The following is a 230686-nucleotide window of genomic DNA, read 5'->3' as shown; positions in this document are numbered from 1 at the left end:
GCCGCGCGTCGACGGCGTTCACCGCGGCGCGATGCTTCAGCAGCATCTTCACGCCGGTGATGTCGTCGTCGGCAATGCCGGCGGCTGCCACCAAGGCCGGTTCGCCGCCGGCCGGAAAAGCCTTCGCGCCGCGTTCGAGCAGAAACTGCACCAATGGCCAATTCGCCGCGCGGCAGGCGATCGAGAGCGGACTTGCGCCGGCGCTGTTGAGCGCGTCGACGGTCGCGCCGGCATCGAGCAGCATCGCCGCGATGGTGGCATCGCCGCTGAGCACGGCGCCGTGCAACGCGGTGTTGCCGTCGCTGTCCGTGACGCGGGTATTGGCGCCATTGGCGAGCAGGGTCATAACCGCATCGGGACGGCCGTGCCAGCTGTCGCGCGTGGCGGCCAGCAACGGCGTGATGCCGCCGCTGGCGCGATTTACGTCGGCGCCTTTGGCGATCAATGCGCGCAGCAGGCGCGTGTCTGGCAGCAGCGCAGCGAGCATCAATACCGGACGTTGATCGCGATCGCCGGTCGCGGGCGCAGTATTCGGATCGGCGCCGGCTTCGACCAGCGCCAGCGCGCGCGCGATATCGCCCGTGCGTGTGGCGGCGAGCAGCGCCTGTGCTTGTTCGGGCGTGCCGGCGATGCGCTCTTGTTCGGTCAACGGCGCTGGTGCACTGAAGACGGGTTCTACCTTTTCATCGCGCGGGGATTCCTGGCGACGCGGGCGACGGCTCTCGCACAACATCACGCGCAGCGTGCGGTTAGCGATGATCAAGCTTCCCAGCGGCATCAGCACCACGGCATAGAGCACCAAAGCGGCCGTGCGCAATTCCGAAGGCAGCACACCATACAGTCCGCTCAGCGCGATCGCCGCGAACGACAAAATCAGCAAGGACAGCGCGCTAGGCAAAAAATGGCTGAAAAAATGTTCTTCGCGCGACAGATGTCGACCGAACGCGATGCTGCGCGCGGTCGCCGTAAACAACCAGGAGCCTTCGCCCTGACCGTGCGCCGGATACGCATCGTCCCACACATAGACGAGCGCAAACGCCGGCCACAGTCGCCACAACACCATCAAGGCGACGACCAAGGCGGCGGCAAGCATCAAGCTTCCGCCCAACGTGGGCTGTTGCGTGAGCCGCAGCATCGGCCACGCGATCAGCAGAAAAACCAGCGCGGCGTAGCAGGTGAGCATCGCCAGGTGCGCCATCCCGCGTCGCGCCACGGTGCGGAAAAAATCCGGCTCCGGGTCGAATCCGATGGCGTGGCATACCGCGGCCATCGTCAGCGTGTTGGCCAGCAGCAGCGGAATCAACGCAAGCGGATGCGCGCCGATGGCGGCGATGCCGGCGGTAATCAGCCCTGGAAGAAACCAGACGAGTGAGATGAATGCAGACGAAGACGGGCGCGATTTGATAGGTGGCATGTCGGGAGTATAGGAACCAGCAACGCGTGAGACGGTAATCACTTGTTAACGACCATCGTGCCGATGGTCATTCGTCCTGGCGCAACGTCGGTTCCTGCGAGGTGGGCGGCGCCGCGAGCGTTTCCTGCGGCGGCAGCTGCAGATGCCAGCCTTGCTCGCGCAGATGATCCATCACTACATCGGTGCTTTCGTGCGGCAGTCGGCGTTCCGCATGCAGTTCCACCTCCAGCACGAAACGCAAATCGCCGAGCATCAGCGCGAGCGAGGGCGGTACGGCGTCGAAGTGATCTTTGCGATCCAACCACAAATAGGTATCGGCCTTGCGCTGGCTGGCGTAGACGAAACAATGCATAGCGATGCCCGCGGAAAGTCCGTTAAACGGAAAGGTTAGCAGCACCCGTCGCCAGCGTGGTCACGGAAGCGCGAAGGCCGTGTGTGCTGAACGACCGTGCGCGTTTGGGTTTCGGTTTTTTCCGATGCTCAGGCGCGATGTGCGCCGACTAGACCATGGATGAGGCTGTCCGGATGCGCGGATGCTGCAACCGCACTTGCATGCCCGGGCCCGAGCCGGCAGAGTGCCCGCCAGGGGTATCAAACGCGCGTATGAATTTTCAGGATCGCCGGGCCCCCGCTACGTCCCGAGCCGCAGGGTGCCGAGCCTTGCGACAAAACCCGGCCAGCATGGCATGGCCGTAATCGTCATCAAAATAAAAGCAGGAGCATGCGATGCACACGTTCTTCCATAACACCGCCCGTGGTGGCCGTTCGTTTGCCTTGGCTGCGTTGGGTCTGGCCATCGCCGGTGCCCTGGTTGCACCGCAGCAGGCCCACGCCAGCGCTTTCCAATTGAAAGAAGACAGCGCGCAAGCCATGGGCCGCGCTTATGCCGGTTCCGCGACCGCGGGCGGCGACGTTTCCGTGGTGATTAACAACCCGGCCGCGATGAGCGATCTCGACGGCACCTATGTGCAGGCCGACATCACCGCGATCAATTTCAGCGCCAAGTTCACGGGCACCGCGACCGATGCGCTGGGCCGCCCGATCAGTGGTGGCAACGGCGGCGACGCCGGCACCACGCTGCCTGTGCCGGCGTTCGCGCTGTCGACCAAGATCAACGACCGTATCAACCTCGGCTTTGCGCTCGACGTTCCGTTCGGTTTCCAGACCCAGTACGACAGCAACTGGATGGGCCGCTACAACGCAATCAAGACCTCGCTGCGCTCGTACGACACGATGTTCTCCGGCTCGTTCAAGATCAACGACCAGTGGAGCGTCGGCGGCAGCTTGATCGCCGAACGCACCAATGCCGACCTGACCAACGCGATCAACTTCAACGCTGTCGGCCTGAGCGTGCAGCAGGGCATCGCGGCGCAGACGCAGGCGGCGATCGCGCAGATCCAGGCCGCGGCAGCGGCAGGACAGATTCCTCCGGCGCAGGCTGCCGCGATGATTCAAGCCGCCGCAGCGCAGGCCCAGACGGCGGCAGCCGGTGTGGCTGCGCTCACGCCGGTGGGTGGCGACGGTTACGGCGAGGTCAAGGGCAATAACTGGGCGTGGGGCTGGCAGGTCGGCACGTACTGGAAGGCGACCGCGAAAGACCGCCTGGCGTTGGACTACCGTTCGCGCATCACGCATGACATCAAAGGCACCGCAAACTTCACCACCACGGAAGGCTACGACCTTCTGCTGAGCAACCCGGCGTTGGCCGGCAGCCTGCCGCCGTTCCAGCACACCACCGGCACTGCTCGCCTCACCAATCCGGCCGTTGCTGCATTTAGCTATTGGCACCAGGAAGACAAGTGGGGCTTCGGTGCGGATCTGGCCTGGACGCAGTGGAGCCTGATGCGCGAGCTCACGCTGAACTACGGCAACTCGCAGCCGACCACCGTTCTGCCGTTCAATTGGCGCAACACGTTCTACGTGTCGGTGGGCGGCGAGTACTACGCCACCGACAAGCTGACCATTCGCGGCGGCTTGGCGGCCGATCAGGCGCCGATGAACGCGGGCAACCGCGATCCGCGCGTGCCCGACGGTGCGCGTCACACGGTCGCGGTCGGCCTCGGTTACAAGGCATCCGATCGCCTGGAGTTCGACGCTTCGTATGAGCACATCTTTGTGGCTCACGCGGGCATGAACGGTTCTGTCAGTGCGACCGACGACACGCTGGTCGGCAGCTTCGACGACTACGGCAACCTGCTCAGCCTGTCGGTGCAGTACAAGTTCTGATCGCGTCGCGACCAGACGTTCGTAAACGAAAACTCCCCGCGCGAGCGGGGAGTTTTTTTATGAGCGATGCTCTCAGCGGGGTCAGCCGCGACGCAGCAGAATTTCCAGCAGCTGCTTGAAGAGTTTGCCGTAAGGTGGATTGAGCAAGCCGGCCGCGTTGAAGCGCGCCTGACGGAACACGGGCTTCATATGCGAGAACGTGCGGAAGCCTGCTTCACCGTGATACCCGCCGATGCCCGATGGCCCCACGCCGCCGAACGGCAGACGATGCTGGGCGATGTGATAGAGCGTGTCGTTGAGCGAAACGCCGCCGGCATGCGTGCGAGCGAGCACGTGGTCGATGCGCGTTTGATCCTGCTCGAACAAGTACAGCGCGAGCGGACGCGGATGGCTGGCGATATAGTCGATCGCCTGATCGAGCGTGTCGTACGGCACCAGCGGCAGCAGCGGTCCGAAGATCTCTTGCTGCATCACCGGCATGTCTTCGCGCACGTCAGTCAACAACACTGGCGTAAGCAATCGTTGCTCGGCGCGATCCGGCGCATCGTCGAGCGGTTCGCTACGTGCGCCGTCACGCACGGCGCCGTCGCGCAACTCGACCAGACGGCGATAGTGCCGATCGGTCGCGATGCTGGCGTACTGCATGTTGTTGGCGAAATCCGGATAGAGCCGCGCGGCGATCTCACGCGCCGCGGAAGCGAAGCGTGCGACATCCGCGCGCGGCAGCAATACATAGTCGGGCGCGATGCACGTTTGTCCGGCGTTGACCAGCTTGCCGAACACGATGCGTTCCACTGCGTGGTCGAAGCGCGCGTCCGGGCCGATCAGCGCCGGCGATTTGCCGCCCAATTCCAGCGTGACCGGCGTGAGGTTCGCGGATGCGGAGCGCATCACGTGATACCCCACCTCGGTCGAACCGGTAAACAGCAGATGATCGAACGGCAATCCGGCGAAGGCTTGTCCCACCGACGCATCGCCGGTGACGACGACAACTTCGTCCGGCTGAAAATGTCGCGCGACGAGTTCGGCGAACAGCTGCGAAAACCGCGGCGTGTATTCGCTCATCTTCACCATCACGCGATTGCCCGCCACCAGCGCGTCCACCAGCGGACCGACGGAGAGAAACAGCGGGTAGTTCCACGGCACGATGATGCCGACCACGCCCAGCGGCTGCGGACGCAATTCCGTGCTGGCAGGAAGAAACGCTAGGCTTGCCAAACCACGCTTGGGTTTCATCCAGCGCTTGCCGTGGCGCAGCGCGTGGCGAATCGCCGAGAGGCTGGGAAACACTTCCAGCATGTCGGTTTCTTCGCGCGGTCGGCTGCCGAAATCCGCGTGAATGGCGGCGGCCATTTCATCGCGATGCGAGCGCACCACGGCATCCAAGGCGCGCAGGCGCCGCGCGCGCGTCGACCAGTCAGGCCACGGATCGCGCGCCTGCAGCGTGCGCAGGCGTTGGAGTTCGGTCGGCAAATCGAGACGGTCGGGTTGATTCATGGTGCTTAGAATTTTGCGCGCATTTCCACGCCGAACGTGCGCGGTGGTGTGACGGTGGCGTACGGCGTGCCGAAATCGTTGGTGCTGTCGTTACCGATGCCGAGCACGTAGCGCTTGTTGAACATATTGTTGACGTACAAGCCTACACCCCAGCGTTGGTCTGGTGTGTGCCAATCTAGTCGCGCATCGGTGCGCTGCGTGGACGTGCCGATGCTGAACGTGGCGGTGCTGAAGCAATTGCCCTGAAATTCCGAGTCGGCGTTGCAGCGCGTGTGGCCGCGATAGGCGTACTGCATGTTCCATTCCAGATCGCCGTTGAACACGTCGTGCCAGGTGTAATCGAAGCCCGCCGTGGCCGAGAACGTCGGTTCGCCCGTGGGTTGTCCGTCGAGAATCACGCCCGACGTCGAAGTGCCATGCACGTACGTACTGTCGATATAGGCGCTGGTTACGTTCAAGCGCAGCGCATCCGTCGGCTGCCATTGCGCTTCCAGATCGATGCCGTGCGCATGTTGATCGCTGGTCATCACCGTGTAGAACGGCACGCCCGATCCCGACGAGTTGGGATTGAGCACCGACGATTGCAAGTTGGAGTAGCGGTAGTAATACGCCGACGCGTTGAACATCAGGTTGTATTCCGGCACGACCGCCTTGACGCCGCCTTCGTAATTCCACACTTTCTCCGGCGCGTACAGCGAGCCCACCTGCAGGCTGTTGTAGCCGCCGGCCTTGTAGCCTTTGGTGGCGGACATATAACCCATGACATTCGGCGTGAATTTGTAGCTCAGCACCAAGCGTGGGCTGAAGTCATGCCAGGTGTGACGCACCGGCACCCACACGCCCACCGCATTGGGAAACACGATATTGCCACCGAACGCGCCGAGCGCTGCTTGCGCCTGTGGCGGCAGCAGACTGTATACGCCGCTGGCAATCAGTTCCGCCACGGTTTGATCGAAAGCGGTGGCCTGGCGCGGCGGCGTGTACCAGGTGAAATCTTTTTGATCTTCGGTGTAACGCAGGCCGGTGGTCAGATCCAGTTTGTCGTTCAAATGCCAGATCACGTCGCCGAACGCAGCGTAGGCTTTGAATTTGCCGACGTTGTTGATTTCTTCGCGCCAAGGATCGTTGAGCAGGTTGAACGGCAGACCGAGCGATTGCAGACCTTGCGTGATTTCGGTCAGCGGCAAGCCAAGACCATCCACGTTTTGCGCCAGCGTATCCAGGCTGCTGGTGTTGGTATTCACCTGGCTGGTCTGGCGCGCCTGCTCGGAATAGAAACTCACGCCGGTCACCCAATCGGTCAGGTCGTTGTCGCCCGACAGTTTGAATTCCTGGTAGTAGCTGTTGTTGTGTTCGATATTCGCCGTGTCGAGATAACTGACGATGTGGTCGGTGCCATCGTTGTCCTCGTCGTTGAATGTATTGAAGTGACGCCACGCCGTGGTCGACGTGAGGCTGCCCCATGAGAACGAGTGATCGATAATCAGCGTCGATCCGTCGAAATGCCGCCATTCGCGCGCTTGAATCGCATCGTTGAACAGCGGCGCGGTGATCGGATCCAGATACGTGGCGGGATTCGGCGGAAACGGCGGACGCTCGTTGGTGTCGTTGGACAGGGCCACCAAGCCGATGGCCGGGCGCGGCGGTTGATCGAGCCGCTCGTGATCCCACGACCACAGCACGCGCGTGTTCGGCGTGACGTTCCAGCGGTACACCATGCGCGTACCCCAGTCGTTGTTCTTGCCATAGCGCTGACCGTTGGCTTGATCGCGAAGCCAGCCGTTACTCTGGTTGTCGAGCACGCTAATGCGCAACGCCATATCTTTGTTGAGCGGAATATTGACCAGCGCGCTCTCGTAATGCGTGCCTTCGTTGCCGACGCGCACCGTCGCCTTGCCTTCAAACGTGTCGGTGGGTTCATTGGTCACGATGGAGATCGCGCCGCCGGCGGCGTTGCGACCGAACAGCGTGCCTTGCGGGCCTTTCAGCACTTCGATGCGATCGATATCGTTGAAGGCGAGCAGTGCGCCGCCGGAGCGCGCTGCGTACACGCCGTCGATGTAGACACCCACCGCCGATTCGGTGCCGATGCCGAAATCGCTGGTGCTGATGCCGCGCAGCGAATAATTCGGTTGCGTGGGCTGGCTGCCGTCGACGACTAGGCCTGGCACGAACAGCGAGATTTTGCTGAGATCGGTGGCCGCCTGCGTGTCGATCTGCTTGGCGGTAAGAATCTGCAGCGGAATCGGCACCTGTTCCATCTGCTGCGTACGGCTTTGCGCGGTCACCGTAATATTGCCGAGCTGCTTGGCCTTGCTTGCATCCGGTTGGTTCGCGTCGCTTTGCGTGGGCGTTTCGCCAAGCGCGGGAAGGGGCGCGCACATGATCAGCGCAACGCCACCGCACAACAAATGGCGCACGTAAGCGGACAGTGCTCGTTGACGTATGGTCATGTTTTTCCGTTCCCCTCAAACGTAGTGGTGCGGTGATGCGCTCCCTCCTCTGCGCGCAGCAGGGGAGAAGGCGAAAAAAATCAATGAAGCACGACGCAGTCTCCCGCCTGCGCCGCAATCCACGCCTTGATCAGTGCAACGCCTTCTTGATGCATCGTGCTGCGTCCGATCTCAGGCATCATCGTGCCCGGTTCCGTGGAGCTGAGTCGGTACGGAATGATGGAGTCGTCCGGATGACCGGGCACGATGTCGAACATGTGATCGCCAGTGCCTTGACCGGCCGCCGTCGGTGGTTTGCAAAGGCCGATATGCCGATCTTCAGGCGTCGCGATATCCAGCGTCAGGCCCGTGGTGTTCGCAGCGCCCTTCGGGTTGTGGCAATGCCCACAGTTGATATCGAGGTACGCGCGTGCGCGCGAATCGAGCGATGCATGCGGGTCCATCCAGTTCGCATTGCGCGGCGCATCGGCGGGCGCCGGGGCGCCGCTGAGATAACCGATGCGCATCAAGTGCGCGAGTTGGTTTTCGTCGCCGTCGGCGTAGCGGTAGTCGCGATTCAAGTGGCGTGCTTTCGGACCGATCGGCTGCAAGACGCGCGTGGTCCAGTCGCGTGCATGACAACTCACGCATTGGCTTTGGTCGGGCACGACGTAGTTGAAGTTCTCGCGTTCGCCGTTATCGCTGACCAGGGTCAACGCCTGCACGTCGCCGGTGCGGGCGAGTGTGGCGTCCGTTTGATCGGCGTTCCAGACGTAAGGGATGGCGACCCAACCGTCTTGGCGGCGCACCAGCAAGCGCGTTTCGATCAGATGCACGTTGTCGAGATTCAAGCCTTGCCCTGCGAAGTCGCGATTGGTGTCGTAAGTGCGCGCGATGTCGGTGGCGTTGCGTGCTTGGCCTTTGGGAATCGGATAGAAGAAGGTTTTGCTGATAATGGTGCCGATCGGGAAATCGAACGTGTCGGTGGGGTTGTACTTGGCCGATACGCCTTTGGGCATCCAGATCGTGCGCAACTTGTGCGCGTAATCGGTGAACAGCGGCGTGTTGAGTTCGTAGGGAACGACGCCTTCGTTCAACTGCAACACGCCGTCGCGCGCTTCCACGACATGCCAATCGCTTAGCTTGGCCGGATAGCCATCGTCGTGAAACGACACAGGGTCCATGCCGCGATGACAAGCTGCGAGAAAAAGTAGCGCGAACACCAACAGTGCGCGTTGATACAACGTTATCGACATGCGCGACGCTCTCAGACTTTCGGTTCCGGATTCAGCACAACCGCCGGCAGCTTGGGAAGCGTGCATTGAAACGGCTTCGCATCCGTGCTGGGACTTTTGTAACCGTGCGGGCCGTCGGCGTTGAGCACACCGTTGCTGTCCTGGATGCAGATGCGATCGTCGGATGGCGCAGCACCGTCGGCCTGTGTCTTCGGATCGGCGTAGCCGTCCCACACCACATCGGGGAAGCTGCCGTTGATGCCGTAAACGGCGGCTTTCAGCGTTTTCAGTTCCAGGCCGTCCGGCGAATCGCCGCCGCCTTTGAAGCGGTTGCCGTAGACGTAGATGCCTTTCGGATACGGGTTGTAGTCCGCCGCGACGCCGAGCTTATTGTAATAATTGGTGGAGAAATAACTTGAGATAATGACGTTCGCGGTTTGGTTGTCGGCAATGTCGTTGTCGAAGATTTCCACTTTGTCGTTGGAATTCACCACCACGCCGGAGCCGGCCGGAACGCTCGCGACGGCCGCGCCTTTCTTGGCGAAATTGCCGGTGTTGTTGGCGAAGACATGATTCTTGAACACGCGCGACGCATGACCGGCCTGCGATAGATTCGGCATATTGAAGACCAGAATGCCGCCGGTGTTTTTCGTCGCGATGTTTTCATACACATCGGCGTTCACCGAATTTTCGATCTCGATGCCGGCAACGTTCTGCTCGGCGCGATTGCGACGGACGACGATGTTGTTCGACTGTCCCACATAGATGCCGGCATCCGACGCGCCGATCACCACGGAATCTTCCACCAGCACGTTTTGCGTCTTGACTGGATACAAGCCGTAGGCGCCATTGGTGCTCTTGGGGCCGCCGGTCCACTCGATGCGCACGCCGTGAATGGTGATGTTCTTGCCTTGATTGATCTTCAGCGCATCGCCCATCGTGTCTTCGATGGCGAGGTTTTCGACGGTGAAGTCGTCGGCGTTCACCAGCAATCCTTCAGGACCCACGATCTGGCCCTTGAACGACAACACGGTCTTGTCCATGCCGGCGCCGCGAATCGTCACGCCGTTGGTGCGCAAACTCAGGCCGCGCTTGAGCGCGTAATGGCCGGCAGGTATGTCGATAACGCTGCCTGGCTTGGCGTCGAGCAATTGCTGTTCGAGTTTGCTTTCGAACGACGCATCGTTCTGCGTTTGCTGCGCGGGTTGGTTGCCGCCGCACGCGGTGAGCAACAACGCAACGGCGATCAGCGTGCACGTATGGCGCATGTTTGGATCTCCCCAACGCCGTAAAGGCGATACGCCCGCACTTTCAGGCATGCGCGGGGTGAGGGGGAGGGCGAAAGGGACGGGTATGGGGGGTAAATCGGCCAGTGTGCGTGCGGATGCGCATCGTGGGCTGGAGAGCGTGCTAAGTCGCGGCGCCAGGCTGTGTGCTTACTTTGAATTCCATTCAAGTCTAGCTTGCAGGAATATCGCTTTTTGGCGACGTGTTAAGCCTCTATCTTGATGCCAGATCAAATAGAGATGGAGGTTCCCATGCGTTCTTCCTGGCTAGATAAGTGGCTACACCGGCGTCCTGGCGGCGGTCGCGGACCGGCGCGGTCGGTGAAATCGGTCCAATCGCTGCGCCGTCGGAACAGCAAAAAGCGCGGCGTTCGCGGGGTTGTTTCCGAGGCGCCTGTGGCGTCTGCGGCTCCGAAGAAGAGCGTCCGCCTCTTGCTCGGTATCGGCGACGGCACAGTACGCACGCAATAAAAAATACGGCAGTGAGAAAAACGCCCCGGCGCGATGCCGGGGCGTTTGTTTGACCGACATTCGCGAATCAGCGCATCCCGCCGCCCGCATAGAAACGTTCGCCGGTCAGCCAGCGCGAATCGTCCGACGCCAAGAACACCGCAACCGCTGCGATATCGTCCGGCTGGCCGATACGACCAAGCGGCGTTTGCTGCACGGCGTGCGCGTGGAAGTCGGAATCGATAAAGCCGGCCGTATGTGTGCCTTCCGTTTCCACCATGCCCGGATTCAACGCGTTCACGCGAATCTTGCGCGGACCGAGTTCCTGCGCGAGTACGCCGGTGATGGCATCGACGGCGCCTTTCGTCGCCGTATACACCGCACTACCCGGCGGCGTCAGACGCGTAACAAGCGAACCGACATTGATCACGCTGGCGCCTTCACCCAGGTGCTTGCCCGCGGCTTGCGTGGTCAACAGCAGACCCAGCACGTTGACGTTGAACTGCTTGTGGTAATGCTCCTCGGTGATCGCTTCGAGCGGAGCGAATTCGTACACGCCGGAATTGTTGACCAGCACGTCGAGGCGCCCGTACTCCTTGATGGCTGCATCGACGATCGCCTGCGCATCCGCCGCCTTGGACACGTCGCCGCGCACCGCGACCGCCTTACCGCCGGCCTTCACGATCGCGTCGACCACGACATCCGCGCCCGCCTTGCTCGACGCGTAATTGACGACAACCGAGGCGCCCTCGGCGCCAAGCACCCTGGCGATAGCCGCGCCGATACCCTTGGATGCGCCCGTAACGATGGCGACCTTACCTTTTAGCTTGCTCATGGGGATGTGTCCTGGTGGTGGAATGAATGGGTTCTGAAATTCCGTAGTTCGTAACTTATGAACTATAGAACTAGAAATCAAGGCCCGGTAAAATGACCGTCATGCGGCCCCTGGTTCACCCATCCATCGAAGATATTACGGTCGAGGGCATTCTCCACGCCCTTTCCGACCCCGTGCGCGCCGCCATTTACGCCGAGCTTGCCATTTCTAGTGGCGCGGCGTGCTCCAACTTCCTGAAGATCAGCGACCGCGACATCCCCAAATCCACGCTTTCCCAACACTTCCGCGCGCTACGCGAAGCGGGATTGATCCGCAGCGAGCGACAAGGCGTGGAAATGCGCAACAGCACGCGCTGCGCGGAACTCGATCAGCGGTTTCCGGGCCTGGTCGCGGCGATCATGACAGCGCACCAGATGCAGGCGGCCAGTCGCATGCGTGCAACAAAACGCAAATCGTCGACAGCGAAAGCGAAGGTTGGCTGAGTTCGCGGCTTAGCGATTTACGCGATCTGCCAATCATTCTTCAAGGCATGCTTCGCCGCGCCAATTGCGGCGGCATACCAGTCCAGCGCTTGAATGCGCGACGAAATTCGCGCGGGTCGCTGAAGCCGAGCTCGATGCCGATTTCTGCCACGCTTAGTTGCCCGGCGTGCAACAGTTCCAGTGCGCGTTCGGCGCGCACGCGATCATGAATTTCTCGGAAGATGCGGCCGCTGTCAGCGAGCTTGCGGCGTAGCGAGCGTTCGCTGAGATGAAGCGTGCGTGCGACTTCCGTAAGACGCGGATGGTCGCGCAAACGACTGCGCAGCAGGCGTTCGACGGAGCCGACGATTTCGTCGGAACCGCCGGTCCCGCGCAATTGTTGATGACATAGCGCCAGCGCCTGTCGCGACGTCAGCGGGTTGTAACCCGGCAATGGATGCGCCAGCCACGTGGCGTCCACCACGATGCGATTGTGTTGCGCGCCGAAGCGCACTTCGGATTGGAACGTGGCGGCGTATTCGGTGGCGTAAGAGGGCGCGGGATAGGTGAATTCCATGCGCACCGGAACGATCTTGGGGCCCACCAATTCGCGTGCGATGGCCAGGCAACTGGAAAACAGTTCTTCGCACAGGAACGGCAACAACTCGATTTCGCCGAAGCGCGGCCATGCCTGCACCGCAACCGTTTGCGCATCCGTCGCTGCGAAATCTACATCGAGCAAACTGCCGCAAATTTTGTGGTTCTCGATACCCACGTTCATCGCTTCGCCAAAATTGCGCGAGGTCATCATCGCCAAGCCCAGCAAACCGAAACTGCCGATGCTTTCGTTGCGTCCGATTAGGAGTCCCAGCGCAGGATCGCGCAGTACGCGCAAGCCGCGGCTGATGATGATGCGCGCTTGCCGATACGACACGCGTACGCTGGGATCGTTGATCTGTTGCCGCGTAACGCCAAGACCGGCAAACCACGATTCGCTGGAGATGCCCCGGCTCGCCGCGAATTCAGTCAAATGCACCAAGACGTTGGGCGGAATATCGGCGGCTTGCGCGCGCGGATCGGGTTCCATCGACGACGACGACACGCGCCGCGACTGCTGCGTTTCGATTGCCACTTGTGACATGACTACCCATCCCCGGGCCGACCCTCATCGGCGCAGAGGTCCGTTCTAACACGGGTGGCGGCGGCATGGTTGGCGCGCCGCACAAGTTGGCGTGATGACTTTGTTAGAACGACCAGGCTTTAAGACTTCGGGCGCGACGTTGCGTGCTTCCACTGCTCGATCCAGCCACCAAGATCGTTCAGTCGTTTGGCCGGGTCGTCGCTCATGGTCATGCCGACCGCCGCCCCGGCGACGCGGCCTTCGGGATCGATCAGCATCAAGGTGGGATAAACGCCGATGCCGAGCGTGTCGGTCAGCGATTCGCCGTGATAGAGCACATTCCACGTCAAGCCGTGTGCGGCGATGAATTGCTGCGCGCGGGACGCATCTTCGAACGTGACGGCGACAAAGTTCATCTCGCCGTGTTGGGCAGCGTAAGCGTTGAGCGTGGGAACCTCGGCCATGCACGGCGCGCATTCGGCGAAGAAGAAACTCACCAGCGTGTAGCGGCCGCCGAAATTTTCCAAACGCTGCATGTCGCCGTGCAGCGATGGCAATTCAAATGGCGGAAACGTATCGCCGCGTCCGAACGCAAAGCGTCCTGGCTCACCGGCATGCGCGCCGGCCGGACGCAGACGCAGCACGGCGAGGCCGGCGTGGCGGTCGCGCGTCATGCTGTAGGTGCGGCGTTGCTGCAGTTGTTGCGCGAAATCGCTGTAATCCAGCGGTTTGCCGTTCGCATCGAGATAACGAACGTGCTGCGAAGAACCCAATTGCAGCGCGTTGAAAAAGCTTGCTTCGGAATTGTTTTGCGACAACGCAGTCGCGGGCAACGCGAGCATCAGAAGAACCAACGCGCAAGCAAACAGCGAAATGTATTGCCTGGCGCTTTTTCCCGATGTGTCGCGAGAATCCATACAACGCCGCGCGCTCAACGCCCTCTCCCCTTCGGGGAGAGGGTTGGGCTGAGGGGCCGGGCTTGCCGCAATTAGCATGCTTGTGAGGGTTTCTACCGAATGATTTCGCGTAGGTTCGCGAGCGTCGGCGCGAGGGTGGCCCCTCACCCCAGCCCTCTCCCCAAAGGGGAGAGGGAGTAGCGCGAGGTTACTCGCCGATCGTCAGCAGCGACGCATTGCCGCCCGCCGCCGTGGTGTTGATGGTAAGCGTGCGCTCGCCCGCGAAACGCAGCAGATAGTGCGGACCACCCGCCTTCGGGCCGGTGCCGGACAGGCTTTCGCCGCCGAACGGCTGCACGCCGACCACCGCGCCGATCTGGTTGCGGTTGACGTAGCAGTTGCCGACGCGCGCATGGCTGCGGATGTATTCCACGGTGTCGTCGATGCGGCTGTGCACGCCGAGCGTGAGACCGTAACCGGTGGCGTTGATCGCATCGATCACCTTCGGGAGATCGTTGCCGTTCCAGCGGATCACATGCAGCACGGGGCCGAAGATTTCGCGTTGAAGCACACCGAGCGACAAAATTTCGTAAGCGCGCGGCGCGAAGAACGTACCGTTCGACGTGGCGGCCGGATCGAGCTTGGCTTCGGCGACTTTCTTGGCTTCCTTGTCCATGCGCGCGGCGTGATCGGTGAGGATCTTCAGCGCGTCGTTGTCGATCACCGGGCCCACGTCGGTGGAAAGCTGCCCGGGATCGCCGACCTTCAATTCACCCATCGCGCCGGCGAGCATGCCGACGACTTTGTCCGCGATGTCTTCCTGCACGAATAGCACGCGCGCGGCGGAGCAACGCTGGCCGGCAGATTGGAACGCGGAGGCGATCACATCTTTGACCACCTGCTCCGGCAATGCGGAAGAGTCGGCGATCATTGCGTTCTGGCCGCCCGTTTCAGCGATCAGCGCGGCGATCGGCGCATTGCGCGCGGCGAGCGTGCGATTGATCGCCCACGCGGTTTCGGTGGAGCCGGTAAATGCGACGCCTGAAACGCGCGGATCTTTGGTGAGCGCTGCGCCCACGACGGCGCCATCGCCCGGAAGATACTGCAGCACATCGGTCGGCACGCCCGCTTCGTGCAGCAACTGCACGGCGACGTAACCGATCAGGCTGGTTTGTTCCGCAGGCTTGGCGATCACGCTGTTGCCGGCGGCGAGCGCGGCGGAAACCTGGCCCAGGAAAATCGCCAACGGGAAGTTCCATGGGCTGATGCACACGAACACGCCGCGACCGTTGAGGAACAACTGATTGCTCTCGCCAGTCGGACCGGGCAGTTGCTCCGGATGGCCGAACAAGCGACGCGCCATGGCGGCGTAGTAACGCAGGAAGTCGGCCGCTTCGCGAATTTCGGCGATCGAATCGGGCAGGCTCTTGCCGGCTTCGCGCACGCACAGCGCGATAAATTCGCCACGGCGCGCTTCGAGCAATTCCGCAGCGTGTTCAAGAATCGCGGCGCGGCTGGCGGCCGGCAGACGATCCCAATTCGGTTGGGCGGCGACGCCGTTGGCGAGCGCCTTGTCGACAAGCGCGGCATCCGCGCTGACGTAGCTGCCCACCACTTGGCGGCGATCGGCCGGATTGGTGACCTGCACCGTGGGGCCGTTGCTTTGCGCGCCCGGCACCAGCGGCGTCGCGGTCCACGGACCGGACTTGGCGTTGACCGCCTCGGCGAGAGCCTTCAGTTCGTTGTCGTTGGAGAAATTAACGCCCATAGAATTCTTCCTGGATACAAAATTGGAGTTCTGCGCGAGCGCAGAAGTGTCACCGAAGAGATTGACCGGCAGAGGAATGCGCGGATGCGAAATGGAAGCGAAGCGGCGCACCGTTTCGCAGGGATCGGCCACGAGATCGCGCACCGGCAGTGTTTCGTCCACCACGCGATTGACGAAGCTGGTGTTGGCGCCGTTCTCCAGCAAACGACGCACCAGGTAAGGCAGCAGATCTTCGTGCGTACCCACCGGCGCATACACGCGGCACGGCACGTTGAGGTTCTCTTTGCCGATCACTTCGGCGTACAAATCCGTGCCCATGCCGTGCAGGCGCTGGAATTCGAACGGACGTCCGCGCGAAACGTGATGCACGGCGGCGATGGTGTGCGCGTTGTGCGTGGCGAATTGCGGATAGATCAAATCGCTGCCCGCATCGAACAACTTGTGCGCACAGGCGAGATACGACACGTCGGTGTTCGGCTTGCGTGTGTAGAGCGGATAACCGGACAGGCCAAGTTCCTGCGCGCGTTTCACCTCGGCGTCCCAGTACGCGCCCTTCACCAGGCGCACGTACCAGCGGCGACCCGTGGCGCGCGCGGTTTCGATCAGCCAATCGATCACAAACGGCGTGCGCTTGGAGTACGCCTGCACCACGATGCCTAAGCCGTTCCAGCCTTGCAGCGACGGATGCGCGAACACATCGCCGATGATGTCCAGTGAAAGTTCCAGACGGTCGGCCTCTTCGGCGTCGACCGAGAGCGCGATGCCTTGCTTCATCGCCAGTTGCGACAGTTCCAGCAATTTCGCGGTGAGATCGCGGCGCGCGCGTTCGCGGTTCATCAATTCGTAACGCGGATGCAGCGCGGAAAGTTTGACCGAGATCGACGGCGCATCCGTGTGGTTCGCGAACGGACCGCGCGAACCGATGGCGGCGATGGCGTTGCGGTAATCCTGCTGGTAGCGCTCGGCCGTTTCCGCGGTGAGCGCGGATTCACCGAGCATGTCGTAGGAGTAGCGATACACCGCGTACTCGGGTTTCGCGCAGCGATCCAGCGCTTCGCCAATGGTCTGGCCCATCACGAATTGATGGCCCATGATGCGCATCGCCTGACGCACGGCCAAGCGAATCGCCGGCTCGCCCGCGCGACCGACCAGGCGGCGCAATGCTCCAGTGAAATCGTGGCGCGTTTCTTCGGCGAGATTCACCAGCTTGCCGGTGAGCATCAAGCCCCACGTGGAGGCGTTGACGAACAGCGATTCGCTTTGGCCGAGATGCTTCTTCCAGTTCGCATCGCCGAGTTTGTCGCGAATCAGTTTATCGGCGGTGGCTTTGTCGGGAATGCGCAACAACGCTTCGGCGACGCACATCAGCAACACGCCTTCCTCGCTGGAAAGGTCGTACTGGCGCATAAAGGATTCGACCGCGCTCTGATCTTTCACGCGGGCACGCACGCGCGTCACCAGATCGGCGGCGAGATCGATCACTTTTTCGCGTTCGACCGGCGGCAGCGTGGCTTGGGCGAGCAGATCGTTGACGGCCTCGGTTTCGTCGCGCAGCCAGGCGGCGGTGATGCGCGCGCGGGCGGGCTCGATGGCGGTGGGCAGTTCGGAGGTGAGAATCGGTTGGGTCACGATGGCGTGGCGCATGGCCGGACGATGGGGAATTGCAAATTGTACGGGGGGCTGTGACCGGGCGCATCCGTATAGAAGGAATAAGGAAAATCCGCGGGTCCGGGACGGGGTTCCCCCTCCGGTTGCACGGGTGTGACAGCCGAGGCTGCTCGGTCTGCGCCCGTTGCTACAAAATGTCGCAGCGGGAACCGCGCGTATTCCCGTGAAAGATTCCACGCTGCGCAGGCAGGCATTCGCGCGCGTTTTCAAGCGTCCCGCCGGCCTTGCAAGACGCTGCACCCATCCTTGCCCGCTGTGACGGCGCGGCCTATGATCGGAACGTTCCAGGCACGCCGGACTTCCATGATCGTGCTTCGACCAGCCCTCGGCGGCCTGCCGTACGTGACGTTGTGGCTTCGGCCCAATCGCGTGCTCAGCCGACGCGGTCTTCGTCGCTTGATCCTGGTGTTGGCTGCGCTGGCGTTGATAACGGCAGGTCTGGGAGCGTGGCAGGGCGACGTGTTCGCCCCGTTGTTCGCCCTGATCGAGGCTACCGCCCTGGCCATCGCGTTGAGCGTGGCGTGGCGGGCCGGCGACCGCAGCGAACGCATCACCCTCGACACGGCGTCGCTGGAGGTGCAAACCCTGCCAGGTCGCCGCTGCACGCGGTTCCAATCCTATTGGGTGCGCGTGCTGCTGGAGTCAGGGGAGGGGCGTTACCGATTGTTGTTGTCGTCGCATGGACGCAAGCTGGAGGTTGGGGCTTTCCTCACAGAGGAGGAGCGCGCCGAGCTATTCCGGAAACTCAGGGCGTTGCTGGCCGATGTGCAGGCACAGGCAAAGCACAGGTAGGTTCAACAAAGGTGCAAACATGACAGCTGGCGGCATCGGAAAGCACGACATCCGGTTCAAGGGTTTTAGGCACTTCAAGCATGTCATCGCGACGTTGGGGGTAGGGGCCCTCAGCCTGTTCGGCAATTCCGTTCTGGCCAATCCGCAGCCTGGGCAGTTGAATCTCACGCCCGGCGTGACGACGTATTCGCATGTTCCCTACGACCTCAACAATGTCGCGTTGGGCGTGTGCGTGGTGATCGGCATTCTCGTATTCGGCGCGATGTTCATCGCGATGTTCCGCTTCCGCAAATCGCGCGGCGCGGTGCCGGAGAAGTGGTCGCACAACACGGTGATCGAAATTATCTGGACCACCATCCCCGTCATCATCCTGATCAGCTTGGCGTGGCTCGCCACCGATGGGCTGAAGCAGTTCTCCGACACCACCGGTTCGCAGATGACGGTGAAAGTCACCGGTTATCAGTGGAAGTGGCGCTACGACTATGTCGATTACCTCGGCAAGCCGATCAGCCATGTCGGTTTCATGTCGCGGTTGGACGATCAAAGCAACGCCACGCGCCAGTTGAACTCGGGCCTCGATCCGTATGCGGTGAAGGTGGGCGACGAGAACACGTACCTGCTGAACGTCGATCACGTGCTGGTGGTGCCGGTCGATACCAAGATTCGTTTCGTGATCACGGCCGACGACGTGATCCATTCGTGGTTCGTGCCCGCGCTGGGCTGGAAGATGGATGCGATTCCGGGCGTGATCAACGCCACGTGGACCAACATCAAGGTGCCGGGTGTGTATCGCGGCCAGTGCGCCGAGCTGTGCGGCCAGGATCACGGCTTCATGCCGATCGTGGTCAAAGCCGTGTCGAAGGAAGACTTCGCCAAGTGGCTGGCCGATCAGCAGAAGCCGGCCGCGCCCGCGCCGGCGGCGACGACCGCGACGCCTGCGCAAACGACCGCGCAGGTTTCGCCCGCGCACAACAATCAAGGTTGATCACTCGGCTGCACTTGCAGTTCACGCCAACGCATTCATTGAGGTAGAGGTTTTCGGCCATGGCCCACGCAGCCACCCACGATGATCATCACGACGAGCATCACGAGCATCAGAATTTCTTCCAGCGGTGGGTGATGTCCACCAACCACAAGGACATCGGCACGCTGTATCTGGTTTTTTCATTGCTGATGTTCTTTATCGGCGGCAGCTTCGCGATGATCATTCGCGCGGAGTTGTTCAAGCCGGGCCTGCAGCTGGTGCAGCCGTACTTCTTCAACGAAATGACCACGATGCATGCGCTGGTCATGATCTTCGGCGCCGTGATGCCGGCCTTCGTAGGCCTGGGCAACTGGATGATTCCGATGATGGTCGGTGCGCCGGACATGGCGTTGCCGCGCATGAACAATCTTTCGTTCTGGATTCTGCCGTTCGCCTTCGCGCTGATGCTGTCCACGCTGTTCCTGCCGGGCGGCGGTCCCGCCGGCGGTTGGACAATGTACCCACCGCTGTCGCTGCAGAGCGCGTCGACCGCGTACGTGGTGTTCGCGGTGCACTTGATGGGTATCAGCTCCATCATGGGCGCGATCAACATCATCGCCACCATTCTCAATATGCGCGCGCCGGGCATGGATCTGTTGAAGATGCCGGTGTTCGTGTGGAGCTGGCTGATCACGGCGTTCCTGCTGATCGCGGTGATGCCGGTGTTGGCGGGCGCGGTGACGATGCTGCTCACCGACAAGTACTTCAACACGCACTTCTTCGACGCCGCCGGCGGCGGTGATCCGGTGCTGTTCCAGCACGTGTTCTGGTTCTTCGGTCATCCCGAGGTGTACATCATGATCCTGCCCGCGTTCGGGATCATCTCGGAGATCATTCCCACCTTCGCGCGCAAGCCGATCTTCGGCTACAAGGCGATGGTGTTCGCCATCGCGTCGATTGCGTTCCTGTCGTTCATCGTGTGGGCGCACCACATGTTTGCGGTGGGCTTGCCGCTCGGCGCGGAAATCTTCTTTATGTACGCGACGATGCTGATCGCGGTGCCGACCGGCGTGAAGGTGTTCAACTGGGTCGCCACGATGTGGGGCGGCTCGATGACGTTCGAAACGCCGATGCTTTTCGCGGTGGCGTTCGTGATTCTCTTCACCATCGGCGGTTTCTCCGGCCTGATGCTCGCGCTGGTGCCGGCGGACTTCCAATATCACGACACCTACTTCGTGGTGGCGCACTTCCATTACGTGCTGGTGACGGGTGCGATCTTCGCCATCATCGCGGCGACGTATTACTGGATCCCGAAGTGGACCGGCAATATGTACAGCGAATTCTGGGGCAAGGTGCATTTCTGGAATTCGGTGGTGTGGGTGAACGTGTTGTTCTTCCCGCAGCACTTTCTGGGATTGGCCGGCATGCCGCGCCGTATTCCGGATTACAACGTGGCCTTCGCCAACTTCAACATGATCAGCTCGATCGGCGGCTTCCTGTTTGGCGCTTCGCAGTTGATCTTCTTGGGCGTGGTTATCCACTGCGTGTGGTTCTCCAAGAAGAAAGCCACCGATCGTGTGTGGGAAGGCGCGCGCGGGTTGGAGTGGACGTTGTCCTCGCCGCCGCCGCACCACAGCTTCACCATCGCGCCGGTGATTCACGACGAAGAACTGGCTCACGGTCACGTCGAGGATTGATCGCATGAAGCTCGATCATCGCGCGCTCGAAACGGGACAAGAGCAGCGGCTGCGTCGTGCGCGACGCACCGCCACGATCATCGGCATCGTCGCCTTCGGCGTGTTCGTGTTCTCGATCGCGCAGATGATTTGGCTTCAGCATCATCCACAGGTTCATCAGCACCAAATCGATTCACTCATGCAGTAAAGCCGGGCACGTAGGTCATCAGGAACCGCTACGGGAAGCACACCATGGGTCAGCAGCACGACATCTACTACGTACCGAGCAAGAGCCAGTGGCCGATCGTGGCCGCGGTGGTCATGTTCCTCACCGTCTTCGGAGCGGCGCATTGGCTTAACGCCGAGCCGGGCGAAAGCGGCTTCGGCAAGACGATGCTGTTGATCGGCTTCGTCGGCGTTCTATGCATGTTCTTCGGATGGTTCCGCTCGGTTATCCATGAATCGATGGCGGGCAGCTACAACAGCCAGGTGGATCGCTCGTTCCGCATGGGCATGATGTGGTTCATCTTCTCCGAGGTGATGTTCTTCGCGGCGTTCTTCGGCGCGCTGTTCTACATCCGCATGTTCTCGGTGCCGTGGTTGGGTGGCGAAGGTCATGGCGTGCTCACGCACCAGTTCCTGTGGAGCGATTACGCGGCGGCGTGGGGCGCGGGCGGCGGCAATGGCCCGGGCCATGTGGGCGGTAACTTCCAGACCATCGCGCCGTGGGGTTTGCCGCTGATCAATACGCTGATCCTGCTCAGCTCCAGCGTCACGGTGACGATCGCGCATCACGCGTTGAAGGCCGGTCATCGCGGCAAGGTGCTGGCGTTTTTGGGCTTCACCGTGTTGCTGGGCGCTTCGTTCCTGTATTGCCAGGCCCACGAATACATGGAGGCCTATAAGGAACTGAACCTCACGCTCGGCTCCGGCGTGTATGGCTGCACCTTCTTCATGCTCACCGGCTTCCACGGCCTGCACGTGACGCTGGGAACCATCATGCTGGCGATCATCTGGCTGCGCGTGCTGGCCGGTCACTTCAGCAAGGACCACCACTTCGGCTTCGAAGCCGTGGCCTGGTACTGGCACTTTGTGGACGTGGTCTGGCTGGGCCTGTTTATGTTCGTCTATATCCTCTGAGCGGTATCGCCAGAGGTACGAAAAAGCCCGCCGGAAGGCGGGCTTTTTTTGTGCCGGAACGTCGCAGCGTCGCGTGCCGATCGAGGCACCCGGCTACAATTACTGGCCCACACCGTGCGGGTGGATCCAACCCATCCGGATACCGATGATCACCATGGCGATCAGCAACAGGGAAAAGCTGATGCGGCGGGTGAGCGCCCATGCGGTGCGTTTGCTGCCGTCTTTGTCGGTCATCATGAAATACAGTGCCTGGCCGAGATTGAAAATCACCACCAGGAACATGATCACCAACGCGACTTTGTAGATGGTTTCCACGTGAGAATCCCAAGCAGGCTCGACATCGCCAGTATAGCGACGCACCGCGGAGTAAACGCGTGACCTTCATGCGTCGGCCAGCGTGGTGGTCGGTGCTGCTGACAGCGCTCGGCGTGCTTGTTTTTGCGCGTCTTGGCGTCTGGCAATTGCATCGCGCGGACTTCAAAGACGAACTTCTGCGGCGGTATGCCGCAGCGGCCGGCGCGCCCCTGCAACCGTTCGATGCGGTGGCCGACCAGCCCCCCGTCGATGCGTATCCGCGCGTGCGTGTGCAGGGGCATTATCTGACCGATCGCGTGTACCTCTTGGATAATCCGCGACACGACAGTCTTGGCGGCGTGGAAGTGTTCGTTCCCTTCCTTCCGGCGCATCAGCAAAAGCTCTTGCTTGTCGATCTCGGTTTTTTGCCGGGCAATGGCACCGATACGCCGCCGCAATTGCCGCCGTTGCCCAGCGATGCGCAAACGTTGGAAGGTTTGTATCAACCATCGCCTGGCACAGGATTGGAGATGGGCGGCAATGCGTTGGCGCGACAAACGCAGTGGCCGAAAACGTCGATTTACTTGGACCTTCATCAAGTAGCCGACGATCTTCACACGGCGCTTTATCCGCGCATGTTGTCGCTGGACAAAGATCCGTCTGCGATTTACCTGCGCGTGCATACGCTCGATCTTTCGTCGATGCCGCCCGCGCGACATCGTGCTTACGCGTTTCAATGGTTTACGTTCGCCATCGCCGCCGTGGCGATTTTCCTGTTCCTGCATCGCAAAAAGCGGCGCAGCACGAGCGATGGCTAATCGACTTACACGTTGCTTCTCCGCAAGAGAAAAATTCGAATCCGAAAACGCATGAATACTTCGAACCCTTCCAACCTGCGCAAAAGCCGCCTGAAATTTCTCTTGGTGGTGTTGGTGTTTGGCGCGCCGATCATCGCGGCGGGCTTGCTCAATATGAGCGGCTGGCAGCCGTCGGGTAAAGCCAATGGCGAACCGGTGCTGCCGCAACGCAACTTCGACCAGGAACATGTGCAAGTGCGCCTCGCCGACGGGCACGAATGGGCGTGGCGCGACAGCTCGCCGCGCATGACGCTGATCGCTTTGCCGGGACCGGATTGCGCCGCGCAATGCATCGACGTGCTGACCAAGATGGCCGCCGCGCGCATCACGCTCAATGCCAACATGTCCCGCTTGCGGCTGCTCTATGTCGGGCAGCCGCCTGCCGGTGCGGCGAAAGACGGTATGGAGAGCTACTGGGCGATTGGCGACGACGTGAATAAAAGCCTCGCGGCCTATCGTCCCACCACGCCCGACAGCGTCAGCGCTTTATTGGTCGAGTCCGACGGCACGGCGTTGGCGCGGTATCCTGTGGGATTCGATCCCAGCGGGCTTCGCAAGGATCTGCAGAAGGTGATTCGTTGATGGTCCTGCGCGCGCGAAAAATCATTCCCTATCTCGCTGTGCTGGCGGCGGCTTTTGCGTTCGGCCTGGTGATGTTCGGCGCGTTCGTCCGGCTATCAAACGCGGGGCTTTCCTGCCCGGATTGGCCGACCTGCTACGGGCAGGCCACTTGGCCGCATCACGCGCAGGCCGTGGCGCAGGCGGATGCGGCGTTTCCGGATCGCCCTTATGAATCGACCAAGGCGTGGCGCGAACAAGTGCACCGTATGCTGGCCGGCACGCTTGGCGTGTTAGTGCTGTTGCTTGGTTTGCTGGCGGCGCGGCGAGATCGATTGGTGATGCTGGCGATCATCGTGAGCGCGATTTTCGCAACCACAGGTGTCGCGCTTTATTTGCATGGCGAGCGCGATGGGTCGTCGGGCTTGGCGTTGCTCGCGATACTTTTGCCGACCACTGGTTCGTTCTGGTTGCGCGAGCGCGCCGCGTTGAAGATGAGCGTGCTGGCGTTAGCGGTGATCATCTTTCAGGCCATGCTCGGCATGTGGACGGTAACGCTGCTGCTCAAACCCATTGTGGTGATGGGACATTTGCTCGGCGGCATGACGACATTCGGTCTGCTTGCCTACGTCGCGCTGCGTTACAACGGCGTCGGCTCGCCGGATAACCGCTACGCGATGTTGCGAGGCGCTGTCGTTATCGGCATTGTGTTGCTGGCCTGCCAAATTGCGTTGGGCGGATGGACGTCCGCCAATTACGCCGCGCTCGCTTGCGGCACGGATTTTCCGACATGCCTTGGCCAATGGGCGCCGCCGACCGATTTTCGCCACGGCTTCGAGCTGTCGCGGGAAATCGGCGTGAACTACGAAGGTGGCGTGCTCGATATGGCGGCGCGCAGCGCGATTCAGATCGTGCATCGCCTCGGTGCGCTGGTGGTGTTCTGTTATCTCTCGTGGCTTGCGTATCGACTGGTGCGAAACGGATTCCGACTTGGCGGCATCGCGGTCGCCGTAGCCTTGGTGATCCAGATCGTGCTCGGTGTCAGCAATGTGCAATTCGGATTGCCGTTGACCGTGGCGACGATGCACAACGGCGGCGCGGCGTTGTTGTTGTTTGTGTTGTTGGCGAATTTCGCGCGTCTGCAGTCGTGGCATGCGGATGATATGAGGTCGTTTGCATGATGCTGGTGCGTGAATATCTGCAGCTCACCAAGCCGCGCGTGGTCGCGTTGCTGGTGTTCTGTGCGGTGATCGGGATGTTTCTCGCGGTGCCAGGCATTCCGCCGTGGCGTGCGCTAGTGTTCGGCACGCTAGGCATCTGGATGGCGTCGGGTTCCGCGGCGGCGTTCAATCACTTGATCGACGAACGCATCGACAAATTGATGGCGCGTACGGCGCGACGTCCGCTCGCGACCGGCACGCTGCGCGCGCGACAAGTGTTGGTGTTTGCGATTGTGCTCGGCGCGTTGTCGATGGTGGTGCTGGCCACCTTGGTTAACGTGCTCACCGCATGGCTGACGTTTGGCGGTTTGATCGGTTATGCGCTGGTCTACACCGCGTATCTGAAACGCGCCACGCCGCAGAACATCGTGATTGGCGGTTTGGCTGGCGCGATTCCTCCCGTGTTGGGTTGGACGGCCGTGACGGGTGCGTTGCATCCCTTTGCGCTGCAGATGTGCCTGATTATTTTCGTCTGGACGCCTCCGCATTTCTGGGCGTTGGCGATCTTCCGCCGCGACGATTACGCACGCGCGCAAATTCCGATGCTGCCGGTGACTCACGGCGTAACGTATACACGCTGGCAGATCCTGCTCTACACGATCCTGCTGGTGCTGGTGAGCGTGCTGCCGTCCATTACCGGCCACAGCGGCCTGATCTATTTCGGCGGGGCGGTGGTGCTGGGCGCCGGTTTCCTCTATTACGCGATCCGCCTCATGAACCCGCCGGACGAATACTTCGCCATGCGCACGTTCAAATATTCGATCGTCTATTTGATGGCCCTGTTCGCGTTCTTGCTGGCCGACCATTGGCTGGTCCCGCCCATGTTGCAGCACGGTTTCATTTTTGGCCCCGTTGCGTGAAATGGATTGCAAAGGGTTGACAGTTTCGCACCGCAGCACGACAATTCCCGCGCCCGCCGGCGCAGTACGACCGCACGGGCCTCTGTCCGAACTAACCAAGGCATATGGACGTTTACCCTAGTCGCAACGTCGACATCCGCGAGCATCGGGTGCCGGCATTGCATAACAAGCTGATCGTTCGCGGCAACCGCCAGCGGTTGGCCGGCGCTTTCCTCGACTAGGGAAGTCCGGCCCGCTCCTAACGGTGCCGTGAGCACCGTTTTAGAGGAGATGGGCCCATGAAGCTCCTTCGCGATTTCTTTCGTTTGCGCGCCGCAGGCCGTTTCACCTTGGCCGGCCGCCGTGAAGCCGTACGCGTTCCCCTGACCGTGACCGTTCCCCGGCCGCTGACCCCGTCGGCCGAGCGCGAGACCGTCGACATGCCGTGGCAGGTCGAGGCCGCCCAGGGGCGTTCGCTGCCCCGCTGGAACGACCATTCTGCGGACAATTCACGCACGTCCCGTCATCTTCGTCTGGTATCTAGCCACTAATGCGTCGCTACGAGCTGCGTAAAGGGTGGCCTCCCCCCTGGCTGGCGACTCGGCCGGGGTGGAATCGCCCCGTGCGTGGATTGTCTTAGCGGAAGCCTGCCGTCCCGAACGCTCGCCTCCGTACCGCACGCAACACCCTTCCACGGAAGCGAGACATGATGAAGCAATCCTCCCAGGCTGTTATGGCCAAGGCTGTCGGCAAAACCACGGCCGCACCGCCGCGCGTGGCCGCCGCGCAAGAGGCGTTCAAGGAAAACGAAGCCCTACTGGCGAGCCTGGAAACGACCACGGCCGGCCTGAACGAGGAAGAGATCACCGAGCGCCTGTCGCGCGACGGCGTGAACGAGGTGTCGCACGAAAAGCCGCCGCACTGGACGGTGCAGCTGCTGCGCGCCTTCAAGAACCCCTTCATCATCGTGCTGCTGATTTTGGCGATCGTGCAGATCGTGGTGACGCCGGACGATCTCTCCGGCCCGATCATCATCGGCGTGATGGTGGGCATCAGCGTGTTGTTGAGCTTCACGCAGGAATATCGCTCCTCGCAGGCGGCCGAAAAACTCAAGGCGATGGTGCGCAACACGGCCACCGTTACGCGCCGTGCTTCGGATGGTCATAGCGAACGCATCGAAGTGCCGGTGGGCGAGTTGGTGGTGGGCGACATCGTGCATCTCGCCGCGGGGGACATGGTGCCCGCCGATCTGCGTCTGCTTACGGCCAAAGACTTGTTTATCAGCCAGGCCATTCTCACCGGCGAGTCGCTGCCGGTGGAAAAGGCCGGTCCGACGCAGGCGCATATCGTGGAAGGCGGTGCGCATGGCGCGCAGCAGGGCAATCCGCTGGATCTGCCCACCATCTGTTTCATGGGTACCAACGTGGTGAGCGGTACGGCGACCGCTGTGGTGGCGGCGACGGGTTCGCGCACGTACCTGGGTTCGCTCGCGCGCAGCCTCGTGGGCGAACGCGTGCAGACCAGCTTCGATCGCGGCGTCAGCAGCGTGAGTTGGCTGCTGATTCGCTTCATGCTGGTGATGGTGCCGATCGTGCTGGGCATCCAGTGGTACAAGCACGGCTTCCTCGATGCGCTGATGTTCGCGCTGTCGGTGGCCGTGGGCCTGACGCCGGAGATGTTGCCGCTGATCGTTACCGCCAATCTCGCCAAGGGCGCGATGGCGATGTCCAAGCGCAAGGTGGTGGTGAAGCGCCTCAATGCGATTCAGAACTTCGGCGCGATGGACGTGTTGTGCACCGACAAGACCGGCACGCTCACGCTCGACAAAATCGTGCTGGAACGCCACCTGGATCTGGACGGCGAAGATTCGGAAGACGCACTCGAATACGGTTATCTCAACAGCCACTTTCAGACCGGTTTGAAAAACCTGATGGACAAAGCCGTGCTGGCGCATCGCGATCTGGAACCGATCGTGGCGCGCTATCGCGTGGTGGACGAAATTCCGTTCGACTTCCAGCGTCGCCGCATGTCGGTCGTGCTGGCCAACGGAAACGGTCATAACCTGCTGGTATGCAAAGGTGCAGTGGAAGAGATGCTCTCCATCTCGACCATGGAGCGTCGCGGCGATCAGGTCGTACCGATGACCGACGAGCGTCGCCGTGAAATCAAGGCGATGACGCGCGAACTCAACGAGGACGGTTTGCGTGTACTGGTGGTGGCGATCAAGCAGCAGGCGCCGAGCAATCGCGCTTACGGCGTGGCCGATGAAACCGAACTCACGGCCGTGGGTTGTCTCGCCTTTCTCGATCCGCCCAAGGACACCGCGGCGACGGCAATCGCGGCGCTGCATCACCATGGCGTCGAAGTCAAAGTCATCACCGGTGACAACGAGGCGGTCACGCGCAAGATCTGCCGCGAAGTGGGCTTGGATGTAGAGCACTCCGCGCAAGGTCGCGACATCGAGCCGCTGGACGATGAAGCACTCGACGTTCTGGTCAAGCGTACGACCGTGTTCGCCAAGATGTCGCCGTTGCAGAAAGCGCGTGTGGTGAAGTCGCTGCAACGCCAGGGTCATACCGTCGGCTTTCTCGGCGACGGCATCAACGACGCACCGGCCTTGCGCGAGGCGGACGTCGGTATCTCGGTGGATACCGCCACCGATATCGCGAAGGAATCGGCCGACATCATTCTGCTTGAAAAGAACTTGATGGTGCTTGAAGAAGGCGTGCTCGAAGGGCGCGTTACCTTCGGCAATATCATCAAGTACATCAAGATGACGGCCAGCTCCAACTTCGGCAATGTGTTGAGCATGGTGGTGGCCAGCTTCTTCCTGCCGTTCCTACCGATGTTGCCGTTGCAGGTGCTGGTGTTGAATCTGCTGTACGACATCTCGCAGCTGTCGATTCCGTTCGATCGCATGGACGACGAATACCTGCGCAAGCCGCGCAAGTGGGATGCCAGCGATATCGGCCGCTTTATGGTCTGGATCGGTCCAACCAGTTCGATCTTCGACATCACCACGTTTGCGCTGTTGTGGTTTGTGTTCGGCGCCAACAGCGATGCGCATCAGTCGCTGTTCCAGTCCGGCTGGTTTATCGAAAGCCTGCTGACGCAGACGTTGGTGGTGCACATGATCCGCACGCGAAAGATTCCGTTCTTGCAGAGTGTTGCTGCGGCGCCGGTGCTGGGTCTGACGACGGCGATCATTGTGATCGGCATGCTGATACCGTTCTCGGCGATCGGCGCGAAGATCGGCATGGTCCATTTGCCCGATGCGTATTTCGGCTGGCTGGCCGCGACCGTCGTGACCTATTGCGCGCTGACCCAGTTGGTCAAAGTGCTGTACATACGGCACTTCAAACACTGGCTCTAAAAAAACAGAGCGGGCGAGCAGCTTTCTCGCGAATGCCCGATGCACTGCAACCGCGATGCGATGACCGAACATCGCCCGCGATATTTACATTGCCGAATTGACGACGAGTGGCGTGAACGCCGCTCGCCCTTCGGTTATACATGGCTGGCCGAGGCTGGTTGTAGGAGACACGCCATGAAAGGCACCTTCGCTTTGTTCGACATCGCCGGCTACGTCGCCCTGTTGCTGTGGGGCACGCACATGGTCACCAGCGGCGTGTTGCGCGGCTACGGCAGCGCGTTGCGTCGTTCGCTGGGCCGTTTTCTCGGCACGCGGCCGAGCGCGTTCGCGTTCGGTATTTGCATCACCGCATTGCTACAAAGCAGCACGGCGACGGGCATGATGGCGACTTCATTCGCCGCGAGCGGTTATCTCGGCTTGGCGCCTGGGCTTGCGGTGATGCTCGGCGCGAATGTCGGCACCACGCTGATCGTGCAGGTGATGTCGTTCAATATTGCGCTGATTGCGCCCGTGCTGATTTTGTTCGGTACGGCGCTGCATCGGCGCAGCGACGATGCGCGCTATGAAAACCTCGGCCGCGTCGGCATCGGTCTCGGCTTGATGCTGCTGGCGCTGCATCTGCTGGTATTGACGATGGCGCCGATGGAGAACGCGCAACTGCTTAAGGCCGGCATGCAAGCGCTGGCCGGCGAGCCGGTGCTGGCTATGCTGCTTGCAGGGCTGCTCACCTGGATGTGCCATTCCAGCGTCGCCGTGGTGTTGTTGATCGTGTCGCTCGCAACAGGCGGCGTGGTGGATGCGCCGGGTGCGATGGCGTTGGTGCTCGGCGCCAATCTCGGCAGCACGTTGCCTGCGTTGCTCGAAGCGCACACGCCGATAGCGCGTCGTTTGCCGCTGGGCAACTTGTTGGTGCGTGCATTTGGCTGCGTGGTGTGCCTGCCGCTGCTGACGCCGATCTCGCACTGGCTGGCGGCGCTAGGCGATACGCCGGCACGCATCGCGGTGAATTTCCACACGGCATTCAATCTCGCGTTGGCGCTGATCTTTTTGCTTCCGGTAGGCCACATGGCGCAATGGCTCGTGCGTCTGTTGCCGGAGCCGCCGCGCCCGGCCGATCAAGGCGTGCCGTTGTATCTGGAAGAAGCGGCGCTGGAAAGCGCGGGTGTTGCGTTGGTCAACGCCACGCGCGAATCCATGCGCATGGCCGATATGGTCGAAGGCATGTTGAAAGGCTTGGTCGAAATCTTCGGCAAAGACGACTCGGTGCGCGCCGCCGCAATCAGCAAAATGGATCCGTATCTGGATCGCCTCGGCGTGGCGATTCGCCAATACCTGGCCGATCTCGGCAGCGAAGCCTTGAACGAAGAAGATGGCGAGCGCAGCCAGGAGATCCATGCGTTCGTCATGAATATCGAGCATATCGGCGATATCACCGCCAACAACCTGATGGAATTCGCCGCCAAGAAAGCGCAGCGCGGACAGGACTTTTCAGCGGATGACATCCAGGATCTTGCGGCCATGCATGGGCAAGTGATGGAGAGCCTGCGCCTGGGAATCGCCGTATTTATGCGCGGCGATCTGCGTGCGGCACAGCAACTGGTGGAGCGCAAGGAATTGCTGTGGCGACAGGAAAACGAGGCCTCCGATCGCCATATCCGCGACCTTCGCCAACAGCGCGACGGCGGTGGCGGCGATGTGTATCTGCGCATTCTGCGCGATTTGCGGCGCATTCATTCGCATCTGGCGGCCATTGCCTACTTGCCTTTGGAGCGCGCCGGCCTTCTTCAAGGCAGGTTGATCCAACCCTCGAACAATCACGCCATTGCAGAAGGAAAAGCCTGAACTTGGACAGTCACACGCAAGCGGAACCACCGACTATTAACCCTCCACGCTGACTGCTGCCGTTGACCCGGCAGCGGCGGGTGGCGACACCACCGCGGTCCGGGTCTGTAAGGCGCGTGTCATACGCTGCCTTACCCCCTTCACCGTATTGCAACAACGTTATGGCCTCGTGCGTATGAGGAAATGCCATAGCGCGGCGACGATGGGGAACACCAATGCTTCACCAGCTCAATAAACAAGGATGGCGACTGGCGGTTGCCATGGCCGCAGCGCTGAGTACGGCCGCCTGTTCGCGTGGCGGAAACGAATCGGCCGATGCTCCGCCGGCCTTTACCGTCGCACATGGAAAGATCAACGTCCCCGATGGTTCGCCGTTGCGCAAAGAGTTGATCGTGCAGTCGGTCGACATGAGACAAGCGCCTCACGCGATGATCTTTCCGGCGAACGTAGAAGCCGATCCCACGCACACTGCCAATGTGCTACCGCCGCTCACCGGCAAAGTCATGGCGTTGAAAGTCGCATTGGGCGATCACGTTACGCGCGGCCAATTGCTCGCCGTGATCGATTCGGGCGATTACGCGCAAGCGTATGCCGATGCCGACAAAGCACGCGATGCGTTGAACCTTGCAAAGAAGACGCTCGACCGCGCACGCGGTGTTCAAGCCGCCGGCGGTAACGCCACCAAGGATCTGGAATCCGCGCAAAGCGGTTTCAATCAAGCGCAAGCGGAATTGAATCGCTCGCAAACGCGTCTCGCCGCCGTCGGCGGAACGCCGGGTGCTTCGGCGCAGCGGCTTATGCAAGTGACGGCGCCGACCAGCGGCATCATCACCACGCTGTCGGTATCGCCCGGCACCTACGTCAACGACGCTACCGCCGTGATGATGACTGTCTCGAACCTCGATTCGGTATGGATCACCGCGAACGTACCGGAGAGCGATGTCGGCCAGATCGCCAAAGGCGAAAAAGTCGACGCCGTGCTGTCGGCGTATCCGAACGAGACGTTTCACGGCGTGGTCAATTTCGTCAATCCGTTGCTGCAATCGGATACGCGCCGCGATCTGGTGCGTGCGGTGTTCGCCAATACCGACGGCAAACTCAAGCCCAATATGTACGCCAACGTCAGCATTGGCGTTCCGCAGCCGGCGCAAGTGTTCGTGCCCGAATCGGCGTTGCTGATGAACAACGACAGCATCACCGTCTTCGTCGAAGTATCGCCGTGGACGTTCGAGCGTCGCGCGGTCGATCTGAGTTACGACGAAGCCGATGGCACGCGCGTGCTGAAAGGTTTGAAGGCGGGCGATCGCGTGATCGTGAGGGGCGGGGTGCTGCTCAATGATTAACGCACTTTTCCGCTTCTGTTTCGAAAAGCGCAAGTTGTTTATCGTGGTGACGATACTTGTCCTCATCTTCGGTTATTACTCGTGGACGCAGCTGTCGATTGAGGCGTATCCGGAACTGAGCGACGTCACCACGCAAGTCACCACGCAGGTGCCGGGCCTGGCCGCGGAAGAAATCGAACAGCAGATCACCATTCCACTGGAACGTCAGCTTGCGACGACGCAAAACCTCGTCACCATGCGTTCGAGCAGCACCTTCGGACTATCGCTGATCACCATGGTGTTCAAAGACGGTTCCGACGATTACTGGGTGCGCCAGCGCGTGCAGGAGCGTCTCAGTCAGGTCACGCTGCCAGCGGGCGTGACACCGGGGCTCGATCCTGTGAGTGGGCCGGCCGGCGAAATTTTTCGCTACACGTTGGAATCGAAAACCAAGAATTTGATGCAATTGTCGGAGATCCAACGCTGGACCGTGATCCCTGCGCTGCAGCAGGTGCCCGGCGTCATTAACGTCGATAACTTCGGCGGCTTTACCAAAGAATTCCAGCTCGAACTGGATCCGACGCAGTTGCTGCACTATGGCGTCAGCGTCAATCAAGTCACTGCGGCGATTTCTGCCAATACGTCCAATGCCGGCGGCGGGCGCATCACGCGCGGCGAACAGTCGTATATCGTGCGCGGCGTCGGCATGGTGCATTCGCTGAAAGATTTGGGCGACATCGTGGTTGCGCAGAACAACGGTGTGCCGGTGCTGGTGCGCGATCTGGGCAAGCTGCGTTACGGTCATCAGGTGCGCGAGGGCATTCTCGGTAAAGACAGCAATCCGGACACCATCGAAGGCATCGTCGATCTGCTCAAGTACGAGAATCCATCGCACGTGCTCGACGGCGTTCACGCCAAGGTGGCGGAACTCAACAAGCAACTCGCCGCGCAAGACGTGCAGATCGTGCCGTATATCGATCGCGACGATCTGGTGAACGCGACCAAGGAAAAAGTCTTCCACACCGTGATGGAAGGCATCGGCCTGGTGTGCATCGTGCTGATTTTGTTTTTGGGAAGTCCGCGTTCCGCGTTGGTGGCGGCGGTGGCGATTCCCATGTCGCTGGTTACCGTATTTATCCTGATGCAATTCACGCATATGTCGGCGAATCTGTTTTCGCTCGGCGCGATCGACTTCGGCGTGATCGTGGACGGTGCGATCGTGGTGACCGAGGCGATCCTGCGACAGCGCGAAATGAAGCCGACGGAAGTGCTGGTGGAAGAAGACGTGATGCTGGTGACAGGTCACGTGGGTCGCTCCATTTTCTTTGCGACCTTGATCATCATCACGGCGTACTTTCCGCTGTTTGCGTTCGAGCACGCGGAAGGTAAGCTGTTTCGGCCGATGGCGTTCACTGTCAGCTATGCGCTTTTGGCCGCGCTGCTATGCACGGTGACGTTGACGCCCGCGCTGGCGTTTCTCGCGCTGCGCAAGCCGCGCAAGATTTTCGAAAACAAACCGCTCAAGCGCCTGCAGGAAGGGTTTACCCATACGCTGGGCCGTTTGCTGCATAACCTGCCAATCGCATACGGCGTCGCCATCGTGGCGTTCTGTGGCGTGTTGATACTCGGCGCAAGCATTGGTCGCGAATTTCTCCCCGATCTCGACGAAGGTTCGCTGTGGTTGCAGGTGCAAATGCCGACCGGCTTATCGTTGGATAAAGCCAGCCAAATGACCGCGCAGCTGCGCAAAGTCGTGCGCGAATTTCCCGAGGTGTCCTATGTGGTGACGCAGCTCGGCCGCAACGACACGGGTTCCGATCCCTGGACGCCGTCGCATGCCGAAGCCGCGGTCGGGCTTACGCCGTATAGCACGTGGCACGGCGAATCGAAGGCCGAATTTCTGCGCAAATTCGCGGCGCGCATGAATCAGTTGCCGGGCATCAGCGTCGGCATCAGCCAGCCGATCGTCGACGGCGAAAACGACATGATCGGCGGCGCGCACAGTCCTTTGGTTTTGCGCATTTACGGTGACGATTTTCACGAGTTGCGCCGCATCGGCGATTCGATTGTCGACGTGTTGAAAGGCGTGCGCGGCACCAGCGATGCGTCGATCTTTCAGGAGCCACCGATTCCACAGCTGACGATTACCGCCGATCGCGATGCGGCCGCGCGCTACGGCATCAATGTCGGCGACATCACCAATCTGATCCAAACCGCGATCGGCGGTTCGCCGATCACGCAGGTGTACGTGGGCGACCGCGTCTACAACGTGACGGCGCGCGTCTCCAACGACGTCGCCAACAATCTCGAAGCGGTGCGCGAGCTGCCGCTCACGTCCGCTTCGGGCGCGCAGGTACCGTTGAAGCAAGTGGCGCATATCCAACTTGCGACCGGCGAAAGCACCATCTCGCACGAAAACGGCCAGCGTCAGCTCACCATTCGCATCGACAACCGCGACCGCCCGCTATCGGATTACCTGGGGGATGCTCAGAAGCAGATCGCCGACAAGGTGCATTTCGACGCATCCACCTATAGCCTCGAATGGGCCGGCAATTTCCAGAACGAGCAGCGTGCGCAAGCGCGCTTGATCGTCGTGATGGGATTGGTGATGGCGATCATGGCGATCCTGCTGTTCGCCGAATTTGGCAAATTCCATCAGGCCGTACTCGTGCTTGGCGTGGTGCCGCTCGCCGCGGTCGGTGGGTTGATTGCTTTGCACGTGCGTGGCGAGACGTTGAATATCGCCACCGCCGTAGGCTTTATCGCGTTGTTCGGCGTCGCGGTTCAAAACGGCATCATCATGGTGTCGAACATCAATCGCGTGCGGCACGAAGGCACCGCGTTGTTCGAGGCGGTGCTGGTCGGCGCGACCGAGCGCTTCCGTCCGGTGTTGATGACGGCCACGGTGGCGAGTATCGGCATGTTGCCGGCCGCGTTGGCGACGGGCATCGGCACGGACGTGCAGCGCGGACTGGCGACGGTCGTCGTGGGTGGTTTGCCGATCGCGACCTTGCTGACGCTGTTTATCCTGCCCAGCCTTTACTACGGGCTCGAGAACTTCATCAAGCAGCGCTGGGGTCATGCGCCGGCCGAGGTGGAGATCTGATCATGACTGCGAATCGTCTTTTTCATCTTTATCGTTCATGGCTTGTGTTCGGTGTGAGCATGGCGCTTGGTGCGTGCGCGGTGGGGCCGGATTACCACCGTCCCGCACCGCCTGCCGCGCAGAGCTACACGCAAGGGAACACATCTTCGACGACCGCTTCCGCACCTGGGGCGGATGGGCATGCGCAGCAGTTCAATGCAGGTCAGGACATTCCCGGCCAATGGTGGACGTTGTTCCACTCCGAACCGCTGAACGGCCTGATCGACGATGCGTACAAGCACAACCCCGATCTCGCAGCGTCGCAGCAAGCGCTGCGTCAAGCGATGGAAAACGTGCGCGCGCAGCGCGGACAGTATTTTCCGCAAGTGAGCGCGGGCATTGATGCCACGCGACAAAAAACCGGTCAGGTGCTTTCCAGCGGCATCGCCTCCAACGACACGTTGTACAACCTCACCACTGCGCAGCTGAGCATTTCGTATGCGCCGGATCTGTGGGGCGCCAATCGTCGCCAGGTGGAATCGCTGGTGGCGCAGGCGGATGCGCAGCGTTTCCAACTGGAAGCGACGTATCTCACGCTCACCTCCAATCTCGTCAATGCGGCTGTACAGGAAGCGTCGTTGCGCGCGCAGATTGCCGCCACGCAGGACATGATCGACAGCCAGTCAAAAATTCTGGATACAAGCAAAAAGCAGCTGGATCTGGGCGATGCGTCGGACAACGATGTGGCTGCGCAAGAGGCCGCGTTGGAACAAGCGCGTGTCGCACTACCTCCGTTGAACAAACAGTTGGCGCAGCAGCGCGATGTGCTCGCCGCGCTCACCGGTCGTACGCCCGATCAGGATATCGCCACGCAATTCACACTGGACAGCCTGCAATTGCCGCAGGATTTGCCGCTCACGCTGCCTGCGCGACTCGTTGAGCAACGCCCGGACGTACGCATGGCGGATGCTCAGTTGCATGCCGCATGCGCGCAAGTGGGCGTGGCGTTCGCCGCGCGCTTGCCGAATATCAACATCACCGCCAATTGGGGTAGCGCCACCGACCAGATGCACACGTTGTTCGGTTCGGGCACCGGTTTTTGGAATATCGGCGCCGCCGTTACTGCGCCGCTGTTCGACGGAGGCACGCTCAAACACAAACAGCGCGCGGCGGAGGCGGCTTATAAGCAAGCGGCGGAGCAATATCGCAGCACGGTCCTGACCGCCTTGCAGAATGTGGCCGACACCTTGCACGCGCTGCAATCGGATGCCGATGCGATGGCTGCCTCGGCGCGCGCCGAACAAGCGGCGTCGCGCAGCTACGTCATCGCGCAGAAGCAGTACGCGTTGGGCGATATCAGCATGGTGGCCTTGCTCAATGCGCAAGTGACGTATCGGCAGGCGGAACTTGGCTTGATCCAGGCGCGCGCCGCGCGTTACGCCGATACGGTGGCGCTGTTTCAGGCACTGGGCGGCGGTTGGTGGAATCGCCACGATGTGGCGGTTGCGGGTAACCTGTAGTCAATCCCAGGCAGGCGCTGGGCGACAGTAAGCACATCTGCTGGAAGGGGCGCGATGATGTATCTGTTGAATCACCCGGTTACGTTGTTTGTGGTTGCAGCGGCGGTATTGTTGCTGGCGCACGAGTTTGGTTATCGCTTGCGGGCATTCGCCAAAGATCCCGAAGACACGGAATGGGAAAAGCAGATTCATCAGACGCGCAACCAGGTTGCGGTGCTGTTGAGCCTGCTGATCGGTTTTGCGATGAGCATGGCCTTATCCCGTTTCGATGCACGCAAGCAGTTGGTCATCGACGAAGCTAATGCCATCGGCACGGCCTACTTGCGCACCGCGATGCAGGTCGAGCCTGTGCGCAGCGCGGCGCCAGTGTTGCTGCGCGATTATGTCGATGCACGCTTGGCTATTTTCGGCACGATGTCCGATATCGACGAACAAAGTCCGGCGGTTAAACAAGCCAGGAAAATTCAGGATGCGCTTTGGGCGCAGGCAACGGCCGCTGCACAGCAAGCGCCAACGCCCATTACCGGCCTCTACGTGTCGGCGTTGAACGATATGATCGATATGGACAGCAAACGCGTAGCGGCCCGACGCAATCGCGTGCCGCCGGATATCTGGATATTGATGGGGGTGTTGTCCGTGTTGACGTCCATCATCATCGGTTACGGGCAACGTCATCGCGCGGCGTTGGCGACCTTCATTCCGGTGCTGACCGTCGCCATTTCAATGAGTCTGATCGCCGATCTCGATTCGCCGGTCAATGGTTTGATCCAGGTGAGTCAGCAAAGCATGCAGATCCTGAGCGACGATCTGCATAAGCAATTTCCTGTGCAAGCGAACGGCGCTCCCGCAAACGCGCCGTATTAGGGATGCACGTTAACGCTTGCTTTGCGCCTGCGCGGCGTTACGCGCACGCCGCAGCCACCACAACACCAGCGCCACCAATACGGCTACGACGCCCAGCAGCCATAGACTGTTTTGCCCTCGGCGTATCCACATGCCGAGCCAATCGCGTCGGTTGGCGCCGAAATAACCCAGGTAGACCCAGAACGGTACGCTGATCAAGGCGGCTAGACCGTCCAGCAGCAGAAAGCGCCAGAAACCCACGCGATGCGTCGCGCCTGCCGTGATGTACACGGCCGTTCGCATGCCGGGCAGAAATCGTGCGAAGAACATCAACCGATTGCCGTAGCGCTCGAACTTCTCTTGCATCTGTGCGTAACGACGCGGCGGCATCAGCAACGCAATGGGTCGCCACTGCAACATATGCACACCAAAGTGATGGCCGAGCAAAAACATGCCCGCATCGCCCATCAGCACGCCGACCATGGTGACCGCCGCCATGATGTGCACATTGGCGTAACCCAGACCCGCGATCACGCCGCCGGCAACCAGCGTGATGTCTTCCGGCAGCGGCAGTCCCGCGCCGCACAGCATCAGCGCGACGAACACCGCCGCGTAGCCGTTTTCGGCGAAGACGGTGATCAGGCGCTCAAGCAAATCCATCAACGTTCCTTGTCGTCATAAAGCCGCTCACGATGCGCATCCGGTTCGCATGTCATGACGTGGCCGTGGGTGTGGGCGCGCGTGCTGCCAGCAACTGGCGCAGTTCGGCTTTTTCAGCGCTGTCGAGTTTGCCCTCGCGATTTTTGGAGACCAGCGCGTCGCGGCGTTGATCGATGGCTTGCTGTTGCATGCGCGCGAGCGCGTCGAAAAATTCGATGCGCTGCGTTTCCGGTTCGCCCACGACGGTGGCGGCCATCAATTTTTGCAGCGCCGCGTACTCGGGCCGCTCCATGAAATGTTCTACCAGCATGGCGGCGTTGATGCCGGGCCGCGCGCGCGCGGTGTCGAGGAGTTCCGCAAGCAAATCCACGCCAGGTTTCTCGAGACGAAGAAATGCGTACGGCCGCTCGACGTCGTCGGCGAGGCCCGGTTGCGCGAGCAACAGCGCAATGGCGCTGCGCACCAATGAGCGTTGCACGGCGACGGGGCGCTGCACCGGACGGCGCGCGACCGCATCGGGCTCCAGCACCGCGCGCGCGCCACTGCGTTTTTCCAGCTCCTGCGCCATCAAGTCGCGAAACGCGCCGTCCGGCAAACGCGCGATCAACGGACGCGCACGTTCGGCCAAGCGAGCGCGTCCGTCGAGACTGCTCATGTCGACATCGTGCGAGAGTTCGCCAAAGAAATATTCCGAAAGCGGCGTCGCTTCGCGCAGGCGTTTCTCGAAACCTTCTTTGCCTTCTTGACGCACCAGCGTATCTGGATCTTCGCCTTCGGGCAGAAACAGAAAATACGCCTGACGTCCGTCGCGCAAACGCGGCAACGCGGATTCCAGCGCTTTCCAGGCAGCGGAACGACCCGCGCGGTCGCCGTCGAAACAGAACACGACATCGGGCGCGGTGCGAAACAAGGTTTCGGTGTGTTCGGGCGTGGTGGCGGTGCCCAACGTAGCCACGGCGATCGGCAGGCCAGCTTGATGCAGCGCAATCACATCCATATAGCCTTCCACCACTACGATGCGCGCGAGGTTGGAGTTGGCTTGTTTCACCTGCCACAGCGCGAACAACTCGCGGCCTTTGTGGAACAGTGGCGTTTCCGGCGAGTTGAGGTATTTCGGACCTTGTTCCGACTTCAGCACGCGGCCGCCGAAGGCGATCACGCGGCCGCGGCGATCGAGAATCGGAAACATCAGCCGTTCGCGGAAGCGATCGTATTTATTGCCGCGTTCGTTGTTGGCGACCATGCCCGCTTCGGTCAAAAGCTGCATACGCCGATCGCTGGTACCGAGGTTCCGGATCACGCCATCGAAGCCGGCCGGCGCCCAGCCGATGCGAAAGCGCGCGATGGTGTCCGCATCCAGGCCGCGTTTGTCGCAATACGCCTTGGCCTCGTCGCTCTTCTTCAACTCACCTTCGTACCAGCGTGTTGCGCCGTCGAGCATGGCGTAGAGATCGGTTTTGTCTTCGCGCGGCGCGTTGTCGCGCGCGCCTTCGTACGGCACTTTCAGGCCGACCGCTTGCGCGAGTTCTTCGACCGAGTCCGGAAATTCCAGCCGCTCGTAATCCATCAAAAACTTGATGGCGCTGCCGTGCGCGCCGCAGCCGAAACAATGGAAGAACTGCTTGGCGGGGCTGACATAAAACGACGGCGTGCGTTCGTTGTGGAACGGGCAGCAGGCGGTCCATTCGCGTCCCGCTTTTTTCAACGGCACGCGCCGCTCGATCACGTCGACGATGTCGACGCGGGCGAGCAGTTCGTCGATGAAACTGTCTGGGATGCGGCCGCGCATAGTCCGGCTAGTCTAGGGCCTGATCGCACGATTTGCGTGGCCTGTGCCGGGGCAGTTTGCGCGACAGCGCTACATGACGTGGATCAACCCGATCACGGCCAGGACGGCGAACAGGAAGATGATCACGAAGATCGCAAACAGCACCTTGGCGATGGTGGCGGCGACACCGGACAGCGTGCCGAAGCCCAACCAACCGGACAGAAGCGAAATAATCGCGAAAATGATGGCCCACTTAAGCATGCGTCGTTCTCCTGCGTACGCACCGCGGTGACTGCATCTAATCGTGATGGGTGTGAAGGCAGCGCCACAGAGGCGCTGCCGGAGGAGACATCAGCCGCCGAGGCGCGCTTTGATGCGCGCGGAAACCTGGCCCATGTCGGCGCGGCCGGCGGTCTTGGTTTTGACCAGCGCGACCACTTTGCCCATATCGCGCGCGCTGCTCGCGCCGGATTCGGCGATAGCGGCGTCGATCATGGCGTCGACCTCGGCTTCGCTGAGCTTGGCGGGCAGGTAGGTTTCGATGATGGCCATTTCCGCGCGTTCGACATCGGCCAGGTCTTCGCGGCCGGCGGCGGCGTATTGGCTGACCGAGTCTTTGCGCTGCTTGACCATCTTTTCCAGCACGGCGATGACCTGGGTGTCGTCCAGCACGATGCGTTCGTCCACTTCGCGCTGCTTGATCGCGGCCAGGATCAGGCGGATCACACCTAGGCGAGCCTTCTCGCCGCCGCGCATGGCGGTCTTCATGTCTTCGGTGATCGTTTCTTTCAAGCTCATAGCGTCACCCTCTGAAGAAATCTAAATTTCGGAAAGCACAAAGCCGACGTTGCGGGGCAACGTCGGCTAGTGCAAGTGCCTTGCTGGCAGCGGCTGCGGAAGGTCGCGCCGGCTGCGAACGCTGAAAGAGTGCGGCGCAGGACGCGCCCGAACTCTGGATGCCCGCCTCAGCGGGCCATGCGCTCAGTACAGGCGGGTCTTGCGCGACACGTCACGCGACAGACGACGCAGATGACGCTTCACGGCAGCGGCGCGCTTGCGCTTGCGTTCCTGAGTCGGCTTTTCGTAGAACTCGCGCTTACGGGTCTCGGCGAGAACGCCGGCCTTTTCGCAGGTGCGCTTGAAGCGACGCAGGGCGAGTTCGAACGGCTCGTTCTCGCGGACTTTTACGCTGGGCATGGAAACTCCGGGTAGTAAATGCGCCCGCAAAACCGGGCGAGCCGCAAAGTATACCCGCAGCGCGGTGAAGAATTCAAAGCGCCGCGGCGAAAATAGTGGGATTCGGGGCCGCGCAGTGTCGCATAGGCGCCGAAGTATCGGCAAAATAACGGCTTGGCCGCGAAGTCCTGGCGTTTCGGTGGCCCGTATCCCCTTTTCATCGGCTTCTTTGGACTATGACTACGAGCTTGCGCCCCATTCTGGGTATCGAGACGTCCTGCGACGAAACCGGCGTGGCCTTGCTGCGCTGGGAGCCGCAGTCGCCTGGGCGCGGGCTGTTGTCGCACGCCCTGTATACCCAGGTGAAGCTGCACGCCAACTACGGCGGCGTGGTGCCGGAACTGGCCAGTCGCGATCACGTGCGCAAATTGCTGCCGCTGGTGCGCGAAGCGATGGCGCAGGCGGGGATGACGCCGGCCGATCTGGGCGGCGTGGCTTACACCGCGGGTCCCGGCCTGGTCGGCGCCTTGCTGGTGGGCGCTGCGACGGGGCGCGCTATGGCCTGGGCCTTGGGCGTGCCGGCCATCGGCGTCCACCATATGGAAGGGCATCTGCTGGCGCCCTTGCTGGAAGACGATCCGCCTGAACCGCCGTTTGTCGCCCTGCTGGTGTCCGGCGGGCATTCGATGCTGGTGGAAGTGCAGGGCATCGGGCATTACCGCATCCTGGGCGACACGCTGGACGATGCGGCCGGCGAGGCGTTCGACAAAACCGCCAAACTGATGGGCTTGCCGTATCCGGGCGGACCCGCGCTGGCGGCGTTGGCGGGGCAGGGAAGACCGGGCGTGTTTCGATTTGCGCGTCCAATGACCGATCGCCCCGGCCTCGATTTCAGTTTTTCCGGTTTGAAAACGCAGGTGCTGCTTGCCTGGCAGAAATCCGACCAGAGCGAACAAACGCGCGCCGATATCGCGCGCGCGTTCGAAGAGGCAATTGTCGACACGCTGCTGATCAAATGCCGCCGCGCATTGGCTGAGACCGGCGCGAAGCGCTTGGTGATCGCCGGCGGTGTGGGCGCCAATCGTCGTCTACGCGAAGAACTCGCCGCCGCAGGCGTCAAAGATGGCTTCAAGACCTACTTCCCGCGCTTGCAGTTCTGCACCGACAACGGCGCGATGATTGCGTTGGCCGGCGCGATCCGTCTGGCGCACGGCCAACATCAGGACGAATCGGTGCAAGTGTTCCCGCGTTGGGACTTGCAAACCCTTCCGCCTGCCGCTTGATCGTATCTCTCGTATCCGCGACGCTTGCACGTATGGATATCGTCTTTATCGAAGATTTGCGCATCGACACCGTGATCGGCATCTACGACTGGGAACGGCGCGTGCGCCAGACCTTGTCCTTCGATATCGAAATGGCGTTCGACAACACCGTGCCGGCGGCGAGCGACGACATCGCGAAAACGCTCAACTACAAAGACGTCTCCAAGCGATTGATCGGTTATGTCAGCGAATCGAGTTTCGGTTTGGTGGAAACGTTGGCCGAGCGATGCGCGGAGATTATTCGCGAAGAATTCGGTGTTTCGTGGGTGCGCTTGAAACTTTCCAAGCCTGGCGCCGTGCGTGGCGCAAAAGCCGTAGGTGTACGCATCGAGCGTGGTAAACGGCCCGATTGATGGCACGCGTCTATCTCAGTTTGGGTTCCAATCAGGAACCGCATCGTTATTTGCGTGCTGCGCTTGATGAATTGCGTGCGCGCTTCGGGCATCTCGATGTATCGCCCGCGTATCGCAGCGCGGCGGTCGGTTTCGATGGCGCCGACTTCATCAATCTCGCCGTGGGTATCGACACGGATTTATCGCCGACCGCGCTCAACGACTGGCTGCATGCGCTCGAAGATCGCCACGGCCGTCGCCGCGATGTACCGCGCTATGCCGACCGCACGCTCGATGTCGATATCGTGCTTTATGACAATCTGGTCACGCAGGGGCCGGGGCATCTGGATATTCCGCGCAAGGAGCTGAAGCACGCCTTCGTGCTCAAGCCCATCGCCGATATCGCACCCGCATTGCCGCATCCGGTAAACGGTCACACGATGGCTGAGCTGTGGGCCGCATTTCCGGCGGATAGTGAGCCACTAGCCGTCGAACCTTTGTAGGTTTCGCGCAAGCTCGATAGCTCGGCAATGGCTGTCGCGCAATCTATGCTAGAAAGGACGCCTCACAGGGGAGGGGATGCAATGGCCGGTAAATTTGCACGCAGTTGGGAGTTGTTGAAAGCGAGTGTGGCGGTGCTGCGCTCGGACAAATCATTGCTGATGTTTCCGTTGCTGTCTGGCATTTCCACAATCATCGTGGCAGCGACGTTTCTGATACCGATCGGTTTCGATTTCGTGGACGGTGCGAGCATCCAGGCCTATGGCGAGTCGCACCACTTGCCCGCGCGCTACTACGTCCTGATGTTTCTGTTTTATCTGGTGCAATACACCGTCATCATTTTCTTCAACACAGCGCTCGCCAGTGCGGCGATGCAGCGGCTGCGCGGCGAAACGGTGACCGTGGCCGAAAGCATCGCGGTGGCGAAATCGCGTTTCCCGACCATCCTCGGTTACGCCGTGATTTCCGCCACGGTGGGCATGGTGCTGCGTGCGCTGCAGGAACGCCTGGGGTTCATCGGTCGCATTGTGGTCGGCCTGATCGGTCTTGCCTGGACCGTGGCGACATTCCTCGTCGTGCCAGTCCTGGCGAACGAGGACGTCGGTCCGCTGGAAGCGGTGCAACGCAGCGTGGACATGCTAAAGCGCACCTGGGGCGAGAACCTGATCGGCAACGTGGGCCTGGGCGCCGCATTCGGCCTGATTACCTTCGCGATGATGCTTGTTTCGGTGCTTTTGGTCGTGGCCGCCGCGGCCGCGCATTCGGTCGCGCTGCTGGTGAGCGTGATTGCCATCGTGCTCGTCGGCCTGATCCTGCTGAGCATGATCCAGGCGTCGCTGCAGGGGATTTACGCCGTCGCGCTGTATCGCTACGTCGATGAAGGCGAAGCGGGCGCTGGGTTCGATCAGGCGATGCTGGAACAGGCGTTCCGCCAGCGTCGTTGATCAAATCGAAACGCTGCGCCCGCCGTCGACGCGGATGATCTGTCCGGTGACGAAGGGCGCGTCGCGGAGAAGCCACAGCACGGTGCTGGCGACATCCTCGGGTGCGCCAGCACGTTTCAGCGGTGTGCGTGAAAGCATCGCTTCCTGATCCGCATACGGCTTGCCATCGCTTGGCCACATCACCGCGCCGGGCGCTACGCCGTTGACGCGCACGTCGGGGCCCAGATCCAGCGCCAGCGTCCGCGTCATCGCGGTGAGCGCGGCTTTGGCCATCACATAGATGGGATGCTGCGCCAGCGCGCGCTCCGCATAAATATCGACCAGATTGACGATGGCGCCGCGCGACGCACGCAACACCGGCAGTGCGGCTTGCGCGAGAAAGAACGGCGCTTGCGCGTTGGACGCGAACAACTCGTTCCATTGCGCGGTTGTGGCCGTGCCCAGTGGTGTGGGATAGAACGCGGAGGCGTTGTTGATCAGGGCGTCGAGGCGACCGTAGTGCGATACGGCGGTGTCGATCAGCGCCGGCAACGCTTGCATGTCGGCGAGGTCGGCCTGCAACACGAGCGCACTGTTCGCGCGTTTTGCCGACAATTCGGAGGCAAGCGAATCCGCTTCGGCGACCGAATGGCGACAGTGCAGAACTAGATCGTAGCCGGCGTCGTGCAGCGTGTGTGCGATCACCGCGCCGACGCGTTTGGCGCCGCCGGTGATCAGCGCGACGGGATGCGGCGGATGGGACGACTGCATGCGATGGCTCCCTTTGCGTTGCCGTCATTGACCAGCTTCGCTGTTGAAAAGCGTCTCGGCGAAGGCCGGAATCCAGTAAAAATGCGTTGTGCGACGCACGCAACATAGAAATGTTGTGTCCTTCGGACGCACATTAAACTGGATTCCGGCCTTCGCCGGAATGACGTGAGGCAATAATCGAGCTTCACCGCGTAGCGACGCGTACGGAATCAGTGCAACCGCGTCGCTCGAATATGCTGCGTCGGAATCTCGGCCTCTTCGTCCGCCTCGTCTGTGCCGATCTCGCTTTTCAGCATGGCGATCGCCGTCGCCGCCACTTGCCGCGTGTCGTAATACGCGTACCCACCCACGCCGATGGCGCCGATCACCGGCATCCAGCGGGACAAGCCTTCACCCAGCGCGCGCTGCGTCACTTTCACGCCGATCTGCTTGGCGATGCGTTCGATCACGCCATACGACACGCGCCGGAAAATCAGACGATCGCCCAGTCGCACCACCAGATCGCGAAACGCCTGCGCGGACGTGTGCCGGAACAGGCACCACAGCATCTGCTCGCGCCCTAGCTCGGCGTGTTTGCCGTAGGCAGCAGCGATATCGCTGACCAGTTGCGCCTGGATTTTCCAGATCGAAATCAGCTCCGGCAGGATGGTCAGCCAACCCAGCGGACCTGGCGGCAAGGCGAGCGTGCCGGCCGTCAGCGCGGCGCGTTTTGCGGCGCGTTGCGTGAGGCGGCGCGCTTCGACGTCGGGATCGCCTTGCGTGTGAACTTTGCTGTCGGGAATCTGGCTGATGAAATCCAGAATGGCGCGTGTGACCCGGTTGCTCGCATCGTCCTGCGTAACGACGGCAGGTAGGTTGGCGCTCGGTCGTATCGGATTGGGCTCGGTCATACCGCGCTCCGGAGGGACAGACCGGACGATCATAGTCCCGCGATGTGAGGCGCTGATGAGGGCGGCATAAACCATCGCGTGGGAAGCGTGACTTCTGGGACGGTCGTTCCGGTGATTTGGATATGTTATAACATATCGTCTCTGCCGCCCCGATCAACTTCGCCCAAGTCCCCGCATGAAACTGACCCCGCTCGCTCTCGGTTTAAGCCTCGCGTTTTATGCCATCGCCGGTTATGCCGGCACCGTCACGACCACCCCCAGCCAGCCTGTCGACGGGACGACCGCCTCGTCCAATACGACAACGCCGCAACCCGCGACCAGCGACGCTGCGAATGGCGACGACGCCAATGCGAGCGGCTCGCGCAATCGCCGTGCGGAGAAAGTGAAAGAGCTTGGCGCTATTAGCGTGTCCGCTGCCTTGGATGCGACGCGCAACAGCTTGTCGCCCGATACCGGCAGCAGCCAATACGTGATCACGGCGCAGAATATTCAGGCCTTGCCGCTGGGCGATTCCACGCCGGTGAATCAGGTGCTGCTGCAAGCGCCAGGCGTGGTGCAGGATTCCTACGGCGGGCTGCATGTGCGCGGCGATCACGCCAATCTGCAGTATCGCGTCAACGGCATCATGTTGCCGGAATCGATTTCCGGTTTCGGTCAAACGCTCGACGCGCGCACCATTCAAAGCATCAAACTGCTCGACGGCGCGTTGCCGGCGCAATACGGCGAACGCACGGCGGCGGTGGTGGATATCACCACCAAGAGCGGCGCGGATCTCGGCAACGGTGGCGTGGTCGGCATCACCGGCGGATCCTTTGGCACCGTTAATCCGTATGCATCGCTGTGGGGCAATAACGGCAAGTGGAGTTACTTCTTCACCGCCAATTACATGGAAAACAACGTCGGTATCGAAAATCCGACGTCGAGCCGCAATCCCATTCACGACCGCACGAATCAGGTGAAAGTGTTCGGCGATATCAGCTACCTGATCGACAACGACACGCGCGTGAGCTTTCTGTTCGGCGTAACGAATAACCGCTTCCAGATTCCGAACAATCCCGATCAAACGCCTCAGTTTGGCTACCTCGATATCACCGATTTCAAGTCCGCCGACTTGAACGAACGCCAGGACGAGCAGACGCGCTTCGGCACATTGGCCTTGCAAGGTAAGTTCGGCAATACCGCGTATCAGGTGTCGGTGGGGCAGCGTTACAGCGGGTTGCAGTATTACCCCGACGATGTCGGCGATCTGATGTTTAACGGCGTGGCGGGGCAGATCAACCAAGTCGATCGCGCTTCGACATTGCAGGCGGATTTCTCGATGCCGTGGGGCGAGTCGCACACGTTGCGCTACGGCGGCTACTACGAATTCGATCGCGCCGCGACCAACACCAATTCGCTCGTGTTTCCCACCAGTCCCGATGGCAGTCAGGCGAGCACGGTGCCGTTCAATATCTTCACCGGCGATCGCATTCTCGCGAAAACGGCCGCCGCGTATATCCAGGACGAGTGGGATATCAACGACAGCTGGACGCTCAACTACGGCCTGCGCGGCGATCGTTACACGGCGTTCCGCGAAGAAAGTCAGCTGAGTCCGCGCGTCGGCGTGGTATGGCAAGCGACCGACGGCACCACCTTGCACGCCGGTTATTCGCGCTACTTCACGCCGCCGCAAACCGAGCTGATTTCCAGTCAGAACATCGACGCGTTCGCCGGCACCACCAATGCGGTGAAGAACTACGGCAACAACACGCCGCTGACCGAACGTTCCAATTACTTCGATCTGGGCGTGTCGCAAAACCTCGGATCGGATTGGACGCTGGGGCTGGATACGTACTACCGCAAGGTCGATCGCCTGCAGGACGAAGGCCAGTTCGGTACGGCGCTGGTGTATTCCACGTTCAACTACAAAGACGGCCGGGTGCGCGGTGCGGAATTCAGCCTGACGTACAACCATGGCCCGGTGTCCGCGTATTTCAACGCGGCGTACAGCCGCGCGATGGGCAAGGATGTAATCACCGGTCAGTACAACTTCGCGCCGGATGAATTGGCATATATCGCCGACAACTTTATCCACCTCGATCACGACCAGAAACTGACGTCATCCGGTGGCGTGAGTTATGCGTTCAACGACAACACTAAGGTCGGCGCCGATTATCTGTTCGGCAGCGGCTTGCGCGAAGAAGGTCTAACGCCGAACGGGCTGTCGCTGCCGTACTACTTCCAGCTCAATCTCAACGTATCGCACGACTTCCAATTCGACGGCTTCGGCAAGTTGCATACGCAGTTGGCGGTGATCAACGCATTGGATCGTACGTACGAGCTGCGCAGCGGCACGGGTGTGGGCGTGGGCGCGCCGCAGTTCGGCCCGCGGCGCGGGTTGTATCTGACGCTGGAAAAACCTTTCAGTTTCTGACTGGACGGCGATAACCCCTCTTCGCAGCGAAAAGGGGTTCGATCAATGCGCCGTCGTTTCGGGTTGTGCGCCGTCGTGGCGTAACGCCAAGCCTTTTAGAATGTTCAACGCTTGCGACAACGTGTAATCGCTCGTTGCAAGCTTGGCGTTTTCCGCGCTGCCGTCGTTGTTGATGCCGTCGCCGTTCGCGGCGACTTCGTTAGCCAGATGGTGCGGCAAGTCGGCTTCGGAGCTGATCGGATTTTGCGAGTCGTCCACCTTGGCGACGGTAAGGTCGGCCAAAGGAATGTCGGGCTTGATACCTTCGGCCTGAATCGACGTGCCGTTAGGCGTGTAATAGCGCGCCGTGGTGAGCTTGACCGCGTGATCGGAATCCAGCGGCAACACCGTCTGCACGACGCCTTTGCCGAACGTGCGACGACCGACGATCAGCGCGCGACGATTGTCCTTGAGCGCGCCGGACACGATTTCCGCGGCGGATGCCGTGCCGTTATCGGTCAGCACCACCATCGATGCGCCGTTGAGCAGATCGCCGGCATGCGCGCTGAACGTGAGGTTGGAATCGGGCAGGCGGCCGCGCGTGGTGACGATGGCGCCCGAATCGAGGAAGTCGTCGCTCACCGACACCGCCGCAGTGAGCAGCCCGCCTGGATTGGAGCGCAGATCGAGGATCGCGCCTTTCTGCGGGCCGCTCTTCTGCAGCAGCGCGCCGAGTTTCTTCTCCAGATCGCCTGCGGTGTCATCCTGGAATTGGCTGATGCGGATATAGACGTAACCGGGTTCGAGTTCGCGCACTTTCACGCTGGTCATCGAGATGCGCTCGCGCGTCATCGTCAAATTGATGGGCTGATCGGCTTTCTCGTGCAGGATGCCGAGCGTGATCTTGCTGCCGGGATCGCCACGCAGCGCATCGAACATGCTGTCGATGTTGTCGGGCGTGATCACCTTCCCGTTCACGGCGGTGATGATGTCGCCGGGCTTGATGCCGGCGCGCGATGCGGGCGTGTCGTCGATCGGCGAGACGATCTTCAGCATGCCGTTGTCTTCCATCACCTCGATACCGAGGCCGCCGTACTGACCGGTGGTGTCTTCGTTGAGTTCTTGCAGGCCTTCTTTATCGAGATACGCGCTGTGCGGATCGAGGCCGGCGAGCATGCCTTTGATCGCATCGTTCATCAGCGTTTTGCTGTCGACTTTTTCGACGTAAGCCTGGCGAATGATTTGGTACACGTGCGCGAAGTTGCGCACGTCGTCCATGCTGACCTGGTCCGCCGGCGCCGCGCTGCTGGATGCCTTCGCCGGCGCGGCATCCTTATCGGCTGCTGCCGCGTCGGGTGCCGCCTGCGCGTGCAACATCGGCGCCGCCAACAGCAGGGCGAGCAGGCAAGGACGGGGGAAACGCATGGGGCAGGCTCCGCAAAGATGATGAGGCGATGGTTCCTAGACCGCTCGGAATCATCAGAATTCAGCCATCAGAATACGCCGATCTTGATGAGTTAGACGTTTCAGGTTGGCGTGATTTCTGTCGAAACCATGTCGATATCAGCGCTTCTGGCTGAGCCAGGAACGTGGATCGACCGGTCTGCCGTCGTGGCGCAGCTCGAAATACACCCCGGTGCTGTCGCTGGTGCTCAGCATGGCCGTTCCCAGCACCTCGCCGGCGGTTACGTCGTCGCCGACGCCGTGCGTCAGGGTTTCGTTGTTGCCGTACATGCTTAGCCAGCCGTTGCCGTGGCTGAGGATGATCAGCTGGCCGTAGCCGCGCATAAAGTGAGCGTAGACCACCCGACCTGGCGCCACGGCGCGCACGTCCGCGCCCTGGGGCGAGGTAATCAGCACGCCGTTGCCGAACGTGTGGACAGCACCCGGCGCGGGCCAGGGAAGGTTGCCGCGGATATTGGCCAGCGTCTTACCCGGCCCGCCGAGAGGCACCGTCGGATTGGCGCGGGCTTTCCTGGCGGCTTCACGCGCGGCATCGTCAATGGCTTTTTGCAGTTTCACTAGCAACTCGTCCAGCGACTGCGCGTTCTGCTTCATGGCGCCCAGCTTCTGCGCCTCGTTCTTGTATTGCGCGTCGATCTGGTTGGCGAGCTGCTGCTGCGATTTGCGTTGCTGTTGCAGGTCCGCGACCTGTTGCTGGCGCTGCGCGCGGGTGGCTTGCAGCGCTTGTTGCTCGGCGGTGATCTGGTTTTCCAGGTCCTGCAGATTGGTCAGCTCCGTCATCAGCTGCTGCACTTTCTGCACGCGGTCTTGCTGGAAGTATTTGGAATAAGCCAGCGAGCGGGCGATACGCGCGATGTCTTCGTCACCCAGCAGCAACCGCAAGTCCGAGCCCTTGCCGAGCGCATACGTGGCGCGCAGGAGATCGGCGATCGCGGCGCGCTGGCTGGTCAGGCTTTGATTGAGTGCCGTTCGTTGCGTTTGCAACTGATCGAGCTGCTGTTGCTTGGCGGCGATCTGCGCATCGGTGTCGCGCACCGTCTTGGCCGCGGCGGATACGGCGTCGGATTGTTTCGCCAGCGTGGCGTTGGCGCTGTCCCGGCGTGCGGCGGTGTCTGCCTGTTCCTTGGTCAGCGCCTGCATCTTGGCGCGCAGGTCGGCGAGCTGCTGCTTCGCTTGGGCCTGCTGGCTTTCGGCCTTGGCGTCTTGCGCGGCTCGAACAGGTACGAAGCCGGTGAATAGGGTCATTGCAAAGGCAATGAGGACAAAAACGAGTGGGCGGAAGGCGCGGTTGAGTGTCGGCATGCGGCGAATTATGTCCGAGCTGGACTCATCCGGGGAGATGGCGCAAATGGCTTGTTTATGCGCTCCCACGGAGATTCGAGTTCGACTGGTCTGTTAGCGCGTGCTGGTACGCCTAACATTCGTTTTTCATTTGGACGTCTAGGCGGCTTTGACGCGACGCACAAGTTGTGCGTAAAGTCGGGCTGTAGCCTCTCTCGTAGCTGCCTGCCGATCCTTCGACGGCAGGCTGTCTGCGCCTCAGAGAATCCGGAGTAAAGCTAAGGAGGAAGATGGTCATGTCGGTGGCACCGCGTATGTACGACGCCAGTTTTGAGCACGATAGCTGCGGCTTTGGTCTGGTTGCCCAGATCGACGGCCGCGCCAGCAAATGGGTCGTCGATACCGCGTTCACGGCACTGGCCAAACTTTCCCATCGCGGCGGCGTGAATGCCGATGGCGTCACCGGCGACGGCTGCGGCGTGCTTATCCATCATCCGCAGTCGTGGTTGCGCGCGATGGCGGTGGAAGCCGGCATCGCGCTCAGTGAACGCTTCGCGGCCGGTTTGGTGTTTCTCGACAGGGCTGACAGCGACGCCGCCAAAGTGCTGCATCGCTGCGTGGCCGACGAGCGTCTGCGCGTGGCGGGCTGGCGCGACGTGGCGGTGAACGAGGACGCCTGCGGCCCGCTCTCTGCGGCCGCCAAGCCGGTGGTGCGGCAGATTTTCATCAACGCCGCCGACGACATGGACGATGCGAGCTTCGAGCGCGCGTTGTTCCGTGCGCGTCGCCGCGCCGAAGTGGCGGCGACCGACGATGCGCAGTTCTATGTGGTGTCGTTGTCGGCGCAAGTCATCGGCTACAAAGCGATGGCGGCGCCTGGCCACCTGCGCGACGTGTTCCCCGATCTGCGCCATGCTGCGTTGGTTTCCGACGCGGTGGTGTTCCATCAGCGCTTCTCCACCAACACCACGCCGCAGTGGCGTTTGGCGCAACCGTTCCGCTTGCTGGCGCACAACGGCGAGATCAATACGATCCGCGCCAACAGGCGATGGATGCAGACGCGCGCCCATATCTGGCGTTCGCCGCTGGTCGAGTTGGGCGACATCGGCCCGCTGGTGCGTCAGAACGGCTCTGACTCGGAAAGCCTCGATAACGCGCTCGAGCTGCTGCTCGCTGGCGGATTGGACATGCTCGCGGCAATGCGCGTGCTGGTGCCGCCGGCCTTCGCGGCGCGCGAAGGCATCGACGAAGATCTCGCGGCGTTCTACGAGTACTACGCCTTGCACAGCGAACCGTGGGACGGTCCGGCCGGCTTGGTGATGTGCGACGGTCGTTATGCGGTGTGTACGCTCGATCGCAACGGTTTGCGTCCGGCGCGTTGGGCGTTGTCCGACGACAATCATTTGATTGTCGCGTCCGAAGCCGGTTTGTGGGATGTGGCGAGCGCACGCGTAATCGCGAAGGGACGCCTCGCGCCAGGCGAAATGATCGCCGTGGATTTCAAAGCGCATCGTTTGCTACGCGATACCGATATCGACGAGATCAACCGCAAGCGCGCGCCGTATCGCGACTGGTTGCGCGCTGGCGTGAGCTATCTGGAATCGGATCTGATCGATCCGTCGCTGGCGGCCGAGCCATTGGCGGCAGATCAATTGCGCTGCTATCAAAAACTCTACGGCTTGTCGCGCGAAGAACGCGAAACGGTGCTGAAAGTGATTGCGGAACTGGAAGCGGAAGCGACCGGCTCGATGGGCGACGACACGCCGATCGCCGCGATGTCGCGCCAGGTGCGTCCCGTGTTCGACCGTTTCCGCCAGGCGTTTGCGCAGGTCACCAATCCGCCGATCGATCCGTTGCGCGAAAAGCTGGTGATGTCGCTGGTGACGCAGATCGGTCCGGAAGGCAACGTGTTCGATCTGAAGCCGGAGAACGCGAAGCAGATCCTGATCAACTCGCCGGTGCTTTCGCAACGCAAATTGCGTCAGCTGTTGGCGATGCCGCAATACGCGAACGCGCCGCGCTTCGACTTGATGTACGAGCCGGAAGAAGGCTTGGAAGCCGCGTTGCGTCGCTTATGCAGGGAAGTGGCGCAAGTCGTGCGCGACGGTTGCGCGATGGTGTTTCTGAGCGACCGTTATCCGCAGAAAGATTTGCTGCCGATTCATTCCTTGCTGGCGACCGGCGCCGTGCATGCGCATCTGATCGAGGAAGGATTGCGCTGCCAGTGCAACATCCTGGTCGAAACCGCCACGCCGCGCGATCCGCATCAGTTCGCTTGCTTGATCGGCTTCGGCGCGACGGCGATCTATCCGTGGCTCGCGTATCAGAGCCTGTTCGAACTGGGACGCGAAGGCCATATCGAGGGCGATCGCGCGGAAATCGGGCGCAGTTATCGTCGCGGCATTCGTAAAGGCTTGTTGAAGATTTTGTCGAAGATGGGCATCTCCACCGTGGCGGGTTATCGCGGTGCGCAGCTGTTCGAAATTGTCGGTTTGTCGCCGGATGTCGTGGAACTGTGTTTCCCGGGTACGCCGTCGCGCGTCGGCGGCGCAGGCTTCGCCGAGTTGGAACACGAGCAGCGCCTGCTCGCCGCTGAAGCGTGGAACGAAGCATTGCCGCTGCGTGCCGGCGGTCTCTATAAATACGTGCACGGCGGCGAGTACCACATGTACAACCCCGACGTGATCGCCACGTTGCAGAAGGCGGTGCGCACGGGCAACCCCGCAGACTATCGCGCGTACGCCGATTTTGTGGATCATCGTCCGCCGTCGGCATTGCGTGATCTGTTGGGTTTCAAATCCACCGACGCATCGATTCCGCTGGAAGAAGTCGAATCCGTCGACGCGGTCCTGAAGCGCTTCGATTCGGCCGGTATGTCGTTGGGTGCGTTGTCGCCCGAAGCGCACGAAGCGTTGGCGATCGCGATGAACCGTCTCGGCGCGCGCAGCAATTCCGGCGAAGGCGGTGAAGATCCCGCGCGTTACGGCACCGAGCGTGCGTCGAAGATCAAGCAGGTGGCGTCCGGTCGTTTCGGCGTTACGCCGGCGTATCTCGTCAATGCGGAAGTGCTGCAGATCAAGATCGCGCAAGGCGCCAAGCCGGGCGAGGGCGGTCAGCTGCCGGGCCATAAAGTGGACGCCACGATTGCGCGTCTGCGTTACGCCAAGCCGGGCATCGGCCTGATTTCGCCGCCGCCGCATCACGACATCTATTCCATCGAAGACCTGGCCGAACTGATTCACGATTTGAAAGAAGTGAATCCCGAAGCGCTGGTGTCGGTGAAATTGGTATCGCACGCGGGTGTCGGCACGGTGGCCGCCGGCGTGGTGAAGGCGGGCGCGGATCTGATCACGGTCAGTGGACACGACGGTGGCACCGGCGCAAGTCCGCTGACGTCGATCAAATACGCAGGCACGCCGTGGGAGCTGGGCCTAGCGGAAACGCAACAGACTTTGCGTCGCAACGATTTGCGTGGCCGCGTGCGTCTGCAGGCCGACGGTGGTTTGAAGACGGGCCTGGATGTGGTGAAAGCCGCTGCGCTGGGCGCGGAGAGTTTTGGTTTCGGCACCGGCCCGATGGTGGCGCTGGGCTGCAAATATCTGCGCATCTGTCACTTGAACAATTGCGCCACCGGCGTGGCTACGCAGCATCCCGTGTTGCGCAAAGATCACTTCGTTGGCTTGCCCGAAATGGTGATGAACTACTTCACCTTTGTCGCGCAGGACGTGCGCGCGCATTTGGCGCGACTCGGCGTGCGCACGTTGGGTGAATTGGTGGGGCGCACGGATCTGTTGGAACAGATCGACGGCGTGACGCCCGTGCAGCACAAACTCGATCTCGCACCGCTGATCGACGGTACGGGATTGAGCGCGCGCAGCGATTTCGCATGCACGCTCGCACGCAATCCGATGCGCGATGACGCCGAACTGGCGTCACGAATCGCGGCCGACACGGCGGCGGCGGTAGCGAGCAAGGGAGGCGGCGCGTTCGCCTATCGCATCGAAAATACCGATCGCGCCATCGGCGCGCGCTTGTCCGGCGATGTCGCGCGTCGGCATGGCGATCACGGCATGGATGCGCATCCAATCGAATTGAAGCTGGAAGGCGCGGCGGGACAAAGTCTCGGCGCTTGGAACGCGGGCGGCGTGCATATCGAGCTGATCGGCGAAGCCAACGATGGCGTCGGCAAAGGCATGGCCGGCGGTCGCATTGTGGTTCGTCCGCCTGCGGATGCGCCGTATGCGAGTCAAGATGCGGCGATCATCGGCAACACGTGTTTGTACGGCGCGACCGATGGCGAGCTGTATGCCGCAGGTCGCGCGGGCGAACGCTTCGCCGTGCGCAATTCCGGCGCGCTTGCGGTCGTCGAAGGTGCAGGCGATCACTGCTGCGAATACATGACGGGCGGCGTCGTCGCTGTGCTCGGCAAGGTTGGTCTCAACTTCGGTGCGGGTATGACCGGCGGCTTTGCTTACGTGCTCGATATCGAGCGCGATTTCGTCGACTGCTACAACCACGAGCTGGTCGACATTCTGCGTATCTCGCCGGAGGGGATGGAAAACTACATGCAGCATCTGCGGAGATTGGTCACCCGCCACGTCGAATTGACCGGCAGCGAATGGGGTCGGCAGATTCTGCGCGACTTCCGCGGCCTGCAATACAAATTTTGGCTGGTGAAACCGAAAGCCGCGAGCCTCGCCGTGCTGGCCGAAGAACTGCGGAGGGCGGCATGAGCGCAAAACTTTTCCAATTCCTGGATGTGCCGCGACAGCCGCCGCGCACGGTTCCCGTTGCGGTGCGCGTGTTGGGTTACGGTGAAATCGGCGGTGACTTCGCCATGCCGCAAGCGTCCACGCAGGCGGAACGTTGCATCGATTGCGGCAATCCGTATTGCGAGCACGCGTGTCCGGTGCACAACTACATTCCCAACTGGCTGAAGCTGGTTCAGCAAGGTCGCATTCTGGAAGCGGCGACCTTGATGCACGAAACCAATCCGCTACCTGAAATTTGCGGACGCGTGTGCCCGCAGGATCGACTGTGCGAAGGCGCTTGCACGCTGGAGCAGACGGCCTTCGGTTCGGTGACGATCGGCAGCATCGAGCGCTGGGTGACCGACGAAGCATTCCGCCAAGGTTGGCGTCCGGACCTTTCCAATGTGCGCGAAACCGGTCATCGCGTCGCCGTGATCGGCGCGGGTCCTGCAGGCCTTGCCTGCGCGGATCGCTTGCGTCGCGAAGGCATCGCCGTCGATGTCTACGATCGCCATCGCGAAATCGGCGGTCTGCTGACGTTCGGCATTCCGCCCTTCAAGTTGGACAAGGGCGTGGTGCGCACGCGTCGCGATGTGCTCGAAGGGATGGGCGTGCGTTTCGTGCTCGGCAAAGACATCGGGCGCGATGTGGCATTCGAATCGTTGCTTGAGGAATACGACGCGGTATTCGTCGGTACCGGTGCGTATACGTTCGTCGACGGAAAACTGCCGGGACACGCGCTGCAAGGCGTGCACGATGCGTTGCCGTTCCTGATCGCCAATACCGAACGGCTGATGCGCGACGAGCCGGCTTCGATGTTCGATTTCCACGGCAAGCATGTCGTCGTCCTAGGTGGCGGCGACACTGGTATGGATTGCAATCGCACCGCGATTCGCCTCGGCGCCGCGTCGGTCACCTGCGTATACCGTCGCGATGAAGCGAGCATGCCCGGCTCCGCGCGCGAAGTGAATTACAGTCGTGAAGAGGGTGTTTCTTTCCTATTTCATCGTCAGCCAATGGCGATTCTCGATGACGGCAATGGCCAGGTGCGCGGTGTGCGTGTTGTGGAAACGCGTTTGGTCGATAGCGGAGATGGACGTCCAAAACCGCAGAACATTCCCGGCACCGAATCGGAGATCGCCGCTGACGTGGTGATTCAATCGTTCGGTTTTCTGCCCAGCCCACCGGAATGGTTGACTGCACATGGCGTGCAACTGGCGTCGTCCGGCAAAGTGATCACCGGTGCGCACGGCAGACTGCCGCATCAAACCAGTCATCCGAAAATTTTCGCCGGCGGCGACAACGTGCGTGGTGCGGACCTGGTTGTGCGCGCGGTGTACGACGGGCGCGAGGCGGCGAAAAGCATCGCCAACATGCTGGTGAGCGAGCCGGCGAAAACCACCGTGGCCGTGGGTTAAAACCTACCGCGTTACCCACTCAATCGTTGCGACCAAGCCTGTTTCCCATTTCGAGCGGAAACAGGCTTAGTTCTATGCGGCCCAATGGGGGGGGCATTCCGGACGGGTCCGTCGATCCGCATGGGGGGCTTTCCGGCCGGGTTTTTCGATCAGTCTCTGTGCGAAATGCCTGGAAACGGGTTAAGGCGGCGCTCACATTTGTCGTAAAATATTGCGATTTCGTCATGGAACGGTAACGCATGAACACGTGCTATTTCGATAAATCTCGTTCCAGACAGGCCTATTAGGCGGTTTAACTTCAAGCATCACCTTACGACGGGCATTCGTAATATTTTACGTGATGTTAAGGACTTGTCGGATGGTTCCGAGGTGTGGAAGACTTCGGCCTCGTGTCCCCACACGCCCAACTCCCCCTTTCCCGCAAAAACCCTTAGTTGGGCGAATTACAACTCGCTGTACCTTGGAGGGTATGAAAAATGACTCGGAATAAACTCGCGCTTGCTTTGGCGGGATTGCTGCTTGCCCCGATTGCCGGCACCGCTTTTGCCCAAAGCGCGCCTGCACAAGACCAGACTCAGGCTGCCCCGGCCTCGAGCAACACCAAGCAACTGCAAACCATCACCGTGACGGGCTCGGCTCTGCCGCGCGTCGACACCGAAACGCCGTCGCCGGTGACAGTGATCACCGCAGCTGACATTGCACGTACCGGCTTCACCAACGTCTCCGACGTGGTGCGCGCCGTTTCCGCCGACAACAGCGGCAGCATCCCGAATTCGTTCTACGCCGGTTTCGCGGCGGGTTCGTCGGGCGTTGCGTTGCGCGGCCTGACCGTGAACTCCACGCTGGTGCTGATCGACGGCAAGCGCGCCGCCAGCTACCCGCTGGTGGACGACGGCATCCGTTCGTTCGTCGACCTCAACACGATCCCGCTCGCCGCTGTCGAGCGCATCGAAGTCCTGAAGGACGGTGCGTCGTCGATCTACGGTTCGGACGCCATCGCGGGCGTGGTCAACATCATCCTCAAGCCCTCCTTCCAGGGCGTAGAAGGCACTGCCGAAATCGGCAACTCGCAGCATGGCGGCGGCTTCCACAAGCACGCCACGCTGGTGGCCGGTATGGGCGATCTGAATTCGGATCACTACAACACCTACCTGAGCGCCGAGTGGGAACAGGATCAGGCGATTCCGCTTAGCGATCGCAGCTATCCGTTCAACAGCTCCAACTACACCGGCATCGGTGGTAACGATCTGCGCTGGGGCAACCCGGCCAACAACCAGGGTTCGACCGTCGGCTCGGTGACGCCGGCTGGCACGGCTCCGGGCGGCGCCGCCACGGGTCCGACCCAACCGCTGGGCGCTTGCAGCAGCAACATGCAGCTGGTGACGAATGCGGCGGGCTCGTACTGCGCGCAGGACCAGCAGCACCAGTACGGTTTCGCTCAGCAGTATTCGAACCGCATCGGTTTGTACGGCCGCTTCACCTACAAGTTCAGCGACACGACGAAGGCTTACGCCTCGTTGAGCTACGACGAGAACAAGACCATCATCAATGGTACGCCGTCGCAGATTCAGTCGGGCGTGCCGAACAACACCAACACGATCCAGCTGCCGCCGGGTAACCCGTCCAATCCGTTCGGCAACCAGTACGCGTACATCAACTACGCGTTCGGCGATATTCCTTCGCAGTCGATCACCGACGACCACAACCTGCGTGCCGTGCTCGATCTGCAAGGCGCATGGGGCGAGTGGAACTACGAAGCGTCGGTCGTGGGCAACCATCAGTCGCTCGACTACACGAACCTGGGCTTGATCAGCTACCAGGGTCTGATCAACGCGATCAACAACGGCACGTACAACTTCGCCAATCCGTCGGCCAACAGCCAGGCTGTTCGCAATTCGGTGGCGCCGCCGTACAACGTGACCGATCACGCCGATATGGACGTGTTCGATTTCACCGTTAACCGCGAATTGTTCGATCTTCCCGGTGGTGCGTCGGGCTTCGCCGGTGGCGTGCAGTTCCGTCACGAAGGCCAGCTGCAGCAGCCGCTCAATCCGGGCGGCATCTACCAGGGTCTGGGCGCAACTTTCATTACCGGTTCGCGTAACGTCAGCGGTATCTACGGCGAATTCGATGCTCCGATTCTCGAGAGCCTCGAAGCCGACGTTTCCGGCCGTTTCGACCATTACCCGAGCGTTGGCAACAACTTCTCGCCGAAGGTCGGCCTGAAGTGGAAGCCCACCGATTGGCTCGCTGTTCGCGGCACCTACTCGAAGGGTTTCCGCGCTCCGCAGTTCGGTGAGAGCTCCGGCAGCTACAGCGCAGGCTTCACCAACAACTCCGTTGCGGGTCTGGGCGCTCCGGCTTCCTTCCTCGCCGCGCACGGCGGCGACGCTTACGTCAGCAATCCGTACGCGATCGAGCTGGGCAGCACGGGTAACCCCAACCTCAAGCCGGAGAAGTCGCAGAGCTTCACCTTCGGTGTGGTGGTGCAGCCGACGAGCTGGTTGAACGCTTCGTTGGACTACTACAACATCCGCAAGAGCAACGTGATCGTTCCGGCGAACCCCGGTCCGGCGTTGGCTAACTACTTTGCGAACGGCACGGTGCTGCCGGGCTACACGATGGTGTTCGATACCGCCGATCCGACGCATCCCGGTGCGCCGCTTCGCCCGATCTTCGTCGGCGCCGATTACGTCAACGGCGATTGGCTGAAGACCACCGGTCTGGATCTGGACCTGCAAGCGCACTTCGCGTTCAGCAACGGCATCAAGTACATCAGCGAACTGCAGGGCACGCAGATCTTCCAGTGGAAGGAAGACGTGGGCGGTCAGGTTCAGAGCTACGTCGGTACGCAGGGTCCGTATGGCCTGTCGTCGGGCGCTGGCACGCCGCGTACTCGCGGCAACTGGGCGAACACCGTCGAATACGGTCCGTTCAGCGTGACGGCGACGGTCTACTTCACCAGCCACTTGTATGAAGCGGCCGAAGATCAGACCAACAACCCGTTCTGCGCCGATGCGCTGGCAGCCGATGGTGGTCCGTTGGCCAACAACTGCACCATGGGCTCGTTCACCTACGGCAACCTCGTGGGCAGCTACAAGTTGAACGACAAGATCACGTTTACCGCTTCGGTGGACAACGTGACGGACAAGAAGCCGCCGATCGATCCGTTGAACTACGCAGCTAACTTGTACAACCCGACCTACAGCTTCCCCGGCATCGTCGGGCGCTTCTGGAACGTCGGCGTGAAGGTCAAGCTCTAATCGCTGCAATCCCGATGCATCGTGCAAACGATCGCACGATGCATCGCAGTCGCAGAGTTGCTACATCCCATAACGGCGCGTCGTTTTCGGCGCGCCGTTATTTTTGCGAGTATGAAAAGTTAGACGGCCGTACAAACACATTTTTTCACTTCAACGTTCAGTGAATTCGTAAATTCATGTGCTGATATTCAGTTTTTCTGTAATCGTTTTAGATGGCTATACGACGCCAACGGCGCGCACGCACTTCATGCGCAACTGCGTTTTCTTCACGCGAAAACGCAATAAATTGCCAATGTTAAAGACTTGTCCATAGCGTTCCGGTGTGTTAGACCGCGCTAGGGTTCAGGAGGGATACCCTTTTTCACTTTGTATCCAGCGGATCGATTGGAAAACTCACAAGCGGTAAACCTTTTCGGTTTTATCCATTGGAGGGGTTCCAAAATGAAACGTAACAAACTTGCTCTCACGCTTGCAGGTTTACTGCTAGCGCCCGTCCCCGGAGCGGTTTTTGCACAAAGCACTGCCCCGCAAGATCAGCAAACAACACAAACACAGCAACCCGCCGCGCAAACGCAGCAGACTACTGCGCCGTCCCCACAAGCGTCGCAAGGCAATGCCAAGCAATTGCAGACCATCACCGTCACGGGTTCTGCTTTGCCGCGCGTCGATACCGAAACACCATCGCCCGTTACGGTCATCACCGCGCAAGACATTGCGCGTTCGGGCTTCACTAACGTTTCCGACGTCGTGCGCGCCGTGTCCGCGGATAACAGCGGTACGATTCCGCCATCGTTCTACGCAGGTTTTGCAACCGGTTCATCCGGTGTCGCACTGCGCGGCTTGACGGTGAACTCCACGTTGGTGCTTGTCGACGGCAAGCGCGCGGCCAGTTATCCGCTGGTCGATGACGGTATTCGTTCGTTCGTCGACCTGCAGTCGCTTCCACTGGTTGCCGTCGAACGCATCGAAGTGCTGAAGGACGGTGCGTCGTCGATCTACGGTTCTGACGCGATCGCCGGCGTGGTCAACATCATTCTCAAGCCCGGTTATCAGGGTGTCGAAGCCACTGCCGAAGTCGGCAACTCGCAACGCGGAGGCGGCTTCCACAAGCACGCTACGCTGTTGGCCGGTATGGGCGATCTGAACGCGGATCACTACAACGCTTACATGGGCGCCGAATGGAATCAGGACCAGTCGATCCCGTTGAGCAAGCGCAGCTATCCGTTCAACAGTTCGAACTTCACCGGCATTGGCGGTCCGGATCTTCGCAACGGCAATCCGTTGAACACCAATGGTTCCACGATCGGCACGGTAGCGCCGGCTGGAACGACGGCGGGCGGCGCGGCCACCGGCCCCTTCCAGCCGCTAGGTCCGTGCACAGGCGGTACGCAACTCGAAACTGTTCCGGGCACGGGTCCGAACACGGGCACTTACTGCGCACAGGATCAGGCTTATCAATACGGTCACGCCCAGCAGTACACGAACCGCGATGGCATCTATGGGCGTTTCACCTATAAGTTCAACGACACGACCAAAGCTTATGCCGATGTGAGCTACTACCAGAGCGTGCTCCATGCAGTGGGTACGCCATTTCAGATTCAGTCCGGCGTGCCGCACAACACCGACGCCATCGAGCTGCCGCCGGGGAACCCATCCAACCCGTTCCCGGGCCAGTACGCGCTGATCAATTATGCATTCGGCGATCTTCCAGCCCTGACCAACACCGACACGCACAATGTGCGCGGCATGATCGACCTGCAAGGTACCTTCGGTGATTGGAACTACGAGGCATCGGTGGTCGGCAATCACGCGTGGATGGGTTACACCAACACGGGTTTGATCAGCTACCAAGGTCTGCTCAACGCACTCGCCAACGGCACGTACAACTTCGCCAATCCGTCGTCGAATACGCAGGCCGAACGCAACGCGATCGCGCCGCCGGATATCGCGCAGAATCACGCGGACATGGACGTGTTCGATTTCAACGTCAATCGCGAATTGTTCGATTTGCCTGGTGGCGCCACCGGTCTCGCCGCCGGCGTGCAGTTCCGTCATGAAGCGCAGTTGCAGGAGCAGCTCAATCCGGGCGGTATCTATCAGTCGTTGGGTAATACATTCATTACCGGCTCGCGCAACGTCAGCGGTATCTACGCCGAATTCGACGCACCGCTGTTAGAGAGCCTGGAGGCCGACGTTTCGGGACGCTTCGACCACTATCCGCACATCGGCAACAACTTCTCGCCGAAGATTGGTTTGAAGTGGAAGCCGGCAGAATGGCTGGCCGTGCGCGGTACATATTCGAAGGGATTCCGCGCTCCGCAATTCGGCGAAGGTCCGGGCAGCTTCAGCGCGGGTTTCGTCAACAGCTCAGTGCAAAGCCAGGGCGCACCAGCGTCATTCCTGGCGGCGCACGGTAATTCCAATTATGTGACGGTTCCGTACGCGCTTGAAGAGGGTAATTCGGGTAATCCCAACTTGAAGCCGGAGAAATCGCAGAGCTTCACCTTCGGTGTCGTGGTGCAACCGGTCAGTTGGTTGAACGCGTCTATCGACTACTACAACATTCGCAAGAGCAACGTTATCGTTCCGGCGGACCCAGGCATCGCGTTATTGAACTACTACAACACGGGCACCGTGTTGCCGGGCTACACCATCCAGTTCGATACGCCCGATCCGCAGCATCCCACTGCGCCTTTGCGGCCTGTATTCGTGGGCGCGGATTACGTCAACGGCGATTGGTTGAAGACCACCGGCGTTGATCTGGATCTGCAGGCGCACTTCGACTTCAGCAATGGCATCAAGTACATCAGCGAACTGCAGGGCACGCAGATCTTTCAGTGGAAGGAAGATATCGCGGGGAACATCGAGAGCTACGTCGGCACGCAAGGCCCGTACAACCTGTCCTCCGGCGCGGGTACGCCACGCACGCGCGGCAGTTGGGCGAACACGGTCGAATACGGCCCGCTCAGCCTAACGGCGACGATCTACTACACCAGTCATCAGTACGAATCGGCGCAAGACGTCACCGGCACCACCGCATGCTTCGACACCTTGGGCGCGAACGGCGGACCACTGGCGTCGAACTGCACGCTGGCGTCGTTCACTTACGGCAATCTGGTGGGTTCGTACAAGATCAACGACCACATCACGGTCACCGCCTCGGTGGACAACGTGACCAATCGCAAGCCGCCGATCGATCCGCTGAACTACGCAGCAAACTTGTACAACCCGACCTATGACTTCGCCGGTATTGTCGGGCGGTTCTGGAACGTGGGCGTCAAGGTGAAGTTCTAAGCCCACGAGTTAGCAAGCTTTCCACGGAAAGCCGAGGCGCGCCGGACAACCGGCGCGCCTTTTTCTTTGAACGCGGCGCCCAGGCAAGGCTGGCTTGTGCGTCCGCTGTCGTCGACAATGCGGGATATGGTCACTTTTCTCGTGCATCCGACGACCGCATGCTGAGCCGCCTTTGGTTCGGCTTCTTTATGGCCGCCACCTTGGCGGCGCTGCTTCGCTGGCTCGTCGGCGGCGACGAAACTGTGTTTGCCGCCATCGTTGGTTCGCTGTTCGAGATGGCCGATCTATCGGTCAAGGTGATGTTGCTGTTGTTCGGCACGTTGACCTTGTGGCTGGGCTTTCTCGGTATCGCCGAGAAAGCAGGTCTGGTGGATCAGTTGGCGCGTTGGTTGGGGCCGTTGTTCGCGCGGCTGATGCCGGACGTTCCGCGGGGACATCCGGCGATCGGATTGATCACGCTTAACTTCGCCGCCAATGCGCTCGGACTGGATAACGCCGCCACACCGATCGGCTTGCGCGCGATGCGCGAACTGCAAACGCTCAATCCGTCCGAAACTACGGCCAGCAATGCGCAGATTCTATTTCTTGTGCTCAACGCATCGTCGCTGACATTGTTGCCGGTGACAGTATTTATGTATCGCGCGCAGGCTGGTGCGCACGATCCGACCTTGGTTTTTCTGCCGATTCTGCTGGCGCACTTCGCGTCGAATCTCGTTGGCCTGTTGTCGGTCGCCTATATGCAGCGACTGCGGCTATGGGACCCGGTCGTGCTTGCATGGTTTTTGGGTGGTGGATTGCTGCTGGGCGGTTTTCTCGCCTTTCTTGCCTCACTGACGGCCGCCGCGCTTGCCTCGCTTTCGTCGCTACTTGGCAATCTTGCTTTGTTCGGCATCATCATCGTGTTCTTGTGCGCTGGCGCGTATAAGCGCGTGCCGTTATTCGAGAGTTTTATCGACGGCGCCAAGCAGGGTTTCGACGTATCGAAGGAAATCCTGCCGTACCTCGTCGCCATGTTGTGCATGGTGGGCGTGTTGCGCGCATCGGGGGCGCTGGATTTCGCGTTGGACGGCGTGCGCTGGCTTACGCAGCATGCAGGTCTGGATACGCGTTTCGTGGATGCATTGCCAACGGCGCTGGTCAAGCCGTTTTCGGGAAGCGCGGCACGCGCCATGTTGATCGAAACCATGCATCATTCGGGCGTCGACAGCTTTCCGGCCCTGGTCGCGGCGACGATACAGGGCAGCACGGAGACTACGTTTTATGTCGTTGCCGTGTATTTTGGCGCGGTCGGCATTCGTCGCGTTCGGCACACGGTCGGGTGTGCATTGTTGGCCGATCTCACCGGCGTGCTGGCGTCGATTGGCGTGTGTTACTGGTTTTTTGGTTAATTACAAAGAGGCATATCACATGCGCATGGGCCTTGCCGCCAACGCGTTTCATCACGACCAGGACAACGCGGCGTTATTTCATTGGCTACGGGCATGCGAGCACGGGATTCGCGAACTGAACTTGCATTTGCATGCGGTGGGGCGCACTTATGCGGCGATCGTCCGCGTCGGTTATCTCAAGGATTACGCGGGCTTGGTGCGCTATCCGTACGGCCATGAAGGCGGCTTGATGAAGTTGGTGGCGGAAGTAGTCGGCATGCCCGAGCCGAATCGCACCTTGGACGGCGCGATCTATCTGATCAATCCGGTCGACCCGTCGTCCACGTTTCCCGAGGCGGTGGCGTTGAAGCGCCAATGCGTGATTCATCAGAAGCCGTTTATTTCCACCGTGGCGTCGGCGCGCGACTGGGTCGAGATGGAGCGGATTCAAGCGGGATTCGCACCCGATCCCGGCGCTGACGATTTGTACGCGTTGGAAAAACAAACCATTGCGCTGATTGCGCACGATGCCATGAAACCGCAAATGATGGCGTACGCGTCCGATCACTTCGACGTACTCTCGCGTTTCGCGCGGCGCGTCGGCACCGGTACGACCGGTCAGCAATTGAACGAGCTGGCGTGGAGTCGCGGTTGGCCGCAAGACAAAGAATGGGTCGATCGCTTTAAGAGCGGACCGATGGGCGGCGATGCGCAGATTGCCGATCTGGTACTGGAGCGACGTTGCCATCGCGCGATCTTCTTCGAGGACCCGCATGTGGCGCGTCAGCATGAAGCCGATATTCAGTTGTTGGAACGCGCGGTGACCACCGTCACCGATGAGGCCGTTTGCATGACGTCGCCGCGTGTCGCCGCTCGTTGGGCCGATGCGGTGCGCCGTCGCGCGGCATAACGCAACAATAGGAGTGGAAGCCTTTCATGTGCCTGATCGCCTTTGCTTGGCAAATCCATCCGCGTTGGCGTCTGTTGCTCGCCGGCAATCGCGACGAATTTCACGCACGTCCCAGCGCGCCTCTGTCACGCTGGACCGATCTGCCGATCATCGGCGGACGCGATCTTGAAGCGGGCGGCACGTGGCTGGGCGTCACCGAGGCGGGACGATGCTGCGTGGTCACCAATGTGCGCGATCCGCGCGATCCGCAGCACGGCACATCGCGCGGATTGCTGGCGACGGATTATTTGATCGGGCCCGACGACGCCACACGCCATGCGCGTGCGCTGCTTCCCGCGGCGCCGAATTATCGACCCTTCAATCTGCTGACTTTCGATACCGAACACGGTTTCTATCTGGGTAATCGACCGTCGGCGCGCGCGCAGTTGATCGAGCCTGGCATACACGGGTTGTCCAACGCCGATTTCAATACGCCGTGGCCCAAGACGCACGCGTTGATGCAACGTTTGGATGCCTGGATGCAAGCGGGCCATGAAGTCGACTTTGCGCCGCTGTTCCAGGCATTGGCCGACGAACAGCAGGCGTCGGACGAGCTGTTGCCCGATACCGGCGTTGGCTTGGAGCGCGAGCGTTGGTTGTCGGCGGCGTTTATTCGTGGCGAACAATACGGCACGCGCGCCAGCACCATTGTGGCGATCGGTTACGACGGCCGAGGGCTTATCGTCGAACGCCGTTTTGGACCATCGGGCGTATTCGAAGGCGAAAGCGAACTCTCGATTCAGCCTTCAGGGAACCTGCCGTCCACGTAATACCAGCGGCCTTGCTCGCGCACGAAGCGACTGATTTCATGCATGCGCTGCGCTTTGCCTCCGCCGTAGCGCAAACGAGCAATGAACTCCACCACGGCGTGTTCGCCGTCTTCCTGGTGATGCTTCACATCCAGGCCCAGCCAGGTGGGTGCGGGTTGCTGTGCGGCAAGCTTGAGGCTGGCCGGCCGTGTGCTGGGGTGCCAGGTGGTCAGCAGATAATCCTCGCGCTTGAGCACATAGGCGCTGTAGCGCGAACGCATCAGCGCTTCGGCCGTTGCCGCGACGGCGCCCTCGTGCAGCGGGCCGCAACAACGCGCGTAACCGGCGTCGTTGCCGCAAGGGCAGGGAGTGAGGGTGTCGACAGCTTGCAAGGTTCGAATCCACCTGGCGCGATGCGCTCATCGTGACGCGCTGGTGCGCAAATGCAAGGGGTAATCATGCACGAAGCCATGCGCGGGCCGTCGGGACGGATCGCTTAAAGTCTCCATGTCGCGGGGAGAGCGGCACTCATTTATCGATCACATGGTGCTAACAGGCAAACGGCGCCGGACGACTATGTTCCTCGCCGTTTCCATAAGCGCAAGCGATTATTCGCTGGCATTGCAACATCATCGATCAATTCGAAGCCAATGCTAGCGGCCAGCGCATCGACAACGGCCGTATCGCGAATTCCCATGTGCGCGCCACGCATCTTCAACTCGCGATCGAATGCTGCGTTGCTGTCACTGGTGAAGCGACCGTCCACATTGAAAGGGCCGTAGATGGCAAGGCAAGCGCCGGCGACGGTCACCGATGGCAACGCGGCGAACATGCGCTCGACCTCCTGCCACGCCATGATATGCAGCGTATTGGCGCTGAAGATCGCGTCGTAGTGATCGTTGGGCCACGTATCCGTTACATCCAATTCCAACGGCGGCGGTGTGTTGGGCAACGCGGCTTCGTCGAGCCACTGTCGCAAGCCAGCGAGATTTTCTTCGCGATCCGAGCTTTGCCACTCAAGGTGCGGCATCGCGGCCGCAAAATGCACGCCGTGCTGGCCGGTTCCGCTGCCGATTTCCAGCACGTGCCGTCGATCGGCAAACCATGTGCGAAGCACCGCCAGAATCGGTTCGCGATTGCGCTCGCTCGCGGGCGAATAAGGCTTGCCAGTCATGGTGCCGCCGAATGTTCTAAATCGGACGTCCGCGCAATACCCGTGCTGGCAGCATCAGCACCGCGCCGAGAAAAGCAAACACGGCAGATACCGTGATGCCGACCAAACGTAGCGGCAGCAACAGCAGCCACACGATGGGATAGAGCACAAGCGCCAGCAGCGCCAGCGGCCAGCAGAAGATCAGCAACAGCAACCAGAGCAGAAAACCGACCATGGCATCACCCGAAAAGAGGGACCGCCATCACTGTAGCGCAAGGCGGTCCCTCCGACGAAGATGACTGGAGACACCCCTCAATGCATCGGATTCACGCCGATCAGCAGCGTATGTAGCCAGAACGCGAACAATGCCCAGATCGCCACGCCCGCCGCCACCGCAATGGCGGTGCCCTTCGCGGTACCCGGAGGATAAGTGGTGCCGTTGCGGCGATCCCGTTTCCGAGAGACTTGATACAGCACGATCGCCCATAGCAAAAACGGCGCAAACAGCACCACGTCGTGCAACATGCCGGTCGCGAGCAAGTGACCGAACGCCCAGGTTTTCACCGCCAACACCTGCGGATGACCTAGCTTGGCTTTGATGTGATTGTTCGGCACCTTCGCCGCCGCGAACAGGATCAACGCGACCAACATGAACAATCCGTTGAGATGCCGCAGCCACAAGGGCGGGATATAGAGCAGCACCGGCTGCTGGCGCGCCATGCCGAATCCCACGCAGATCAGCACGAAACCGATGATGGCGACGATAGAGTAAAACGCTTTCCAGCGATTCAGGCCGATGCGTTCAATCTGTCGCACGCGCCAATCGTCCGCCACGATGCGGACGGAATGTAAACCGAGAAAAACAATCAAACCGAGAATCAGCACAAACATGGGGAAACCTCATGATGGAGTTGGCCGGTTTGTCTTCAGCATACGCTGTTGTCGAGCCGATCTTAGCCGGACGGCGAGCCAAGGCTAATTTCCCAGCGATTGCACCCGCGCGACAAGTGCCAATGCGCCTGGGCCGAGCGTGACACGACCGGTCAATGGCGTGGGCAGCCATGCATCGCTTGGCTGCATGCGCCCATCGGAGGTATCGATCTGCCCTCGTGCGCAGTAAATCAGCGCTACCGCGTCATCCACCACCTGTCGACCTGCATCTTCCCAGGTTACCAATTCGCCACGAACCTTCGATCGGCGCAGCATGAGATTGAAATCGCGCGTCGGTCCGCCGTGCAGCGCGATCGTCACGGCGGCTTCGCCTGGAAACGCAAATGGCGCAAATGGCATCGTGAGCGCATGGGAACGACCATCGTCCAGCGTCATTGTGAAACCGGCTCCCTCCAGCAATGCGATATGACGATCGACACCGGCGAACGACGAAAACGGCGCAGCGCTATCTACCTCCGCCACGCTTACGCGCCAGATGAAGTCATCCATGCCTGCGCTGGAAGGATAGATGGCCAATTCGCGCGTGCGTCCCATGCCGTTTTTCCACGGTAGGGCGGGGCATTCGCGCAGGTGAATGATCGTCATGTACGTAGTCGCTCGGTGGAAGACGGCTATTTCTTACATTGTAGTAAACATAAGGCTGACTATCGTTTCTTTCATGTTCGTGACGACAATGCTGTCTCTGCTTGAGCGAATAGAGTCAGGCTAGAGTTTCTGCAGAGGCGACTTCCGCGCCGTCTTGCATGAAAGTGAAGGTTCCGTTTGTCGTCAGTCTTAGGCGTGCGTCATTCAATCGTGCCCTTCGAGAAAATCGGAATTGGATGCGCGGTTACCAAATTTAATAAAGGAATATGTATGAAAAACATAATCACAAAGCTGACGCGTGGCGGCCTCGCTCTGGGCTTCATCCTCACTGCTGGCCTGACTGTCACTCCGGCTGCGCACGCGACGGATACGCAGACGGGTGGCTCGAATGGCGCTACCACTGCGCCCGTTACCACGCTGTCATCCTGCAACTCATACATTCCGCTTATCAATTGTACGCCGATACAAAAGCTCTAAACCGCAACAATGCTGTGCGTTGGGGCATGCCTGAGATGTTTTGGAACGTTAGACATCCCCTGCCACATTCCCGATCGCCCGTGCGACGCCGTAGTTGCGAGACTTGAATGCTCGCTGTTTTGCTGTGAATTAAGCGGCTGAAGCGCCGTGCAAGTAATCAACAAGGAGAACGCTTATGAAGAAGACAATCACAAAAATGCTGTGCAGAAGCTTGGTAATGGGTTGCGTCATGGCAATGAGTTTGTTCGGTACGTCCGTCGCACAAGCAACGGGTTCTCAAGTTAACGATTCGAGCGATATCGGCATTTTAATGTACCCCTGCGTGGTTCAGAACGGGGTTGTCGTCTGCCCGCCGCCACTTAGCTAACGAGAGCTCTACTGCCCGGCTTTCAATGTTCCAAGCGCGCCTGTAGTGAATCAAATACATGATGTGCTCGATTCACGACAATGGTCGGGTAGCCTGGCTGGGCTGCTTTTTCGCTACAGCCTTGGCTAGCAATTAACTTAATCTAAGAAGAAGTTATATGCAGACAAAGAGCAAGTCAGTGTGGAGCGGTTTTGCGTTCGGCTGTGTTGTCGCTTTGAGCTTGTGCGGCTCTGTTTCGGCAGGAACGAGCGAGCCAGTAAGCAGTTCCGCGATAACCGTGCAGCAAGACCCTCTGCCAATGTGCCCCGTCGATCCTCCGTATCCCTGGTATTGCCCCATGTAATAGCGGCTATCGGACGAAATAAAACAAGTCCGTCATAGGTCGGACTTGTTTTATTGAACGTATAGCGCTTACGAGGTGCGCTCGATTACGCGCTGGAACGGCGGAAGTGCTTTTAGCATCTGGCCACCGTATTGCCGTGTAACGACTCGACGATCCAGTAACACGATGCGACCGCGATCCGTTTCGCTGCGAATCAAACGACCGCAATATTGAATCAATAAGCGCGTTGCTTCCGGAACGGCGACTTCCAGAAACGGATTGCGTCCGCGTGATTCCAGCCATTCGGCATAGGTGGCGCCGACCGGGTCCGTCGGTACGGCGAACGGAAGTTGGGTAATCACCACCGTTTCGCACAGCTTGCCTGGCAGGTCCAAGCCTTCACCGAACGAAGCGAGTCCGAACAAGGTGCTGCCTTTGCCACCTTCGATAGCTGCGACGTGCTCGGCAATCAACTGCGTTTTGCCGAGCGAGCCTTGTGCGCGAACTTTGCGCACCTTGTCGATAGGCAAGCACTGCAGCACGCGTTCCAATTTCGCGCGCGACGTAAACAGCACGAGATTGCCGGCGTCCCAATCCAAATTTTCGGCGAGCCAGTCAGTCACCTCGCGCGCGTGTTGTTCGCGCGCGTCCGGCAACGCAGAAAACGCTGGAACTTCAAGGCGCGCCTGCGCTCCCAAATCGAACGGCGAAGGCAGGCTAACGGTAACAGCTTCGTCCGGCAGACCCACCGCATCGGCGAAGCCGCGGAAATTGCCACCGACGCTCAACGTGGCCGATGTCATGATCGATGCGCTGGCATTGTCCCAAAGAATATTGCGCAAGAGCGCGCCGGCGGAAACGGCCGATGCGTGACAAACCAATTGCTGATCGTTCGATAGCGTGACCCAGCGCGCGAGCGGCGGCGCGTTTTCTGGATCGTCGTTGGACCACGCACGCCAGGTGCGTACTTGGCGATCGATGCGTTCGAGCGCCATGCCAAGTTCACGCGACAAGGCTTCTTGGGTGGGGCCGCCTTCGCTCATTTCGGTGACGGCGCGCCGCACCGTCGTCAGCCATCGTTGTACTTCGGATGCAGCGACGTCGAGCACGGTGGCGTGATGCACCCAGTTGTCCGGCAGCTGCCCTAGCGATCCGCGATACATCGGTTCGATCTCGGCCGGATCCGGCATCCACGACTGACGGATTTCCTTTTCCAGTTCTTCCATGCCGTCGCTCAACTCTTGCAGCTTCAAATCGCCGGCATCGAGCGTGAGCTTGCCAATGACTTCTTTATCGGTCAGCGAATAAGCAGCATGCACCTGACGCGCCAATCGGCTGATTTGCCGAACGGCCGTGCCGAGCGGCACCTCGGACGCGCCCCGGTCGATCGTTTTGCCGGGCATATGATGCGCTTCGTCGAACACGTAAAGCGTTTCGTCGGGCTTTGGCAGAATTACGCCGCCCCAGTTGTCGTCGTCGCCGGGCATGGTGAGGTCGGAGAGCACCAAGTCTTGATTGGCGACGACGATGTCCGCGTCCGCCACCGCGCGTCGCGCGGCAAAGAACGGGCATCCCATGAAGTGACCGCAGCGACGTCCCGTGCATCCGCCCGCGCTTGTCGTAATCATCGATCGCAGCATGTCGCCGGGCGTTTCGGGCGCGGCATCCATGTCGCCGTTCCACGTCTGGTGATCGAACGCGTCGGTGAGTTTGCGCAGCACCTGCTTGTCGCGCTCTGCAGGGGGCTTGCTCCACAGGGCGAGATCCGTATCGAGACCCAGGCCCATCTGACCGCTTTCGCCGAGGCTGTTGCCTGCCATGCGCAGATTGCGTGGGCACAGATAGCGGCCGCGTCCCTTGGCGAGCGCCACTTTCATTTCGCGCCCGTTGAGCTTCAGGTAAAGCGGAATATCGCGTTCGACCAACTGTTCTTGCAACGCCACGGTGGCAGTCGCGATCAGCAGTTTCTTTTTCATCGCGCGCGCGACTTCGACGCCGGCGACCAGATACGCCATCGACTTACCGGTACCGGTGGGTGCTTCGATCACCGCCGCGCCGCCGCTTTGCGACAGCGCTCTGGCGACTTCCGCGATCATGCGCGTCTGCGCCGCGCGCGAGCGGAAGCCGGGGAGACCGTCTCTCACGCGCGCATACGCATCGCGAATGCTTTCTTTCAGCGCATCAGTAAGCATGTGCTTCCTGATGCGCGATGCTCAACGCAACGGCTTCTGCGACGCGGATGCCATCGACGCCTGCGGAAAGAATGCCCCCAGCGTAGCCGGCGCCCTCGCCCGCAGGAAACAGGCCGCGCGTGTTGAGGCTCTGCAGATCGTCGTCGTTGCGGCGGATACGTACCGGCGAGGACGTACGCGTTTCGACACCGGTAAATATCGCGTCAGGTCTTGCGAAACCTTTTAGCTTGCGATCGAACGCGGGCATCGCTTCGCGAATCGCTTCAATCGCGTAGTCGGGCAGCGCCGTCGCCAAGTCCGTCAGGTGTACGCCGGGTTTATAAGAGGGCATTACGTCGCCCAATGCCGTCGACACGCGTCCGGCAAGAAAGTCGCCAACGAGCTGCCCGGGTGCTTCATACGTGCCGCCGCCAAGCTCGAACGCACGGCTTTCCAGCGCGCGCTGCAATGCGATACCGGCAAGCGGGCTGCCGCTGTTGTCGTACGGCGCGAAATCGCTTGGCTCGATACCGACGACGATGGCCGCGTTGGCATTGCGTTCATTGCGCGAGTATTGGCTCATGCCGTTCGTCACCACACGCCCGGGTTCGCTGGTAGCCGCAACCACGGTGCCGCCAGGGCACATGCAAAAACTGTAGACGGAGCGACCGTTGCGACAGTGATGCACGAGTTTGTAGTCGGCGGCGCCGAGTAGCGGATGGCCGGCCTGCGGACCGAAGCGCGCCTGATCGACGATCGACTGCGGATGCTCCACGCGGAAACCGATCGAAAACGGTTTGGCTTCCAGATAAACGCCGCGCTTGTGCAACATGGTAACGGTATCGCGCGCACTATGTCCCAACGCGAGCACCACATGATCGGTGCGAATCTGTTCGCCATTCGCCAAGCCGACACCGCGAACATGGCGCACGCTGTCCGCATCCTCTTCGACAAAAAGATCGTCGACGCGTTGCTGAAAGCGAATCTCGCCGCCGAGCGATTCGATAGTGTTGCGCATGTTCTCCACCATCGTCACCAGACGAAAGGTGCCGATATGCGGCTTGCTTACATAAATGATTTCTTCCGGCGCACCCGCTTTCACGAACTCCGTAAGCACCTTGCGACCGTAATGCTTGGGATCGGAAATCTGGCTATAGAGTTTGCCGTCGGAAAACGTGCCCGCGCCGCCTTCGCCGAATTGCACGTTTGACTCGGGATGCAGATTGCGCTTGCGCCACAAATCCCAGGTGTCCTTGGTGCGCTCGCGCACGGCTTTACCGCGCTCCAGAATGATGGGGCGAAGGCCCATCTGCGCCAGCAGCAGGCCCGCGAACAGGCCGCAGGGTCCCAAGCCGATGACGACGGGACGGTGTGAACGCTCTTCTTGAAGAGTTCGGCCATGGATGTCCGATTTTTGACTTTCGCTTTCCGCGACAGGGACGTCGCGTGAAAATGAAGCCACGAAGTGGTAGTCCGTATCGGGAGTCGGTCGAACGTGCGGATCGTCCGCAAAGCGCTGCAGCAACTTCGCCTCATCCGCGACATCGACATCCAGCGTATAAATCAGCTGGATGGCGCCTCGTTTGCGCGCGTCGTATCCACGCCGAAAAATCGTATACCCGCGAACCGCCGAAGCACCCATGTGCAACTTGGCGCGAATAGCCCCAGCCAGCGCCTCCTCGGCGTGGTCCAGGGGAAGTTTGATGTCAGTGAGTCGCAGCATGCTGAATCGTGCGGGATGGAGCGGCGCGCCATTGTCTCACGTCCCCCGCACGACTGCGGTTCCCCCGGAGGGGCCTTTTCGAAGCGTGAATCAGGCTTCGGCGGCAATCTTCCGCAAGGTCTGCTCGAACACTTCCGGCGGCTGGCCACCCTGAATCAGGTACTTGCCGTTCACGATCACCGACGGTACGGCGCGGATACCCTGCGATTGGAAAAACTGCTCCTGCTGCCGCACCTCGTCCGCATAGCGGTTGCTCGCCAAAATGTCGCGTGCCTCGGCGGCATCCAGACCGGCTTTGCCGGCAACGCGCGCGAGTACGTCGTGGGAGCTGACGTCTTCACCATGGGTGAAATACGCCTCCAGCAGGGCCGTCTTCAGCGCGAGCTGTTTGCCTTCCAACTCCGCCCAGTGCAGCAAACGATGCGCGTCGAAGGTGTTGTAGATGCGGTTGCGCTTGTCCATGTTGAAGGTGAAACCCAACGCGGCGCCACGCTCGCGTATCCCTTCCTGATTTTTGGCCATCTGCTCGGGCGTGCTGCCGTACTTATGCGCCAAGTGCTCGGCCACATTTTCGCCTTCCGGCGCCATCTGCGGATTCAGCTCGAAGGGTTGGAAATGCAGGTCGGCCGCGACGTCCCCATCCAGCTTGTGAAGCGCCTGCTGCAGCGACTTCAGGCCGACAGCGCACCACGGGCAGACGACGTCTGAGACGAAGTCGATTTTTAGCTGAGATGGCTTAGGCATGGCCGTTTCCCGGTACCAATTCGTGTTGGAGACACGACCCTCAATGGGGGTGATTTGAATCAAGTCAACTGCGAAATATCAGATGGAAAAAAGGGTCGGCATTGCCGACCCTTCGCTTTTACTTATGCATTTGCACTAAGAAATTACCAATCATAAGTGGCCGATAGACGCACATATCGTGGTTGTTGCTGATAGAGCGGCATGCCATAGGTGTTGGAGACGTTGCCCGGGCCAGCGCTAGTCTCGTACGTAGCATCGAGCACCGTTGCCTGGCGTTCGTTGAGGACGTTGAAAACATCAAGGTTCAAAGCGAGCTTTTTATCAGCGAACGAAGGACGGTATGTCACGCCAAGGTTGATGGTCTTCGTCCATGGTAGGCGACCGAGGCTTCCCAGCGGTGCGGGTTGGCCATTGCAATAGTGATAGGAGGAATAATAGCCCGCTGGGTCGCTGTCGAGCTCGCTACCTGGACCTGCGTAATAGCCAAGGCAAACCCTTGGTGCGCCGGATGCGACCTGTAATGAACCAGAAACCATCCACTCAGGCGAGATTTGATAAGCACCGTACGCTTTGACTTGATGCGTGCGATCGTTTGACAGCACACCATTACTGGCTTCCATGAGCTGCCAGAAATCCCAATCTTGAGTCTTCGAGACATCGTCCTGGCCGATCGTGGAGAGCACCTGCCCCTCGGTGTTGCCGTAGCTGCGCGAAAATGTGTAGTCGATGCGTCCTTGCCATTTACCGTCGAACGGATGCTCTAAGAACAAGTCCAATGCGTAGTACTTGCGTTTGGCCCCGCTGTTGAAACCCCAGTCCTTGTTAGTCATCGTAACTTTGGAATAGCCATTGCCATCGGCGTTTGCTAACAGGAACGTGTTAGTTCTACCTGGGTTGAAAATCAAGCAGCCATTCGGGAATACAACATTGTCCGGATCGATGCCTTGCGCAATCGCTTTGGTTGCCAATGCGTCCATATCGCAAACATCGTCGATCGCAGTTTGCAGTTTGCGCACCGTGATCTTGGCGCCGTACATCCAGCTGCTACCCAACATTTTATTGAAGCCAAGGATCGCCTCATCTTGGTATTGGGAGCGAAGGTTGGTAGCTGCGACGGTCTTGGCATCGGGTGCTTGGCCGAATTCTCCGTTGGCCGAAATGGGGCCCGCGCCGAGAGGTTTTAGTCCCGTAGGTGCACCCGTTGCCGGATCGATGCCTGCATATGTGAAGTACTCATAGGTGTAAGTGGAAGCCGAGGCTGCTCGGATTGCGACGCTGTTCGGTAGAGCAAGATAGTAGCGACCTAAATTTCCAAATACTTTGAATGTGGAATCACCAAACACGTCCCAACTGAAACCAAGGCGAGGAGCCCATTGGTTTGTGTTGTGTACGTAAGACTGATGGACATTGTTGTAGTTGGTAAATTGGTCGTTACGAAGACCGATATTCAGCAGCCATCGATCATTGACTTGCCAGCGGTCCTCAATGTACTGGGCCTTTTGATCCACCGACATGCTCGTAGCGGTGCTGTACACATATTTGCGGACGTAATAGCCGTTACCACCCGGAGCGCCAATCCCATAATGCGTGCTGAGCGGTTTATTCGGAGTTCGCGACTGCGAGTAGATCCACCAATACCCTGGGCCGGATTGTCCCTGTCCTTCGTCGATTGCAGAACTGTTGATATTGTCGATACCTGCGGACAGCAAGTGATCGCCAAGTTTGTACTCAAGGTCGAGACGCAAGCCACGGCTTCGGTACTTTGCATCGGGCGGGTTCATGTAACCAACTGTATTGTCATTGCCGATGACCGTGCCCTCAGTGATGCTAGGGTCCTGATTCAGTACGCCACTGATATACGACAGGCTGGGGTCCACACCCGGATTTTGGCTGAAATCTATTGCCCTGTTCAGGCCATAGGTTGCTGAAAAGGTCAGGTCATCGGTGATGTAGCTCGTGAACTTTCCGATGTAGATGTCTGAACCGGTTTTGGTCCAGAGATCGTGACCAATGAGAGCCCCCTGCTTGCCTGTGACGTAGTCGTAGGCGTACTCATTGCTGGTGTACGAATTCTTATTCGAAATGTTCGTGAATTCGAGTATGTTGCTATCGTTGATATTCCAGTCGAGCTTAACGTAGTGCTTGGGTGTGCTGTAGGTGTAGATGTTGTTATAGGGCGCCGACACGCTAGAGGGCGATGTTGATTTTCCGTCCTGCTTTTGTGCTTCGACTGCTGCAAAAAGAAATAGCTTGTCCTTAACTAGCGGACCGCCCACATAGGCGTCGTAAGTAGTTGTCGTGCTCTTGTTGTCTTTGCGAGACCTATAGATCGTGCCAGGGAGGCTAGGATCTTGGTAATGATAGCCATCAGGCAATTGACTATTTGGGTAGCGGACATTCTTTGGATTGGAGGCAAGGAAGTCTGGGGCCCACTGGACTTGGAATCCGAAGTGCCATTCATTGGTTCCGCGTTTACCCACTTGGTTGAGAACACCACCGGTTGAACGCCCATACTTTGCGCTATAGCCGCCAGTGAAAATTTCTTGCTGATCGATGGCTCCATAGGGGAGTCCAATACCACCCAGCCCGTTGAGTGGGTCGGTGGTGTTGTAACCGTTGATGTAATAGGCGTTCTCGGAAACTGAAGCCCCACCGAAAGAAACTAACTGATTGCCCGTAGGGCCTGAAAAGTAGCTGCTCCCAGCGACGACACCTGGCGCGAGCATTGCAATCGCTTCAGCGGTGCGGCCGATAGGAAGCTTTTCCAGATCTTTGGCGGTAATGACCGTGCGCGAGTCGACGGAGGTTACGTCGATAGGAGGGATTGCCGCAGCAGTGACAGAAATGGTGCTTAGCGATTTTGCGTTGGCCTCCGAGGCGAACGAAACATCCGCGCTGGAATTTACGACAACTTGTACGTCGCTGCGCGTACTTACCGTGGCGCCATCGCGCTGAAGCGTGACCGTGTAATTTCCCACGGGTAAGCTGGTGATGCTGTAATGACCGGAGCTATCTACGTTGGATTTACGCACCACGCCAGTATTGCTCGTAACGGTAACGATTGCGCCCGGTTGTGCTTGGCCTGCAATACTACCTGTCGTGGATTGCCCAAACACACTCGTACTAGCCAACGCCGCTGCACACGCCAGCGCCAGCAACGAATAATTGAACGTCTTTCCTGCTTTCAAGGTGCTCTCTCCCTGGAGTCACCGATCGTTGCTTAGCGACACAACGAGCGGCTGATAACGAAATGCGAAAGCCGCTCTCGAGTCGCGACGCGCGGCTCGAGCAGTGACTATTGCGTTGATGCGGTTCAATCCCTGGCAGGACAAAACGTCCTGCGAACCGCCGTTATCAAATAAGCGAGTAACGCTTTTTCAACAATCGGACTGCGCTTAATTTGCTGCAGTCCCGTTGTGAAACGTGATTAACGTGCACAACGATGCTCGGCGCACTGCGGCGCAGCACGTACATGTACGAAAGAGAGAGGGGTGTCGTCAGTGCGACGATGATGCGATGAGTGACGCACGGGGCGAACGCATCGCCCCGTACGCATACGAAACGACTTACGGCTTGCCGATGAAATCCTGCTTGCCGATATGCGTGCCCGCTACACGCAAAATGTCGTAAGCGGTCGTGCAGTGGAAGAACATGTTAGGCAGCACGTAATGCAGCAGGTAGGCCTGGCCTTCGAAGTTCAGCTCACCATTGCGCGTTTTCAGAACAATGGCGCGCGTTTCGCTGCCGTCGATTTGTTCCGGCTTGAAGCTCTTGATGTAATCGATTGCGCGATCCAGACGTGCGTACAGTTCTGCGAACGAGGTTTCGTTGTCGTCGAATTTCAGCGGGTCTACGCCGGCCAGGCGCGCGGTGCCGTTTTTCGCCATGTCGGTGGCGATCTGCACCTGCTTCACCAGCGGCAGCATGTCGGGGATCAGGCGCACTTGCAGCATGGTCGCGTCGTCCACGCCTTTGTCTTTGGCGTGTTTTTCACCGAGCTTGAGAACGTGGTGCAGATTGGTCAGCGCACGCACAAACACAGGCACGGAAGCTTGATACATCGAGAGACTCATGGGGATGACTCCGGTTGATGATGTGGGAGAGGCTCATGGGTAACCACGTCCGCGACAGGCGAAAGCTCGCTTTGCAATGGAGCGACTGAAGCGATTTCCGATGCCGGAACGGTGTGTACATGTCGTATTGCGTAGGTGGCGACGAACGTCGCAAATACAATCAGCGCCGCCGCCAGCACGAAAGAAATGCCGGGCAGATGCGCCGGCGCGTGATCGCTGATGAATAACGCGAACAGGTTGGCGAACAGCGCGGGTCCAAAGATGCCGGCGAAGCTTGCCAGGCTGGTCAGTGCGCCCTGCAATCGGCCTTGCTCGTGCGGATCCACTTGCTGGGTCATCAACGCTTGCGCGGGAGGGCCTGCAAGTCCGCCAAGGCAAAGGAACGGGATGCCCAACAGGAACATCCATACGACCGAAGACAGACCGAAGAGCAAATAGCCGACCACGCACAGCGGCAATCCGATCATGATCAAACGCCGCTCGCCGAGCTTTGGCATCAGCTTTCGCACGAGCACAGCCTGCACGATGCCGCTGCAAAGGCCGACAAATCCGAGCGTGTAACCCACCGCATCCGGCCCCCAGCCGAAGCGATAATCGGTGTACAGCACGTACGTGAAATTGAGCGAATACTGCGCCAGCGTCATCAGAAAATACACGGCGGCCAGCGCGAATACCTGCGGATATCGACGAAGCAGCACCAACGCGCCGAACGGATTGGCGTGACGCCAATCGAAACGCTTGGTGCGGCGCTCTGGCGGCAGCGATTCGGGCAGGATGAAAAAGCCGTAGCAGAAATTGATCAGCGACAAAATCGCTGCCACCCAAAACGGCAAACGGATCGAAAAATGTCCGAGGAAACCGCCGAGCGCGGGTCCGAAGACAAAGCCGATGGCAAACGCCGCGCCCAACATACCGAATGCCGCCGCGCGCTTTTCCTTCGGCACGATGTCGGCAATGTATGCATTCGCAGTCGAGATGCTCGCCGCGCTGATACCCGATGCGACGCGCCCGACAAACAACAGCCACACCACCGGCGCCGTCGCCATCACAATGAAATCGATGCCGAGGCCGAAGCTTGAAATAAGAATGACGATGCGACGCCCGAAGCGATCCGACAACGTGCCCTGCACTGGCGAAAACACAAACTGCATCAGCATGTAGACGGTGCCGAATGCGCTCGACCACACCGCCGCGCGCGCGATGCTGCCGCCGCTCAATTCCACGATCAAGTGTGGAAGCACTGGGATGATGATGCCGAACGCCAGCATGTCCAGCATTACTGTCACGAAGATGAAAGCGAACGCGGCCGATTGGCGGGAGGGAGTCGATGCAGAGTCCATGCAGAAGGCGCGGCTAGGCAACCGAAGGGAAGAAAGATGCAACGATAGCCGATGCAGGACCGCTTGGCATGAGCCTATGTATGCAGAAAATGTCGCGCCCTTATGTACTTCGCGCGCTGCTCCGTTCGGTAATGAGGGCGCTAGCGCGGCGGCTGCATCAATTCCTGCGGCGTCAGGTAGCCATGGTGGTGGCGGTCGAGCAGGCGAAATTCATGACGCAGATTGTCTTGCCATTCCTTCAGCGTCACGGGTTTGCCGTGGCCGCCCGGCAATTCCTCCGGCTCAAGCACGCCATCGTGATTGACGTCCCGCCGATAGAAGCCCTGGCTCATATACGCCACATATTCAGCTTCGCTGACCCGGCCGTCGCCGTTGGTATCCATAGCCTGGAACAGGCCGGCCGCCGTGCTTTGCGCCAGCACGGCGACGGGTAGCGCGAAGAGCAGGGCGATCCGCGCCCGCCGCATCAGCGGCGACCGCCCTGGATGCCGATGAAATCCAAGAATTCGGCGCGGGTGCGGGCGTCTTCGCGGAACGCGCCGAGCATTTGGCTGGTGACCATCGACACGCCGCGCTTGTGCACGCCGCGGGTAGTCATGCATTCGTGGCTGGCGTCGACCACCACGGCCACGCCGGCCGGTTGCAGGTTTTCCTGGATGCAGCGCGCGATTTCCGCGGTCATCTTTTCCTGCACCTGAAAGCGGCGGGCATACGCGTCTACCACGCGCGCCAATTTGCTGATGCCCACGACGCGATTGGTGGGCAGGTAGCCGACATGGGCGCGGCCGATGATGGGCGCCATGTGATGCTCGCAATGACTTTCGAACTCGATATCGCGCAGCACTACCATTTCGTCGTAGCCGGCCACTTCCTCGAAGGTGCGGCGCAGGTACTCGCCCGGATCGACCTGGTAGCCGGAAAACCAGTCGCGATAAGCCTTCACCACGCGGCGGGGGGTGTCGAGCAACCCTTCGCGTTGGGGGTCCTCGCCGGCCCAGCGCAGCAAGACGCGTACGGCCTCTTCGGCCTGCTCGCGGGTGACGTCGGAGGGGTTGTGCTCGCTCATGCGGCTTCCTTGGTACGGGCTTGAGGCGGATAAGTGTAACGCTCGCGTCAAGCCTTTATGGGTGCGTCCGGTCGGGATGCAACGCCTGTCGTCGCCCTGAGCTTCACTGGGGCGGCGGTATCATGAGCAATCCGGCTCGCCTTTTTGTACTGCGCTATGACCCGATCGATCAACCGCGACACCCAGCTTTGCATGTCCCTGTCGGCCCGACCGGGCAACTTCGGCACGCGCTTTCAGAATTTCCTGTACGAGGCATTGGACCTCAATTACGTCTACAAGGCATTCACCACGCGCGATTTGCCTGCGGCGATCGGCGGCATCCGCGCGCTGGGCATTCGTGGTTGCGCGATCTCGATGCCGTTCAAGGAGGCCTGCATTCCCTTGGTGGACAGCATCGATGCGTCGGCAAACGCCATCGCTTCCATCAACACCATCGTCAACAACGACGGACATCTGCATGCGTACAACACCGACTACATCGCGGTGCGTGCGTTGATCGATCAACACGGGCTCGGCACGGATATGCGATTGGCGTTGCGCGGCAGCGGTGGCATGGCCAAAGCGGTCGCCTGCGCGTTCCGTGATGCGGGATTTCGGCACGGACATATCGTTGCGCGTAATGAATCTACGGGGCGAAAGCTCGCCGACGTGAGCGGATTCACGTGGGCTGCCGACATGTCCGACCTGCAAGCTGATCTGCTGATCAACGTCACGCCCCTCGGTATGGAAGGTGGCGTAGAAAAAGATCAGCTCGCGTTCGATCGCGATGCAGTGGAACGTGCGCAAGCGGTGTTCGATGTCGTGGCGAATCCGCCGGAAACGCCGTTGATCCGGCTGGCGCGTTCGCTAGATAAATCGGTGGTGACGGGCGCCGAAGTGATCGTGTTGCAGGCGGTGGAGCAATTCGTGCTTTACACCGGCGTGCGCCCGGACGATGCGTTGATCGCGCGTGCGGCAGCGCATGCGCTGAGCTGACGCGATACGCGTCAATCTTCCACGACGTCCTCATCCCCTTCGGTCAGATCGCTGTCTAACAGTTGCTGCGTCGGTTCCCCCGGCAGCGATTCCACATCGCGCAGCTTGCGTTCAATGGCTCGCGTGCGCGTGGTGGTTTTGTCGATATGCTTGCTGGCTTCATCCAGCTTCTTGCGCACCATGCTGAGCACATCGCCGAATTTGCCAAATTCGTTTTTGACGGCGCCGAGGATTTGCCACACTTCGCTGCTGCGCTTTTGAATGGCCAGCGTGCGGAAACCCATCTGCAAACTGTTGAGTAGCGCGGAAAGCGTCGTGGGCCCCGCCACGGTGACGCGTTGTTCGCGTTGCAGGCTTTCGAACAAACCGGGGCGGCGAATGATCTCGGCGTACAAGCCTTCGGTCGGCAAAAACAGGATGGCGAAATCGGTCGTCGCCGGCGGGGCGATGTATTTGGCGCGAATGGTTTTGGCCTCGTCGCGAATACGGCGCTCCAAAGCGGCGGCGGCGCGTTCCACAGCGTCGGCATCCGCTTGTTGCTGCGCGTCCAACAGACGCTCGTAATCTTCGCGCGGAAATTTCGCGTCGATGGGAAGCCAAACCTTCGCGTCGCGATCGCCGCCGGGGAGACGAATGGCGAATTCCACGCGCTCGTCCGAACCCGGAACCGTGGCGACATTGGATTCGTACTGATCGGGCGTGAGCATTTGCTCCAATAGTGCGGCCAGCTGCATTTCGCCCAAAATACCGCGCGTTTTCACATTGCTCAGCACGCGCTTGAGATCGCCCACGCCGCTGGCGAGTGATTGCATCTCGCCGAGGCCGCGCTGCACCGCTTCCAGTCGCTCCGACACCAGCTTGAACGATTGACCGAGCCGCGTTTCCAGCGTGGACTGCAGCTTTTCGTCGACGGTGGCGCGCATTTGTTCCAGCTTGGCTGCGTTGTCCTGTTGGATGGCGCCGAGTTTGGTTTCGAGCGTCGCGCGCACTTCGCCGAGGCGTTTTTCGTTGTCGGCGGTCAGCGTGGCGAGCTGTTGCTTCTGCTGTGCGCCGAGCTGATTGAGACTGGCGGCAAGTTCCTCGCGACCGCGACGCGATTCCTCGATCAACCGTTGCGAGAGCGTTTGCATGCCGGTATCGGTGCGCTCCGTAAGCGTATCCAGGCGTTGCCCGAACTGCGTCAGCGCCTGGCTCAATTCGCCGCGTCCTTCGCGTTGCTCCTTGGCCAAGGCTTCGCGCAAATGGCGGACGTCGTCTTTCAAGGCGTCCAGCTTCGTTTGCAGTACTGCGTCCCCACGGCCGCGCAGCAGGGCGAATATCTGCAGCGCAAGCAGCACGACGAGCAGGGCGGCGACAAGATCGATCAAGGGCATGGGATGTTTCCGGCGGTATCGCGCACAGTTTACGCGCAGTTGTATCAATCCATGAGACCGCGCGATTTCCGGGTAGTATCGGCGCAACGTCGCAGATTGCCCCGGAGCTGCCGTGAGCGTATCGACCGTCCGTGGAAGGCCGCTGCTGGCGCTGATCGCCGTTCTTGCCTGGTGCGGTGTGGCGTTACAGCTTTATCTCTCGCTGCGGCTGACCGATTCGATGGGCATGTCGATCCCGACGGGATTGGCGATCTATCTGGGCTACTTCACCGTGCTAACGAATATGTTGGTGGGCGTGGCGGCTACGGCGCCGTTGCTCGGGGCGGAGTCGACATGGGGCCGTTTCTTTCAGCGACCCGAGGCGATCGGCTGGGTGGCCGTCAGCATCGCATTCGTGGGCGTGAGTTATTTCGTGCTGCTGCGCCACGTCTGGAATCCGCAGGGTTTGCAGCTGGTGGCCGATATCGTGATGCATTACGTCGTACCGATCGCGTTTGCGATCTATAGCCTGATGGCGTTGCGCGGACAGGCGTTGCGGTGGTCGGCGCCGTTTCGGTGGAGTCTTTATCCGCTGATCTATTTTGTCTATGTGCTGATTCGCGGCGAGTTGCTTGGTCGTTATCCGTACGGATTTATCGACGTTCTGCAACTCGGTTACGCGCGTACGTTGCGCAACGCGGTCTTTTTGTGGATCGCGTTTATCGTGTTGGCGTACGTGTTGATGCTGATCTGGCGAGCGATCAGTCCACGCGGCAGAACACGGCCTTGAGATAGCGGCTTTCCGGCACGTCGGTGCGAACGGGGTGATCCGCACCCGCGCCGCGCACTTCCAAAATCTGGATTTCGCGGCCCGCATTCAGGGCCACGCGACGCAGCATCTCCAGGAAATCTTCTTCGCTGACCAGGCCGGTGCACGAGCACGTCAACAGCAAACCCCCGGGTGGAATCACATCCAGCGCAAGCCGGTTCATGGCGAAATATTTCTTCAGCGCATCCAGCACCTTGGTGCGATCGCGCGTGAGCTTGGCGGGATCGAGAATCACGGCGTCGTAGCGGTCGCCGCGCGCCACGGCTTGACGCAGCCAATCGAAAATATCGCCTTGCTCGAAACGGATGGCGAGATCGTTTGCTTGCGCGTTCGCGCGGGCGATCTCAAGAATGCCGGGGTCCATATCCACGCCGACCGCTTCGCGTGCGCCGCCCGCCATTGCGTGCACGGCGAACCCGCCTGCGTTGCAGCACAAGTCGAGCACGCGTTTGCCGCGCGCAAGCTCGGCGAAGCGACGCCGGTTTTCGCGTTGATCGGCGAAGAAACCGGTTTTGTGTCCATAGCCCGGCGCGGCGTGAAAGCGCAAACCATGTTCGTGCACTTCCACCGGCGTGGGCGCTTCCATCGCGCGGCAGTCGAACGATTCCTGCTTTTGCACATGGCTTTCGGCGAACCAGTACAAACGCGCGCCGGAGAAATGGCGAAGCAAGGCGGCATGAATGGCGTCGCGGAATTTCCACATGCCGGCGGCGAAATATTCGACCACCAGGATGTCGTTGTAGCGATCGACGATCAGCCCCGAAAGCCCATCGCCTTCGCTGTGCACCACGCGCCATGCGTCGGTGATCGTATCCAACGTAAGCAGCTCGCGTCGCAGATTGACGGCGCGATCGATGCGCGCGTTGATCCACTCCGCATTGATCGCTTCTTGCGCATTTGCCGTAAGCAAGCGCAACGCGATACGCGCATGCCCGTTCCAGAAGCCGCGCCCGACGAAGCGATTCTTTGCATCGACGACATCGACCACGCTGCCCGGCGGCAGTCGCGATTCGGGCTTGTGCACCTGCGCCGACCACACCCAGGGATGGCCTGGCGTGCGGTCGGATTTCAGGCGGATAACGGGCAATTCGGAAGGCGTACTCATTCGCCTATGATAGCCGGAGTGGCCGTACAACCTCGATTTTTAGCGAAAACACCGCGGTTTTAGCGCAGTTTAAGCACCAGCCAGGACAACAGCGCCAGCAGGTTGATGCCAAGCCGCGAGGCCGACGGACCGCCAAACGCCAGCGCCAGTCCCTGGCTACCGAAGTGGTAGGCCAATTCCGGGTGCAATGGCGAGTGAAGCAGGATGAACACGTTGACGAACGCGCCGCAATGAAACCCGTAGCTGAAGATCGGCAGCGCGATGACCGGCAGTTGCAGCAACTGCGCGATGCTGGAGAAACGAATGCCGCGTTCGCTGTTTTCCAGCAACAGCACGCCGGCCACCAGCACGAAGGCGTACAGCGCGAATTCGATCAAGCCGATCACGGCAGTGTGTAGCGGACCGAAGGCGATCAACCGCGGGAGCACCGACAACATGCCGTAGCAACCGCCGGCGACTTCCAAAATGCCAATCAAGCGAAACAAAATCTGACGCATGCAAACTCCGGCAAAAAATTAGTATTCAAGTTCGTCCGCCTGCTCATGCAGGTCCGTGATGTGCTGTTCCCACCAGCGCGCTTCCGCGGCGAACGGAAACGCCGCAGGGAACGCAGGGTCGTGCCAGCGCGCGGCGATCCAGCCTGCATAATGCACTTGTCGCATGGCGCGCAGCGCGGGTATCAATGCAAGTTCTGCGTGATCGAAGTCACGCATCGACGCATAACCTTCCAGCAACGCTTCCATCGCGCGTTCGTCGTGCGCCAGCATCCAGAGATCTTGCACGGCAGGACCCATGCGCGCGTCGTCGAGGTCGACGAAATGCGGGCCCGCGTCGGTCCACAGCACATTGCCGGGATGGCAATCGCCGTGCAGGCGCAATCTGCGAAGGGGGCCGACCGCGTCGAAACGCGCGGCAACCAGGCGATCCATGCGTTCCACCGCTTGGCGATAGCGGTCATGCAATGAATGCGAGAGCAAGGGTGAGGCAAGGACGGCGCGCATCGGTTGCAGAATCAGCGTATCGCGGTCGATATAACCGCGATGAGCGAAGGACGATCGCGCACCGACGTTATGGATGCGTGCGATCAGTCGCCCCAGCCATTCGAGTTGATCCGTCGATTCCAGCGACGGCGCGCGACCGCCATGTCGGGGTGACAAGGCATAGCGAAAACCGTCGTGATGCAGCAGGGTGCGTTCGGCGAAATGCAGCGGCGCGACGACCGGCAATTCGGCTTCAGCGAGTTCTTGCGCGAAGGCGTGTTCTTCCAGAATCGCCGCATCGCTCCATCGATGGGGTCGATAGAACTTCGCGATAACCGGCGAGTCGTCTTCCAATCCCACCTGCCACACGCGATTTTCGTAGCTGTTCAGCGCGAGCAAGCGACCGTCGGGCCACAAGCCGCAGGCCGTGATCGAATCGAGCACGAGATCGGGCGTGAGACGCGCATAAGGCGTTTCGTCAGTCACGCACGCGTTCCTTCTTCGCAGACGGTGGAAGGAATGTCGTGCTTACAACGCTGACCATCAACGCGAACCCACCGCCGAAGCCGGCACCACTGCCATGGTGATGCGCGAAATACAAACCAGTCGATTCGATTCGTCCTCGATGCGAATTTCCCACACCTGCGTCGAACGCCCGATATGCAGCGGACGCGCCGTGCCTGTCACGGTGCCGCTGAGCACGCCGCGCACATGATTGGCATTGATATCCAAGCCGACCGCACGCTCTTTCTCCGGATCGAGCGTCCACATGGCCGCCGTGCTGCCGAGCGTTTCGGCCAGCGCGACGGATGCGCCGCCATGCAGCAGCCCGTACGGCTGGTGCGTGCGGTGATCCACTGGCATCGTGCCTTGCAGCCAGTCCTCGCCGAAAGCGGTGATATGAATGCCCAGCGCCTCCAGCAGGGTGTTTTGGCGCCAGCTATTGAGGCTTTCCAGATCGATCGGCTGTTTCCAAATGCCCATAGGTTGATACTCAAGGAATGTGTTGACCCATTTTACGTGGGCGTCACCGCCCCTGTCTGTTCGCAGACCGCAGGGCCATCGGCGAAGGCAGACTGGCTGTCTGTCGAGACGATGGACCGAAGGGATGCGGACAGACAGGGGCGGCCCGCAGGGTGATGATCAGAAGGCCCGCAGACTGCGCCGCGCAACTTGAAAAGACGGCCAGTCTTCCCTGCGTCGCGCAACACACTCTGCGGGCCTTCTGATCATCATGCCGCCCACGTAAAATGGGTCAACCCATTCCCGAGAGCCCACATTGTCCGACGACCGCCACCGCGGCGACAATGTATCCCGTGTATTACGTCACTCTCCAACATTCCGGCCGCCGTTTCGAGGTCGCGCAGGGCGAAACCGTGCTGGAAGCCGCGCAGCGCGCCGGCATCGCCTTGCCGTATTCCTGCCGCGCCGGCGTGTGCGGCAGCTGCAAGGCCACGCTGATTCAGGGCCATTGCGAGTACCCGCGCAATCCGCCGGCCGCGCTGGACGCGCACGATCGCGCGCAGCATGCCGTGCTGCTGTGCCAGGCCGTGCCCGCCAGCGATTTGATTGTGCAAGCGCGCGAAGTCACCTCGGTGGAAGATATCGCGCGGCGCCAACTGACCGTGCGCGTGGCGCGCAAATGGCAGCTTGCGCCGGATGTGATCGGTCTGCATTTGCAGCCATTGCCGGGCGAACTGCGTTTGAACTGGTTGCCGGGGCAGTACCTGGATGTGCTGCTGGACGAAGGTCGTCGGCGTCCGTTCTCCATTGCCAACGGACCGCAGGCCGATGGGGTGATCGAGTTGCATGTGCGTCACGTCGCAGGCGGTGGATTCACGACCTGGGTGTCGGACGTGTTGAAAGAAAACGACACGCTTCGTATCGAAGGTCCGCTCGGCACCTTCGTGGCGCGCGAGGATTCCGAGCGGCCCATGATTTTTATGGCCGGCGGCACCGGTTTTGCGCCGGTGAAGGCGATCCTCGAACATTTTCTCGTGCTCGGTACGCGTCGGACGATCGACGTGTATTGGGGGGCGCGCAGCGCGGCGGATCTTTATCAGCGGGAGCTCGCGGAGAGCTGGGCCGCGAAATTGCCGCATCTGCGTTTCCATGCCGTGCTCTCCGATCCGGAGCAGGCGCAAATCGCCGAACTGCGGGCTGGATTAGTGCATGAAGCCGTGCTGCAAGATCACCCGGATCTTTCCGCGCACGATGTCTATATGAGCGGACCGCACGCGATGATCGAGGCGGGGCGCAGGCTGTTTGTCGAAGCGGGACTGCCGGAAGATCGGCTTTACTACGATTCGTTCGAATACGCACCCGATGTGCTGGCGCAGATTCTTGCCGGTCGCGCTGGCATTGCCGAAGACGTGTACGGCGTAAAAGGTTGAGCGATTCGGAAACGCGAATCGCCCGTCCCGACAATCAATTCTTGCCTTTCGCCACCGGCAACTGCGCTTGCTGCCAAGCCAGCACGCCGCCACCCAGGGTGTAAACGCGCGTGAAGCCCGCTTTCACCAAACGCTGAGCGGCTTTCTCGGTGTTGCGGCCATCCTTGTCCATCACCACCACCGGCAGCTCGCGCGCTTTGATCAGATCTTTGTTTTCCGGATCGAACTGACTCATTGCCACATGCTTGGCGCCCGGCACGTGCATCTTTTCGAAATCGGCGATGGCCGACAGATCGATCATCAGCGGGCTGTCGCGATTGATGAGCTGCGTCAGGCCGGCCGGCGTCAGCTCCGTGAACTTGCGCAGCAGCACCATCACCTGCATGACGATCAGCGCGATCACCAGCACCACAAAGAGCAGGGACAGCGCGAGATGGTTACCCACGAATTGGGGCAGCTTGTGAAGAAAATCGTTCATGAAGTGGCCGGAGGGGTAGCAGGCAAACGGCGATTATAGGGGAGCGGAGCCGGGGCGCGCGCAACGCCTCAATTTTGCTGCGAAATATCCGGAATGCCGCTTTCCAGCCACCAGCGGTTCTTTTCCGTGTCGTAGTGCCAAACCTGGTGATCGACGATGGTACGCACGGATTGGGTGTGCACATTGGTCAGATCGATCTGCACCACCTGGCGCACCTCGTTTTCGCCCGACGCCATGGGGCCGTTGCCGTCGTCGTAACCGCTCACTTGCACCTGCTTGAAGCGGGCGCGGTCCAGATCGGTCAACGGATGTTTTTCGCGAACCTTTGGATCGACAAACTGCTCGGCCGCTTCGAAACCGTCCCAGCGCACTGCGTTGGCGTATTCGATCATGGTGTGGGTCAGCGCGTCGTTGCGTTTGTCGGAGGCGCAGCCGGCGAGCAGCAGCGTGGTCGACAACACGATCAGACCGGCAAGGATACGCATACGACAACTCCCCTGGAGATCGCCTTATTCTGCCGCAGCCACGCGACGCTTCGCCACGAACTTCGCCTCCAACGTGGCGGCGGGGTTCCCATTTTCGCCAGGCACTTGGCAGATAACCGAAATCCGCGCCCGGCCACGACTCGACAAGGTGGCGAAGAACGCATCCCAATCGGCATCGTCGGCGTGCTGGGCTTCGGCCTCGAAATCGCCCCACACCGGGCTGAGATAGCGCACGGTGGATTCGCCCACGTAGACATCGCAATCCTCGGCGCGCTGACGCAGCGCCAGCTCGACCAGGCCCCAGCCGGTCAAGGTCATCAAGCTAGTCAGGCTGCCGCCAAACGCGCAGCCCTTGTCATTGACGTTGGGCGCGAGCGGGCAACGCAACACCAGCCGTTCGCCGTCGTAGCGGCGCAATGAAAGCCCCATGGTGTGGGCGAGCGGAATGCCCTCGTGAATAAAGGCCACCAAGGCTTCTGCGGCGGCGTGGAGATCAGGTTTGTTCATCGATCGTGCTTGGGTTGGGGGAGTTGGACAGTGTAGACGCTACACTCCATCGCGATGGGTCGTCATTTCACTCGATCAACCCGAAGAGTCCGGTGCAACAAGCGTGAGCGCAACCTCCGTACAAGTTGATAAGGATCTGGCCGGCTGCACGGTGGTGATCACGCGCCCGGCGGGAACCGCTACGTCACTGGCGAAACACGTGCGCGCCGCGGGCGGCGCGCCGCTGCTGTTGCCGGGGCTGTCGTTGCGCGGGACACCCGATGCGCATCACGTGCGCGCGCAATGGCGAGAAGCGCAGCGCGACGATGTGCTAATTTTCACCAGTCCGGCAGCCGTGCGTTACGCATTGGCGCTTGCGCCGTTTACCGAAACGCATGGCGCGGTGATCGCCGTCGGGCGTGGAACGGCGCGCGCATTGCAGCGACACGGTATCGCGGCGGAAACGCCGGCGTCGCGACAAGACAGCGAAGGCCTGCTCGCGCTGCCTTCGTTGGAACATGTGCACGGTCGACGTATCGCACTGATCACCGCGCCCGGTGGACGCGGATTGCTGCCGCAACAACTCGCTGAGCGCGGCGCGCAATTGCGCTATGTTTACGTCTATCAGCGCACCGCGTCGCGATTGACGCAGCATCATATCGAAGCCGTGCAGCAGTTGCCCGCCGACGCCTATGTGTTGTTGTCCAGCGCGGAGGCGATCCAAAACCTGCACGCGCAACTCCCTGCGACCGTCTGGCGACGCTTGTGCGAAGCCACCGCCATCGTCAGCAGCGAACGGATCGCCCAAGCCGCTCGTGAAGCCGGATTCGTACGGCTCTATCCGGCCGCTTCCGCCGCGCAGGCCGACTTGCTGGCGGCGGCATGTCGGGCGCATTCACGCCAGCACGACTGAAACTGCCTTCGCGGCCAATTACCGCGGCGCTGCGGGCTGTTAGCATGGGCGCATGAGCCAGGACGACCTCACCCCCGAACGTACCGTGCCCGCTGCCGGCACACCCTCTGACTCCCATCGCGTGAGCCGTTCGGCGCCGCCGTCCCGCCCCGGAGGAGGCACGCTCGCTTTGGCCTTGTTGCTGGCCCTGATCGCGATCATCGGCGTCGGCTACGTCGCTTGGCGGCAATGGAAGCTGCTGCATATCGACGCCCAGACGTTGCGCGCGACCGCCGCGTTGGAAACGCGGGTCAACGCCATGGATCACACGCTCTCCGGCGCCACCAGCCAGAGCGGCATGCTGTTGCAGCGTTTGAACGACGCCGACCAGGTCAATCGCTCCCTGCGTGATGAATTGCTTTCGCAAGATCAACGCGTGCGCGATCTGGAAGAAGCGGTCGGCAAGCTGTCCGAAAAAACGCTTTCCGGCCAGGACGCCATGCGCCTGGACGAAACCGAATCGCTGCTGCGCATGGGCGCCGAGCGCTACAACTTGTTCCATGACGCGCAAGGCGCGGCGCAAGCCTTCGCGCTGGCCAGTCAAACGCTCGCGGGCGTCACCGACAACGCGTTCAACGACGTGCGCCAAAACATCGATGCCGAGCACGAAGCCTTGGTGAAGAGCCAGGTGACTGATCCGCAGCAATTGCTCGATAGCGTGATGCAGTTGCGCGGTGATCTGCCGGGCCTGCCGCTGAAACCGCTCGACGAACCAGCCGCGCAGGAAGACAACGGCGTATGGGCGCGCATTCGCCGTGCGCTGTACGGCGTGATTCAAATCAAACGCGACAACGGCGCGCCGGTGGATGTGGCAGATGCACACATCGCGCGCGAAATGGTCGCTTTGGATCTGGCGCAAGCGCAGGCCGCGTTGCTGGCATGGGACAGCAATGCATGCGCGGCGTCGCTCAAGCGCGCCGACGCGGGTCTTGCCGCGCAATTCGATCTGCAAGCGCCAGCCGTGCAGCAAGCGCGTCAACGTATCGCCACTTTGCAGGGTCAACTCAAGCAAGGCGAACCGGTGAAGCTGGGCGGCGCGCTGGGCGAACTGCGCAATCTGCGCGCCGTGCATGCGCTCAAACCTGCTACGCAAAATGCCGCGCCGACGAACGGGGCCAAGCCATGAAGGTTTGGCGCTGGATACTGGCGTTGGTGATCGTCGCCGCGCTGGCGGCGTTCGGCTGGCATTGGATCGCGGAAGATCCGGGATACGTGCTGATTCGTTTCCGCGGCACCACCATGCAGACCAGTTTGCTAGCTGCCGTCGTGTTGCTGTTGCTCATATGGGCCGTGATTGGCGTGCTGTGGCGCGCCGTGCGCTGGCCATTCGGTGCGTTTTCGCGCCGTCATCGTCGTCTCAGTCGGCAGCGTTTGGCCGACGGTTTGGTGGCGTTGATGGAAGGCCGTCATGGCGATGCCGAGCGCGACCTGCATCGCGCATCGCGTCTGGACAAATTGCGCGGTCCGGCCTTGCTCGCGGCCGCCGAAGCGGCATCGCGACGTGGCGAACATGGTCGCGCGCTGGAATCGCTGGATCAGGCCTCGCAAGTCGCGCCGCGCGCTGCACGCGTATTGCGCGCACGTGTTCTGCGTCGCGATGGCAAACCCGCCGAAGCGCTGGCGCTGCTGACACCTGAAGCCGATAGCGGCAATCTCAGCCCCGGCGGCTGGCGCGAATTCGTGATGGCGGCGCTGGGCGCCGGCGATACGCGTCGTGCGCGCATGGCGCTGGAGCCGTTGCAGAAGAGCGGCGTGATGAGCACGCGCGCCTACAACTCGCTCGAAACGCTGGTGCTGGTCGCGAGCATTCAAGCAACGACCGATGGCGCGGTATTGAATACGCTGTGGTCGCAATTGCCGAAAACGCAGCGTCGCGCGCCGGCCGTGATAGACGCATATGCGCGCAAAGCGGCGAGTTTTGGGCTGCTGCTTCCGGCCATGGACGAAGTGGAATCCGCCTTGCGTCGCGAGTGGTCGCCGCAATTGGTGGAAACCTACGGCACGTTCGGTGGCGACGATCTCGACGCACGACTGCGTCGTGCCGAAGGCTGGCTTGAGGCGCACCCCAACGATCCTAGTTTGTTGTTGGCGTTGGGTCGCATGTCCGCGCGTTTGAAGCAATGGAGCAAGGCGCGACCCTATCTGGAACGCTCGTTGGCCTTGGCGCCAAGCTCGAATGCGTGGGAAGCCCTGGGCGATGTCTACGGCGGATTAGGTGAAGCGGAGTTGGCGCAACGCTGCTATCGCAATGCGATGGCGATGACGCGCGGCGACAGCACCGAGCCGTTGCCGGAGAGCAATATGGTCGGTGGTCGTCTCGATACGCGACCGATTGCGATTGAAGAGCGCGATGTGCATGGGGTGCCGAGGCTCAAGGAATAGCCGTTCTCCCTTGCATTCCATTTACGCTTCACCGTCATTCCGGCGAAGGCCGGAATCCAGTTTCAATACGTTGTGCGAAGCACACTAAACCTTCTATTGGTTTGTGTGCTTCGCACAGCATGTTTTGACTGGATTCCGGCCTTCGGCGGAATGACGACGAGGCAAGATCACGCCACTGCGCAAAACTCAACCATTTCCAGCTAAAAACCGATATCCCACGCCCGGTTCTGTTTTCAACCAACGCGGCGACGTCGGATCATCCCCAAGCTTCTGCCGCAACTTGCCCAGCACGATGCGCAAATAGTGCGTATCGTTCACGTGCGTGCCGCCCCAGATTTCGCGCAATAGTTGCTGCTGACTCACCACGCGTCCGGCATGGCGAACCAACATCGCAAGCACGGCGTATTCCTTGCGCGTTAGCGCAAGCGGTATGCCGTCGAGTGTGACTTCGCGTAAACCGAGATCGACATGCAGGCGTTCGTCTTCATAACGTGGCGGCGCTTCCGCATTTGTCGCGCGGTTGCGCAGCAATGCGCGCAATCGCGCCATCAGTTCCTGGATACCGAAGGGTTTGGTCATGTAGTCGTTGGCGCCCGCGTCCAGCGCTTTGACTTTTTCTTTTTCCGTGTCGCGCACGGACAGCATCAGCACGGGCACCTGCGTCCACTGGCGCAATTCCGCCAGCACTTCGTGGCCCTCGCGATCGGGCAGGCCGATATCCAGAATCACCACGTCCGGATCGCGCGTGGCGGCCAGCGCAAGACCTTCGGCAGCATCGGCGGCGAGCACCACGGCATAACCTTCCGCGCGCAGGCCGATATCGAGGAACTTGCGAATCTGCGCCTCGTCGTCGATGACCAGAACGCATGGATGGGCGGCAGTCATGAGGCTTGATTATCCGGAAGGTGGCGCAGGCAGCGGCAGGCTGATGCGAATGGTGGTGCCAACGCCGTCGCCGGGCAAGGCTTCCACGCTGCCGCCGTGCGCGCCGATCATGCCGCGGCAAATCGCAAGTCCCAGACCGGTGCCTTGCGGCGCGCGGTCGCCGCGCGCCACGGAGTAGAACATATCGAAGATGCGCGCGCGTTCCTCTTCGGGAATGCCAGGGCCGCGGTCCACCACATCGATAAACAGCCTGTCGCCCGCCACGCGCACGATCACCCGCACCGGCTCGCCCGGTGGCGAAAAGCGCGCAGCATTTTCCAGGATATTGAACAGCGCTTGTTCGATAAGCGCCGGATGGACGAACAACAAAACCGTTTCGTTGGGCAGGATGCTGTCCACGCGCAACTCGGGGAACAACTTGCGCACACGCGTCATGGCGGACGCTACGATCTCCGCCGCATCGGTCCAATCGCGATTGAGCTTGAGCGTGCCGTGGCCCAGTCGCGTCATATCCAACAGATTCTGGATATAGCGATCCAGGCGTTGGCCTTCGCCGAGAATCGCGCCGAGCAATTCGTTGCGTTCTTCGATGGGTAATTGATCCCAATACGAGGAAAGCGTGCCGGCAGACCCGATCATGGAGGCCAACGGCGAACGCAAATCGTGCGACACGGAAGAGAGCAGCGCGTTGCGCAGACGTTCGGTTTCGCCTTGCACGCGCGCACCTTCCAATTCGGACGCGAGTCGCGCGCGCTCTAGCGCCTGGCCGATGTCCTGCACCATCGCCAACGCCAGGCTGCGCCGTTCGATATCGGGCGAGTCGCCGTTTTCAAAACGCAGCGCCGCGACGCCAAGGCGGCGATCTTCCGAGCCCAGCGGAAGCATCCAGCAACGCGCAGCGTTGAGCGTGTCGGTAGATCGACCAGCCGGTTCGGCGTGTTGTTCGCACCATTCCGCGGCGGCGAAATCCTTCGTCGTCAGCGTCAACGTGCGCGAACTGTTGGCCGCTACATGCAGGCGGTGTTCGACATCGCGCGCCAGAATCGCCGCTTCGCAGCGGAGGCCGTGCGCCAGCGCGGTCGCGCCAGCGCTACGTATGCCGTCGGCATCCGTGCTGACGGACAGACGCTGGCCGAGCGTCAATAGCGTGTGCGAATAATCGTGCGCCGCACGCAAGGATTCCACCTGACTGGCAAGACGCGTCGCGAGTCGGCTGCAAATCAGCGCCGCGGCGAAGAACAACGTTACGGCCAGCACGTCGTCGGAATTGGCGATGGCCAGCGTGTAACGCGGCGGCGCGAAGAAGAAGTTGTAACCAAGAAAGCACAATGTCGCCGTATAGACCGCCACCATCATGCGCGTACGCACGGCGACCGTTATGACGGCAGTCAGGAAGATCAGGGCGAGATTCGCAACCGACAAATAACGGTCTGCAATAAACGCTAGCCCCAACGCGATGGCGGTCACGATGGTGGCGAAAATATATTCGTCGCGTTTCCAGTAAAGCGACATTAAACGCAGCCGTTTGCGTGCGCGTACGCGTTCGACCGGCGTGGCGATGATGGCGAGTTCCAAATGCGCACCGCGACGCAGCAGTTGCTGCGTCAGCGAACGGCCGAGCATACGCGCGAAGAAGCGCTCGCGCGTGCGTCCAAGAATGATCTGGCCAACGCCCTCGCGATCGGCATGGACGAGCAACTCATCGGCGATCGCATGGCCGCGCAGTATGGTGGCGTCGCCGCCAAGACGACGCGCCAGGCGCATGGCGGTATCGATGCGTTCGCGACGCGCATCGTCCAACGGTGCGCCGGTATCTACAAACACCACCGTCCAAGGCGTTCCGCGACGCTCGGCGATGCGGCGCGCCACGCGCACCAAGTATTCGCTTTGCGCATACCCGTCAATGGCCGCCATCACGCGCCGGCGTACCGGCATTTTTCCGCCGCGCGCCAGCATGTGTTCGCGCAGATCGCTGTCGACGTGCCCGGCGACGGTATCTACGGCCAATTCGCGCAACGCGGCGAGATTGGTCGGGGAGAAAAATGCTTCGAGCGCCGCTGCGGCAGTTTCCGGCACATAGACTTTGCCTTGCCGCAAGCGCTCGATAAGTTCGCGTGGCGGAAGATCGATCAGCACGATATCGCGGGCGCGATCGAGAAACGCATCCGGTACGGTTTCGCGCACGGTTACGCCGGTAATGCGGCGCACCTGATCGTTCAAGCTTTCCAAGTGCTGCACGTTAAGCGCGCTGTAGACCTCGATGCCGGCGTCGAGAATTTCGGCGATATCCTGCCAGCGGCGTTCGTGCCGGCTGCCTGGTACGTTGCGATGCGCCAGTTCGTCGACCAGCAAAATATCGGGACGCCGTGCCAGTGCGGCGTCCACGTCGAATTCGGTGAATTCGCGGCCCTGATAGTTCAGCGTGAGGCGCGGGAGTACTTCCAGGCCTTCGAGTAGCGATGCGGTATCGGCGCGACCGTGGGTTTCCACCAAACCCACGACGACGTCAACGCCCTGGCGTTTCAGTTCACGCGCGGCAGAAAGCATGGCGTAGGTCTTGCCGACGCCGGGCGCGGCGCCCAGGAAAATTTTCAGGCGCCGGTTGCTCTCTTCCTGTACGACATCGAGCAGGGCGTCGGCGCGTGCGTCACGGGAGGTGTCGGTCATAGGCGGCATTTTATGCTCCCTCCCCTACGTGCAGTAGGGGAAGGTTGGGGAGGGGTGAAGCCTTCAATCTCGCGCCAGGCAAGCAGCTTTTGACAAGCTCATACAACCCCACCCCGACCCTCCCCTGCGTGCAGGGGAGGGGGCAACTTCGTTGCGTGCACGACATCACCGTGTTGTCTGCATCTGGTCCAACGCCAGATTCAACTGCAACACATTCACACGCGGTTCGCCCAGCAGACCCAATTGACGTCCTTCCGTGTACTTGACGATCAGCCCTTGCACCTGATCTTCGCCGAGCTTGCGTACGCGCGCGACGCGAGCGATCTGATACTGCGCCGCGGCGGGGCTGATCTGTGGATCAAGTCCGCTGCCGGAAGCGGTGATCAGATCCTCAGGCACCGGTGCGCCGTTGCCCGGATCGGCCTTATGCAACGCATCGATACGTTGTTGCACGGCGTCGCGCAACGCCGTATTCGACGGCCCCAGATTGGAACCGTTCGACGCGGTGCCATTGTTCGGCTGCGGCGTGGTGGCGGACGGTCGACCCCAGAAATATTTGGGGTCGTCGAAGTACTGGCCGATCAGCTCGGACCCGATCGGTTTGCCGCTCTTTTCGATCAAGCTGCCGTTCGCCTGATGCGGAAACAGCACCTGTGCCACGCCGGTGGCGATCAGCGGATAGGCGATGCCGGTGATGAGGGTCATCACCAATAACATCGATACAGCATTGCGAATCAACCGACTCATAGCGGCGCACCTCAGTAATGCAGAATCACATCCACCAATGCGGTGGCTTGGTAGTTTTTCTTGCCGTTGTCGTACGCGGGAAAGTCGTATGCGCGCTCGTAGCGAAGCTCCGGACGAATTTCCAAATCCTGCGACACCCAGTGCGTCATGCCGATGGTGTGACTGGAGTAGCGCGTCGCAAAACCCGTGCGTTGACCTTGCTTATCGTCGTAGAACTCGTTTCGGATCGAGATCATGTTGCTTGGATTCAACTCGACATTGAAGTAGTTGACGACGCCATACGCCGGGTTGATGCCGCTCGGGAAATTGGGCGCTTCACCTAGCGGATAACCGGGCACACCTGCCGGCGCGCCGGGTTGGTCGCGTACATAGATGTAATAAGCCTCGGTGAGCATGTGCACGTTGTGGCTGAAGCGATGGCCCCATGTCGTCACGAATTCCTGCAAGTTGTTATAGGTCTGCTTGTCGCCGTTGTATGACTCGACGCAGGGATAGAGCATGTCGTTGTTGGACATCGATACCCAACGCACGCAGGCTTGCAAGCTCGCGCGACTTGAGCGGTTCCACGGCGCGGAATCGTCGCCGCCGTGTACGCCAAGTTGCACCGTCCATTGGTTGTTGAGCTTGGTGGTAGTGATGACACCCACGTTGGTATAGGCATCCACCGTGTACAGGATCGAATGCGTCAACAGATAGTTATTGGGCGAGAACTGCGCTTCGATGTCGGGCAGCGACAGATAGCGGCCCACCGTCACTTGCATACCCTGCGCGATCCACGGGATATACAGATCGACGTACCAAATCATCGGATCGTCGCCATACACCTTGCCGGCCAAAGGCTGGCTGGTGGATGGATTGTTCAGCAACTGATTGCTGAAGACGCCTTTCATGGTGGTGTAGTGGTAGTCGTAGCCCCACAGATTGTCGAAGTGGAAACCCCAGTCGATGTGATCGGTCTGCACCGTGTCGGGAATGCGCTCGATACGAAACAGGAACTGATCGAATTCCACGCGATTGGGACGCGTCGCGTAAGAAAGCGGATAGTTGGTGAAATTGGACGTGCTGAGGTTGGCCGACGGATTGATCCACCCGTAGGTTTCGATATGGTTGCGCTGCATCCACTGCCCGAGCTTGGTGCAGCCAAGCGCCTTCTCCAACGGATACTGCGAATTTTCGTTCGGCACGCCGATCGGATAGTCCACCCCGCCAAGTTGCCACTCCGCCGAAGGGAACGGCGGCGAATCGAACGGAGACTCCATCGCGCGACGTGCGGGCGCTGGCGCGCTGGCGCTGCTCGGTTGTGCGTCTTCGCGGTAGGCGGCGGCCAGGCGAGAGAAGAAACCGTGGCTGCAATCGCCGCTCTCCACCGCAATAGGCGACGCCGGCAAGCTGGTGCTCGCGGGCATATTGCTGACGTTTGTGGACTGCGCCATCGCCGGTGAGAAAATCGGCGCCGCGGTTAGCAGGATCGCTGCGGCTAGAGCCTTCTTGTAGTACATACCTTCCTCTCGAAATGTCATGGCTGGGCGGCATCGCCCAGTCAGCGACGCCGATTTTTTTCAGATGCCGGCGTAACCGCCGAGCACGTATTCGTCTTGCGCCGATAGCGGCGTATCCGGCCCCGCGTTGACGCCGCCTTTGAAGTGATCGCGCATTGGCAACGCGATCACCACGTCGCAATCGGAATCGTTGGATGAGACATGCAATTCCATATGCGGATGCGTAGCGTCCGGCAGCGAAAAAGAAAGTTTCAGCGTTTGCATTGCAGCGTCCTCAAGCGAGACCAAACAGAACCAGCAGCATGTCAATGAATTTGATGCCGATAAACGGAACGACGATGCCGCCCAAGCCGTAAATAAGCAGATTTCGGCGCAGCAGCTGTCCGGCGCCGAGCGGGCGGTACTTCACGCCTTTCAGCGCCAGCGGAATCAGGAAAATGATGATCAGTGCGTTGAAGATCACCGCCGACAGAATCGCGCTTTGCGGCGTCGCCAACTTCATCACGTTCAACGTATTGAGCGCCGGATAGGTGGTGGCGAACGCCGCCGGAATAATCGCGAAATACTTGGCGACATCGTTGGAGATGGAGAACGTGGTGAGCGAGCCGCGCGTGATCAGCATCTGTTTGCCGATCTCCACCACTTCGATCAACTTGGTGGGATTGGAATCCAAGTCCACCATGTTGCCGGCTTCCTTCGCAGCCTGCGTGCCGGTGTTCATCGCCACCGCCACATCGGCCTGCGCCAGCGCTGGAGCGTCGTTGGTGCCGTCGCCGCACATCGCGACGAGGCGGCTTTCCGATTGCATCTGGCGTATCAGCTTGAGCTTCGCTTCCGGCGTCGCTTCCGCGAGGAAATCGTCCACGCCGGCTTCGGCGGCGATGGCGGCGGCGGTGAGCGGATTGTCGCCCGTCACCATCACCGTTTTGATGCCCATGCGGCGCAGCTCGGCAAAACGTTCCTTAATGCCGCCTTTGACAATGTCTTTCAGTTCGATCACGCCCAATGCGTGGTCGCCTTCGGTAACGATAAGCGGCGTTGCGCCTCGGCGCGCGATGTCTTCCGCCATGCGTTTCACCGCCGGCGGCAAATGGCTGCCGAGACTGTCCAAATAACGCTCGACGGAATCCAGCGCGCCTTTGCGAATGCGGCGCTCGCCGATATCCACGCCGCTCATGCGCGTTTGCGCGGTGAAGGGTACGAATTGGGCATGCAACGATTCCAATTCCCGTTCGCGCAAACCGAAGCGTTCCTTGGCGAGCACGACCACGCTGCGTCCTTCCGGCGTTTCATCGGCCAACGAAGCGAGTTGTGCGGTATCGGCCAGCGTGCGCTCTTCGATGCCCGGTGCGGCGTGAAAGGCGACGGCCTGGCGATTGCCGAGCGTGATGGTGCCGGTCTTGTCCAGCAACAGCACATCGACATCGCCAGCGGCTTCGACAGCACGACCGGAGGTTGCGATCACGTTGGCGCGAATCATCCGATCCATGCCGGCGATACCGATAGCGGAAAGCAACGCGCCAATCGTGGTTGGGATCAAACACACCAACAAGGCGATCAGCACCGTCAACGTAATCGGCTCGCCTTTGCCGGCCGCATGCACGCTGTAGATGGAGTAGGGCAACAACGTTGCGCAAGCCAGCAGGAAAATCAGCGTGAACTTGGCTAGCAGAATGGTCAGCGCGATCTCGTTCGGCGTTTTGCGCCGCGCGGCGCCTTCCACCATCGCGATCATGCGGTCGAGAAAACTCTCCCCAGGATTCTGCGTGATTTTGATCACCAGCCAATCCGACAACACGCGCGTGCCGCCCGTGACGGCGCTACGGTCGCCGCCACCTTCGCGAATCACCGGTGCGGATTCGCCCGTAATCGCGCTTTCATCGACACTTGCCGCGCCGATGAGCACCTCGCCGTCGCCGGGAATCTGCTCGTTCGCTTCCACCAGTACGTAATGGCCGGCGCGCAATTCGCTGGACGGCACGAACGTGACGGCTGCATCGCGTTTCGGATCGGCAAGCTTCTTGGCGATCACATCTTTGCGCGAACTGCGCAGCGCCGCGGCTTGCGCTTTACCGCGGCCCTCGGCCAAGGCCTCGGCGAAGTTGGCGAACAACAACGTAAACCACAACCACACGCTCACCCAGAAGATAAACGCGGTGGGCGCTTCGCCGTGGCCGGTCAACGCCTGTACCCATAATAAGGTGGTGAGGATGCTGCACACTAAAACGACAAACATCACCGGATTGCGGAACTGCATCCGTGGCGACAGCTTGCGGAACGCATCCGCAACGGCCTTCCAGATCAAGGTGCGATCGAATGTGCGGATGGCATGAGTGTGCGAAGTCATAAGTTCGATAATCCGAAATCAGTGCGCCGACATCAGGTATTCGGCAATCGGGCCAAGCGCCAGCGCCGGCAGAAAGGTGAGCGCGCCAACGATGATCACCACGCTGGCGAGCAGCGTGACGAACAACGGCGTATGCGTGGGTAAGGTGCCGGCCGAGGCGGGTACGTGTTTTTTCGCGGCAAGCGAACCGGCCATCGCCAGCATGGCGATCGCCAAGGTAAAGCGAGCCCAGAACATGCACACGCCCAGCATCACGTTCCAGAACGGGATATTGGCCGAAAGTCCCCCGAATGCGCTGCCGTTGTTGTTGGCGGCGGACGTCACCGCATAAAGCATTTCGCTGAAACTGTGCGCGCCGGGATTGCCGACCGTCGCGACCGCCGTGGGCGTCATCACAGCAATGGCCGTACAGATCACCACGAGCGCGCACGGAATCAGCACGGCGATGCTCGCCATCTTCATTTCGTACGCTTCGATTTTCTTGCCGATGTATTCGGGTGTGCGTCCCACCATCAGGCCGGCGATAAATACCGCGACGACCGCAAAGGCGAGCATGCCGTAGAGACCGGACCCGACACCGCCGAAGATCACCTCACCCAGTTGCATCAGCCACATTGGAACCAAGCCGCCGAGGGGCGTAAGCGAATCGTGCATGTTGTTCACCGCGCCGCACGATGCGGCCGTGGTGATCGCCGTAAACAAACTGCTCGCGGCAATGCCGAAGCGCGTTTCCTTGCCTTCCATATTGCCGCCCGACTGCAGCGCCGATGCGTGCTGATCGATCGACAGACCATGAAGTATCGGGTTGCCCGCTTGCTCCGCCGCTGTCACGCCGATGGCCAGCGGTACGAAAATCACCAGCATGGTGGCGAGAATCGCCCAGCCTTGACGCTTGTCGCCAACCAAGTTCCCGAAGGTGATGCATAGGCCGCCGGGAATCAGAAAGATGGCCAGCATCTCCAAGAAGTTGGAAAACGGCGTCGGATTTTCATAAGGGTGCGCAGAGTTGGCGCCGAAGAATCCGCCACCATTGGTGCCCAACATCTTGATCGCAACTTGCGATGCCGCCGGGCCCATCGGCAACGTTTGCGTGGTGAGCTGCGCCGGTTTGGTGACAGCGTTGCCCGAAGCGTCCTTCACCGGATTGCCGGACGCATCGGTGACCGGCAGCGCGTAGCTCGAGGTCTGCACCACGGGTACATCGACATACGGTTTGAGATTTTGGATAACGCCTTGCGACACCAGAAGCAAGGCAAGCAAGAACGATATCGGCAGCAACACATAAAGCGTGGTGCGCGTGAGATCCACCCAGAAATTGCCGATGCCCTTTACGGTTTTACGCGCAAAGCCGCGAATCACAGCGATGGCGACAGCGATACCTGTTGCGGCCGACAAGAAGTTTTGCACCGCGAGCGCCGCCATCTGCGTGAGGTAACTCATCGCCGATTCGCCGGAATAGGCTTGCCAATTGGTGTTGGTGATAAAGCTGATAGCCGTGTTGATCGACAAATCCGGGCTTAACGCCGGAAAGTGCTGCGGATTCAACGGCAGCCATTGCTGAAGGCGCTGAAAGGCGTACACAAACACCATGCCACACACGTTGAACAGCAGCATCGCGATCGCGTAGCGCTTCCAGCCCATGTCTTCGTTCGGATCGATGCCGCAAACGCGATAGAGCAACCGCTCAATGCCTGCGCCAGCGCGCGTGAGGCGATTGGGTTCGTCGGCAAAGACGTGGGTCATATAGTCGCCCATCGGCTTGATGAGCAACAGCAGCACGACCAGATAGATGCCGATCTGCAGAAAATCGTTGGCCGTCATTCGAACCACTCCGGTTTCAGCAGCGCCACGCACAAATAAATCGTCAAAGCCACCGCGATCGCAGCAGCCAGTCCGTAGAAAAAGGTCATGGGATTCGCTCCGTTATAAATGTGCGCCGCAGTCGGTCAGCCGCGTGGCCCCAGCCGGTCGCAAAGCAGCAGAAAGCCGAGCGTGGCCGCAGCCAGCACGAAGCCGAAAAGCAGATAGATAACGTCCATGGGATGCACTCGATACCCGACCTACGCACTGTAGGCAGGGCCGCATAAGAAGCGGGTAGCGAAAAGGACGGGACGCGTATAGAACGCGTAAATTTTTTACGGGGTGGGCAGATAAAGCCCAAAGCCCCGGCGTTGCGCCGGGGCGGCAAAACTTAAGCGGCTTGCGCTATGTCGATCAAACCGGCCTCGTTTACGAGGAATGATCCAAAGCGATAAGCCATTGGGAACCGGTGCGATGAAACAACAGCGTGGTCATGCCCGATGCCGACTTGCCATTTTTCCAGGTCACGTTGTAACGGCCGATCGCCATCGCGTAATCGGGGGAGAGTTGCTGCACATCGATCAATTGCAGCGTGAGGTGTCCCATGTCGGCGTTTGCGTTTGGCTTGTAGTGCGACGTGTACATCGCGGCGATCGCGTCGTATCCGACCACGACATCTTTGCTGCCGATATAGCGCACGGTGGACGTGTGTTCGTACGAGGCGCGCATAAAGGCGTCCATGTCGCCGGCGGACCAGTACTTGGCGGTGGCGTCCAGGGTCTGTTGAATCGCTGCGCGCGCGGACGGCGTCTCAGCGGCTGCTTGCGTGGTCGCGGTGAAGGCAACGGTAGCAAGTAAAGCAAAAAGAACGGTTTTCATGGCATCTCCTTGCAAGAAAGGGGCTTCGAAGTACGCGCGGGTCGTATCAGTTTGAACCTGCCCATCATGCCTTGAATAGTGGCGTGCATCTTTCAGATCGGTCTGATTTTGTTGGGTAAAGCAGCACGGTAGGGTAGAGGCCGCGCTACCCCGGCGCTCTCTGCACGCGGCGAAACACAGCCAAATCACCGTTGGCTGTGAGACGGCGCGCCGTTGCCCGAGGCCGGGACGCTTCCATTCTGGCTGCCCATTTATAGGACATCGTTCATGAAATCTCTTCGTCACCGCGCGTTGTATAGCGCGATCATTCTCAGCGGCGTCGTGCTATCGAGCATGGTGTACGCACAAGATGCCGCGAAAAATAAAGGCACGAGCAACAAGACCGCGGTAGCCCAAAACAAATCAGCTTCTTCGTCCGCCACCACGCTGGACGGCATCACCGTTACAGCAAGCAAGCGCGCGGAATCCATCCAAGTAGTGCCAATCAGCATGTCGGCGCTCAATGGCGAGCAGCTGGAGCGGCTAGGCGTTACCAGTCTTGCCGATTTGTCGCGCATCGCGCCGTCGTTGAACGTGGCGTCGTCCGGGCCGGGTTCCAATAACCTGATCATTCGCGGCATTTCCTCCATCGCCGGTTCCGCCGCGACGGTGGGCTACTACCTCGACGACACGCCGATTGCCGCATCGAGCAACGCGGCGTTGCTCTCCACGCGCGGCGTGATCGACCCGTCCGTGTTCGATATCGATCGCGTGGAAGTGCTGCGCGGTCCGCAGGGCACGATTTACGGTTCCAGCTCTATGGGCGGCACGGTGAAGTACGTGACCAATCAGCCGGATGCCGATGCGGTCGAGGCGCGCATCAAGACGGATATTTCAGGCACGCAAGGCGGCGGCTTGAACAACAACGTTAGCGGCGTGGCGAATCTGCCGTTGGTCGACGGCAAAGTCGGTTTGCGCGTTTCGGCGTACGAGCGTTACGACGACGGATTTATCGATCGCTATCCGATCGACCCTTACAACTATCTCGCCGCCGATCCAAGCGGTAAGGTGAAAAAAGACGTCAACACCTATAAATCGTACGGTACGCGCGCCGCGCTGCTGATCAAGCCGGACGATACGCTCACCATCACGCCAAGTGTTCTGTATCAATACTCGCGCCTGGGTTCGCCGTATACGTTCGACGCCGTGCCGGGCAGCTTGTCGAATCCGATCCAGGTTCGCGATGTCAATGAAGCCGATGTGCAGAAATCGCTGATCGCCAACGTCGCCGTGCATAAGCAGTTCGAGTACGCGGAAGTGGTGTCGTCGACTTCGTATTTCACGCGCGAGGTGAATCTCCGGGAAGACGCGTCGAAGGTGATCAACTATTTCTTCGATCTCCCCACCGTTTATCCGGTCACCATGTTCGGCGACTACAAGAACAAGGAATTCACCGAGGAACTGCGCGCCACCAGTACGCTCGACGGTCCGCTGCAAGCGATCGCCGGCGCGTACTATCACCACGTGAACGCGCCGCTGGCGTCGTCCATTCCGTTTCCCGCCGGTTTCAATCAGACCTTCGGTACGCCTTTCCCGAATTATTCAACCATCTATGCCGGCACGCGCAACGCGGCCTTGGACGAATACGCCATCTTCGGCGAATTGTCGTATCAAATTACCGACCAGCTGAAAGCCAGCGCCGGCATGCGCGCGTTTGAAGTGACGCAGTCGTTCACGCAAACGGGCGATGGCGTGTTCAACGGCGGCTACAGCGCCGTGAGCAACCGTTCGCGCGATACCGGCGTCACGCCGAAATACACGCTGGAATATCAAATCACGCCGGACAAGATGGTGTATGCCACCGCATCGCAAGGTTATCGTCCGGGCGGTCCGAACAATCCGGCGCCGGTGTCGCTTTGCGGTCAGGAAGTGGAAGGGCTTGGATTGAACGCCTCGCAGTTGAGCACATACAGCCCGGACTACCTGTGGAACTACGAGATCGGTGCGAAAACATCGTGGCTTGATCACCGCTTGACGGTGAATGCATCGGTCTATCGCATCGATTGGAGCCAGGTGCAGCAGCAGATCGTGCTGCAGTGCGGATTCAATATCACGGCGAACTTCGGTAACGCTGTCAGCCAGGGTGGCGAAGTAGAGATGCAGTTCCGTCCAATCAAATCGCTGACGCTCGGTGCAGGCTTTGGTTATACGGATGCTTACTTGAAGAACGACGTGCCAGGCACGGATGCCAAGGCCGGCAATCGTCTCGTGAATGTGCCGCGTGTGAGCGGCTCCGCGTCGGCAGAATACCGTCACCCGGTAAGTGGAAACTACGATGGATTCCTGCGCGCGGACGTCAGCTATGTCGGTCGCGAGAATTTCCTCTACGACCAAGCCAGCCCGTTCTATCAACGCGGTGGGTTCACCACCACTAACATCCGCGCGGGCGTGCAGGGATACAATGGTTGGGACGTTTCACTGTATGCGACCAACCTGTTCAACAAACGTGGCGAGACCGATCTTCCTGTGGCCATTTCGGCAGACTTGCCGACGACGCGCCGCATGGCGATCAATCAACCGCGCACGATTGGCATGACGGTGCAGTATCAATACTGACCGGATCCCAAGGCAAAACGGAGAAGGCCCGAGTCGCGAAACTCGGGCCTTCTGCTTATTGCGATGATCATGTGCCGGCGTGCGGTTTATCGCCGAAGCACCACTTTTCCAATTTGTGCGCGACACCCGTCACGACCAGCGCACTGGCGATGCCGATGGTGACCTCGCCCAAACGCGTAAGCGCAATCGTCCAGAACGGACCGCTGTGCGGAACCAGCATCACGATGGTGACCGTGGTGGCGCTGAGCTTGCCGGCGTTGCCGACGTTGAAGAGCCAGCACAGCACGATGGATATCGCCATCGTGAACACGTAAGCCCAGTAATTGTCTTGCACGAGGAAAGAGCCAGCGATTGCCACCGTCGCGCCGATGGCGGCGCCGATTACCTGATCGAGCGACGACTTGCGAGTATCGAGATACGTTTGCTGCGTGACGGCGATGGCCGTCAGCGCGCCCCAGAAAGCTTGTTGCGTATGCAACAGCAAACCAAGTCCGTAACCGAGGCTTGCGCCGACAATAGCCTGCGCCGCTAGCGACAAACCGTTGACCAAACGATGGCTCCACGGCAAGCGCTGGTAGAAATCTTGCAGTTGCCGATCGAAGTAGCCGAGTTCGCGACGGATGTCGCGCAGGGGTCGCGTGCTCATCGGCGTGTCGTCCTCACAATGGCGTGAGCTTGGCATACGCGGCGACCAGCCATTTGCTGCCAGCGCTCTCGAAATTCACCTGCAAGCGCGTATGTGCGCCGCTGCCCTCGGCGCTCACGATCACGCCCTCGCCGAAACTGGGGTGGCTGACGCGTTGACCCAACTTCACCGGCATGTCTTCCTGCAACGACGGCGCCTGTTCGGCAAAACGACCCGCATAAAGCGGACGGCTTACTTGCACACGCGGACGTACTTCATCGACCAATGAAGGCGGAATTTCGGCCAGGAAGCGCGATGGCCGTGCGAGCATTTCCGTGCCGTGCATGCGGCGCGATTCGGCATGCGTGATGATGAGTCGCTGGCGCGCGCGCGTGATGCCGACGTAGGCGAGGCGGCGTTCTTCTTCCAGACGGCCTTCGTCTTCCACCGAGCGTTGGCTTGGGAATAAGCCTTCTTCCACGCCGACGAGAAACACTAACGGAAATTCCAAACCTTTGGCGGAATGCAGCGTCATCAGCTGCACGCAGTTGTCCCAGGATTCGCCTTGACCTTCGCCGGCTTCCAGCGCGGCGTGCGAAAGGAAGGCGGACAGTTCGCTCAAGCCCGCTTCGATGTCGTCCGGCGTGAGTTCGAAACGGCTGGCGACGTTGACCAATTCGTCGAGGTTTTCCACGCGCGATTCGGCGTTGCCGCGGCTGTCTTTTTCGTAGAAATCGCGTAGACCGGTTTGCGTAATGGCGTGGTCGATTTGTTCGGCTAGCGATAATGCTGCTTGAGCCCTCTCCCCTCCGGGGAGTACACCTGCTTCTTCTCCTTTTCCCAAGGGAAAAGGGTTGGGTGAGGGGCTGTTCGGAGCGAAAACTTCCGGCGAGGTTGGCCCCTCACCCCAGCCCTCTCCCCGAAGGGGAGAGGGAGAAAAGGCGCGCGCCATTTCGTCGATCATCACAAGAAAGCCCTTGACCGCATTCTTTGCGCGCCCAGCCAACTCCGTTCCCGATGTGAGTTCGCTCAGCGCGGCTTCCCACATCGACGCGCCCTCACTGCGTGCGCGTCGCCGCAACACATCCAAGGTGCGATCGCCGATACCTCGCGGCGGCGTATTGACGGCGCGCTCGAACGCCGCGTCGTCGTGGCGGTTGGCGGTAAGGCGAAGATAGGAGAGTGCGTCTTTGATTTCCGCGCGATCGAAAAAGCGCAAGCCGCCGTAGACGCGGTACGGAATATCGTGCTGGATCAGCTGCTCTTCGAAGTTGCGCGATTGTGCGTTGGAGCGATAGAGGATCGCGCAATCTTTCGCATCGCCATGTTCGGCGATGTATTCGCGGATGCGCTCGATCACGAAGCGCGCTTCGTCTTGTTCGTTGTAGGCGGCGTATACCGAAATGCGTTCGCCTTCATCGCCGGCCGTCCACAACTGCTTGCCGAGGCGATTGCCGTTGCGCTCGATCACGGCGTTGGCGGCTTTCAAAATGGTGGAGGTGGAGCGGTAGTTCTGTTCCAGTTTGATCGTGCGCGCGCCGGGAAAATCGCGCAGGAATTGCTGCACGTTTTCCACCTTTGCGCCGCGCCAACCGTAGATGGCTTGGTCGTCGTCGCCGACGACGAACACCTGGCCGCTGTGGCCTGCGAGCACGCGAATCCACGCATATTGCAGCGCGTTGGTGTCCTGAAATTCGTCGATCAGCAGATAACGCCAGCGTGATTGGTAGTGCTCCAGCACCGCCGGTTGCTTCAGCCACAATTCGTGTGCGCGCAGCAGCAGTTCGGCGAAGTCCACCAGGCCGGCGCGACGGCAAGCGTCTTCGTACGCCTGATAGATCTGCACAAGCGTGCGTGTGACCGGGTGCTGGCCGTGCTCGATGTTTTCCGGCCGCTTGCCTTCGTCTTTCCAGCTGTTGATCTGCCAAGCTGCCTGACGTGGCGGGAAACGCGCTTCGTCCAGGCCAAGACCGGCGACGACGCGCTTCACCATGCGCTGTTGATCGTCGGCATCCAGAATCTGAAAGCTTTCCGGCAAACCTGCTTCGCGCCAATGACGACGCAACAAGCGGTGCGCGATACCGTGGAAGGTGCCGACCGTAAGCCCTTGCGTGCCGCCGGGAATCAGATTATCGAGGCGCGCGCGCATTTCGCCCGCGGCTTTGTTCGTGAAGGTAACGGCAAGAATCGCCCAGGCCGGCACGTGCTCGACTTGATTGAGCCAGCCGATGCGATGCGTGAGTACGCGAGTTTTGCCGGAGCCGGCGCCGGCAAGAACCAAGTAGTGGCCGGGCGGTGCGCAGACGGCTTCGCGCTGCGCGTCGTTAAGCGATTCGATCAGGTGAGAGACATCCATCTGCGGGATTGTAGCCGCTGTCCCTCATTTTCACGCCCTCTCGAAGACGAGAGGGCGCGGCAAGCGCGATCAACGCTTGGAAAACATACCGCCGAGCACCAACAGCGCACCGACGACGATTCCGCTGATGCCGATCCACTGCGGAACGGTTTTGTCGTGCGTGGCCGTCAGTTTGGCCGAGCCGAGCTGCAACACGGTGTCGGTTTGGGAATAGCTGCCGTGGCCGAAAACCACCCACAGGCCGCCGATCAACAACACGAGTCCTACGATAAACAGAATGGCGCGCATGATTCGCTCCGCGAAAAGGACCGCCCGATCATAGGCATGGGCATCTTAAGAAAGGAAGATGCCGCCGATTGCCGTTTCACGATCGCTTAAAATTTGTAGTCGATCATCACGCGGTTATACACAAAGGTTTTATTGCTCGGATTGAGATTCGCGACGCCGCCGTTGGAAAGCTCCCAACGGTCGCGCAACGTCAGGCCGCGCAGATAGCCATCCAGGTGGTAGATCACGTCGAAGTACAAATTGTGGCTGTTGCCGCGATAGACGGTCATGTACTTTGCGTACGCCGCGGTCAGCTGCAGTTTCTTATCGAGCAGATCGTAGGTGAATTTGCCTTTCCAGGCGCGACCCGGACCGGCTTCCACCAAGCCGCGAATCATCGAGGTGGTGTACAGCGGATCGGTGCCGTAATTAGTGGTGTACGGCGAAATCAGCGCGCCGCCACCCACCGCGCCGGCCTCGTGCGCGAGCTTGTTGTAGTAGATATCGAAGCGACCGCTGGGAATGACCACGCCCAGATCGCCGCCGATCGCCTGACTCTTCACGCGATCGCCGGCAACGCCGAAGAGCTTGGCATTGCTTTCGGTGAAGCGATTGTCCGAGCCGTCGTTTTGCGTCAGGTACTGCGCGCCCACCACCGGATTGAAACCGCTGCCGGTGTCGAACACGTAACTGCCCACCGCATAACCGGTACGCGCGAAATGCATGAAATCGTAATAGCGCAACTGCGCGCTCAAGCCGCCATGCACGTAGGTGGTGCCGCCTTCCCACGTACCGGGTGCGGATCGCGCGGTCAGCGGCAGCGCGCCGTTGTTGCCGTACATCGAATCGCCCGAGTATTTCGAGGCGTAATACAGGTTGTCGTTGTACATGCCGTACGACGTGCGGCTCTTCCAGCTGTATTCGCGCACCGCGAACAAATTCCAGCCCTTGATCGGCGTGAACTGCACCATCAGCGCGTTGTACGAGGAAGGGATCATGCGCGAATCGTTGTTGCCCATCCAGGGATCGTCGGCCAGGTATTGGTAGCCACCGCGGAAGAGAAACAGGTCGTTCTTGTATTGCAGATACGCCTGACTGAAGGCGCCAATCGAATTGTTCGGCCCGGCCAGTGTCGTATCGATTTTCGCGAGGTTGTCCGAGTGCGTGTCGAGCGAATTGACGGTCACGAACGAACCGCCGACGCTGAAGCCCCCTAAGAACTGGCCGGTCTGCGCATTGATCAGCGCGCCGACCGAAAACGCTTCGGCATTGGGCGTCGTCTTGCTCTCATAGAGACGGCTGAAGTTGTACATGCGCAGGTCGCCATCCACATGGCCGCTGCTGAAAATGTCGTCGTCGGCGTAAACGGTCGTGCTCGCCGCGACCAGGCCGAGCATGGCGGCGGAAAGCGCCCATGGCTTCAACATGCAGATTCTCCCTAGGGTGGGTGGGACTTTGCGCCTCACCGACAGGCAACGTTATATCGCCGAGTATATGACGGTTTCCAGCAGGATCAGGCCAGATGCCGGCCGTATAAACGTCTTGTCATATGCCCGGAGGCTAGCGGGTGGTGCCCAGAATCACGCTGGAGGCCTTCACCACTGCGATCACCGGCACGCCTTCCTCCAAGCCGAGCTGGGACACGCTCTCCTTGGTGATCACGGCCGACATGACGTTGCCACCGGCCAATTGAACGCGCACATCCGCGTTGACCGGACCTTCGGTGACATGGGTGACGGTGCCTGCGAATTGGTTCCGTGCCGACAGCCGCATCTCGTCGGAGGGAAGCGCCAGCATGACCGACGATGCTTTGATCAGCGCCACGGCTTCGCTGCCGACCTGAAGACCGAGGTTTTCCGTGCTTTCGCAGGTGAGGTTCGCCACGACGTGTTCGCCGCCAGGGAGCACCAATTCCACCGTGTCGTTAACCACGCCTTTGTGGATGACGGTGACCCGGCCGGAAAACTGATTGCGGGCACTGGTTCGCAGCATAAGGCTACCTATCAGCTTGATGTCGTCGGCCGAGGCGTCGGTCAGCGTTTCGAACTGCGATAAGAATCGGCGGTGCACTTCTTCCAGTGCGCTAAAGGTTTCGATAAGCCGCTGACCTCGCTCGGTCAGGCGTGTGCCGCCGCCGCCTTTGCCGCCGGTGATGCGCGTGACCAGGGGTTCGTCGGCCAGATTGTTCATGGCGTCGATGGCGTCCCACGCGCCTTTGTAGCTGACCCCGACCGCGCGCGCGGCGGCCGTAATCGAGCCGGTTTCCTGGATCTTGGCCAGCAGCGCGATGCGGTCGGCGCCGCCCAGTATCTGATTGCCGGACTGAAGCGAAAGTATGCCTTTCAGCTTAAGCATCGTGATGCCTGACTCGCAGCCTGGATGGTGTGAGTCTAGCCAAAGGCGAGAACGGCGGATATCAGGATACGTGGCCGGGATCGCATGGCTTCATGCGATCCCGGCTTAGGTCTTTATTGAACGAAGTCGTAGTAATCGACGCCCAAATCCTGGAACGCGGCTTCGTACGTGGTGCCGGTGCGGGCGATCACGAACTGATCGCGCGGCGGGCAATGGAGCTCCGGATGCTTGCCGTCGTGCAGCGCCTCGTATTCCTGCTGCGACAGATCGGCCGCCGCCGCCAGCGCGGTGCGGAAGTTAATCTTGCCGGCGGCTTCGCGCCACTGCGGCGCCACCTTCAGCGGAATCGCTTCGGAAGCGTCGCCGCTGCCGTAGCCGATTGCGTAGAACTTGGCGTTCGACAGTTCGGCATTTTCATCCAGCGCCTGCTCGAAACCGGCAGCAATCCACGCCGGCAGCGCAGCGGTGTAGAGGTTGCCCAATTCCATCGCCCAGTCGGTGCCGAACTTCACGCGCGTGGCGAGCAACTGCTGGAACGCCGGACTCTTGCGCACCACGCCGGACAACTTGGTGGTGAGCGGATGCGCATCGTGCGCGGCGTCGGCATGACTGCCCAGGCGCACAAATTCGCCGAAGAGATCCGGTTTGTTGCTGCATTCGGCGATCACCGCTTCCGGATCGACGCCGGCTTGCGCGCACATCGCCTGGAATTCTTCGTTCGGCTGCGGCGCGCGCGCCAACGCACGCGCATAAATAAACGCCAGCGCCTGCAGCGGCATCATGTGATACGGACGATGGAAGAACAGGCCATCTGCGCCATTGAGAAAATCGAGATCGGAAACGCCCAGGCGCTCGAGCATCGCATCCACCGCCTGACCCGTTTCGTCGAGATAAGCAAAAGTGGAGTATTTGCCGCTGAATACCGGGAAATCGTGCGCGCGCTTGCTACGCTGACCGTATTCCTGATCGAAATGGCGCGCGAACGGCTTGCGGAAATCCGGGCCGCGATAATCCGACGCGCTGCCGGCGCTCGCCAGATCCACTTCGAACAACTTAGGATCGGCTTCCACCAGCATGGCGACCGCTCCGGCGCCTTGCGTCTGCTCACCGCTGGAGCCGCGCTCGTATTCGGCGATATCGCTGCACACCACGATCGCCTGCTTGCCGTGCGCATCGAAGGCGACGTAGCGCAGCGCGCTCTTCAACGCATACACGCCGCCGAGGCAGGCGTGCTTGAATTCAGGTACTTCGAGCTGACGGGAAAGACGCGGCAGCCCCATGCGTTCCAGCTCGCGATCCACCATGCCGCGCACGATCACGGCGCCGGCAGAGTTGTCCTTGCTGCTTTCGGTGCCGAGCGAGAGTTGGCCGATATTGCGCGGATCGACATTGTAGTTGCGGATCAACCGCAGTACGGCGGTGGCCGCCATGGTGTAGGCGTCTTCGTACGGCGCCGGTCGGCGGAAGCTTCGGCCGACGACGGCCTGCACCTTGTCCCAGGAATTGCCTGTCCACTCGCACCAATCGCGCAGGGAGACGCGGGGCTGGGGTACGTACAGGCTCATGCCGCTCACGCCAGGATTGCGTCGTGCCGTATCGTTCGCTGTATTCAAAACCAGTGTTCCTCGGAGATGTCGGGGCGTCGCCGACCGCATTGGCCCAGGCCCGGCACACGCACGGCGTGCCCGGGACAGGACAGAAAGCGCGTCGAATGCCGGATTCCGGGATCGGCTAGCGGTCGCCGGAAAGCCGTCCAAACGGGGATGATGCATGCGCTCGGCCGGAACCACGGGATTTTAACCACTTATCCCCTTTAACCGCGACAAACGTCGGATCTGCCTGGTTTTTGTGCTTCCGGTCACACGCGAGTCCGTGGCGACGCATGCGCGCCGCGGCCCTATGCAGCCGCGGGACCCGCGTCCGGTTCAATAAATTGGTACGTGTCTGAAAGACAAGTGCGTCGATTTCAGCAGCGTGCGAACAGCGCGCCGTGTCCGGGAAGCTGCAGCTGACCGAGCTCCAGCGAACCTTGGTCCAAGCCGTGACCCGAAAGCGGTTGTGCGCCTTCGAAGCCTTTCAATGTCAGCGATTGCGGCTGTTTGCTGAGGTTGAACACCGCGAGCACTTGCGCGCCGTCATGCTCGCGAACGAAGGCGAGCACCGGTTCGGGTGTATCCAGAAAGCGAATGCCGCCGCGACGCAATGCCGGCTGCGCGGCACGCCATTGCATAAAGCGACGGAAACCGTGCAAGACCGAATCGGGATCGGTTTCCTGATGCGTCACGGCGAGCGCTTTGTGCGCTTCGTCAATCGGCAGCCACGGCGCAACTTTGCTGAAGCCGGCGAAGGCGCTGTCGTCCCAGGGCATCGGCGTGCGGCATCCGTCGCGACCTTTGAAATTCGGCCAGAAAGTGATGCCGTAAGGATCGCGTAGCGATTCGAACGGCACGTTCGCTTCGGTCAAACCAAGTTCTTCGCCTTGATACACGCACACCGAGCCACGCAACGAACACACCATTGCGGTGAGCAGGTTTGCCAGACGCGGCGATGCGTTGCCATTACCCCAACGCGTGAGCACGCGTTCGACGTCGTGATTGGAGATCGACCAGCACGGCCAGCCTTCGCTGACTTGCGCTTCGAGTTGCTCCACGGTGTTGCGGATATACGTCGCGCTGAAATCGCTGCCTAGCAGTTCGAAGCTATAGCCCATATGCAGGCGATGGCCGTGCGTGTATTCGGCCATCGTTGCGAGCGAATCTTCCGACGAAATTTCGCCGAGCGTCACTGCGGTCGGATAGAGATCGAGCAATGCGCGCAATTCACCGAGAAAGGCGAGGTTTTCCGGCTGCGTGTTGTTGTAGAGGTGATATTGGAACGCGTAGGGATTATCCGGACTGAAACCGCGGCCCACGCGTTTTTCTTTCGGCTTCGGCGGATTGTCGCGCAGCTGCGCGTCGTGGAAACAGAAGTTGATTGCGTCCAGACGCAACCCGTCCACGCCTTTGTCAAGCCAGAAGCGCACGTTGTCGAGCACCGCCGCGCGCACTTGCGGATTGTGGAAATTCAAATCCGGCTGCGAAGCGAGAAAGTTGTGCAAGTAGTACTGGCCGCGTCGCGGCTCCCATTGCCACGCCGAGCCGCCGAAAATCGCCAGCCAGTTGTTTGGCGCGCTGCCGTCGGGTTTTGCGTCCGCCCACACGTACCAATCGGCTTTATCGTTGGTCTGGTTTTCGCGGCTTTCCTTGAACCATGCGTGTTGATCGGAGGTGTGGCTCAACACCTGATCGATCATCACTTTCAAATTTAGGCTGTGCGCTTTCGCCAGCAGACGATCGAAATCGTCGAGCGTGCCGAACAGCGGATCGACGTCGCGATAATCGGCAATGTCGTAACCGAAGTCGGCCATCGGCGAACGGAAGAACGGTGCGATCCAGATCGCATCCACGCCCAGGCTTGCCACGTAATCCAGTCGCTGGATGATGCCCGGCAAGTCACCGACGCCATCCTGGTTGGTGTCGAGAAAACTGCGTGGATAAATCTGGTAGATGACGGCGCCGCGCCACCAGCTTGCATCGATCATTGAAACCCTGTCCTTGAAATCCGATATTTGCCGCGACCCACTTCCTCGTCGCGCGCATGCAGGCGAGCGGCGAAGCTGCAATGCCTTTCCGAATCCACGGCGCGTTGAAAGACAGACGTAAGCCTGCATCCGACGCGGCGGTGAAAAGCAGGTGCAGCTTAGACGCGCGACCCGCGCGACTCGCGTCGCTTGCATACGTATTCATTCGTGCTGCGGTTGCGGCATGAATACGCAGGCGGGAAATCGATGAGGATTGCGCGGAAATGGAGTGGATTCGGAAAAACCGCGCATTTGCCTCGATTTATGCCTGTTTTGTCGTGCTAGCGCGTCGTGACGAAATATGCATGCTGCGCTGCGATAGGCGGTCAAGGGGGCGCGCTATGAATACGTATGCAAGATGTAGTTCCCATGGAAAAACGCGCCCTACCATCCATTCACGCCGCCGACTCCACATCGGACAGCGTGCGAGCTGCCCGTGTTTGCGAACCGCGACAACGTGGCGGTCGGCAATCACAAGATGCGACTACATAAAAATTGTTTGGGGAGGGGAACGTGATACTCAAGCGTAATTTGCTGGTGATGGCACTGGCTTCGGCTGGTCTTTGCATGGCTTTCGGCGTACAGGCTGCGACGGGCGATACCGGTGCGCAGCAGACGACCGATTCGTCGCAACAAGCCGCCACGACGAGCAACAACACCGCCAATAACGGCAGCACCAGTCAGGCAACCACCAATCCGAAGAGCCAGGCGCAGTTGGCCAAGAGCTTGTCCACCGTGACGGTGACGGGCTTCAGCGCGAGCGTCGAGAAGTCGGTCGACTATCAGCGTTATGCCGACACGATTCAGAGCGTGGTGACGGCGGCCGATATCGGCGGTCTTCCGGATCAGTCCATCGCCGACTCGCTGACGCATCTGCCGGGCGTTTCCGCCGAGCGCATCGCGGGCCAGGCATCGCAGATCAATATCCGCGGTCTTTCGGGCGACTTCATTCTGACCACGCTGGACGGTCGCGAGCAGCCCTCGACCAGCGGCACCAACTACATCCAGTTCGACCAATATCCGTCCGAACTGATCAACATGGCGACGGTGTACAAAACCTCGCAGGCATCGCTGATCACAGGCGGCGTGGCGGGCACCATCGCGTTGCAGACGGCCAATCCGCTGGATAACACCAAGGATCAGTCGCTCAACATCGATACGCGCGGCAGCTACAACGACGCGGCGAACGGCGTGCCCAATGCAAGCGCGACCGGTTATCGACTGAGCGTGGCCTACCAGGGCAAGTTCCTCGACAACACCTTGGGTGTTGGCCTGGGCTTTGCGGATATGTATCAGCCGCACGTGTCCGAGCAGTTCGTCGGCGAAGCGTCCGACGGTGGTTTGTATCAGCTCAACAAGGCCAGTCCGCAGCAGTCGTATATGCCCGAAGGCGTGCAGCTGCAGCAGAACGGCGGCGAAGAGCGTCGTCGCGGTTATCTCGGCACCGTCGTGTGGAAGCCCACCGATGAGTTGCAATTGACCGCCGATACGTTCTTCTCGAAGTTCGACAACTCGTCGTACGGTTTCGGTTACCGTTCGCAGAATTACTACGGCAACAATACGCAGGTCACCAATCCGGTGTTCACGTATGCGCAGCCTGGCCAGCCGGGCACGCTGATCGGCGGTACGGTAACCGGCGCCAGCGCCTCCTCGCAGTTCTCCAACGAAACCACGGCCGACAACTACACGACGAACACCAACGTGTTCTCCGGCGGCCTGAACATGAAGTGGAACCACGGCAACTGGCACGTCGAATCCGATCTGTCGATGTCGCGCGCCGCCAGCCACGAAATCAACGTCGACACCACGGCCGATCCGTACAACGGCCTGGGCACCGCAACCCCGACGCTGATGTCGCAGACGGCGAATTTCTTGCTGAAGGGTCGCTCCATCGGCGATCTGTCGTTCGCCAATCCGGGCATCTACACCAACCTCAACGACATGGCGTTGTCGCGTTACGGTGTGTATCCCTACATTTATCACGATCGCGATAAAGCGTTCCGCACCGCCGTTCAATACGATCTGCCGAACAACCCCGTGTTCACGGCGATCGAAGCGGGCGTGTACGCGAACAACCATGCCTATAACGCGGATCGCGAGGTCTATGTATACGGTTCGGAGTGGGGCGGTTATGCAAGTAACAGCCCGGGTCAGCCGCCGCTGACCATTCCGTCCTCGGCTGCGCAGGTCACCTGCTGGAAAGGCAACTTCAGCGGCTTCCCCTGCTTCCTGACGCTCAACGGTCCAGCCATCTTGGCCGCGCACGGCATCGTCGCCAACCCGGTGAAGAACATCACCGATCAGAGCTGGTCGGAAATTCAGAGCGGCTCGGTCAACGAGCGCACGCGCGACTTCTTCCTGATGGGCGATATCGACGCGCAAGTCGGCGGCCGCGAGCTGACCGGTAACGTCGGCGTGCGCGTGTCGCACCAGTCGCAGTACAGCAACGGTCTGCAGCAGGTCGGCAACGGCGAAGGCGTTCCGATCACCGACGGTAACGGCAACACCAGCACCGACTACGCGCCGCTCAAGGTCGGCAAGACGTATACCGACTACCTGCCGTCGTTGAACCTGATCTATCACTGGGACGACAACGACCAGACGCGTTTCTCCGCAGCCAAGGTACTGTCGCGTCCGCCGATCAACACGATGCTGGCAGGCGCAGGTTCCTGGGTGTCCAACGGTCAGTACAACGTGTGGGGCGGCACCAGCCCGCTGCTGAATCCGCTGCGCGCTACGCAGTACGACCTGGATTACGAGCATTACTTCGACGATTCCACTGGCGAAGTGACGGTGGGTGTGTACTACAAGGACATCGCCTCGTTCATCCAGAACGTCACCTACAACAACTTCGATTTCGCCGCGGCCGGCATCAAGGTGCCGACCAATCCGGCCACCGGTCAGCCTTACGCGAACGGCGTCTATCAGACCGCCTACAACGCACAGGGCGGTCACGTGGACGGCGTGGAAGCGCAGTTCACCAAGACGCACTTCCTGCCGGGCATCTGGTCGGGCCTGGGCTTCGACGCAAACGTGGCGTTCAGCGCGAGCAACGTGCACAACCCGACCACCCTGGCTGGCCCGACAACGCAAATCGGCTTGCCAGGCTTGTCCAAGCGCGTGGCGAGTGCGGCGCTGTTCTACGACAACGGCACCTTCTCGGCCCGCTTGTCCGCGAACTACCGTTCGTCGTTCCTCTCCGACACGCAGATCGCCGTCGACAACCAGTTGGTGACGTTCGCATCCGAAACCGTGTACGACTTCCAAGCGGCGTACAACATCACCAAGCAGTTCAGCGTGGTGGCTCAGATGCTCAACCTCAGCAACCAGCCGACGCGCACGTACTTCGGCGGCAACCCGACGCAGACCGGCACGATCCAGTACTTCGGACGCACCAGCTACCTCGGCGTGAACTTCAAGCTGTAAGAACCAGCCGCGCTGGATGCCGTTGTGGCGGCATCCAGCGCGTCTCCCCCGGCCNCCCGGCATCTCCATTTACTTCGCCCCCACCCGCCCCCTGGGCTTCATATTACTGTTTTACCAACCTGCGGGGGTGTTTGCGGTGGGGGCGGCACCCCGCGCGTCTCCCCCGGCCCGGCTCTGTTGACGATTGTGGAGTCGGGTCTTTTTATTTAAAAAATAGGCGAGTCCCGGTTCGCCATCGTCGACGCTTCGACATCGTTGCGCGGCCTGCGCCGTGACGACGACACTCCATCCCCGGGAGATCTCCATGTCCAAGCTTCGTGTTCTGTGTCGCGCTGCGTTGACCGCCGCGTTGGTGTTTTCCGTGCCTGCGTTGGCGAGCGCGAATACGGCGCCGGCAAAATCGAACGCGCAACCGTCCGACGTCTACTACGAAGTCTTCGTGCGCGCGTTCTACGACACGAACGGCGACGGCATCGGCGATCTCAACGGCGTCACCGCCAAGCTCGATTACATCAAGTCGCTTGGCGTCAGCGGCATCTGGTTGATGCCCGTCAATCCTTCGCCCACGTATCACGGTTACGACATCACCGATTACGAAGGCATCAATCCGCAGTACGGCACGCTGCAGGATTTCAAAAAGCTGGTCGACGAAGCGCACAAGCGCGGCATCAAAGTCGTGATGGACATGGTGATCAATCACACCAGCGATCAGCATCCGTGGTTCAAAGCGGCGCTCGATCCGAAAGACCCGCATCACGATTGGTATCTGTGGGCCACGCCGAAAACGGATCTGCATGAGATCAGCGCCGTCGGCGGCCCGGCGTGGCATCGCGCGCCGAACGGCAAGTACTACGAAGGCACCTTCACGGGTGCGATGCCCGATCTGAATTACGACAACCCGGCCGTGCGCAAGGAAATGATCGACACCGGTCGCTTCTGGTTGCGTCTGGGTGTCGACGGATTCCGTCTGGATGCCGCGCAACATATCTACGACGACATGCGCAGCGATATGGACAGCCCCGTCGCGCTGAAGAAAAACGTGCAGTGGTGGGCCGAGTATCGCCACGCGCTGGAAGAGACGAATCCGCACGTGTGGCTGGTCGGCGAAGTGTCGCGTCAGAATCCGGACGATCTGACGCCGTACATGGGCCCGCTCAACACGGTGTTCAATTTCCCGGTGGCGACGCAGCTGATCAACAGTGTGAACCAGGAACGCAATCTCGGCATCGGTCGCGGTCTCGAGTACACCTATGCGGCGTATCGCGCGCACGCGGACGGTCATTTCGACGATGCGCCGTTCCTCTCCAATCACGATCAAGAACGCGTTATGAATCAGCTCGACGGCAATATGGCGCATATGCGTCTTGCTGCAGCGCTGTTGCTCACGCTGCCTGGCGAGCCCTTTATCTACTACGGCGAAGAGCTGGGTATGCAAGGCGCGAAACCCGATGAAAATATCCGTGAGCCGATGCGCTGGTATCGCGACGGCAAAGGGCAGGGCACGGCGAGCTGGAAAGATTGGAGCGCGCACGACGGTCCAGAGATTTCCGTGCAGGCGGAAGATGCCGATCCCAATTCGCTACTCAACCTGTATCGCAAGCTGATCGGCTGGCGTGAACACATCGGCGCGCTGCGCGACGGCGTACTGCATGATGTGCCCGTGACCGATCCACATGTGCTGGCTTACACGCTGCAAGACGCACAGTCGCAGGTGTTGGTCGTGCACAACTTGTCGCGCGAAACCCGCACTTTTCCGCTCAATGCGAAGGTCCATGCGACGACGGTGCTCGAGCAAAGCGGAACCGGTGTCGTTATGACGCAAGGTCATGTCACCTTGCCGCCCTACGCGAGTGCGGTGCTGCAGTAACGGCGCACCGCATCGTTGCCGCTTTGAACGATTTTGCCCCCGCACCCTGGCGGTGCGGTTATAGTCGGGCGGTTTTCGCGTCTAGGGATGTTGGGATGACAACGCTGCGATATCTTGCAATCGGCGGTTTACTGTTGGCGATCGCTTCCACCCATCATGCGGCGGCTGCCGATCAACCCAACACCGCGGCCTTCCAGCTTCAGCACGCGGACGCGCACGGCATCGATTTGGTGCAGGGGAAAAACCGCATCGTCGTGCGTTTCGTGGCGCCTAACGTGGTGCAGATTCACGGCATGCCCAGCGGTTTCAGCAGGCGGCCGGGCATCGTGATGGACCCGCATGGTTCCCGCGATATGTTGTCGAATCTGCACGCGAGCGATACCTCGTCGGCCGCTTCCGTATCGAGTCCTGAGTTGGTCGTCACCTGGAACAAGCAGACGGCTCATCTCGTCGTAGCGGATGCGCAAGGGCATACCTTGGTCGAGACCGATCCGGCCACCTTGATGGACGGCCATATCGACCTGCAGCACGACGCTGCAGATCCGCTCTACGGCATCGGCGGTTACGACGCGTTCGAGCCCGCAAAGGGCGGCTTACTGCGTCACGGCGTGCAGATCGCCAAAGCCGGCGAACAGGGTTATCCGGGCGCGCCGTTCGTGTGGAGTACACGCGGCTATGGCGTGCTGGTCGATACGGTCGGCGCGAAATTCGATCTGGCGGAAGGACGCATCGATGTCAGCGGCGTCACGCGCGAAGACATCAGCTATGACGTGATGGCCGGCACGCCGCCGCAGATCTTCGCCGCACTCGCCACGCTTAGCGGCACGCCGCCGATGTTTCCGAAATGGGCGATGGGCTTTACCAATAGCCAGTGGGGCATCGACCAACAGGAATTCATCGCCATCGTGCACGGCTATCGCACGCGGCACATCCCCATCGACAACTTCACCTTCGATTTCGATTGGAAGGCATGGGGCGACGACAACGATGGCGAATTCCGCTGGAATGAGAAGAAATTTCCGGGCGGCCCGGACGGCTCTTTGAAGGCGACGATGGATCAGCTCGGCATGCATATGACCGGCATCATGAAACCGCGCATTCATGTCGACACGGCCGAAGGGCGTTACGCCGAAGCGCACGGCTACTGGGTAAACAACCGTCCGCAGAACACCGATTATTTTTCGTTGAAACCGGTGCGCGAATTGGATTTCGATCAGTCCGCCGTGCGTGCATGGTTCTTCAATCCTGCACTGAAGCATTCGTTCGACACCGGCATCGTCGGCTGGTGGAACGACGAAGCCGATGATACCGACAGCAATACGCAGTTTCTCAACATGCAGCGTGCGCTGTACGACGGTCAACGCGCGTATAGCCAGACCCGCGTGTGGTCGATCAATCGCGATTTCTATCTCGGCGCGCAACGTTACGCCTACGGTTTGTGGTCTGGCGATATCGACACCGGCTTCGACAGCATGGCCGCGCAACGTCAGCGCATGCTGAACGCGATCGATGCAGGCGAGATGAAGTGGGGCATGGATGGCGGCGGCTTCAAAGGCCATCCGGACGATGAAAACTATGCGCGCTGGATCGAATTTGGCGCGTTCGTGCCGATCTTCCGCGTGCACGGCACGCTAGGCGAAAAGCGTCAGCCGTGGATGTACGGCGCGACCGCCGAGCAGGCTGCCGCCGATGCGATTCGCCTGCGTTATGCGTTGATTCCTTACATCTACAGCTACGAGCGCTTGGACACCGTCAAAGGCTTGGGCCTGGTGCGTCCGCTGACGTTCGATTATCCCGACGACGCGCAAGTGCGCGACGACGTCGATGCGTGGATGTTCGGTGACAGCCTGTTGGTGTCGCCGGTGGTGGTGAAAGGTCAAACAGAGAAGGACATCTATCTCCCCGCCGGTCAGTGGACCGACTATTTCAGCGGCAAGGCGTATCAAGGCGGACAGACCATCCACTACGCGGTGGATAGCAAAACCTGGCACGACATTCCGCTATTTATCCGCGAAGGCGCGATCATTCCCACGCAGCCGGTGATGGATTACGTCGGCGAGCATCCGGTCACGGAGATAACCGTGGACGTCTTTCCCGCCGAGCGCGCCACGCATTTCGATTACTACGATGATGACGGCGGCACCTATGCGTATGAGCATGGCGCTTTCTTCTCGCAACGATTGACGGCGCAGCGCGATGCCGACGGTGCGCAATTCAGCACCGACGCGACGCATGGCAGTTACAAACCAGCGCTGAAGTATTACTTGGTGAAAGTGCATGGTGTGACGGCGGCGGCCGTGAAGGTCGGCGCCAAGGCGCTCAAGTCGTATGCGAATGCGGAAGCGTTGCAGGCGGCAAAGGGTGAAGGTTGGATGGTCGATCACGATCGTTATGGCGACGTGACGATCGTTCGCCTTGAGGTTGGTAAAGCGCGGCATGTGGCGCTGAGCTCCGCCACTTCCCACTAAGCGAAATCTCGCGCATCGGCTCCCTCCCCTACTTTTAGTAGGGGAGCGTTGGGGTGGGGTAAAGCAACCTTGCCTTGGATTTTGCCGGCGCCGCAAGCTCATACAGCCCCACCCCAACCCTCCCCTGTTGAACAGAGGAGGGAGCAGTGCCATGCGTGGATCACGTCTTCGGCATTGAACCCACCGCCATATCTGTACGACACTCGGCACCCTGGAAGTAAACGTTTACATTGCCGTGTGCATCAAGGAGTCGCCATGTCCCGCTCGATCTCGTTACGCCGCATCGCATTCAGCCTGACGCTCGCCACGTCGCTCGCCTTGGGCGCCGCTTACGCCGCGACACCGTCAGCCTCCGACACGGTAGCGATCAAGGTGGACGCGAAAGCGGCCGGGACATCGTTTCCCCATTTCTGGGAGCAGATGTTCGGTTCGGGACGCGCAGTGCTCGCATTGCGCGACGACTACCGCAAAGACATTCAAGACGTGCATGCGGCCACAGGTTTTAGTTTTGTGCGCTTTCACGGCATCTTCGATCGCGACGTCGGCGTGGCGCAGCGTGATGCGGACGGTCATATCACGTACAACTTTTCGTACGTCGATCAGATCTACGACGGCCTGCTGGAGCGCGGCGTAAAACCGTTTGTCGAACTCGGCTTTATGCCGCCGGAATTGAGTTCGGATCCTTCCAAGCAGCACGACTTCTGGTATCACCCGAATGTGATGCCGCCCAAGAGCTACGATGAGTGGGATGCGATGGTGCGCGCGTTCACCGAGCATTTGATCGCGCGCTACGGCATCGACGAAGTGTCGTCGTGGTATTTCGAGGTGTGGAACGAACCCAACCTCACTTTCTGGGGCGGTCGGCCGGAGCAACCTACGTATTTCGAGCTGTATGACCACACCGCGCGTACGTTGAAAGCGATCAGCCCGCGCCTGCGCGTGGGCGGACCTGCGACGGCGCAAGCGGCATGGGTACCGGACTTCCTCAAGCACGTGCACGATGCGAAGGTGCCGGCGGATTTCGTGAGCACGCATGTCTACGGCGACGACACCGCGCAAAACGTATTCAAGACGAACGAGAACATTCCGCGCGCCGACATGGTGTGCCGCGCGGTGGATACCGTGCATCGTCAAATCAAGGCGTCGCCGTATCCGAAGATGCCGTTGATCTTTAGCGAGTACAACGCGTCTTACGCCAACCTGCCCAACGTCACCGACTCGGTGTACATGGGCCCGTGGATGGCGAACACGATTCGCGAATGCGCCGGCAAGGTCGACATCATGAGCTATTGGTCGTTCTCCGATGTCTTCGACGAGCAAGGCGTGGTGCGCACGCCGTTCTACGGCGGCTTCGGCTTGGTTGCGGCCGATCGCATCGAGAAACCCGCCTTTAATGCGTTTGCGATGCTGCACCGTTTGGGCGATACGCGCTTGCCCGTCGCTTCCGATAGCGCCTTGGCGACGCGTCGCACGGACGGTACGGTGGTGCTTGCGCTGTGGAATTACGCGCCACCCGTCGGCGACACCGCTGCGTATACCAAGGGCGAACCGAAGGGTTCCACCAAGCATTTCGATATCGACGTATCGCATCTGAGTGCGGCAGCCAAAGCCACGGTTTGGCGCGAGGACGAGCAGCACGGCAACGCTGTGGCGACGTTCGACAGCATGGGGCGTCCGGATTTCCCTAGTCGTGAACAGATCGTGCAATTGCGTGCTGCAGGCAAAATGGCCGCGTCCGAATCGATGGATGTGCAAGACGGTCATTTGCGTATCGACATTCCGCCGCAGGGCTTGGTAGTGCTCGAACTGCATTGATCTTCGCTCCCTCTCCTCAGAAGGAGAGGGAGCTAGGGCGTGGCGCATGAATACGTATGCAAAAGGCAACCAGGACACGCTGGCTTGCCTACCATGCACGATTGCCTGCGCGAACGTGTTTCGCATGCTGCAGTCGCAGCATGCGCATCGTTGGATGCCATGACATCGCAGGGGGACGCTGCCATCATCGGCAGGTTGCAGTAACACCGAAAGCGGGAGTGCGCATGCTGAGCGTAGTGATGATGGCCGCGTTGGCTGCCGGGACCCAAGGAGACGCGTGGCGCAATCAAATCGCGTGGCGCGGCGAGCAAGCGCATATGACCGGCACGAAAGACGGCCGCTTCACCTTGACCGGTCCGTTCGGTACGCGCGATATCGGCGCGCAACGCATGCGCGTCGACACGGCGAGCCCGATGTTCGACGGTTTGTTCGCTATGGCGCAAGACGAACTGACGCAAGATTCGGTCACCGCCATCCGCGACGGCGCGTTCGATCACGGGCAGCCGATTCCGTGCACATGTTTTGAGACTGGCGCGAAATGGCCGTACGTGTGGACGCGCGATCTGTCTTATGCGGTCGACCTGGGTGTGTGGAAAATCGATCCGTTGCGCGCTCGCAACGGTTTGAACTTCAAGTTGTCGGACGTACGCGACGCATCGCAGAAGCAAGGTTTGTACGTGATGCAGGACACCGGTTCGGGCGGCAGCTGGCCGATCAGCACCGATCGTGTGGTCTGGTTTCTCGGCGCGCACCATCTGCTCGACGATAAGCATTTTGCCGGCGACGTCTATCGCGCCTTGAACGATACGCTCGCGCAGGATCGTCAATACACATTCGATCCGGACAAGGGCTTGTATCGCGGCGAAACCTCTTTCCTCGACTGGCGTGAACAAACCTATCCCGCGTGGACGGCGGACAACGTGGTGTTTATCGCGCAATCGTTCGCGCTATCCACCAACGTGTTGCATTACCAAGCGCTGCAACTAGCCGCGCATCTTTCCGCATCGCACGGTGATGCGGCTAACGCTAAGCGTTACGAGGAACAGGCCGCCGCGCTCAAGAAAGCGATCAACGCGCATTTCTGGCGCGCGGACCGCGGCATGTACATGAGTTACATCGGCGGCAACGGCGCACCATTCGATACCTACGATTTGCTCGGCACGGCGCTGGCCGTCACGAGCGGCGTCGCGGAAGGCGATCGCGCACGCAAGGCGCTGGAAAACTATCCCACATGGCCCGCAGGCAGTCCGGTGATCTGGCCGGAGCGCGCCGATCAGCCGGTTTATCACAATCGTGCGATCTGGCCGTTCGTAAGCGCGTATGCGCTGCGCGCCGCGCGCGCGATCAACGATCCGGCTCGCATCGCGCACGAGCTCCGCTCGATCATGCGCGGCGCGGCGATGGCCGGGTCTAATATGGAAAACTACGAGCTTGCGACGCAAGCGATCCATGTCGACGAAGGCAAGCTCAGCGGTCCGGTGGTGGATTCGCCGCGTCAGCTGTGGTCGGTGGCGGCTTATCTGGATATGGTCGACGAAGGTGTTTTCGGTCTTACGGAAGATGGACGCATCGAGCCCAAGATTCCAACGTCGCTGGCGCCGATGCTGTTCGGCGAGAGCGACAGCATCAGCCTGCATTTGACCGATCGCACGATCACACTGCGTCGGCCGCGCAGCATGCGTGGCGATCTGCTCGTCGCGGATCGCGTCGCGCAGCATGGCCACGACGTCGTGGTGACGCTGAAGGCCATCGACGCGCCCTCCGCCAAGCTACGCACGGATGCGCCGCTTTACGCCCCCGCTGCGCCCTCCGCGCCGACGATCACGCGCGACGACAAAGGCTGGCGCGTCCGGACCGATGGCAAGGTTGATCTCTACGCGGACGGTCAACGTGTCGGCAACGTCGAGGGCGACACCTATATCTCCCAGGGCGCAAAACCGCCGTGCGTCAGCGCGACGCGCGTGGGCGAGCAGGGCATCGAATCTTTGCATAGCCCGACTGTCTGCGGTGGTGAACCGACGGCGATCGGTGACGGTTGGCCGCGCTCGTGGACCGCGCCGACGGCGGGACGTTATCGCGTGTCGCTGCGATACGAAAACAATCACGGCACGATCGAGACGGGCGTGACGGCAGCCGTCAAAATGCTGGTCATGCGTTGCGGCAACGATGAGCCGCAGCGCACGCCTATAGTGATGCCGCACAGCGTGGGCGAGCAGTCGTCCACGTATGGCGTGATTTCGGTGAAAGCCGGCGCCGAGTGCCGCTTCGATTTGGAGCACGGTTTCAATATGAGCGATCTCAGCCATTTTGCGCACTTTACGGGCGGCAAAGGCGGCATCGACGGACCGCTCAACGACGCGCGCATCGGCGAATTGATCATCACGCCTACGACAGGTACGCCATGAATCGCAAACCGAGCCTGTCGTTTTGGCAAATCTGGAACATGTGCTTCGGCTTTCTGGGGATCCAGTTCGCCTTCGCTTTGCAGAACGCCAATGTCAGTCGCATCTTCCAAACGCTGGGTGCGAGCGTGGCGGATATTCCGGTGCTGTGGATCGCCGCGCCGCTTACGGGTTTGATCGTGCAACCGCTGATTGGCTACGCCTCCGATCGCACATGGGGGCGCCTGGGACGTCGTCGTCCTTACTTCCTCGCGGGCGCCGTGCTTACCACGATGGCGTTGTTGTGGATGCCGAATTCCGCCGCGTTGTGGATTGCGGCGACCTTGTTGTGGGTGATGGATGCGTCGATCAATGTGTCGATGGAACCGTTTCGCGCCTTCGTCGGCGATCAATTGCCGACGACGCAGCGCCCGCTGGGTTACGCGATGCAGAGTTTCTTTATCGGCCTCGGCGCAGTGGTTGCGTCGTTGCTGCCGTATCTGCTTGCGCATTGGGGCGTGAACAATGTCGCGGCGCCGGGCGGCGTGCCAGATACGGTGCGCGATTCATTCTATGTGGGCGGCGCGGTGTTGTTGGGATCGGTGGTGTGGACGGTGATCTCCACCAAGGAATATCCCCCCGAACAACTGCGCGTATTCGCTGAAGAACCGGCAACGACGCCGGCAGAAATCCAATGGCCGCGCGTCATCGGCTACGGGTTGTTATGGCTTGTCGTCGGATTGGTCGGCGTTTGGTTTGTGCATGCGTATCGCCTGGAGAAAGAGCTGTATTTGCTCGCGGGTGGTGTGTCTGCGTTCGGTCTGTGCCTGTTGTTGCGGAGCGTCGTTCGCATCGAGGGCGTGTTTAAGCAGGTCATGACGGACTTGCTCACCATGCCCGATGCAATGCGTCGTTTGGCGTGGGTGCAATTGTTTTCCTGGTTCGCGTTGTTCGCGATGTGGATCTACACCACTGCAGGCGTCGCGCAGGTGCATTTCGGCAGTAGCGACCCCAATTCGGCGGCTTACAACACCGGTGCGAACTGGGTGGGTGTCCTGTTCGCGGCTTACAACGGTTTCGCGGCGCTCGCCGCGCTGGTGATTCCGCTGATGGTGCGTCGCTGGGGTTTGCGCGTCAGTCACTTGATCAATCTGTGGCTTGGCGGCGCGGGGCTAGTGTCGTTTCTGCTGATTCGCGATCCGGATTGGTTGCTGCTGCCGATGGTGGGCGTAGGCTTCGCGTGGGCGTCCATTCTGTCGCTGCCGTACGCCTTGCTATCGGACAACCTGCCGGCGGAGAAGATGGGCGTTTATATGGGCATCTTCAATTTCTTTATCGTGATTCCGCAATTGCTCGCGGCGAGCGTGCTGGGCTTTTTGTTGCGCGTGTTTTTTCACGGGCAGCCGATTTATGCGCTGGTGCTCGGTGGCGCCAGTTTGGTGGTGGCGGGTTTCAGCGTGCTAGGTGTGAACGAGCCGGCGTCGAAAACAGCGGTCGGTTAAGTGCCGGCGCGCGCTGCGTCGGCGCTCGCCGCCGCACGTTGTTGCAAGAGATGCCGTTCGCGCGTGTTGCGCGCCAGCGACGCGGCGCGTTCGAATTCCTCGCGCGCTTCGGCATGGCGTTGCAGGCGGCTGAGCAAATCGCCGCGCACGCTCGGCAGCAGATGGTAGTGGCGCAGTTGCGGTTCGTTCGCAAGGGCATCGACCAAGGCCAATCCCGCTTCAGGGCCGGCCGCCATCGCCACGGCGACGGCGCGATTGAGTTCCACTACGGGCGAAGGCATTACTTGCGCGAGCGCCGCATACAGCGTGGCGATGCGCGTCCAATCGGTGGTCTCGACGCTGCGCGCGCGCGCATGGCACGCGGCAATGGCGGCTTGCAACGCATAAGGGCCGCGCGCGCTGCCGAGTTTTTCGATGCGTTCCAAAGCGGCAAGTCCGCGGCGGATCAGCAACGGGTCCCAGCGGCTGCGATCTTGATCCGGCAATAGAATCGGTTCGCCCGTCGCCGTCGTGCGTGCATGCAGGCGTGATGCTTGAATTTCCATCAACGCCATCAAGCCCAGCACTTCCGATTCCAGTGGCGCGAGACCGGCGAGCACGCGGCCCAGGCGCATCGCTTCGTTGCACAGTTCGGGACGAATCCAATCGTCGCCCGACGTCGCCGCGTAGCCTTCGTTGAAAATGAGATAGATCACTTCCAACACGGAGGCAAGACGTTCGTCGCGCTCTTCGCCACGCGGTACTTCGAACGGGATCTGTTTATCCGACAACGTGCGTTTGGCGCGCACGATGCGTTGCGAAATGGTGGGTTCGGGCACGAGAAACGCGCGCGCAATTTCGTCGGTGGTCAAGCCGCCGAGCAGACGCAGCGTAAGCGCCGCGCGCGCTTCGGCGGAAAGTACGGGGTGGCATGCGGTGAAGATCAGCCGCAGCAGGTCGTCGCCAATATCGTCGTCAAGCATGGTTTCGATGTCCGACCGTGCATTCGCAGGTTCGAATTCCGATTCGTGGGCGAGGGCTTCATGCTTGCGTTCGATGAGTTTCTTGCGGCGAAGCTGATCGATGGCGCGATGCTTGGCGGCGGTCATCAGCCACGCGCCGGGATTGTCCGGCACGCCGCTTTCCGGCCAGCGCTCCAGCGCGGTGACCAGCGCATCCTGCGCCAGTTCTTCCGCCAGGCCCACGTCGCGCACCATGCGCGCGAGACCGGCGATAAGCCGCGCCGATTCGATACGCCATACCGCTTCGATCGTGCGATGGATGTCGGTGGCCGTCATGACCACCGATCACAGCACTTGCGTCGCATCGGTGCAAGCATGTCGAAAGGCATTAGCTGGCCACATGACGTGGATCGTCAAAGCCTTCGGCGGCCTTGCGCGTTTCCGGTGGAAAATCCGACATCTCGAAAACTTGCCGGATTTCGATCGTATCGCCCACCGCAAGCGGACAACGCGACGCCCATGCGATGGCTTCCTCGCGCGAGCTCACGTCGATCATCCAATAGCCGCCGACCACTTCTTTGGCTTCCGAGAACGGCCCATCGACCACTTTCACCTTGCCATCGACCGAACTGACGCGCACGCCGGCCGACGGCGGATGCAATCCATCCAGCGCAAGCAGCACACCGGCTTCTTGCAGCGCTTTGTTGAATCGCATCATTTTTTCCACGGCGTCGGCGCTTGGCAGCGCGTCGGGCGCGGCGTCGCAATGACCGGCGGGCAACATCAGCATCATGAAGCGCATCATCGTTCTCCTTATTGCTCGCCCGGAATGATCACCATCCAGTGAATGCCGAAGCGATCGGCGACCATGCCGAAATAAGGCGAAAAGAACGTCTGGCCCAACGGCATGATCGCTTGGCCGCCATCGGCGAGCGCGTTGAACGCGCGGTCGGCTTCGTCTTTGGTTTTAACGGTGAGCGACAGCGAAAAACCTTGAAACTTCGTATCGCTGTTGACGCAATCGTCGGAGGCCATCAGTACCGTGTCGCCGATGCTGAAGTTGCTGTACATAATGTGTTCGCCGTTGGCGTTCGCGGCGGGACCGTCGCTCGGCGGCGCTTCCTTGTAGCGCATCTTCGCGTTGACCTTGGCGCCGAGGTGTTTCTCGTAAAAGCCGAGGGCTTCGTCGCAACGGCCGTTGAAGAACAGATAGGGCTGGACGTACATGGTTGCTTCCTCCGTGGCTTGTTTGAGTCGTTACTGAAGAGGCGACGAAGCAGCGCGGGTGAAATCGACAATAGCTCGTCGCCCCGGCGCACGCCGGAGTTCAGCGACTTTATAAAGGCACTAGGCCCCGGCTTTCGCCGGGGCTACGACATAGTCAGCGGGAGCCGAACTGGCTGGAGCGCCTTGGCACCAATTTCACAGGCAACAGGCGTGTTTCCACTGGCTCGCGGCGGATGAGCTGCAGCAGATTGTCGACCAAGGTCTCGCCGGCCAGCTTGGTGTCCTGCAACACGGTGGTCAGCGGTGGATTGAGGAAGCGGGCCATCGGGATATCGTCGAACCCGGCCACAGCCACTTGCTCGGGCACCTTGATCTGGCGGTCGGCGAGGGCGCGCATGGCGCCGATGGCGATCAGGTCGCTGGCGGCGAACACGGCGTCGAATGTCACATGGCGTTCGAGCAGCGTTTCCATCGCGGTGTAGCCGGCTTGTTCGGTGCTTTCGATGGCGTCGACCTGCAAGTCGGGATCGGCATTGATGCCGGCCTCCTGCAACGCGGCCACGTAGCCGCGATAGCGCGCGAAGAACTCAGGGTAGTGACTGGACGCGTCGCCGAGGTAAGCCACACGCCGGCAGCCTTGCTCCAGCAGATGCGTGGTGACCGCGTGACCACCTTGCAGATTGTCGCAACCGACGGATACATCCGGCTGATCGGGCAATACCGCACCCCAGCGCACCGAGCGCGTGCCTTGCGCTACCAGCTTCTGCAGCTTGTCGCAGTAGGCCAAATAGTCGCCGTAGCCCAGCAGGATGATGCCATCGGCCTTCTTGCTGTCGGCGTAATCGGCATGCCAATCGTCGGACAGTTGCTGAAACGAAATCAGCAAGTCGTAACCGCGCAATGCACAGGCGTGCGTGATGGAGCCCAACATCGACAGAAAGAACGGATTGATATGCGAGTCGTCGGCCGTCGGGTCTTCAAACAACAACAACGCCAACGTGCCCGAATGCTGTGAACGCAGATTCGACGCGTTCTTGTCGACTTTGTAATTGAGCTGGTCCGCTGCGGCTTTAATGCGCTGGCGCGTTTCCTCGCTCACCAAGGGACTGCCGCGCAACGCCCGCGACACCGTGGACTGCGAGACCCCGGTGAGGTGGGCGATGTCGAAGGACGTCGGTTTCCCTTTGATATGCACTGCTGGCTCTTTACTCGGACGGTTGACGGGCGGCAGCCGTCCCGTAACACCATCCTAACGGTTGGATCGTCATCTGTCCCGTCCAAAAATGGCACGGCCAGATAACGGGCAATAAAAAGCCCCGAGAACTTAGGGGGAGTCCTCGGGGCCGGGGAATCGGCGACCCAGGGGAGAGGGCCAATTCCGGGTGGCGACCCAGGGAGGTGGGCGCCGGGGGATGCCGTTGCGTGCATCCGAAGAGTTAGAGCAGCGGTTGGGCTGAAAAGTTCAGGCCGCGAAGGAAAAATCTGGAAATGGTCAGCGGGGATTCATTTCGCAAAAACGCGCTGTTTCGCAGCGACGATGCCGCTGAATCCGCTCGGCTTTATGGGGCAAGAACAGATAGGGTCAGTGCGCCTCGTCCCAGTTCTTGCCCACGCCGACATCCACCACCAACGGAACGCGCAACTCGGCGGCGCCGGACATGCGTTCGCGGATCGCTTCGCGTACTTCATCGACCGCATCGGCGCGTACTTCAAACACCAATTCGTCGTGCACCTGCATCAGCATGTGCGCTTTGTCGTCGTGATCTTTCTGCCAGGCGGCCAAGGTGATCATGGCGCGCTTGATGATGTCGGCCGCCGTGCCTTGCATCGGCGCATTGACGGCCGCGCGTTCCGCGCCCGCGCGCAAGGCTTGATTGCGCGACGTCAGGTTTTCCAGATACAGGCGGCGGCCAAACAACGTTTCCACGTAGCCGTCGCGATGCGCGCGCTCGCGCGTGGCTTCCATAAAGGCATGCACGCCGGGATAGCGCGAGAAATAGCGCGCCATGTAATCGCTGGCTTCGCCGCGATCGACGCCGAGTTGCCGCGCAAGACCGAATGCGCTCATGCCGTACATCAAGCCGAAGTTGATCGCCTTGGCGGCGCGGCGCTGATTGCTGGTGACGGCTTCAGGTTCGAGACCGAAGACTTCCGCGGCAGTCGCGCGATGGATATCGCCGCCTTCATGGAACGCGCGCAGCAAACCTTCATCGCCCGACAGGTGCGCCATGATGCGCAACTCAATCTGCGAATAGTCGGCCGCCAACACCAGCCAATCCTTCGGCGCGATAAACGCCTGGCGGATGCGTCGACCTTCTTCGGTGCGCACCGGAATGTTCTGCAAGTTCGGATCGTTGGAGGAGATGCGTCCCGTCGCCACCGCGCCCTGGTGATAGCTGGTATGCACGCGGCCGGTGCGCGGATTGACGATCTCGGCGAGCTTTTCGGTGTAGGTGGAACGCAGTTTCGCCAGGCCGCGGTATTCGAGAATCAGCCGCGGCAACGCGTGATCGTCGGCGATGGCTTCGAGCGCTTCCTCGTTGGTGGACGGCTGCCCGGTCGGCGTTTTCAGCTTGGCCGGCAGGCCGAGTTCGTCGAACAGAATCGCCTGCAATTGCTTGGGCGAATCGAGATTGAAGTCGCGACCGGCGGATTTATACGCCTCCTGCTGCAACTCGTGCATGCGCTTGCCGAGTTGCTGGCTTTGCATGCGCAATTCGTTGACATCGATAAGTACGCCGCGTTGTTCCATGCTGGCGAGCACGGGCACGAGCGGAATCTCGATGTCTTCGTAAACCTTGCGCAGCTTTGGCTCGCCTTCCAGCAGCGGCCACAACGCATGGTGCAGACGCAAGGTGACATCGGCGTCTTCGGCGGCGTAGCGGCACGCGGTATCCAAATCCACTTGCGAAAACGAAATCTGTTTCGCGCCTTTGCCGGCGACTTCCTCGTATTTAATAGTGTCGTAACCGAGGTATTTCTTCGCCAGCGAATCCATGTCGTGCCGCGTGGCCGTCGCGTTCCAGACGTAGGATTCCAACATCGTGTCGTGCTTGAGGCCCTGCACGACGATGCCGTAGTGCGACAGGATGTTCATGTCGTATTTGGCGTGCTGGCCGACTTTCGGGCGCTTGGGATCTTCGAATAAGGGTTTGAGCGCGGCGAGCACTTTGTCGCGTGGAAGTTGCGCCGGCGCGCCAGGGTAATCGTGTCCGAGCGGGATATAGCAAGCGTATCCGGGCTGCACCGAAAGACTGACGCCCACGATATCCGCCTGCATCGAATCGAGGCTGGTGGTTTCCGTATCGAACGCGATCAGCGGCGCATCGTGCAGACGCGACAACCATTGATCGAACTGCTCCTGCGTGGTGACCAGTTCGTAATGACCGGGCGCATTGAGTTCGACCGAAGGCGCCGAGGTGTCGATGCGCGTGGGTTCGACAATCGGTTTTTCCGTAGCGGGCGAAAGCGGTTGCTCGGCGACGTCCGTCGCCGCGTTTTCCAGTTCCTTCAACGCCGCTTTGAATTCGTAGCGGGCGAACAAGTCGCGCAACGCGGTCGTATCGCGATCGTGCAGCATCAGCTGTTGCACGGTGAGATCCAGCGGTACGTCGGTCTTGATCGTCACCAGTTCGCGCGATAGCGGCAGCGACGGCAGCGCTTCGCGCAGGTATTCGCCGATTTTGCCGCCGATTTTGTCCGCATGGGCGATCACGCCATCGAGCGTCCCGTATTCGGCCAACCATTTAGCGGCAGTTTTCGGGCCGCATTTGGTGACGCCGGGCACGTTGTCGACGGTGTCGCCGGTGAGGCTCAGAAAATCGATGATCTGCGAGGGCTTGACGCCGAATTTGTCCACCACGGCGGCGCTGTCCATGGTGGTGTTGGTCATGGTGTTGATCAGCTTAATGCCGGGGCGCACGAGTTGCGCGAGATCTTTGTCGCCGGTGGAAATCAGCACGTCGATGCCATGCGCGTGCGCTTGCGTGGCCAGCGTGCCGATCACATCGTCGGCTTCCACGCCGCTTACGCGCAGGATCGGAAAACCGAGCGCGCCGACGATCGCCAGCATCGGTTCGATCTGCGCGCGCAGTTCGTCCGGCATCGGCGGGCGGTTGGCTTTGTACTTGTCGTAAAGCACGTTGCGGAAGGTCGGTCCCGACGCGTCGGACACGAACGCCACGTAATCGGGCTTGTCCTTCAAGGTCGAGCGCAACATGTTGACCACGCCAAACAATGCGCCGGTGGGTTCGCCCTTGGCATTGCTTAAGGGAGGCAGCGCGTGGAAGGCGCGGTAGAGATACGACGAGCCGTCGATGAGCGTAAGTTTTGGCATCTTCGGGATTCTAGTCGAAGGCGGATGACGAGGAGAAAACAGGGAGCCCATGCGTCAAGCGCCCTGCGTTCCCGTTCACTGCCCGGCGCAGCGCCCGCTGCTATGCTTTAAGGCCCTGACGAGGTCTATCGCCATGAAATACGCAGCCGGTTTGCTCACCCTTTCGCTTTTGGCCGCTACGTCGGCGTTTGCGCAGTCCTCGTCATCGCAACCGCAGTTTGCGCCGGCCCCGCCGCCGCCGGGCATGAACGATCCGGGCGTTAATCCCGCCAAGGAACCGGCCGCCGCGGCGAGCACCAACAAGCCCGTATCGAGTCCCGCCGAACTGGAACCGAGCCATCTGCCGGGCAAGCCCATTCCGGTGCCGAAGGTGGCTGGCGTGCCGGCGTCTGAGCACGACGCCAATGGTCAGCCGCCGCCGGATGTGAGCGTGCGGCAGCAAGGCGAGAACACGATCCAGGAATTCCGCCAGAACGGCCGCGTGTACATGGTGGTCGTCACGCCCAAACACGGTCCGCAGCAGGTGTACAACGTGGACGAGAACGGCAACTTCTTCGACCCGGTGAGCCGCACGCGCGTGAAGCCGGTGCAATACAACATCCTGAAGTGGGGCGGCAGCAAGCCTGCTTCGTCGTCTTCGTCGGAAGACAGCGGCCAGTAAACTTAGCGAATGAATCTGCGCGAAAGCTGGCTGCTGTTCGCTTTGGGCTCGGCGTTCTTCGCCGCGCTGACGGCGTTGTTCGGCAAGCTTGGCGTGGCGGGCATCAATTCCAATCTCGCCACGTTTATTCGCACGGTCGTTATTCTCGTCGTTACCGCGGGCATTCTCAGTTTGCGTTCGGAATGGGCGAAGCCCACGGGCTTGCCTTGGCATAGCTGGGTGTTTCTGGTGCTTTCGGGCATCGCGACCGGGCTTTCGTGGCTGTGCTATTACCGCGCGTTGCAGCTTGGGCCGATCAGCAAAGTCGCGCCGATCGACAAACTCAGCGTCGCCATCGCGATCGTGCTGGGTTTGTTGCTGCTCGGCGAAAAGCCGAGTTGGCCGGTATTGATCGGCGGCGTGCTGATCGTGGCGGGATCGTTGGTGATCGCGTTGTTCTGAGGCGCGCAATCAGCGCACGGAATCGAGCTCGCGGTAGCGCCGGAAAATCCCTTCCTCGTTGAACGCAATGCGTCGTGGCGACGCCAAGTACGCGGCGATGTTTGGGCGTTTGGCGATGCGTTCGGCTAAGGCGCGCAGCAGCGGCATATGTTTTTGCATCTTGCGCATGGCATTGGGAAACGCGTAGTCGAGACCGCTGACCAGTTGAAACAGCGAGAGATCGACATAAGAGTGGCGCGACAACGCCGTTCGACCGTTGCCGCGTTCGATCACGTCCTCAAAGTACTCAAGGAATTTCGGCAAACGCTCGTCGCGAAAAATCTGTGCGCGTTTGAGCGCGGCGGCGCGCTGCTTCTGGTAATACAAGCTGGCGGCGATGGGGTGGTGCGTGTCGTGAATTTCCACCACGAAATCGGCAATCGTCAATTGCAATTGTTGCGCGTAGATTTCCGCAGCCTGTCCGCCGGGCACCAGACCAAGATGCGGACCGAGATAAGCGAGTATCGTCGCCGTCTGCGCAATCAACAGGCGTCCAGCTTTGAGAAAGGGCGGCGCGAAGGGCAGCGCGCTTTCGTGTTTGCCACGCAGAAACGGCATCAACGCGCTATCGCCGCGTTCGCGTGCGACATCGACGTATTCGGCGCCTGCGTCTTCCAGCGCCAAGCGCACGTATTCGCCGCGCCCCTGGATGCCTGACCAGTAATACAGTTCGTAGCGCATGATGCATGCTCCTCGCCGCGATCACGGCAGCTTAGAGAGCCCGCCTTCAATACGACGTGAGCGCGCCTTTGGCCGCCAATTCGCGCAAACGGTTCCATACCAGCGCCGCCAACGGCGACAGCGAACGCTGGCGGCGGTGAATCAGGGTGACGGCGCGTTGTTCTGTGGGTGTGAGTCGTCGTACCGCAAGTGTTGCAGGTGGCGAAGAAAGCGCCGGCGTAATCGTGACGCCAAGTCCGGCTTCCACCATGCGGAACGCGGTATGGGTGTGGCTCGTCTGTTGCACGACGCGCGCTTCCACGCCGTGCTTTTGCAAGATCTGATCGATCAGTCGGCGGCTGCCGGAAGAGTAGTCGAGCAAAATGAGCGGCTGGCCCTGCAGCTTTTTCCACGAAACGGTTTTCTGCCGCGCGAGCGGATGATCGGAACGGCAGGCCAGGCAGAACGGATCGCGCATGATGACTTCGCTATCGAAATCGCCGGCTTCCGGTGGATCGATGGCGATGCCGAAATCCACTTCGCCGCCGCGCACGCTATCGAGCACCAAGGTTTGCGTTTGATCGTGCAATTGGATGGCGAGTTCGGGATATTCGCGCGCGCAATCGGCGATGCACGCGGGCATCAGGCTGGCCGACAACGTAGGTACCGATGCAATGCGGATTTTGCCGCGCCGCCGCTCGCCTTCGGAATGCACGTGTTCCAGTACGCCTTCGAGTTCGTCGAGCACGCGTTCGATCGCGCTTTCCAGATAGCGGCCGGCTTCGGTGGGAATCACTTCGCGCGTGCTGCGATCGAACAGGCGCACGCCGAGTTCGGCCTCCAAGTCGGCGATGTGCCGGCTTACGGCCGGCTGGCTGAGGTGCACATGCTCGGCGGCGCGGCGGAAATGACGCTGTTGCGCCACGCCGAGAAACACCCGTAGCTGCCGCAAACTGATATTCATTCCCATAATGGATCAATAGATACAATAAAGTGATTTGATTTATCAATATGGGGCGATTGAAATAGCGGTATTCCGGTCCTTTTCGCGGTCTCGCCGCCATGTCGCTACGACGTTTTCTTCCCGACAATTTCACGCTTTGCCTAATCGGCACCGTGACTCTCGCCAGCGTTTTGCCGTGTCGCGGCGCCACAGCGACGGTGTTCGAGTGGCTGACCAATCTTGCGATCGCGCTGCTGTTCTTTCTGCATGGCGCAAAGTTGTCGCGGGAAGCGGTGGTTGCGGGCATTACCAACTGGCGTTTGCATGTGGCGGTCATGGCCAGCACGTTCGCGCTGTTTCCGTTGCTGGGCTTGCTGTTAAAGCCGCTGTTGATGCCGCTGGTGACGCCGGCGCTGTATGTAGGCATCTTGTTTTTGTGCACGCTGCCGTCGACGGTGCAGTCGTCGATCGCATTCACCTCAATCGCGCGCGGCAACGTATCGGCGGCGGTGTGTTCCGCATCGGCGTCCAGCTTGATCGGTATCGTTGTCACGCCGCTGCTGACGGGACTGGTCGTGCAAACGCAAGGGCAGGGCGCGATGTCGTGGCACGCGGTGGGCGATATCGTGTTGCAATTGTTCGTGCCGTTTGTGGCGGGGCAAATCGCACAGCGTTGGATCGGCGGTTGGGTGCAGCGCCATCGTCCAATGATCGGTTTTGTCGACCAGGGTTCCATTTTGCTGGTGGTGTACACGGCGTTCAGCGCCGCGGTGCTGCAGGGTTTGTGGAAGCAATTGCCGCTATCCGTCTTGGGTGGATTGCTTGTCGTTAACGCCGTCTTGCTGGCGCTGGCGCTGCTTGCGACGCGTTACGGTTCGCGCGTGTTGGGCTTCAGTCGCGAAGACGAGATCACCGTCGTGTTCTGCGGCTCGAAAAAAAGCTTGGCCAGCGGTGTGCCGATGGCGAACGTGCTGTTCCCAGCGCATGCGTTGGGCATGATCGTGTTGCCGATCATGCTGTTTCATCAGATGCAGTTGATGGTGTGCGCGGTGTTGGCGCGGCGGTATGCGCAACGTGCGGAGTCGGTTGCGCACAAGGCATCTCAACCGAAGATGCTGGTGGTAGATCAGTGAGTCCCTTGCTCCCACCCCTACGTGCAGTAGGGGTGGGCTTTAGTGGTGACTCTTGCGGTGAGTTTGCTCTTAGGCAAGCTCGTGCGACCCCACCCTAATCCTCCCCTGCGAGCAGGGGAGGGGATGGGTCATGGCGGGGATTGTTAGTGACGGAAGTGACGCATGCCGGTGAACACCATCGCCATGTCGTGCTCGTCCGCTGCGGCGATCACTTCCGCATCGCGCATCGAGCCGCCGGGCTGAATTACGGCGCGAATGCCTGCGGCGGCCGCCGCGTCGATGCCATCGCGGAATGGGAAAAACGCGTCGGACGCCATCACCGAACCGCGCACTTCCAGTTTCTCGTCGGCGGCTTTGATACCGGCGATGCGCGCGCTGTACACGCGGCTCATCTGGCCGGCGCCGATACCAATGGTTTGGCGGCCTCGCGCATAGACGATGGCGTTGCTCTTCACGTACTTCGCCACTTTCCAGGCGAAGATCAGATCGTCGATTTCCGCTTGCGTGGGCGCGCGGCGAGTGACGATCTTGAGGTCGTCGGCGGTAACCATGCCGCGATCGGCGGTCTGGATGAGTAGGCCTGAGCCGACGCGGCGGCAGTCGTTGCCCGGATTGGCCTGGCTCAAGTCGCCGCTGGCCGGCGGCGGGATCACCAGCACACGCACATTCGCCTTCTTGGCGAAAGCCTTCAGCGCGTCGGCCGCGTAACCCGGGGCGAGCACGACTTCCACGAATTGACGTTCGACGATAGCGCGTGCGGTATCGCCATCGACTTCGCGATTGAACGCGATGATGCCGCCAAACGCCGAAGTAGGATCGGTCTGGTAAGCGAGATCGTAAGCGCGGCCGATGCCATCCAAACTCACGGCCACACCGCACGGATTGGCATGCTTAACGATCACGCACGCCGGCTTGGTGAAGCTGCGCACGCATTCCCACGCGGCATCGGAGTCGGCGATGTTGTTGAACGACAGCTCTTTGCCTTGCAGCTGTTTGAACGTGGCGAGCGTGCCCGGCGCGGGATACAGATCGCGATAGAACGCGGCTTGCTGATGCGGATTTTCGCCGTAGCGCAAATCCATCACCTTCACGAAACGCCCGTTGGCCTGGCTGGAGAACGCGTCGTGGCCCGCAATGGCGTCTTGCGCATCGTTGAGTTGCAAGCCCGACAAGTAATCGCTGATCGCAGCGTCGTAATTGGAGACGCGATTGAACGCAGTGACGGAAAGTTTGAACCGCGTCGCGCGGCTCAAGCCGCCATGTTGCTCGATTTCAGCGAGCGCTTCGTCGTATTGGTCGGGCGAGGTGAGTACGCCGACGTCGTTCCAGTTCTTCGCGGCGGAGCGCAGCATCGCCGGGCCGCCGATGTCGATGTTTTCGATGGCTTCTTCGAGCGTGCAATCCGGTTTGGCGACGGTGGCTTCGAACGGGTACAGGTTCAGCACCAGCAGATCGATGGGCGCGATGCCTAGTTCGTTCATCACCGTATCGTCGGTGCCGCGACGGCCCAGCAGTCCGCCATGCACCTTGGGATGCAGGGTCTTGACGCGACCGTCCATGATTTCCGGGAAGCCGGTGACGTCGCTGACGTCCTTCACCGGAATGCCTGCGTCGCGCAGCGCCTTGGCGCTACCGCCGGTGGACAGCAATTCCACGTGGGCCGCCGCCAGGCGCTGGCCCAGCTCGATCAGTCCGGTCTTGTCCGAGACGCTGATCAGGGCGCGGCGGATGGGCGTGACGGCAGGTGCGGGCATGGCGGCTTCCGGGTGCGTGAAAGCCTCGCATTATAGCGCGACGAACGCCGCCCGCGCCCGCTGTTTGGACGGCTAAATGAGGCGAATATCGGTGGGATTCAGTGGTGTTTCAGAGCAGGCCGTGCGCGGCCAGCTTTTTGCGCAGCGTTGCGCGATTGATGCCCAGCGCCGTCGCGGCGCGGCTTTGATTGCCGTCATGAAACGCCAACACTTCACGCAACAGCGGGCCTTCGACTTCGCGAAGAACCATCGCATACAAACCTTCATCGCACGTCGTATCGCCGATGTCGGCGAGGTAGCGACGCACGGTACGCGTAACGCATTCACTCAGTGCACTTTGCGACGAGGATTCACGAACAGCCTCGTGGGTAGGCAGTCTGACGGCGTTCAAGGACATTTCCCCTCACGTACTGTGACGGCTGCATGGGCCGTCACCATGTTTTGGCAGTTACCGCTGTCGCGGCGGATCGAAAAGTTTGCGCAAAGCGAGGCTTCGAGTCGGAGCTTTTCTTTAGCGCGAGGGACCGAGTGTACTCGCGACCGAAGACAAAATTAAGAGCCCACGGACATGAAAACGCATAAGCCTATGCCGAACAGACACTAAGCGGCAGTTATTCAAATCCCAGGTCAAACGCGACGGCTTGATGACCCGGATCCTCTACCTCAAAAACCAAAGCTGTGCTAGCGCCGGGCTGAAGCCCGCGACGTAAAGCTTCGGTGTCGTCCAGGTATTCGTACGCATTGAGTCGACGCATGGCGATCACTTTGCCGTTGCCGTCCGATAAACGCAGCGTGACCACCGGCCACGGTTGCGTAAAGGTGGCGTCGTTGCGCACGGTGGCGCTGATTAGCAATGCACCGGGAACGGTCGGATGCGTTTGTACGTCGCGCGCCAGCAAACGCAGCTTGGCGACGTCGCGTACCGGCGGCAATTGGCATTGCAGCGCATTGCAAACCTGTTGAAGCAACGAACCGGTCGTCGGATCGGTCACCAACGTATCGCGCAAGGCCCATGCAAGCTGCGTGGTGAGGCCCATCAACAACACCAAACACGCAACAACCCACGGCCATCGACGTGGTTTATCAGCGCGAACGTCGCGTGCGAAACGCGGCGTGACGATAAGGTCGGCAAACACGTCTTCGGCGGGCGGAGCTTCGGTTTCGGCTTGCTCGGACGCGGATTTCGGCCGATATACGACCAATTCCACGCGCGGCGGCTCGATGCCCGGCTCGTGCGAAGGCAGCTCGAAAAAGGGTTCGGGCGGCAGTTGATCCGACAGCGTGGCGATGGAATCGAAGCCTGCGCCGCAATGTCCGCACATGACAAAGCCGTGCGCCTGCGCGAGCGTGCGCGCATCGACTGCAAACACGGACAAGCATTCAGGACATTGCGTATACATGCTTGAGTATGGCTCTGTGCGTTTGCTTCCTCTCCCTTTCGGGGAGAGGATTGAGGTGAGGGGCCAAGGCTTGCGGAAATTTTTATCGAAGCGTACTTCGAATAACCCATTTCGCAAGTTTGCCCCTCACTCAGCCCTCTTCCTCGCTCCTCAAGACGCGGCCATCCATGGCCGCTCTCCGCGTCCCGGAGGGGAGAGAGAGTCAAGCATGACGACGATGCCCGCTGATCCGCACCCAATCTTCGCGCGTGTCCACGCGTAGCGCATCGAACCATTCGGCATAACGCGCGAGCAGCTCCTCATGCTGGCCCTGCAGAATCCCGGAGATTGCAAACGGCGCACCCGGTTTGGCGAGGGCAGCGAAGGTGGGCGCCAATTCGCCGAGCGGGCCGGCGAGAATGTTCGCGACGAAGATGTCTGCCGGTTCGCCTGCGAAATCCTCGGGCAGAAACAATGCCAAACGGTCGGCAACTTGGTTGCGTTCGGCGTTGTCCGCGGAGGCTGTCAGCGCTTGCGGATCGTTGTCCACGCCGACAGCGGAGATCGCGCCCAGCTTGAGCGCGGCGATGGCGAGAATGCCCGAGCCGCAACCGTAGTCGATCACGCGTTTGCCGGCGATTTCCAGGCCGTCGAGCCATTCCAGGCACAACGCGGTGGTGGGATGCGTGCCGCTGCCGAAGGCCAGGCCCGGATCAAGTTGCACGATCACGCTGTCATCCTCGGGCGGCGCGATATTCCAGGGATAAATCCATAGCCGACGCCCAAACGGCATCGGTTTGAATTGATCCATCCACGCGCGTTCCCAATCTTCGTCGGCGACGTCGCGGAAACTCAGTTGATCGGGTTCCAACCACGGCAGCAATTCGCCCAGCGCTTCGCTCAAGCCACGGCGATCGGAATCGGCTTCGAACAGCGCGTTCAACGTGATGGTGGGCCACAACGGCAATTCGCCGACGCCAGGCTCGAAAATCGCCTGTTCGTCGGGCGTTTCCGCATCGGCGTCGCGCATCGTGATCGAGAGCGCGCCCAGATCGTCCAGCGCCTCTTCCACGCGTGGCTGCTGTTCGGCACGCACGATCAATGAGAGTTCGAGCCAGGGCATCGGTGTTCCGTGAGGCGGCGATAGAGCGATTGTCTCTCGTCTTTTTGCGACGAGGTAGGGCGAGAGTTGGAACTTGCGACGGAATTCAGCTTCCCCCGTTTCGTCTCGGGCGATATGGCTGTTCTAGCGTCGTCGTCATTCCGGCGCAGGCCGGAATCCAGTACAAACATGCGGTGCGCAGCACTCAAATTGTGTGCTTTGCACGGCGCATTAGAACTGGATTCCGGCCTACGCCGGAATGACGAGCTCAATCAATGCCCGCTATGCGGATGTTCCTTGTGTTCCGCCATGCGCTTTTCCAGATAGTGGATGTTCTGTCCGCCTTGCTGGAATCCCACATCGTTCATGATGCGCTGCTGCAGCGGAAGATTGCACTTCACGCCTTCGATCACCGTCTCGGCCAACGCAAGACGCATGCGCGCGATGGCGGTTTCGCGATCCGGTCCGTGCACGATCAGCTTGCCGATCATCGAATCGTAGTTCGGCGGAATTTTGTATCCGTCGTACAGATGCGTGTCCACGCGCACGCCGGGGCCGCCCGGCGCTTCGAAGCGCTTTACGGTGCCTGGCGAAGGCATAAATGTTTCCGGATCTTCCGCGTTGATGCGGCATTCGATCGCGTGGCCTTGGATCTTGATGTGCTCTTGCTTGATCGACAGCTTTTCGCCCGCGGCGATCAGCAATTGTTCGCGCACCAGATCCACACCGGTGATGAGTTCCGTCACCGGATGCTCCACCTGAATACGTGTGTTCATTTCGATAAAGTAGAACTTGCCGTTCTCGAACAGGAATTCGAACGTGCCGGCGCCGCGATAACCAATGCGCAAGCACGCATCCACGCACACTTTGCCGATTTGCGCGCGCAATTCCGGCGTGATGCCCGGCGCGGGCGCTTCTTCGACAACTTTCTGATGGCGACGCTGCATGGAGCAATCGCGTTCGCCAAGATGAATCGCATTGCCTTGGCCGTCGGCGAGCACCTGGATTTCCACGTGACGCGGATTCTCCAGAAACTTCTCCATGTACACCTGATCGTTGCCGAACGCCGCTTTGGCTTCCTGCTTGGTCATGGTGATGGCGTTGCCCAAATGCGCTTCGGTGCGCACCACGCGCATGCCGCGACCGCCGCCGCCGCCGGCGGCTTTGATGATCACGGGATAACCGATCTCGCGCGCGATGCGCATGTTTTCTTCGACGTTGTCGCCAAGCGGCCCGCCGGAACCGGGCACGCACGGCACGCCGGCGGATTTCATCGCGCGAATGGCTTCGACTTTGTCGCCCATCATGCGAATCACATCGGCGGTCGGGCCGATAAAGATGAAACCCGATTGCTCCACTTGTTCGGCGAAATCTGCGCGCTCGGCGAGAAAGCCGTAGCCTGGATGAATCGCGTTGGCGTCGGTGATTTCCGCCGCCGCGATGATGCGCGGAATATTGAGATAACTGTCGACCGATGGCGCGGGGCCGATGCAGATAGCTTCATCCGCCAGTCCCACGTGCTTGAGATTGCGATCCGCGGTCGAGTGCACCGCCACGGTACGAATACCCAGGCTGTGGCACGCACGCAGGATGCGCAACGCGATTTCGCCGCGATTGGCGATAACGACCTTTTCGAGCTTTTGCATAGTTAAGAGCCTGCCCTATAACTCTGAGTGGCCCGCGTTGAACTTGTGCGCCCGTCAGGTGGTAGTGTGCGATGCAGTGCCTGACTGGCCGTCAGGTCAAATCGCGCGCTGCCGCATGGCGGGCGCACAAGTTCAACCCGAAGGGCTGGGTCTGTTTGCCCGCATGGCGGCGTCATCACTCGTTCATGTATCGACATACACTTCTCTCGTTCTTCCTTGCCCTGCGCGCAAACAGATCCCAGCGCGGGCCACTCAGAGTTATAGGGCAGGCTCACGGCCGTCAGGCGATCACGAACATTGGCTGGTCGAATTCCACCGGCTGGCCGTTCTCGAGCAGGATGGCTTGCACGGTGCCGGCGACGTCGGCCTCGATCTGATTGAACATCTTCATCGCTTCGATGATGCCTAGCGTCTCGCCGGCCTTCACTTGCTGACCTACCTTCACGAACGCGGCGGCGCCCGGGCTGGCCGAGGCGTAAAACGTGCCGACCATCGGCGCCTTCACCACGTGGCCAGCCGGCAGGTTGCTGGCGGGTTCGGCCGGCGCGGCGGCGGGAGCCGCCACCGGTGCGACGACCGGCGCGGCATGCACCACGGCGGGCGGGGCGGCGACGGTGATGTTGCCTTTGGGAACGCGCGACAGGCGAACGACTTCCTCGCCTTCTTTGATTTCCAGTTCGGCGAGGTTGGATTCCTCGAGCAGGTCGATCAGTTTTTTGATCTTGCGCAGATCCATAGGGCTTGCCTTCTCAGGGTCTGAAGGCCGCAGCTTGGCGGCCGGAAAGTGAAAGAAATCCGTATTGGCCGACTAAGCGGCCGGTTTCGGTTCAAGTTTGGTCATGGCGGCATCCAAGGCCAGTCGGTAACTGGCGCTGCCAAAACCGCAAATCACGCCGACCGCGAGGTCGGACAGATAAGAGTGGCGACGGAACGGTTCCCGCGCATGCACATTGCTCATATGCAGCTCGATAAACGGGATGTCGACCGCCGCCAAGGCATCGCGCAAGGCGACGCTGGTATGCGTGAAGGCGCCGGGATTGATCAGGATGTAGTCCACCTGCTCGTCCCGCGCCTGATGAATGCGTCCGATCAGCTCGTGCTCGGCGTTGGACTGATACCAAGCCAGCTCATGCCCCGCAGCTTGCGCGCGCTGGGCGAGCAGGTTGTTGATATCGGCCAGCGTTTCCCGACCGTAGATGTCCGGTTCGCGTACGCCCAGCAGGTTGAGGTTGGGTCCGTGCAGGACCAGCAGCTTCGCCATAGATGGCTCCAGGCCGCCCCCGGGCGCCTCGGAATCCGCGCAGTGTGATGGTATCCCTGGGTGTTGTCCAGTTCGGCGCAGTTCGGCGATGTTTGGCGGAGAACGGCGGCGTTAAACGTGCGTAAACGTATGGCGCCCTAAACCGCGTCAGGGCGCGGTTGCCGGGGAAAGCCAGCGGCTCAGCCTGTTCGCATCGAGTGGGCCGCGCTGGATGGCCAGAATCCTGCCGTTTTCGTCCAACAACACGCTGAAAGGCAGCACTTCGTCCCGGTCGCCAAATTGAAGGGATGTGCTCTGTGAGGCGAGATCGCCCATCAGGATCGGGTAGCTCACCGGATGCCTGGCCAGGAAGGCTTGTACGTTTGTAGGCTCATCCATGGCGATACCTAGCACGATCGAGCCCTGATCGGCGAAGTTACGCTGCGCAGCATTCAGGGCCGGCATCTCGCTCAGGCAGGGTACGCACCAGCTTGCCCAAAAATTGAGCAGCACGCGTTTGCCGTGGAAGTCGGATAGGCGATGCGGTTTGCCAGAAGAATCCGTCAGGGTCGGATCTGGGCGAAGATCGCCGACGTTCGCGACATGAATGCCCGCCGGAACATGCGGCGATCGATTTTCGTATTGCAGCCAGCCCCCGACGATCGCCGCCAGCAAGGCCAAACCGAGAATAAGCTGATTGGTGCGGCTCAGCACGTCACGGAGCCCCGGATCACTTGGCCGCCTCGGTCAGCGCATGCTCGACCAGTGAGGATGTGAGCACGGTCGGCAGCTGATGCCCTGCGCCGCCATTCTTGGGAAACACGACGTAGAGAGGCACGCCGGGCGAGTGGTATTCCTGCAGAAAAGCGGAGATCGACGGGTCCTCGTTGGTCCAGTCGCCTTTCATATAAACGGCGCCTGTGCGCTTGAGCAGCGCCTTGAAGTCGTCGCCATCGAGCACGGTGTGTTCGTTGGCTTTGCAGGTGACGCACCAGTCGGCCGTCATATCGACGAAGACCGGCGTGCCGGCTTTGCGCAGTTTGGCCAGTTTTTCAGGCGAATAAGCCACCACGCCATCCGTCGCCGCGGATGCCTGCGCGGCAGCCGGCAGCGTCGCGAGGTAATACAGCGGGGCCAACGTAAACAAGGCGAGCAAGCCGACCAGTATGCGACTGAGCGCGCCACGTGCGCGGCTGCGTTCGAACCACCACAGCGTCATCGCCAGCAGCACCGCCGCGACCATCAGCAAGCCCACGGCATCGGCGCCGCGTTGATGCGCCAATACCCACGCCAGCCACGCGGCGGTGAGATACATCGGGAACGCCAGCACTTCCTTCAGCGTTTCCATCCAGCGACCGGGGCGCGGCAACCAGCGCGAAAGCGCCGGTACGAATCCGACGGCGAGAAATGGCAACGCCAAGCCGATACCCAACGCCAAGAACACGCACATCGCGATGAACATCGGCGCGACCAACGCATACGCCAATGCGGTGCCCATAAAAGGCGCCGTGCAGGGGCTGGCGACAACCACCGCCAATACACCCGTAAAGAAATCGCCGGCAGGACCGGAACGATTGGCCAGCGAGCTGCCGGTATTGCCGAGCGATGCGCCGAACTGAACGACACCCGACATCGATAGCGCGACAGCCAACATCACCAGCGCAAGTATCGCGACCACTAACGGACTCTGCAGATGCGCGCCCCATGCCGTTTTCAACGCGATGATCACCGCGCCAAGCACGACAAAACTCACCAGCACGCCTGCGGTATACATCAGCGCGTGCATGCGACGACGCGCCGGGCTGTCGCCGCTCTCAATCAAACCGATCGCCTTGATCGAAAGTACAGGCAGTACACACGGCATCAAGTTCAACACCAGGCCGCCGCCAAGCGCGAGCAGTAGCGCGTAGAAGAAACTCACGTGCAGCGAATCGTTTTGCTTCGCATCAGCCGGCGGCATTTCCGGTGCGGGATTCGGCGCCGTTTCGATCGTGGCGTTGCTACCTCCGGTCAATGCGATATGCGCTTGACGCGACATCAGTGGATAGCACAAGCCACCGTCTTGGCACCCTTGAAAACTGGCGATCAAGTCGAGCGATGCCGTGCCGTTGGTATCGCCGTTGATCGTGACCGGCAGCGTGACTTCGCCGAAGTACACCGTGGTGCTGCCGAAGTGCGCATCGCTATGCGTCGTGCCTCCTGGCCACGCGGGCGACAGCGACAATGTCGGTGCACCTTTCAGCGTGAGCTGCGTCTGATCGCGATACAGGTAGTAACCCTTGGGCATCGTCCAGCGCAGCAGCAGATGACGCGCATCCTGCGCGATAGCGTCGAAGTGGAACGCCTGTTCCGCAGGCAGCGGCGCGTTGTTGTCGCCTAGTGCGCGCGGCGGCGCGCTGAGCAAATCGTTGAGCGCGTTTTTCGACGCTCCGCCAGCTGCAGGTATCTGCAGATTCAATTGCTCGGTATGCGGCGGATAGCAAATCTTCGGATCGGTCTCGTGGCAGCCCTGATAGCGCACGCTTAATGCGAGCGTGGTGGCGCCAGGCGCAACGGTGTAAGGAATCGTCGCATCGATGCTGTGGTGATACGTCTCTACCGGACCCAGGTACGGATCGTCGTGCTTCTCGCCATCGGGCAATTGCGCTTGGCCGAGCGTGACACCGTCGCCGCCTTTGAACGCCATGCGTCCGCGATACAGGTAGTAATCCTGCGCGATGGTCCAGTGCAGCTTCACCACGCCGGGTGTGCTGGCGTCGGCGCTGAGTTTGTACGCCTCGGTGACCGGAAGCAGGTTTTCCGTGTCTTGCGCGAACGCGGATGCGCCAAACATCAACGTAAGCAGGGTGACGAGGTAAGCGGCGGCGCGGCCGTAACGAAGCGAACGCATTCCAACTCCAATCAAGATCGCGCCAAGCGCGAAAGGGGATTATGAACCAGCTGGCGGCAAATGCCGGACCTCATGCTTCTTCGACCGCGCAGGTTGCAGCGGGTGCCCGGGAGCGTGGCTTCAGCATGCCGGTGGTCAACGCCACGCCGAGCAGGATCACCGCGCAGCCGCCACCCATCGCCAGCGTCACGGTTTCGCCCAGCAACATCGCGCCCCAGACCACGCCGAACACTGGGATCAGATACAGCACCGCCATCGAACGCGTGGAACCGATGCGCGCCAGCAATCCGTAGAACAACACATAGGCAAGCGAGGTGCAGACCGCGGCCAGACCGAACATCGCGACCCAGGCTTGCACGGACGGCGACTTCGCCGGCCAATACCAGACGGTAAAAGGCAGCAACATCAAGGCGGCGGCGACCTGGCTGCCGATCGCCACCGTCAGCGGCGAAACACTCTGCACGCGGCGATGGCTGTAATGCGCGCCGAACGTGTAGCAAATATTTGCGCCGACGCACGCCGCCATCGCCCAACCCACCGACGCGCCGCCATGTCCGAAACCCATGGTGCCGCCAATCAGCCATACCACGCCGATCATGCCGATCACCAAACCGCTGGTGCGCGTCGCGTCCAGCTTCTCGCTCAGCCACAACCAACCGGACGCCGCGACCAGCAACGGCGCAATCGCATCGAAGATCGCCGAGAGACCGGACGGCAAACTTTGCGCGGCATACGAAAACAGCACGAACGGCAACGCCGAGTTCGCCAGTCCGATCAAGCTGATCGACTTCCAGTTCGCGCGCAATTCCGCGAGACGCTCCCGCGACATCAGCAATGGAATCGAACAGATCGTTGCGCCGATCGCACGCATGCCCGCCAGCGGCATGCTGCCGAACTGCGCGGCGCCCATGCGCATAAACAGGAACGACGCACCCCAGATGGCTCCCAGCAACAACAACGCGGCGACGTCGGACTTTTTCATGGCGATAGACTCAAAGTGGCGTGCATACAACCTAAGTCGGCGGCGTACCGAAACCTGTCAGCAATCTTCGGTGGTCAGGCTCGCTTGCCTGCGCCGAACAACACGCGCCGCTCTTCCTCCGATATCGCATGTTTAGGGGCATACACGTTTTCGACATCCTGGTAGGTGCGCAGCGTGGCCGGACGGGTTGCCATGCTGTCGAACCAGCGCTTGAGATGGGGGAACGTATCCAAGTTCTGTCCATGTGCTTCGTGCGGAACGATCCATGGGTAACAGGCGATATCGGCAATCGAGAATTCGCCGGCGATAAACGCGCGGTCGGCCAGCTGGTGGTCGAGCACGCCGTAAAGGCGTGCGGTCTCGCGCGTATAGCGGTCGATGGCGTATGGCACTTTCTCCGGCGCGTACACATTGAAGTGCCCGATCTGTCCGGCCATCGGTCCCAGGCCCGCCATTTGCCAGAACAGCCACTGCAGCACCTCGGCGCGACCGTGAATCTCCTTGGGAATCAAACGCCCGATCTTTTCCGCCAGATAAAGCAAGATCGCGCCGGATTCGAAGAGCTTCACGGGCTCGCCGCCGCCGACCGGATCGTGATCGACGATCGCCGGGATCTTGTTGTTCGGCGAAATAGCCAGGAATGCCGGATCGAACTGCTCGCCCTTGCTGAGGCTGATCGGCATCACGCGATACGGCAGCTGCGCTTCTTCCAGGAAGAGCTTGGCCTTCAGGCCGTTTGGGGTGGCAGCGAAATAGAGGTCGATCATGACGGGCGGCTCCGATGAGGCGATGGCGTCATCCTAGGTGGCTAGCTGGTCTTGCAAAAGGACCACATTAAGACAAATCTACAGGTCCAGTTGGATAGGAGCTCCGACATGGACCACCCCTTCGAATTTCCGCTGGCTTTGCCCGAGCGCGGCTCTCGCCAGCGCCTCGCGGCACTGCATGGCCAATTGCGCGCCGCGATTTTGGATGGGCGATTGAAGCCAGGACTTCGTCTGCCGGCGACACGCGCGCTGGCCGACGCCTTGCAGGTGTCGCGCAATACCGTGGTCGCGGCGTACGACCTTTTGTTGGGCGAGGGCTATATCGAAGCGCGACGCGGCGCCGGCAACTTTGTCGCCAATTTGGCGTTGCGTCGGGATATTCATCGCCCCAAAGTCGCCGCCACATCGTTCGATCGACGGTTGGCGCCGTATTGGCGAAATCTTGCCGATGCGCCGGCGCCGATGCCTGGCAAATTCGCCTACGACTTTCGCCTCGGCATTCCCGACAGCCAACCGTTTCCGTACGACATTTGGCGGCGACTGTCGGCGCGCGCGCTGCGGCAGCAATCCAGGGCCGCGCCGCTTTACGACCTGGCGCAAGGGCGGCCCGCGCTGCGCGAAGCCATCGCACAACATATTTCGTTCGCACGCGCGGTGTCGTGCGAGCCCGACGATGTGATCGTCACCAGCGGCGCGCAGCAAGCGTTCGATCTGCTGGCGCGCGTGCTAGTGACGCCGGGCGAAACCGTGGTCGCGGTGGAAGATCCCGGCTATCCGCCCTTGCGCGCGGTTTTTCTCGCAGCCGGCGCGCGCGTTGTCGGTGTGCCGGTGGATGAAGAAGGATTGATCGTCGAGCAACTGCCGCCCGACGCCAACGTGATCTACGTAACGCCATCGCATCAGTTTCCTTTGGGCGTGGTGATGTCGCCGCGTCGCCGCGTCGCTTTGTTGGAATTTGCGCGTGCGCGCGGCGCGCTGGTGATCGAAGACGATTACGACAGCGAGTTTCGCTACAGCGGGCGCCCGCTGGATGCGCTGCAGACGCTCGATCGCAACGACACCGTGTGTTATGTCGGCACGTTTTCCAAATGCCTGTTTCCGACCTTGCGACTCGGTTACGCGGTGGTGCCTTCGTGGCTGCGCGCGGCGTTCGTCAACGCCAAGCATCAAACCGATTGGCACGGCGATGTGCTGGCGCAAGATACGCTCGCCGCGTTTATCGCCGAAGGCCATCTCGTGCGCCACGTGCGGCATATGCGCAAGGTATACGCCGAGCGGCGCGATGCCTTGCTCGATGCGATAACGCGACACGCCAAAGAGCGTTTGCGGCCATGGCCTTCCGACGCGGGCTTGCATTTGGCGGCGAATCTTTTCGCATCGAAGGACGCCACGACCTTGCATGCGCGAGCAGCCGAACACGGCATCAACCTGGAATCGTTGAACGGTTATGCGATGGATCGCGCATCGTCGAACGGCGTCGCGTTCGGCTTAGGCATGATCGAGGTGCCGCGGATCGACGAGGCCGTGCGCAAAGTGGTGAAGCTGATCGACGCCCGCTAGCGCGCTTCAACGTTTGCGGTGGACTCCATGAATTACCGCAAAGTGGCTCTTACGAGGAGCCAATCGTTTCGGGAGCATGTTCGCACCCCCAGTCAAGGAATCGAACGTGCGCGTCATAGCCTTCCTTTTATCGATGCTGTTCTTGATGTTGAGCGGATCGCTGCGCGCCGAAACCGGCGATCAGCATGCGCAAGCGGCTGCACGTGGTTTAGTCGGTACGCCAGCGCCCAGGCTTGTGCTGAAGACCATCGACGGTCAAACCATCGACTTGGCCAGCTACTACGGCAAGAAAGCCGTGTACCTGGAATTCTGGGCCACTTGGTGTGTGCCGTGCCGCCAACAGATGCCGCATCTTAAGCAGGTGTACGAGCATGCGGGAAAAGATTTGGTGGTGATCGCGATCGATGTCGGTTTCGACGATACGGTGAAAGACGTACGCCGTTACCGCAGCCAGATGGGTCTGAAGATGCCAATCGTGTTCGACGACGGTTCTATCGGCGAGGCGTTTCATTTGCGCGTGACGCCGCAGCATGTGGTGATCGGTCGCGACGGTCGCATCGCGTTTCTCGGTCACGAAGCGAATGACAAGCTGGACGCGGCGTTGTTGGCGGCGCGCACGTCGGCGCCCGCAAATACGGTCGCGCGCGCAGCAGCCAATAATGCGAGCGATGAGGCAAGCACCACGCTGCCGGACCTCTCGATTCCCACCGTATCGGGCGCCGATTTTCCGCTGCGCACAGATGCCGGCAAAGGTCGTCCCACGGTGCTGGTGTTTATGTCGCCGTGGTGCGAAACCTATCTCGCGCAGAGTCGCCCTGCGGTTGCGGAGAGTTGCCGCGCCGTGCGCGAGCAAGTCACCGCGTTGTCGCAAGACGATCGCGTGCGCTGGCTGGGCGTTTCTTCGCGATTGTGGGCAGGCAAGGACGATCTGCTTGCGTATCAGCGCGACCATCATCTGACGATGCCGCTGGCGCTGGACGAATCCGGCACACTGTTTCGCCGCTACCGCGTGACGCATGTGCCCACGCTGCTGGTGTTCGACGCACAAGGGCGCGTCGTGCGACGCATCGAAGGCGTCGATCCGAAACTGGGCGACGAATTGAAGACGTTGTCGTCGAAGTAGGCGCGTTCGATGGAGGTGTGTTTATGCGTTGTGTAACGGCTCTCGCATTATTCGTAGCGATTGGATGGGCAGGCGGCATTGCGGCAGCGGAAGAGCACGCGCTGCTATCGTCGCCGCTCGCCGCCACGCACGATCGCCAACTGAGCGCAGTCACCGTGACTTACGCGCCGGGGCAATTTTCCGCTCCGCATCGGCACGGCGGCGATGCGTTCGTGTATGTGCTGAGCGGCCATATTCGAAGTCGGATCGAAGGTGGCGCGCTGCACGTGTATGGCCCCGGCGACAGCTGGTTCGAGCCGGCCGGGGCGCATCACGTCATGAGCGGCAACGCGAGCGACGTCGAGTCCGCAACGATGCTAGTGGTGTTTGTCGCGCCACCGGATGCAACGCTTACGGTGGGGGATCGAAAGCCCGATCAATCTTCGCCGGCCGCGCGCACCCACTCTAAATAAGCGGCATGGCCGCGCTCCACCGGCACGGCGATCAATTCGGGCAATTCGTACGGATGCAACGCCAGCACGCGTTCCTTCAACGCTTCGAAACGCGACGCGGTGGTTTTGATCAGCAACAGTTCTTCCGTGTCAGTGGTGACTTCGCCTTTCCACCGATACGTCGATTGGATGCCGGGAATGCGATTTACGCACGCCGCGAGCGATTCGTTGACCAAGGCTTCGGCCAGATGCGTCGCGCTCGCGACATTCGGACACGTGCAATAGCAGAGCAGAACATGGTCGGGAGCAGACATAGAAAGCCTCGTCGACGCGCTTAGGTGGAAGAAGCGTTGCGCGCCATCAAACCGTAATTGCCGAATTTTTCCAGCACATCGCCCACTTCCTTATCGCTCAACATGGCGGGTTTGCCGATTTGCAGCGCCAACGTGTACTGATGCGCGAGCGTTTCCACTTCGATCGCGCGCCACATCGCTTGTTCCATGTTGGCGCCGGTGGCGATCATGCCGTGATTGGCCATCAGGCACGCGAGCCGTCCATCCAGCGCGCGCACCACGGCATTGGAGAGTTCCTGCGTGCCGTAGGTGAAATATTCCGAGCAGCGAATCGAATCGCCGCCGCCGACGGCGATCATGTAATGCGCGGCGGGGATATCCATGCGGCACATCGCCAACGCCGTGCTGTACGGCGGATGCGCGTGCACGATCGCGCCCGCGTCGGCGCGCGCTGCGTAGATATCGCGATGGAATCGCCACTCGCTGGACGGACGGCGCGGGTGTTCGTATCGACCCTCCATATCCACGAACACCACGTCGTCCGGCGCGACCTCGCCGTAGGGCATCCCGCTGGGCGTGATCAGGAATCCGCCGCCGAAGCGGATGCTCAGGTTGCCGGAGGTGCCCTGGCTCAAGCCGGACGGGGTCAATTTCAAACCGTTGGCGACGATTTTCTCGCGAAGCGAGCGCTCGTTACTCACTGCCGATAGCCTTGTTGTTGGCGCAATACGTAATCGTTGACGTTCTCGCAGCCGGTGTCGATAGGGAATATCCCGTCGCCCCGGCTTTCCTCGCTCCTCAAACCCGGGCATACCCATGTGCCCTCACCGCGTGCGCCGGGGCGACGATCTAAAAATTGCTTCTATCCGAACCCTTGAAAGCCGCCAGCCCACCCCTATTCATCTCTTCAGAGTTCGACCGGCCCTGTACCCAGGGTTTTTTTGGAGGCTAAAATTGGCACTCGTGTTTCCCGAGTGCTAACAGGCGCCTGCCAGAGGCCGGCCTCGGGGTCGCCCACTATTTTCTCTAACCTCAAGCCATAGCTGGAGTTTTCTCATGAGCAAACTGCGTCCGCTGCACGATCGCGTCATCGTCAAGCGTCTGGAAGAGGAGCGTGTCTCCGCCGGCGGCATCGTCATCCCCGATAGCGCAACCGAAAAGCAGACCCGCGGCAAGGTCATCGCCGCCGGTGAAGGCCGCATCCTGGAAGACGGCAAGGTGCGCCCGATGTCGGTCAAGGCCGGCGAAGTGGTGCTGTTCGGCAAGTACGCCGGCCAGGAAATCAAGATCGACGGCGAAGAGCTGGTCTTCCTGAAGGAAGACGACATTGTGGCGGTGATCGAGGGCTGATTCGGTGGCGATTGGTGTTGACGTCAAAGACTCGCACCTCGTCGCCTTTGGCTCCTTCCGCAGTTTTTTCGCAAGATTTTCCGTATTTAATTTAATTTTTTTGAGGCAAAAAAATTATGGCCGCTAAAGAAGTCCGCTTCGGCGAAGACAGCCGCGCACGCATCCTCAAGGGCGTGAACACCCTCGCAAATGCCGTGAAGGTCACCCTGGGTCCCAAGGGCCGCAACGTCGTGCTCCAGAAGAGCTTCGGCGCTCCGACCGTCACCAAGGACGGCGTGTCCGTCGCCAAGGAAATCGAACTGGCCGACGCCTACGAGAACATGGGCGCCCAGATCGTCAAGGAAGCCGCGTCCAAGACCTCCGACACCGCCGGTGACGGCACCACCACCGCGACCGTGCTGGCCCAGGCGTTCGTGCGCGAAGGCCTGAAGGCCGTGGCCGCCGGCATGAATCCGATGGATCTCAAGCGCGGTATCGACAAGGCCGTCATCGCCGCCGTGGAAGAGCTGAAGAAGCTCTCCAAGCCCACCGCTGACGACAAGGCTATCGCCCAGGTCGGCACCATCTCCGCCAACTCCGACGTCGCCGTGGGCGACATCATCGCCACCGCGATGAAGAAGGTCGGCAAGGAAGGCGTGATCACGGTTGAAGAAGGTTCGGGTCTGGAGAACGAACTCGACGTCGTGGAAGGCATGCAGTTCGACCGCGGCTACCTGTCGCCGTACTTCATCAACAACCAGCAGAGCCAGCAGGTCGAGCTGGATGACCCGTTCATCCTGCTGTACGACAAAAAGATCTCCAACGTGCGCGAAATGCTGCCGATCCTCGAAGGCGTCGCCAAGGCCGGCAAGCCGCTGCTGATCGTCGCCGAAGAAGTGGAAGGTGAAGCGCTGGCCACCCTCGTGGTCAACACCATCCGCGGCATCGTCAAGGTTGCAGCCGTGAAGGCGCCGGGCTTCGGCGATCGTCGCAAGGCGATGCTGGAAGACATGGCCATCCTCACCAACGGCCAGGTCATCTCCGAAGAAGTGGGCCTGCAGCTTGAGAAGGCCACCATCCAAGATCTCGGCCGCGCCAAGAAGGTCGTGGTGACCAAGGAAAACACCACCATCATCGACGGCGCTGGCGAAGCGGCGAAGATCCAGTCGCGCATCGGCCAGATCAAGGCGCAGATCGAAGAGACTTCTTCCGACTACGACCGCGAGAAGCTGCAGGAACGCGTGGCCAAGCTGGCCGGCGGCGTTGCTGTGATCAAGGTCGGCGCTGCGACCGAAGTCGAAATGAAGGAAAAGAAGGCACGCGTGGAAGACGCGCTGCACGCCACCCGCGCCGCGGTTGAAGAAGGCGTGGTCCCGGGCGGTGGCGTTGCGCTGATCCGCACGCTGAAGGCCATCGACGGCGTGAAGGGCGACAACGAAGATCAGAACCACGGTATCGCCATCACCCGCCGTGCGCTGGAAGCGCCGCTGCGCGAAATCGTGTTCAACGCCGGCGACGAGCCGTCTGTGATCGTCAACCAGGTCAAGGAAGGCAAGGGTAACTACGGCTACAACGCCGCTACCGGCGAGTTCGGCGACATGATCGAATTCGGCATCCTGGATCCGACCAAGGTCACGCGTTCGGCCCTGCAGTACGCCTCGTCCGTGGCCGGCCTGCTCATCACCACCGAAGCGATGGTGGCCGAGCTGCCGAAGAAAGAAGAGCACAACCATGGCGCCCCGGGCGGCGGTATGGGCGGTATGGGCGGCATGGACTTCTAAGTCCTGCGTTCATCGCGAAGTGTTTGCAGAAAGCCCCGCGCAAGCGGGGCTTTCTTTTTCCCTTTTCGATACCCCGGCCGACGGTTTGTCCCGCCCTGGCAGAGTGCGTTGCGGATCACATTTCGGCGCTACACTCGGCTCACCTCCGGGGGGAGGTCGAAGAGGGGAAATAGGGATATGCATGACGAGACCATGGGCTCGGGCATTTACTTGCCCGAGATCAGCGACACGATCATCGGTCGCTCCGCCGACGTCCACGAGTTCGAATTCCGCGGTAACGCGCGCGATTACTTTCGCATCTGGATCGTCAATGTCGCTTTGAGCATCGTCACGCTCGGTATTTATTCGGCGTGGGCGTCGGTGCGTACGCGACGCTACATGTACGCCAACACGCTGTTCGAAGGATCGCCGTTCGAATATCTCGCGCGACCCATTCCTATTTTGCGCGGGCGGTTGATTGCAGCGATGCTGTTCGCCACCTATGTGATCGCGGGTCACTTTTCCCGTCCGCTGCAGCTGGCCACGATGGGCGTGGTCGGTGTCTTTATGCCGTGGATGGTCGTGAAAGGCTTGATGTTCCGTGCGCGGTATTCGGCGTGGCGCGGTCTGCATTTTCGTTTTATCGCCGATTACGCCGGGGCGTATCAGTGGTATTTGTTGGTGTATCTGTTGATGGCGATTCCGCTCGGATTGTTTGGACTTCTGAAGTCCGTCGGGCATCCGCTCGCTGGCGCGTTGCTGCTGTTTGCGGGGATGTTCGCTTTCTATCCCTGGGTCAAGGGCAATCAGCAGCAATGGATGGCCGAGCACCATTACTTCGGCGGCAAGTCGTTTCGCTTCACCACCGAAATCGGTGCGTACTACCGCATCTATGGCGCTGCGTTCGGCATCGCACTTCTCTGCATGATTCCTACGGGGATTTTGATGGGGATCTTCTTCAATGGGTTGGTGAAAGGGCATATCGATCCAAAGACGCATCCGATTCTGATCGTCCTTGTCAGCTATCTATGCCTTGCTCCGTTGTACATCACGATTTGGACGTACACGCACGTCCGCATGACCAATGCGCTGTACAACCAGGCGTCGTTGGCGCGTTATCAGATGCAGTCGTCGCTCGAATTCGGGCCGATGCTGCGGATCTATATGGGCAATGCGTTGGCGATCATCTTTACGCTCGGTCTCGCCATTCCGTGGGCTAAGATTCAGGTGGTGCGCTATCGCGCGTCGTGTTTGCGCGTGATTGGCGAAGGCAACCTGGAAGAATTCACGCAACGCGCCAGCGATAACGACGTCAGCGCCACGGGTACCGAAATCGACAGCCTTTTGGGCTTCGATATCGGTCTCTAATGTCGATACCCGGCATCTTTCATGACGGTCGGACGACCCGCGCAACGCGGGTCGTCGTGTCGCGCGTGGGCGATTCGTTGAATTGGCGTGGTGCGGATGTGGCCGGATGCGCGCCATTCTCGGATATCGAGCCGAGCGCACGCGTTATCGGCGTGCCCTTTACCTTGTGGTTGCCGGACGGCGCGCAATTGCAGATTGCGCATGACGACATGCCCGCGGATTGGTTCGCGCGCAGTCATCGCATCGAGCGCACGGTCGATCGATTGGAGCGCATGCGTTCGATCGCGATCGTCAGCATCGTGGTCGTGGTGCTGGCGACGATCGGTTTATTCGAATACGTGTTGCCGTGGACGGCCGATCGCATCGCTTCGCATATGCCGCACCGCGCCGAAGTGGTGATGGGAAGAGAATCGCTATCGGTTTTGCGAGGACGAATTCTTTTAACTAGCCAGTTGCCTGCGGATCGCCGCGCGCACCTGCAGCAGATTTTCGATCGGTTTGCGCACGGCGTTTCCGGGCTCCCGCCAGTAGCTATCGCCTTTTACAACGCGCCAGCCATCGGCGCGAATGCCTTCGCGCTGCCGGATGGAACCGTCGTGTTCACCGACGACCTGATCAAGGCGTTGCCGGATGATCGCTCGTTTCTCGCGGTGGCGGCGCATGAACTTGGGCATCAGGCGCACCACCACATGATGCGAGAAGTGCTGCGCAGTTCGGGCGTCGTAGTGATTGCGGGGATGCTGGCGGGCGATGTCACGTCGGTGGGAAGCCTCGCTTCGGCAATTCCCGTTTTTCTGTTGAACAGTCATTATTCCCGTGCGTTTGAAGCGGACGCGGATAATTTTGCGTTTCAGGCGCTCGCGCAGCAGAGCATCGATCCGATGGCGTTCGTCGATGCGATGCGCGCGTTGGAGCAGGCGCATCACGTGTCCGCCGATTCACAGGCCGATCGCTATTTGTCCAGTCATCCGCTCGACAGCGAACGCATCGCACGCGCAGAGGCGGCATCGCGCGACTTTCGTCGCACTCAATCAGAGCGCGCCAATACGTTGGCGCGCCAATAACGTCACCTTCCAGCGTGCTTCCTTGCGCGAGGAATCAGCTTTTACGCGACTTGCTAAGCGCTCAGCGATGCGCGCCCATGGCTTCCGATGCCTGCGTGCCCGCTTCCTCGTTGTCCTGTTTCGCGACGGCCGTATTGGAAGGCAACAGGCTCGCAGGCAGCAGCTTGTCGAGTTTGCCTTTCATGCGCAGCACGGCGACGCTCGCCATGTCCTTATCGAAGGTTTGCTGTTGCGCGTTGATCGGCGGCGGCTGCGCACCGGGGGCGTGCGTGAGATCCGCCAGCGACGGCGCGAGCACCTGCGTCAGCGCGAAATACGCGTCGTCATGAATGCCAGCGCGTTCGAGCAGCAAGCCCGGCAGCATCCAGGAGGCCATATCCACGTGTTGCGCGGCGCCCGGATTGCGCGGATCGATCAGCAACCACGTGCCCGCTTGCGCCAGCATGTCCTGACCGTTTGCGAAACCCGTCGCGTGATACGTATCGGTGAGGCCGGGGAGGTGGTCGCCGTAGAACAGCAGCAAGGTCGGGCGATTGCGATTGGCGAGCAAGGCGGTGAGACGTCCTAACTCCTCGTCGGCATGCTGCATGTGGTAGAGGTAATTCTGCACTTCCACCTTGTCTTTCGCGGGAACCGTATCCGGCACCACGATCGCGTTGCGCGCGGCGACGTCTTTCGGATCCACGTCGTAAGGGCCATGCGCTTCCAGGCTGATCGCGAACAGGAATTGCGGCGGGCCGGAATCTTTCAGTTGCGCCATGATCTCGTCGGTCATTGCGCTATCGGCCATGTACTTGCCGTCCATTGCCGCATTTTGCGGGAAGCTCGACTGCGACACGAAACGATCGAAGCCAAGCACTTTGAATGCCGTGTTGCGATTCCAGAACGTCGGATCGTTGCCGTGAATGGCGACTGTTTCGTAACCGTGTGCGCGCAACGTGCGCACCATGCTCGGCACGACTTTGTCGTGCATTTGCAGATAGGGAAATTGCATGTTGCCGAAGTAACGCAACGACAAGCCCGTAAGCACTTCGAACTCGGTGCGGATCGTGCCGCCGCCGTAGGTGGGCACATGCAGCGGGCCGCTCATGCCTTCGTCGGCGAGGCGCGTGAGATTAGGCGTGAGATTGGCGTGCTCGAAGCCGCGCACGATGCTCGGATCGAAGAACGATTCGCTTTGCACCACGACGATGTCGGGCAACGCGCTGCCTTGATCCATTGGCGCTTGCATGCGCGCGCGCACCGCATCGCCCGTGGTCTGCAGCAGATTGTTGACGTCTGCCGGCTCGACTTTCTGTTTGGTGCGCCGATCTTGCAGGTGGAACATCACTAGCGAACTCACCAGACCCGAATGGGTCGTGGTGGCCGCCGCCGACCAGGGCTCCAGCCACAGTTTTTTGCCGTTATAAAGATTGCGCCAACCGGGCATGCCCAGCAGCAGCGTGGCGAACGTTCCGGCGAGCAATGCGCCGGCGACGACGCGTTTGCCATGGGTGCGTCGCGCGAAAAGCGGCGGTTCGCGACGCCACATCGTCACGATCGCGGCCACACCCGCCAACAGCGCGAGATAGAGCCACGGGCTATGCGGAAGATAGCCGCCGAGCACATGCAGTCCGCCCTTTTGCAATTGATCCACCATGCGGAAATCCGCAGGCAGCAGCGGCGTACCAAGGTTCGCGACTTTCAGCGCGTTGACGCCGTACATCACGGCTTGAAACAAATACGCCAGGACGAACGAGAACACGACGCGACGGGTCAGCACCAGCAGCAGCAGCGCCAGCATCAGGCCGGGCATCGCATTGGCGAGCGGGAAGGCGGGCTGCTCGATCAACTGCGACGCCGCCACCGCATCGTGACCGTCCAGCAAACCGGTCAGCAGGATGAAGGCGACCGACATCGCAACCACCAGCGCAGCGCGCGCCGTGATGGGGTGTTTGGAGAACAAGGTGGGGGACGTGGGGACCATGCAGTCCAAAACCCGCTTTCTTCAGGAGATGTGGACTGTAACGTGATTGACATGAATCGGTTGTCAGGCGGTCACATGCCCATTGAACGGGTTCACGTCGCCTTGCGGGGAACTTACGGGGATTTCGCAAAAAAAGAGGGCCACCGTCGCGCGACGGTGGCCCTCTGTGTGCCGTAACAAGAACTTGCGCGGCAAAACCCTAGTGCTGGGTGTTGCTGAACCGCAATAAACGCAGATACGGCTTAACGGTTCGCCAACCTTCCGGAAACAGCGCGCGGGCGTCGTCGTCGGACAGCGACGGCGCGATGATGACCTCGTCGCCGGGCCGCCAATCCACCGGCGTGGTGAGCTTGCGTCCGTCGGTCAGCTGCAGCGAATCGAGTACGCGCAGAATTTCATCCACATTGCGGCCGGCGCTCGGCGGATAGGTGAGGGTAAGGCGCACTTTTCTCTGCGGATCGATGATGAAGACGGAACGCACCGTCACCTTCGGGTCCGCCTTGGGATGGAACATGCCGTAGAGCTTCGCCACGGTGAGATCCGGGTCGGCAAGGATCGGATAGTTCACTGCCGCGCCGCCGACATCCTCGACATCCTTGATCCATGCTTTGTGATCGTGCACCGGGTCGACCGACAAGCCGAGCAGCCGCGTGTTGCGTTTGTCGAACTCCGCCTTGCGACGCGCGAATGCGCCAAGCTCGGTGGTGCAAACCGGCGTGAAATCCTTGGGATGCGAAAAGAACACCAGCCAGTGGTCGCCGATGTAATCGTGCAACTGGATCGGGCCATCGGTGGAATCAAGCGTGAAGTCGGGGGCGATTTCGCCCAGTGGCAGGCTCATGGCGTTCTCCGTCAGCAAGTGAAGCGATCAAGCCGCATCGGCCAGATGCCGAGGGGCGGGGATAGCCTGGTGCGAGGGGTTGCTAAGCAGTTCGCCGTACCAATGCGCAACCTCGGCGTGCGCGGCGACCTCGCCCAAAATAAGCATCGCAGGCGCGCCAATCGCATGACGTGCGGCCAGCGTGGGCAATTCGCCGAGCGTGCCGGTAAGCGTGCGCTGTTGCGGGAGCGAACCGTTTTCGACCAGCACGAACGGCGTAGCGGCTCGACGTCCGTGCGCGATCAATTGTTGCGTGAGTTTTTCCAGTTGGCCGACGCCCATATAGATCGCCAGCGTTTGTTTCTCGCGCGCCAATTCCGCCCAATCCAAATCGTCGACCGAGTGCTGGCAATGTGCGGTGACCAATCGCACCGAGTGTGCATGATCGCGATGCGTGAGCGGCACGCCGGTGTAAGCCGCGCACGCGACTGCGGCGGTGATGCCGGGAACGACTTCATACGCGATGCCGTGCGTGCGCAGAAATTCCAGCTCTTCGCCGCCACGACCGAATACGAAAGGATCGCCGCCTTTGAGTCGCACCACGCGTCGTCCCGCTTTGGCGTGTTCGAGCAACAACGCATGAATTGACGGCTGCGGCGTGTGCGTGCCGCCACCGCGTTTTCCGACCGAAATCCGCGTGGCGTCGCGTCGCGCGAGATCCAGAATTTCTTCGCTGATCAGCGCATCGTGAAGAATGACATCGGCTTCGTTCAATGCGCGCAGTGCGCGCAGCGTAAGCAGTCCCGGATCGCCGGGACCCGCACCAACCAGCACAACGGAACCTTGTTGCTTGGGCTCTTGATAATCGTCCAGCGCAGCGACGAGTTGCTGTTCCGCGCGAGCGGGTTGCGATGCGCGCAATGATGCCAGCACGATGTCGTCGTGCAACCAATCGTAAAAGCGACGACGCACGCCAAGATCCGCATAGCGCGCGCGAATGCGCGAGCGATAACGCTGTGCCAGTTGCAACAGCGATCCCAGCGCAGGATCGAGCAAGCTTTCGATTCGCTCGCGCAGGCGGCGCGCGAGCATCGGCGCCGCGCCGCCACTGGAGATGGCTACCAGCAAGGGCGAGCGGTCGATCAAGGCGGGCACCTGAAAACTGGAGAGCGCCGGATCGTCCACCACATTGACCCATCGTTGCAGCGCATGTCCCTCGGCGGCGATGCGCGCGTTGAGCGGGCGTGAACGCGTTGCGGCGATCACCAGCCACACGCCATCAAGCCACGCGGATTGGTAGGCGCCGGGAAGATAAGCGATGCGCCCTTGTTGCACCCATTCCCGCAATTGAGGCCCCAGCACCGGCGCGCCGACGGTGATCTTGGCGCCTGCTTTCAACAACATGGACGTCTTTCTTGCAGCGACATCGCCACCGCCCACCACGAGCACGGGGCGGTCGGAAAGATCGGCAAAGAGCGGGTAAAGCTGCATGAATCGGGTCCGGCGAAAGCGATGGGCTATTCACGCTAACGCCGGCGTTTTTGCGATGGAAATGGCTGCTGGGACCGAGGATATGCCGCGGCGGCATAGACGCCGCAAAGACTTATAGATGTATAGACGTCCAAATAACGCTGTGTTAAGGTCCAGAGACTACCGGTAATAGCGCCGGTGTGTGGAGGTCGTGATGAAACGCCGTTCAGGGTGGTGCGTGAGCTGTATGTGCTTCGGCAAGCATGAAGCACAACCCTGCGCGCGTTTCCTCTCGGAGCCTTTCTCATGACCCTCACGCAACTTCGCTACATCGTCGCCATCGCCGACGCCGGTTTGAACATCACCCTGGCGGCCGACAACGTTCACGCCACCCAATCGGGCATCAGCAAGCAGCTCAAGCAGCTGGAGGGCGAGCTCGGTTTCCAGGTCTTCACCCGTCGCGGCAAGAGCCTGGACACGATCACCCCCGCCGGCGGTCAGGTCCTGGAGCGGGCGCGCAGCATCCTGCATGAAGCCCGCAATATCCGCGCTCTCGCCGCCAACCTGCGCGAAGAGGCGCATGGCGAGCTGTCCGTCGCCACCACGCATACCCAGGCGCGCTTCGTTCTGCCGGAGGCCATCGCCCGACTGAAGCAGCACTATCCCGACTTGGGCGTACATATCCGTCCGCAGGGCGAGGGCCGCATCATCAGCCTGTTCGAAAGCGGCGAAGTGGACCTGGTAATCGTCAGCACCAGTGGTCAGGCCCCGGAAGGTGGTATCGCGGTGCCCTTGTTCCGTTGGTATCGCCGCGCCGTGGTGCCGCTAGGCCATCCGCTGGCCAAGCTGAACCGCCCGCTGAGGGTCGAGGATCTGGCCGAGCATCCGCTGGTCAGCTACGAATCCTCGCTGCAACCGGAGTCGTCGTTGCGGCGCGCATTCGCCGCTGCCGGCTTTACGCCGCGCATCGCCTGCACCTCGGCGGACGCCGATCTCATCAAGACCTACGTGCTCGCGGGTCTGGGTGTGGGCATCCTGGCGGAAATGGCGATCAGTCCTGCGGACTCGCGCGAATTGGTCACGCTCGATATCGACAATCTGCTTCCCGTCTGCACAAGTTGGATGGTTCTGCGTCGCGATCATGTCTTGCGTAGTTATGTCGCGCAGCTGGCGCGTCTGGTGGCGCCGCAGCTGGACGAAGCGGAATTGCGCCGGGTGGTGGCGGGACACGCAGAGCCGCGTTGGCCGTCGCCGCCGCTGTGGGGCGAATTGCAGGCGCGTGCTACGCGTCGCGCGACGCCGCGCGCGGCCTGATAAACGCCGCATGCCGTACCCTGGTTGCCTCCTTCGGCGAAGGAGTAGAGTCTCCCTGCAAGGCGCTCTCGCACACTTATTTAAGGCAAACCCGAGAGCGCATCTCCTGCCTGTCATGACAGGATGACGTCGCGTATTTCAATGCGCAGTCATGCAGATTTCCGAGTCGTTCGCTGTGAACGACTCCGGCTTTGTCAAGGAGACATTACGATGACGCACGATAACCATCGATCGTCGCAGACGAAACGCGCGCTGCGAGCAGGTATTTGGTCGGCTATGTTGCTTGGTGCGGTCCCGACGTTTGCGCAGCAGGCGCCTTCCGGGCTGGAAAAGGCCATTGCAGCCGCAGACAAGTGGGTAGTCCAGGCGGACGCAAACAAAGCGGACGCGATGTGGAAGTCGAGCAGCCCGCTGATGCAGAAAAGCGTGAATCAAGCGGATTGGGCCAAATACATCGGCAATGTCCGCCAGCAAGCCGGCGCCGAACAAGAGCGTCGCTGGCTCAGCGTGAACAAGGTGGATAACCCCAAGGGCATGCCGGCCGGCGACTATCTCAACGTCATTTATGTCACCAAGTTTGCGAACGTCGCGACGTTCGAAACAGTGTCGTTGGCGAAAAGCGGCTCCAATTGGCAGCCGGTGGGATATATCGTTCGACCGGTTCAACCGCCGACGCAAACGCAACAGCCTGCGGCAGGCCAGGCTCAACAGCCTGCCGCTTCAGGCAAGTAATCGCCAAGCCGCCTCCTCCCTTACGCAGGGAGGAGGCGTTGATCGGATCAAACGAGTTCTTCTTCACGCAGCCAATCGACCACCCGTGCAGCGGCGTCGACAACCGAGATGTCGCTGGTATCGATGATGATGTCCGGCGAGACCGGCGTTTCGTAAGGATCGTCGATGCCGGTGAATCCCTTGATCTTGCCGGCGCGCGCGGCCGCATAAAGCCCTTTGCGATCGCGTGCTTCGCACACTTCCAACGGCGTGGAGACGTGGATTTCCACAAAGCGCCCATGCGCCTGCACCAGTTGTCGCGCCTCCGCGCGGGCGCCGGCATAGGGCGCAATCGGTGCGCAGATGACGATGCCGCCATGACGCACCACTTCACTGGCGACAAAGCCGATGCGCGTGATGTTGGCGTCGCGATCTTCGCGCGAAAAACCCAATCCCTTGGAGAGATGTCGCCGCACTTCATCGCCGTCCAGCATGGAAACGGGGCGGCTGCTGGTCTCCAGCAATTTGGCCAGCACCGCCTGCGCCAGTGTGGATTTGCCGGAACCAGACAACCCGGTGAAGAACAACGCGAACCCTTGTGGCGCGTTGGCAGGATGACGATCGCGCAAGATCTTCACGACATCCGGAAAGGTGAACCATTCCGGGATCGCCTCGCCTTCGTGCAAGCGACGACGCAGCTCGGTGCCTGAAATATCGCGAACTTCGTCATCGGGCTGCACTTCCGTCTGCGGCACGTACACGTCGCGATTCGCGGCATACACCATCGCCGGAAACGGAACGATGCCGATGCCCAGTTCCTCTTCGTGCTCGGCGAGCAGATGCTGCGCGGCATACGGATCGTAGAACGGCTTGCCGTGCGAATCCTTGCCGGGGCCAGCGTGATCGCGCCCGACGATAAAGTGGCTAGCGCCGTAGTTCTTGCGAATGATCGCGTGCCACAACGCTTCGCGCGGGCCGCCCATGCGCATGGCGAGCGGCAACAACGAAAGCGTTGCCTGGTCGTGCGGATAATGTTCGAGCAGCGCGCGATAGCAGCGCACGCGCGTGTAGTGATCGACATCGCCGGGTTTCGTGCGGCCGACCGAAGGCTGGATCAACAATTTCGCGCCGACGCGTTCCGCTGCGCGCAAGGTCAGTTCGCGATGCGCGCGATGCATCGGATTGCGCGTCTGGAACGCCACGATGCGGTGCCATCCGTGCTGATGAAACCAGTCGCGCAACTGGCGTGGACTCTGGCGAAGTGCGGCGAAATCGTAATGCGCCGGCGGTTGAATGCCTTGCACGCGTCCGCCGAGATAGACCGAGCCCGTACGATCGAGCAGTTCCGCGACACCCGGATGCGCGCGATCGGTGGTGCCGAACACGCCTTGCGCTTCGGCGATGCGATCGGGGAAATAGACGTCTTCCACCGTCAGCACGGCGAGCGGCGTACCTTGTATATCGTTCAAGCTGATCTGCGCGTTTTCCTGCAGCTTCGATGCAAAAACCTCATCGACATCCAGCACGATCGGCATCGGCCAGAGCGTGCCGTCGGCCAGGCGCATTTCCGATACGACGCGATCGTAATCGGCGCGTCCCAAAAATCCCTGCAAGGGCGAGAACCCGCCGTTGAGCAGCAATTCGAGATCGCACAGCTGGCGCTGATTGAGCGTCCACTGCGGTAGCGACGCGCTGCGTTTCTTCAACGCTTCGGCTTCGTCGTCGGGGAGATAAAGTTCGCGCAGCGCGCCGCCGTGCGGCGCAACCAGCGCTTCGTGTTCGGCCAAGACGAACTCGGCGGCGAGGGCTTTCATGTTGTTTCCTTTATCGGGGCTCTATGTTTTTGTTGTGTTGCTGGTCTTACTCACACATCCAAGTGAAGTCCGCATTCACGCTTCAATCCGAAAAAGCGGGTGTCCTCGTCGCGCATACCGGGCTCCCAGCGGCGCGTGGTGTGCGTATCGCCGATCGAGACATAACCTTTGTCCCACAAGGGGTGATAGGGCAGGTCATGCCGGCGCAGGTAACGGCCGACATCGCGATCGGTCCAATCGATGATCGGATGCACTTTCCAGCGTCCGTGGCGATGATCCAGCGCAGGCGACGCGGCGCGGCTCAGCGATTGCTGGCGGCGCAACCCTGCGAACCAAGTTCCCGCGCCGAGTTCGGCCAATGCACGTTGCATCGGTTCGACTTTGGCCAAGCGGTTGTAATGATCCAGCCCTTCGCGCCCCTGATTCCATAATTCGCCGTATCGCGCTTGTAGCCATGCTGGCGATAGATTGGGGCGGATCACATGCAAGTTGAGTGAAAGACGTTCGGTGAGTTCGTCAATGAAACGATACGTTTCAGGGAACAGATATCCGGTGTCGATAACGATCACCGGAATCGTCGGCAGACGTTGCGTAAGCAGATGCAAGGACACCGCCGACTGCGCGCCGAAACTGGACGACAGCACATGCGCGCCGGGCAGGTTTTGCAATGCCCAATCGATGCGCTCCTCCGCGGTAAGCGCAAGCAACCATGCGTCGAGTTTGATGCGTTCGCGGACATCGATGGCCGCTTGCTCGAGCGTTGGCAAACTCATGCGAAAACCTCTACATCGATGGGGTGACGCGCCGACGTCAATACGCCACTGCGCACGAGAAAGTCGCCGAAACGTTCGTCTTCGTTGCGTTCGATGGCATAGCGTGCGAACAACGCATCCAATTCGGACAGGATTTCCGCTTCGTCGATGTTTTCGCGCACGATGCGATTGAGGCGCTGCCCGGCGAAGTCGGCGCCAAGACGCAAGTCGTAACGGCCAATGGCGCGACCGATCAACGCAATTTCGCCCAGATACGGACGCGAGCAACCGTTTGGGCAACCGGAGAGACGAAGCAAAATTGGTTCGTCGCGCAGACCATGGCGCTCGAGCAATGCTTCGAGCTTCGGCAACAGCTGCGGCAGGTAACGTTCGCTTTCGGCCATCGCCAGTCCACATGTCGGTAGCGCGACGCACGCAACCGCGTGACGACGTATGCCGCTCAATCGGCGATAGCCATCGAGCTTGTATTCCGTCACTAGCGCGTCGACACGAGCGCGTTGCGCTGTCGGTACATTGGCAATGATTAGATTCTGATTGCACGTCATGCGGAAATCGCCTTGATGGATTTCCGCAATCGCGCGCAACCCGCTCAAGTGCGGCTGGTCGGGAAAATCCGCCACGCGCCCCGATTCGATCTGCAGGGTGAGGTGCCAGCGTCCGTCGTCGCCTTCGGTCCAGCCGTAGCGGTCGCCGTTATGGTCAAAGCGATACGCGCGGGACGGTTGCAAACGGAAACCGAGACGGCGTTCCAGTTCGACTTTGAACGCGGGCAAGCCCATGCGATCGATGGTGTATTTCAGGCGCGCATGCTTGCGTTCTTTGCGATCGCCGAAATCGCGTTGCACTTCGATCACGGCTTCGGCAGTGCGCAGCAGTTGTTCCGGTTCGACAAAACCGAGCACGCTGCCGAGACGCGGGTAAGTGCTCGCGTCGCCATGGCTTGCACCCATGCCGCCGCCGACCGCGATATTGAAGCCGAGTAGCTCGTCGTGTTCGATGATGGCGATCAAGCCGAGATCTTGCGCAAAAACATCCACGTCGTTGGTGGGCGGTACGGCTACACCGATCTTGAATTTGCGCGGCAAATAGGTCGCGCCATAAAGCGGCTCGCTTTCTTCTTCGCCGCCGGCGACGCGCTGTTCGTTCAGCCAGATTTCGTGATACGCGCGTGTCTTCGGTTTCAAATGTTCCGACAAGCGTTCGGCCCAACGATAGGCAAGCCGATGCGCCGGCGAGGCGACGGGGTTCGCGCTCGCGACCACGTTGCGATTGACATCGCCGCAGGCGGCGATGGTACTGACCAGGGCCTCGTTCATCGCGGCGATGGAACGCTTCAAGTCGTGCTTGAGGATGCCGTGCAATTGAAACGTCTGACGCGTGGTGATGCGCAGCGTGTGGTTGGCCCAGGTGCGCGCGATGTGGTCGAACGACAGCCATTGCGCGGGGCTTAGCACGCCACCGGGCAAGCGGGCGCGCACCATGAACTGGTAGGCGGGCTCAAGCTTCTGCTTGCGACGCTCTTCGCGCAGATCGCGGTCGTCTTGCTGATAGCTGCCGTGGAATTTCAGCAGCTTGTTGTCGTCCTCGCTGATCGCGCCGGTGACGGGATCAGCCAGGCTTTCTACCAAGGTGCCGCGCAGCAGGCGGCTGTTCGCCTTGATGCGTTCGAGATCGGAAAGGCCGTTGTCGCTCATGTTTCGCCTCAATACACATCGCGGGCGTAACGGCCCTGCTGGATCAATTGGTTCAACCACGCTTCGGCGTCTTCGGTCGAGCGTGCGCCATGCTCTGCGACGATCGTCACTAACGCTTTATGCACGTCTTTCGCCATGCGATTGGCGTCGCCGCAGACATACAGGTGCGCGCCGCCGTCGAGCCATTCATAGAGGCTCCGCCCTTGCTCGATGAGGCGATGCTGGACATAGCGCTTTTCCGCTTGATCGCGCGAGAAGGCGAGATCGATGCGATGCAACGATCCGTTCTTCAACGCCTGCTGCCACTCGGTCTGGTACAGGAAATCGGAATGAAAATGCGGATTGCCGAAGACCAACCAGTTGCGCCCGCCAGCTCCGCGTTCGGCGCGTTCCTGCACAAACGCGCGGTACGGCGCGACACCGGTGCCGGCGCCGATCATCACGATATCGCGATCGTCGGCGGGCAGATGAAAGCGTTCGTTCGCTTCGATAAACACCGGAGCGGATTCGCCTTCGGCGTGTTGCGCGAGATACCGGCTCGCGGCGCCCCAGCGTGCTTCGCCCTCGAAGTCATAGTCGACGTGGCTCACCGTGAGATGAACCTCGTCGCCCACCACGGATTGACTGGAGGCGATGGAATACAGGCGCGGCGCAAGCGGTCGCAGCGCAGCCACCAGCGCGTCGGCCGTCCACTCGCCGGGATGCTTGCGCAACAGATCCAGCACCTGCCAGCGCGAGAACAAATCGGACAGCGCTTCGCGGGAATCGGGCGACAACAAGGCTTGCAAAGACGCATCGCCGCTGCGTTCGGCATGCGCGGCGAAGAACGGGCGCGTAAGCAGCGTCAGCTCGCGGTGTTGCGACAGCCATGTACGCAATGCGTGCTCTTCCTCGGCGACACGAACCGTTGCTTCGCCATCGAGTTGAAGCGCATTCAGCACCGCATCCACCAAGACCGGCGACTGCGTCGGCCACACACCGAGCGCATCGCCCGGCGCGTAACGAAGGCCGGAGCCTTCCAGCGACAATTCCAGATGACGCACGTCGCGATCGCTCGTGCGGCCCGTGATGCGTTGATTAAGCAGCACGGGCGCCTGGAACGGCTGCTCCCGATGCCACGCCGGCGCGGTGCGCGCCGTGCGCAGCGTGGTGACCTTGGCGAGCGGCGCCGATGCCTTCAGCTGTTCACGCGCCTGTTGCAATGCGTGTTCCAGCCACGGATGCGCGACGGTTTCGAGATCGACGTCGGCTTCTCCGGCGGGAAACAGGCGTTGCGCGCCGAGCGCGGCAAAACGCTCGTCCAACTGGCGGCCGATCGCGCAAAAGTTGGGATAACTCGAATCGCCGAGACCGAGCACGCCAAAGCGCAACGACTCAAGCTTGGGCGCGCGTGCGCTCGCAATGAACTCGACCAACGCACGCGAGTCGTCCGGCGGCTCGCCATCGCCTTGCGTGCTCATGACAACGTAGAGCAAACGCTCTTGCTTCAACTCGCGCGTGGAATAAGCGTCTGCGCGCACGACGCGCACGGCCAGGCCGGCGGCGGATGCGCGCCGACCCAAGTCTTCGGCCAGACGTTTGGCGTTGCCGGTTTGGCTGCCATACACCACGGTCAGGCGTGCTTGAGCTTCGGGACTCGTGACGGTTTCATTGGCGGCGTTTTTGCCAGCAGCTTGACGCTGCGTCGCCAGGCCCGCGAGATAGCCGGAAAGCCACTGCAATGCAGGGGCTTCCAATCCATCGACAAGACGAGCGACCAAGGGGTGCTTGTCTTCGGGTAGCGGCAACAACGAGGCGGCAGTCATCGTTTAGTCCTTGGACGTTTAGACGTCCATCTGATCCATCGATGTTAGAACTTCGTTTATTGGCCAAGAAATGATGGGCCGGCATATCCGCATGCCATTCCCTCCTTTCCGTTGCGCGAAAGGCGACAGGCAGCATGGATTCCGGGCGTTGTCCCCCGCGTCCATCGGGAAGTTCTTCATTCACCTTTCACGGGCGCCGCTGTGCGGCGCCGGAGGTTGCTATGCCACGACGATCTAAGCCTGTCTGTGCTGTGTTGACGCTGGCCGCTTCGGCATGTTTCGCCACGCTGGCCCCCACCCACGCCAAGGCAGGCGATATCGATTGGCTCGACCATTGGCCCACGCATTTCCAAACGGGCGATGGGACCGATATCGGTTTGGTACTGCGTTACCAATATGACGTGAACGACTTTTCTCATGACAACAACGCATTCACGGATGCGCATACCAATCGGCGCAAATACCTGGGCTTCTATGTCAAAAAGCCGGGGGTCTACGACGCGTCCGTGTACTACGACTTTCAATCCAAGCAATGGCAGGATGCGTTTTTCCGCTTGCAGTCGCAGGCCGTGCTGGGCGAGGACTTTGGCGCCCTTCGTTTCGGCCAAAGCAAGACGCCGGTAAGTTTCGAGGGCGTCACCACCTCCACGCAGACCACCTTTATCGAATTGGCGCTGCCGTCGCAGGCGGTCTACGAAAATCGACGCATCGGCGTGGATTGGGCCATTCAACGCACGCATTGGCTTGCCAGCCTGGGTTATTACGGCGAGAACATGGCGGGGAAAAACCACGGGCATACATGGGTGGCGCGTGCGGCGTGGATACCGATACATGAAGCGGATCGCGTGCTGCACCTGGGTGTCGCCGCGTCGGAGGAACGGCCCTACGGGCTGGTCAATGCGCTGGGCGTGCAGCAGCCGGCGACGGCCAGCTTCAAAACGCCGCCGGAGGCGGGCCTCACTACTGTTACGTTGGTGAGCTCGGGCACGTTGACCCATGTGAACCATATCGATCGTCTTGGTGTGGAGGGGCTGTGGATCGATGGGCCCTGGTCGGTGCAAAGCGAATATCTGCAAGCGAAAACGACGTTCGACGTACCTAAGCCGAACTACGACCTCAGCGGTTACTACGTATTCGGAAGCTGGGTCGTTACCGGCGAATCCCGCCAGTATCACGACGGTAACGTCAGCAACGTGATTCCAACTCATCCATGGGGCGCCGTCGAATTCGCGGTGCGTTACAGCGATCTGGACTTGAACGACGGCCGCGTGCAGGGCGGCAAAGAACACGACTGGACGGCCGGCGCGAACTGGTATCTGGGGACGCATTTGAGGCTGCAGGCCAATTACATCCGCGCTTTCGGCAATCGCAAGGGGCTGGTGATTGATCCGCATATCGTCGAGTTGCGCGCGGAAATCTTCATTTAATTCGTCCACGCATATGGATAGGACGAACCGCGCTTTCGGACGTCCATACCTCCAATCCTATAGTTGAAATTGGGCGTGTTTGCTCAGAGGAAATCGTTACGCATGAAACGCCTACTGCTCGTTTTAGCAGCGTTGCTTTCGCTGGGTGTCGGCTATGTGTCGGCGGCAGATGTAAAAATTTTAAACGCTTCCTACGATCCCACGCGCGAATATTTTCGGGACGTGAACGTGGCTTTCACCGCGTACTGGCTCAAGCAGGCCGGCCAGAACGTGGAAGTAACGACATCGAATGGCGGCTCCGGCAAGCAGGCGCGCGCCGTGCTCGACGGTCTGCCTGCGGATGTTGTGACGCTGGCCTTGGCCTACGACATCGATGTGCTGGCGGATAAAGGCCTGCTGGCCAAGGATTGGCAGACGCGGTTGCCGAACAACAGTTCTCCCTATACGTCCACCGTGGTGTTTCTGGTGCGCAAGGGCAATCCCAAGCGGATCCACGACTGGCAGGATCTCATTCGCTCGGACGTACAAGTGATCACGCCCAATCCCAAGACATCGGGCGGCGCGCGCTGGAATTTTCTTGCCGCGTGGGGATGGGCGGCGCGCCAGCCGGGCGGCAGCGCCGAGAAAGCGCGCGCGTATGTTTCGGCGCTGTATAAAAACGTGCCGGTGCTGGACACGGGTTCGCGTGGCGCGACCAACACGTTCGTGCAGCGTGGCATGGGTGACGTGCTGATCGCCTGGGAAAGCGAAGCCTTGATGGCGCAGCAGGAATTCGGCAAAGACAAGTATGAGATCGTCGTGCCATCGCTCACCATTTTGGCGGAGTCGCCCGTCGCGGTCGTCGACACGGTGGCGGCGGCACATGGCACGCAAAAGGTCGCCCTTGCTTACTTGCGATTTCTCTACAGCGCCGAAGGTCAGGCGATTGCCGCCAAGCATTTCTTCCGCCCGCGCGACGCTGCAGTCGCGGCGACATACGCCGCGCAGTTTCCGGCGGTAAAGACCTTCACGATCGCAGAGCAGTTCGGCGACTGGCGCAAGGTGCAGGCGACTTACTTCAACGACGGCGGCGTGTTCGATCAGATCGCCGAAGGACAGCAGTAAGCATGACGATACGGAACGTACTGCCAGGATTTCGCCTTAGCACCGGCTACGCGCTGACGGTGCTCGGCGGTTGCGTTCTGTTGCCGCTGGCCGCGTTGTTGTGGACGGCTTTCGAACTGGGGCCTGCGGGCTGGTGGGCGCAGATCGCCACGCGACGCGTGCTGGCGTCGTTGCGCTTGAGCTTTGGCGCGGCGCTGCTGGCGGCCACCATCGACGCGTTGCTGGGTTTGCTGATCGCGTGGGTGTTGGTGCGCTATCGCTTTGCGTTTCGCCGCGTTTGCGACGCCTTGGTCGATCTGCCGTTCGCGTTGCCGACAGCCGTGGCAGGCATTTCATTGACGTCGCTCTATGCGCCCCATGGCTGGCTCGGCAGTCGCCTGGCGCCGTTGGGGATCGAGGTGGCGTATACGCGACTCGGCGTGCTGTTGGCGATGGTCTTCGTGGGATTGCCGTTTGTCGTGCGCACCTTGCAGCCGGTGTTGGAAAGCATGGAAAGCGACCTTGAAGAAGCGGCGTACACACTGGGCGCGTCGTCGTGGCAGCGCTTCGTTCGCGTGCTGTTTCCACTGTTGCTGCCGACGCTGTTGACTGGTTTTGCTTTGGCGCTCGCTCGCGCGATCGGCGAATTCGGCTCGGTGGTCTTTATTTCGGGCAATCGTTTGTTCCGCACGGAAATCGCGCCCTATCTGATCGTGCAGAAGATCGATTCGCAATACGACTATCGCGGCGCAGCGGCATTGGGCGCGGTGATGCTGGCGGCGTCGCTGCTGTTGTTGATGGCGATGGCATCGTTGCAGCGCTGGTCGCGTCGCTGGGCGGTGGTGCGCTGATGGCCGTCGTCGCTGCAGCGGTGTCGATGGGTGGCCGTCCGTCGTGGTCGATACGTGTTGCGCGCACGACCTTGGTCTTAAGCGCGCTTGCAGTATTGGTCTGGTTGCTGGTGCTTCCATTGCTGGCGATTGTCGCCGAAGCCTTTCAGCAAGGCGTGGCGTTCTATCTGGATGCGATTCGACAGCCCGACACTATTGCGGCAGTGCGTCTCACGTTGATCGTCGCCGCGATTGCAGTGCCGTTGAACCTCGTCTTTGGCCTGGCCGCCGCATGGTCGATGACGCATTTCGAGTTTCGCGGCAAGGCGCTGCTCGGCGCGTTGATCGATCTTCCGTTTTCCATTTCGCCGGTGATCGCCGGCATGATGCTGATTCTGGTTTACGGCAAGGACGGTTGGCTGGGTTCGTGGTTGGAGCCGCATGGCGTACAGGTGATTTTTGCGCTGCCGGGTCTGGTGCTGGCGACCGTGCTCGTGACCTTGCCGTTCGTCGCGCGCGAATTGATGCCGCTGATGCAGGCGCAAGGCTCGGAACAGGAAGAGGCCGCGCTTACCTTGGGCGCGAGCGGATGGCAGATTTTCTTTCGCGTCACGCTGCCGCGCGTGCGTTGGGCGCTTTTGTATGGCGTGTTGTTATGCAACGCGCGGGCGATGGGTGAATTCGGCGCGGTGTATGTGGTGTCCGGGCATCTTCGTGGCATCACCAACACGCTGCCGCTGCAAGTCGATCAGCTCTATCAGGAAAATTTTTCCGCCGCTTTCGCCGTGGCGTCGTTGCTTGCTTTGCTCACTGTTCTCACACTCGGCATCAAGCGATTGGTGGAGTGGCGGCACGGTGACGACTTGAATCGTTGAGGAACCAGAACGCCATGGGCATCGAGATTTCCCGCTTACGTCGTCAGTTCGGCGCCTTTGTGGCGCTGGACGACGTCAGCCTGACGATTGCCGACGGTGAGTTCGTCGCCGTGCTTGGGCCGTCGGGATCGGGTAAGACTAGTTTGTTGCGCATTCTTGCCGGCCTGGATCAACCCGACGCGGGAAGCGTGCATCGCGACGGGCAGGATCTGCTGCAGCTGGACGCGCGGCGGCGCGGCGTGGGTTTGGTGTTTCAGCACTACGCGCTGTTTCCGCATATGACGGTCGCTCAAAACGTGGCATTCGGTTTGCGCGTGCGACCGTGGCGTGCGCGACCCAAGGCGTCGATCATCAAGGCGAATGTCGATGCGTTGCTCGCGCGCGTGGAATTGGAAAGCCTGGCGAATCGCTATCCATCGCAATTGTCGGGTGGCCAGCGTCAGCGTGTAGCGTTGGCGCGCGCGTTGGCGATCGAGCCGAGATGGTTGTTACTGGATGAACCCTTTGGCGCGTTGGATGCGCAAGTGCGTGTCAATTTGCGCAATTGGCTGCGCGAGTTTCACCGTTCGCTGGGCATCACGACCTTGTTCGTCACGCACGATCAGGACGAGGCGTTGGAAATGGCGGACCGCGTGGTGGTGATGAATCGCGGTCGCATCGAACAGATCGGCACGCCTGAGCAGATCTATCGCCAGCCGGCGACCCCGTTCGCGTCGCGCTTTATCGCGCGCGGACAATCGTTGCCGGGGAAGGTGGATGCGCAGCAATTGCATCTATTCGGTCACGCGTGGCCGCTCGACGATTTCTCGACGGAAAACGTGCACGACGTTTCCGTGCACGTGCGCCCGGAAGACATCGTGCTGGCGCCGCGGCAAGGCGATGGGCTCAAAGCGCATCTGCTCAACCTTCGTCACGTGGCCGGTACGGTACGCGCCAGCTTGCGATTGGAAGGCCTGGATGAGCCGCTCGAAGCCGAATGGAGCGAACGCGATTGGGCGCGCCACGGTGGCTCCGCGGATGGCGCGGTGAGCATTCATTTCCATGTGCTTTCGGTTTTTGGCGTGGACAGGGAGGGTCATGTGCAACAGCGGTCGACGTTTCACCCCGCGCATACAGGCGCGCCGGTGGCGGTTGGCCCTTGGCGGCGCATCGAGGCGTAAGCGCACGAATTCGGAAGTGGGAGATGAAACGGTCATAATGGTCGAATGACCGTAACCTCGCTTCCCGCCGAATCGCCCGCGCTGCAGGCGCTGATCGACGACCGTTACGCACAGCTTGCGGCCCGCTGTCGCGCCGCGGGCGTGCCGCTGCATGACGACGCAGGCGTCGCCGAACGCATTCGCCGTACGTTGCTCGCCAGCGATTTCGCGTTCGAGACATGGCGCAACCAACCGCAGCTGTTGTCGCCCCAAGGTCTGGAACGCTTGCGTGTGAATGGCGATGCGTCGACGCGTATCGACGCGTTGAAGCTCGATGCAGACGAAACTGTTTGCATGGCGACGCTGCGGCGGTTTCGGCATGCCGAGGCGCTGCGCCTGGTGTTTCGCGACGTCAACGGTTTGGACGACCTGCCGGAAATTCTTTCCGCCACCAGCGTGCTTTACGAAGCCTTGCTCGGCGCGGCGCTGGATTGGTCCGAGCGCAATTTGGCCGTTCGTTACGGCCATCCGCGCGGCGAAGATGGCGAACTGCAGCGTCTGGTCGTGGTCGGTTTCGGCAAACTCGGCGGCAGCGAGTTGAATTTTTCTTCCGATATCGATCTGGTGCTGGCGTATCCGCAAGGCGGCGAGAGCGACGGCGCGCGCGTGCTAGACAACAGCGAATACTTCGTGCGTCTCGGTCGGCAATTGGTGCGCCTACTGCACGAGCCCACCACCGACGGCATCTGCGCGCGCGTCGATTTGCGCTTGCGACCTTTTGGCAATGCGGGTCGCTTGGCGTTGCCGTTCAGCGCGATGGAGCAGTACTACCAACGGGAAGGTCGCGACTGGGAGCGCTACGCGTGGATCAAAGCGCGCGCCGTCGCGGGCGATCGCAACGCCGGCAAGCAATTGCAGGAAATGCTGCGGCCGTTCGTATATCGCAAATACCTCGATTACACGGCGTTCGCAGGATTGCGCGAAATGAAGGCCTTGATCGACGCCGAAGTGGCGCGCAAAGACCTGGCCGATAATCTGAAGCTCGGCCCCGGCGGCATTCGCGAAATCGAATTTATTGTGCAACTGGTGCAATTGATTCGCGGTGGCCGCGAGCCGAGCTTGCGCGTGCGCGGATTGCTGCCGGCGTTGACCGCTTGCGAAGCGCGTGGACATATTCCTGCCGCACGAGCACGCGCGTTGCGCGAGGCCTATGTGTTCTTGCGTCGACTGGAAAACCGCGTGCAGATGATGCGCGATGCGCAAACGCACGATTTGCCCGACGATCCGTTGACGCGCGAACGGCTCGCGCTCGCGCTGGATTACCCGGCGTGGGAATCGTTGGCCGAAGAATTGGCGAAACATCGGGACATCGTCGCCAACGAGTTCGAGGCCGTGCTGATGCCCGAAGGCGGCGCGAAATCCACCGTGCCGGCCGCCGATGCGATCTTGTGGAAAAAAGCGTGCGACGAATCGCTCGAGGCGAGCGTACTGGAGGCTTCCGGTTTCGTGCCTGGCGGGGAAGCGCTAGATGCCTTGCTGAAGTTGCCGCAGGCGGCATCGTTGCGTGCGATGTCCGCGCGTGCGCGCGAACAGCTCGATCATTTGATGCCGCAGTTGCTCGCCGCCGCGCGCGATTCCGCCGCGCCCGTGCCGTGTCTGTTGCGTTTGTGTCGTTTGGTGCAGGCTGTCGCGCGTCGGCCTTCGTATCTGGCGTTGCTAGAAGAGCAGCCCTCCGCGCGCAAACGTCTTGCGCAGCTGTTCGCCGATAGCGCATTTCTTGCGGAGCGCGTGATTGCGCAGCCGTTGCTGCTCGACGACGTGCTCGATCCGCGCATCGATCAGTTGCCGCTCAAGCGCGCGGATATCAGCGCCGAAATCGCGCATGTGCTCACGACGCTGGACGAACGCGAAGCCGAGGCGGAGCTGGAGCGTATCAACGAATTTAAATCGAGCATCGCGTTTCGGCTGGGTCTCGCCTTTAACGATGGTCGCGCCGATGCCGTCGCCACCGCGCGCAGGCTTGGCGCGTTGGCCGAATCGGTGGTCAATGCGGTGGCGGCGCTGGCCGAACGCGAAGTGATTGCTGCGCACGGGCGTTTGCCTGGCGAAGGTTCGGGCTTTTCGATTCTGGGTTACGGCAGTCTAGGCGGCGAGGAACTGGGTTTTGCGTCCGATCTGGATCTGGTGTTCGTGTTCGACGGTCAGCGCGCGCAAGAAATGAGCGATGGACCGCGCTCGCTGGAAGGTTCGCGTTGGTATCAACGCTTGACGCAGCGCGTAATGAATTGGCTGACCGTGCTCACGCGCGCGGGGCGCTTGTACGAAGTGGATACGCGGTTGCGGCCGGACGGCTCGAAAGGTTTGCTAGTCGGCAGCCTTGATGCGTTTGTCGCGTATCAGGAGAGTCGTGCGTGGACCTGGGAGCATCAAGCGCTGCTGCGCGCACGTCCGGTAGCAGGCGACGCCGCGTTGAATGCGAAATTGAGCGACGTGCGGCGCCGTACGCTCGCAGTATCGCGCGATCGCGCGGCGGTGCTCGCGGAGGTAAGCAGCATGCGCCAGCGTTGGCGTGCGGAGCGCGATCGTTCGGATGCGGCGCAGATCGATCTCAAACAAGGTCGCGGCGCGTTGCTGGATATCGAGTTTGCGCTGCAAGGTCTCGTGCTGGCGCATGCGGCCAAAATGCCGAATTTGCTGTCGACGACCGCGAATGCAGGATTGATCGAGCTTTGCCGCAACGACGGTTTGCTCGATACCGCGCAAGCCAACTGCTTGACGCGCGCGCATGCCGAGCTCTTGCGTCGCGCGTTGCAATGCACCTTGGATTTGCGTTCGCGCATCGCGCCTCGCGACGCTGAATTGGATGAGTTGTGCGGCGAGGTCGGTGTGGTGACGCACGCGCTCGGATTCGATTTTTAGCTCACAACCCTCGTTGAGCTTACGATGCGAGCAAGCGCTTGCGCAGCGCGTCCGCAATCGCCGCGGTTTCACGCAGCGGCGTTTGTGTGGCGGGCGCATCCTCGTCCATCTCGTGCAACAGGCCGGCCGCGCGCAGGCTTTGATGAAAACGCGCCAGTTTTGGCGGCAAGGCTCCCGTGACGAACGTGTGCACCGCGCAACCGACTGCGCACGCTTCGCTCAGCATATTGACCGAATCGGGCGTGACGATGAGTCGATCGGCCCAGCCGAGCACGCCAGGGTACGGATTGTTGCCGTCGTCGGGTCCGGCCCAGACCAGGCCGGGATTGCCGCGCAATGCGTTACGCATCACTTCTACGGCGGCGACGGGCGTGCGGCGCGAGGCCAGCACCATTAGGCTTCCGCCTTCGTGTCGACGACGCTCGAGCAATCGTTCGACCAGACGTTGCGCATAGTCCGCATCGATGCGAATGCCACCGCGCGGCCCGCCGAGCAAGACGCCGACGCGCGGTTGCGGCAGTTCGCTCAGCGTCGGACTGGCGTCGCGGCCGTCCTGCAGCCAGGCATCATCGATTGGGTTCAACGAACCCAAAGGGTTCATCACGTTGGCGCCCGCGAGGCCATCGTGGCGTGGCGCAATCACGGTGTCCCAGTGCGCCGGAGCGACGCGCGGATCGAGAATCTGCACGGTGTGGCAATGGCCTTCCGTCAACGTGCGCAGCATGCGCGTCAGCAAGGCCGCGCTTCGTCCGCACCCGATAGCGATGCGGGGCCACGGCGGCGCGAACGCGGCGCGTTGCGAGGCGGGAAGGGCGAGCCGACCGCCCCATGTCATACGTGGCGACAACCACGACCAGGGCGCCCGCGGCGACAGCACCAGGTGTCGCACCGGCATATTCATGTGCTCGGCCAGGGCCAGTGCTTGCCGTTGATTGCCGGCGGCCAGGTCGGTGATCGCCCAACATTCGCCCTGCGGCGGGGCAGGCGCATCGTGTCCCGACGGGGTGATTGTTGCCGGATCGTGCACAGTACGTTCGCCCCCGTCGCCGTTGATTCATCCGGCTTGCGCTTACACTCTACGTTCATCTCGCCCCGTTTGGGGCGCGTCTTTCGTCATGCATTGAGGATACCCATGAGCGAGAAGCTTGCCGAGGCAGCGCTGGATCAATTGTTCCGCACGGCGCGCACCTATAACGCCTTCCTCTCCAAGGAAGTGACCAACGAGCAATTGCATGCGCTCTACGACCTGGCGAAGTTCGGTCCGACCAGCGCCAACTCCTCGCCGATGCGGCTGGTGTTCGTCAAATCGGCAGCGGCGAAGGAAAAGCTCAAGCCGTTCCTGTCCGAAGGCAATCGCGCCAAGACCATGGCCGCGCCGGTGACGGCGATCGTCGCCAACGACCACGCGTTCTTCGAGCAGCTGCCGAAGCTGTTTCCCCATGCGGACGCGCGCAGCTGGTTTGCGGGCAATCAGGCCTTGGCCGACACCACCGCGTTTCGCAATGCCACGCTGCAAGGTGCGTACGTGATCATGGCGGCGCGCGCGCTGGGTCTGGATTGCGGCCCGATGTCGGGCTTCGACAATGCGGGCGTGGATCAGGCGTTCTTCGCCGGCACGACGATCAAATCGAACTTCCTGATCAATATCGGCTACGGCGATGCCAGCCGCGATCTTTTCCCGCGCAGCCCGCGGTTGTCGTTCGACGAAGCGGCGCGCGTCGAGTAACGCAAAGCTGTCGTTTTTCCGAAGGATCGCCGGCGGTATGCTCCCAAGGCGATCCTGTAGTTGATGAAAACAAAACCCCTTAACCCATCGTATTAGGCAGGAGATTTTCATGCGTACTCTTCGCTACGTGTTGCTGGCCGGCTTGCTTGGCGCAGCGCTGTCGGCTCAGGCCGCCCCGGTGACCTACAAGCTCGATCCCGGTCACACCATGGTGCTGTTCAGCTGGAGCCACTTCGGCTTCTCCAATCCCACCGCCGACATCGGCATTTCCGACGGCACGGTGGTGTTCGACGAACAGAATCCGTCCAAGTCCTCGGTCGATGTGACCATGCCGCTGAGCAATCTGGACACGCACGTGCCCGCGCTCGACAAGCATCTGAAGGAACCGGATTTCTTCAACGCCGAGCAGTATCCGACCATCACCTTCAAGAGCACGAACGTGCAGCCGCTCGGCGGCAAGCACTTCAAAATCACCGGCGACCTCACCGTGCACGGCGTCACCAAGCCGGTGGTGCTGGACGCGACGCTGAACAACGTCGGCAAGCATCCGATGACGGGTCAGCAGGCCATCGGCTTCAACGCCACCGGTACGCTGAAGCGTTCGGATTTCGGCCTGGGTGCGTACGCGCCGAAGGTGAGCGATGACATCCAGCTGCACATCACCACCGAAGGTGCGGTGCCGAAAGCTGGCGCGCAGTAAACGTTTCGTAGGAAACGCGGGCGCCTCGAACGATGTCGAGGCGCCCTTGCGGCACGCTGAACCCGCCGGTCGGGCGCAACCGTAAAAAGCGTAGGGCTGCTAACATGGTCGGCCCCCATGTCTTACCCGGAGCAACAGCCCATGTCGGGTTCCTCTGCCGCCGCCACGCCTATCCTGGCGAATGCCGAAAATCGTTACGAAGTGACGCGATCGGACCTGCCGCTGTCTTGTCCGATGCCTGGTATGGCGCTCTGGAACTCCCACCCGAAGGTCTATCTGCCCATCGTTGAGGACGGCGGCGAGTCCGTATGTCCTTACTGTGGCGCGCATTACGTCCTGCGCGACTGAAAACCTGCCGTCATTCCTCGTGAAAACGCGCCAATCGGCACGATTGGTGCTTGGTTTTCTCGAATGAGAGTCGCGAATGAGGGAATCATGTCCGTTGCCGCCACACCGGCCAGAACGCTGACCGTTGTGCAGCTCATCCCTGCGCTGCAATCGGGCGGCGCGGAGCGTTCGGTGTTGGAAGTGGGACGGGCCCTCGTGCAAGCGGGCCACCGGTCGGTGGTGATCTCGGCAGGCGGTCGCCTGGTGTCGCAACTGGAAACCGAAGGCAGCGAACACATCACGCTGGATATCGGCCGCAAATCGCTCTCCACCCTGTGGCGTCTAGGGTCGCTGCGCCGAAAGCTGCGTGAGCTCCGCCCGGACGTGGTTCACGTGCGTTCCCGTTTGCCGGCCTGGATGGGCTGGTGGGCGCTCAAGGGCCTATCGCCCCGGCCGCATTTCATCACCACCGTGCACGGACTCAATTCGCCCGGCCGCTACAGCGCCATCATGCTGCGCGGCGAGCGCATCGTGGTGGTCTCCCAGACGGTGCGCGATTACTTGATCAGCCACTACGAGAAACTGGACACCACGCGCATTCGCATCGTGCCGCGCGGCATCGATCCGGAAGCGTTTCCCTACGGTCATCGTCCCGACGAGGCGTGGCAGAAGGCGTTTTTCAGCGAATTTCCGAATCTCGCCGGCGCGCCGCTGCTGACCTTGCCCGGTCGAGGTACGCGCCTGAAAGGCCATCACGATGCGATCGAACTGATCGCCGAGCTCAAGCAGCGCGGCATCGACACGCGGTTGCTGTTGCTCGGCGTAATTCAGCCAGGTCGCGAAGCCTATGTGCAGGAGCTGCGGGAACTGATCAAGGGCCGCGGCGTGACCGACCAAGTGGTGATGACGCCACCGCGTGAAGACGTGCGCGATATCTACGCGATGTCCGCGCTGGTGCTCCAACTGTCGAACAAACCCGAAGCCTTCGGCCGCACCGTGATCGAAGCGCTGTCGCTATGCCGCCCAGTACTCGGCTACGCCCACGGCGGCGTCGGCGAGTTGCTGGCCGAACTCTATCCTGCCGGTCGCGTACCGCCCGGCGATCACGAACGCCTGGTCGAACGCGCCGCCGAACTGCTGCGCGTCGCGCCGCCCATCTCGCCACTGCAACGCTATCGGTTGATCGATATGCAGCATGCGGCGTTGGCGCTGTACGAAGAAGTCGTCGGTTAAAACACGCACCGGCTCAAGCTCGGCCTCGCCTACAATGCCCGAACCACCGTTGTGGATCCGGCATGTCATTCTCGCTGAAAAACCTGGTTCGTTCGCCGCTGGTGCCAGTATGGCTGATGATCGCGTTGTTGCCATTCGGGCGCAGTGCGGAACTGGGCACGTTTCTATGTTTGGTGGGCGTGGCGATCACGTGGCGACGCGATACTTTGGTGATGGTGAAGGGGCCCGCAGCGCGTTTGGTGCTTGCGTTGTTGGCCTGCTACATCGGCGCAGCATTGCTGTCTTCGTTTGCGGCGACAGCCCCCGGAAAAAGTTGGGGAACAGTTGCTGCGTTGCTGCGTTTCGTGCCGCTCGGTTTGTATGCGTGCTACGCGCTTCGTGGAAAACAGCGCGTGCAAGGTTTTTATCTTGCGGTCGCCGCGGTGATCGCATTCTGGGTGTTGGATGCCTGGATGCAAATGCTTACGGGTTGGAGTTTGCGCGGGCACGCGGAGCCTGAGCGCATTTCGGGTTTGTTTGGCGCAGACGATCCCAAGCTCGGTCCCACGCTCGCGGTACTGTCACCGTTTGCGCTGTGGGCGGCGCGGCATCGTTGGGGATTGCGCGGATTGATTGTTGCGTTCGTGTTGCTGCTGGGGCCGGTGATGTTGAGCGGATCGCGTTCGGCGTGGATCTGCTTTTCGTTGGTGACGTTGATGTTCATATGGCGCGAAACGGGTTCGCCGAAGCGGTTTGTTGCGCTGTGCGCGGCGGGGCTTGTGGTGTTGCTGATGGCGGGCGGTATCGCGTGGAAAACGTCCGAGCGTTTCGATACGCGCATGCAGCGCACACTGCTGGCGCTGGGCGGCAACGAGCAAGCCGTCAATGAAGCCATGACAGGGCGCCTGGATATCTGGCATACGGCCGTTCGCATGATCGAGGCGCATCCGATGACGGGCGTCGGCGTGCGCGGATTCCGTTACGCCTATCCGCAGTACGCGCCGCCGAACGACCATTTCATGGTGGGCGAGAATTGCGGGGAGGGTACGGGTGCGTGTCACCCGCACCAACTCGTGATGGAAATCCTGGCCGAAACCGGCGTCGTCGGCATGTTGCTATGGCTCGTGGGCGCGGTGATCGCATGGCGTGCCTGGCGTCGTGCGGGCAAGCCAGGGCGCGCCATCGCCTTTCCCGCGACCGTTTCGCTCGTGGCGATGGTGTTTCCCATCAATTCCCATTTCGCCTTCTATTCGGCGTGGTGGGGTTTGCTCTACGCATGGTTGCTTGGAGTATGGTGTGCAGTGCTGTTTGCAGTGACGGAGGAGCCGGGCGATGGCGCGTGAACCGCTCTCGGTGGTGGTGATTACCTACAACAACGCCGACACGCTCGACACCTGCCTGCGCGAAGTGGATTGGGTCGACGAAATCGTCGTGCTTGATTCCGGTTCCACCGACAGCACGGTCGCCATTGCGCGCATGCATGGCGCGCGCGTGGAAGTGCATCCGTTCGACGATTACGGCCCGCAAAAGCAACGCGCTTACGATCTGGCGCGCAACGACTGGGTCTTGAATCTGGATGCGGACGAAATTCTCTCACCCGGCACGCGCGCCATCATCGAGCGCGCGCTGGACGATCCGCAGCATGCGGGGTTTCGTTTGCCTCGGCGCGAGCGCATGTTCTGGACCGTGCAGCATCGCTGGAGTCATCGCAACGGTCACTTGCGCCTGTTCAATCGCAAGCATGGCGGCATGAACGATGTGGAAGTGCACTCGGCGGTCGAAGTGCGCGGTCCGACGAAAACGCTATGGGGCGCCGACTTTATCAATAACGGCGACGACGATATCGCCTCGCGCGCGGAGAAGATCAATCGCTACAGCAGCGGCATGGTGGCGCACAAACTTCGTCGTGGCCAAGGATTCACCGGATTCCGCATGGTGATTTATCCGCCGCTGTTCTTTTTGCGGCAATTCGTGCTCAAACGCTATTTTTTAAGCGGCTGGGCGGGTTTTATCGCTAGCGTGCTCGGCGCGCATTACGTGTTTTTGAAATACGCGAAGTTGTACGAGGCGCGCAGGGCTGCGCGCACGGGCCCGCAGGAAAAGCCTTAGCCGTCGCTCAAGATCCGCGCGAATTCGTCGGCGATGACGCGCGTGCTGAAATGGCGATCCACGAAATCGCGCGCGGCGATGCCCATCGGTTCACGCACGTCCGACTCGCACATTTTCAAAATCGCGTTGCGCCACGCGGCGACATTGCCGGGCGGCAAGAGCAAGCCGGAAACATTGGGGCAAAGCGTTTCCGGCACGCCGCCGATATTGCTGCCCAACACTGGCGCGCATGCGGCCTGCGCTTCCACCGACACGCGACCGAAGGTTTCCGTGGCGATGGAAGGAAACGCGAGCATCGAAATCGCGCTGTAGTACGGATGCACATCGTCGATCCAGCCGAGCACATGATGACGATGCGCAAACGAACCGGCATCGATGCGCTCGCCCAGTAATTGCGAATCCGGACCATGGCCCAGCCACAGGCAATGCAGGCGCGATTCCTGACCCATCGCGCCGTCGAGCGCATCGAGTAAGGTGAAAATGCCTTTGCTGTGATGGATGCGGCCGAAGTAGCCGATCACGATGGCGTCTTGCGGTATGCCTAGCTGATGCAGGATTTCGCTGCGACGTTGCGGATCGGGTTTGCACAGCGCCATGTTGACCGGGTTGTACAATACGCGCACCAACGACGGCGGCACGCCGCGTTCCAGATAAGCCTGGCGAGCGTGACTGGAGACGGCAAAAAAGCGCTGCGCCAAACGCGGCACCAAGTAACCGGAAAGACGCCCCATCGCCGGTGTGCGGTGACGGAATAATGCAACCGGTATGCCCAGCAGTCGGCTGATCAGAATCAGCGGCCAATACTCCTTGCCGAAATTGCCGACCAGCCAGTCCGGGCGAAGCTCGCGCGCGGCTTTCAAGGTGGCGCGATAGCCGCGCAGGTCGAACACGTTGCGAAACTTCGCCGGATAAAGTCGCGCGCCGGAGTTGGCGAGGCTGTTGGCGATCAAGCCGTCCGGATACACCACCGCGCTGACCTGATGTCCGGTTTCCACCATGGCTTGCGCCAGCGCCACGAAGTGCGTGGCGGCCCCGGTGTTTTCCGGGTTGGTGCCGACGAAGAGAAATTTCATGCGCGCTTGTTCTCGTAGTTGGTGAATGCACGCATGGCGAACTGCGGCAACACGTGATGACGTGCGACTTGCACGCGCGGCAGACGCCAAAGATCCGTGCCGACGACCGCCCGCCCGCGTTGCGTCGTGGTCGCGGCGATGTAGCCGCACGCGCGCGTGACGTCCGCGACACGATCGTTCATGTCGCCGTACGGATAGCAAAATTGCGTGACCGGTGAACCGAGGGCATCTTCGAGATCCGCTTTGCTGCCGGCGATCTCGTCGAGCAGTTGATCGTCGTTGCATTGCGAGAGTCGTGGATGATTGCGCGTGTGCGCGCCGATCTCCATGCCGCCGTCGCGCCAGGCGCGCATCTGTGCGGAAGTCATCAGTGGTTTGCGAACGCCGAGTTTCTCGGCGTCCCAATCGTTGTAACGGCCGATGCGCCCGCTCACGACGTAACAGGTCGCGGTGAAGCCGTAACGTTGCAACACCGGCATGGCCGATTCGAGATTGTCGACGTAGCCATCGTCCAACGTAATCACGGCGATGCGACCTTGTTGCTCGCCGCGCAAGAACGGCATCGCATCGGCCATCGACACGCCCCTGTAGCCCAACCGCTTCAGCAGCCACATCTGGCGTGCGAATGCGCCGGGACTCACATAGAGGCTGCGCCAGCGACGCAGGCCGCGCGGCGCCTGCGCGATGTTGTGGTACATGAAAATCGGGCAGGCGAGGGCCTGCTGTCCGTCCAGGGTGGTCACGCCGCGCTCCTTAACCGCTCAGCGCAAAATGTTACGGCAATCGGCGGTGCCGAATGGCGCAGGGGCTGACGGAACGAGCGGTAACGGGGCATGGCGAAGGGGCGCGTGGAAAAGGCCAGCCCGCTTATGTACCGGTCTAGGCTGACGTCAGCCTGTCGTGAGCGGCTCCACCGAGATCAATAAATGGGCGGGTAGCCTTCGGGGCGGGTTTTGAACCGTTTGTGCACCCACAGGTATTGCTCCGGGGCCTCGCGCACCATCTCTTCGATGCAGCGATTGACGCGCTCGGTATCCGCTTCGGCATCGGCGCTGGGTAGGCCTTCCAGCGGCGCGCCCAAGCGCAAGACGTAGCCTTGGCTTCCCGGCAGGCGGCGGTGAAAGAACGGGATGACCACCGCGTTGGACATGCGTGCGAAATGGTGCGTGGCCGTGATGGTGGCCGCCTTTACGCCGAAAAACGGCACGAATGCATTGTCCTTGCTGCGCATGTCCTGATCGGGCGCATACCAGAGCGTGCCGCCGCTGCGCAGGTATTTCACCGTGCCGCGGATATCGTCCTTGTCGAACATCGCGCGCGCATAACCCAGGCGCGCGCGCAGCACCGTCCATTCGAACGCGGGGTTGTCCATGCGTCGATACATGCCGGCGATGCGGATGCGTTGCGACACCAGCCGCGCGCAAAGCTCCAGATGCGAGAAATGGCCGCCGACCAGCAGTACGCCGCGACCTTGCGCATGCGCCGCTTCGAGGTGCTCCAGCCCTTCGAACATCACGGGGATTTTTTCGATGGCGCGCTCGGAGCCCATCCAGCCCAAGGCGAACTCGATCAGCATCATGCCGATGTCGCGCAGATGCGCATCGACGAGAGCGGCCTGCGCCTTGCTGTCGAGCTCCGGAAAGCACAGCGCGATATTGGTGGCGGCCACTTTGCGTCGCGGCGAGGGAAAGCGTTCGATGATCGCGCCCAGCATACGGCCCATGCCCATCAACACGCCGAAGGGCAGCATGGCGATGAGTTTCATGATGCCCACGCCGATCCAGGCCGGCCAAAGGCTTGGTGCAAGCAGGGAGCGGGTGAAGGTGGGGCGGGGCGTTCCGGGCATCCGACGCATTGTAGCGGTACAACATACATTCCCTCTCCCCTTCGGGACGCGGGGAGCGGCCATGGATGGCCGCGTTTTGAGGAGCGAGGAAGAGGGCTAGGGTGAGGGGCCAAGGCTTGCGTAGAAATGAATCAGCGCATGCGCTGACTTTTTTTGCTTTCAGGCATGAGCTAAGGACCTCGCCAGATCGGCCCTCACCCCAACCCTCTCCCCAGAGGGGAGAGGGAGTTGCACATGCATCCCCGTATACTTCCGCGTCCTGGACAGGAGCCTTCGTTGCGCTATCTCTACACGCTACTGATGTATCTGGCCACGCCGCTGATCGTGCTGCGCCTGCTGACGCGCGGCATGCGGTATGGCAATTACCATCAGCGCTGGCCGGAGCGCTTCGGCATTTTCAAGGCGCCGGACTTGCGCGGCAGCATCTGGGTGCACGCCGTTTCGGTGGGCGAGGTAAACGCCGCCGAGCCGCTGATCAAGGCGCTGCGCCAGGATTATCCCGAAGCGCCGTTGGTGGTCACCACCGTAACGCCGACCGGTTCGGCGCGCGTGCAGCAGCTGTTCGGCGACAGCGTGTTTCATGTGTATCTGCCGTACGACTTGCCGTTTTCCGTGCATCGCTTTTTAAAGCAGGTGCGGCCGCGATTGGCGTTGATCGTGGAAACGGAAATCTGGCCGAATCTCTATTTCGGCTGCTATCGCCGTGGCATTCCGCTGATGATCGTCAACGCGCGTCTTTCCGGGCGCTCGCTGCGCGGTTACGCGCCGATGCGCGCGTTGCTGCGTTCGGCGTTGCGCTGCGTGCGGCAGATTGCGGCGCAATCGCGCACGGACGCGGCGCGTTATCGATTGTTGGGCGCCGATCCCGCACTGGTGACGGTCAGCGGCAATTTGAAATTCGACATGCCGGTACCGGACGGTGCGCTGGAAGGCGGAGAAATGTTCCGCCAGCAATGGGGGCGACTGCGTCCGGTGTGGATCGCAGCCAGCACGCATGAAGGCGAGGAGCTCGCGGTATTGGAAGCGCATCTGGAAGTGCTCAAGCGAATTCCAGATGCCTTGCTATTGATCGCGCCGCGCCACCCCGAACGCTTCCGTCTCGTGGAGCATTCCGTGCGCAGCCTGGGCTTTACGATGGCCATGCGCAGCGCAGATCGCGTGCCGGGCGAATCGCATCAAGTGTTTTTGATCGACTCGATGGGCGAACTTATGCCGTTCTTCGCGGCGTCGGATCTCGCCTTTGTCGGCGGCAGCCTAGTGCCGATCGGCGGCCACAATGTGTTGGAACCGGCGGCGTTGTCGAGGCCGGTGTTGGTCGGGCCACACACGTTCAATTTCGAAGAAATCACCTTGGCCTTGATTCGCGGCGGCGGCGCGAAACGCGTGTTGCAAAGCGAAGCGCTGGGCGCCGAAGTACTGCGCCTGCTGCAAGACGAAACGAAATGCAAACAGATGGGTCAACAGGCGCGCGTGGTCTTCGATAGCGAACGCGGGGCCGTCGGACGCGTGATGGCTTTGATCGATCGCATGCTGCAGGAATGACGTACATAAAAAAAGGCCAGGAAATCCCGGCCTTTTTTGTCGAACATCGAGCGCCGACAAATTACTGGAGCAACGCGTTCACGCCCTGGATGTCGTCGTAGCCGATGGTGCCGGCCGACTGCTTCAGCAGCAGACGATTGAGCACCAACTGATGACGCGCGGTGGAGTACGTGCTCTGCGCCTGCGTCAGCGTCTGGATCGAGGTCAGCACGTCCAGCATGATCTGCGTGCCCACCTGGAAGCCTGCCTTGGTGGCGTCGACGGCTTTCTGCGCCGAATCCACAGCGGCCTTGCCCGATTCCACTTCGCTGATGCCGGCGAGCACCGAGTTGTAGTAGTTCAGCGTGTTCTGCACGGTCTGGCGGCGGGTCAGTTCCAGCGAGTCTTGCGCTTCGTCGCGCTGATCGATGGACTGGCGCACCCTCGACTGCGTAGCGCCGCCTTCGAAGATCGGCACCGACAGCGAGATGCCGATGGTATTGCCGTAACGGCCGTTGCCATTGGCGCCCAGCGCGTTGTAGCTGCCATTTTCCAGCCACGCGGTGGTCTTGGCGCGCGTGATGGTGCCGGTGATCGTCGGCAGGTGGTTGGCGCGCGCTGCGTTGACCGAGTGCTCGGCGGCATCCACGGACAGCTGTGCAGAGGCAAGCGTCGGATTGTTTTTCAGCGAGCTGTCGACCCACTGCTGTGGATCGGACGGCGACGGCGCATTCATCGGCAGATCGTCGCGAAGCTTCTTCAGGTCGCCGACCGGCTGGCCGGTAATGACGCTCAATGCCTGGCGGTCGTTCGCCAACGTGTTCTCGTACGTGACCGTGGTCGCCTTGGCGGCTTCGTAAAACGACTTCGCCTGATACACGTTGGTGACGGCGGAGATGCCTACTTTGAATTGCTGCTCGGCCTGATCGTAAGTGACGCGAAAAGCTTCTTCGTTGGCCTTCGCGTAGGCGACTTGTTCTTCGTCGTTCAACACCGTGAAGTAGGCGCCCGCCACGCGCACAAACAAATTCTGCGCGGCCGCTTCATAGGTTTTTTCCTGCGCATCCGAAGTGGAGTGCGCGGCCTGCAGACTGGCAATGTCGGACAGGTTGAGGATGGTCTGGCTCAACGTGGCCGAAACCGAACGCGTGCGCTCATGGCCGCTCGCCGTCGCGCCACTGGATTGGCCCAGGCCGCTGCTGCCAGAGAGGCTGGTCTGGTTCAAATCCATGCCAGCGCTGATCTGCGGCAACAACAGCGCACGTGCCTGCGGGACGCCTTCGTGCACCGCCATGCGCGTGGCATCGGCCTGCGCCAGTACAGGGTCGTTTGCACGCGCCTGACGGTATGCATCCAGCAAATCCTCGCCATGGCTGGGCAGGGAAACTGCCGCCAGGGTCAGGGCAAGGGTCAGAAGCTTCAAGCGCATGATTCGCCTCGTAAGGTTCGGGGATCGGGGTCAAAAAACAAAACGGCGCGGCGGTTCCGCGTGCGCGAGATAGGGAAGATCCGTCTCGAACAGATTCTCTTCGCGATAACGGCCGTTGCCCTCGTGCGTGATCAACATCACTTGCTGCGCCGGCGACTCGCCGCGAATGGCGAGCAGGCGGCCGCCCGGTTTGAGCCAGCCAAGGAAACGGTCGGGAATACGGTAAACGGCGCCGGTGACAACTACTGCGTCGAACGTGCCTTGCGGCTGCCATTCGTTCACGGCTTCGCCCGTCAGCAGCTGCGCGTTGCTGACGCCTGCGGCCTGCAAACGCTGACCGGCGGCCGCCGTGAAATCGGCATGGATATCCACGCTGGTGACGTGCGCGGCGAGGTTGGCCAGGCAAGCGGTGAGGAAGCCCGAACCGGTGCCGATTTCCAGCACGCTGTCTTCAGGTTTCAGTTCGAGCGCCTGCAGCACGCGACCTTCCATCACCGGCTTCATCATCACTTCGTTGTGACCCAGCGGCAGACACAGGTCGGCGAACGCCAATTGACGATGGGCGGGGGCGACGAAATCCTCGCGGCGCACATGGCGCAACACTTCGAGCACGCGACCGTCCAACACCTCCCAAGGGCGCACTTGGTTCTCAACCATGTTTTGACGCGCCTGATCGAAGTTCATCGCCATGGAAAGCAAGCCTATAGAGAGCGAAAAAAGGTCAAAAAGGATAAGCGTTTAGACCCCGTTTCGACAATGGTTAGGGTGCGGTGAGGTGCCGTTTTGACGAAGTGCCGGAAGTCATCGCAATGATCTGACGTAAGTCATGTAATCGCCTGTGTCCGCGGACACTTACGCGCTTTTTCGAGCGCGAAAAACGATGCTCGGATCGACCTTTATCGGCAGCATCGACAGCGCCAATTCGGTACTCGCCCCGAGCACGGGATCCAGCCGTTCGATACGCCCGAGCAACCACTCGCCCCGTCCAGCGACCGCCAGGCACCACCACGCCAGCCAGCGGGTCAGGCGGTGCCGATCCGTCGCATCCAGCGCCGCCAGGGCGGTGCGGATCGCGAATACCTGTCTGCGCGCTGTCCAGTCGGCGTCCAACCACGCCGAAAGTAGGCGCTGGGCCTTGCGATAGTGGGCGCTAAGCGCCAATTCGGGGGTCGTTACGCACATCGGCCGAAATATTCGGTATCATTCAGGAAATAATTAAACCGACCCGTATAATAAATTGGGTTTTTTGATTTGTGAAGGTGCACCCATGAACTCGATCCCGCTGACCAAGCCGCACGGGCCAGGCCGCCCCAAGGACATGGAAAAGCGCGCGGCCATCCTCGATGCCGCGAAGGCTCTGTTCATACGCAATGCCTTCGCCGGTACCAGCATGGACGCCATTGCCGCCGAAGCCGGCGTATCCAAGCTGACCGTCTATAGTCACTTTGGCGATAAGGACAACTTGTTCCGCGAAGTGATCCGCGCACGCGTGCAAGACCTGCTGCCCGAAGAGACCTACCAGTACGACCCGAGCGCCGATATCGGCGACACACTCCATCGCATCGCGCAGATTCACGCGCATCTGGACTGCAACCCGGAAACCGTCGGTACGTTCCGCGCCATTCTCAGCGACTGCCGCCAGGGCAATCCCCGCTACGGCAAGCTGATGTGGGAAGAAGGCCCGATGCGCTCGCGCGCCCTGCTGGAGCGCCTGATGCAACAGGCCGCCGATGCCGGCAAGCTCGACATCACCGATGTGACGCGCGCGGCCATCCAGTTCATCTCGCTGATCAAGGGCGACATGATGATGCGCCACATGTTCGGCTGCGCCGACTGCGCGCAGACCTACGCCAAGGAAGTGGAAGAAAACGCCCGCGCCGGCGTAACCATGTTCCTGCGCGCCTACGCCATAAAGCGCTAAGCCCGTTCACTCGTTTATCGCCCCGCTTCGTGTTCAAATAGCTGGGCCTGAAAAGGTTGTTTGGAAGCGGGGGTGCCGGCGCAGTCGGCTGAGAGAGTCCCTTCGAACCTGATCCGGTTAGCACCGGTGTAGGGAGCTTCGCCGCACGGAACCTGTCTCGTGCGTTGGCGCCGTCGCTTCGTTACTGTGCGGATTGCGCACGAACTCCGCGCCATTTGCGCGGATAGCCGAAGGACGAATGCCGATGAATGCCTTGCCCTCCGATCTCGTGCGCGCCGCGCAAGAGCTCTCCGAAGCCGTGACCAAGCCCATTCCGGGTTCGCGCAAGATCCATGTGCAGGGCAGCCGCCCTGATCTGAACGTGCCGATGCGCGAGATCTGCCAGGCGCAGACGCCCACTTTGTTTGGCGGCGAAAGCAATCCGCCGATCACCGTATACGACACCTCCGGCCCGTACACCGATCCGGACTACAGCGCCGATCTCGCTGCGGGTCTTCCTGCGTTGCGCGCCACCTGGATCGCCGAGCGCGGCGACGTGGAAGAACTGCCCGACCTCAGCTCCCGATTCGGCCGCGAACGCGCCGCCGATGCGAAGCTCGACGCCGTACGCTTTACGCATCTGCGCAAACCGCTGCGCGCGAAAGCCGGCGCCAACGTCACGCAGATGCATTACGCGCGCCGCGGCATCGTGACGCCGGAGATGGAGTACATCGCCATCCGCGAAAATCAGCGTATCGAAGCGCTGAAGCAAAGCGCGCTGCGCCATCAGCATGCGGGCGAATCGTTCGGCGCATCGCTGCCCAAGCTGATTACGCCGGAATTCGTGCGCGACGAAGTAGCGCGCGGCCGCGCCATCATTCCCGCCAACATCAATCACCCGGAAAGCGAGCCGATGATCATCGGCCGCAACTTTCTCACCAAGATCAACGCCAACATCGGCAACAGCGCGGTGTCCTCGGGCATCGCCGAAGAAGTGGAAAAACTGGTGTGGTCGATTCGCTGGGGCGGCGACACGGTGATGGATCTTTCCACCGGCAAAAACATCCACGAAACGCGCGAGTGGATCATCCGCAATTCGCCGGTGCCGATCGGCACCGTGCCGATCTATCAGGCGCTGGAAAAAGTCGGTGGCGTCGCCGAAGACCTCACCTGGGAATTGTTCCGCGACACATTGATCGAACAAGCCGAACAAGGCGTGGATTACTTCACCATCCACGCCGGCGTGCTGCTGCGCTTCGTGCCGCTTACCGCCAAGCGCGTGACGGGCATCGTGTCGCGCGGCGGTTCCATCATGGCCAAATGGTGTCTCGCGCATCACAAAGAAAATTTCCTCTACACGCACTTCGAAGATATCTGCGAGATCATGAAGGCGTACGACGTGTCCTTCAGTCTTGGCGATGGCTTGCGTCCGGGCTGCGTGGCGGATGCGAACGACGCTGCGCAATTCGGCGAACTGGATACGTTGGGCGAGCTCACGCAGATCGCGTGGAAGCACGATGTGCAGGTGATGATCGAGGGGCCCGGCCACGTGCCCATGCAGTTGATCAAGGAAAACATGGAGCGTCAGCTGGAGAAGTGCCACGAGGCGCCGTTCTACACGCTGGGGCCGCTCACCACCGATATCGCGCCGGGCTACGACCACATCACCAGCGCCATCGGCGCCGCGATGATCGGTTGGTTCGGTACGGCGATGCTTTGCTACGTTACGCCGAAAGAACATCTCGGTCTGCCGAACAAGCAGGACGTGCGCGACGGCATCATCGCGTACAAGATCGCTGCGCACGCCGCGGATCTTGCGAAGGGGCATCCGGGTGCGCAGGTGCGCGATAACGCCTTGAGCAAGGCGCGCTTCGAATTCCGTTGGGACGATCAGTTCAACCTCGGCCTCGATCCGGAAAAGGCGCGCGAATTCCACGACGAAACGCTGCCGAAGGATGCGCACAAATCGGCGCACTTCTGTTCGATGTGCGGGCCGAAGTTCTGCTCGATGAAGATCACGCAGGACGTGCGTGATTACGCTGCCGAGCATGGCGTCGGTGAAGGCGCCGCGTTGGAGGAAGGTATGGCCGAGAAGGCCGCCGAATTCCGCGCGCAAGGCGCGGAGGTTTATCGCAAGGCGTGATGGCGTCGCGAGCTTGAGCGGCCGGCGTGCGCCGGCTGCTCACGCCTCAAGTTTTACCTTCGGCTCGCGCGTATTCCGCAGGCGTGCGTCCTACCAATTTGCGGAAATCCCTAATGAAATGCGCCTGATCGAAATAGCCCAGCGCGAGCGCCAATTCCGTCCAGGCGACTGACGCGCCTGATTGCAATTGCGCCACGGCCTCATGCAATCGATAACGATTGATCACCCATTTGGGGCCGATGCCGACGTATTGATTGAACAGTCGTTGCAGTGCGCGTTGCGTGATGCCGTTTCGCGCGGCGAGCGCTTCGACCGACGTCAGATTGCGGTCGTCGACGATGCTCGCGACCATCGCGGTAACGCGCGCAACGTTCGGATCGTCGGATGGTCGATGCGCCAGCAACAATCGTTCGGCGGCGGCCATCATCGCATCCATATCTGCGCTGGCGAAAATATCCGATTCGAAACGCGCGGCGTCGTCGCCGAAAATGCGCGATGGTTCGAGCGAGCGATCCATCAGGTTGGAAACCGGCCCTCCAAAAAACGGAAAGAATCCGCCCGGTTTGAATTTGATGCCGAAAACGCGTCCCTGTCCTTCGAGCACTCGCGTAAAGCGGCCGGAATGCACGCCGTAGACGCCGGTCAATCCTGGCTCGACGACGAACTGCACGTTCGGATGCGGCAAGGTTTCTTGGCGCTGCGGCGGCAGGCCGCGCAGATCCCACGACACAAACCAGTAATGTTCGACGGTCACCGCCAAGGCGGGCGAGGGCGCGCGGCGAACATGCTGAAACTCACCCTGTTCCAGGCGCTGACGCAATACGCCCCGAGGCTTGCCAACCTCGCTACTCATGCGGGGCACGCCTGATGCTGGGTCGCTGTCGCGTTTTTCCAATCGTCATGGCGCTACGTTGTACTAATGTCCGGACTGGAAAGCGAATAGGAGCATCGCACCATGCAAGCAACGGGACCTTTTGACGTAAAACTCGCGCCGCAGCCGGCGGCCCCGGGGATCGAGCCGGCCAATCTGGGGCGGATGACCATCGACAAGCAATTTCACGGCGATCTAGAGGCGACCAGCCTTGGCGAAATGCTGTCCGCCATGGGGCAGGTGCAAGGTTCGGCGGGCTACGTGGCGATCGAACGCGTGAGCGGCACCTTGCATGGCAAGCGCGGAAGTTTCGTGTTGCAACACCACGGCATCATGGATCGTGGCGTGCCGCAGTTGTCGGTGATGGTTGTGCCCGACTCGGGTACGGACGCGTTGACAGGCTTGAGCGGTACGATGCAGATCGTGATCGAACAAGGAAAACATTCCTATATTTTCGATTACACGCTGCCATGATCGTTTGGACTGAATAAGGACGTTCCCGTATGAATCAAAGCATCTTGCGTGTTGGCGTCGCCGGGCTAGGGCATCTTGGGCGTCGATACGCCGAGTATCTTTGCCGCCGCGTTCCGCGCGCCCAACTGCGCGCCGTATGCAATCCAAGTCCGGAGAAGCTGGCCTGGGCGAGGGAGGCGCTCGGCGTTTCCCGTGGCTACACCGACTATACGGCCATGCTGGCCGACGCGGAACTCGACGCCATCTTCCTGGTGACGCCGACATCGCTGCATGCCGAGCAAATCGAGCAGGCGCTGGCGGCCGGCAAACATGTATTTTGCGAAAAGCCGCTGTCGCTGGATGCAGCGGCATGTCAGCGCACTGTGGCGTTTGCCAACAAATATCCCGATCATCGCGCGATGGTGGGTTTCGTGCGTCGCTTCGATACGAGTTACCGCGATGCCAAAGCGCATATCGACGCCGGCGGCATCGGCCGTCCGTTTATGGTTTACGCGCAAACCAGCGATCTGCTGGACCTGAGCGGCGAGCTGATGAAATTCGCGCCGACCAGCGGCGGCCTGTTTCTGGATTGCACCGTGCACGATATCGACCTCGCGCGCTGGTTGCTCGGTCGACCTGCCGCCAAACGTGTTTTCGCGATCGGCACGATCGCTGTGCACACCGAGCTGGAATCGATTGGCGATATCGATAATGGCGTCGCTGTGTGCGAATTCGCCGATGGCAGCATGGCGATGTTCTACGCATCGCGCACGCAGGCGCATGGCAGCGACTCACATACGGATGTGACGGGGACAACAGGCAAGCTCAGCATCGGCCGGAATCCGCGTTCGAATCGGCTGGAAATTTCCGACGAATACGGCGTTCGCAATCTATGCACGCCCAGCTATTTCGAGCGTTTTAGTGACGCGTTTCTTGCGCAGTGCATTCATTTCGTCGACGCCGTGCTCGACGGCACGCCCTTCGATCTGACCTTGGACGATGCGGCGGAAGCAACGCGCATCGCGGTCGCATTGCGCGAATCGCGTCAAAGTGGGAAGCCGGTGGATCTCTAGAAATCGTCGACGATGGCGCGATTGCGGAACGTCTTCGCGACTTTGCTTTCACTCATGCTTCGCGACAGCGAAAACATAATGAAAGCAGCATGAAGACCCAAGCAGGAGACAGTCATGACGGCGAAATCCTTCCTGACGGATATCGAAACCATCCGTCAACGTGCGCGCGAACATATCGATCGAGGTGCGATCACGGAGGGTTATAAAGCCGACCGTGACACGGTGATCAAACTGCTCAACGAAGCGCTCGCCACGGAACTCGTCTGCGTGCTGCGCTACAAACGCCATTACTTTATGGCGTCGGGCATTCACTCCAAAAGCGTGGCGGCGGAATTCCTGGAGCACGCCCAGGAAGAGCAAATGCACGCGGACATGATCGCCAGGCGCATTACGCAACTGGAAGGCGCGCCCAATTTCAGTCCGGACGGATTGCTGACGCGCAGTCACGCCGATTATGCGGAAGGCGACGATCTGGTCGATATGATCAAGGAAGACTTGGTCGCCGAACGTATCGCCATCGATAGCTACCGCGACATCATTCAGTACCTGGGCAACAACGACCCGACCACGCGCCGCATGATGGAAGAGATTTTGGCGAAGGAAGAAGAGCACGCCGAAGATTTGTCGACACTGCTCGAAGCGCTTGGCAAGAAAGGCGAGCCGGCGAAACCCGCCACGCGGCATTGATTCATGGCGAAAGGGCAGGTTGTTCGAATGCGCGCAACTTGCCGTGAAGCCGAATCACCAACCCGAAATCACCAGCTTGCCGATAGTGCGGCCCGACTCCAATCGGCGATGCGCCTCGCGCATATTTTCCGCGTTGATCGGGCTCAGCGATTCGTGTTGAATGCCGCGCAACTCGCCTTCGTCGATCATTGCCGCCACGCGCGCAAGGATGCGTCCTTGTTCGGCGATATCGGCGGTTTTGAAACGCGAGCGCGCAAACATCATTTCCCAATGAATGCCGATGCATTTGGCCTTGAAAGGATCGCCGATATTCAACGGCGTTGTCGGTTCCACGATTAAACCGACATGTCCTTGCGGCGCCAGCAATTCGCCGAGCTCGGTCCAATACGGCGCGACATCGGTAAGACAAAGAACGACGTCGATCTGATGGAAACCTTGCGCCTTCAGTTGCGCCGTAAGCGGCTGCCGATGATCGACGACATGCTGCGCGCCCATCGCGCGACACCACGCCTGTGTTTCCGGACGCGATGCGGTGGCGATCACGGTGAAACCGGCGCGACGCGCCAGCTGTATCGCAATCGAACCCACGCCGCCGGCGCCGGCAATCACCAGCAAGGTCTTTCCATCGCCACCGCGATCCGGGCTAAACGGCATGCGTTCGAACAGCAATTCCCACGCGGTGATTGCGGTGAGCGGCAACGCCGCGGCGCCGACGGCATCCAATCGACGCGGACGATGCGCAACGATTCGCGCATCCACCGCCTGATATTGCGCGTTGCTGCCTGGGCGCGTGGCATCGCCGGCGTAATACACCTGATCGCCGGGTTTGAATCCCGTCACACTGGCGCCGACCGCTTCGACGGTGCCGGCCGCATCGAACCCCAATACGCGAGGCTGCGATTCCACCTGCGGCTTTGGCGAACGTAGTTTGGTATCGACAGGATTCACGGAAACGGCTTCCACGCGTACCAGCAGATCGTGCACGCCGATCTCGGGCATGGGTAATTCCACATCGATCAGCGATTGCGGATCGTCGATCGGCAAGTAACGAATAAGAGCGACAGCTTTCATCGGGAAATCTCCAACGTGCGGTCAGTGCAATCTGGACGGCTGGCGGATTGCGTTCGGAAAAGTCGATCTGTACCTAAATCGTGCGCAGGTATGTTGGGGCGTAATCGACCAAGAAAAAGGTATTCCATAACTGTGCTTTCTGATCAAGCGGATTGGGTGCGGGGGCGTTTCGCTATCAGGATCCGCTGCTCGGGCACGCCCCAGCTGGCAAGCTTTGGACGTTTGCTTCGCGTTGCAATGCAAACCACGCGATCGCCAATCCGCCGAACGTCACTACGGCAGCGACCCATGTCAGCGAACCGAGTCCCGGCCCGCGTGCGACCACCACGCCGCCCAGCCATGCGCCCAGTGCGTTGCCAAGGTTGAACGCGCCGATATTCAAGCTCGAAGCAAGGTTTTGCGCGTCGTTCGCTTTATGCAGCACCCACAATTGCAGCGGCGGCACGGTGGCGAAGGCGGCGACGCCTAGCAATCCGACGAACAATACGGTCGACACCTTGCCATGCAATGCAAAGGTCATGACGCCAAGTACAACGATCAAGGCGATCAACGTCCCCAACAGCGCACGCGTCAAATTGCGATCGGCCAGCTTGCCGCCCAACAGATTTCCCGCGATCAAGCCGATGCCGAAAATCAGCAGGATAGGCGACACCGCGCTTTGCGCGAATCCTGTCACGTCGGTCAGGATCGGCTGGATATAGGTAAACACCGTAAACACGCCGGCGAAGCCGAGCACCGTCATCGCCAATCCAAGCAGCACCGAAGGATTGGCGATCGCGCGCAATTCATCGCGCACCGCAATGGACTTGCCTTGTGTATCGCCAGCCGGGACCAGCGCAGCGATCACGATCATCGCAAGCACACCGATGGCCGCCACCGCCCAGAACGTCGAGCGCCAACCAAAATGCAAGCCGAGCCATGCGCCTGCCGGCACGCCGAGCAGTGTGGCGATGGTGAGGCCGGTGAACATCACGGAGATCGCCGAGGCGCGACGATCCGCAGCGACCAAACTTGTCGCCACCACCGAACCCACGCCAAAGAACGTACCGTGCGCCAGCGAAGTGATGACACGAGCCAGCAACAGCAAGGTGTAATTCGGCGCGAGCGCGCAGGCCAGATTGCCGATGGTGAAGATTGCCATCAGCCCGATCAGCACTTTTTTGCGCGGCAGGCGACTGGTCGCCACCGTCAACACCGGTGCGCCCACGAAAACGCCCAATGCATAACCGGAAATCAGCAGGCCCGCCGTGGCGATACCCACCTTCAAATCGGCAGCGACCTGGATCAGCAGGCCCATGATCACGAATTCGGTAGTGCCGATACCGAACGCGCCGGCCGCCAAAGCGTAAAGCGCCAACGGCATCGGGCGGGACGGGGAGGTGTTCATGCGATGGCTCCTTAAAAAGCGATGAGCCACAGCGTAGGCGCTTGCATCTTCTGTAAAAACAGCCAATATGAGGAATCATTTTCAATAAAACATTGAAAATATGGACCGCGTTGGCGACCTCATTCTGTTTATGCGCGTGCTTGACCAAGGTTCGATCAGCGCCGCCGCGCGCAGCCTCGATCTTTCCGTCGCCGTGGCCAGCCAGCGCCTGAAACGGTTGGAGCAGCACCTCGGTGTGCGGCTGCTGCATCGGACCACCCGCCGTTTGCATCCCACTCCGGAAGGCATCGCCCTGGCCGAGCAGGGCCGCACGCTGGTGGAAGATCTGGAAGCGTTGACCACGGGCCTGCGCCAGAGCGCCACCGATGTCGGCGGTACCTTGCGCCTCACCGCGTCCGCATCGTTCGGCCGTCAATACGTGTCGCCGTTGCTGCCGGCTTTCATGGCGCGTTATCCGCGCGTGCGATTGAGCGTGCATCTCACCGACGAAATGCAGGATCTGATCAGCTCGGGTTTCGATCTGGCCATCCGCATCGGCGCCTTGCACGACTCGCGTTTGGTCGCGCGCAAACTCGCCGCGAATCGGCGTGTGCTGTGCGCCTCGCCGGATTACTCCCGCCGCTGCGGCACACCGAAAACACCGGAAGATCTCGCCAAGCACGAATGTCTGATGCTGGTGGGTTCGTCGGGGCGTCAAGATGTGTGGCGCATGCACGATGCGCAAAACCAGTTGCACACGGTACGTGTGAGCGGCAGGTTGGAATCGACGCTGGGCGAAATGCTCCGAGATGCGGCGCTCGCCGGCCTGGGCATCGCGCAACATTCCACATGGCACGTCTGCGACGATTTACGCGCGGGCCGGCTGAAAATCGTGCTGCCGGATTATTCGATCGCCGACACGGGCATTTACGCGGTGATGCCGCAACGACGCCTGGTGCCGTTGCGCGTGCGCATGTTTGTGGATTTTCTGGCGGAACAATTCGGCGATCCGCCGCCGTGGGAGCGCGGATGGGACGCGTAATCGCATGGGTGACAAAAATAAAAACGCGCCGCCTTTCGGCGACGCGTTTTGTATTCGATAAAACAAAAATCAGGCTTTGTTCTTGCTGCGCGCCACGCCGGCCATGATTTCGGCCTTGGCTTCTTCGGCGCCAACCCAGCCTTCCACCTTCACCCATTTGCCCTTCTCGAGATCCTTGTAGTGCTCGAAGAAGTGGCCGATGCGTTCCAGCCAATGCGCGGAGACGCCCTTGATGTCGTGGATGTGCGAGTAGCCCGGGAAGATTTTCGGCGACGGAATCACCACCAGCTTTTCGTCGCTGCCGGCTTCGTCTGTCATCTTCAGCATGCCGACCGGATGGCAGCGGATCACCGAGCCCGGCACCAGCGGCAGCGGCAGGATCACCAGGGCGTCCAGCGGATCGCCGTCGCCGCCGAGCGTGCCAGGCACGTAACCGTAGTTGCAGGGGTAGCGCATGGGGGTGGAGAGAATGCGATCCACGAAGATCGCCCCGCTTTCCTTGTCCACCTCGTATTTGACGGGTTCCGCGTCCTTGGGAATCTCGATAACGACGTTGATTTCGTTCGGCACGTCGCGGCCGGCGCTAACCATATCCAGGCCCATGGGGCACTCCTTACCTATAACCAAAGCGGGGAAAGCCACTCAGGATACGGCAAAGCTTGCCGCGCTGCACCAAGCGGCCGTTTAGGCGGCTGTCCATGCGTTCAGCGGAGGCGCTTCGGGGCGCGGGTTAGACGGACTCGAAGTGATCCAGGCATTGGCCAAATAGCTGCATGGCCTCGCGCAATTCGTTGACCGACAGTCCGCAATAGCCAAGCAACAGGCCCTGACGTTCGGGCGGCTCAAGGTACAGCGGCGCCGTCGGATAAAGGCCCAGGCCCAGGTCGTGAGCATAGGCGATCAGCGCTTCGGCGCGCGGCGCGTCGTAGCCACGCAGCGTGATCATCAAATGCATGCCCGATGGCGTATCGGCGAGCTCGACGCGATCGCGCGCGTGTTCCTTCAATCCTGCAACTAGCGCTTCGCGCCGCGCTTTGAGTTCTTTGCGCGCCATGCGCAGGTGACGCTCGAAGCCGCCGTCTTCCATAAAGCGCGCAAGCGCAGCTTGCTCGATCACGGGGCACGCGACGTCGTTGAGATATTTCGCGTTGATAAAGTCCGTGCGCAGCGCCGCCGGCATCACGATGTAGGCGAGGCGCAAGCCGCCGAACAACACTTTGGAGAACGTGCCGACGTAGATCACGCGATCCTGTTCGTCGAGCGAACGCAGCGCGGCGAGCGGGTGCGCGTCGTAGCGAAACTCACCGTCGTAATCGTCTTCCAGAATCCAGCACTGATGCTTTTCGGCGTAGCGCAGCAGGGCGATGCGGCGCTCCATCGAGAGGATCGAGCCGGTAGGGAAATGATGCGAAGGCGTGACGTAGAGGAAACGCGGCGATTCGGTCGGAAGCTCATCGCACACCAGTCCATGTTCGTCAGTGCGAACCGGAACGATGTCTGCGCCGTGCGCGATCAACGCCTGATGCGCCAAAAAATAATGCGGCTCTTCCAACACCGCGCGATCGCCTTCGTTCAACAGCACGCGCGCCGTTAATTCGATCGCTTGTTGCGTGCCGCTGACGATCAGTACATCTTCCGGTTGCGCTTGCACGCCGCGACGGCGCGCCAAGTAATCGCAGGTTTGTTGACGCAACGCGGGAAAGCCGGCCACTTCGTTGATATTCAAACGCGTGTACGCCGCCGCGCGCGCCAGCTCGCGACCCCACGCATTGTTGAGCGCGGGATTGATCACCGGGTAACCGTATTGAAGGTTGTAACGCGTGCCGCGATGCAGGCGACCGATGCTCCAGTCGCGCACTTCGCGCGCACGTTCCGCATAGCGCGAAGGTGGCGGCAAGCTGGTGCGCCCGTGATGCGGCGCGGGCCTGGCTTGCAGGTGGCTGACGTAACTGCCCGAACCTACGCGTCCGTCGATAAAACCTTCGGCGCGCAGTTGCTCGTAAGCGGCCAGCACTGTGGTGCGTGAAAGCTGCAATTCCTCCGCCAATTCGCGCGTCGGCGGCAATTGCGTGCCCGCTACAATGCGGCCATCGAGGATGGACGCTTTCAACGCTCGGGTCAGCTGGTCGTACAGCGGCCCGCGGCCGTCCAGTTCGAGATACACGCCGTCCCTCCGATTGGCTCTACGAAAATACGAGCAATTGGCTATGGAGGGAATGTGCCGACATACCTAGTCTGCACATGCCGTGGGGCCTAGTAACGAATTCTTTCTGTCCTCCCCTCCCCAGGAGACAGACCCGGCGGTGACGATGTCTCCCTCACTTCCCACACCCGCGGGGCGGTTACCTCTCTCACAATCGCCTCGCGGGTCTTTTAGGGAAGTTACGAAGCAATCATTGAGTGACAACTATGTCGATACCTGTTGATTCCAGCGGGCTGCACGTTTTGCGCGCCCGTCGTGTGGTGATGTTTGCGGCGATCGTTACCGTGGCGCTCGCGGTGGCGGATCTGATTTTCGCGTCGACGTACTGGTACGCCACACATAGCGTGCCGCCGATGCGCTTGGCGCAGAACATTGCTTCGGGTTTGCTGGGCAAACGCGCATTTATGGGCGGTGACGCGACGGCATCGCTCGGCGTGCTGCTGCACTTCGCCATCATGGCGGTGATGGTCGGTGTGTATTACCTGGCGAGTCGTCGCATGAATGCGCTGATCGAGCGGCCGTTGTTTTACGGAGCGCTCTATGGCGTAGCGCTTTATGTCGTGATGAACGGCATCGTGTTGCCGTTGTCGGCAGCGCCCGCGTCGCCTTCCATTCCGAGTTGGATCCTCGCCAGCATCCTGATGCACATGATCATCGGGCTGGTCATTGCGTGGAGTGCGAGCAAGGCGCGTACGTTCTAGATCTCGCCATGCATCAACGCGAGGACGTCTGGAACGGACGTTCTCGCAGCCACTTTGTCGCAATCCACTTTTCGCCTTTTTCAACCGGCAAGCCGGCATGCAGCGATGCGGTATCGCCGGTGTCGTAGGCGAAGTAAACGGCGGTGCCGCGCAACGCGGTAACGGTAAGGCCGATTTCCGGAAACGCGGTGCCGCCGCCGGCCTCGGGCGTATTCAAATACATCACTATGCTTGCGATGCGCTGGCCGCCTTTAGCGGTAATCGCGGGAAATCCCGGTTCTTCGGGATTGAACCAGTCGAAATGGGGTTCGTATTGCTGGCCCGGCAAATAGTGCAGCACCTGCAAACCTTCGCCGTGATCGACTGGAATGCTCAACATCGTGGCGATGCGTTTCTCGATGCTTCTCACCAGCGGCGTTTCACCGATGGTGAAGAACATGCCCTCGCTGGTGCGGCGCGCATCGACCTGATGTTTACCGCTGCGATCGACCGTGCTGGCGCGCTGCAGGCGCGGACTGGATTGCTCGATCAGCGCCGCACATTCTTCCACCGAAAGAAAATCATTGAGCACGCGCAACTCGGGCGAATCGACGCTCAGGCCGACATGCACCGTGCGACCGTCGACAACGACGTGCGGTGCTTCGGGATGTCGCGTGCGACGCCCCTTGCTTGCTGAAGCGGATACGTGAGGATCCAGCGCCGATATCGGCATATTCAGCACGGTGGCGACGATGCCGCGGCTTTGCCGCGGGTCGTAGCCGGTTTCCTGCATCAGCTTGAGCACGGCGTCGACGCTGTGCCCGGCGCGCGTGGTGGTGAGAATCCACTCGCGAAGTTCGGGGCGTATGGGGAGATGCGATTTCATAGACCGATTTTATCCCCACTCCTCGTCGAGGAGTGGGGATAACAACGCGTTACTTCAACTTGTCCCACAGGAATTCGTAAGCAAGCGCGTGCATATACGCCGTTTGCTTATTGTCGGCGCCGGCGCCGTGACCGCCTTCGGTGTTCTCGAAGAACCACACGTTTTTGTAGCCCATGCCTTCCATCTTGGCGGCCATCTTGCGCGCCTGCACCGGGCCGACGCGATCGTCGCTGGTGGTGGTGTAGAACAGCACCGAGGGATACGCAGTATCGGCTTTCATGTTCTGATACGGCGAGAACGTCTTGATGAATTCCCATTGCTTGGGATCGTCCGGGTTGCCGTATTCGGCAATCCACGATGCACCGGCCGATAAATGGATGTAGCGCTTCATATCCAGCAGCGGCACTTCGCATGCAATGGCGCCGAAGAGCTGCGGATACACCGTCAGCATATTGCCCATCAATAAGCCGCCGTTGCTGCCGCCTTCTGCGCCGAGATGCTTGGGCGAAGTGACGCCGCGTTTGATCAGATCGTCGGCGACGGCAGCGAAATCTTCGTAAGCGCGCGGACGATTCGCCTGCAACGCCGCTTGATGCCAGCGCGGACCGTATTCGCCGCCGCCGCGAATATTGGCGATGACATACACGCCGCCACGTTCCAACCATGCACGTCCGACGCTGCCGCTGTAATACGGTTGCAGCGCCACTTCGAAACCGCCGTAACCGTAGAGCAGCGTTCGGTTCTTGCCATCGAGCTTCAGGTTTTTCGACGCGATCTCGAAGTACGGCACCTTGGTGCCATCTTTGGATGTAACGAAATGCTGGCTCACCTGGAACTTCGACGCATCGAAGAACGCCGGGCTGTGCTTGATGGATTGCGCCTGGCCTTCGCCCAGCACGCCGCGCTCCAGCGACGACGGTGCGAGAAAACCAGTGACGCCGAGCCAGTACTCGTCGCTATTGTCCGGATCGGTGTCGAGCACCGAAATCGTGCTGAATTGCGGTGCGCCTGGCATCGCTTCGTGCGCCCAGGTGCCGTCGTCTTTTGCCGTCAGTACATCGAGTCGGCTTTTGACATCGTCCATGATGTCGAGAATCAGGTGATGACGCGTCCACATATAGTTGGACAGCGCGGTGTGTTCGTCCGGCGCAAACAAGGTGGTGAATTGGCGTTTGCCGGCGATAAAATCGTCGAACTTCATCGCAATCAAGGCGCCGGACGGATACGTGGCGCCGCCGACCGTCCACGCGTCGCGCAACTGCACCACCAACCATTCGCGATGCGCATCGACGTTCGCCGCATCGACCGGCACATCCAGATGAATCAGCTTGCCGTCCTTGAGCTGATACGTATCGCTATGGAAGAAGTCGTGGGCGACGGTGATGAAGTCGCGCTCGAAACCGGGCGTGCGGTCATGCGCTGCGCTTACTGCCAGATCGTCAGCCTTGCCTTCGTAAACCGTCGTCGCGGCGCTGAGCGGCGTGCCGCGCGTCCATACTTTGGCGATACGCGGATAGCTCGATGTGGTCATCGAGCCCGGACCGAAGTCGGTGCCGACGTATACGTGGTTTTCGTCGATCCAACCCACTTGCGTCTTGGCGACCGGTAGCAGGAAACCATCTTTGACGAACGATTTGCTGGGAATGTCGAACTCGCGCACTTCCACCGCATCGCCGCCACCGGGCGAGAGGCTGACCAGGCAGCGTTTGTAATCGGGTTTCAGGCAATCGCCGCCTTTGAACACCCAGTGCTTGCCTTCCGCCTTGTTCAACGCGTCCATATCCAGCAGCACGTCCCACTTGGGATCGGCTTTGCGGTATTCGTCCAGCGTGGTGCGACGCCAGACGCCGCGTGGATTCGCCTTGTCCTGCCAGAAGTTATAAAGGTAGTCGCCGCGACGTTCGACATACGGAATGCGCGCATCGGAATCGAGCACTTCCAGAATGCGGTCGCGCTCATGCGAGAACTCGGGGCCGCCGGCGAATTGTTTCTGCGTGATGGCGTTCTGGGCTTTCACCCAATCCATCGCGCGATCGCCGTGGATGTCTTCCAACCAAAGATAAGGATCGTCGGTACTGGCGGCCGCACCTGGGGCCGCGGTGTCATGCGCTTGGGTCATGCCGCCCATTATGACGGTCAGCACCAGGGCAAGGCGCATCGAAGTTCTCAGGCTCATGCTTCCGCTCCGTGGTAGGGCGCAAGACCGGCGCTTGCGCGGAAGCGCCAGGATGCCTGATCGCGATAAAAACGCCAGTGGGAAAGGTCAGCTTTTTCGGGCTTATCGATCTAGGCCGGGCTATGCCAGCTCGATGCGGGACGGGATGTTTTGGGCGAACGGCGCGTGTCCGTGCGCGCCAGTGCGCGGGCCATGCGTCGTACGCCTTCTTCAAGCTCGGTCTCATTGAGGAAGCTGAAACCAAGGCGAAGATAGGGCTGAACGCGCTGGTGGAAGTCGTAACGCGTCGCGCTGAAAAACTGCACGCCTTCGCGTTCGCCTTCCTGACTCCAACGCTCGATATCGATGGCGTCGTCTGCGCGCGCCCAAAGTCCCATGCCGCCGTCGGGAATGCGAAAACGCAAGGCGCTGCCGAGATGCCGCCGCAGCGCGTCGGCGAGCGCATCGCGGCGCGCGGCATAAGCGCGCTGCATGCGGCGTACATGCCGCAACAGTTCGCCGTCTTCAAACAATTCGGCGATCGCACATTCCATGGCGACATCGCTGCGCGGGTCGCTGGCTGCGCGCAATGCAGCCAGGCGTTCGAATACGGTCGGTGGCGCGAGCACGAATCCGGTGCTGATACCCGGTGCTAGCAAGTTGGACAACGAACCGATATAGATGGTGTTCGCGCGACCGTCACCCGACGCAATGGGCAACACCGGTTTGCCGACGTAATGGAATTCGTGGTCGTAGTCGTCTTCGATGATGGCGAAGCGATGCGCCAAAGCAAGCGCGGCGAGTTTGGCGCGGCGCGCCGACGACATCACGGCGGTCGTGGGAAATTGGTGATGCGGCGTAAGAAAGACGGCGCGGATGGATTGATGCGTGAGCGCGTCCTCCAGCGCATCGACACTCAGTCCGTCCTCGTCCACCGGAATCGGCATCAACTGCGAGCCGGCAAGACGCAAAACGCTCCACGCGGGCGGATAGCCGAAACCTTCCACCGCCACCACATCGCCGGGAGACAGCAACATGCGCGCGACCAGATCGATACCTTGCTCCAGGCTGCGCGTCACCATCAAACAATCGGCCGACGCCGGCAACGCGCGGGTGCTGCGAAGCATATTGGCGAGCTGCTCGCGCAAACGATGATGACCGCATGGATCGGCGTAGCCGATCAGCGACTGTCCGCGCTGAGCGATCGCGCGACGGAATGCGCGGGTTAGCTCCGTAGCCGGAAACAATCGGGTATCCGGCAAGCTGTAACCCAGCATCAAGCTGCCGGGGCGCGGCGCTTTCACCGGTGCGATGGCGTGGACGGGCGAATGTCCGGAATGAGAAAGCGCATAAGTCGGTGCATCGCTCGCCGGTTGCGCAACATGCGTCGCGGATGGCGCGAGAGGCGAAACGAACGTGCCGCCGCCGACGCGCGTGTGCACCCATCCTTCGGCGGCGAGTTCTTCGTACCCCGCCACCACGGTATTGCGATTCAACGAAAGTCGCTCGGCCAATTCGCGCGTGCCCGGCAACGCTTCGCCGGCTTTTAGACGTCCGCCGCGGATATCGTCGGCAATCGCATTGGCGAGCTGCAGAAAGATCGGCAGTTCGTGTTTGGGATCGAGCGCAATGGTCAATGCCCAGCGACGCATGCGCGCACTATAGCGCCGCGAGAACCGTTGTGCCGACCGGACTAGCAGGTATCGCAAAAGTGGCGCTTTTGCAGCTAGTCCGGAATGTCCAAGCTACAACCGTTCGTCCCCACGGCGGTATGTCGTTACAACTGAGTGAAGGAGCATCCCATGCATCGGATTACGAGCGTGCTGGTGGCGGCTGCGTGTTTTGCCGGCTTGATTGCGCAACCATCCGCAATGGCGTCACCGGGTCAATATCAGATTCGCAATCTTGGCACGCTGGGCGGCGCGTCCAGCGGTGGCAGCAGCATCAACAATTTCGGGTTCGTCAGTGGCGTTTCCAATCTGCCAGACAATCAGAGCGAACATGCGACGGCGTGGCTTGGCGGCGCGACGCTGGATCTGGGCACGTTGGGAGGCGCGAACAGCGCGATCCTGTGGCCAGTGAAAAATAATTTCGGCGAACTGGTCGGCGTGGCGGAGACGGCGCAAGTGGATCCGCTGGGCGAAAACTGGAGCTGCTCGGCCTTCTTTCCCACCGTGACCGGTCATGTCTGCCAGGGTTTCGTGTGGCGCTGGGGGCATATGCAAGCGTTGCCGACCTTGGGCGGCAATAATGGATTTGCCACGGGCGCAAATGATGTTGGACTGATTGTCGGATGGGCGGAAAACACCGTGCACGATCCAACGTGCACACCCGGTTCAACTCAGGTGCTGCAGTTCAAGCCGGTGGTGTGGGGGCCCGATCCCAATGATGTTCGCGCGCTTCCGTTGGTCGGCACGGATACATCAGGTGCGGCGACGGCGATCAATGATCGCGGTCAGATTGTGGGCATCTCCGGTATTTGCGATCAGGCGGTCGGTCGCTTCTCGGCGATCCACGCGGTGCTGTGGCACGGCAACACCGTGACGGATCTAGGCAGCCTCGGCGTGCCGGCATGGAATACGCCGATGGCGATCAATCAGCGTGGTGTTGTCGTGGGATTTGCGAATGCGCCGGGCGGCGGCGATCCGGGCAATTTCAATGTGCATGCGTTTATCTGGACGCAGTCGACCGGGATGCGCGATCTAGGCACGTTGCCAGGCGATACGACCAGTCAAGCGCTCGGCATCAACGATGAAGATATCGTGGTCGGCGAATCGTGCGGCGCAAACGGATGCCGAGCGGTGTTATGGCAGAACGGCAATATCGTCGCCATGCAGTCGCTGGCGCCCGGTTTTCCCGACCAATTGGTGTCTGCGAACGATATCGACGATGCCGGCCAAATCACGGGACAATCGTTTGATGCGGTGGCGAATGAGAACTATACCTTTATCGCTACGCCGAACACGCACTAATGCATAGAGCGACAACCTCGCCCGATACATCGGGCGAGGTTGTCGTGTGTCGTCAAAGCAACGGCACCAACAACAGCGCCACGATGTTGATGATTTTGATCAGCGGATTCACCGCGGGACCCGCGGTGTCCTTGTAGGGATCGCCCACGGTATCGCCGGTGACCGCCGCCTTGTGCGCGTCGGAACCCTTGCCACCGAAGTTGCCGTCTTCGATATATTTCTTCGCGTTATCCCACGCGCCGCCGCCGGTGGTCATCGAGATGGCGACAAACAAGCCGGTGACGATGGTGCCGATCAGCAAGCCGCCCAACGCTACCGGGCCGAGCGCGAAGCCGACGATGATCGGCACCAGCACGGGCAGCAACGAAGGAATCAACATCTCTTTGATCGCGGACTTGGTGAGCAAGTCCACCGCGCGCGAATAATCGGGCTTGGTGGTGCCTTGCATGATGCCGGCGATTTCGCGGAACTGCCGACGCACTTCTTCCACCACGGCGCCGGCTGCGCGGCCCACCGCTTCCATCGCCATCGCGCCGAACAGATACGGAATCAATCCGCCGATCAGCAAACCCACGATGACGCGCGGATCGGAAAGATCGAACGTAAACGTCTGGCCCCCGTGCTTGAGCGCCAAATGGTGCGTGTAATCGGCGAACAACACGAGCGCGGCCAAACCGGCCGAACCGATGGCATAACCCTTGGTGACGGCTTTGGTGGTGTTGCCAACCGCGTCGAGTGGATCGGTCACACCGCGCACATCCGGCGGCAGTTCCGACATTTCGGCGATGCCGCCGGCGTTGTCGGTGATCGGGCCGTAAGCGTCGAGCGCGACCACCATGCCGGTCATCGACAACATCGCCGTTGCCGCCACCGCGATGCCGTACAAACCTGCGAGCGCATACGCGCCCCAGATCGCCGCGCACACCGCGAGTACCGGCAAGGCCGTCGATTTCATCGACACGCCGAGGCCTGCGATGATGTTGGTGGCGTGGCCCGTCGTCGAAGACTTCGCCACATGGCGCACCGGCGCATATTCCGTCGCGGTGTAGTACTCGGTGATCACCACGATCACGCCCGTCAGCACCAGACCTATCAGCGCCGCGCCGTAAAGATGCGTCACGCCAAGCGTGGCGTCGGCCATGAGGGCCGTGGTGATGGGCCAGAAGGCGATCGCCGCCAACACTGCGGAAACGATCACGCCCATATACAACGCGCTCATGATCTTGCCACCGGCGCGTGCGCGCACGAAGAACGTGCCGATCACCGATGCAATGATCGATGCGCCGCCCAATAGCAGCGGATACAGCACCGCGTTTGCGCCCGCTTGCTCGCCGACCACGCCGCCGAGCAGCATGCTGGCGATCAGCGTCACCGCGTAGGTTTCGAACAAGTCGGCCGCCATACCAGCGCAATCGCCCACGTTGTCGCCCACGTTGTCGGCGATCACGGCAGGGTTGCGCGGATCGTCTTCCGGAATGCCGGCTTCGACTTTACCCACCAGATCCGCGCCGACGTCCGCACCCTTGGTGAAGATGCCGCCGCCCAGGCGGGCGAAGATGGAAATCAGCGACGAACCGAAGGCCAAGCCGACCATCGCGTGCAAGGCATGCTCGGTGTCGTAACCGAAATGCGTCAGCGCCGCGTAATAACCTGCAACGCCCAGCAAAGCCAAGCCCACGACCAACATGCCGGTGATCGCGCCGCCGCGAAACGCGACGTTCAACGCGGAAGCCAGGCCACCGCGCGCCGCCTCGGCCGTGCGCACATTGGCGCGCACCGAGACATTCATGCCGATATAACCGGTAGCGCCAGACAACACCGCGCCGATGGCGAATCCGATCGCCGTACCCCAGTCCAGGGCGAAACCAATGACAACCAGCAGAATCACGCCCACCAGCGCGATCGTGCGGTATTGGCGGTTGAGGTAGGCGCGCGCGCCTTCCTGGATAGCCGAAGCGATCTCCTGCATACGTTCGTTGCCTGGCGACTTCGCCAGCACCCAACGTACGGAAACCGCTCCGTACAAAATCGCCACGACCGCGCAAGCTAACGCGATCCACAAGCCATACTGCTGCAGCATCGGTGCCTCCCCTCCAGTTGTGTCGACCGCCCCAGACGGACGGACCGGGGTCGAGTATAGGCAGACCTTGTGTGATGAAACGTTGTGCGATGCCGCAGTGGGATGGTGCTTTTTGTCGCGATTGTCGGTTCTAGGTGCGATAGGCACGAAGAACCTACGCGTGGCGTTACAACGTTATTTCATCTAATGCGTGATGTTCGTCGTCCCGGCGAAAGCCGGGACCCAGCGACTTTGCATTTCTGAAAAGCGAAAGACACTGGGTCCCGGCTTTCGCCGGGACGACGAGCAAAATAGCGAAACGCCTAAATCGCAGCGAGCGCCGTTTAATGCGCAAACGCCGGCAGCTTTTTCGCGACCGCCACATTCTTAAGCTGCACATACTTCGGCAACCCATCGCGCCCGTACGGCGGCGGCGCTTCGCCACGAATCAGCGGCGAGAGATAACGCCGCGCGGCGGCGGTGATGCCGAAGCCATCCTTGGTAAGGAAGCTCGCCGGCATCTTTTTCTCGTGATTGGCGATTTTCTCCAGCGATGCCGGTTCGAGCTTCCATCGATACGGCGTGTCGGACGTGCGCACGATGACCGGCATCACCGCATTCATGCCATCCAGTGCGTAATCCACCGCCGCTTTGCCCACGGCATACGCTTGGTCGGCATCCGTCTTGGACGACATATGCCGCGCCGAACGCTGGAGATAATCGGGCAAAGCCCAGTGATATTTGTAGCCGAGCTTTTCTTTCACCAATGCGGCGAGCACCGGCGCCACGCCGCCAAGTTGCGTATGGCCGAACGCATCGCGCGTGCCGGCTTCGGCGAGAAACTGACCTTCGGCATTGCGAATGCCTTCGGACGCGACCACCGTGCACCAGCCCACGCGCTCGACCGTGGCTTTCACTTTCGCAAGAAACGCCGCTTCGTCGAACACGCGCTCGGGGAACAGAATGATGTGCGGCGGCGCATCCGCGCCTTCGCCGGCGAGGCCGGATGCGGCGGCGATCCAGCCTGCGTGGCGGCCCATCACTTCCAGAATGAAAACTTTCGTCGAGGTGTCGGCCATCGACGCGACGTCCAGACTCGCTTCTAGCGTCGACACGGCGGTGTACTTCGCCACCGACCCGAAACCTGGGCAGCAATCGGTAATCGCCAGGTCGTTGTCGACCGTCTTGGGCACGCCGATGCAGCGGATGTCGTAGCCCATCGCCTTGCCGAGCTGGGAAATCTTCAACGCCGTATCGGCCGAATCGTTGCCGCCGTTGTAGAGGAACCAGCGAATGTCGTGCGCGCGCAGCACGTCGATCAGCCGTTCGTATTCCGCGCGGTTGGCTTCCAATGATTTCAGCTTGTACCGACAGGAACCAAAGGCGCCACCCGGCGTATGCCGAAGCGCAGCGATACCAGCGGCAGATTCCTTGCTGGTGTCGATCAATTCTTCGCGCAGCGCACCCAGGATGCCGTTACGCGCCGCATACACCGGAATGCGATGCGCGCGGGCGGTCTGGATTACGCCCGCCGCGGTGGCATTGATCACGGCGGTCACCCCACCGGACTGGGCGTACAGAAGGCGGCCGGTGGCGGTGCGGGCTTTGGACTTCATGTGGCGTTCTCCAGAGATATATGACCATTCGGCTTCAATCGCCGATTACATATTTATCAGCGACTTGGCGTGAATTTGAGGGATGCGCGGTTTGACGCCACCCCCCGCAGACGGTACCTTGATCGCCATTCATCTAGAAATCCCGTGGAACTGTCGCAGTGTGCGGCAGAACCTGGACCTTGTGGAGCTATATGCGACTTGTCCTCCTTGGTGCGCCCGGCTCGGGCAAGGGTACTCAGGCAGCCCGCCTCAAGACCGAACTCGGCGTGCCGCACATTTCCACCGGCGACATGTTGCGCGCGGCGGTGAAGGCGGGCACTCCGCTTGGTCTCAAAGCCAAGGCCGTGATGGACGCGGGCCAATTGGTCTCCGACGACATCCTGCTCGGCATGTTGGAAGAACGTCTGGCGCAAGCCGACGCCAAAGCCGGCTTCATCCTCGACGGTTATCCGCGCAACCTCGCGCAGGCCGATGCGCTGGATCATCTGCTCACCAAGATCGGCCAGCCGCTCGATGCGGTGGTGAAGCTCGAAGTGCCGAACGAAACCATCATCAAGCGTTGCGAAATCCGTTTCGCCGCCGAACACCGCAAGGACGACGATCCGGCAGTAGTGCGCGATCGCCTCAAAGTGTATGCAGAACAAACCGCGCCGGTCGCCGATTTCTACGCGCGCCGCGGCAAGTTGCAGGTGGTCGATGGTGTGGGCGAGTTGGATGACGTTACGGCACGCGTCAAGCGCGCGCTTGCCAATGACACGGCGGCGGCCAACGGCTGACCTTCGACTCCCTCTCCCCTCTGGGGAGAGGCCGGGGTGAGGGGCCACACTCGCCGTGATCTCTAATTTTGCTACGCGAGAATTTTGCGCCCCTTCAGCGCAAAGAGTGCGCGTTTGTCGCAAGATTGACCCCTCACCCCAACCCTCTCCCCGCAGGGGAGAGGGAGCACACACTTAAATACACGGACACGGCATGCGTCTGCATATCCTCGGTATTTGCGGCACCTTTATGGGCGGCGTCGCCGCGCTCGCGCGCGAGCTTGGCGAAACCGTCGAAGGTTCCGACGCCAACGTTTATCCGCCGATGAGCACGCAGCTCGAAGCGCTGGGCATCGATTTGATGCAAGGCTATCGCGCGGAATATCTGCAGCCGTCGCCGGATCTTGTCGTGGTCGGCAATGCGATGACGCGCGGCAATCCCGCTGTCGAATACATGCTCGATCAGCGCTTGCGCTACGTGTCTGGTCCGCAATGGCTGGGCGAGCGTTTACTCGTCGAACGCGAAGTGCTTACCGTCGCCGGCACGCACGGCAAAACCACCACCACCAGTTTGCTGGCGCATCTGCTGGAAAGCACAGGGCTTGCACCCGGTTTTCTGATTGGCGGTGTGCCCGGCAATTTCGGCATCTCGGCGCGATTGGGGCAGGGCAAGCACTTCGTCATCGAAGCCGATGAATACGACAGCGCGTTCTTCGACAAGCGTTCGAAGTTCGTGCACTACCGTCCGCGCATCGCCATTCTCAACAATCTCGAATACGACCACGCCGATATCTTTCCGGATGTCGCCGCAATCCAGCGCCAGTTCCATCATTTGGTGCGCACGGTGCCGGGCAACGGCACGTTGATCGTTAACGCGCACGATGCTTACTTGGCTGAAGTGCTTGAGATGGGTTGTTGGACGCCGGTGGAAACCTTCGGCATCGGCAAAGGCGATTGGCAGGCGACGCTGCTCGCCGCTGATGGTTCGCGATTCGGCGTGCACTACAAAGGCGAGCGGATCGGTGACATCGAGTGGTCGCTGCTCGGCGATCACAGCGTGATGAATGCGCTGGCTGCGTTGGCTGCTGCGGCGGCTGCCGGCGCCGATCCACGCGCATTGCTGCCGGCGTTCGCGACATTCCAGAGCGTGAAGCGCCGCATGGAAGTGGTCGGCGACGTGCAAGGCGTGCGCGTGTACGACGACTTTGCGCATCACCCGACGGCCATTGCAACGACGCTTGCCGGGCTGCGTGCGAAAGTCGGCAAGGCGCGCATTCTGGTCGCCATGGAGCCGCGCTCCAATTCCATGCGTCTGGGCGCGCATGCCGACGCGCTTGCGCCGTCGCTGGCTGATGCCGACGCCGTGGTGTTTCTGCATCGCCCGGAATTGCCGTGGGATGCGACGCGCGTTACCAATGCCTTGCACGGCCGCGCCAGTACGGCGCCGACGGTCGACGCGTTGCTGACTTCATTGAAATCGCAAACGCAGCCGGGCGATCACGTTGTCTTTATGTCCAACGGCGGTTTCGAAAATGCGCCGCGCCGCTTTGTCACGGCGCTCAGCCAATAGGCGCGTCGAAACGCGGCGGGCGCGCAAGATATTCGCGTTCCGCCGCAAACCGCGTAGCACCGCCGAAACCCAGCGTAACTAGGGTCAACAGGCCGCCGCCGATGGCGTAACCCAGCGTATTCACCAGCCAATAGCCGCCCCAATAAACGCCCATCACGCCAAACATCACGACGAAATTGACGATCGTGCGGCCGGTGGTGCCTTCGGGGCCGATCAAGTGCAGCGATAGCGCAACCAGGCTCGCCGCCAAGGACACGATGGCGGCCACGAACAGCATGCGCCACGGATCGGGCGCGTGCACGAGCACCGCGCCAAGTGCCGTGTATACAAGCGCGGTCAGCACGCTGATCGGTACGAGCACAAGTAGCGCATCCGCTATCGTTTTCTGATATTCGGCGCGCGTGTCGGGTGCGAGCGTGAGGTAAAGATCGGCCATGTTCGGCCGCATGCGCGCCATGCCGATATTCAATTGCGGAAACCGGGAAATGCAGAGCGCGATCGCGTAAGCGCCAATCACGGTCGGCTGGAAATGCGGGCGATGCATCATCACGAAGAAATAAAAGAAGACGATGATCGCTACCAACGCGATACGCAGCGCAATAGCTTCGGGATTGTCGTTGGGCAACAGCAGTCGGCGAACCAATAGCGTGCGTCGTCTCCATGTCGGATGGCTTTGATAGGCCGTCAATGCGCGCTGCATGGCGCGATGCGCAGCGTGATCGTACAAGCCGGCGATGCGCTTGCCCAAAAAGCCCTTGCGCCGAGATTCCCCCGGTATGTTGCGGGATTGCATGCGACCGAGGCTGGTGCTTTCAAGCGGCGATGAATCGGTTTCGCGATCTTCGATGCGCATCAACGGTGCGGTGCTCAATCGCAGCAGCAACGCGGCGATCGCCAGAAACAACCATGGCGTGAGCGGGGAATGCAGTGCTTGTTTGGCGAGCGTATTAACCAGCGCGGGCATCCAACCAAGCGCAATCGCCGCGGGCCACAAAATGATGCCTGCGCGCGGGTTGCAGCCCATCGTCACACCGAATGAGGCAACTAACACCAATCCACTGGCCATGAACGACAGGAACGGTGCTTTGGCGAATGCCGCGATCGTCAGCGGCAGAACCACCCAGAGTGCGACATCGATCGCGCCGTATTCCAGCAAGCGACGACGAAAATGCGGGAGCAGAAAACTTTCCGGCGTGCAGACGCCGCGAAGGTTGTAGCCTTGCCCGGTATGCCATAGCCACGTCGCGAAACCGAATAGCGGGGCTGCCATGTACAATGCGCGTTGCTCGCCGCGCAGCCAGTGAATGGCAAAGTACAGCGATGCCAGCAACAACGCGTGCGCTAATACCACCAACAACGGCGCGCGCCGGAACAATTGCAGCCACAATTGCCACGTGACGTTCATGCCAGCTCCACGAAAACATCTTCCAGCGTGGGTGTTTCAATATGCACGCTGGCCTGTTCGCGCGTCGCGAGCGCATGCAAGCTATCCGCGATGGGGTCTTCGACCAGCAGCACCGCCTGGTCGTTTTGGATATGCGATTTCAGCGCGCCCGCGACGGCAGGCGGCTGCGTCCACCCTTGCGCACGCGTAAACACGACGCGCTTCACATGCTCGCGCAACTCGGCCAAGGGCCGCATGAACTGGATGCGACCCTCGCGCAGCAACGCGATATCCGCGTCGGCGCGTTCCAAATCCGCGGTGATATGCGTGGAAAAAATCACCGTCTTACCCGGCGCGCGCATCAGCGACAGCAGTTCGCTCATAAAAGCGCGACGCGCTTGCGGATCGAGACTGGCGACGGGCTCGTCCAACACCAGAAGATCCGGATCGGGCGCAATCGCACGAACGATCGCCAGCTTTTGACGCTGACCTTGCGAGAGTTCCCCGATCTTCTGCTTTACATCCAATTCCCAGCTCGCCAGCAGACGATCGACCAGCGCGTTGTCCCAGCGGGCGTAGAACGCCGCGGTGAAATCGAGATAAGCCCGCACCTTCATCCACGGAAGCAAATCGAAGGTTTGCGGCACGAAACCGATGCGATGCATGCGCTCGCCGCCGGGTTCAAGCATCGGTTCGCCGAACAACTCGATGTGGCCGCCGTCGATGGGCGAAAGACCGAGCAGGCAGCGCAACAAGGTCGTCTTGCCGGCGCCATTGCGACCGAGCAGACCGATCACGCGTCCGCTCGGCACGCTCCAGTCGAGCGATTGCAGCACGTGCCGCTTTTTGAAGGACTTTTCCAGTCCGTTAACCTGTAACACAGGCGACATGACGGCATCGGGTGACGATGTCGAAGCGAGCGACGTGGCAGTGGCCAGATGAGTGATGGACATCCAGGCGACTCTTCGTGGGATTTCGGTGAACTCTGCCGTGAGCGATGAGGCGCGTCCAGTGGTTAATATGAACCCCTATGTCGGCCCAGCTCCCTTTCCTTGAAGCGCCTTTGTTTCCGCTCAATACCGTGCTTTATCCGGGCGGTCAGTTGCAGCTGCGCATTTTCGAGCCGCGTTATCTGGATTTGGTTCGCGAATGCACGCGCACGGGGTCGGCGTTTGGCGTCTGTCTGATTCTCGACGGCGCCGAGGTGGGCGCGCCCGCGCAACCCGCCGCCATCGGCACGCTGGCGCACATCGTCGATTTCAACTATCGCGAAGACGGTTTGCTCGGTATCGCAACCGAAGGCGGCAGTCGTTTTCGCGTGCTGCGCACGCGCGTGCGTTCGGATGGTTTGTTACGAGGCGACGTGCAGTTGTGGCCAGACGAGGCATCGCAACAAGTGCCGGTGGAATTTGCGTTGCTGCAGACCATTCTTGAGCGTTTGATTGAAACGATGGGGCCACAGTGGCGACTTGCGCCGCGCTCCTCGTACGACGATGCGGGCTGGCTGGGTTTCCGTCTCGCGGAATTGCTGCCGTTGGCGCGCGAGGAACAACAGCAGTTGCTGGAAATCACCGACCCCGTGCAACGGTTAAGCATTTTGCGCGATATTCTTCCGCGTTTCCAAAAGGCTTGAACATCTCATGAGCACTCTCGCCGGAAAGACACTCTTTATCACAGGTGCATCGCGCGGCATTGGCTTGGCCATTGCGCTGCGCGCCGCACGTGATGGCGCCAATATCGTGATCGCTGCGAAAAGTGGCGTACCCAACCCCAAATTGCCAGGCACCATTCACACGGCCGCCGCCGAAGTGGAAGCGGCAGGCGGCAAAGCGCTCGCGCTGAAGGTGGATATCCGCGAGGAAGCCGAGGTGCACGCCGCCGTTGCGCAAGCGGCGGAACGTTTCGGCGGCATCGACATCGTCATCAACAACGCCAGTGCGATTTGGCTCGCAGGCACCGAAGCTACGCCGATGAAGCGCTACGACCTGATGCATCAGGTGAATACGCGCGGCACCTTTATGGTGACGCAAGCGTGTTTGCCGTATTTGAAGAAGGCGAGCAATCCGCACGTGCTGATGTTGGCGCCGCCGCCGAATCTCGACCCGAAATGGTTCGCACCGCATACCGCCTACACCATCGCCAAGTACGGCATGAGTTTGTGCGTGCTTGGCATGAGCGCGGAGTTCGCGCCGCTGGGCATTGCCGTCAATGCCTTGTGGCCACGCACGGTGATCGCCACCGCAGCCATCGCCATGATCGATGGCGTGAAGCCCGAGCAATGCCGACGCCCGGAGATCGTGGCCGACGCGGCGCATGCGTTGCTGACTCAGTCCGCGCGCCAATGCACCGGTCGATTCGCGATCGACGAAGACGTGCTGCACGAGGCCGGAATCAGCGATTTCGACCGTTACGCCTATCAGCCGGGGGTCCCCTTGCTGCCTGATCTATTTCTAAACTAATAAGTTTTGAAAATTGGCGGCCGCTGTCATCAGGCCGCCGCTCTTCACGCGTACCATGCATTTGCGAGTTATCCACAGCCCTGGGGTTGTGGAGTGGGGATTAACTGCTTAAAAAGTGATCACACGTACAGAAACCGGTGTATATTTCGTGAACAGCGTCGAGTTTTTTCGACGTGTGCCGGCGATGGGGCAAGCAGACATCTACCGATAGGACGCGGTAGGGACGATGGGCCGGCAATCCTGGAGGGAGGCGTTGCGATGATGAGCGACACGTCGATCCGCTGCGTGGTGTGGTTCGGTGAGCCAACGAGCATCGAGAGAGCGCGCTTAGCGCAAGCAGGCTGGCATACGCGTGTCGCGGATGCGGTTGCGCAGGGCGGCATTGGTATCCGACGCGGCGATACGGTTGTCGCGATGGCCGATGTGCGCAAGGCCGATACCGAGACGCTGCGAAGTATCGCCAGATTGATGGCCGATCATCCGCGCATTCCTTGGCTCGCATTGCTGTCCACCGACACGTCCGTGCAAGCGCCCGAGCTGGAGCGCGTGCTACGCGCAAGCATCGATTTCTTTACCGCGCCGATCGATATGCAACGCTTGGTGGAAACGCTCGGCAAACTTGCCGGCGATGCGCCCGTGCCTGTTGCGTATACCGATGTGCCAGGCATCACCGGCAACAGCGCGGCGATGATGGCGGTGGTGGCGAGCTTGCGCAAATACGCGCCCGTGGATCTGCCGGTGCTGATTACCGGCGAAACCGGTACCGGCAAAGAAGTGGCGGCGCGTGCGTTGCATCGGTTGTCGCCGCGCAGAGATCACCCTTTTGCTGCGATCAATTGCGGTGCGCTGCCGGCCAATCTCGTGCAATCGGAATTGTTCGGCCACGAGCGCGGTTCGTTTACCGGCGCCAATGCGCGGCGTATAGGCCATTTCGAAGCGGCTGCGGGCGGCACCGTATTTCTGGATGAAGTGGGCGATTTGCCGCCGGATGCGCAAATCAGTCTGCTGCGTCTGTTGCAGGAAGGCACGCTCGAGCGCGTCGGTTCCACGCAATCGATCAAGCTCGATGTGCGTGTGCTGGCTGCCACGCATGTCGATCTGGAGAAAGCCGTCGCGCAAGGTCGCTTCCGAGAAGATCTTTATTACCGTCTTAACGTGTTGCGCCTGCGTATGCCGGCGTTGCGCGAGCGCGCCGACGACGTGTTGCAGTTGGCGCAAATTTTCCTCGACGCGTTTCGCAAGCAGCACAATTGCAACGCGCGTACGTTCAGTGCGTTGTCGCGAAAGGCGTTGCGCGATTTCTCGTGGCCGGGAAATGTGCGCGAACTGCTCAATCGCGTGCAGCGCGCCGCGGTGGTGGCGGAAGGTGCGCAGATCAGCGTCGCCGATCTAGATCTCGAAGACGTCATCGCACCCAGGGCAGGACACTCCAGTCTCGGCCTTACGCGTACCTCGGCAGAACGCGATGCGGTGATGGCGTGTTTGCGCGAGACGCGTTTCAACATCAGCGAATGCGCCCGACGCTTGAAAGTGTCGCGTGTCACCATCTATCGGCTGTGCAAGAAGCATCAGCTGGTGCTCGAAGACATGCAGTAGTTCGTGACATGGATCGATCGATCCGCGTCGATGTCTTCCAAAGCTTGTAAGGCGATTTGGACGTCATCGTGACGCTCGGCGTCGCGTGCGCGCATGCCGATGGCCGTTTTTGCGAGCAATAACTGGGCTGCGGAACGTGCGCCCGCGGCCTTCCCGTACCCATAAAAAAGGGAAGACCCCCGGCTCGCAGGGGACGAGCCGGGGGCTTCCACATGGTGCCCGGCGGCATGTCGCCGGGTTACCGCCCTCGTTGCCGTCTTACGACGGCGAATTCCTCCATGGCGCCGTCACAGGTTGGAAACACCCGTGACGAGGTTGATGCTTTGCATGTTCCCCATACTGGCCGCCTGGTCCGGACCGATACTGCCGCTTGCTTTGGCGATCACGTTGTCCCTCAAAGAAGAAGAGGGGCAAGTAGCGTGCCATCAGGAAAAAACGCAACAAAATGACGGGCTAAGGCGTTTTCGTGCGATTTGCGTGTGTTGCCGTCTGTATCAGATTGTTACAGCTCGACTTCAAACGTTTTCGCTGAAAATGGCGTTTCAGCGCCATTTCCAGCAGATGTAACGCGATTGATACAGTAAACGTCGCGATATACAACGCTCGCGTATGTTGGCATCGTCGTTCACCGTGGCTACGATGACCCTTCACCCTCGTCGTAATCCCCGTGTGGCGCGATTCCCCGATTGCGCTTGGCGCGCTACACATGTATCCAACACAGGAGCCTTCGGTGTCGTCTCTCGTCGATCTTGGTAAGCGTTATTGGTTGCCCGTCTACAAACCGCGCGAAGTGGTGCTGGACCGAGGCAAGGGCGCACGCGTGTGGGATACCGAGCAACGCGACTACATCGATTTCGGCGCGGGCATCGCGGTGAATGCGCTGGGACATCAGGATCCTGATTTGCTCGCAGCGTTGACGGCGCAAGCCCAAAAGCTTTGGCATAGCAGCAACGTGTTCTATACCGAGCCGCCGCTGCATTTGGCGCAGGAACTGGTGGAAGCGTCGGGTTTTGCCGAGCGCGTTTTTCTTTGCAATTCCGGCGCGGAAGCCAATGAAGCGGCCATCAAGTTGGTGCGCAAGTGGGCGGCGGCGCAAGGCCGTTCTCCGGATCGGCGCGTGATCATTACGTTCCGCGGTTCCTTTCACGGTCGCACCTTGGCCACGGTGACGGCGACGTCTCAGCCGAAATATCAGGAAGGCTACGAACCGCTTCCGGGTGGATTTCGGTATCTCGATTTCAACGACGTCGCCGCGTTGGAAGACGCCTTCGCAGCCGGCGACATCGCGGCCGTGATGCTGGAGCCCGTGCAAGGCGAAGGCGGCGTGTTGCCCGCAGCGCCCGGTTTTCTGAAGCGCGTGCGCGAACTGTGCGACGCCCACGACGCCTTGCTTGTCTTGGACGAAATTCAATGCGGCATGGGGCGCACGGGCACCCTGTTCGCGCATGCGCAAGACGGCGTGACGCCGGATATCGTGACGCTCGCCAAAGCCTTGGGTTGCGGCTTTCCGATCGGTGCCATGCTGGCGGGTCCGAAAGTTGCGCAGGTGATGCAGTTCGGCGCGCATGGCACCACGTTTGGCGGCAATCCGATGGCGGCGGCGGTTGCGCGCGTGGCGTTGCGTAAGTTGTCGTCGACGGAGCTGCTTGCAAATGTGCAGCGCCAATCCGCCGCGTTGCGCGACGCGCTCGCGTCGATCAGTGCCGAGTTGAATGTTTTTTCGGAAGTGCGCGGACGCGGTTTGATGATCGGCGCAGTGCTGGCCGAGCCTTATCGCGGTAAAGCAGGCGAGATCCTAGACATTGCGGCCGCGCACGGATTGTTGGTGTTGCAGGCGGGTCCGGATGTATTGCGCTTCGTGCCGCCGTTGAACATCACAGACGAAGAACTGTCCGAAGGCTTGTCGCGTCTGCACGCCGCGTTGCGCGCGTTTGTGGCGCAATAGCGAATAGCGTTCGGAGGAACTGTCCCATGAAATACCTACACACAATGGTTCGCGTGCGTGATCTCGACGCCTCGCTTCGTTTCTATTGCGAAGGACTTGGTTTGAAGGAGATGCGCCGCACGGATGTCCCCGAAGGCAAGTACACCTTGGTGTTTCTTGCGGCTGCCGATAGTCCTGAAGCGGAAATCGAGCTGACCTACAACTGGGGCTCGGAAGAGGATTACGGCTCGGCGCGCAACTTCGGCCATCTCGCCTTTCGCGTCAACGACATCTACGCTGTCTGCGAGCATCTGCAGTCGATGGGCTACACCATCAATCGCCCGCCGCGCGATGGGCACATGGCCTTCGTGCGCTCGCCCGATCTTGTTTCTGTCGAGCTACTGCAGGACGGTCATTTGCCGCCGCGCGAACCGTGGACCTCGATGCCCAACGTGGGGCGTTGGTAATAGCGCTTAGGGACGGGAAGCGATGCTTTCCGTTCCTAAGTTTCCGCTTTCGGCAACTCCGCGCCGCACGCGCGACAAAACTGCGCATCCCCTTCGTGATCGGCCTGCCCGCAGTGCTCGCACGGCGTGTATTTGCGTTTGGCGCGCATGCCGGCTGCCAACTCGGCGGTAAAGATGCCGGTCGGCACGGCGATGATGCTGTAGCCGATCAGAATGATCAGCGACGTAAGCAGTTTGCCAAGCGTGGTCTTGGGTGTGATATCGCCGAAACCGACGGTCGTCATCGTGACAATCGCCCAGTACATCGATGTGGGAATGGAGGTGAAGCCGTCCTCCGGCCCTTCGATCAGATACATCAGTGCGCCGAAGATCAGCACTAGCGTAAGAATGACGCTGAAGAACACCAACACTTTGCGGCGCGCGCGAACCAGCGTAAACCACAGCAGATCTGCCTCGCCCACATAGCGGGTAAGCTTGAGAATTCGAAAGATGCGCAAAATGCGCAGCGCGCGCACGACCAGCAAATATTGGCTGCCGGCGGCCATCAAGCTGATCCATGTGGGGAGCACGGCAAGCAAATCGACCACGCCAAAGAAACTTCGCGCATAACGCCAGGGGCGATCGACCACCAAGATGCGCATCACGTATTCGAGCGTAAACGCCAGCGTAAACGCCCATTCCAGCGCGTAGAAAATGGCGCCGTATCGTACGTGCGCTTGCGCGACCGTATCGAACACCGCCACAGCGATGCTGCCCAGAATGGCGATGATCAGCAGTACATCGAAGCGACGACTCGCCGGGTCGTCGTGCTCGAAAATGACGTGGAACCAGCGCGCTCGCCACCCTGCTTCCGATGCGGGGCCGAGTCGATCGCGAAACGGCGTGCGCGCGTGCATGGTGTTTATCCTGTGCGCGCAAGGCGCATCGCGGCGCGCGCGGCGTCCAACGTTGCCGCGATATCGTTGTCGCTATGCGCGCTGGAAAGGAAGCCTGCTTCGAAAGCGCTCGGCGCAAGGAATACGCCGTGCTCGAGCATGCCGTGGAAGAAGCGATTGAACATCGCCGTGTCGGCCGCGGTCGCCTGTGCGTAGCTGCTCACTTTCTCATGCGTGAAGAACAAGCCGAACATGCCGCCCACCCGATTGGTGCTGAAGGGAATGCCTTCACCGTCGGCCACGGCTTGCAAACCATCCGTGAGCAGACGCGTGCGCGCGGCTAGTGTCTCGTAGAAACCGGGTGCTTGCACCAATTCCAGCATCGCCAGGCCCGCCGCCATGGCGACCGGGTTTCCGCTCAGCGTTCCCGCTTGGTAGATCGGTCCAGCAGGCGCAATTTGTTCCATCAGGTCGCGACGTCCGCCGTACGCGCCGACCGGCATGCCGCCGCCGATTATCTTGCCGAAGGTGGTGAGGTCCGGCGTGATGCCGTAAAGCGCCTGGGCGCCGCCGAGCGCGACGCGGAAACCCGTCATCACTTCATCGAAAATCAGTAGCGCGCCGTGGCGCGTGCAAAGATCGCGCAAAGCTTGCAGATAGCCATCGTGCGGCGGAATGCAATTCATATTGCCGGCGACCGGCTCGATGATCAGTCCGGCGATATCGTCACCGTGTTCGGCAAACAGCGCTTGCGCAGCGTGCAGATCGTTATAGGGCAGAGTCAGTGTGAGATCGGCGTTGGCTTTAGGTACGCCTGGCGACGTAGGAACGCCGAACGTCAGAGCGCCGGAACCGGCTTTCACCAGGAAGCTATCGCCGTGCCCGTGATAGCAGCCTTCGAATTTCACGATCTTGCTGCGACCCGTCGCGCCGCGCGCGAGGCGAATGGCCGACATGGTCGCTTCCGTGCCGGAGTTCACCATGCGTACCATTTCTACGGACGGCACCAATTGCGTGATCGTTTCGGCCATCACGACTTCGGCCGGGCAAGGCGTACCGAACGACAGGCCGCCCTGCACCGCGCGTTCGACGGCCTCGCGCACTGCAGGGTGATTGTGTCCGACGATCATCGGACCCCAGGAGCCGACATAATCGATGTAGCGCTTACCCTCTACATCCCACAAATAAGCGCCGTCCGCGCGCGCGGTGAAAAAAGGCTCGCCGCCCACGGATTTGAATGCGCGCACCGGAGAGTTCACGCCGCCGGGCATCAGCTTGCGTGCGCGCTGGAACAGTTCATGGTTGGTCATGGGCAAATAGCTCGATTCGAGATGAAATGGCTGCATCGCCGAAAAAGAACGGCAATGCCGACGTCGCGGCCGTATCGACCTGCGCGACCGGGGATGCGCCATTGTCCAAGCGATGCAAGTCCGCCGCTAGCGGCGAAGGTCGGGTGTGACGCTTCGTCACAACGATCTCTTAGAACATCGCGAAACTGCCGCGGCCTTCCGCAGCGGCGGAGGAGTTGCGAGAATGCGCTATTCACTCCGATCTGGCGACACTTTATGAACCAAACTTCCACCGAAACCACCCTGCGCAAATGGATGTGCGTGGTCTGCGGCTTTATTTATGACGAGGCCGAGGGGTTGCCGGAGGAGGGCATCGAGCCCGGTACACGTTGGGAGGATGTGCCCGATACCTGGACGTGCCCCGATTGCGGTGCGACCAAGAGCGACTTTGAGATGATCGAAGTCGACTGAATGGCCGCGCGCTGCCTGAAAATCGCCCGATTTCGCCAGCGCGCCGGCTTTTTCCCCTGATCAAATGCTCCTCGTGCGAATCCTTATCCCCGAGGGGCGGCCATGCAGCAATTCATTCCTTTTGAAGACGACTGGGACGCGCTTGAGCAAATGCGTCCCGAGGCGCTCGTTCCGTACCGCGTCGGCCTGGTTCCGGCGCACGAGCCAAGCGATCGATCTCAGCCTGTAGTGGCCGACTTGGGCGCAGCGCGCCTGATGAAGACGGCTGATTCGCCGAACGGTTGATGTAGTAATTGCCTAGATAACGTGGCAGCCCGGGGTGTTTCGCGCATCTCGGGCTGAAGTGTTGCAGTCGCCCGATAGCGTGCCGACACCGCATGGGTGCTCGCTTGTGCTGACGATGGGCTCCTCGTCCGTCAGTTTTTTTGCGCGGAACGTCTTTTTGCCCCTTCACAGATTCGTCAACCGGCGCTATGATTTCACCCCCTTCGACGAGACAGCCCTTCTCGAAGGTTCCCTGAAAAACCCCGTTCAACTTTCTCAATTTTGGGTGTTGACGGAAGTACAAAGGGATGTAGAATGGGCGGCTCACCCGGGACGAAACGTCGACGGGGCGACTGAAGAAACGGTCGCAAGTGATTGATCTTTGACAGTGTGCGCAGGTGACTTGTGTGGGCGCCTTGCGGTGGACGGC

At 60.8% G+C, this 230686-nt stretch carries 192 protein-coding genes and 1 riboswitch (1 of these 193 cut by a window edge); of the genes, 87 read left to right on the top strand and 105 right to left on the bottom strand.

All coding sequences use genetic code 11. The features are described 5' to 3' along the window. Positions 1-1414, bottom strand: the start of a protein-coding gene (locus L0U79_RS00970; protein ID WP_233840011.1) for an ankyrin repeat domain-containing protein. 2030 nt of this gene lie to the left of the window's left edge; only the first 1414 of its 3444 coding nucleotides appear in the window; its start codon is at positions 1412-1414; its stop codon lies beyond the left edge, outside the window. Positions 1415-1481: 67 nt separating this feature from the next. Then, the gene (locus L0U79_RS00965) at positions 1482-1766 is read right to left on the bottom strand and encodes a YcgL domain-containing protein (protein WP_233840010.1); all 285 of its coding nucleotides are present in this window, start codon (positions 1764-1766) and stop codon (positions 1482-1484) included. Between the two features lie 374 nt (positions 1767-2140). Here L0U79_RS00965 and L0U79_RS00960 point away from each other — a divergent pair, with 374 nt between their 5' ends. Continuing rightward, complete coding sequence (locus tag L0U79_RS00960) at positions 2141-3640, top strand: outer membrane protein transport protein (protein WP_233840009.1); 1500 nt, start codon at positions 2141-2143, stop codon at positions 3638-3640. A gap of 81 nt (positions 3641-3721) precedes the next feature. Here L0U79_RS00960 and L0U79_RS00955 read toward each other — a convergent pair whose 3' ends face one another. The 5 genes from L0U79_RS00955 to L0U79_RS00935 form a co-directional block, all read right to left on the bottom strand. Then, complete coding sequence (locus tag L0U79_RS00955; RefSeq protein WP_233840008.1) at positions 3722-5137, bottom strand: coniferyl aldehyde dehydrogenase; 1416 nt, start codon at positions 5135-5137, stop codon at positions 3722-3724. 5 nt (positions 5138-5142) lie between these two features. Beyond that, positions 5143-7590, bottom strand: a complete 2448-nt coding sequence (locus tag L0U79_RS00950; RefSeq protein ID WP_233840007.1) for a TonB-dependent receptor — start codon at positions 7588-7590, stop codon at positions 5143-5145. Between the two features lie 80 nt (positions 7591-7670). Then, positions 7671-8825, bottom strand: coding sequence for an SO2930 family diheme c-type cytochrome (locus L0U79_RS00945; protein WP_233840006.1), 1155 nt, complete (start codon positions 8823-8825; stop codon positions 7671-7673). An 11-nt stretch (positions 8826-8836) separates the two neighbouring features. Then, the gene (locus tag L0U79_RS00940) at positions 8837-10072 is read right to left on the bottom strand and encodes a parallel beta-helix domain-containing protein (RefSeq protein ID WP_233840005.1); all 1236 of its coding nucleotides are present in this window, start codon (positions 10070-10072) and stop codon (positions 8837-8839) included. A 556-nt stretch (positions 10073-10628) separates the two neighbouring features. Beyond that, positions 10629-11375 (bottom strand): glucose 1-dehydrogenase, encoded by a 747-nt coding sequence (locus L0U79_RS00935; protein ID WP_233840004.1) that lies wholly within the window; start codon positions 11373-11375, stop codon positions 10629-10631. Positions 11376-11476: 101 nt separating this feature from the next. Between L0U79_RS00935 and L0U79_RS00930 the strand changes: the two genes are divergently transcribed. After that, positions 11477-11857, top strand: a complete 381-nt coding sequence (locus tag L0U79_RS00930; protein ID WP_233840003.1) for a helix-turn-helix domain-containing protein — start codon at positions 11477-11479, stop codon at positions 11855-11857. A gap of 40 nt (positions 11858-11897) precedes the next feature. Here the strand turns inward: L0U79_RS00930 and L0U79_RS00925 are convergent, their stop codons facing one another. From L0U79_RS00925 to putA, 3 genes are all read right to left on the bottom strand, one after another. Further along, positions 11898-12977 carry an AraC family transcriptional regulator gene (locus L0U79_RS00925; RefSeq protein ID WP_233840002.1) on the bottom strand — a complete coding sequence of 360 codons (1080 nt, stop codon included), beginning with the start codon at positions 12975-12977 and terminating at the stop codon, positions 11898-11900. Between the two features lie 119 nt (positions 12978-13096). Then, positions 13097-13798, bottom strand: a complete 702-nt coding sequence (locus L0U79_RS00920) for a TlpA disulfide reductase family protein (protein ID WP_233840001.1) — start codon at positions 13796-13798, stop codon at positions 13097-13099. Positions 13799-14060: 262 nt separating this feature from the next. After that, the gene (gene putA / locus L0U79_RS00915) at positions 14061-17264 is read right to left on the bottom strand and encodes a bifunctional proline dehydrogenase/L-glutamate gamma-semialdehyde dehydrogenase PutA (protein WP_233840000.1); all 3204 of its coding nucleotides are present in this window, start codon (positions 17262-17264) and stop codon (positions 14061-14063) included. A 372-nt stretch (positions 17265-17636) separates the two neighbouring features. On the opposite strand from putA, the gene L0U79_RS00910 reads away from it, so the two are divergent. From L0U79_RS00910 to L0U79_RS00890, 5 genes are read left to right on the top strand one after another with little or no spacing between them, the layout of a single operon-like run. Beyond that, positions 17637-18080, top strand: a complete 444-nt coding sequence (locus L0U79_RS00910) for a DUF2244 domain-containing protein (RefSeq protein WP_233840110.1) — start codon at positions 17637-17639, stop codon at positions 18078-18080. A gap of 19 nt (positions 18081-18099) precedes the next feature. Next, positions 18100-19065 (top strand): cytochrome c oxidase subunit II, encoded by a 966-nt coding sequence (coxB, locus tag L0U79_RS00905; RefSeq protein WP_233839999.1) that lies wholly within the window; start codon positions 18100-18102, stop codon positions 19063-19065. Between the two features lie 59 nt (positions 19066-19124). After that, positions 19125-20741, top strand: coding sequence for a cytochrome c oxidase subunit I (gene ctaD / locus L0U79_RS00900; protein ID WP_233839998.1), 1617 nt, complete (start codon positions 19125-19127; stop codon positions 20739-20741). A 4-nt stretch (positions 20742-20745) separates the two neighbouring features. Beyond that, positions 20746-20928, top strand: a complete 183-nt coding sequence (locus tag L0U79_RS00895) for a hypothetical protein (protein WP_233839997.1) — start codon at positions 20746-20748, stop codon at positions 20926-20928. Between the two features lie 44 nt (positions 20929-20972). Beyond that, a complete protein-coding gene (locus tag L0U79_RS00890; RefSeq protein WP_233839996.1) occupies positions 20973-21860 on the top strand; it encodes a cytochrome c oxidase subunit 3 in 888 nt (295 codons plus the stop codon). Between the two features lie 99 nt (positions 21861-21959). Here the strand turns inward: L0U79_RS00890 and L0U79_RS00885 are convergent, their stop codons facing one another. Further along, a complete protein-coding gene (locus tag L0U79_RS00885) occupies positions 21960-22175 on the bottom strand; it encodes a twin transmembrane helix small protein (RefSeq protein WP_233839995.1) in 216 nt (71 codons plus the stop codon). A 59-nt stretch (positions 22176-22234) separates the two neighbouring features. On the opposite strand from L0U79_RS00885, the gene L0U79_RS00880 reads away from it, so the two are divergent. From L0U79_RS00880 to L0U79_RS00830, 11 genes are all read left to right on the top strand, one after another. Next, positions 22235-22972, top strand: coding sequence for an SURF1 family protein (locus L0U79_RS00880; protein ID WP_233839994.1), 738 nt, complete (start codon positions 22235-22237; stop codon positions 22970-22972). 51 nt (positions 22973-23023) lie between these two features. Further along, on the top strand, positions 23024-23593 hold the full coding sequence (locus L0U79_RS00875; protein WP_233839993.1) for a hypothetical protein: 570 nt from the start codon (positions 23024-23026) through the stop codon (positions 23591-23593). Further along, complete coding sequence (locus tag L0U79_RS00870) at positions 23593-24750, top strand: COX15/CtaA family protein (RefSeq protein WP_233839992.1); 1158 nt, start codon at positions 23593-23595, stop codon at positions 24748-24750. Before L0U79_RS00875 ends, L0U79_RS00870 begins: the two co-directional genes overlap by 1 nt. Then, the gene (cyoE, locus tag L0U79_RS00865) at positions 24747-25649 is read left to right on the top strand and encodes a heme o synthase (RefSeq protein ID WP_233839991.1); all 903 of its coding nucleotides are present in this window, start codon (positions 24747-24749) and stop codon (positions 25647-25649) included. Before L0U79_RS00870 ends, cyoE begins: the two co-directional genes overlap by 4 nt. Before the next feature lie 278 nt (positions 25650-25927). Next, positions 25928-26179 carry a hypothetical protein gene (locus L0U79_RS00860; RefSeq protein ID WP_233839990.1) on the top strand — a complete coding sequence of 84 codons (252 nt, stop codon included), beginning with the start codon at positions 25928-25930 and terminating at the stop codon, positions 26177-26179. A gap of 155 nt (positions 26180-26334) precedes the next feature. Further along, the gene (gene mgtA / locus L0U79_RS00855) at positions 26335-29001 is read left to right on the top strand and encodes a magnesium-translocating P-type ATPase (protein ID WP_233839989.1); all 2667 of its coding nucleotides are present in this window, start codon (positions 26335-26337) and stop codon (positions 28999-29001) included. Positions 29002-29175: 174 nt separating this feature from the next. Further along, positions 29176-30843, top strand: coding sequence for a Na/Pi cotransporter family protein (locus tag L0U79_RS00850; RefSeq protein ID WP_233839988.1), 1668 nt, complete (start codon positions 29176-29178; stop codon positions 30841-30843). Positions 30844-31103: 260 nt separating this feature from the next. Continuing rightward, on the top strand, positions 31104-32186 hold the full coding sequence (locus tag L0U79_RS00845; protein WP_233839987.1) for an efflux RND transporter periplasmic adaptor subunit: 1083 nt from the start codon (positions 31104-31106) through the stop codon (positions 32184-32186). Further along, complete coding sequence (locus L0U79_RS00840) at positions 32179-35271, top strand: CusA/CzcA family heavy metal efflux RND transporter (protein ID WP_233839986.1); 3093 nt, start codon at positions 32179-32181, stop codon at positions 35269-35271. Before L0U79_RS00845 ends, L0U79_RS00840 begins: the two co-directional genes overlap by 8 nt. 2 nt (positions 35272-35273) lie before the next feature. Then, entirely contained in the window at positions 35274-36770 is a 1497-nt protein-coding gene (locus tag L0U79_RS00835; RefSeq protein ID WP_233839985.1) for an efflux transporter outer membrane subunit, read from the top strand. Positions 36771-36824: 54 nt separating this feature from the next. Further along, on the top strand, positions 36825-37634 hold the full coding sequence (locus L0U79_RS00830) for a hypothetical protein (protein ID WP_233839984.1): 810 nt from the start codon (positions 36825-36827) through the stop codon (positions 37632-37634). 9 nt (positions 37635-37643) lie between these two features. Here the strand turns inward: L0U79_RS00830 and L0U79_RS00825 are convergent, their stop codons facing one another. The 5 genes from L0U79_RS00825 to rpsU all read right to left on the bottom strand — a co-directional run bounded on the left by L0U79_RS00825 (position 37644) and on the right by rpsU (position 41238). Beyond that, the gene (locus tag L0U79_RS00825; protein ID WP_233839983.1) at positions 37644-38273 is read right to left on the bottom strand and encodes a DedA family protein; all 630 of its coding nucleotides are present in this window, start codon (positions 38271-38273) and stop codon (positions 37644-37646) included. A 52-nt stretch (positions 38274-38325) separates the two neighbouring features. Further along, the gene (gene dnaG, locus L0U79_RS00820; protein WP_233839982.1) at positions 38326-40062 is read right to left on the bottom strand and encodes a DNA primase; all 1737 of its coding nucleotides are present in this window, start codon (positions 40060-40062) and stop codon (positions 38326-38328) included. A 69-nt stretch (positions 40063-40131) separates the two neighbouring features. Further along, positions 40132-40302 (bottom strand): DUF1328 domain-containing protein, encoded by a 171-nt coding sequence (locus tag L0U79_RS00815; protein WP_233839981.1) that lies wholly within the window; start codon positions 40300-40302, stop codon positions 40132-40134. A gap of 90 nt (positions 40303-40392) precedes the next feature. Beyond that, positions 40393-40839 (bottom strand): GatB/YqeY domain-containing protein, encoded by a 447-nt coding sequence (locus L0U79_RS00810; RefSeq protein ID WP_233839980.1) that lies wholly within the window; start codon positions 40837-40839, stop codon positions 40393-40395. Between the two features lie 183 nt (positions 40840-41022). Beyond that, a complete protein-coding gene (gene rpsU, locus L0U79_RS00805) occupies positions 41023-41238 on the bottom strand; it encodes a 30S ribosomal protein S21 (RefSeq protein ID WP_115477777.1) in 216 nt (71 codons plus the stop codon). Between the two features lie 215 nt (positions 41239-41453). Between rpsU and tsaD the strand changes: the two genes are divergently transcribed. The 4 genes from tsaD to L0U79_RS00785 all read left to right on the top strand — a co-directional run bounded on the left by tsaD (position 41454) and on the right by L0U79_RS00785 (position 44316). Continuing rightward, the gene (gene tsaD, locus L0U79_RS00800) at positions 41454-42500 is read left to right on the top strand and encodes a tRNA (adenosine(37)-N6)-threonylcarbamoyltransferase complex transferase subunit TsaD (RefSeq protein ID WP_233839979.1); all 1047 of its coding nucleotides are present in this window, start codon (positions 41454-41456) and stop codon (positions 42498-42500) included. Positions 42501-42532: 32 nt separating this feature from the next. Next, positions 42533-42892, top strand: a complete 360-nt coding sequence (gene folB / locus L0U79_RS00795; RefSeq protein WP_233839978.1) for a dihydroneopterin aldolase — start codon at positions 42533-42535, stop codon at positions 42890-42892. Further along, a complete protein-coding gene (folK, locus tag L0U79_RS00790; protein WP_233839977.1) occupies positions 42892-43374 on the top strand; it encodes a 2-amino-4-hydroxy-6-hydroxymethyldihydropteridine diphosphokinase in 483 nt (160 codons plus the stop codon). The genes folB and folK overlap by 1 nt, the downstream gene beginning before the upstream one ends. Before the next feature lie 81 nt (positions 43375-43455). Beyond that, positions 43456-44316 (top strand): DUF6159 family protein, encoded by an 861-nt coding sequence (locus L0U79_RS00785; protein ID WP_233839976.1) that lies wholly within the window; start codon positions 43456-43458, stop codon positions 44314-44316. Here L0U79_RS00785 and L0U79_RS00780 read toward each other — a convergent pair whose 3' ends face one another. Further along, positions 44317-45066: a pteridine reductase gene (locus L0U79_RS00780; protein WP_233839975.1), complete on the bottom strand. Its 750-nt coding sequence runs from the start codon at positions 45064-45066 to the stop codon at positions 44317-44319. It lies immediately after the preceding gene. Between the two features lie 209 nt (positions 45067-45275). After that, positions 45276-45956, bottom strand: a complete 681-nt coding sequence (locus L0U79_RS00775) for an EcsC family protein (protein ID WP_233839974.1) — start codon at positions 45954-45956, stop codon at positions 45276-45278. A gap of 175 nt (positions 45957-46131) precedes the next feature. Between L0U79_RS00775 and L0U79_RS00770 the strand changes: the two genes are divergently transcribed. Then, the gene (locus L0U79_RS00770; protein WP_233839973.1) at positions 46132-48369 is read left to right on the top strand and encodes a TonB-dependent receptor; all 2238 of its coding nucleotides are present in this window, start codon (positions 46132-46134) and stop codon (positions 48367-48369) included. Positions 48370-48411: 42 nt separating this feature from the next. Here L0U79_RS00770 and L0U79_RS00765 read toward each other — a convergent pair whose 3' ends face one another. Further along, positions 48412-49773: a S41 family peptidase gene (locus tag L0U79_RS00765; RefSeq protein ID WP_233839972.1), complete on the bottom strand. Its 1362-nt coding sequence runs from the start codon at positions 49771-49773 to the stop codon at positions 48412-48414. Between the two features lie 138 nt (positions 49774-49911). Next, positions 49912-51057 (bottom strand): peptidoglycan DD-metalloendopeptidase family protein, encoded by a 1146-nt coding sequence (locus L0U79_RS00760; protein ID WP_233839971.1) that lies wholly within the window; start codon positions 51055-51057, stop codon positions 49912-49914. Positions 51058-51395: 338 nt separating this feature from the next. Here L0U79_RS00760 and gltB point away from each other — a divergent pair, with 338 nt between their 5' ends. The 7 genes from gltB to L0U79_RS00725 all read left to right on the top strand — a co-directional run bounded on the left by gltB (position 51396) and on the right by L0U79_RS00725 (position 66905). Beyond that, a complete protein-coding gene (gene gltB / locus L0U79_RS00755; protein ID WP_233840109.1) occupies positions 51396-55826 on the top strand; it encodes a glutamate synthase large subunit in 4431 nt (1476 codons plus the stop codon). After that, the gene (locus tag L0U79_RS00750; protein ID WP_233839970.1) at positions 55823-57262 is read left to right on the top strand and encodes an FAD-dependent oxidoreductase; all 1440 of its coding nucleotides are present in this window, start codon (positions 55823-55825) and stop codon (positions 57260-57262) included. Before gltB ends, L0U79_RS00750 begins: the two co-directional genes overlap by 4 nt. Positions 57263-57738: 476 nt before the next feature. Then, entirely contained in the window at positions 57739-60525 is a 2787-nt protein-coding gene (locus L0U79_RS00745; protein ID WP_233839969.1) for a TonB-dependent receptor, read from the top strand. A gap of 441 nt (positions 60526-60966) precedes the next feature. Continuing rightward, on the top strand, positions 60967-63819 hold the full coding sequence (locus L0U79_RS00740) for a TonB-dependent receptor (RefSeq protein ID WP_233839968.1): 2853 nt from the start codon (positions 60967-60969) through the stop codon (positions 63817-63819). Between the two features lie 158 nt (positions 63820-63977). Further along, positions 63978-65207 (top strand): spore maturation protein, encoded by a 1230-nt coding sequence (locus tag L0U79_RS00735; protein WP_233839967.1) that lies wholly within the window; start codon positions 63978-63980, stop codon positions 65205-65207. A gap of 19 nt (positions 65208-65226) precedes the next feature. Then, a complete protein-coding gene (locus L0U79_RS00730) occupies positions 65227-66096 on the top strand; it encodes a methylglyoxal synthase (RefSeq protein ID WP_233839966.1) in 870 nt (289 codons plus the stop codon). A 26-nt stretch (positions 66097-66122) separates the two neighbouring features. Next, positions 66123-66905: an NRDE family protein gene (locus tag L0U79_RS00725; RefSeq protein ID WP_233839965.1), complete on the top strand. Its 783-nt coding sequence runs from the start codon at positions 66123-66125 to the stop codon at positions 66903-66905. Here L0U79_RS00725 and L0U79_RS00720 read toward each other — a convergent pair. The 5 genes from L0U79_RS00720 to L0U79_RS00700 form a co-directional block, all read right to left on the bottom strand. Beyond that, on the bottom strand, positions 66875-67276 hold the full coding sequence (locus tag L0U79_RS00720; protein WP_233839964.1) for a YchJ family protein: 402 nt from the start codon (positions 67274-67276) through the stop codon (positions 66875-66877). The genes L0U79_RS00725 and L0U79_RS00720 overlap by 31 nt on opposite strands. Before the next feature lie 182 nt (positions 67277-67458). After that, positions 67459-68058: a DUF938 domain-containing protein gene (locus tag L0U79_RS00715; RefSeq protein ID WP_233839963.1), complete on the bottom strand. Its 600-nt coding sequence runs from the start codon at positions 68056-68058 to the stop codon at positions 67459-67461. A gap of 16 nt (positions 68059-68074) precedes the next feature. Then, positions 68075-68272, bottom strand: a complete 198-nt coding sequence (locus tag L0U79_RS00710; protein WP_233839962.1) for a hypothetical protein — start codon at positions 68270-68272, stop codon at positions 68075-68077. A 77-nt stretch (positions 68273-68349) separates the two neighbouring features. Then, positions 68350-68928, bottom strand: a complete 579-nt coding sequence (locus tag L0U79_RS00705; RefSeq protein ID WP_233839961.1) for an NnrU family protein — start codon at positions 68926-68928, stop codon at positions 68350-68352. Positions 68929-69012: 84 nt separating this feature from the next. Continuing rightward, complete coding sequence (locus L0U79_RS00700) at positions 69013-69573, bottom strand: HutD family protein (RefSeq protein WP_233839960.1); 561 nt, start codon at positions 69571-69573, stop codon at positions 69013-69015. Between the two features lie 652 nt (positions 69574-70225). Here L0U79_RS00700 and L0U79_RS00695 point away from each other — a divergent pair. Continuing rightward, the gene (locus L0U79_RS00695; protein ID WP_233839959.1) at positions 70226-70417 is read left to right on the top strand and encodes a hypothetical protein; all 192 of its coding nucleotides are present in this window, start codon (positions 70226-70228) and stop codon (positions 70415-70417) included. 411 nt (positions 70418-70828) lie between these two features. Here L0U79_RS00695 and dinG read toward each other — a convergent pair whose 3' ends face one another. The 8 genes from dinG to folE all read right to left on the bottom strand — a co-directional run bounded on the left by dinG (position 70829) and on the right by folE (position 81856). Continuing rightward, the gene (gene dinG / locus L0U79_RS00690) at positions 70829-72931 is read right to left on the bottom strand and encodes an ATP-dependent DNA helicase DinG (RefSeq protein WP_233839958.1); all 2103 of its coding nucleotides are present in this window, start codon (positions 72929-72931) and stop codon (positions 70829-70831) included. Next, entirely contained in the window at positions 72921-74633 is a 1713-nt protein-coding gene (locus L0U79_RS00685; protein WP_233839957.1) for an NAD(P)/FAD-dependent oxidoreductase, read from the bottom strand. Before L0U79_RS00685 ends, dinG begins: the two co-directional genes overlap by 11 nt. A 90-nt stretch (positions 74634-74723) precedes the next feature. Then, a complete protein-coding gene (locus L0U79_RS00680; protein ID WP_233839956.1) occupies positions 74724-75377 on the bottom strand; it encodes a DsbA family oxidoreductase in 654 nt (217 codons plus the stop codon). Positions 75378-75520: 143 nt separating this feature from the next. Continuing rightward, entirely contained in the window at positions 75521-78565 is a 3045-nt protein-coding gene (locus tag L0U79_RS00675) for a TonB-dependent receptor (protein ID WP_233839955.1), read from the bottom strand. Between the two features lie 378 nt (positions 78566-78943). After that, complete coding sequence (locus L0U79_RS00670) at positions 78944-79450, bottom strand: DUF1993 domain-containing protein (protein ID WP_233839954.1); 507 nt, start codon at positions 79448-79450, stop codon at positions 78944-78946. Then, the gene (locus L0U79_RS00665; RefSeq protein WP_233839953.1) at positions 79447-80790 is read right to left on the bottom strand and encodes a TCR/Tet family MFS transporter; all 1344 of its coding nucleotides are present in this window, start codon (positions 80788-80790) and stop codon (positions 79447-79449) included. The genes L0U79_RS00670 and L0U79_RS00665 overlap by 4 nt, the downstream gene beginning before the upstream one ends. 140 nt (positions 80791-80930) lie before the next feature. Beyond that, positions 80931-81257, bottom strand: a complete 327-nt coding sequence (locus L0U79_RS00660) for an EF-hand domain-containing protein (RefSeq protein ID WP_233839952.1) — start codon at positions 81255-81257, stop codon at positions 80931-80933. Then, a complete protein-coding gene (gene folE / locus L0U79_RS00655) occupies positions 81257-81856 on the bottom strand; it encodes a GTP cyclohydrolase I FolE (protein WP_233839951.1) in 600 nt (199 codons plus the stop codon). The genes L0U79_RS00660 and folE overlap by 1 nt, the downstream gene beginning before the upstream one ends. Positions 81857-82012: 156 nt before the next feature. Here folE and L0U79_RS00650 point away from each other — a divergent pair, with 156 nt between their 5' ends. Next, a complete protein-coding gene (locus L0U79_RS00650) occupies positions 82013-82831 on the top strand; it encodes a shikimate 5-dehydrogenase (protein ID WP_255682325.1) in 819 nt (272 codons plus the stop codon). An 11-nt stretch (positions 82832-82842) separates the two neighbouring features. On the opposite strand, the gene rmuC is transcribed toward L0U79_RS00650, so the two are convergent. After that, positions 82843-84204 carry a DNA recombination protein RmuC gene (rmuC, locus tag L0U79_RS00645; protein ID WP_233839949.1) on the bottom strand — a complete coding sequence of 454 codons (1362 nt, stop codon included), beginning with the start codon at positions 84202-84204 and terminating at the stop codon, positions 82843-82845. Between the two features lie 112 nt (positions 84205-84316). Here rmuC and L0U79_RS00640 point away from each other — a divergent pair, with 112 nt between their 5' ends. Beyond that, positions 84317-84973 carry a Pr6Pr family membrane protein gene (locus L0U79_RS00640; RefSeq protein WP_233839948.1) on the top strand — a complete coding sequence of 219 codons (657 nt, stop codon included), beginning with the start codon at positions 84317-84319 and terminating at the stop codon, positions 84971-84973. On the opposite strand, the gene L0U79_RS00635 is transcribed toward L0U79_RS00640, so the two are convergent. From L0U79_RS00635 to L0U79_RS00620, 4 genes are read right to left on the bottom strand one after another with little or no spacing between them, the layout of a single operon-like run. Then, positions 84945-86117: a class I SAM-dependent rRNA methyltransferase gene (locus L0U79_RS00635; RefSeq protein ID WP_233839947.1), complete on the bottom strand. Its 1173-nt coding sequence runs from the start codon at positions 86115-86117 to the stop codon at positions 84945-84947. The two genes, L0U79_RS00640 and L0U79_RS00635, sit on opposite strands and share 29 nt — an antisense overlap. A 59-nt stretch (positions 86118-86176) precedes the next feature. Then, positions 86177-86614 (bottom strand): hypothetical protein, encoded by a 438-nt coding sequence (locus tag L0U79_RS00630; protein WP_233839946.1) that lies wholly within the window; start codon positions 86612-86614, stop codon positions 86177-86179. A gap of 18 nt (positions 86615-86632) precedes the next feature. Further along, complete coding sequence (locus L0U79_RS00625; protein ID WP_233839945.1) at positions 86633-87583, bottom strand: serine/threonine protein kinase; 951 nt, start codon at positions 87581-87583, stop codon at positions 86633-86635. A 57-nt stretch (positions 87584-87640) separates the two neighbouring features. After that, positions 87641-88081 carry a hotdog fold thioesterase gene (locus L0U79_RS00620; protein WP_233839944.1) on the bottom strand — a complete coding sequence of 147 codons (441 nt, stop codon included), beginning with the start codon at positions 88079-88081 and terminating at the stop codon, positions 87641-87643. Between the two features lie 323 nt (positions 88082-88404). Here L0U79_RS00620 and L0U79_RS00615 point away from each other — a divergent pair, with 323 nt between their 5' ends. Continuing rightward, positions 88405-89490, top strand: coding sequence for a 2Fe-2S iron-sulfur cluster-binding protein (locus L0U79_RS00615; RefSeq protein WP_233839943.1), 1086 nt, complete (start codon positions 88405-88407; stop codon positions 89488-89490). 34 nt (positions 89491-89524) lie between these two features. On the opposite strand, the gene L0U79_RS00610 is transcribed toward L0U79_RS00615, so the two are convergent. The 3 genes from L0U79_RS00610 to L0U79_RS00600 form a co-directional block, all read right to left on the bottom strand. After that, positions 89525-89968: a rhodanese-like domain-containing protein gene (locus L0U79_RS00610; RefSeq protein ID WP_233839942.1), complete on the bottom strand. Its 444-nt coding sequence runs from the start codon at positions 89966-89968 to the stop codon at positions 89525-89527. 68 nt (positions 89969-90036) lie between these two features. Beyond that, positions 90037-90453, bottom strand: coding sequence for a hypothetical protein (locus tag L0U79_RS00605; RefSeq protein WP_233839941.1), 417 nt, complete (start codon positions 90451-90453; stop codon positions 90037-90039). Between the two features lie 24 nt (positions 90454-90477). After that, a complete protein-coding gene (locus L0U79_RS00600; protein WP_233839940.1) occupies positions 90478-90960 on the bottom strand; it encodes a YiiD C-terminal domain-containing protein in 483 nt (160 codons plus the stop codon). Between the two features lie 103 nt (positions 90961-91063). Here L0U79_RS00600 and L0U79_RS00595 point away from each other — a divergent pair, with 103 nt between their 5' ends. The 3 genes from L0U79_RS00595 to L0U79_RS00585 are packed head-to-tail and all read left to right on the top strand — an operon-like array spanning position 91064 to position 94273. Continuing rightward, positions 91064-91852 (top strand): uroporphyrinogen-III synthase, encoded by a 789-nt coding sequence (locus L0U79_RS00595; RefSeq protein ID WP_233839939.1) that lies wholly within the window; start codon positions 91064-91066, stop codon positions 91850-91852. A 52-nt stretch (positions 91853-91904) separates the two neighbouring features. Beyond that, entirely contained in the window at positions 91905-93017 is a 1113-nt protein-coding gene (locus tag L0U79_RS00590; protein WP_233839938.1) for a uroporphyrinogen-III C-methyltransferase, read from the top strand. Continuing rightward, positions 93014-94273, top strand: a complete 1260-nt coding sequence (locus L0U79_RS00585; RefSeq protein WP_233839937.1) for a heme biosynthesis HemY N-terminal domain-containing protein — start codon at positions 93014-93016, stop codon at positions 94271-94273. The genes L0U79_RS00590 and L0U79_RS00585 overlap by 4 nt, the downstream gene beginning before the upstream one ends. Before the next feature lie 186 nt (positions 94274-94459). Here L0U79_RS00585 and L0U79_RS00580 read toward each other — a convergent pair whose 3' ends face one another. The 9 genes from L0U79_RS00580 to L0U79_RS00540 all read right to left on the bottom strand — a co-directional run bounded on the left by L0U79_RS00580 (position 94460) and on the right by L0U79_RS00540 (position 105097). Continuing rightward, on the bottom strand, positions 94460-95158 hold the full coding sequence (locus L0U79_RS00580) for a response regulator transcription factor (RefSeq protein WP_233839936.1): 699 nt from the start codon (positions 95156-95158) through the stop codon (positions 94460-94462). Positions 95159-95167: 9 nt separating this feature from the next. Beyond that, positions 95168-97825: a sensor histidine kinase KdpD gene (locus L0U79_RS00575; protein WP_233840108.1), complete on the bottom strand. Its 2658-nt coding sequence runs from the start codon at positions 97823-97825 to the stop codon at positions 95168-95170. A 165-nt stretch (positions 97826-97990) separates the two neighbouring features. Further along, the gene (kdpC, locus tag L0U79_RS00570) at positions 97991-98572 is read right to left on the bottom strand and encodes a potassium-transporting ATPase subunit KdpC (protein ID WP_233839935.1); all 582 of its coding nucleotides are present in this window, start codon (positions 98570-98572) and stop codon (positions 97991-97993) included. A gap of 11 nt (positions 98573-98583) precedes the next feature. After that, a complete protein-coding gene (locus tag L0U79_RS00565; RefSeq protein WP_233839934.1) occupies positions 98584-100092 on the bottom strand; it encodes an outer membrane beta-barrel protein in 1509 nt (502 codons plus the stop codon). A 39-nt stretch (positions 100093-100131) separates the two neighbouring features. Then, positions 100132-100335, bottom strand: a complete 204-nt coding sequence (locus tag L0U79_RS00560; RefSeq protein ID WP_233839933.1) for a hypothetical protein — start codon at positions 100333-100335, stop codon at positions 100132-100134. 10 nt (positions 100336-100345) lie between these two features. After that, the gene (kdpB, locus tag L0U79_RS00555; RefSeq protein WP_233839932.1) at positions 100346-102418 is read right to left on the bottom strand and encodes a potassium-transporting ATPase subunit KdpB; all 2073 of its coding nucleotides are present in this window, start codon (positions 102416-102418) and stop codon (positions 100346-100348) included. Between the two features lie 18 nt (positions 102419-102436). Further along, positions 102437-104239: a potassium-transporting ATPase subunit KdpA gene (gene kdpA, locus L0U79_RS00550; RefSeq protein ID WP_233839931.1), complete on the bottom strand. Its 1803-nt coding sequence runs from the start codon at positions 104237-104239 to the stop codon at positions 102437-102439. After that, positions 104236-104328: a K(+)-transporting ATPase subunit F gene (gene kdpF, locus L0U79_RS00545; RefSeq protein ID WP_233839930.1), complete on the bottom strand. Its 93-nt coding sequence runs from the start codon at positions 104326-104328 to the stop codon at positions 104236-104238. The genes kdpA and kdpF overlap by 4 nt, the downstream gene beginning before the upstream one ends. A 319-nt stretch (positions 104329-104647) precedes the next feature. Continuing rightward, positions 104648-105097, bottom strand: a complete 450-nt coding sequence (locus tag L0U79_RS00540) for a DUF4440 domain-containing protein (protein WP_233839929.1) — start codon at positions 105095-105097, stop codon at positions 104648-104650. A gap of 267 nt (positions 105098-105364) precedes the next feature. On the opposite strand from L0U79_RS00540, the gene L0U79_RS00535 reads away from it, so the two are divergent. Next, the gene (locus L0U79_RS00535; RefSeq protein WP_233839928.1) at positions 105365-107692 is read left to right on the top strand and encodes a TonB-dependent receptor; all 2328 of its coding nucleotides are present in this window, start codon (positions 105365-105367) and stop codon (positions 107690-107692) included. A gap of 67 nt (positions 107693-107759) precedes the next feature. Here the strand turns inward: L0U79_RS00535 and L0U79_RS00530 are convergent, their stop codons facing one another. The 7 genes from L0U79_RS00530 to L0U79_RS00500 form a co-directional block, all read right to left on the bottom strand. Then, positions 107760-108338, bottom strand: a complete 579-nt coding sequence (locus L0U79_RS00530) for an FUSC family protein (protein ID WP_233839927.1) — start codon at positions 108336-108338, stop codon at positions 107760-107762. A gap of 13 nt (positions 108339-108351) precedes the next feature. After that, complete coding sequence (locus tag L0U79_RS00525) at positions 108352-110673, bottom strand: 3'-5' exonuclease (RefSeq protein ID WP_233839926.1); 2322 nt, start codon at positions 110671-110673, stop codon at positions 108352-108354. A 69-nt stretch (positions 110674-110742) separates the two neighbouring features. Further along, the gene (locus tag L0U79_RS00520; RefSeq protein ID WP_233839925.1) at positions 110743-110961 is read right to left on the bottom strand and encodes a hypothetical protein; all 219 of its coding nucleotides are present in this window, start codon (positions 110959-110961) and stop codon (positions 110743-110745) included. Positions 110962-111047: 86 nt separating this feature from the next. Further along, positions 111048-112367, bottom strand: a complete 1320-nt coding sequence (locus tag L0U79_RS00515) for a hypothetical protein (RefSeq protein ID WP_233839924.1) — start codon at positions 112365-112367, stop codon at positions 111048-111050. Between the two features lie 133 nt (positions 112368-112500). Continuing rightward, complete coding sequence (locus L0U79_RS00510) at positions 112501-113295, bottom strand: TOBE domain-containing protein (protein WP_233839923.1); 795 nt, start codon at positions 113293-113295, stop codon at positions 112501-112503. A 113-nt stretch (positions 113296-113408) separates the two neighbouring features. Next, positions 113409-114908 (bottom strand): hypothetical protein, encoded by a 1500-nt coding sequence (locus tag L0U79_RS00505; protein WP_233839922.1) that lies wholly within the window; start codon positions 114906-114908, stop codon positions 113409-113411. 353 nt (positions 114909-115261) lie between these two features. After that, entirely contained in the window at positions 115262-116875 is a 1614-nt protein-coding gene (locus L0U79_RS00500; protein ID WP_233839921.1) for an alpha-glucosidase family protein, read from the bottom strand. Positions 116876-117427: 552 nt separating this feature from the next. On the opposite strand from L0U79_RS00500, the gene L0U79_RS00495 reads away from it, so the two are divergent. The 6 genes from L0U79_RS00495 (at position 117428) to L0U79_RS00470 (ending at position 130373) form a co-directional block, all read left to right on the top strand. Further along, positions 117428-120340, top strand: a complete 2913-nt coding sequence (locus tag L0U79_RS00495) for a TonB-dependent receptor (RefSeq protein ID WP_233839920.1) — start codon at positions 117428-117430, stop codon at positions 120338-120340. Between the two features lie 304 nt (positions 120341-120644). Next, entirely contained in the window at positions 120645-122207 is a 1563-nt protein-coding gene (locus L0U79_RS00490) for an alpha-amylase family glycosyl hydrolase (RefSeq protein WP_233839919.1), read from the top strand. Positions 122208-122302: 95 nt separating this feature from the next. Next, entirely contained in the window at positions 122303-124675 is a 2373-nt protein-coding gene (locus tag L0U79_RS00485; RefSeq protein WP_233839918.1) for a TIM-barrel domain-containing protein, read from the top strand. Between the two features lie 255 nt (positions 124676-124930). After that, positions 124931-126490: a glycosyl hydrolase family 39 gene (locus L0U79_RS00480; protein WP_233839917.1), complete on the top strand. Its 1560-nt coding sequence runs from the start codon at positions 124931-124933 to the stop codon at positions 126488-126490. 224 nt (positions 126491-126714) lie between these two features. Then, positions 126715-128895, top strand: coding sequence for a trehalase family glycosidase (locus L0U79_RS00475; RefSeq protein ID WP_233839916.1), 2181 nt, complete (start codon positions 126715-126717; stop codon positions 128893-128895). Further along, positions 128892-130373, top strand: a complete 1482-nt coding sequence (locus L0U79_RS00470) for an MFS transporter (RefSeq protein ID WP_233839915.1) — start codon at positions 128892-128894, stop codon at positions 130371-130373. The genes L0U79_RS00475 and L0U79_RS00470 overlap by 4 nt, the downstream gene beginning before the upstream one ends. On the opposite strand, the gene L0U79_RS00465 is transcribed toward L0U79_RS00470, so the two are convergent. From L0U79_RS00465 to polA, 5 genes are all read right to left on the bottom strand, one after another. Beyond that, on the bottom strand, positions 130370-131650 hold the full coding sequence (locus L0U79_RS00465) for an RNA polymerase sigma factor (protein WP_233839914.1): 1281 nt from the start codon (positions 131648-131650) through the stop codon (positions 130370-130372). The genes L0U79_RS00470 and L0U79_RS00465 overlap by 4 nt on opposite strands. A 52-nt stretch (positions 131651-131702) precedes the next feature. Continuing rightward, positions 131703-132119: a YciI family protein gene (locus tag L0U79_RS00460; RefSeq protein WP_233839913.1), complete on the bottom strand. Its 417-nt coding sequence runs from the start codon at positions 132117-132119 to the stop codon at positions 131703-131705. An 8-nt stretch (positions 132120-132127) separates the two neighbouring features. Next, a complete protein-coding gene (locus L0U79_RS00455) occupies positions 132128-132541 on the bottom strand; it encodes a VOC family protein (RefSeq protein ID WP_233839912.1) in 414 nt (137 codons plus the stop codon). 154 nt (positions 132542-132695) lie between these two features. After that, complete coding sequence (locus L0U79_RS00450) at positions 132696-133730, bottom strand: LacI family DNA-binding transcriptional regulator (RefSeq protein ID WP_233840107.1); 1035 nt, start codon at positions 133728-133730, stop codon at positions 132696-132698. Positions 133731-134123: 393 nt separating this feature from the next. Then, the gene (gene polA, locus L0U79_RS00445) at positions 134124-136877 is read right to left on the bottom strand and encodes a DNA polymerase I (protein WP_233839911.1); all 2754 of its coding nucleotides are present in this window, start codon (positions 136875-136877) and stop codon (positions 134124-134126) included. A gap of 133 nt (positions 136878-137010) precedes the next feature. Here polA and L0U79_RS00440 point away from each other — a divergent pair, with 133 nt between their 5' ends. Next, a complete protein-coding gene (locus tag L0U79_RS00440) occupies positions 137011-137538 on the top strand; it encodes a DUF2782 domain-containing protein (protein ID WP_233839910.1) in 528 nt (175 codons plus the stop codon). Between the two features lie 9 nt (positions 137539-137547). Next, positions 137548-137979, top strand: coding sequence for an EamA family transporter (locus L0U79_RS00435; RefSeq protein WP_233839909.1), 432 nt, complete (start codon positions 137548-137550; stop codon positions 137977-137979). A gap of 9 nt (positions 137980-137988) precedes the next feature. Here L0U79_RS00435 and L0U79_RS00430 read toward each other — a convergent pair whose 3' ends face one another. Together L0U79_RS00430 and L0U79_RS00425 are read right to left on the bottom strand one after the other, a co-directional pair. Then, entirely contained in the window at positions 137989-138699 is a 711-nt protein-coding gene (locus tag L0U79_RS00430; protein ID WP_233839908.1) for a glutathione S-transferase, read from the bottom strand. 46 nt (positions 138700-138745) lie between these two features. Next, the gene (locus tag L0U79_RS00425; protein WP_233839907.1) at positions 138746-139642 is read right to left on the bottom strand and encodes a LysR family transcriptional regulator; all 897 of its coding nucleotides are present in this window, start codon (positions 139640-139642) and stop codon (positions 138746-138748) included. 98 nt (positions 139643-139740) lie between these two features. On the opposite strand from L0U79_RS00425, the gene L0U79_RS00420 reads away from it, so the two are divergent. After that, a complete protein-coding gene (locus tag L0U79_RS00420; RefSeq protein WP_233839906.1) occupies positions 139741-140754 on the top strand; it encodes a bile acid:sodium symporter family protein in 1014 nt (337 codons plus the stop codon). 143 nt (positions 140755-140897) lie between these two features. On the opposite strand, the gene purH is transcribed toward L0U79_RS00420, so the two are convergent. The 11 genes from purH to L0U79_RS00365 all read right to left on the bottom strand — a co-directional run bounded on the left by purH (position 140898) and on the right by L0U79_RS00365 (position 152514). Continuing rightward, positions 140898-142508: a bifunctional phosphoribosylaminoimidazolecarboxamide formyltransferase/IMP cyclohydrolase gene (purH, locus tag L0U79_RS00415; protein WP_233839905.1), complete on the bottom strand. Its 1611-nt coding sequence runs from the start codon at positions 142506-142508 to the stop codon at positions 140898-140900. Between the two features lie 109 nt (positions 142509-142617). Then, complete coding sequence (locus L0U79_RS00410; protein ID WP_233839904.1) at positions 142618-142905, bottom strand: helix-turn-helix domain-containing protein; 288 nt, start codon at positions 142903-142905, stop codon at positions 142618-142620. A gap of 214 nt (positions 142906-143119) precedes the next feature. Beyond that, positions 143120-143908, bottom strand: a complete 789-nt coding sequence (locus tag L0U79_RS00405; RefSeq protein ID WP_255682323.1) for a zinc-ribbon and DUF3426 domain-containing protein — start codon at positions 143906-143908, stop codon at positions 143120-143122. Between the two features lie 202 nt (positions 143909-144110). Further along, a complete protein-coding gene (prmA, locus tag L0U79_RS00400) occupies positions 144111-145010 on the bottom strand; it encodes a 50S ribosomal protein L11 methyltransferase (protein WP_233839902.1) in 900 nt (299 codons plus the stop codon). A gap of 251 nt (positions 145011-145261) precedes the next feature. Continuing rightward, the gene (gene accC / locus L0U79_RS00395; protein ID WP_233839901.1) at positions 145262-146635 is read right to left on the bottom strand and encodes an acetyl-CoA carboxylase biotin carboxylase subunit; all 1374 of its coding nucleotides are present in this window, start codon (positions 146633-146635) and stop codon (positions 145262-145264) included. 280 nt (positions 146636-146915) lie between these two features. Next, positions 146916-147371, bottom strand: a complete 456-nt coding sequence (gene accB / locus L0U79_RS00390; RefSeq protein WP_233839900.1) for an acetyl-CoA carboxylase biotin carboxyl carrier protein — start codon at positions 147369-147371, stop codon at positions 146916-146918. 72 nt (positions 147372-147443) lie between these two features. Continuing rightward, complete coding sequence (gene aroQ / locus L0U79_RS00385; protein WP_233839899.1) at positions 147444-147896, bottom strand: type II 3-dehydroquinate dehydratase; 453 nt, start codon at positions 147894-147896, stop codon at positions 147444-147446. A 147-nt stretch (positions 147897-148043) separates the two neighbouring features. Next, positions 148044-148589, bottom strand: coding sequence for a TlpA disulfide reductase family protein (locus L0U79_RS00380; protein ID WP_233839898.1), 546 nt, complete (start codon positions 148587-148589; stop codon positions 148044-148046). Positions 148590-148605: 16 nt separating this feature from the next. After that, positions 148606-150765 (bottom strand): protein-disulfide reductase DsbD, encoded by a 2160-nt coding sequence (locus L0U79_RS00375; RefSeq protein WP_233839897.1) that lies wholly within the window; start codon positions 150763-150765, stop codon positions 148606-148608. A 70-nt stretch (positions 150766-150835) separates the two neighbouring features. After that, the gene (locus L0U79_RS00370) at positions 150836-151747 is read right to left on the bottom strand and encodes a DMT family transporter (RefSeq protein ID WP_233839896.1); all 912 of its coding nucleotides are present in this window, start codon (positions 151745-151747) and stop codon (positions 150836-150838) included. A gap of 74 nt (positions 151748-151821) precedes the next feature. Next, complete coding sequence (locus L0U79_RS00365; protein ID WP_233839895.1) at positions 151822-152514, bottom strand: glutathione binding-like protein; 693 nt, start codon at positions 152512-152514, stop codon at positions 151822-151824. A 108-nt stretch (positions 152515-152622) separates the two neighbouring features. Here L0U79_RS00365 and L0U79_RS00360 point away from each other — a divergent pair, with 108 nt between their 5' ends. The 3 genes from L0U79_RS00360 (at position 152623) to L0U79_RS00350 (ending at position 155649) form a co-directional block, all read left to right on the top strand. Beyond that, positions 152623-154074: a PLP-dependent aminotransferase family protein gene (locus L0U79_RS00360; protein WP_233839894.1), complete on the top strand. Its 1452-nt coding sequence runs from the start codon at positions 152623-152625 to the stop codon at positions 154072-154074. A gap of 106 nt (positions 154075-154180) precedes the next feature. Further along, positions 154181-155197, top strand: coding sequence for a TlpA disulfide reductase family protein (locus L0U79_RS00355; protein WP_233839893.1), 1017 nt, complete (start codon positions 154181-154183; stop codon positions 155195-155197). 23 nt (positions 155198-155220) lie between these two features. Beyond that, on the top strand, positions 155221-155649 hold the full coding sequence (locus L0U79_RS00350) for a cupin domain-containing protein (protein WP_233839892.1): 429 nt from the start codon (positions 155221-155223) through the stop codon (positions 155647-155649). Here the strand turns inward: L0U79_RS00350 and cutA are convergent. Both cutA and L0U79_RS00340 read right to left on the bottom strand, forming a co-directional pair. Then, the gene (cutA, locus tag L0U79_RS00345; RefSeq protein WP_233839891.1) at positions 155613-155942 is read right to left on the bottom strand and encodes a divalent-cation tolerance protein CutA; all 330 of its coding nucleotides are present in this window, start codon (positions 155940-155942) and stop codon (positions 155613-155615) included. The two genes, L0U79_RS00350 and cutA, sit on opposite strands and share 37 nt — an antisense overlap. 20 nt (positions 155943-155962) lie before the next feature. After that, positions 155963-156622: a class II aldolase/adducin family protein gene (locus L0U79_RS00340; RefSeq protein WP_233839890.1), complete on the bottom strand. Its 660-nt coding sequence runs from the start codon at positions 156620-156622 to the stop codon at positions 155963-155965. A 355-nt stretch (positions 156623-156977) separates the two neighbouring features. On the opposite strand from L0U79_RS00340, the gene L0U79_RS00335 reads away from it, so the two are divergent. From L0U79_RS00335 to L0U79_RS00320, 4 genes are all read left to right on the top strand, one after another. After that, positions 156978-157271: a co-chaperone GroES gene (locus L0U79_RS00335; protein WP_115479661.1), complete on the top strand. Its 294-nt coding sequence runs from the start codon at positions 156978-156980 to the stop codon at positions 157269-157271. A 116-nt stretch (positions 157272-157387) separates the two neighbouring features. After that, positions 157388-159031, top strand: a complete 1644-nt coding sequence (gene groL / locus L0U79_RS00330) for a chaperonin GroEL (RefSeq protein ID WP_233839889.1) — start codon at positions 157388-157390, stop codon at positions 159029-159031. 177 nt (positions 159032-159208) lie between these two features. Next, positions 159209-160378, top strand: coding sequence for a YjgN family protein (locus L0U79_RS00325; RefSeq protein WP_233839888.1), 1170 nt, complete (start codon positions 159209-159211; stop codon positions 160376-160378). Positions 160379-160434: 56 nt separating this feature from the next. After that, positions 160435-161442, top strand: coding sequence for a M48 family metallopeptidase (locus L0U79_RS00320; protein WP_233839887.1), 1008 nt, complete (start codon positions 160435-160437; stop codon positions 161440-161442). 61 nt (positions 161443-161503) lie between these two features. Here L0U79_RS00320 and L0U79_RS00315 read toward each other — a convergent pair whose 3' ends face one another. From L0U79_RS00315 to cysG, 3 genes are all read right to left on the bottom strand, one after another. Further along, on the bottom strand, positions 161504-163408 hold the full coding sequence (locus L0U79_RS00315) for an LTA synthase family protein (RefSeq protein WP_233839886.1): 1905 nt from the start codon (positions 163406-163408) through the stop codon (positions 161504-161506). Positions 163409-163607: 199 nt separating this feature from the next. Further along, positions 163608-164249: a peroxiredoxin gene (locus tag L0U79_RS00310; RefSeq protein WP_233839885.1), complete on the bottom strand. Its 642-nt coding sequence runs from the start codon at positions 164247-164249 to the stop codon at positions 163608-163610. 27 nt (positions 164250-164276) lie between these two features. Beyond that, a complete protein-coding gene (gene cysG, locus L0U79_RS00305) occupies positions 164277-165719 on the bottom strand; it encodes a siroheme synthase CysG (RefSeq protein WP_233839884.1) in 1443 nt (480 codons plus the stop codon). A gap of 285 nt (positions 165720-166004) precedes the next feature. Between cysG and L0U79_RS00300 the strand changes: the two genes are divergently transcribed. Then, positions 166005-167012, top strand: a complete 1008-nt coding sequence (locus L0U79_RS00300; RefSeq protein WP_233839883.1) for a LysR substrate-binding domain-containing protein — start codon at positions 166005-166007, stop codon at positions 167010-167012. A gap of 210 nt (positions 167013-167222) precedes the next feature. After that, complete coding sequence (locus L0U79_RS00295; protein WP_233839882.1) at positions 167223-167744, top strand: DUF4019 domain-containing protein; 522 nt, start codon at positions 167223-167225, stop codon at positions 167742-167744. A gap of 47 nt (positions 167745-167791) precedes the next feature. Here the strand turns inward: L0U79_RS00295 and L0U79_RS00290 are convergent, their stop codons facing one another. The 4 genes from L0U79_RS00290 to L0U79_RS00275 are packed head-to-tail and all read right to left on the bottom strand — an operon-like array spanning position 167792 to position 173809. Further along, positions 167792-169537 carry a bifunctional sulfate adenylyltransferase/adenylylsulfate kinase gene (locus tag L0U79_RS00290; RefSeq protein WP_233839881.1) on the bottom strand — a complete coding sequence of 582 codons (1746 nt, stop codon included), beginning with the start codon at positions 169535-169537 and terminating at the stop codon, positions 167792-167794. 50 nt (positions 169538-169587) lie between these two features. After that, positions 169588-170310, bottom strand: coding sequence for a phosphoadenylyl-sulfate reductase (locus L0U79_RS00285; RefSeq protein WP_233839880.1), 723 nt, complete (start codon positions 170308-170310; stop codon positions 169588-169590). Further along, complete coding sequence (gene cysI, locus L0U79_RS00280) at positions 170307-172004, bottom strand: assimilatory sulfite reductase (NADPH) hemoprotein subunit (protein WP_233839879.1); 1698 nt, start codon at positions 172002-172004, stop codon at positions 170307-170309. Before cysI ends, L0U79_RS00285 begins: the two co-directional genes overlap by 4 nt. 8 nt (positions 172005-172012) lie before the next feature. Continuing rightward, the gene (locus L0U79_RS00275) at positions 172013-173809 is read right to left on the bottom strand and encodes an assimilatory sulfite reductase (NADPH) flavoprotein subunit (protein WP_233839878.1); all 1797 of its coding nucleotides are present in this window, start codon (positions 173807-173809) and stop codon (positions 172013-172015) included. A 221-nt stretch (positions 173810-174030) separates the two neighbouring features. Between L0U79_RS00275 and L0U79_RS00270 the strand changes: the two genes are divergently transcribed. The 6 genes from L0U79_RS00270 (at position 174031) to glnE (ending at position 182082) form a co-directional block, all read left to right on the top strand. Then, positions 174031-175236, top strand: a complete 1206-nt coding sequence (locus L0U79_RS00270) for a porin (protein WP_233839877.1) — start codon at positions 174031-174033, stop codon at positions 175234-175236. Between the two features lie 102 nt (positions 175237-175338). Continuing rightward, the gene (locus L0U79_RS00265; protein WP_233839876.1) at positions 175339-176340 is read left to right on the top strand and encodes a sulfate ABC transporter substrate-binding protein; all 1002 of its coding nucleotides are present in this window, start codon (positions 175339-175341) and stop codon (positions 176338-176340) included. Positions 176341-176342: 2 nt separating this feature from the next. Then, positions 176343-177170, top strand: coding sequence for a sulfate ABC transporter permease subunit CysT (gene cysT / locus L0U79_RS00260; protein WP_233839875.1), 828 nt, complete (start codon positions 176343-176345; stop codon positions 177168-177170). Positions 177171-177196: 26 nt separating this feature from the next. Next, on the top strand, positions 177197-178024 hold the full coding sequence (gene cysW, locus L0U79_RS00255) for a sulfate ABC transporter permease subunit CysW (protein ID WP_233840106.1): 828 nt from the start codon (positions 177197-177199) through the stop codon (positions 178022-178024). A 14-nt stretch (positions 178025-178038) separates the two neighbouring features. Beyond that, complete coding sequence (gene cysA / locus L0U79_RS00250; protein WP_233839874.1) at positions 178039-179184, top strand: sulfate ABC transporter ATP-binding protein; 1146 nt, start codon at positions 178039-178041, stop codon at positions 179182-179184. Between the two features lie 45 nt (positions 179185-179229). After that, entirely contained in the window at positions 179230-182082 is a 2853-nt protein-coding gene (gene glnE / locus L0U79_RS00245; RefSeq protein WP_233839873.1) for a bifunctional [glutamate--ammonia ligase]-adenylyl-L-tyrosine phosphorylase/[glutamate--ammonia-ligase] adenylyltransferase, read from the top strand. Between the two features lie 19 nt (positions 182083-182101). Here glnE and L0U79_RS00240 read toward each other — a convergent pair whose 3' ends face one another. Then, complete coding sequence (locus L0U79_RS00240; protein WP_233839872.1) at positions 182102-183109, bottom strand: mitochondrial fission ELM1 family protein; 1008 nt, start codon at positions 183107-183109, stop codon at positions 182102-182104. Between the two features lie 105 nt (positions 183110-183214). Between L0U79_RS00240 and L0U79_RS00235 the strand changes: the two genes are divergently transcribed. From L0U79_RS00235 to L0U79_RS00210, 6 genes are all read left to right on the top strand, one after another. Next, positions 183215-183808 (top strand): malonic semialdehyde reductase, encoded by a 594-nt coding sequence (locus L0U79_RS00235; protein WP_233839871.1) that lies wholly within the window; start codon positions 183215-183217, stop codon positions 183806-183808. A 109-nt stretch (positions 183809-183917) separates the two neighbouring features. Next, complete coding sequence (locus tag L0U79_RS00230) at positions 183918-184508, top strand: YceI family protein (RefSeq protein ID WP_233839870.1); 591 nt, start codon at positions 183918-183920, stop codon at positions 184506-184508. Between the two features lie 141 nt (positions 184509-184649). Further along, positions 184650-184856: a zinc-finger domain-containing protein gene (locus L0U79_RS00225; protein ID WP_233839869.1), complete on the top strand. Its 207-nt coding sequence runs from the start codon at positions 184650-184652 to the stop codon at positions 184854-184856. A gap of 87 nt (positions 184857-184943) precedes the next feature. Further along, entirely contained in the window at positions 184944-186068 is a 1125-nt protein-coding gene (locus L0U79_RS00220; protein WP_233839868.1) for a glycosyltransferase, read from the top strand. A 62-nt stretch (positions 186069-186130) separates the two neighbouring features. Continuing rightward, positions 186131-187390, top strand: a complete 1260-nt coding sequence (locus L0U79_RS00215; RefSeq protein WP_233839867.1) for an O-antigen ligase family protein — start codon at positions 186131-186133, stop codon at positions 187388-187390. Next, entirely contained in the window at positions 187380-188156 is a 777-nt protein-coding gene (locus L0U79_RS00210) for a glycosyltransferase family 2 protein (protein WP_233839866.1), read from the top strand. The genes L0U79_RS00215 and L0U79_RS00210 overlap by 11 nt, the downstream gene beginning before the upstream one ends. On the opposite strand, the gene L0U79_RS00205 is transcribed toward L0U79_RS00210, so the two are convergent. The 3 genes from L0U79_RS00205 to lpxL form a co-directional block, all read right to left on the bottom strand. Then, entirely contained in the window at positions 188153-189229 is a 1077-nt protein-coding gene (locus tag L0U79_RS00205; protein ID WP_233839865.1) for a glycosyltransferase family 4 protein, read from the bottom strand. The genes L0U79_RS00210 and L0U79_RS00205 overlap by 4 nt on opposite strands. Beyond that, positions 189226-189927, bottom strand: coding sequence for a polysaccharide deacetylase family protein (locus L0U79_RS00200; protein ID WP_233840105.1), 702 nt, complete (start codon positions 189925-189927; stop codon positions 189226-189228). Before L0U79_RS00200 ends, L0U79_RS00205 begins: the two co-directional genes overlap by 4 nt. Positions 189928-190148: 221 nt before the next feature. After that, positions 190149-191084, bottom strand: a complete 936-nt coding sequence (gene lpxL, locus L0U79_RS00195) for an LpxL/LpxP family Kdo(2)-lipid IV(A) lauroyl/palmitoleoyl acyltransferase (protein WP_233839864.1) — start codon at positions 191082-191084, stop codon at positions 190149-190151. Between the two features lie 225 nt (positions 191085-191309). Here lpxL and waaA point away from each other — a divergent pair, with 225 nt between their 5' ends. Then, on the top strand, positions 191310-192617 hold the full coding sequence (gene waaA / locus L0U79_RS00190; RefSeq protein WP_233839863.1) for a lipid IV(A) 3-deoxy-D-manno-octulosonic acid transferase: 1308 nt from the start codon (positions 191310-191312) through the stop codon (positions 192615-192617). A gap of 61 nt (positions 192618-192678) precedes the next feature. Here the strand turns inward: waaA and L0U79_RS00185 are convergent, their stop codons facing one another. The 3 genes from L0U79_RS00185 to L0U79_RS00175 all read right to left on the bottom strand — a co-directional run bounded on the left by L0U79_RS00185 (position 192679) and on the right by L0U79_RS00175 (position 195207). Then, entirely contained in the window at positions 192679-194025 is a 1347-nt protein-coding gene (locus L0U79_RS00185; RefSeq protein ID WP_233839862.1) for a TolC family outer membrane protein, read from the bottom strand. A 30-nt stretch (positions 194026-194055) separates the two neighbouring features. Continuing rightward, positions 194056-194715, bottom strand: a complete 660-nt coding sequence (locus L0U79_RS00180) for a protein-L-isoaspartate O-methyltransferase (RefSeq protein WP_233839861.1) — start codon at positions 194713-194715, stop codon at positions 194056-194058. Positions 194716-194877: 162 nt separating this feature from the next. Beyond that, a complete protein-coding gene (locus tag L0U79_RS00175; protein WP_233839860.1) occupies positions 194878-195207 on the bottom strand; it encodes a hypothetical protein in 330 nt (109 codons plus the stop codon). 85 nt (positions 195208-195292) lie between these two features. Between L0U79_RS00175 and L0U79_RS00170 the strand changes: the two genes are divergently transcribed. Then, positions 195293-195946 (top strand): TetR/AcrR family transcriptional regulator, encoded by a 654-nt coding sequence (locus L0U79_RS00170; protein ID WP_233839859.1) that lies wholly within the window; start codon positions 195293-195295, stop codon positions 195944-195946. Between the two features lie 58 nt (positions 195947-196004). Beyond that, a riboswitch (TPP riboswitch) is annotated at positions 196005-196098 on the top strand. 92 nt (positions 196099-196190) lie between these two features. Beyond that, positions 196191-198068, top strand: a complete 1878-nt coding sequence (thiC, locus tag L0U79_RS00165; RefSeq protein ID WP_233839858.1) for a phosphomethylpyrimidine synthase ThiC — start codon at positions 196191-196193, stop codon at positions 198066-198068. Positions 198069-198114: 46 nt separating this feature from the next. Here thiC and L0U79_RS00160 read toward each other — a convergent pair whose 3' ends face one another. Then, positions 198115-198921 (bottom strand): helix-turn-helix domain-containing protein, encoded by an 807-nt coding sequence (locus L0U79_RS00160; RefSeq protein WP_233839857.1) that lies wholly within the window; start codon positions 198919-198921, stop codon positions 198115-198117. A 102-nt stretch (positions 198922-199023) separates the two neighbouring features. Here L0U79_RS00160 and L0U79_RS00155 point away from each other — a divergent pair, with 102 nt between their 5' ends. The 3 genes from L0U79_RS00155 to L0U79_RS00145 all read left to right on the top strand — a co-directional run bounded on the left by L0U79_RS00155 (position 199024) and on the right by L0U79_RS00145 (position 201152). Continuing rightward, positions 199024-199413: a DUF3224 domain-containing protein gene (locus L0U79_RS00155; protein ID WP_233839856.1), complete on the top strand. Its 390-nt coding sequence runs from the start codon at positions 199024-199026 to the stop codon at positions 199411-199413. A 29-nt stretch (positions 199414-199442) separates the two neighbouring features. Further along, positions 199443-200465 (top strand): Gfo/Idh/MocA family oxidoreductase, encoded by a 1023-nt coding sequence (locus tag L0U79_RS00150; protein ID WP_233839855.1) that lies wholly within the window; start codon positions 199443-199445, stop codon positions 200463-200465. Between the two features lie 114 nt (positions 200466-200579). Continuing rightward, on the top strand, positions 200580-201152 hold the full coding sequence (locus L0U79_RS00145; protein WP_233839854.1) for a ferritin-like domain-containing protein: 573 nt from the start codon (positions 200580-200582) through the stop codon (positions 201150-201152). A gap of 54 nt (positions 201153-201206) precedes the next feature. On the opposite strand, the gene L0U79_RS00140 is transcribed toward L0U79_RS00145, so the two are convergent. Together L0U79_RS00140 and L0U79_RS00135 are read right to left on the bottom strand one after the other, a co-directional pair. Continuing rightward, on the bottom strand, positions 201207-202223 hold the full coding sequence (locus tag L0U79_RS00140; protein WP_233839853.1) for a zinc-binding alcohol dehydrogenase family protein: 1017 nt from the start codon (positions 202221-202223) through the stop codon (positions 201207-201209). A gap of 175 nt (positions 202224-202398) precedes the next feature. Continuing rightward, complete coding sequence (locus L0U79_RS00135; RefSeq protein ID WP_233839852.1) at positions 202399-203610, bottom strand: MFS transporter; 1212 nt, start codon at positions 203608-203610, stop codon at positions 202399-202401. A gap of 100 nt (positions 203611-203710) precedes the next feature. Here L0U79_RS00135 and L0U79_RS00130 point away from each other — a divergent pair, with 100 nt between their 5' ends. Continuing rightward, positions 203711-204631 carry a LysR family transcriptional regulator gene (locus L0U79_RS00130; RefSeq protein WP_233839851.1) on the top strand — a complete coding sequence of 307 codons (921 nt, stop codon included), beginning with the start codon at positions 203711-203713 and terminating at the stop codon, positions 204629-204631. A 69-nt stretch (positions 204632-204700) separates the two neighbouring features. Here L0U79_RS00130 and ppa read toward each other — a convergent pair whose 3' ends face one another. Together ppa and L0U79_RS00120 are read right to left on the bottom strand one after the other, a co-directional pair. Then, positions 204701-205234 (bottom strand): inorganic diphosphatase, encoded by a 534-nt coding sequence (ppa, locus tag L0U79_RS00125; protein ID WP_233839850.1) that lies wholly within the window; start codon positions 205232-205234, stop codon positions 204701-204703. Between the two features lie 127 nt (positions 205235-205361). Further along, positions 205362-206795, bottom strand: coding sequence for a PLP-dependent aminotransferase family protein (locus L0U79_RS00120; RefSeq protein WP_233839849.1), 1434 nt, complete (start codon positions 206793-206795; stop codon positions 205362-205364). Positions 206796-207040: 245 nt separating this feature from the next. Between L0U79_RS00120 and L0U79_RS00115 the strand changes: the two genes are divergently transcribed. After that, a complete protein-coding gene (locus L0U79_RS00115; protein ID WP_233839848.1) occupies positions 207041-207535 on the top strand; it encodes a hypothetical protein in 495 nt (164 codons plus the stop codon). A gap of 13 nt (positions 207536-207548) precedes the next feature. On the opposite strand, the gene L0U79_RS00110 is transcribed toward L0U79_RS00115, so the two are convergent. The 3 genes from L0U79_RS00110 to L0U79_RS00100 all read right to left on the bottom strand — a co-directional run bounded on the left by L0U79_RS00110 (position 207549) and on the right by L0U79_RS00100 (position 212207). Next, on the bottom strand, positions 207549-208400 hold the full coding sequence (locus tag L0U79_RS00110) for a 2OG-Fe(II) oxygenase (protein WP_233839847.1): 852 nt from the start codon (positions 208398-208400) through the stop codon (positions 207549-207551). A 49-nt stretch (positions 208401-208449) separates the two neighbouring features. Further along, complete coding sequence (locus tag L0U79_RS00105) at positions 208450-210576, bottom strand: prolyl oligopeptidase family serine peptidase (RefSeq protein WP_233839846.1); 2127 nt, start codon at positions 210574-210576, stop codon at positions 208450-208452. A 110-nt stretch (positions 210577-210686) separates the two neighbouring features. Beyond that, entirely contained in the window at positions 210687-212207 is a 1521-nt protein-coding gene (locus L0U79_RS00100) for a PLP-dependent aminotransferase family protein (RefSeq protein WP_233839845.1), read from the bottom strand. 150 nt (positions 212208-212357) lie between these two features. Between L0U79_RS00100 and L0U79_RS00095 the strand changes: the two genes are divergently transcribed. Beyond that, entirely contained in the window at positions 212358-213527 is a 1170-nt protein-coding gene (locus tag L0U79_RS00095; RefSeq protein ID WP_233839844.1) for a hypothetical protein, read from the top strand. Between the two features lie 52 nt (positions 213528-213579). Here the strand turns inward: L0U79_RS00095 and L0U79_RS00090 are convergent, their stop codons facing one another. Then, positions 213580-215607: a sodium-translocating pyrophosphatase gene (locus tag L0U79_RS00090; protein WP_233839843.1), complete on the bottom strand. Its 2028-nt coding sequence runs from the start codon at positions 215605-215607 to the stop codon at positions 213580-213582. A gap of 323 nt (positions 215608-215930) precedes the next feature. Further along, positions 215931-217202, bottom strand: a complete 1272-nt coding sequence (locus L0U79_RS00085) for a 6-phosphofructokinase (RefSeq protein ID WP_233839842.1) — start codon at positions 217200-217202, stop codon at positions 215931-215933. 191 nt (positions 217203-217393) lie between these two features. Here L0U79_RS00085 and L0U79_RS00080 point away from each other — a divergent pair, with 191 nt between their 5' ends. Both L0U79_RS00080 and mpl read left to right on the top strand, forming a co-directional pair. Then, on the top strand, positions 217394-217978 hold the full coding sequence (locus L0U79_RS00080) for an adenylate kinase (RefSeq protein WP_233839841.1): 585 nt from the start codon (positions 217394-217396) through the stop codon (positions 217976-217978). Positions 217979-218171: 193 nt separating this feature from the next. Next, the gene (mpl, locus tag L0U79_RS00075; RefSeq protein ID WP_233839840.1) at positions 218172-219527 is read left to right on the top strand and encodes a UDP-N-acetylmuramate:L-alanyl-gamma-D-glutamyl-meso-diaminopimelate ligase; all 1356 of its coding nucleotides are present in this window, start codon (positions 218172-218174) and stop codon (positions 219525-219527) included. Here the strand turns inward: mpl and L0U79_RS00070 are convergent. Together L0U79_RS00070 and L0U79_RS00065 are read right to left on the bottom strand one after the other, a co-directional pair. Next, positions 219517-220932 carry a hypothetical protein gene (locus tag L0U79_RS00070; RefSeq protein WP_233839839.1) on the bottom strand — a complete coding sequence of 472 codons (1416 nt, stop codon included), beginning with the start codon at positions 220930-220932 and terminating at the stop codon, positions 219517-219519. The two genes, mpl and L0U79_RS00070, sit on opposite strands and share 11 nt — an antisense overlap. Next, entirely contained in the window at positions 220929-221864 is a 936-nt protein-coding gene (locus L0U79_RS00065) for an ABC transporter ATP-binding protein (protein ID WP_233839838.1), read from the bottom strand. The genes L0U79_RS00070 and L0U79_RS00065 overlap by 4 nt, the downstream gene beginning before the upstream one ends. A 77-nt stretch (positions 221865-221941) precedes the next feature. On the opposite strand from L0U79_RS00065, the gene L0U79_RS00060 reads away from it, so the two are divergent. The 6 genes from L0U79_RS00060 (at position 221942) to L0U79_RS00035 (ending at position 227357) form a co-directional block, all read left to right on the top strand. After that, entirely contained in the window at positions 221942-222544 is a 603-nt protein-coding gene (locus tag L0U79_RS00060) for an LON peptidase substrate-binding domain-containing protein (RefSeq protein ID WP_233839837.1), read from the top strand. Positions 222545-222551: 7 nt separating this feature from the next. Further along, positions 222552-223370: an NAD(P)-dependent oxidoreductase gene (locus tag L0U79_RS00055; protein WP_233839836.1), complete on the top strand. Its 819-nt coding sequence runs from the start codon at positions 222552-222554 to the stop codon at positions 223368-223370. A 261-nt stretch (positions 223371-223631) separates the two neighbouring features. Next, complete coding sequence (locus L0U79_RS00050) at positions 223632-224966, top strand: sigma-54 dependent transcriptional regulator (protein WP_233840104.1); 1335 nt, start codon at positions 223632-223634, stop codon at positions 224964-224966. Positions 224967-225293: 327 nt separating this feature from the next. Further along, positions 225294-225533: a hypothetical protein gene (locus L0U79_RS00045; RefSeq protein WP_233839835.1), complete on the top strand. Its 240-nt coding sequence runs from the start codon at positions 225294-225296 to the stop codon at positions 225531-225533. Between the two features lie 139 nt (positions 225534-225672). Next, positions 225673-226911 (top strand): acetylornithine transaminase, encoded by a 1239-nt coding sequence (locus L0U79_RS00040; protein WP_233839834.1) that lies wholly within the window; start codon positions 225673-225675, stop codon positions 226909-226911. Positions 226912-226937: 26 nt separating this feature from the next. After that, complete coding sequence (locus L0U79_RS00035; protein WP_233839833.1) at positions 226938-227357, top strand: lactoylglutathione lyase; 420 nt, start codon at positions 226938-226940, stop codon at positions 227355-227357. Between the two features lie 35 nt (positions 227358-227392). On the opposite strand, the gene L0U79_RS00030 is transcribed toward L0U79_RS00035, so the two are convergent. Both L0U79_RS00030 and hemL read right to left on the bottom strand, forming a co-directional pair. Then, positions 227393-228253: an ion transporter gene (locus tag L0U79_RS00030; protein WP_233839832.1), complete on the bottom strand. Its 861-nt coding sequence runs from the start codon at positions 228251-228253 to the stop codon at positions 227393-227395. A 5-nt stretch (positions 228254-228258) separates the two neighbouring features. Beyond that, positions 228259-229542: a glutamate-1-semialdehyde 2,1-aminomutase gene (gene hemL / locus L0U79_RS00025; RefSeq protein ID WP_233839831.1), complete on the bottom strand. Its 1284-nt coding sequence runs from the start codon at positions 229540-229542 to the stop codon at positions 228259-228261. 255 nt (positions 229543-229797) lie between these two features. Here hemL and L0U79_RS00020 point away from each other — a divergent pair, with 255 nt between their 5' ends. Together L0U79_RS00020 and L0U79_RS00015 are read left to right on the top strand one after the other, a co-directional pair. Continuing rightward, a complete protein-coding gene (locus L0U79_RS00020) occupies positions 229798-229992 on the top strand; it encodes a rubredoxin (RefSeq protein WP_233839830.1) in 195 nt (64 codons plus the stop codon). A gap of 102 nt (positions 229993-230094) precedes the next feature. Beyond that, positions 230095-230277 (top strand): hypothetical protein, encoded by a 183-nt coding sequence (locus L0U79_RS00015; RefSeq protein WP_233839829.1) that lies wholly within the window; start codon positions 230095-230097, stop codon positions 230275-230277. The last annotated feature ends 409 nt before the right edge of the window (positions 230278-230686 follow it).

The sequence above is a fragment of the Dyella sp. 2HG41-7 genome (assembly GCF_021390675.1).
Lineage (GTDB): Bacteria > Pseudomonadota > Gammaproteobacteria > Xanthomonadales > Rhodanobacteraceae > Dyella_B.
Note: the sequence above shows the minus strand (reverse complement) of the source record. Positions and strands in the feature narration are given on the sequence as shown.

Excerpts from the sequence above, each read along its gene's own strand:
- L0U79_RS00965 (WP_233840010.1), bottom strand. The coding sequence starts at position 1,766 with ATGCATTGTTTCGTCTACGCCAGCCAGCGCAAGGCCGATACCTATTTG.
- L0U79_RS00960 (WP_233840009.1), top strand. The coding sequence starts at position 2,141 with ATGCACACGTTCTTCCATAACACCGCCCGTGGTGGCCGTTCGTTTGCC.
- L0U79_RS00955 (WP_233840008.1), bottom strand. The coding sequence starts at position 5,137 with ATGAATCAACCCGACCGTCTCGATTTGCCGACCGAACTCCAACGCCTG.
- L0U79_RS00950 (WP_233840007.1), bottom strand. The coding sequence starts at position 7,590 with ATGACCATACGTCAACGAGCACTGTCCGCTTACGTGCGCCATTTGTTG.
- L0U79_RS00945 (WP_233840006.1), bottom strand. The coding sequence starts at position 8,825 with ATGTCGATAACGTTGTATCAACGCGCACTGTTGGTGTTCGCGCTACTT.
- L0U79_RS00940 (WP_233840005.1), bottom strand. The coding sequence starts at position 10,072 with ATGCGCCATACGTGCACGCTGATCGCCGTTGCGTTGTTGCTCACCGCG.
- L0U79_RS00935 (WP_233840004.1), bottom strand. The coding sequence starts at position 11,375 with ATGAGCAAGCTAAAAGGTAAGGTCGCCATCGTTACGGGCGCATCCAAG.
- L0U79_RS00930 (WP_233840003.1), top strand. The coding sequence starts at position 11,477 with ATGCGGCCCCTGGTTCACCCATCCATCGAAGATATTACGGTCGAGGGC.
- L0U79_RS00925 (WP_233840002.1), bottom strand. The coding sequence starts at position 12,977 with ATGTCACAAGTGGCAATCGAAACGCAGCAGTCGCGGCGCGTGTCGTCG.
- L0U79_RS00920 (WP_233840001.1), bottom strand. The coding sequence starts at position 13,798 with ATGCTCGCGTTGCCCGCGACTGCGTTGTCGCAAAACAATTCCGAAGCA.
- putA (WP_233840000.1), bottom strand. The coding sequence starts at position 17,264 with ATGCGCCACGCCATCGTGACCCAACCGATTCTCACCTCCGAACTGCCC.
- coxB (WP_233839999.1), top strand. The coding sequence starts at position 18,100 with ATGACAGCTGGCGGCATCGGAAAGCACGACATCCGGTTCAAGGGTTTT.
- ctaD (WP_233839998.1), top strand. The coding sequence starts at position 19,125 with ATGGCCCACGCAGCCACCCACGATGATCATCACGACGAGCATCACGAG.
- L0U79_RS00895 (WP_233839997.1), top strand. The coding sequence starts at position 20,746 with ATGAAGCTCGATCATCGCGCGCTCGAAACGGGACAAGAGCAGCGGCTG.
- L0U79_RS00890 (WP_233839996.1), top strand. The coding sequence starts at position 20,973 with ATGGGTCAGCAGCACGACATCTACTACGTACCGAGCAAGAGCCAGTGG.
- L0U79_RS00875 (WP_233839993.1), top strand. The coding sequence starts at position 23,024 with ATGAATACTTCGAACCCTTCCAACCTGCGCAAAAGCCGCCTGAAATTT.
- L0U79_RS00870 (WP_233839992.1), top strand. The coding sequence starts at position 23,593 with ATGGTCCTGCGCGCGCGAAAAATCATTCCCTATCTCGCTGTGCTGGCG.
- cyoE (WP_233839991.1), top strand. The coding sequence starts at position 24,747 with ATGATGCTGGTGCGTGAATATCTGCAGCTCACCAAGCCGCGCGTGGTC.
- L0U79_RS00860 (WP_233839990.1), top strand. The coding sequence starts at position 25,928 with ATGAAGCTCCTTCGCGATTTCTTTCGTTTGCGCGCCGCAGGCCGTTTC.
- mgtA (WP_233839989.1), top strand. The coding sequence starts at position 26,335 with ATGATGAAGCAATCCTCCCAGGCTGTTATGGCCAAGGCTGTCGGCAAA.
- L0U79_RS00850 (WP_233839988.1), top strand. The coding sequence starts at position 29,176 with ATGAAAGGCACCTTCGCTTTGTTCGACATCGCCGGCTACGTCGCCCTG.
- L0U79_RS00845 (WP_233839987.1), top strand. The coding sequence starts at position 31,104 with ATGGCCGCAGCGCTGAGTACGGCCGCCTGTTCGCGTGGCGGAAACGAA.
- L0U79_RS00840 (WP_233839986.1), top strand. The coding sequence starts at position 32,179 with ATGATTAACGCACTTTTCCGCTTCTGTTTCGAAAAGCGCAAGTTGTTT.
- L0U79_RS00835 (WP_233839985.1), top strand. The coding sequence starts at position 35,274 with ATGACTGCGAATCGTCTTTTTCATCTTTATCGTTCATGGCTTGTGTTC.
- L0U79_RS00830 (WP_233839984.1), top strand. The coding sequence starts at position 36,825 with ATGATGTATCTGTTGAATCACCCGGTTACGTTGTTTGTGGTTGCAGCG.
- L0U79_RS00825 (WP_233839983.1), bottom strand. The coding sequence starts at position 38,273 with ATGGATTTGCTTGAGCGCCTGATCACCGTCTTCGCCGAAAACGGCTAC.
- dnaG (WP_233839982.1), bottom strand. The coding sequence starts at position 40,062 with ATGCGCGGCCGCATCCCAGACAGTTTCATCGACGAACTGCTCGCCCGC.
- L0U79_RS00815 (WP_233839981.1), bottom strand. The coding sequence starts at position 40,302 with ATGCTTAAGTGGGCCATCATTTTCGCGATTATTTCGCTTCTGTCCGGT.
- L0U79_RS00810 (WP_233839980.1), bottom strand. The coding sequence starts at position 40,839 with ATGAGCTTGAAAGAAACGATCACCGAAGACATGAAGACCGCCATGCGC.
- rpsU (WP_115477777.1), bottom strand. The coding sequence starts at position 41,238 with ATGCCCAGCGTAAAAGTCCGCGAGAACGAGCCGTTCGAACTCGCCCTG.
- tsaD (WP_233839979.1), top strand. The coding sequence starts at position 41,454 with ATGACTACGAGCTTGCGCCCCATTCTGGGTATCGAGACGTCCTGCGAC.
- folB (WP_233839978.1), top strand. The coding sequence starts at position 42,533 with ATGGATATCGTCTTTATCGAAGATTTGCGCATCGACACCGTGATCGGC.
- folK (WP_233839977.1), top strand. The coding sequence starts at position 42,892 with ATGGCACGCGTCTATCTCAGTTTGGGTTCCAATCAGGAACCGCATCGT.
- L0U79_RS00785 (WP_233839976.1), top strand. The coding sequence starts at position 43,456 with ATGGCCGGTAAATTTGCACGCAGTTGGGAGTTGTTGAAAGCGAGTGTG.
- L0U79_RS00780 (WP_233839975.1), bottom strand. The coding sequence starts at position 45,066 with ATGCAGTCGTCCCATCCGCCGCATCCCGTCGCGCTGATCACCGGCGGC.
- L0U79_RS00775 (WP_233839974.1), bottom strand. The coding sequence starts at position 45,956 with ATGACCGAGCCCAATCCGATACGACCGAGCGCCAACCTACCTGCCGTC.
- L0U79_RS00770 (WP_233839973.1), top strand. The coding sequence starts at position 46,132 with ATGAAACTGACCCCGCTCGCTCTCGGTTTAAGCCTCGCGTTTTATGCC.
- L0U79_RS00765 (WP_233839972.1), bottom strand. The coding sequence starts at position 49,773 with ATGCGTTTCCCCCGTCCTTGCCTGCTCGCCCTGCTGTTGGCGGCGCCG.
- L0U79_RS00760 (WP_233839971.1), bottom strand. The coding sequence starts at position 51,057 with ATGACCCTATTCACCGGCTTCGTACCTGTTCGAGCCGCGCAAGACGCC.
- L0U79_RS00750 (WP_233839970.1), top strand. The coding sequence starts at position 55,823 with ATGAGCGCAAAACTTTTCCAATTCCTGGATGTGCCGCGACAGCCGCCG.
- L0U79_RS00745 (WP_233839969.1), top strand. The coding sequence starts at position 57,739 with ATGACTCGGAATAAACTCGCGCTTGCTTTGGCGGGATTGCTGCTTGCC.
- L0U79_RS00740 (WP_233839968.1), top strand. The coding sequence starts at position 60,967 with ATGAAACGTAACAAACTTGCTCTCACGCTTGCAGGTTTACTGCTAGCG.
- L0U79_RS00735 (WP_233839967.1), top strand. The coding sequence starts at position 63,978 with ATGCTGAGCCGCCTTTGGTTCGGCTTCTTTATGGCCGCCACCTTGGCG.
- L0U79_RS00730 (WP_233839966.1), top strand. The coding sequence starts at position 65,227 with ATGCGCATGGGCCTTGCCGCCAACGCGTTTCATCACGACCAGGACAAC.
- L0U79_RS00725 (WP_233839965.1), top strand. The coding sequence starts at position 66,123 with ATGTGCCTGATCGCCTTTGCTTGGCAAATCCATCCGCGTTGGCGTCTG.
- L0U79_RS00715 (WP_233839963.1), bottom strand. The coding sequence starts at position 68,058 with ATGACTGGCAAGCCTTATTCGCCCGCGAGCGAGCGCAATCGCGAACCG.
- L0U79_RS00710 (WP_233839962.1), bottom strand. The coding sequence starts at position 68,272 with ATGGTCGGTTTTCTGCTCTGGTTGCTGTTGCTGATCTTCTGCTGGCCG.
- L0U79_RS00705 (WP_233839961.1), bottom strand. The coding sequence starts at position 68,928 with ATGTTTGTGCTGATTCTCGGTTTGATTGTTTTTCTCGGTTTACATTCC.
- L0U79_RS00700 (WP_233839960.1), bottom strand. The coding sequence starts at position 69,573 with ATGACGATCATTCACCTGCGCGAATGCCCCGCCCTACCGTGGAAAAAC.
- L0U79_RS00695 (WP_233839959.1), top strand. The coding sequence starts at position 70,226 with ATGAAGAAGACAATCACAAAAATGCTGTGCAGAAGCTTGGTAATGGGT.
- dinG (WP_233839958.1), bottom strand. The coding sequence starts at position 72,931 with ATGCTTACTGATGCGCTGAAAGAAAGCATTCGCGATGCGTATGCGCGC.
- L0U79_RS00685 (WP_233839957.1), bottom strand. The coding sequence starts at position 74,633 with ATGCTGCGACTCACTGACATCAAACTTCCCCTGGACCACGCCGAGGAG.
- L0U79_RS00680 (WP_233839956.1), bottom strand. The coding sequence starts at position 75,377 with ATGCCTAAGCCATCTCAGCTAAAAATCGACTTCGTCTCAGACGTCGTC.
- L0U79_RS00670 (WP_233839954.1), bottom strand. The coding sequence starts at position 79,450 with ATGAGTCTCTCGATGTATCAAGCTTCCGTGCCTGTGTTTGTGCGTGCG.
- L0U79_RS00665 (WP_233839953.1), bottom strand. The coding sequence starts at position 80,790 with ATGGACTCTGCATCGACTCCCTCCCGCCAATCGGCCGCGTTCGCTTTC.
- L0U79_RS00660 (WP_233839952.1), bottom strand. The coding sequence starts at position 81,257 with ATGCGGCGGGCGCGGATCGCCCTGCTCTTCGCGCTACCCGTCGCCGTG.
- folE (WP_233839951.1), bottom strand. The coding sequence starts at position 81,856 with ATGAGCGAGCACAACCCCTCCGACGTCACCCGCGAGCAGGCCGAAGAG.
- L0U79_RS00650 (WP_255682325.1), top strand. The coding sequence starts at position 82,013 with ATGACCCGATCGATCAACCGCGACACCCAGCTTTGCATGTCCCTGTCG.
- rmuC (WP_233839949.1), bottom strand. The coding sequence starts at position 84,204 with ATGCCCTTGATCGATCTTGTCGCCGCCCTGCTCGTCGTGCTGCTTGCG.
- L0U79_RS00635 (WP_233839947.1), bottom strand. The coding sequence starts at position 86,117 with ATGAGTACGCCTTCCGAATTGCCCGTTATCCGCCTGAAATCCGACCGC.
- L0U79_RS00630 (WP_233839946.1), bottom strand. The coding sequence starts at position 86,614 with ATGCGTCAGATTTTGTTTCGCTTGATTGGCATTTTGGAAGTCGCCGGC.
- L0U79_RS00620 (WP_233839944.1), bottom strand. The coding sequence starts at position 88,081 with ATGGGCATTTGGAAACAGCCGATCGATCTGGAAAGCCTCAATAGCTGG.
- L0U79_RS00615 (WP_233839943.1), top strand. The coding sequence starts at position 88,405 with ATGTATCCCGTGTATTACGTCACTCTCCAACATTCCGGCCGCCGTTTC.
- L0U79_RS00610 (WP_233839942.1), bottom strand. The coding sequence starts at position 89,968 with ATGAACGATTTTCTTCACAAGCTGCCCCAATTCGTGGGTAACCATCTC.
- L0U79_RS00605 (WP_233839941.1), bottom strand. The coding sequence starts at position 90,453 with ATGCGTATCCTTGCCGGTCTGATCGTGTTGTCGACCACGCTGCTGCTC.
- L0U79_RS00600 (WP_233839940.1), bottom strand. The coding sequence starts at position 90,960 with ATGAACAAACCTGATCTCCACGCCGCCGCAGAAGCCTTGGTGGCCTTT.
- L0U79_RS00590 (WP_233839938.1), top strand. The coding sequence starts at position 91,905 with ATGAGCCAGGACGACCTCACCCCCGAACGTACCGTGCCCGCTGCCGGC.
- L0U79_RS00585 (WP_233839937.1), top strand. The coding sequence starts at position 93,014 with ATGAAGGTTTGGCGCTGGATACTGGCGTTGGTGATCGTCGCCGCGCTG.
- L0U79_RS00580 (WP_233839936.1), bottom strand. The coding sequence starts at position 95,158 with ATGACTGCCGCCCATCCATGCGTTCTGGTCATCGACGACGAGGCGCAG.
- L0U79_RS00575 (WP_233840108.1), bottom strand. The coding sequence starts at position 97,825 with ATGACCGACACCTCCCGTGACGCACGCGCCGACGCCCTGCTCGATGTC.
- kdpC (WP_233839935.1), bottom strand. The coding sequence starts at position 98,572 with ATGAGTCGGTTGATTCGCAATGCTGTATCGATGTTATTGGTGATGACC.
- L0U79_RS00565 (WP_233839934.1), bottom strand. The coding sequence starts at position 100,092 with ATGACATTTCGAGAGGAAGGTATGTACTACAAGAAGGCTCTAGCCGCA.
- L0U79_RS00560 (WP_233839933.1), bottom strand. The coding sequence starts at position 100,335 with ATGCAAACGCTGAAACTTTCTTTTTCGCTGCCGGACGCTACGCATCCG.
- kdpB (WP_233839932.1), bottom strand. The coding sequence starts at position 102,418 with ATGACTTCGCACACTCATGCCATCCGCACATTCGATCGCACCTTGATC.
- kdpA (WP_233839931.1), bottom strand. The coding sequence starts at position 104,239 with ATGACGGCCAACGATTTTCTGCAGATCGGCATCTATCTGGTCGTGCTG.
- kdpF (WP_233839930.1), bottom strand. The coding sequence starts at position 104,328 with ATGACCTTTTTCTACGGACTGGCTGCTGCGATCGCGGTGGCTTTGACG.
- L0U79_RS00540 (WP_233839929.1), bottom strand. The coding sequence starts at position 105,097 with ATGAAAACCGTTCTTTTTGCTTTACTTGCTACCGTTGCCTTCACCGCG.
- L0U79_RS00535 (WP_233839928.1), top strand. The coding sequence starts at position 105,365 with ATGAAATCTCTTCGTCACCGCGCGTTGTATAGCGCGATCATTCTCAGC.
- L0U79_RS00530 (WP_233839927.1), bottom strand. The coding sequence starts at position 108,338 with ATGAGCACGCGACCCCTGCGCGACATCCGTCGCGAACTCGGCTACTTC.
- L0U79_RS00525 (WP_233839926.1), bottom strand. The coding sequence starts at position 110,673 with ATGGATGTCTCTCACCTGATCGAATCGCTTAACGACGCGCAGCGCGAA.
- L0U79_RS00520 (WP_233839925.1), bottom strand. The coding sequence starts at position 110,961 with ATGCGCGCCATTCTGTTTATCGTAGGACTCGTGTTGTTGATCGGCGGC.
- L0U79_RS00515 (WP_233839924.1), bottom strand. The coding sequence starts at position 112,367 with ATGTTGAAGCCATGGGCGCTTTCCGCCGCCATGCTCGGCCTGGTCGCG.
- L0U79_RS00510 (WP_233839923.1), bottom strand. The coding sequence starts at position 113,295 with ATGCTTAAGCTGAAAGGCATACTTTCGCTTCAGTCCGGCAATCAGATA.
- L0U79_RS00500 (WP_233839921.1), bottom strand. The coding sequence starts at position 116,875 with ATGATCGATGCAAGCTGGTGGCGCGGCGCCGTCATCTACCAGATTTAT.
- L0U79_RS00490 (WP_233839919.1), top strand. The coding sequence starts at position 120,645 with ATGTCCAAGCTTCGTGTTCTGTGTCGCGCTGCGTTGACCGCCGCGTTG.
- L0U79_RS00485 (WP_233839918.1), top strand. The coding sequence starts at position 122,303 with ATGACAACGCTGCGATATCTTGCAATCGGCGGTTTACTGTTGGCGATC.
- L0U79_RS00480 (WP_233839917.1), top strand. The coding sequence starts at position 124,931 with ATGTCCCGCTCGATCTCGTTACGCCGCATCGCATTCAGCCTGACGCTC.
- L0U79_RS00475 (WP_233839916.1), top strand. The coding sequence starts at position 126,715 with ATGCTGAGCGTAGTGATGATGGCCGCGTTGGCTGCCGGGACCCAAGGA.
- L0U79_RS00470 (WP_233839915.1), top strand. The coding sequence starts at position 128,892 with ATGAATCGCAAACCGAGCCTGTCGTTTTGGCAAATCTGGAACATGTGC.
- L0U79_RS00465 (WP_233839914.1), bottom strand. The coding sequence starts at position 131,650 with ATGACGGCCACCGACATCCATCGCACGATCGAAGCGGTATGGCGTATC.
- L0U79_RS00460 (WP_233839913.1), bottom strand. The coding sequence starts at position 132,119 with ATGATGCGCTTCATGATGCTGATGTTGCCCGCCGGTCATTGCGACGCC.
- L0U79_RS00455 (WP_233839912.1), bottom strand. The coding sequence starts at position 132,541 with ATGTACGTCCAGCCCTATCTGTTCTTCAACGGCCGTTGCGACGAAGCC.
- polA (WP_233839911.1), bottom strand. The coding sequence starts at position 136,877 with ATGCCAAAACTTACGCTCATCGACGGCTCGTCGTATCTCTACCGCGCC.
- L0U79_RS00440 (WP_233839910.1), top strand. The coding sequence starts at position 137,011 with ATGAAATACGCAGCCGGTTTGCTCACCCTTTCGCTTTTGGCCGCTACG.
- L0U79_RS00435 (WP_233839909.1), top strand. The coding sequence starts at position 137,548 with ATGAATCTGCGCGAAAGCTGGCTGCTGTTCGCTTTGGGCTCGGCGTTC.
- L0U79_RS00430 (WP_233839908.1), bottom strand. The coding sequence starts at position 138,699 with ATGCGCTACGAACTGTATTACTGGTCAGGCATCCAGGGGCGCGGCGAA.
- L0U79_RS00425 (WP_233839907.1), bottom strand. The coding sequence starts at position 139,642 with ATGAATATCAGTTTGCGGCAGCTACGGGTGTTTCTCGGCGTGGCGCAA.
- L0U79_RS00420 (WP_233839906.1), top strand. The coding sequence starts at position 139,741 with ATGTCGCTACGACGTTTTCTTCCCGACAATTTCACGCTTTGCCTAATC.
- purH (WP_233839905.1), bottom strand. The coding sequence starts at position 142,508 with ATGCCCGCACCTGCCGTCACGCCCATCCGCCGCGCCCTGATCAGCGTC.
- L0U79_RS00410 (WP_233839904.1), bottom strand. The coding sequence starts at position 142,905 with ATGTCCTTGAACGCCGTCAGACTGCCTACCCACGAGGCTGTTCGTGAA.
- L0U79_RS00405 (WP_255682323.1), bottom strand. The coding sequence starts at position 143,908 with ATGTATACGCAATGTCCTGAATGCTTGTCCGTGTTTGCAGTCGATGCG.
- prmA (WP_233839902.1), bottom strand. The coding sequence starts at position 145,010 with ATGCCCTGGCTCGAACTCTCATTGATCGTGCGTGCCGAACAGCAGCCA.
- accC (WP_233839901.1), bottom strand. The coding sequence starts at position 146,635 with ATGCAAAAGCTCGAAAAGGTCGTTATCGCCAATCGCGGCGAAATCGCG.
- accB (WP_233839900.1), bottom strand. The coding sequence starts at position 147,371 with ATGGATCTGCGCAAGATCAAAAAACTGATCGACCTGCTCGAGGAATCC.
- aroQ (WP_233839899.1), bottom strand. The coding sequence starts at position 147,896 with ATGGCGAAGCTGCTGGTCCTGCACGGACCCAACCTCAACCTGCTGGGC.
- L0U79_RS00375 (WP_233839897.1), bottom strand. The coding sequence starts at position 150,765 with ATGCGTTCGCTTCGTTACGGCCGCGCCGCCGCTTACCTCGTCACCCTG.
- L0U79_RS00370 (WP_233839896.1), bottom strand. The coding sequence starts at position 151,747 with ATGAAAAAGTCCGACGTCGCCGCGTTGTTGTTGCTGGGAGCCATCTGG.
- L0U79_RS00365 (WP_233839895.1), bottom strand. The coding sequence starts at position 152,514 with ATGATCGACCTCTATTTCGCTGCCACCCCAAACGGCCTGAAGGCCAAG.
- L0U79_RS00360 (WP_233839894.1), top strand. The coding sequence starts at position 152,623 with ATGGACCACCCCTTCGAATTTCCGCTGGCTTTGCCCGAGCGCGGCTCT.
- L0U79_RS00350 (WP_233839892.1), top strand. The coding sequence starts at position 155,221 with ATGCGTTGTGTAACGGCTCTCGCATTATTCGTAGCGATTGGATGGGCA.
- cutA (WP_233839891.1), bottom strand. The coding sequence starts at position 155,942 with ATGTCTGCTCCCGACCATGTTCTGCTCTGCTATTGCACGTGTCCGAAT.
- L0U79_RS00335 (WP_115479661.1), top strand. The coding sequence starts at position 156,978 with ATGAGCAAACTGCGTCCGCTGCACGATCGCGTCATCGTCAAGCGTCTG.
- groL (WP_233839889.1), top strand. The coding sequence starts at position 157,388 with ATGGCCGCTAAAGAAGTCCGCTTCGGCGAAGACAGCCGCGCACGCATC.
- L0U79_RS00325 (WP_233839888.1), top strand. The coding sequence starts at position 159,209 with ATGCATGACGAGACCATGGGCTCGGGCATTTACTTGCCCGAGATCAGC.
- L0U79_RS00315 (WP_233839886.1), bottom strand. The coding sequence starts at position 163,408 with ATGGTCCCCACGTCCCCCACCTTGTTCTCCAAACACCCCATCACGGCG.
- L0U79_RS00310 (WP_233839885.1), bottom strand. The coding sequence starts at position 164,249 with ATGAGCCTGCCACTGGGCGAAATCGCCCCCGACTTCACGCTTGATTCC.
- cysG (WP_233839884.1), bottom strand. The coding sequence starts at position 165,719 with ATGCAGCTTTACCCGCTCTTTGCCGATCTTTCCGACCGCCCCGTGCTC.
- L0U79_RS00300 (WP_233839883.1), top strand. The coding sequence starts at position 166,005 with ATGACCCTCACGCAACTTCGCTACATCGTCGCCATCGCCGACGCCGGT.
- L0U79_RS00295 (WP_233839882.1), top strand. The coding sequence starts at position 167,223 with ATGACGCACGATAACCATCGATCGTCGCAGACGAAACGCGCGCTGCGA.
- L0U79_RS00290 (WP_233839881.1), bottom strand. The coding sequence starts at position 169,537 with ATGAAAGCCCTCGCCGCCGAGTTCGTCTTGGCCGAACACGAAGCGCTG.
- L0U79_RS00285 (WP_233839880.1), bottom strand. The coding sequence starts at position 170,310 with ATGAGTTTGCCAACGCTCGAGCAAGCGGCCATCGATGTCCGCGAACGC.
- cysI (WP_233839879.1), bottom strand. The coding sequence starts at position 172,004 with ATGAGCGACAACGGCCTTTCCGATCTCGAACGCATCAAGGCGAACAGC.
- L0U79_RS00275 (WP_233839878.1), bottom strand. The coding sequence starts at position 173,809 with ATGACTGCCGCCTCGTTGTTGCCGCTACCCGAAGACAAGCACCCCTTG.
- L0U79_RS00270 (WP_233839877.1), top strand. The coding sequence starts at position 174,031 with ATGCCACGACGATCTAAGCCTGTCTGTGCTGTGTTGACGCTGGCCGCT.
- L0U79_RS00265 (WP_233839876.1), top strand. The coding sequence starts at position 175,339 with ATGAAACGCCTACTGCTCGTTTTAGCAGCGTTGCTTTCGCTGGGTGTC.
- cysT (WP_233839875.1), top strand. The coding sequence starts at position 176,343 with ATGACGATACGGAACGTACTGCCAGGATTTCGCCTTAGCACCGGCTAC.
- cysW (WP_233840106.1), top strand. The coding sequence starts at position 177,197 with ATGGGTGGCCGTCCGTCGTGGTCGATACGTGTTGCGCGCACGACCTTG.
- cysA (WP_233839874.1), top strand. The coding sequence starts at position 178,039 with ATGGGCATCGAGATTTCCCGCTTACGTCGTCAGTTCGGCGCCTTTGTG.
- glnE (WP_233839873.1), top strand. The coding sequence starts at position 179,230 with ATGACCGTAACCTCGCTTCCCGCCGAATCGCCCGCGCTGCAGGCGCTG.
- L0U79_RS00235 (WP_233839871.1), top strand. The coding sequence starts at position 183,215 with ATGAGCGAGAAGCTTGCCGAGGCAGCGCTGGATCAATTGTTCCGCACG.
- L0U79_RS00230 (WP_233839870.1), top strand. The coding sequence starts at position 183,918 with ATGCGTACTCTTCGCTACGTGTTGCTGGCCGGCTTGCTTGGCGCAGCG.
- L0U79_RS00225 (WP_233839869.1), top strand. The coding sequence starts at position 184,650 with ATGTCGGGTTCCTCTGCCGCCGCCACGCCTATCCTGGCGAATGCCGAA.
- L0U79_RS00220 (WP_233839868.1), top strand. The coding sequence starts at position 184,944 with ATGTCCGTTGCCGCCACACCGGCCAGAACGCTGACCGTTGTGCAGCTC.
- L0U79_RS00215 (WP_233839867.1), top strand. The coding sequence starts at position 186,131 with ATGTCATTCTCGCTGAAAAACCTGGTTCGTTCGCCGCTGGTGCCAGTA.
- L0U79_RS00210 (WP_233839866.1), top strand. The coding sequence starts at position 187,380 with ATGGCGCGTGAACCGCTCTCGGTGGTGGTGATTACCTACAACAACGCC.
- L0U79_RS00205 (WP_233839865.1), bottom strand. The coding sequence starts at position 189,229 with ATGAAATTTCTCTTCGTCGGCACCAACCCGGAAAACACCGGGGCCGCC.
- L0U79_RS00200 (WP_233840105.1), bottom strand. The coding sequence starts at position 189,927 with ATGTACCACAACATCGCGCAGGCGCCGCGCGGCCTGCGTCGCTGGCGC.
- lpxL (WP_233839864.1), bottom strand. The coding sequence starts at position 191,084 with ATGCGTCGGATGCCCGGAACGCCCCGCCCCACCTTCACCCGCTCCCTG.
- waaA (WP_233839863.1), top strand. The coding sequence starts at position 191,310 with ATGCATCCCCGTATACTTCCGCGTCCTGGACAGGAGCCTTCGTTGCGC.
- L0U79_RS00185 (WP_233839862.1), bottom strand. The coding sequence starts at position 194,025 with ATGCGCTTGAAGCTTCTGACCCTTGCCCTGACCCTGGCGGCAGTTTCC.
- L0U79_RS00180 (WP_233839861.1), bottom strand. The coding sequence starts at position 194,715 with ATGGCGATGAACTTCGATCAGGCGCGTCAAAACATGGTTGAGAACCAA.
- L0U79_RS00175 (WP_233839860.1), bottom strand. The coding sequence starts at position 195,207 with ATGTGCGTAACGACCCCCGAATTGGCGCTTAGCGCCCACTATCGCAAG.
- L0U79_RS00170 (WP_233839859.1), top strand. The coding sequence starts at position 195,293 with ATGAACTCGATCCCGCTGACCAAGCCGCACGGGCCAGGCCGCCCCAAG.
- thiC (WP_233839858.1), top strand. The coding sequence starts at position 196,191 with ATGAATGCCTTGCCCTCCGATCTCGTGCGCGCCGCGCAAGAGCTCTCC.
- L0U79_RS00160 (WP_233839857.1), bottom strand. The coding sequence starts at position 198,921 with ATGAGTAGCGAGGTTGGCAAGCCTCGGGGCGTATTGCGTCAGCGCCTG.
- L0U79_RS00155 (WP_233839856.1), top strand. The coding sequence starts at position 199,024 with ATGCAAGCAACGGGACCTTTTGACGTAAAACTCGCGCCGCAGCCGGCG.
- L0U79_RS00150 (WP_233839855.1), top strand. The coding sequence starts at position 199,443 with ATGAATCAAAGCATCTTGCGTGTTGGCGTCGCCGGGCTAGGGCATCTT.
- L0U79_RS00145 (WP_233839854.1), top strand. The coding sequence starts at position 200,580 with ATGACGGCGAAATCCTTCCTGACGGATATCGAAACCATCCGTCAACGT.
- L0U79_RS00140 (WP_233839853.1), bottom strand. The coding sequence starts at position 202,223 with ATGAAAGCTGTCGCTCTTATTCGTTACTTGCCGATCGACGATCCGCAA.
- L0U79_RS00135 (WP_233839852.1), bottom strand. The coding sequence starts at position 203,610 with ATGAACACCTCCCCGTCCCGCCCGATGCCGTTGGCGCTTTACGCTTTG.
- L0U79_RS00130 (WP_233839851.1), top strand. The coding sequence starts at position 203,711 with ATGGACCGCGTTGGCGACCTCATTCTGTTTATGCGCGTGCTTGACCAA.
- ppa (WP_233839850.1), bottom strand. The coding sequence starts at position 205,234 with ATGGGCCTGGATATGGTTAGCGCCGGCCGCGACGTGCCGAACGAAATC.
- L0U79_RS00115 (WP_233839848.1), top strand. The coding sequence starts at position 207,041 with ATGTCGATACCTGTTGATTCCAGCGGGCTGCACGTTTTGCGCGCCCGT.
- L0U79_RS00110 (WP_233839847.1), bottom strand. The coding sequence starts at position 208,400 with ATGAAATCGCATCTCCCCATACGCCCCGAACTTCGCGAGTGGATTCTC.
- L0U79_RS00105 (WP_233839846.1), bottom strand. The coding sequence starts at position 210,576 with ATGAGCCTGAGAACTTCGATGCGCCTTGCCCTGGTGCTGACCGTCATA.
- L0U79_RS00100 (WP_233839845.1), bottom strand. The coding sequence starts at position 212,207 with ATGCGTCGCTGGGCATTGACCATTGCGCTCGATCCCAAACACGAACTG.
- L0U79_RS00095 (WP_233839844.1), top strand. The coding sequence starts at position 212,358 with ATGCATCGGATTACGAGCGTGCTGGTGGCGGCTGCGTGTTTTGCCGGC.
- L0U79_RS00090 (WP_233839843.1), bottom strand. The coding sequence starts at position 215,607 with ATGCTGCAGCAGTATGGCTTGTGGATCGCGTTAGCTTGCGCGGTCGTG.
- L0U79_RS00085 (WP_233839842.1), bottom strand. The coding sequence starts at position 217,202 with ATGAAGTCCAAAGCCCGCACCGCCACCGGCCGCCTTCTGTACGCCCAG.
- L0U79_RS00080 (WP_233839841.1), top strand. The coding sequence starts at position 217,394 with ATGCGACTTGTCCTCCTTGGTGCGCCCGGCTCGGGCAAGGGTACTCAG.
- mpl (WP_233839840.1), top strand. The coding sequence starts at position 218,172 with ATGCGTCTGCATATCCTCGGTATTTGCGGCACCTTTATGGGCGGCGTC.
- L0U79_RS00070 (WP_233839839.1), bottom strand. The coding sequence starts at position 220,932 with ATGAACGTCACGTGGCAATTGTGGCTGCAATTGTTCCGGCGCGCGCCG.
- L0U79_RS00065 (WP_233839838.1), bottom strand. The coding sequence starts at position 221,864 with ATGTCCATCACTCATCTGGCCACTGCCACGTCGCTCGCTTCGACATCG.
- L0U79_RS00060 (WP_233839837.1), top strand. The coding sequence starts at position 221,942 with ATGTCGGCCCAGCTCCCTTTCCTTGAAGCGCCTTTGTTTCCGCTCAAT.
- L0U79_RS00055 (WP_233839836.1), top strand. The coding sequence starts at position 222,552 with ATGAGCACTCTCGCCGGAAAGACACTCTTTATCACAGGTGCATCGCGC.
- L0U79_RS00050 (WP_233840104.1), top strand. The coding sequence starts at position 223,632 with ATGAGCGACACGTCGATCCGCTGCGTGGTGTGGTTCGGTGAGCCAACG.
- L0U79_RS00045 (WP_233839835.1), top strand. The coding sequence starts at position 225,294 with ATGTTCCCCATACTGGCCGCCTGGTCCGGACCGATACTGCCGCTTGCT.
- L0U79_RS00040 (WP_233839834.1), top strand. The coding sequence starts at position 225,673 with ATGTATCCAACACAGGAGCCTTCGGTGTCGTCTCTCGTCGATCTTGGT.
- L0U79_RS00035 (WP_233839833.1), top strand. The coding sequence starts at position 226,938 with ATGAAATACCTACACACAATGGTTCGCGTGCGTGATCTCGACGCCTCG.
- L0U79_RS00030 (WP_233839832.1), bottom strand. The coding sequence starts at position 228,253 with ATGCACGCGCGCACGCCGTTTCGCGATCGACTCGGCCCCGCATCGGAA.
- hemL (WP_233839831.1), bottom strand. The coding sequence starts at position 229,542 with ATGACCAACCATGAACTGTTCCAGCGCGCACGCAAGCTGATGCCCGGC.
- L0U79_RS00020 (WP_233839830.1), top strand. The coding sequence starts at position 229,798 with ATGAACCAAACTTCCACCGAAACCACCCTGCGCAAATGGATGTGCGTG.
- L0U79_RS00015 (WP_233839829.1), top strand. The coding sequence starts at position 230,095 with ATGCAGCAATTCATTCCTTTTGAAGACGACTGGGACGCGCTTGAGCAA.